Raw genomic sequence first — 230,686 nt, 5'->3', positions numbered from 1 at the left:
ACAAAGACGCACCAAATATTGATCCTGAAACCGCTTTCAATACTGGAAATGCGCAGGGATTGGAAAGTTTAGCTTTACCAACTACCAGAAATTTCAGTCTTAATGTTAATCTTAAATTCTAAAACTCAGCATCATGTTAAAAAAAATAGCATATATAACTCTCTTTGCCTTAACGTTTAGCTCTTGCAGCGATACGTTGGATGATATCAATAAAAATCCAAATGCAACCGAAACACCATTAGCGCCTTACTTGTTAACCGGTACATTAAAACAAGGAGCCGACTTATATTGGGGTTCTACGAATAACTTTGACTCTTCTTTATTATTTGTGCAGCATTGGGCAAAAATCCAATATACAGAGCCAGATAGATATGATGTTTCAAACGCTTCATTCGTTACTTTATGGAACACTGGTTACGCAACCTTAATCACAGATTTGAATACCATCATCAATTTTCCAGATGCGCAGGCGAATTCAAATTATAAAGGAATTGCTTTGACACTTCGTTCATGGACATTTTTATTGTTGACAGATGCTTACGGAAGTATTCCGTACAAAGAAGCTGGTCAAAGTATAACGCCTTCATACAACACTCAAAAAGAAGTGTATACAGGATTACTTGAAGATTTGAAAAACGCTCAGTCTTTATTGGGTGCAGCAAATGGAACAGTAACTGGTGATTTAGTTTATAAAGGAGACATTGCAAAGTGGAAACGTTACGTAAACTCGCTTCGTTTGCGTATAGCTTTAAAAATTGCTGACAGAGAACCTGCTTTGGCTAAACAAGCTGCAATAGATGCGACTAATGATGCAGGAGGAGTTTTGAGCAGCAATAGCGATACGTTTAAATTTACATACATTAGCTCACCGCAGCAAAATCCAGCCTCAGCTTGGTTTGAAACTCGTGATGATTACCGTATTTCTAAAACGATGGTTGACAAACTAAAAGAATTTGCAGATCCTCGTTTGCCAGTTTATGCACAATTGCCATCTGATGCAAGTGTTGGTACCTACGTTGGAGGAGGAAATGGATTATCAAACAGTGATGCTAACAGCCAAGGTTTTGCTAAAACATCAAAACCAGGAACTTATTTCCTTACGTCAACATCGCCTGCTGTAATTTATTCGTATTCTGAGGTATTGTTCAATCTTGCAGAGGCAGCTGCACGTGGTTATATCGCTGGAGATGCAGAACAGCTTTATAAAAATGCTATTACAGCATCATTTAATCAGTTTGGTATTAATGACGCGACAGTTATTGCGAATTATTTGAACCAAGCAAGCGTAAAATACGATGCAACGAATTATGCTAAATCTATTGGAACACAAAAATGGATTGCCTTTTTTGGTCAAGGTTTAGACGCTTTTGCAGAATGGAGAAGATTGGATTATCCTGTATTGACAGCTGGTCCAGCAACGGTTTTGGACGGAAAAATACCTTCGCGTTTTTTCTATCCTGGTACGGAGCAATCATTAAATGGCGTAAGCTATCAGAATGCTTTAACCGATCAAGGAAAAGATTTATTGACAACCAAACTTTGGTTTGATGTGAAATAAATTTAGATTATAATAAAATAAATTTCATCAAAAAAGCCCTGCGTCACAATCGTGATACAGGGCTTTTGATTTATATTAAATCTGTTTTACAATTTTTCATACCAATTTAAAATATAATCGGCAACGCTTTCCCAGCCTGGTTCTCCGCAGATAAAATGGCTTTTGCCGTCGAATATTTTAAGATCGACACGGCCTGCATTTCCGTTATATCTGCTCGCAATTGTTTCTGTTAAACTTGGAGGAAAGATATGATCGTTACTGCCTCCGATAAATAGAATAGGTTCGTGCGGTTTTTTGAAATTGATATTCGAAAACGAATTTAAAACCAGTTCTCGGCTCACTTTATAACTTTCTGGCACTGCAAATTTCTCAAAAGCAATACTTTTTTGTGATTCTGGAATAGTATTAAAAAAAGCATAATCGTACCATTTTCTGCTTCCCATGAAATATTTATTAAAAGAGAAAAAGCCAAAAGCAGGAATTACCGTTTTTAAGGTTTGAAAAGGCGGAAACACATTTTTTGGAGGCGCTCCGTCAATACTTACGCCAGCTGCGGCTTTGCCTAATTCGACTAATTTTAAAGCGGCCATTCCAGCCATGGAATGTCCTATTACCAAAGGTTTTTCTGGCAATGTATCTATTAATCGGCTAATATTATTGACAACATCTATAAAACCTGTTTTGGTAAGGTTAGGATGAACCTTAGCTCTCAATTCGGCAGGATTTCCATCGTGTCCAGGATTGGCCGGCGCATAAACGGTATATCCTTTTTGTTCATAGTGCTGTTTCCATTCTGCCCAAGTTTTGTCGTTAACAAAATTTCCATGAATAAGCACAATTGTTTTGGATTTTGACATGATTCTTTTATTTGATTAATGTTAGAATTTCTTTGAAAACTTCTTGTCTCGAATCTTTAACCAGTTCATAAAGGCACATTTCAACATTCGTTAATGCAGCCCCTTTATGCTGCAATTTCTGCAAAGCGATTAAAATGCTTTCTTCTGCTCGAGAAGAGACACAATCTGCCGCAATTTCGACTTCGAAGTTTTTTGATAATAGTCCCAAAGCAGTTTGATACACGCAGATATGAGCTTCAATACCGCAAATTATCCATTGTTTTCTGCCAGAATTGATAATTGCTTTTTTAAAAACTTCATTATCCAGAGCATTGAAAGAAAATTTTTCAATTGGTTGCTGTTCGTGCAATAGTTTTTCTAATTCGGGAATTGTTGCACCAAGTCCTTTCGGGTTTTGTTCTGCCCAAATTATCGGAATTGAAAGTAGTTGACAGCCTCGAATGAGTTTTTCTAAATTGGACACCAGTTTTTCGCTGTTGTGTACAATCCGCGCCAATTTTCCTTGAACATCAATTACAATCAATCCGGTTTTTTCTTGTACAAGCATAACGATCTATTTAATTTGGAAACTAAATTTACAAATTTTATTTATGTAAAATATTGAATTTTAAAATGTTATGTTTGTTTAGGGTGAATTTTACTTCAGGTATTTTTTAAGTTCCGCCGCAGCCTGAAGAAACAGCGCTTTTGTCTGCGGAATTTCAGCCAACCCATTCAATAATCCAAAATCGTGAATGACGTCATTGTAGCGCACCGTTGTCACGACCACTCCTGCATCACTTAATTTACGACCGTAAGCTTCTCCTTCGTCTCTTAAAATATCATTTTCTGCAACCTGAATTAAAGTTGGAGGTAAACCTTTTAGTTGAGACAAACTTGCCTGCAATGGCGAAGCATAGATTTCTTTTCTTTTAGAAGGATCCACATATTGATCCCACATCCATTTCATTAAAGAATCAGTTAGAAAACGCTGTTTGCCGTATACTTTATACGATTCTGTTTCAAAATTAGCATCGGTTACAGGCCAGAACAGAATTTGCACTTTATACAAAGGCGTTCCTTTTTCTTTCGCCATTAAAGCACTTGCTGTAGCCAGATTTCCTCCAGCGCTGTTGCCGACAATTCCCAATTTGCTTCCGTCGACATTAATTTCATTTCCATGAGCTGCAATCCATTTCGCGGCAGCGTAAACCTCATTTACAGGCTGTGGATATTTATGTTCTGGAGAAAGAGAATAATTGACAAAAACACCAACATAACCCGTAAGCACACTCAAGTCTCTCACCATCCTTTTGTGGGTAGGATAATCTCCCAGAACCCATCCACCACCGTGAATGAACATAAAAACAGGGAGTTTTCCTTTCGCACCAGCGGGACGAACAATATTAAGCTTGATTTTGTAACCGTCTGCGGTGATTTCTTTTTCAGATTCTTCAATTCCAGACAAATCCACTTTAAAGGCATTTTGTGCGCCAACCAAAACATTTCGCGCATCTGCAACCGGAAGCGATTCCAGTGGCGCTCCTCCAGCATTTAAAGGTTTTAAAAAAGCTTTTACAGCTGGCGTAAGATGCGGATCTGTAGCATAATCACCTTGCGCATTTGCGGGCAAACTGCTTAAAATTATATAAGGAAGAAGTATCATTTTTAGGATGATTGATTTTTTCATAATGTTTAAACTTTAGATTTACTTTTATTTTACAGAATAAGGCAATGAAAGATTTCCACTCGCAACTGTATAAACTTTGTATACCCCAAGCATTGGTTTAGAACCTTCGGCATCATGAGAACCGCCAGCGCCCGTGCTGACTTCCATATAACAGCTCACGGCATCAAACTTAAAATCGGTTTTGTTGTTGATTCTAAAATCGGGAACAATCACTTTAATCGAATTTCCTTTTGTCACGATATTAAAACCTGGGCTGTCCATATACATTGCCATTCCTGGATTTGTTGGAGGCAATACTACTTTTGGATCTCCTTTTGTGAATTCTTTTACCGAAAGTCCTCCAGCAACGCGTTTATCTTCTACAAGCAAAACCCAGTGTGCGTGCCATACTAAACCGTCGTTTAGGTAATTTCCGTCCAGGCTTTCATCCCAAAGCGGAGTATCTTCAAAATCTGGATGAGAAGTAAGAGCAAGTGCTACAATTCCTTCCACTTGACCGAAACCAATATCAGAAGATTTTAAAGTAGTTGGGAAAACGTATGCCAAAACTGGAGCGCCATTTAACTGTCCGACTGGTTTAGGCATTGTTTTGCCTGCGGTTCCTTCTACTTTAATGTCCCAAACTGTAAGACCTAAATCTGCCTTATGAGTTATTGTAGCCGATTTTATTTTAAAATCGCTGTTGTTGTAAGAGCTGCATTTATCGCAAGCTTGTGCACTGCTAAAATGTAGCAATAGAATAACTATTAATGCTATTGATTTTTTCATAATAAATTGGTTTTTTATGGGTTAACTTCCCTAAAAAACCAATTTACATGCCATACCAAAAAAGCGCTAAATAATAAGGATTTAGCGCTTTTTGAAGGATTTAAAAGCACTATATTTCGCTAAACCCATTTCGATTAGTGAGATTTCGCTAGCTAATAAAATAAGGACGCGGATGAAACGGATTACTTCGTAAAACGCGGATATGAACGGATTTTTTTATTTACCTATAAGATTAGGTTAGAATAAATTACATAAAAATCCGTGCAAATCCGCTCCCGATAGCTATCGGGATCCTGATAACGAATCCGTCTCATCCGCGTCTAAAAGAAATTAGGGCTTAGTCTCTAAATTCTCTTCTTTTTTCATTAATTGGAAATTCTTTAGAAAACTCAATTTTAAGAATCGTTCCATTATTATTTTCCATAGAAAAAGAAGCTTCCAAATCGTCGCTAAGACCTCTTATAAGACTCAGACCAAACGAATTGATTTTTTTACTGCTGATATTCGCATCAAAACCAACTCCGTTATCTGCAATTGTTAGCAGGTATTTGTCTTCGGTAGTAGGTTCGAGTGTCACGTAAATCATTCCCGTTCTGTTGTCTGGAAAAGCGTATTTTATAGAATTGGTAATAGATTCGTTTAAGATTAATCCCAACGGAACCGCCTGCGCAACATCCAATTCTAGCGGATCAATTTTAAGTTCAAAACGAACGCGCTGTCCAAGCGAGAAAGATTCTCTTAAATATTCGACCAATTCTTTGATGTAATTTTGCATATTGATCGAAGCAATATTTTCTGAATTGTATAATTTCTGATGAATAAGCGACATCGAATGAATACGGTGCTGACTGTTTTTGATAGCTGATAATGCCATATCATTCTCCAAATAAGCCGATTGCGAATTCAGAAGACTGATCACAGTTTGAAGATTGTTTTTGACACGATGGTGAATTTCTTTTAAAAGCCATTCTTTTTCATCAAGCAAATGTCTAAGATTAATATTCTTTTGATTGATTTCTTTTTCTTTCAGTTCTAATTCTGCATTTGTTCTCTGTTTCAGTCGATACCTATTGTACAGTAAAGCAATAGTAAGAACCAACAAAACCAAACTCCAGATCGAAAGCGTATTTAATAATTTAGATTTTTTTAAAGCCGTTTGCTGTAAATCGGTTTCTTTGTCTAATTGTTTGATTTTCTGTTCTTTGTTTTCAGTTTCGTACTGAATTCTAAGTTCTTCAATTTGTTTGTTTTTCGAATAATCTAAAATAGAGTCACTAAACTTTTTGTACAGTTTATGATGCGCCAGCGCCGACTTAAAATCACCATTGAGCGAATCTATTTTATAAAGTGACATTTGCACTGCTTCTGAGTCGTATCTCTTGTTGTATTTTTTAGAAGCGGCGTCAATTTTGTCCAAATACAATTTTGTTTTTTGGAGATTGTTTCGATTGGCATAAAACAAAGCAGCTGACGAATAGGTATTGCAGACGTCTCTAAACGTCAGCGGTGAATCTATACCATCTGCAGCTTCTACAGCTTTTATAAAATGCTTTTCGGCTGTGCCATAGTTTTTTATGCGCCAATAACAATTAGCGTAAGCATAATTCATAAGCATGTCATCAAGTCTATTTGGAGGATCAAATTTGCTTGTTATAGAATTCATGTATTCTATAGCTTCTTTATTTTTTCCTTTCAGAGACAAAGAGGCTGTAGCTGTAATAAAACTTTTGTACCAGCTGCCGCTGTTAAAATTATTTTGCCCGTGTTCAATACTTTTCTGAGACATTTTTATCGCCTCGTCAGTATGTCCCATTTGCAAATAGGCAATTCCTAGACGCATATAAAAGATATCGGCAAAAGTAAAGTCTTTTGTAGCTTCCATGGTTTTGACGCTTTTCATCGCATAATAAAAAGCATCTTTTATATTAAATTGAACGCCTTCGATATATGAAATTGTAGTTTCACTAAATTGCTGCTGTCTGAAACCAATTTTTCGCATCAAAGCAATATTTTGATACAGTATTTTCTTGGCATCGTTTATTTTCCCGTGCCAGAAATAAATCGTACATATTTTTCCTTTGGTTTCAATGAGTTTTTCTTCAAGACCTAAAGTTGTAAATAAGGCTTCGGCTTCTTTTAAGATTTTCTCTTTTTCAGGATCTAAATCGTACTGATACGTTGCCTGGTTAAGTAAAGCATACGCCAAAGCTGCTTTATCATTTTGCTTTCGGCGTTCGTTTACAACCTGCAAAAAGCATTTTTTACTTTCAGGATAATTATTGATTTGGAAATAAAACTTCCCTAAAAGCAGTAAACTCTCGTGCTGCCATTTTTGTATTTTTAACTCATTGCTGACTTTTACCGCATCAGATATATACAGATTGGCATTGGTAATATCTTCTGGTTTTGCATAAGGCTTGAACAAATAATAGATTCCCAATTGTAGAGCGAGCTTTACTTTATCAGCGCCTTTAGATTTTAAATAAAGCTTTTTTGCAGCGTCGATATTTTCTTTTTCGATGAGATCTTTTCCAATTAAATGCGAACCATCATTAAATCCTTCGTCATAAGCTAAAGCAAGAGGAAGTTTATAGGCCTTGCACGTTAATACCACAGCACTATCAGCGTCTATTGCGCCTTGGTTAGAATTATACAGATAAGACGAACTGTTGTGTATTAAAAGACGCTTCTTTTTTAAATCATAATTTGCTGTTGCAGGATGGTTTTGCGCTTCAGAATTAACTGCAATTAAGAGGAGCAGACAAAACGAGTAAAGTAGCTTCATGGTTTAGAGATTAAATTTTAGTAAGTTTTTGATTAACAAATATAAATAGAAACATTTGTGATTATTTGAAAAATAATATGAAAATTAAGGTTAATTGTGATTTTAATTTATCTAAATTTGGAAACCGTTAATTTTAATTATTATAATTAACTATTTTTGTATCAATAAATTAAGTGCAATATAAGACAAATTTACTCACTTATGAAAAAGTCTCCCGATAACGGATATGAAACTGTTTCTTCAGAATTTAGAAAACGGATATTAATTGTAGAAGATCAATTTATTGAAGCTCACGATTTACAGTTAATTCTCGAAAAAGCAAATTATGAAGTTACAGGAATAGCACGGTCGGTGGAGCAGGCTTTGGAACAAATTGAGATTACACGACCAGATTTGGTTTTCTTGGATATTATGCTGAAAGGAAACCGAAATGGTATTGAATTGGCACAAATCCTTAAAGAAAAATATATTGGTTTTATATTTATTTCTGCTAATTCTAGTAAAAGTATATTAGATCAGGCAAAAACTACACAGCCTTACGGTTTTATTGTAAAACCATTTCGAGATCAGGATGTTTTAACAACGCTAGAAATTGCTTTTTATCGCCAGCAGTATAGTTTAGAAAGCCAATTGATACAGCAATTTCAGCTTCAGGCAGCAATTACGGACATTATAAATTCAAATTTAAAGAAAGAAGAAGCTTTATTAGCTTTCGCGAAAGCGGCGCAGACTTTTATTCCTTTTGATTATCTAGAAACAGGTTTTGTGACTACGACACATTATGATAATCTGGGAATTGTCCGCAGAAATTTAGATCAGTATCAGGTTATCAGTTTGCAGAAACTTTCTCAAATAGCGGAAGTGTCTGAAAAAGAAATAAATGAAACCTACAGAAAGTCCAAAATAGATAAAAAGCCTATCATATACAGTGAAGAAGCGTTGATAAACAACTTTCAGGAAGCTCCAATAAAAGCTTTGATTGCGCATAATTTTGGCATAAAATCGTATTTGGTTTTTCCGATTTCTATTGCCACGATCCAGAGCTATCATTTTACTTTTTACAGCCGTAATCTCAATGTTTATTCTCAGGAACATTTACGAATTTTGAGTTCGCTTGAACTTCTTTTCTGCCAGTTTATTGCTAAAATTTATTCGAATGAAGATGTAAATCTGCCTCTTAAAAAAGCAGAAATTAAGAATGCAAAACCAACAAATAGCGAACAAGGTTTTGAAGGAATTATTGGCAACAGTTCGCAGATGAATACGGTTTTTAATTATATCCGAAAAGTTTCTCCTTCCGATACATCTGTTTTGGTTTTAGGCGAAAGCGGTACCGGAAAAGAGAAAATCGCACAAAGTATTCACGCTTTATCGCCAAGAAAAGACAAACCTCTGGTTATTATTAATTGTGGTGCTATTCCAGAAAATCTTGCAGAATCATTGCTTTTTGGTCACGAAAAAGGATCTTTTACAGGCGCCATCGACAGACGCATTGGTAAATTTGAGCTGGCAGACGGAGGAACCATTTTTTTGGACGAAATAGGAGAAATGTCTCTGGAATTGCAGGTAAAACTGCTTCGTGTTCTACAGGAAAGAGAAATTGAACGTGTTGGTGGCACTTCGCCAATGAAAATAGATGTCAGGATTATAGCGGCTACCAATAAAAATCTGGAAGAAGAAGTAGCTGCGGGAAGATTCAGAATGGATTTGTACTATCGACTTCATGTTTTCCCGATTATGGTTCCACCATTAAAAAAGAGAAAAGAAGACATTCCCGATCTGGCGAATCATTTTATAGCGGTTTACAGTGATAAAATGGGTAGAAAAGCGCCAATTCTTTCCGATTTTGCTTTGCAGCAGATTATGAATTACAATTGGCCGGGAAATATCAGAGAACTCGAACATGTCATGCAGCGCGCCATTTTACTGACAGACGGCAATACTATTAAAGAAATTGAACTTTCTATGTCTTCCAAAATGCATCCTGAACAGCCTTCGGAATCATTTTCAATCAAAACAATACTAGAAAACGAACGCGATTATATTTTGTATATCCTTAAAAAATGCAACGGAAAAATTTCTGGAGCAGGAGGCGCCGCTGAAATTTTAGACATTCATCCATCAACTTTAAATTCGAAGATTAAAAAACTCGACATAAAGAAAGGAATTATTTAAATCTCCAGTATACATGCTGTATAAATTAGAACGCGGATTTAACGGATTCGCTATCGCGAAGACGCGGATTGACGCGGATTTTTTTATGATTATTAAATGAATTGCCTCCAGTTTTAACTGGAGGTCAAAAATAAAACAAGTTGTAAGGCTTTAGCCAAACAATAAAGTTAAGCTATAGAAGCAGCTAATTGAAAAATAGGATATAAAATTAAAAATCCGTTTTTTTTCTGCGTCTTCGCGATAGCGAATCCATTTCATCCGCGTCCAATATACGCAACAGGTCAAGAGATTTTTTGAAGCCAATTGGCAATAAACTCAGCCATAGTTTCCCAGTTTTCCTGATTGATGCTCAAATGATTGAAATCGAACTCTTTATAGCACGTAATAGAATGCAGGTTTTTGTATTTTTTGAAATTTAAATAATTCAAAGAAGCTGGAATAAAAGCATCTTCAGAACCCGATACAAACAAAAGCGGATTGTGCTTTTTCTTAAAATCGATTTTGCCATGTTTGGAATAAATATCCCGTAGAATCGATTTAGATTCGGGAATTAATAATGTTTCATAAGTTTCTTTTTGTTCATCAAATGACATTTGATTAGTGAAGTATTGCTGCCATTTTTTAAAAGACATTAAATAAACTTTATTTTTTGAAGTGAAATGTCCTGAAAAAGCCCAAAGAGTTTTATAAAACGAAAAATTATAATGTGTTAGATTGCCAGGCGGCAGAGAATTGATGCAGATTCCGATCGAACCAAGTTGTTTCTGAATAAGTAATTGCGCTAAAAGACCTCCATAAGAATGGCCTATTAAAATGGGTTTTTCGGGAAGTTTATCAATGATTTCGGTATAATAATCCAATAAATCAGATAGACGAATTGAGGCAATTTTTGATTCAGAATGCGCTTGTCTTAAAACAATCGCAGATTCATTTTTGTGTGGCCAAGGAGGCGCTACAGTTTTATATCCATTATCCTCAAAAAAAACAATCCATTCTTTCCAGCAAGCATGGCTGATGAACGCTCCAGTGATAAACATAATCGTTTTTTTATTAGATAAATACATCATATCGAAGCTATTAGGTTGGTTTTTGGAAATCAGTACTATTTCATTTACAAAAAGCAAAAGAGATGCCTTTTTTGTAAAGGATTGATTATAAAAGCATTGTTCTGTAAACCGATTCTAGAATTATTATATATCGTTAAAAACGGGATTTGATTCTTGAAATATCATAATTTTTGAAATAGCAAGAAATGGTAAATGCTTTATTATAAGCTTTCTATGTTTTGGTTTAATCTTTGTCTGTTTGATAAGAAACGAATTGATTTCAATCTTTAACTTATAATTATGGAAAAAATTTATGACGCAGAGACATACTTTGCCGATTTAGGCGATCGCAAAATTGCGTATCGTTCTTATGGTAAAGGAAAAGCAGTAATTTTTGTGAACCGATTTAGAGGAACGCTCGATACTTGGGATCCGCTTTTTATTGCAGAGATGGCAAAAGAGTTCAATGTTATTGTATTTGATTATTCTGGAATTGGCTCTTCTACAGGCAGTCTTGCTCCAGATATTACGATTGTGGCGAAAGATGTAAAAGATCTTGCCGATTTCTTAAAATTAGATTCTGTTATTGTTTTAGGATGGTCGTACGGCGGACTGGTAGCGCAGACGGCTACTTTATTGTATCCAAATCTGGTGACACATGCTGTTTTAGTGGGAACAAATCCGCCAGGGCAAAACGAGATTCCGATTGAGCAAGTATTTTTTGATGCGGCGCTAAAACCATTAAATGATTTTGAAGATGAAATTGTTCTGTTTTTCGAACCAAAATCAGAAGCCAGTAAAGCAGCTGCAAAAGCTTCACACGATAGAATTCATAAGAAAATCGAAGTAGAAAAAATTCCTTCTACGATGGATGTTTTTCAATTGTATTTTGGCGGAGGCGATACTTTTAGAGATGATCCTTTAAATTTTAGAGAACAGCTTAAAAAGACCAAAACGCCTATTTTAATTATTTCTGGAGATCATGATATCAGTTTTGCGGTAGACAATTGGTACCCAATTATCAATCAGATGACAAATGCGCAGATGATTGTGTATTCGGCAACAGGACATGGACCTCAGCATCAATATCCAGAACTTACAGCACAATACATCATTAATTTTGTGAATTACATATAATTACAGTTCAATCAGCAGAACTTATTATATGCTAAAAGGAATAGTGTCAGCAGCTATTCCTTTTTTTTTGAAAATTATCGAAAGATTATTTTGAGCTTGTATTTTATAAAATGATATTTCGCTAAAAAATAGCTTTTAGCGAAATATAACCAAGAAGAATAACCAAATTTAGATTTCGATCGTCGTGTTTATTTTAGGCAGAAACAATTCAATTGAAGCATTTTGAAACGAATCTAAAGCTTTTTGATGATCCATTACGATAAAGCCAAAAGTATCGTAATGAACGCCTAAAACTTTATTTACACCGACCAATTTAGAGGCTTCAATAGCTTCTTCGATTCCCATGGTAAGTCCGTCACCAATAGGAAAAACAGCAAAGTCCAATTTTGTAAATTTGGGAATAAGTTGCATGTCTAACGTCAATGCCGTATCGCCGCTGTAATAGAAATTTCCATCAGCGGTTGACAGTACAAATCCGCAGGCAATACCGCCATAAGAACCATCCATAAAACTGCTCGGATGTTGGGCTACGACACATTTTACGGTTCCGAAATCAAAAGTAAATTTACCGCCTGGATTGATTGGATGCGCATTTTCGATTCCGTTTTTCAATAGCCAATTATAGATTTCAAAATTCCCAAGCACTTTGGCTCCTGTATTTTTCGCAATTCGTTCTACATCCAAAATATGGTCGTAATGTGCATGAGAAATAAAAATATAATCTGCTTTTATAGCATCAACATCAACCTCTTTGGCTAATTCGTTGGGTGTAATAAAAGGGTCAAAAAGAATATGTTTCCCGCCCGCAAAAACAGAAAAACAAGAATGTCCGTAGTACGTAATTTTCATGATAAATAGTTTTAAATCAGTTAATAATTAAAATATTTTTTCCAAGAAATGTGCCATTGAGGAAAAGCAATTTTTTCAAACAATTCGAATTAAAATAAACTCATGCTCTCAGCAATGATAAGGTTCTATAAAGTTAATCTTTTGCTGATTAATTGATTGTGTAACTGTTTCATTTTTAAAAACTTAGTTTCATATTGTAATGTGAAACATCAAATAAATGCACAGACTGATAATTTTCAGAGCAAAGAGGTAATTTTAGTTGAAATAGTAATAATCCTAAAATTACAAATCATGAAAAAAAATGTTCTAGCAGTACTTTTAACAGGCTTGGCAGTATTGACTTTTGTCGATATTGAAGCCCAAACCAAAAAGAAGCCTAATATTATAATGGTAATCTCAGACGATACTGGTTGGGGAGATTTAGGAGTTTATGGAGGAGGAGTTGGCCGTGGTATGCCTACACCAAACCTAGATAAAATGGCAAAAGAAGGAATGCAGTTTTGGTCGTTTTACGGACAGCCTAGCTGTACGCCTGGAAGGGCAGCAATGCTAACGGGTCGTATTCCGAACCGTAGCGGTATGACAACAGTTGCTTTTCAGGGACAAGGAGGCGGTTTGCCAAAAGAAGAATGGACATTGGCTTCGGTGCTTAAAAAAGCCAATTATAAAACGTATTTTTCAGGAAAATGGCATTTAGGAGAAGCCGATTACGCAATGCCAATTAACCATGGTTTTGATAAAATGCAAAACGTAGTGCTTTATCACTTAAATGCTTATACGTATGCTTTTGAGTCTTGGAACCCAGAGATGTCTACACAAATGCTAGATCTTTTCAAAAAAATTACAACAGGTGTGCTTGAAGGTGAAGCAGGCGGAAAAGCGCGTGAAGTATCTAAAGTTACAGAAGAGAATATTGCAGAGCTGGATATGATGATGGTAGAGAACAATTTAAAGCAGCTTGATGAATATGCAAAAAGCAAAGATCCGTTTTTTATGTGCATCAATTTTGCTAAAAATCACCAGCCTAACCTTCCTTCAAAAGAATTTGCAGGCAAGTCTCCAGGAAAAAGCAAATATTCTGATGCTGTAGTAGAAATGGACCATAATGTAGGCCGAATTATGGATAAAATTCGTTCTTTGGGAATTGCCGAAAATACGATAGTTATTTATACAGTAGATAATGGTGCTTGGCAAGACGTACATCCAGATTCTGGATATACACCTTTTAGAGGAAGTAAAGGAACAGATAGAGAAGGAGGTAGCCGTGTGCCAGCTATTGCTTGGTGGCCAGGACAAATTGAAGCGGGAAGCCAAAGCCATGATATTGTGGGCGGACTTGATCTTATGGCGACATTTGCTAGTCTGGCTGGCGTAGAGCTTCCTAAAAAAGACAGAGCAGGTGTAGATATGGTATTTGACAGCTATGATATGTCTAATGTATTGTTTAAAAAAGGAAAACCTTTGCGTGACAGATGGTTTTATTTTACAGAATCTGAATTATCGCCTGGTGCCGTGCGTATCGGAAAATTTAAAGCAGTCTTTAATACCCGTGGAGATAACGGCGCTATTGCAGGAAGTGATATGCCGGGACAACAGTTAGGATGGAGAGGTGATGAAGCTTACATTGCAACGGTTCCAGCAATCTATAATCTTTGGCAGGATCCGCAAGAACGCTATGATTTGTTTATGAATAGCTGGACAGAGAAAACTTGGACTGCGATAATTTTCAATCAGGCTATTGATGATATTATGAAGACTTATGCCCAAACACCACCAAGGCCGCTTCAAAGTGCCACATTTAGTGGAGAAATGACGATAGATCGTTTTAGAACTATGGAACAGGTGAAAAAAATGATGAATGAAAAGAAAACAACTCTCCCTAAGTTGAGTGTAGATTAAATAGTAAAAGACAAAGCCGGACAGTTATTGTTCGGCTTTTTTTCTATATGCAACGATCAAAAATTTTACGCTTTTTTAGTTTCGAATTTTTTAATACTTGTATATACAAATAATATGGTAAAATATAGAATTACTCAACTTTGATGCGTATCTTTGAGAGAATAAAAAAATGAGCCATTTATGAAAAAAATAGGATTTTTATCATTTGGGCATTGGAATAGTAATCCAGCATATCAGACTCGTACAGCGGCAGATACTTTGTTGCAGTCTATTGATTTAGCAGTAGCTGCAGAAGAAATCGGGATCGATGGCGCTTATTTCCGCGTGCATCATTTTGCGCAGCAATTAGCATCACCTTTTCCGCTGCTTTCGGCAATTGGCGCTAAAACGAGCAAAATTGAGATCGGAACAGGCGTGATCGATATGCGGTATGAAAATCCGTTGTACATGGTAGAAGATGCAGGATCTGCCGATTTAATTTCGGGAGGACGACTGCAATTAGGAATAAGCAGAGGATCGCCAGAACAAGTTATTGACGGCTGGAGTTATTTTGGCTACGAACCTGAAAAAGGCGAAACCGATGCTGATATGGGCCGTAAAAAAGCCTTAGAATTTTTGGATAAACTGAGCGGAGAAGGATTTGCAGAACCAAATCCGTATCCGATGTTTCCGAATCCGCCTGGATTGTTGCGTGTTGAACCGCATTCTGAAGGATTAAGAGAACGAATCTGGTGGGGAGCTGCGTCTAATGCAACCGCTATTTGGGCAGCTGAAAACGGAATGTATCTTCAGAGTTCTACGTTAAAATATGACGAAAACGGAAAACCTTTTCACGTTCAGCAAGCCGAGCAGATTAGATTGTATAAAGAAGCTTGGAAAAAAGCAGGACACGATCGTGAAGCAAGAGTTTCGGTAAGCCGTTCGATTTTTGCCATAGTAAACGAACAAGATCGATATTACTTTGGAGGACAAGGAAAAGCTGCTGATAGTTTTGGTTATATCGAACAGGATAAAAGAGCCATTTTCGGTAAAAGCTACGCTGCCGAACCTGACAAACTAATAGCAGAATTGGCTCAAGATGAAGCTATTCAGGAAGCAGATACAGTATTGCTGACTATTCCGAATACTTTGGGTGTCGATTATAATGTACATGTATTGTCTTCTATTTTAGAACATGTTGCTCCTGCGTTGGGTTGGAGATAAGTTTTGATAAAGATTAAGATTTAAACCCGACAGGTTTTCAAAACCTGTCGGGTTTGTTTATGTAAAATTGTTTTGTCTTTGATTTTCAATTTCTATTCGCATCATTCGCCTGTCTAATTCCTTTTGGATCTATTAGATTAAAACGATACACAAAACTCAGACGATATCTTGCCGCATTCGGAATGCTGTTATCTCTAATGACATAATCAGCTCCTGTTGTAATACTTTTGTTCTGACGGAGATTAAAAGCATTCGTAACATCAAAAACAATTGTCGCTCTATCTTTCAGTAAAAGTTTGCTCAATCCGAAATCAATAGATTGTAAAGCATTGTTGGTGGTTTGCGCATTGCGTTTTTCGCCACGGAAATTATATCTTCCCTGAAAACTAAATTTGGACGGAAGTTTGATCTGCGTGCTTAAACGAGCGGTAAAGTTTTCACTGCTGAAATCTAGATTTTCCTGCATATAATTTCCTTTCTGTTTAAAATGAAAATAATTCATTTCGGCATTAATCTGAAGCCATTTTAACGGATTGTACAAGGTAGATAATTCAATTCCGCTTCGTATTTCATAATCGATGTTTATGGGCGTTGTCAAAAAGATATCATCTTGGCGATACGTATAATCCTGAATGTAATTTTTTTCATATTGATAGTAAACAGAAGGATTTAAGGTGAATGTTTTCCAAGTTTTTAGAAACGCCATTTCAAAAGCATCGGTATAAGAAGGATTTAAATCGGGATTTCCAATGTATTGTGCATTCAAATCGGTGACTTCGTTAAAAGGATATAAAGCATACAAAGAAGGACGTCTAATGCGTTTGCTGTAGTTTAATTGTAAAGTCGACTCGTCAAACTTATAACTCAGATTAACAGTAGGAAACAGTTTATTGTATTTTTTTTGATCATTATAAGCGTTTTCTGCATCTTTAATTGAAATATTGGTGAACTCGGTTCTCAAGCCAAGCATATAGCTGAATTTATTGATTTTACTGCTGAATTGTGTATAAGTGCCCGTTATGGTTTCATCATAGTTTAAATCGTTATCAATATTTCGATACACCACCCAATCATTATCCTGCTGTTCTTCTGCTAAGTAGTCACTAGAAACCGTTCGGATTTCCGTTTTTATTCCAAATTCCAAAACAGAAATGCTGTCAATAGGCTGGATAAAGTCGGTTTGAGCTAGAAAATCTCGGCTGTTTCCTATCGAACTGGTTCTAATGCCTGGATAAAGCATTTCATTAGGAAGCAAACGCTTTGTAGAAAGATCCCATTTTTTGTCGCTGTTCCACCAGTCGTATTGCACATCAATGGTCCATTTTTTTGTTTTCTGTTTAAAAGTTCGGGTATAATTAAATTCGAACTGACTGTAATCGCGCTTTTCTTGTGATTTTCCATTTCGTACCAAAAGACTATCTGGCGTTGTACTTTCTATATCGCTATCATAATTGTATCGCAAATCGGTTTTGTCATTGTCGCGAGTTGCATTCTTTAAAAAAGCAGCGGTAATCGTTTGATATTCATTAATAAAATAATCAGCACCCAAATAAAGCAATTTCCCATCATCATGGCGGTCTTCATTTTGCACACGATTCATGTAATTTGGCGCAGTCGTACTATTCGTTACCTGATTGGTAGTGTACAAGCCTTCATAATCCGTTGAGCGAATGCTGAAATTAGAGAAAATATTGATTTTGTTCGATTTATAATTAATGCTTGGATTAAGACGGTTATCCTGTGGAGAACCCGCAACTAATCGTACCTGACCGCTAAAACCGCTTTTTTTGTTCTTTTTCAAGATGATATTAATAATACCCGCAGAACCCGCAGCATCATATCTCGAAGACGGATTGGTAATAACTTCAATTCGATCAATCTGATCGGCTGCAATCTGGTCAAGCGCATTGTTTTGGGTAAGTCCAGACTGTCTTCCGTTTATCAATACCAAAACATTGCTGTTTCCTCTAAGACTTATGGCTCCAGCGGGACTAACTTGCACTGAAGGAACACCATTTAAAACATCATGAGCAGAACCATTTTGCGAAAGCACATCTTTGCCCACTTCAAAAACTTTTTTGTCCAATTTTAAGCTGATATTCGGTTTTTGACCATTTATTTCAACCGCTTTTAATTGCACAGCATCGGTGCTTAAATTAATTGTGCCGAGTTCTATTTTAGGTTTTCCTGATAGGACTAAAGACTGGATATGATTTTGATATCCCGCATAGCTGAAAGAAATGGTTGCAGAATCGGTTAGAATTCCTTCCAAATAAAACAAACCCTGATTATCGGTAACGCCGGCTGTTATGGTTTTAGAAGCGCTGTCTTGTATCGTTACGGTTACATAAGACAATGCTTCTTTTGTGGTACTGTCTTGAACTTTACCAGAAATAGAAATTTGCTGTCCTATTCCGAAAAACGGAATAAGTAAAGCTAAAGTGTTGATTAGTAGTTTTTTCATGCTGATTGATTTTTGATTGATTTTGTTATGCAAGATTAGTCCATAAAACAAAGTACAGCGATCAAAAACATGCAAACGGCTCTGAGAACTTCTCAAATGCATTTCTCCATTCGATATTTATTTTATCTTTATCTCATGTATAAATCTTACTTTTTTATCATTTTATTGCTGCTAATGCTTACTTCTTGTAACCATTACAAAGAGTATATTACAACAGATGTAACTTATACTGTTGATTCCGATCATGAGCAGATTGAATGGGGCAAGCCGTACAGTTCCAGTTTTAAATTCCAAACCAAAATAGAGATACAGAAGCGAAAAAATCCATCTGAAGCTTTGGGACTTCAGGTTAATTCTTTTGGTGCTTTTGATGTGTATTGGGATGGTATTCTAATTGGAAATAATGGTCAAATGGCTAAAGCGGGCCGTGCTGAGGTACCTGGAACAGAAATGACGTACTATCAAATACCAGAAACATTAGCCAATCTAGGAAAACATACGGTTACCTTAGTTGGCACACAAACCGATCTTAGAGAAGCACAACGAGGGAATGATGTAAAACTAAAAAGCTATCTCCAGCTTCATCGTTCGCCACTTATTGTAATATCTTTTATGAATCTTATGGCAGGTGCTTTCCTGATTGCAGCGATATATTATTTCTTTTTATATATCAATAGCAGTAGAAAAGAATTAGCCGTTTTGCTTTTTGGAATTATCTGTCTGCTTTTCTTCTTCTTGTTAATTATCGAATATATAAAGTACTATTTGTATATTCCTTACACTGAATATTATACTCGTTTGAAAATTATCGGCTGGCTGACTTTTGCCATTTCAATGCTCGTGCCGTGGTATTTTATGCTACAGTTTGAGTTTAAAAGAAAGAAACTGGTTTTGGTTCTTCTGTTTATGGCTCTTGTGGCGGTTTATATTGGCTTTTATGGACATTATGATATTTCGGCAGCGTATTTTACCATTACAGCCCGTTTGTTTTCTCTTTTAATTGCTATTGATGCCGTAATTAGAAAAGTAAAAGGTGGACTTATTGTTGCCACAGGTTTATTGGCTGGCGTAGCGGTAAATTATTTTATGTTTTATGATTTCGGATTGTTTATTGCTTTTACCATTTTGGTGCTTTGCATGCTTTATCTGCACACGATACGTACCAAAGCAATGGAGGAAGCACATAATGCATCATTGCTGTTTTCTTCAAGATTGCAGTTAGAACTTGTTAAGAAAAATATTCAGCCGCATTTTCTTCGCAATACGTTAACTTCATTGATCGATTGGATTGAAGAATCACCAAAAGAAGGCGTAGTTTTTATTCGCGCTCTAGCCGAAGAATTTGATATTATGAATGATATTGCTGAAGATACGCTTATCCCAATTCGACAAGAAATTGACTTGTGCCGAAGACATCTGGAAGTAATGTCTTTTCGAAAAGAGATTTGTTATGAATGGCAGGAAGAAGGGATTGAAGAAACTGAAATGATTCCGCCAGCAATTTTTCATACTATTATAGAAAACGGAATAACGCATAGTCTTCCTCCAGAACAAGGCTGTATTGTATTCTGTTTAAAATTCGTTAGAGAAAAACAATTCAAGCAATATACTTTACTGACGTTTGCTCAAAACAGGCAAACCAAAAAGAACAAACGAATCGGAACTGGTTTTAAATATATAGAAGCGAGATTAACAGAAAGCTACGGCACTAATTGGTCTTTCGATTCTCATGCTGTAGAAAAAGGGTGGGAGACTGTTATTAAAATTTTTAATTAAAATGAAGATACTCATAATTGAAGACGAAGCCCGTATTGCCAAGAGAGTAGAGCGAATGACTCGCGATTTCTTTGACAAGGATGTACAAATTGTACTTGCTGATTCGCTAGAAAATGGTCTTTTAGCTATAGAAAAACATTCCATCGATCTGCTGCTTTTGGATTTGAATCTCAACGGAGAAGATGGTTTTGAAATTCTGCAGACTTTTGTGGCAGGTGCGTTTCAGACTATTATCATTTCGGCTTATACCGATAAAGCGATTACCGCCTTCAATTATGGCGTTCTAGATTTTGTGCCAAAACCTTTCGATCAAAATAGATTGGCGCAAGCCTTTACGCGTTATACGGCACAAGGAAAACAATCGGGTGGCGATGTGCGTTTTTTGGCCGTTAGAAAAGCAAAGACATTTAGACTTGTGCCAGTCAATGAAATTCTATATATAAAAGGTGCAGGAATTTATACGGAACTGCATTTAGTTAATAATAAAATAGAACTGCACGATAAATCGCTTGAAGCCTTAGAAAAACTGCTTCCTGAACCATTCGAAAGAATACATAAATCGTATATTCTCTGCTGGGAACAAGCAGACAAAATTGTCGTTGAAGCAGGAGGAAAGTACAGTATGCAACTCAAAAACGGAGCTTTACTGCCTATTGGACGTTCTAAGTATAAAGAAATTAAAAATAAACTGATTTAATACTCGCGAATCAATGCAAATAATGCTGTCCTATAGTATTCAAAACAATATTCATGACTTGTTTAGTAATTAAAAAAATAAGTGCCATACTTATCACTCGAATAATTAAACTAGACTTTTTGAAATTGAAGACAGAAAAATAGTGATAGTAGAAAATAATAAGATATACGAAGGTAAGCACAGTCAAGAAATTGTTTACTACAAGAAGAAAATCTCGGTTATCAGTAAAAATCATAATGACAGGCAAAATAAGGCTGATTGTTAAGATTCCGCATTGCAGGTACAGATTGAGAACTAAATTCTCGGTATAGTTTTGTTTGCTTTTTTTGAAGAGTAAAAAACTGCCAAGAGCGATAATCGGAATATGTAAAAACACAGTAAACTTTGAATAGTCTTTTAATATTTTAAAAAGCCCAGAAAGCTCTGTTTGATCATATATTGATGAGGTATCGATTTTAGTCCATTTTTTTAGAAAATAACCTATGGTCAGTAAAAGAATTATGGTGGCAAAATAATTAAAATGCTTGGTTCTTTTTCCTTGAACATATTCTCTAATGCTGTTTCCAGGTCGAGTAAACAGCTCTTTTATGGTATAGAAAAAACCTTTGTCGAAGTGAAATATTCCGTGAATGAAATCGTGTTGAATAACGTGAGATAAAGAAAATCTATGTGTGGATGCTGATTGGCTGCAATTGCTGCAAAATTTACCTGCGATTTCTTCATTGCAATTTAAACAGTTACTTGTCATTGGTCAGTTTTAATTATTGGTCAATTTTAGGTTAATTCTTCTGTTTTATCCTTTGAATAGTGGCGTTTTGTAAAACAGATTCGCGAATGTACTTAATTTTTTGTATTTATTATTTAATAAATTTCCGCTTAAAGCGAAAAAAATATTGTAATGCGAAAAATGCATTAACTAATAAAAAAATAGCATTTTTAGGCATAAGTTTTTTAGTTAGTTTTATCCTCAGAACAATAAACCATTTCTATTATACTTGCAAATTGTCACAAAATGATAACGACCCAAAATCTTATAATAAAACCGTATAAAGCAGAAGATTCAGAATCCTTTTTTGAAGGTGTAAACCATAACCGTGACTATTTGTATGATTACTTTGCCAACATGATCAAAGTGAATGACAGCTTGGAGTCAACAAAAAAATATCTGGAGCAGAAAGAAATAGAATGGCAGGAAAATAAAAATTATGCCTGCGGTATATTTAAAAAAGAAAGTAATGAACTCGTAGGTCACATTTCTGTGAGAGACATAGACTGGAGAATACCCAAAGGAGAATTGGCTTATTTTATTTTTGAGCAGTACGGCGGTAATAATTATGCTGCCGAAGCTTTAAAGGCTTTTAAAAATTGGTGTTTTACAGAAAAGAAGTTTAATAGGCTTTTTATGAAAATCGCTGCAGATAATACAGCCAGTATTAAAGTTGCCGAGCGCTCTGGATTTATTTATGAAGGACTTTTAAAGAAAGATTACAGAAAAGCGGAAAAAGATTTAACTGATATGAAAATATACGGATACACGGAAGAGCTGGAACTGGTAAGAACGACTTCTCAAAATACAGATTTTTCAGAATTAATTGTACAACTAGATGCAAATTTAGCAAGTCGCAATGGCGAGATGCAGGAGTACTTTAATCAGTTTAATAAGGTCGATGCGATTAAACATGTTGTTATTGCTTACATCAATGGCATTGCAGTTGGCTGTGGAGCCATAAAAGCATTTGACAGCGAATCTGCTGAGGTAAAACGCATGTTTGTTTCTGAAGAATATAGAGGCAGGCGTATAGCTTATAAAATTTTGAACGAACTAGAAAGCTGGGCAAAAGAATTAGGTTATACATCGACGGTTTTAGAAACGAGCAATGTACAAACAGAAGCAGTGGCATTGTATACCAAAACTTATGCAATTATTGAAAATTACGGACAATATGCAGGAATAGAAACGAGTATTTGTTTTAAAAAAGGATTGTAAATACTCATATTAGCTTTTTAAACTAAAACAACTTCGATGCTTTTATTACTAAACATCGAAGTTGCAGGGTTTATTTTTCGGTTCAAATTGGTTTAAAAATTATATTATGCTATAGCGCATCCCAAGAGGCACTTGGGTAGTAGATAGAGCTTGTAACTGGAGCTTTCCAATACTCTTGGCTTCCGCCACGGAAAGTGTGAAGACTCACCGCATTCACATTTCGCTTAGCATCGTTGGTCACCCAGCGAATTTTCTGATTCAATATCTCCGTTCCATTTACATAATATTTCACATATCCGTCGGTATTCGATCCTGTGTTTAATTTCACAGAAATCTGGCAGTTGTAAGTTACACCTTCTTGGATGTAATATTTCTTGCCAAAGTCATTTCCATATTGCCCAGGCTGATCTCTGTAATATACATACGGTTGAAGATAAGCTCCGCTTCCTTTTGCAGAGTTAGATCCATTTGGGCAATACCACATAAATCTGGCGCTTCCTCCATTTCCATCCCATGCTGCATCGCCTCCAGTATTTTGGTCACCAATTAAGATTCCGTATCCGCATTTACCGCCACGGCTCCAGTAGAATCCGTTGTTAAATTTCATTTGAAACCAAACCGTATATACGCCGGTAGACCAAACTCCATAGGATGTGCACAAACCACCAGGACATGATAACGTATTGGTTTGCAGAGTGATCGTTCTTGCTCCAGCCGAACCTTTGGCTGTGGTACTTCCTTCCAATGCAGCATTGGCAGAAATGCTATCTTGGCTAGCAGCTTGCGGTATTTCTTTTTTAGCAGTTTGAGGCACTTCTAAATCTTGTTCCTTTTCGCAGGAATTAAACACTAATGCTATGGTAAATAGCAAACTAGTTAATTTTAAGATTCTTTTCATCTTTTAAATTTTAAGGTTAGTAACAATTAATAGTTAGTAAATAGTAGTAGTAAGTATTTGATACCGAAAGGTGTAAAGTTGATTATTATTAATTTATAAGAGGAGCAATTAAGTACGATTTTACGTATACAATAATCCTGAGAAATAAATAATTTGTACAAAATGACTTGTTTTTAAGCTAATGTTTTCATTTCTAGAAAAGTGGAAGTTTTTTCTCAATTTTAGAAAAGAACCTTTTTAGTGCAAATACCAATGAAATCAGGTATTGTTTTCCGCATTTGACATCAGTAAATTTGTCTCAACCAAAAAGTATCAATAATGAGAAACATTACTATTAAAAGTTCTTTATTAAAGAGATCAGCATTTTTAGAAAGTGCAACATCAAGTTTAGTTAAACAGATTTTCTATATAATCATGCTGCTTCCGTTTGCTGCAGTTAGTCAAAAAGCAATTGAGCCTGGCAGTAAGGATATAAACACTAAATATATCAAAACTGGAAAATCATTATACACCGTTTATTATGTAAAGGATACCAGTTGGGTAAAACAAGGATCATTAACGTATGATATTGCATTAGCCAATAATCAGCTAAGTTTAACCAATCTTTATACTCCAAAAGACAACAGTAGAACTACTTCCCACATTTCTGTGGCAGATGCTCAAACACTGAAAGCGATTAGTTACAACGGTGACCGAAAGGAAACAAAATTAAATCTGGATTTTGTCGGTACGATTACAGGAAATTATTATTCGAAGAAAACCAAAAAGGATAAAAAATTGACATTAAATGTAAAAGAACCTTATTTTGATTTCAACTGGAGCGACCATCTAATCGTAACATTGCCATTAGATGTTGGCTATAAGGGGCGTTTTCCACAATTCTACTATAGCGATGAGTCTAAAGTGTATGTAGAATATTATACGATTAAAGAAGTTAAAAGTTTTGTTTATTACTCTCCGAAAACAGGAAAGCACGATTCTTGGCTCGTAACCGTTTTAGAAGAAGCTTCTGGAGGTATTTATAATTACATCATAGACAAAAAAGACCATCGTCTCTGGCGTCGCGAAATGTCTATGGGCAAAAATATGTGGGAAGTTACAGTTAATGAAGAGTTGGATTATCAGCCTATCAAGAATCAATTTGATAAAGAACTTTCTATTCAGCAAATTTCAAAAGGAAACAGTGTAATTATAGGAACAGCCTACGCGCGAGCAGACTCGGGTAAGCGATTAGGCGGTTTGGTGAATACGGCTAAAAAACAGTATGCGCCAAGAGGAACTGAGATTACGCTTTTTCCAAGTTCTGCTTATTATGAAGAATGGGTAGAAGTCAACAAGAAAATTCGCAAACAGAACAAAATGCCTGAAGTTCCTTTGAATAGTGATTTTGGCTATGGTGTAAAAAAAGCAAAAGTGTATGATGATCAAGGACATTTTGAATTTGCAGATCTGATGCCAGGAACCTATGTTGTGATGGCTAGCTTTGATTTTTCTAATTCTTATAATTATTCTTATGTTAGCGGTTACACCAATTATTATAACTATTACGGATATGCGGGCTCAACGACCAATTATGGTTCGGCAAGGCAATACTATACTGATAAAGCCAGTATTGAGAAACGCGTAACGATTGATAAGGATGGAGAGAAGAAGGAAATCAACTTAAAAGAAATGTAAGATATCAATATCTAAAAGGCTTATTCTTTCCTTTATTGTAATAATCTTGTTTTGCAGATTCCAGTTTCGTATTATTTCTCTAAAAAACGAACAATACTTTCTGGAATCTGTTCAAATTCTTTAATCGTATAAGGTTTGATCAAACAAGCTTTAACACCAAGAAAGTCACACTTTTGCTGGTAAATCGGATTTAGGCCAGTAGAGTAGACAAAACAAGGAATATCTTTAAGACTGTTTATTTCTGAAATCTGCTGAAGGGCTTCAATGCCATTCATGATAGGCATGTTTATATCTGTCAGAATAACATCGGGTATTAAATTGGAAGGATTGTTCAAATAGCTAAGGAGTTCTTCGCCATTTGAAACTAATATGATTTGATTAAATTTAGGATTTCTTTCGAATACATCTAAGATTACCTCTGTATCATCCATGTCGTCTTCTGCAATGATGATGTTGAATTGAGTTTTTTTTGTCATAAAATAGGCGGAAAGTTAAGGTCAAAAGTTGTACCTTGGTTTGGTAGGCTTTCTACGGTTATAGATCCGGAATGGTTTTCCATTATTTTTTTGCAAATGGCAAGTCCAATTCCATTTCCGGAGTATTCATTTTTGGCATGTAGTCGCTGGAAAATGGTAAAGATTTTTGTCAGATGACTTTTTTCCATACCAATTCCGTTATCGCTGATCTTGATTTTTACTGACGGAATACTGTCTGCGGATTCAGCAGCAGCATTATCAGCTTCTATTTTTATTACAGGCGAAAGGTCTTTTCGGCTGTATTTAATGGCGTTTGAGATAAGATTTGAAAACAGCTGTCTGATTTGTCCTTTAGAAGCATATAATTCAGGAAGTTTGCCAATTTCTATCACCGCTTTTTTATCATTTATTAATACCTCATAATCGGCAATGACTTCAGCAATGACTTCGCTAATATCCACTTTTGCAAATTCTTCCTTCATGGTGTGAGAAGAATAACTAACCAGATCATCTACAAGCGAGTTCAATCTGAATGCAGAACTTTTCATTGTTGTAACAGCTTTAGCATCTTTCTCTTCCAGATAATTTCCGTTAATTCGGTCACTGTACATTAAAATTTTTCGCAGCGGTTCTTTAAGATCGTGTGAGATTACATGAATAAATTCTTCCAGATTCTTGTTGATAATATTGAGTTCATGCACTTTATTTTGAAGAATCTTCTGGTGATTGATCAGCGCGTTTTCATGTTTTTTCTTTTCCGTAAGATCAATTACAATGATTCCAATTCCATGAGAAGGCCCTAAATCTGTTAAAATAATCTGCGCTGGAAATGTACCTGATGAAGATTTAAGTAACGTCTCATGCGTATTTACGCCGTAATTTAGTGCATTTAATATTCTTTTAAAATTGTCGGGCTGGTCTAAAAAATCTGAAAAATATTTTCCTGTAATTTTTTCATAAGACGACTCTGCAAGTAAGGCAAAATGCTCATTGCAAAATAATATAAGCCCATCTCGCGCTATACTAACCGCACCTTGGCTGAATTTCTCGATAAGAAGCCTAAAGGTATAATCGGCGGTTTGCAGCGAATAGAGTTCGCTTGCACCATCGTTATTTAAAACCAAAGCATCAATATCTCCATTACGTATAGCACTAATAATGGCATTAGATTCCTGCAGTTCCTCTCGAAGCGCTGCAATCTCTGCAGATAAAGATTCTATATTTCTTTTTTTATCTTCCATTAAGTTAATTAGGGTTTAATATATTTAATACCTTTTCACTATCAGATAAATCCCCGATTATTATTCTTTTTGGAAGCGGTTCGTGTTTAATCAGCGTTGGAATAGCCACGATCTGATGCAGAACTGCCTGTTCTTTTTCGCGATTTATATCTATTATTTCCAGATCGTAATTACCTTTTAAATGTTCGTCACAGATTCTTCGCAAATTCTCTATTGCATGTCCTGAATTAACAGACATACCAGAGACAAAAAGAGTTAATTTATGTCTCGACGTATTTGTATCATCAGGCTCATTTTCCATTTTTAAACTGTTAAAGGTTTAATATTCAGCCCCACAAGAACTCTTTCTTTATTAGAAAGATCTCCAATAATTTTACGTATAGGCTCTGGAAATTTACGGACAAGAGTAGGCACGGCCAATATCTGATCTCCTTCTGCCAACTGTGGATTTTTGAGAAGATCAATGATTTCGATACTGTATTTGCCTGCTAAATGTTCTTCAGCATATTTTTTTATGTTTTCCAATGCCTTGATAGACTTTGGTGTTTGGCCTGCTATATAGAGCAGTAACTGCCATTCTGCAACTTCATTTTCCATTTATTCTTTCTTTTTTGCAGAGATATTTTTATTTAGCTCTTCTGTTGCTTTAAGAATGCTTAATTCTTCTTCTGCTGATTCAAATTCATTTTTAAGAGCTTCTATATTGGCTTCAAGAACTTTGCGTTTGCGCTCAATCTCTCTGTCTTTTCTGCTGATTTCGTTCTGCAGTTTTATATCAGATAAGGTTTGCTTAAACTTATATGACTTTCTCGCTGCGCCGGTAAGTATTCCTTGCGGACCCATTTCTACATCAAGCAATTCGATACCATTATCGGTAATAACAAATTCACGAACTTGGTTGGAATGTCCCATGCCGCGTGCTTTTATAATAAAAATACCCCTGTTGCGTTCTCCAATTCCTTCCATATCGCGCACTGTTATCCACGTATCTACAAGAGAAGAAACCGATTCTTCTGCAAGATCAGGACGCATATTGTCTGTCTGCTTATTTAACGAAGTAAACAGCGCCGTAATATTGTTGACTTTAAGCATATCAATGAGCCTTACTAGCATAGAGCGTACTTCATGATCGCTTCCCACAGAAATTAAATTACTAATGGGGTCAATAACTATTGTAGTAGGTTTGAACTCTTTAATTAATTTTCTGAGTGTCAGCAAATGCAATTCCAGTCCGTTTAGTGAAGGTCTGGAAGAATGTATCTGAAGCGTGCCGTTGTCTATATACTGCTGTAGGTCAACGCCTATAGATTTCATATTTCGAACCAATTGCTGAGGTGATTCTTCAAAAGCAAAATAAATCGTCTTTTCGTTGTTTTTGCACTGTTCTGTAGCAAAATAACAGGCGATAGTTGTTTTTGCTGTTCCCGCAGTTCCTGAGACCAAAATATTGCTGCCGCGATAAAACCCGCCCTGATAAAACATTTCATTAAGACCGGTGAATCCCGTCGAGACAATTTCGGAAGAAACTTCATTGTCTAATTTTAAAGAGGTAATAGGCAGAACAGAAATTCCGTCCTCATCAATTAGAAACGGATACTCGTTGGTGCCGTGCGTTGATCCTCTGTATTTAACGATGCGAAGTCTTCTGGTAGAAATCTGTTCGATAACGCGATGGTCTAAAACAATTACGCAGTCTGAAACGTATTCTTCCAGCCCTTGTCGTGTTAAAGTCGCTTCTCCGCGTTCTCCAGTAATTATAGCCGTAACGCCTTTTTGTTTAAGCCAATGAAACAGCCTTCGCAATTCTGCTCTTAATACAGCCTGATTATCCAGTCCTGAAAATAAAGTTTCGATGGTGTCTAAAACTACACGCGTTGCTTTTATGGAGTCAATGGCATGCCCGAGACGTATAAAAAGTCCGTCAAGATCATATTCTCCCGCTTCTTCGATTTCAGATCTTTCGACTCTTACATGATCTACTACCAGCATTTTATCTGCTTTCAGTTTTTCAAGATCAAATCCGAGAGATTTTACATTTAAAGTAAGGTCATCTGAAGGTTCTTCAAACGACATGAAAACACCAGGTTCGTTATATTCGGTTATTCCTTTTATCAGGAATTGCATAGAAAGGAGTGTTTTTCCGCAGCCTGCGCCGCCGCAAATTAAAGTTGGACGTCCTTTTGGGAATCCGCCATCAGTAATTTCGTCTAAACCGTCCACTCCAGTTGGAGTTTTAGGAAAAATAAAAGTATGTGGTATAGTCTGTTTCTGCACGATATTCAAAATTCTATTCTATCAAATATACATTTTTCCCGTGAGATATCTTATTAATTTTCGTAACATTTAACAGATGTTTATAGCACTTAATTCATTCTTGCTGTTCGATAAATAGTGGAAGATTTTAAAAATTCAGTTCAAGATTTAAAGATCAAAAATGGTTTCAAATTATAATCTGCAACCAAATTTACCATTTAAATAAGGTTAGCATTTTTCTAAAAAACTAATTTTAATAGTATAAAAACGTAAGATTATGAAAAAACTATTTTTTATTATAAGTGCAGCACTTTTAACATTCACAGCTTGTAAAAAAGAAACTTCAAAAGACAGTACAAACACTGCAAATGCTTCAATTTCTACAGATTCGATAACAGCTATTGCAAAGCAGGCGTGGATATATGGTTATCCGATGTTTTATAACTATAAAGCCATATATGCGAATGCAATTGATAAAGAATCAAAAACCTATAGTGGTTTTAATACATTCAAAAGTTCGACAGCGAGTGCCACTCCAAAAGATACTTTGGTTGTTACAATAAATAATGATACTCCGTATTCAATGGCGGCTCTTAATGTTTCAGATGAGCCGTTAGTGCTTCAGATTCCTAAAATTGAAGGAAATCGCTATTTTGTAATGCAGTTCGTTGATCTTTATACTTTCAATTATGAGTATTTGGGCTCGCGTGTATCTGGAAATAATGGCGGGAAATACCTTATTGCCGGACCTGACTGGAAAGGAGAAACACCTGCAGGAATTGATGAAGTACTACGCTCAGAAACAAATTTAATATTTCTGATTGGACGTACAGAACTGGATAGCCCAAGTGATATTCCGAATCTTAAAAAAATTCAGGATCAGTACAAATTAACTTCATTGCATGAGTTTACAAAACAAGCGGCTCCAGCTGTTAAAAAGTATAATATGCCACTTCCAGTTTGGAAAGAATCGGATTATAGTTCTCCTGAATTTATTAATGTATTAAATGCTTTATTGCAGTATACTAAAGAAGATGATAGCGAAAAAGAACTCAGAGCACAGTTTGCTAAAATAGGAATTGTTCCAGGAGTGCCTTTTGACAGTTCAAAATTAGATGCCGAAACGATTAAAGCAATTGAGAAAGGAATTGCAGAAGGCAAACAAGAGCTTGAATCGGTTATAAGTAAAACTACCGATGCAGGAAATTTATTTGGCACAAGAGCTTCTCTTAAAAATAATTATGTAAACCGTGCAGCCGCAGCCGCAATGGGACTTTACGGAAACACTAAAGAAGAGGCGGTATATGTAGGAACTGCGGTAGATAAAGATAAAAATGCACTAAACGGAAACAATAATTATGTGCTTCGATTTTCAAAAAACCAAGTTCCCAAAGCAAAATATTTTTGGAGTATAACACTATACAATCTGCCGAAACGCTTTTTGGTTCCTAACCCGATTAATCGTTATTCGATAGGGCAGAAAACAAAAGGTTTGAAATACGAGCCTAACGGAGATTTAGTTCTTTATTTATACTCGGCATCGCCAGGAAAAGACAAGGAAAGCAATTGGCTTCCGACTCCTAAAAATCAAGATTTTAATTTTGTGATGAGAATTTATGGACCTGAACAAGATGCAATAAATGGCACATGGAAATTGCCTTTGCCAGAGAAAGTGAAATAAGCGTAATCGCTGTAATTAAAAGAAAAAAACTTTGAAATAAATAGTAAAAAATGCTGTCTCTACTTTGAGGCAGCATTTTTTGTCTTTCATTTTCGCTATAAATAGGTAAAATTAATGTTTAATTTTCCTAATTTTTCTCGGCTCAGACTCGTTTGAGGGCGTTTAAAACCTCTTTATTGTTAATTCACGGTTATTAATTGTTAAAATGCGGAAAAAGTTGTGGATTTTTAAACTATTCTAGTTAAATTTGTTGAAGACACTTTATTGATAAGTAAAAAATCTCTCTAATGTGTCAAAGATTTTAATAATATCATAAGCCCCAAGATTATGAAAAAAATTACTTTACTGGTATGCTTGTTGCTTACAGCAGCTGGCGTAAATGCTCAACAAGAAAAAGGAATCATTGGTTATAGCAACTGGCTAGACAACTGGACTGAATTTAAACCTCAAAAGTCCGATTCTAAAGATGCCAATCAAATTTTAGCTGGAAATATTACAGAAAATACAAAACTGCTGAAGAGGAATGTATATATTCTTCAAGGAAATGTTTATGTAACAAATAACGCTGTTCTTACTATTGAACCTGGAACTGTAATCATTGGAGACGCTAGTACAAAAGGTACATTGGTTATCACCAAAGGAGCACAGATCATGGCGCAAGGACAAGAAACAGACCCTATTGTATTTACCTCAAACAGCAGTATGAGAAAAGCAGGGGACTGGGGAGGTCTGGTAATCTTAGGAGATGCACCGATTAATAAATTTGGAAGTGCAGGATCTTACAATATGGATCTTGAGCCTTCTCTAACTGTATACGGAGGAAACAATCAGGCTAGTAGCTCTGGTGTTTTAAAATATGTGCGAATTGAATTTGCTGGTAAAAAAGTAAAAGGCGCAGATACTTTTAATGCGTTAACTATTGCTGGAGTAGGAAACAAAACCGTTATAGAAAATATTATGGTGAGTTATTCAGGAGGTGACTCTTTTGCCTTTTATGGTGGAGATGTAAATGCTTCTCAATTGGTTTCATACAAATCAATTAATGACGATTTTAAATTTACACAAGGTGCTCAGTGCCGTTTATTTAATTCTCTTGCAGTAAGATCTTCTTATTTGTCAAGTAACAAAGACGGTTCTAGATGTTTGGAGGTTAAAGCTTTCGAAAAGAAAAACGAAACAGACTTTACTAAAAAAGCTACTTTTGTTTCTGCTTCAAATATTACGATGCTTAACGACAGCGAAAACATTAAAGCGGATATTCAGTCTGGTTTAGTAAAAGAGGCGGTTTATGTAGCTGAAAATGCTTCTCTTGAATTAAAAAGAAGTGTTGTTTCAGGATTTAACCCTGCGGTTTTATTAGACAGCAAAACTGAAATCAACGGTGACAATTTGAAGAAAATTAAATTTGAAGAAATGTTCTTTAATCAGTGCAGCGGTAACATCTTTAAAGAAGGTATGACTGACAATGCAGATTTAGAGAACTGGTATGGTAACAGTATTTTCTCAAATGTTTATTCACACACAGATAATAAAGAAACATTTGTTGATGCTTACAACCCAAAAAGACCAGATTTCAGATTACAGTTAGGAAAAATTACTGCGTCTAGCGGCAAATAAAAATATAAAAGATACACTCTTTATAAAACCACTCTTGAATTAGAGTGGTTTTTTTATTTTTGAAATAAAATTAATTATATGAATACTATATTTTCTGAAAACAGCCAAATAGGTGTAGTGTCTACTTTTTCAGAACTTGTGCAGACGAGTTTCAAAGGAGAAATGAATGCCCTGTGCTGGTATAGAAATTTGGATGGGGATTTTAATGAAATTGTAGCCAAGTTATCTTTAAAAGAAAATATAACAGAAGTTAGTCCTGAAGATTTAAACAGGCTCCAGCTTTCAGAGAAAGGAAATATAGCAAGAGAAATAATTTTAAAAGATTTGCAATTATTAGCAGATTTTGGCGCTTCTCCTTCTCTTAATTTGCTAAAATGTTACGAGCGCGATGACGAATTTGATTTCATCTCTACTGATGTGTATTCCTTTCATGTCGATCGTTCTCCAATAGCAACCGATACTTTTTTATGCACTTATCACGGAGCTGCAAGTGATATTGTTTCTAACTCGCAGGCAGAACAGAAAATTTTAATTCCAGAAATCCGACAAAAACTAAAAGAACTGCATGATGGACCAGAGGAAGAGTTTGAAGATTTTTTGAAGGAGAATTATTTTGATTTGCATTATCAGCTACATGCGAATGCTGAACAAATTAATTTAGGAAAAATGCATCTATGGCGTCTGGCTGTAGATCATCCGAAACAGCAAGTACAGCCTTGTATTCATAGAGCGCCAATAGAAAATGAAGGCGAATATAGGCTGTTGCTGATTTGTTAGAAATGGAGAGACTGTTTGAGCATTTAAAAATATATAAATTGAAAAATTTCGCAAGCAACCAAAAAAAAGTCCTAATTAAGAATTAGGACTTTCATTTGAATATAGTTAAAAGAAAGCTTACAAAGCACTAATCTTTACAGAACTAGCTTTATCATTAAAATTTCCTAAACAGCTATTGTTTCCAGTTATTACAACAGACTCGCCACCGAAATTATCGTTCTGATACATTGTAATTTTGTAACCATTTTCCAAGCGAACAGAAGATAAATCATCATTTACAATTCCGTACGATTTAAGTTGAGCCAATGTGTAATTGCCAGCAGGCAAAGCAATTGCATAACCAGTGTAATTGCAGTTTTGGTAAACAGTTACGATGCCTCCAGCAGAAGCATTGTATTTATTGTCAACATAAATGCGTGAAAAATTGCCTACAGCATCAAAATAATTATCGGCTAATTTTGCAGGATCTGTAGCAAATTCGCCTCCTTGTACAATTGCATCATTTCCATCATCCCATGCCCATGGAGCATTAGCGCCTCCAGTTTTAAAATCATTTCCTTTAAATCCTCCAGCTGGACTAGAAAACAATTCGGTGTTAAATCTTTGATCCCACAAACCTCCACTTTCAAAAATATCGACAAGTTTATATTCCACATGATTATCATAATTATCGGCAGGTATTTCAGCCACTCCGTTTGCAGAAGGATAGTAGATAATTCCATCTCCATCTATATCATGTTGCGGCCAAGCTTTAAGACTATGTCCTTTAGCATCTTGCGCTGTAACAGGATGTAATTCTCCATTGTAATCTCTCATTTGCAAAGTGCCATCAATGCTTTCTAAACCGCTTACAAACGAACTGCTCGTTGGAACGTACGAAAAGAAATCAGAATGGCTTACAGTAACAGCGCCTTTTAAAGCACCGTACGAAGAACCATCTTTTTCAATAACCATTAAAACACCTTCTAGATCATTTTCATGCTGGTCTAATGAGTATAAAAACGGATTGTCTGTCCAGTCTCTTGGAGAAAAAAAGGCATAAGTAATAAACCAATGCGTTTTTGATTCTACTATCGAATAGTAGCAATGAGCAGCCAAAGAATTAGCGTAAGCAGGAAGATTGTTCCAATTGTTTTCTGCATTCCAATCATTATCATAATTTATGGCAGTAATGTAATCTGATTTTCCACCTTCGGAATAAGTTCCTGTAGCATCTACATCTCTATAATGAATAGGAGCCCATCTTCTTGCCAAATCAGATACTGCAGATGCAACGAATTTTTTTGTGGAGTTTTGCTGCTCTTTTGCCACAACGGCCGTTTCTTGTTCTTCCATTGTCGTATCCTGACAGGAGAAAGTAATTCCAGTTAGCAAAATGATTAAGACGTTGCTTAATACTTTTTTTAGATTCTGTTTTTTCATAATTCTAGTTTTAATTGTTTATAACATATTTAAATTCATTGATTTTGATAAATTATAGAGTGCAATGGTCAACTGAGAAAAAATAATCTCCCTTTAAAAAACTTGTTTCCTGTACATTTTGCCTAGAGATATTCTGACATTATTTTTGAATTATAATTTTTACTAGTAGTAAGTACCAGAAAAGAGAAATCGTACTATCTGTCAGTATTACAATATGGTTAACAAAAAGTTAACAGGATTAGGATTGCTTTTTGTTTGGAAGTAAAAAAGAAAATGATGCATGTCGGAGAATATCTTACCTTGATACGTGCAAATGTTATAAAATAGAGAAGTGGTTTAATATGGGTTAGGTTTTGTTACCCATAAATTAAATTATAGTTAACTGCTTGTTTGTAGTATTTTTTAAAATAATAATTTCTCAAATTTACAGAGAGGCTTATTACAGCCAAAACCAATTAATTTTCTACATAAAAGTATTTTAGTAAACGTGCAAAACTATCTTATACCTTCAGAAATTTCATGGCTTTCTTTCAATAATTGTATTTTAGAAGAAGCCGATGACCAGAATAATTCATTATACGAAAGAATCAAGTTTTTAGCCATTCATTCTTCTAATTTGGACGAATTTTTCAGGGTTAAAATCAGAAAACTGCTGATCAAAAATTCTAAGAAAAATAAAGACTTGCTAGATAAAATTCTAACAGAAGTAAACGCCCAACAAAATAGATTTGGATCCATCTGGAAGAATTCAATATTGCCAGAATTGGCCGCAAATAATATTGTATATTATGAAAATCAAGAACTTTCAGAAGAACATCTTCAAGAGATCGAATATTATTTTAAAAGTATAATCTTATCCTATATTCAGGTGGTTTATATTTCTTTAAACCAGCCTAAAACCTATTTCCTAAATAACCGAAGCTTATATTTTTTGGTTAAACTAAAGGATGCTTCAGGAAATTATAATTATGCTTATTTAAATATTCCTTCGGACAAATTGGATCGATACAAACAATTGCAAAGTCTGGGAAAAACGCATTATATTATTTCAATTGATACTATAATAAAGAATTGTATGTCTCTGATTTTTCCTTCTGGAAAAGTAGTTTCGTGCAATGCGATTAAGCTGAACCGAGATGAAAACTATTTGATAGAAGATGAAAATTCAGGAGATTTAATAGCCAAAATTGAAGCCAAAATCGAAGAACGAAAACGAGGTTCTTCAACAAGATTTCTGTATGATTCCAACATGGATGCGGAAACCATTTCTGTATGTAAAAAAGCTTTTCGACTTAAAAAAGAAGAAATGATAAAAGGCGGAACCCATCATAATATGTATGATTTGTTCAAGTTTCCAAATCCTATTAAACCAAATCTTCAGGAAATAAATTATCCAGGACTCAAACATTTGCCTTTTGAAAGCAAGAAATCAATTTTTGAAGTGATAGACAAGCAAAATCAGTTGCTTCATTTTCCGTATCAATCGTATTATTATGTGCTTCAATTTTTTAATCAAGCAGCCATTAATAAAAACGTTCTAGAGATCAAAATCACATTATATAGAATTTCATCGCAGTCCTTAATTGCAAATGCTTTAATAAGTGCGGCAAAGAATGGCAAAAAAGTAACCGTTTTTGTGGAGGTAAAAGCACGATTTGATGAGTATAATAATTTATTCTGGTCGCGAGAAATGAAAAATGCGGGCATAAAAATTATTCAAAGCATGCCCAATTTAAAGGTTCATGCAAAAGTGGCCATGGTGACAATGAAAGATAAATACGGAAATAAAAAACACTATAATTATCTGTCAACTGGGAACTTTAATGAAAGCACTGCCAATGTTTATTCTGATTTTGGCTTTTTTACCTCAGAAAAAAAATATACAGATGATCTAAAAAAGGTATTTGCGTTTTTAAAAACTAAGAAGAAAACAGGAGAGCCCAAACATATTCTGGCAGCGGGTTTTAATATGAAAGAAAGGTTGCTAGAACTAATAGACACTGAAATAGAAAACAAGAAAAAGGGAAAAGATGCCGCTGTATTTTTAAAAGTAAATGGAGTGGATGAAAAAGACATTATTGATAAACTTATTGAAGCTGGAAAGGCGGGTGTGGAAGTAACATTGATCGTGCGCGGAATTTGCACTCTGTTGCCAGGAATTGAAAATATCTCTGAAAACATAAAAATATACAGAATTGTAGATATGTTTTTGGAACATTGTAGAATTTACAGATTTGCGAATAATGGCAAAGAAAAAATTTATTTGTCATCTGCTGATATGCTAAGCCGAAATCTAAACAGGAGAATTGAAGTGGCTTTTCCATTGTATGACGAAAAACAGATTGAAGAAATTAATGCCATTATTCAACTGCAGCTAGAAGACAATACAAAAAGAAGAACCATAAACAGGGAAGGAAACAATGAATTGGAAGTTTTGGGCACTGTAAAACCAAGGCGTGCACAAACCGAAATTTATAATTGGCTAGCACAAAACAATACGGAATAATAGATAAGCTAACTAAAAAAAATCCAAAGGAGAATCTCAAAAAAGATAAATTAATTTAAAGTAAATTTTAAAGCCAGCCTTCTCTTAGCGCTTTAGAAATAACTTCAGAAGTGTTTTTTGTTTTTGTTTTTCTTAAAATATTTCTTCTGTGTGTGTTGATGGTTTCAACGCTTAAGAATAGTTTTTCTGATAGCGTTTTGCTGTTATGCCCTTCAATCAGATTTTTTAATATTTCCTTTTCTCTTTTGGTTAATATGGGCTTGGTTGGTTTAAAAGCAGATTGCAATTCTACATCAATAAACGATGGTTCTCCGTCTAATCCAATAAAGGAAAGAACAGATTTAGTACTAGTTTTTAAATGGGTAATATCAGTATGAACAGATAAAACTCTTAAAGCGCCTCCTTCTGGAGAAGACTGAATATTATAAACTTGCTGCAAAATGCGTCTATAGCTTCCATCAGTGTGTTTAAGCCTGTAATCGTATCTCATTTTGTATTTTGATGATTTCTCAGGCTGAATTTGAGAAAAGAATTTCATAGCAGTATTCTGCACATTTAAGAAAAAAGAAACATCATCGGGGTGAATATTCACAAAAGAATATTCAGTAGTAAATTCCTCTGGCAAACATCCTAGAACTTTCGTTATATCTTCTTGAACATATTCGATGGTGGAGGTTACCAAATTAAAAATGAGGTAATAATAGTCGGCGATTGAAAAAATATCAACTATTTTTTTAATGTAGTCTATGCTATAATTTGGCTCGGCAGAAACATTAGACCTTGCCACAGTTCCCCATATTCGCTCTAACTCAGGTAATGGATCACGATTCATTGCTGTTTTTTTGATAAAATTAGATAAATAATTTTACTAAATATACTCATTAATGGGTATTTTTTAACAATTGTTTAGTCTTTAAATTTGAAATTTAAGCTAAAATAGTTTGGTGAAATACTGCATACAAGGCATTAATACTATAACTATTACAAAGGCGAACTTATTGTTGAAAAATTTAAATTTATAAATGGTTAAAAAGCAGTGTATTGGCATTATCGGGTTAAATTCAGTTTCCTTGGACTTTGCAGAGAGGCTAGTTTTGTCTGGATTTGAAGTTTTGTTAAGCACAACAGGGTGCCCCATGATTTTTAGAGATTTTTCTAAATTTTTGCATCCTAAAATCAAATCTGTTTCACTTTCTGAGGCCGCTGGCTGCGAAATAATTATTCTTTTTATAAGTAAAGAAAAGATGCTAGAGGTGGCTAGTGAAATTCCTAAAACGAGTGGCAAAATAGTCTTTTACCATAATTATCTTGTCGATAATGGAAATGTAGTTCTTAAAAATAGTTCTAGTAATACATCATCAGAAGTATTGGCTAGTATAGTTCCTAGTGCTACAATCGTTGATATTTTTACTCCCTTTGAAATAAATACATCTAAAAAGGAATCGAAGCGATCTGTTTTTTATGCTACTAATGACATAAAAGTGAGACAGAAGGTAGAACAGCTCTTAATTCAACTAAATTTTAATGCAATTTGGATGAATATGCCAAAATAAGAACGTAAAATAAAATATAACAGATAAAAAAATGTAAAATCCTATTCTTAAGTTTTTGTGATAAAATAGGTATTACGTATATTTGAGCTATGAACAGACAAACGACTTTTTCGGTATGTGGAGAAACAATGCCAGCTCCAATGCATATTTGCGGTTTTTTCGATTCCAAAGAACAGCAGTACGAGGTAATCATTCCTTATATTATGGAAGGATTGGAAGCGAATGAAAAAGTTATTAATATTTTGGAAGGCAGCCGCCATGGTGAACACTGCCGCTGTCTGACTGATAATGGAATTTCTCTAACTGAAAAACTGGTAAGTGGCCAACTAGAAGTGCTTGCTTCAGAAAACACCTATACAAGTGATGGCGTTTTTGCTGCCGAAAAGATGTATAAAATGCTCGAAAGCAATTTATTGTCAGCTTCAAGAGCTGGTTATGAAAGTGTTAGAGCATGTGGAGATATGGTCTGGGCTCTCAAAAACCTGCCAGGAACCGATGAACTATTAGAATACGAGGCTAGCCTAAATCAGCTTACTCCAAAACATTCTTGTTCCTTAATCTGTATGTACGATACCAACAGTTTCAGTCCAGAAATGCTTGAAGATATACTGCGTACTCATCCTTATGTGATTAAGGACGGAAAGATTAGTAAAAATCTGAAATATGAAGAAGCTTTGTAATTGATACTAAGATTTTCGGGTTCTCCATCAAATATTTCAAATTGATTTATATTCAACAAGTTCAGTACTAGAAAAACCAAGTTTGTCCAAAAAAAGGCGTACATTCTTTTTAACCTCGATATTTCCGCCGCTAAATAGTATTCGTGCATTTTTGCTCAATCTGCTTTCTATGGCAACGTTAAAATTAAAAGTAGAAAATAATTTAACGATATGGGCTTGTGGAAATAAACCGCTAATAATTTGAGCCGCCGTCTTTTTTGCCGGTTCTATAGCAGAACTTTCACTGCTGAATAGATAATTATTAGTGTGGAGAATTATTTTATTGTCTATTTTGTTTAGTGGCTGCAATGTTTTTTGAAGGTTTTCCCATGGTAGAGATACGATAAGTATATCAGCATCTGCCGTTTGTTCTATTACTGATAGTTTTACATTACCATTGATGCTATTTATTACTTGTGAAAACAAGGCATGACCTCTCGGATCATTTACTGATACTTCAAATCCTGCCTCAGCTGCCCTTGTACATAGATCAAGAGTTGCGGTACTGATTCCAATAATTCCTACTTTCATATATTGCTATTTTAAGTATATTTTTTTGATATCTAAACAGTCTCAATTCTCCTTAGCCGAATTATGTGAAAGTATCGAAAATATTCAGTAGGACTATAAGTAAAATTACTTGTTTTTGAACTTCTTTCGAAAGTAAAAGATGTTTTTTGAAGTATGTGACTATTCCAGTTGTTCTTTATGAAAAATGTCTTTTTTCAGTTATTATCACATTTCAAGAATCTGTTTTGTCCCATTTCTTAAAATTATTTCTGATGTATAATTTAATCTGGACTAGTTAAATTAATTAAAACTGTGCCAGTATGAAGATCCAGTTGCGATATATTTTTGCCATGCAATAATGCACTAACATAAATAGATAAAGCATGTCAAGATTAGATGAAAACACAGAAGCCGTTAGAACTATTCACGGCGAACAAAAGAACTTTAGTTCAAAAGATTTCCACCAGACTTTTGCAAGACCGCAATACCACAGACCTTCGCATCTTATTCATAAAAATGTAGAAACTGCTGGTGTGCACGACCAATTTTCGACAGAACGCAAACATCCCGTATTTTTTGTAGATCTGCCAAGTAAGAACGTAAGTCTTACAATAGGCGGACTGCTTCCGGATCAAATGACAAACCGACACCGCCATACTTACGAAACCGTGCTTTATGTTATAGAAGGCGAAGGATATACAGAAGTAGAAGACGAGCGCGTAGAATGGAAAGCTGGCGATGCAGTATATATTCCTTCTTGGGCTTGGCACAGACATAAAAATCTGAGCAGTACAGAATCTGCCAAATATATTGCTTGTGAAAATGCACCGCAGCTTCAGAACCTAGGCGTGGCGCTTCGCGAAGAAGAAGGAAGAGACCTTTAATCTATTATTACGGCTTGCAGAAGCCATTTACTTAAATCCATAAAATGAAAGAAGTTCCTTTTAAAGGTGTGATTGCCTATCCGATTACACCATTCGATAGTAATGAGAAAGTTGATATTACACTTTTTAAAAACCTTGTAGAACGTTTAGTTATAAGCGGTTCTCATGGCATAGCACCATTAGGAAGTACAGGCGTCCTTCCTTATTTGAGTGACGAAGAAAAAGAGAATATCACCGAAACTACTATTAAACAAGTTGCTGGCCGTGTGCCGACATTAGTTGGTGTTTCAAATCTTACTACAGAAAAAACAATTTATCATGCGCAATTTGCTGAAAAATCGGGTGCTGATGCTGTTATGATAATACCAATGAGCTACTGGAAACTTACCGATGATGAAATCGTGCAGCATTACGATGCAGTAGCTTCAAAAATTGGTATTCCGATTATGGCTTACAACAATCCAGCGACAGGCGGAGTAGATATGTCTCCTGCACTGCTTAAAAGATTACTGGAAATTCCAAATGTTACCATGATTAAAGAAAGCACTGGAGATGTACAGCGCATGCATTATCTAAGAAGGGAGCTAGGGGAAGAGGTTGCATTTTATAACGGATCAAATCCGCTGGCTTTAGCTGCTTTTACCGCGGGTGCTGCAGGATGGTGCACTGCCGCTCCAAACTTGATTCCCGAATTAAATATTAGTTTGTATAACGCAATTCAAGAAAATGATCTTGAAAATGCGCGTGAGATCTTCTACAAGCAGTTAGACTTGCTAAAATTCATTGTAGCAAAAGGACTTCCTCGGGCTGTTAAAGCAGGGCTGAACATTCTTGGGGAAGACGGAGGACATTTACGAAATCCATTAAAGCCATTGACTGAAACAGAAACAGCCGAGCTAGCCCGAATGCTGCTTACGGGCAAAAATTAATTCTAAATTATAGAATTTAAAATGATCCAGATTAGGATGATTTAACTCCATTCTGGATCAGCTGTCCGTTACGAGTCCTAACTAAATTTGTCCTGACAATAAAGTCAAAAATTAAAAAGAAAAAAAATGAAAAAATCTGTTTTTTACCACGCAGGATGCCCTGTATGTGTAAGCGCTGAGCAAGATATTATTGCTCTTATTGGAGAAGAAAATGTAGAGGTAGTTCATTTCGGAAACGATAAAAGCCGAATTGGAGAAGCTGAAAATGCTGGTGTTCAATCTGTTCCCGCTTTGGTTACGCCAAATGGAAATGTGCTGCATATTAACTTCGGTGCCTCAATGGAAGAAGTTAAAGCTTAATTATATGGCCCTTTAAGGGATGTCAAACTGAGATGGTCTGTAGGTGTTAAATAAATATAACTTGTAGAACCAAAGGCCGTCTGAAAGGAAACAGTAATAGAAATCGAATTAGGAAATAAGAAAGAGCCAAACTTGCAATGTGGTTTGGCTCTTTTTTATATACTATTATTTTCCTCCATTCATTACTTGTAAGGCTGTTTCTGGAGATGAAAGATATAACTTGTAAAAATCTGCCGTGGCTCCCACATGAATTTCATAAGTTTCGCTTTCTAGTGCTTTTTTCAGCTCCAAAGCAACTTCTTGCGGACTAATGCCGTTTTGACCACCTATATCTTTTGAAAATGATGTATTTACTAAAGGAGGCATCAGTTCAAAAACTTTAACTATAGGCTTTTTATCCTGCTTTTCAAGAGAAATGCGCAGCACCTGTGAATAAGAATGCAGAGCTGCTTTGCTGACTGCGTATCCAGGCACAGCAATTCCTGGTGAAAATGCAGCGATAGAAGAAACATTCACAAACGCCGCTTCTTGCTTTTGCTGCAATAACGGAAGAAGTTTCTCGGTCAGTCTAACGATCGAAAGGTAATTCGTCATGATTTCTTCGCTTGCTTTTTCGAAAGCACCAGCATTCTGATCTGTAAGCTGAAAAGAATAAGCAAGACCGGCATTATTGATCACAATATTTAAGCTGGAATGTTTTGCATTAAGTTCTGCAACTAAATTGGTAACATCTGCCGCATTATTAATATCAGCAACGATTGAGGTTACGTTTGGTAGTTCTTCGGCAGCTTTTTGGAGTTTGTCGGCTGTTCTTCCCGTAATTATTACTTTGTTGTCTTTAGAGAATAATCGGGCCATTTCTAGACCGATTCCAGATCCTCCACCTGTTATGAGAATTGTGTTGTTTGATGTTTTCATAATCTAAAAATTTATTATTTCGTATTCTTTTGAATTACAATCTTTATACCTCTATAAAGAAACAATGAAAATCAAGGATTTTTCGGCTTTGGCGTAAGCGACATTTGTTTAATCTCGTAAATCGCTTACATTTTTTGTGATATTTAACGAAAGAGACAATCTGTTCTCAGAGTATTCAACTCAAAATCTAATATTCAAAAATTAATTCTTCTGACACTAAATTTGTTGCTTTTAACTTTAAAATCGTACAAATTCCTCAGATTTCATGTTGCAAGTTATAATATGAAACACAATTACAAGGATTCCACTACTTTAATTTTTTTTAATTGACCTACTTTTAATTAAAAATAAAATCTCCATGAAAAATCTTATTTTAATTACAGCACTTTTTTTATCAATTGTCTCGTGCGATAAAAAAACAGAACAGTCTTCAGATCCCGTGTCTGAGAAAAAAGACGGAAAAACTCAAGACATATTGGCTTTAGCAGCGTCAAAGAATGATCCTGTAGTAGAAATCCCTTCAACTCCACAGGTTCAAGATTTTGGCGACTATTATAGTTCGCAGACTGCTGGAGTTCTCGCTTACCAGTGGGGATACGCATTAGTCCGCATGGAAGAAACCATGAGGGATTACATCAACGTTCCCAATCCAAAACCAGCGACAAGTTACAGAGCGCCTCTAAATCAAATTGGTTGGGCCAGAGAGTTGCCAACAGCAAAAGATGCTGATATGCCGACAGCCAACAATGATACTTTTTATATGAGTGCAGTTCTGAATCTTACAGAACCGTTTATTCTGGAAACTCCAGATACTAATGACCGCTATTATGTGGTCGATGTTTTTGATATGTACCAGAATCTAATCAGCTATATCGGAAGACGAACAACGGGAACCAAAGCAGGAAAATTTGCCATAGTGCCACCGGGTTGGAAAGGAACGCTACCATCAGGCATTAGCAAAGTTATACAAAGTACAACCTCAAAAGTATGGCTTTGGGGCAGAGTGAGAGTGTTTGAAGATGATGATTTAAATAAGCTTCATGCGCTGCAGGATCAGTTTCATTTAAAATCATTGAGCGAGTTTAGCGGTAAAAGTAAAAGCACACCTGCTGCACTGCCTTCAATGCCAAGTTTTGAAAAAAATGATTCTTTGCGATTTTATAAAAAACTGGCTTTTGTCATGACTCAAAACCCGATTTTTGAACAGGATAAAGCATTAGTAGGTCAGTTCGAAAAAATTGGTCTGACACCAGGAAAATTTGACCCCTCAAAATTAAACAAATCACAGCTCAAAGGACTTAATGAAGCGGCTTTAATAGGCCCTATTACAACTATTGCTTCTGTGCAGTCAAGTGCCAAGATACTAAATGGATGGATGTGGGTAACCAAACTGGATGATTTTGGCTATGATTATGCGCTTCGTTCGATGGTTGCAGGTCCATATTTGGGCGGACAGGGAGAAAAAGAAGCCATGTATCCGTTACGATACACTGACAGCGACGGAAATGTGCTTGACGGTAAAAACAGCTATTCTATAAAATTTGAAAAAGATCCTCCTGTAAACGCTTTCTGGTCTCTTACGATGTACGACGCCAATAATAAATTGCTGGTGCAAAACGATTTAAATCGATATAAACTCGGAGGAGATTCAAAAGGATTAAAGAGAAATAATGACGGCTCTTTTGAAATCATTATACAGAATGCGAAGCCAAAAAATACAGATAACTGGCTGCCAGCTCCAAAAGGTGCATTTTATGTAATGTTGAGAATGTATCAGCCAAAAGAAGAAGCGCTGAACGGAACTTATAAACTGCCTCAGCTTACTAAAAAATAGGACTGAACAACAACTAATTCTAAGTTTTTATACATAGAAAGCATAAATACTAAAAAGTAAATTCATTATTTATCTCATTTATAGATAAATCATAATCCTTAAAAATTATGAAAGCAAAACAAATATTCGCAGTTTTGATTGTAAGTTTTCTTAGTTTGCAATGTAAGCAGCAGGAGGAAAAAACTACTGAAAAGGTAACTTCAGAAAAATTTGATCCAGCGATGGAACCTTTGGCTGGACAGCCGTCATTTGACGCGAAACCTTCAACGGAAGATCTTGAATATCAGGTAAAATACCATCGTGCTTTTGAAGCCGTTTTATGGGCGCTTCCTGCGGTAGATATTTATCGTTTTAGAGCAGCGGCAATTGAAGATTTAGGATATAAAGACAATGATATCATAGCATATTCAAAAGTTGCAACGCCAAAATTGGAAGCCATTACAGCAAATAGTTCTACGTCTTATATTACAGCATTCTCAGATCTAAGTAAAGGGCCTACCGTTCTAGAAATTCCATCAGCTGGTGCAGACGGTTCCTTATACGGTCAGATTGTTGACCACTGGCAGATTACAATTGCCGATGTCGGACCATCTGGGCTTGACAAAGGAAAAGCGTCTAAATATTTGTTTACGGCTCCAGATTTTAAAGGAACTGTACCAAAAGGATATATTCATGTAGCTTCGCCAAGTTTTCGTATAGCCTTTGCTTTTAGATCAGTAAGAGCACCTGGAAAATCTGAAAAAGATGCGTATGAATATGCCAAACGCTTAAAAATGTATCGATTAAGCGAAGCGGCAAATCCTCCTGTGCAGAAGTTTATCGATCCCTCAAATCAGCGTTATGCAACATTGCCATTCTTTAACGAAAAATATTTTAATGATGTACAAGCCATTTTTTCTTTGGAGAATGCAAAACCTACTGACAAAGTAATGCTTGGAATGTTAAAATCGTTAGGAATTGAGCACGGAAAAAAAGATTTTAATCCTGATGAAAAAACTAAAAAAGCCATGAATCAAGGCGCTGTTGATGCCTATTATTACTTGCAGCAATTATGGGATAACTATCCAAAATCATGGTTGTACTGGCCAGACAGACATTATGCATCATTAATGCAGGCTGATAAAAATAGGGAGTTTAGTTATGAATACGAAAACACGGTAGATATTGAAGGCAAAGCATTGCAGTATTTTCAGTGCACTTATGTTCCAAAAGTGCTTTCAGATCATCCAGCAACACAATATATTATGTGTATGAATGATTCAAAAGGCAATCTATTAGAAGCAGGAAAAACATACAAAGTAAATGTTCCAGCCAATATGCCCGTAAAACAATTTTGGGCTCTTACGGTTTATGATAAAGCTACGTACAGTTTTATTTATTCGAAAACAAACAGAACAACTTTGTCGACTTATGACCTTCCGAATATGAAAAAGAATTCAGACGGAAGCGTAACTATTTATGTTGGTCCCGAAGCTCCGAAAGGTTTCGAAAACAACTGGATTACGACAAGAGGCAAGCGTCCGATGCCAATGTTTAGATTGTACGGACCGACGGATGAATTTAATAACAAAACATTTAAAATGCCTGATTTTGAAAAAGTTGATTAGTCTGTAAGTTCATCAAGATTTTTCAAAATCATTTTAAATTTGTTTTAGGCAATCAAACGGAATTAAAAACCATCCTGTAAAAGGATGGTTTTATGTGTTTTATAAAAGCTAGTATTGTAACGAGTTAGATTATATGTATCACAAGTATCACGTTTTTCGCCCCGAAGTCAAGCGGGAAGGGCAGTATAAACTTTTTGAGCCTAAAATAATTTAGCTATCTTTGTGAGATCACGCTGCAAATCTGCAGCAATTTGAGCATTTACGCTTCTTTATTTATTTCCTCGCAGTTTTCAGCCCCTTATTTCTGTGTGAAGCTTTATTAATCCTTAAAAGAATAAGATGAAACATACTTTAAGCAAAGGTGTTACTATACCCAGTCTACTATTTATAATCGGAGTCTGTGTTGTTGCGGCCTTATTTCCTTCATTAACCGAAGATCTTCTGGACACCGTTAAAAATTCAATTTTTGTCAATTTAAACTGGGTCTACGTCTGGGTGGTTACACTGGTAGTTATTTTTCTGCTGTGCCTCATGTTCAGCAGATACGGAAATATAAGACTCGGAAGAAACGATAGCAGACCAGAATATTCTTTTTTTTCTTGGGTTTCGATGCTTTTTGCGGCAGGAATGGGAATAGGATTAATGTATTTTAGCGTAGCAGAGCCTATTCAGCATTATTCCAACGAAGTATTTCAGGGAGCAGGGGAGATTAGCAGAGCGAAGAATGCACAGCTTTATACTTTTTTTCACTGGGGAATTCATGCTTGGGCAATTTATGGTATTGTCGGTTTGTCTCTTGCTTATTTTTCATACCGTTACAGACTACCGCTATCGCTTAGAAGCTGTTTGTATCCGCTTTTAAAAGAAAAAATTAACGGGAGATGGGGAAATGTCATCGATGTTTTTGCCCTTTGCAGTACTTTTTTCGGTATTACAACCACGTTAGGATTTGGTGTAGTTCAGATTAATTCGGGACTGAGCCTACTACATATCGTTCCGGGAAACAGTTTTGTTTATCAGATTATTATTGTGGCTGTTTTAGTGTCTATTTCTATTTTTTCTGCGGTAAGCGGTTTAGATAAAGGAGTGCGCATTTTGAGCAATATTAATATTATTGCGGCGTTGGTGCTGCTATTTTTCATTTTGTTTGCTGGACCAACAGTGTTTATCATTGGAAGTTTTACGGAAGGAATAGGAAATTATTTCAGCAATTTTTTTAACCTTACTTTCTCGACACACGTCTACGAGGAGAAAACCCTGCCGTGGTTTTATAACTGGACAATACTTTACTGGGCTTGGTGGATATCATGGTCACCTTATGTAGGACTGTTTATCGCCAAAATTTCCAGAGGCCGCACGATACGTGAATTCATTGCGGCGGTGCTGGTACTGCCAACTGTCTTTAATTTTATTTGGATGTCCGTTTTCGGAAACAGTGCCATTTGGATGGATAAAAACCGTGCAGGAGGAGCATTAAGTGCACTTTCATCAGATCCTGATGTTTTAATGTTCCGATTTTTGGACTATTTTCCATTTTCGGGTTTTGCCAGCGTATTGGTCATTCTTATAATCATCATTTTCTTTGTAACTTCTGCAGATTCGGGCATTTTTGTAATGAACGGAATTGCAACACGAAATGCAAAAGTATCTCCTAAATGGCAGTCAGTTGGGTGGGGAATTTTGCTTGCAGTGCTGGCGCTTATGGTTTTAAATGCAGGAGGGCTTGGCGCTTTACAAAGCATGACATTGATTACAGCACTCCCTTTTTCTATTATAATGCTCTTTTTTATGGTTAGTCTTGTAAAAGCGCTTACCATTGATCTGGAATATTATGAGCGTGAATTTTCGGTTTCGACAGTTCCTTGGTCAGGGGAATTCTGGAAAGACAGACTTAAGGGAATTGTATCTTCTGGCGATAAATCGGCTGCAGAAGACTTTATCAATTCTCATGTGCGAGATGCTTTTGAAGAACTCAAGGAAGAATTCAAAGCTAATAATATTCAAGCAGAACTGCATGTTTCCAGCAATCCAGTAGGTATGGAAATTGAAATTCATTACGATAAAGTAAATAATTTTATCTATGGCGTGAGAGTTCAGTCCAGAGCGGTATCGGATTATGTGGTAACAGAAGAAAATTTTCCTGATTACAAGAGCGCCGACAGTTTCTATCCTGAATCGTATTTTGGCGACGCCAGAGAAGGATATGACGTTCGTCTGTTTACCAAAAACGAGTTGATCAGTGATGTGCTAAAACATTTTGACCGCTTTGTCGAAATCATCTCAGAACACCGCAACGCCATGTTTATCAGCAATAATGCGAATCAGAGAATGCTTTGAGTTCAAACTGCTGTCAGTATATTTTTTCTATTTTTTTGGAATAAATGAAAGAGCAGTTTCAATGTTTTTGATCATTGCAGGTATAATTAGAAAAAGGCTTGAGCTTTTGGTGTTTCAGCTCTGCTATTTTTAACTAATTTTGGACATAGCTTTTAAGACCTTTTGGCAATGACATCACGATTACTATTTCAGCTTTTTCTTTTATTTTCTTTATCTGTTTATTCTCAGTCTTCTACAAAAGAATTAATAGATGAATTAAATACTATTGATAATCATGAAAAGAAGGTCGAATTGTGCCAAAAGATTGGGGTACGACTGCAAAATTCAGATTGGGAACGAGCTGTAAAATACATAGAACAGGCTGAAATTGAAGCAAAAAAAACATCGAATCCAGACGAAACTCTAGCAGCGGTGTACATAACTTCTGGTGAGTTATATGATGCAAAAGATGCTTTGGATATTTCTTTGCAATACTATCTAAAGGCTTATGACATTTATAAAGAAAAAAATAATACAGAAGAAGTAAAAAGGGTCGAGAATAATCTTGCTATTTTATATGCAAAGAGCAACAATCAGGAAAAAGCTTTAAAATATTTTCTGCAAGTCTATAAGTATCAGAAAATAAAAAAAGATCCGACTAAAATGGCAAAGATCTTAAATAATATCGGGACAATTTATCTCGAAAAAAATCTTGATTCTTCTTTGCATTATTATCAAAAAGCATATTCGATAATCAAAGGACTGCGCAATGAAAAGTTGACGGTTTACATTTATACGAATCTGGCAAGGGCTTATTCTTTTAAGAAAGATAATGCAAAAGCAGAACTTTATTTTGAAAAAGCTTTTGCTGCCGCTGATTCTACTTCTGACAACTCATTAAAATCATTTGCACACGAAACCTTTGTTGATTATAATCTGAAGCAGAATAATCTTGACGTGGCAATTACACATGCGAAAGAGGCTTTAGAATTAAATAAAAACAAATCTTTCGGCTTTTCTGGCATGCGATTAAATAAGATGCTTTATGATGCCTATCTGAAGAAACAAGATTACAAAAATGCGGTTTATTATTTTGAACAATACAACAAAATAAGCGACAGCATTAATATCGAACAAAAAGCTGTAAATCTAGAAAGAATCAGGCTGGAGCAGGATTACAAAGTTCGAGGTCAAATACGAACATTAGAAGAAGAAAAAACAAGATTTAAATACTATGTGGTTGGTTTAATATTGGTTGTTGGCATTCTTATTCTAATTATTTTACTGATTCGATATCGAAATAAGAACATTAAAAACCAACTAGAAAAAGAAAAACTAAAAGCTAAACAGCAAGAATTGAAACAAAGTTTAGAAGCCAAAAATATGGTTTTGGTCGGAAAAGCAATGTCAGAAATTCATCGTACCGATAATATCAACGAAATCTTGACCGATCTTAAAATGATTAAACTTAAAACGGTTAATAAAGAATTGCAGCAAGCAATTGATATCGTTTTAAAACGTCTGGAAAAAGATCTTAATACCGATATCTGGAAAGAATTTGAAATCAGTTTTGAACAAGTCCATAAATCTTTCTTTGATAAACTCTCTGTCGATTATCCTTCACTTACTCCAAAAGAGCGACGTCTTTGTGCGCTTCTTTATTTGGATTTAACTACAAAAGAAATTTCTCAAATTACGGGACAATCGTTTAAATCGATAGAAAATGCCCGAACCAGACTTCGAAAAAAATTCGATTTAACCAACGAAAAAGTAAATCTGTCCACTTATCTCAATAGTTTTAAAGGTGATTTAATGTAAAATAATTGTAAAGTTAACTATTTGATAACGTTATGATTATTTTAAAATGAGTGTTTTTTAAGTGCTACATTTTTGGCACTGAGTGTTTTTGCATTAGTCCTTTTTTTCCGAAGCTTATCTCATCGGTCTACTTTTATCAAACTATTGAAATAAATACGTTTGATGAATACAAAGAAAAAAGAAGAACATTCTAAAAGTCTTGATGAGCTTTTAGAAGAAACAAAAACAAAGAAGAGCGCACTCTTAAAAATTCTACAAAAAATAACGAAAGCAAGTTCCAAAAATCAACCGCCGAATTGATTTTTAGGGCTTGCTTTTGTGGTTTTCTGCTAACCATTGTAGCATTTACACTATTAACTAAAGCAGCCTTTAATACTAATTTTAAATTAAAAAAAATGAACCAGATTTACTCTAAAACCAGGTATTTGTTTCTTTTATTAGGTTTCTTAGTCTGTTCCGTCGGAATGGCTCAGTCACCTTTACCAAAAAACAAATCAGCGAATGTGCAGACAGCGGTACAATCGCCTTTTACAGCTCAAAAAAAGGATCAAGTTTCTCAAAAAAACACAGATCAGAATAAGGATCAGGAAGACGCTTCTGCCAATCCTCTTTTGACTCAGAAAAGCGTACAAGGAACTGCTCTTTCTGAGGAAGAAAGCAAAGCAGTTATGAAAAGAGCGCAAACTAGCGAGAAATTTTTCAACAAAAGTCAAAGTGCTTCAACTGCAAAAAATGATCAGAGTGCAGACACTACAAAAGTGAAATCTTTTGCCAAATCTGCTAATTTGACTATTCAAAATATATTTGAAGTTAAAAAAACAGACTTTGAATTGTCAAGTAAAGACAAAATGCAGTTAAAATCGGTTTCGGCTAAGCACGGCAGAAACTTAGCAACTTATCAGCAAGTGCATAATTCTGTTCCCGTAGAAGGAGCGATTTATAAAGTAAGGGATAATAAAACTAAAATTGATGCTTTTGGGTACATCAGTAAAAAACTGCCAGCAAACAGCAGCTATAAAGTAAATGCGTCGGCCGCATTACAAAATGCTTTAAATACGGTAAATGCTAAGGAATATGTTTGGCAGAGCAAAAAATTATCTTCTTTAGTCCATGAAAAAATCAGTAAAAAACCGCAAGGTGAACTGGTATATGTAGGTCCTAATTTTTCTTCTGAATTAACGGAATACCATTTAGCTTGGAAATATGACATTTTTGCTACAAATCCGCAATCAAGCCAGACGATTTATGTAGACGCAAACACAGGAAAAGTTATTTTAAAAATAGACTTAAGCCGTGATGTGCATACGGATAAAGTAAAAACGGCAGGTGTTTCGCCATCTACAGGAAAAGCAAAAGCGAGATATGCCGGAAATGTAACTTTTGGAACCAAGCAATATGCTGATGGTTATAGATTGGAAACAGATCAAGGTAAATTTGCTGTGCCAATTTATACTTTAAATATGAATCATGCCGATTTTCCATCAGATGATGTCCTGACAGAATACATTGATGAGGATAACAACTGGAATGATTTATACAACAAAGATCACGATGAAGCAGCGATCGATATTCATTGGGGATTGCAGAAAACAATTGATTATTACGAAGAAAAATTCAACCGAAATAGTGTTGATGACAAAGGAATGACCATTTTTGGTATTGCGCATTTAGGTACAAATGTAGAAAACGCTTCGTGGACAGGCGGTTGGGCGCAGTTTGGAGATGGAGATAATACTCCATATGTAAGTTTAGGTATTACTGGACATGAGCTAACGCACGCTGTAACGCAGTTTTCGGCAGATTTAATTTATCAAGGTGAATCGGGCGCTATGAACGAGTCTTTTAGTGACATATTTGGTGTTTCTATTGAATTTTATGCCGGAAAAGACAGTAAAAATGATATTTGGCTTTTGGGAGATGAGTTATATTCTCATGGAAGTTTAAGAAGCATGTCTGATCCGAAAGCGCAAAATCAGCCGGATACTTACGGAGGAACAAACTGGGCAAATCCATCAAACACAGCTTATGATAATGGTGGTGTGCACATTAATAGCGGTATTACCAATTACTGGTTTTATCTTTTAGTAGAAGGTGGAGAAGGTGTAAATGACCTTAACAACAGTTATAGCATTAAACCAATCGGTTTGGCCAAAGCAGAAAAAATTGCTTATGTAACGCTTACAGAATACTTGTCGCCATCTTCAAACTTTGAAGACATGCGCAGAGCAAGTTTAATGGCTACAGAAGATTTATATGGTTTAGGTTCTGAAGAATATAAACAAGTAACCAACGCCTGGTATGCTATTGGTGTAGGATCTGCGTATTCAGATCAACAATTTTCACTGGTTAGCGTAGAGCAAGCTTCTTTACCATGCGGGCAATTAAAAGGAGACGAACCTTTTTATGTAACCATAAAAAATACAGGTACTACCGTAATCAAAGCAGATGAAACTTTAAACTTCAAATTGAGGCTTTTGGCTAATGCCCTTGGAAATCTGCGCACTATTTACAGTGATGAAGGAACGGTTCTTTTTGCTAAAGATTTGGCTGTTGGCGCAGAAACAACATTGGCAATTAAAAGCAAGATACCTTATCAAGTTGGAGGCCCTATCAACTATGTTGAGATAAAAATAGATCTTAATTCAGTTACTGATTTTGACAAACAAGATGGCTATTCTTTTGTTTCGCAAATTGTAGTTCCGCTTGCTGAAAAAGATTTTGATCTTAAAGCAACATCTCTAAAAATGCCTGACTATTCAGGAGATATGTTGACAGCAAATCACAAATTAGAAATTACGCTTTTAAATTTAGGCTGTCAGGATATTCCAGCTGGAACGCAGCTAAAAGTGGGATACGCTAACACAAAAGCCGGAAGTACGACAATCTGGAAAGATGTTACTTTACAAACGGTTTTTAAAGGAAAATCAGAAATTACAATTCCTTTTGACGAAACTGTAGATTTGTCTGCTGCAGGTCTTCATACATATGAAGGTTATGTGACATTTAGCCAAGATCCAGTTACAACAAACAATAGTATACTAAATGCCTCTTATAGCGGTATTGTAGCTCAATTTCCATATGCTGAAGGTTTTGAAAGAACACCAGGCGGATGGAACACTAAAGCATTAGGAGGAACACAAAAGTTTATTTTCCAGAATTTTGCAGCTTCGTTCAGAACTACTAAATCACAATATATGTGGGGAATGGTAGATTTTAAAACGAATGAAAAAATGGGGCTTAATTCTGATTTTGTATTAGAATCTCCAATCTTTGATTTTACAAATGTGGTGTCTCCGTACGTGGAGTTCGATTTATACTATCTTTTTCATAAAGGTTACGACGGTTTAACTGTAGAATATTCTGAAGATAAAGGTCAAAACTGGAAAAAAATTGAAAGTGTAAATTACCCAGAAACAATTCATGCCGATGAAACAGAAACCGGAGGTTGGTTTACAGGAGTAAATACGGTTTTGAGAAAAGATCCTTATCAAATTCGTTTAAACGAACTTGCAGGAAAAAAAGTAGCGATTCGTTTCCATGTAAAATCAGACGATTATTATGATGGATTCATTGGCGGATTTGTAGATAATATTTTGGTAAGCAATGCACCTTATGATTTAGAGATTCTTTCGGCAAAATTAGACGCTGGAAAATGTACTATTAATAACAATAATGCTACCGTAAACGCTACGATAACGAATAACTTTGCTACTGAAAATCAGATAGTAAATGTTACAACAAAAATTCTTGATGCGGCAAAGAATGAAGTTTTTTCAAAAACAGAAAAAACAACATTAAACTTTACTAAGTTTAAAGATACTATCAATTACGCTATTCCTAATATTAATTTACAAAATATTGGAGAGCACACTATTTCGGTTTCTGTTTTCCCAGAAGATATGGCTACAGATCTAAAACCAGCCAACAACTCTTATGTTTTTACCTACGATAATTGGAATAATGAAGATCAAAAAGTAACTGTCCTTCCATACAAAATGGATTTTGAAGATGCTACTAAATACAAAGGCTGGAGAACTTCTGAAAACAAAGGATCAGCAGGATGGAAACACGGAACACGCCCAGATTTAGGTTCTCCGGGATGGTTCTTAGAAGAGCATACCAAATTTATGGCAAGTAATGACGATAAATGCAATTGCGATGCTGCAAATGACATGCTTGTTTCTCCCGTATTTGATTTGACTAATTACAAAGAAGCACACTTATCATTTGATGGTTTTGGAGATGGCCAGCATCTTTCAGACGGTTACGTGCAAGTAAGTACTGATGGTGGAGTAACATGGCAGGAAGTATTTCACATGCCTTATTATGGTGCATGGTTTGGATATAATGTTGACTTAAGTGCTTATGCCGGAAAATCGTGTGTAACAGTTGCATTTGTGCAAAAAGACAATGGCTTATTTGCTAATGGTTTTGCTGTTGATAATATCGAAATTACACCAACCAAAGAGTATTTAAAGTTATCGAATCTTGTCGTGGCAGAAAGCGTATATCAAGATGCACCGACTCATGAATTTTTTATCAATGCTAGAAATGACGGTTATAAAGAACTTGATAAAATCACTATTAAATATCAAATCCTTCAAAATGGAAATGCTGTTGGTGAACCAGTTTCATCTGAAAAAATAGCTGCCATCAGAATGGGCGAAACTCTTGCTTATAAAATAGCCGGACTTCCTAAATTAGAAGCGGGCAGTTATGAGATTAAAGTGCAGGCAAGCGCTGACGGGCAAACAAATGCTAACGCAAAAAGTTTGACTGCTGCTTTTGAGGTTATTGCAAAAGCACCAGAATTGAGTAGTGAGAATTTCTCGAATCTAACACAAGGTTCACTATTTGGATCAAAAGGATTTGTATCGAATCAAAGTGACGAAAATTATCCTTGGAGAGCAGTTCCGACGACTGACAATATCAATTTGACTCTTCCGAAGAATGATCGTACTGGAGATACAGGAGGAAAACTATTATACAGTCAGTTAGAAGGCAATTCTTATTATGGCGAATTAATTTCTCCGCTTTATAAAGTAACAGGAAATACTACAATATTAGAGTTCTATTACGCATTGCAGAGTAATGTTAATGATGCTTTATTGGTAGATATTAAAGAAGTTGGCGGTGAGTGGAAAGAAATATGGAGAGCTACCAGTCAAGGCACTTATGTTGATACAGAATGGCAAAAAGCAGCATTAAATATAACCAAATATGCAGGTCAGTCTGTGATGTTCCGTTTCAGACACGCTAAATCGGATGGATATTCTTATTTGGTGTTAGATGATTTAAGCATTAGAACGGAAGCGGTTTTAGATATATCGACTCAAATTTTGTCACCAAAAGATATCTGCGGCAATAGCGAAGTAAAAGTTAAGCTTACCAACGAAGGGCAAACTGCAATTAAAGAAAATTCGATTCAGTTAGATTTAGAATATTACAATACATCAGAAAAAATTTCAGAAGCCATTGCATCGGGAATTCCTGTTGGCGGAAGCATAGAATATACTTTTATCAAACAGCCTAAATTGGATGATTCTGGAGATTCTCATGTGTTTACTGTAAATGCAAAACTTGAAGGAGATTTGATAGCACAAAACAACATCGTTAAAAATTATGTGTATCAAAATGTATCATCAGATTTCAAAATATTTGACAAACCTGAAATTCATGCCTATGCAGGAACTGCAGCATACCTAAATGCTGAAACTAATTTCTTAGACAAAGAATTGGATGTTACTTCATACAAATGGAATACGGGTGAATCTTCTTATGATATTGATGTAAACAAAGCAGGAGATTATACTGTAACAGCAACGCTTAAAAATGGCTGTATTATTACTGAAACCGTAAAAGTTGTGTTTGATACTTTCGAATCTGAATTAGTAAGCGGTGCTGTTTGTGGGCCAGAAGTAGTTTTAAACCCAGGAAATTATAAATCGTATGAATGGTTTGACGGATCGACAGAACCAACTTTCACGACAAAAGAAAGTGGCGATTATTATGTGACGGTTTATAACGAAAATGGATTGGGCAGAATCTTATCTACCACTATTTCGATTCTTGAAAATAATGTAGTTCCTGAAATTAAAGTGCTTAGCGACAAAAAACTAACAGCTTCGGCTGATGCAGTTTCTTACCAATGGTTTTTAAATGGTCAAGCCATTCCAAATGCTACAGAAAAATCAGTTGTTACTATTTGGGAAGGAGAATACAGCTTACAGATTACGAATGCTAATGGCTGTAATAGCATGTCGACCGTATTTGATTCTAAAGGAATGCTTTTAGGAAAAATAACAAATCCTTTTAGAGTATTTCCAAATCCTGCAGTTGACAATGTAAATATCTTTTTAACAGAAAAAGTAGAAGGAGAAGTACAGATTAAAGTTTATGCCATGAATGGAAGCACAGTTTCAGATAAAATCTACGCCGCCATGCCGTCAAGCATAAGTGTAAGCGGATTAACGCCAGGTGTGTATATCTTAGATTGCACTACATCAGGCAAAAAATATTCTGCTAAAATTATTAAAAAGTAAGAGACAGATTAGGTAACTCTCTTTTTTGGGAGTTACCATTCTTAAAACAAAAAGGCTATGAAAAAAACAATGTTAGTTTTATGCGCATTATTCCTAAGCGGGGCAGCTATAGCTCAGGATCAAAAAGTGAAACTAGGAATAAAAGCGGGTTTAAATATGGCAAACCTTAGCGTTGATGAAAGCGAATTAAATTCATCAGACAAAACAGGATTTACCGCAGGTTTAATGGTTGAAATTCCACTTGCAAAGAAATTCTCCGTACAGCCGGAATTATTATACAGCCAGCAGGGATCTAAATTTTCTTATTCTGATGCAGAAGTAAGCAATTCTAATTTTAAAAGTACGATTAAACTAAGCTATTTAAACATTCCTGTAATGTTGAAATATTATGTTACAAAAGGTTTAAGCGTACAGGCGGGACCTCAAATTGGCATTCTTTTAAAATCAAATAATGAATACCAAGATAATTTCTTAGGATACGATAATAAAGAGAGTATGAACCTGAAGGAATACTCAAGCGGAATAGATACTTCGGTTAACTTCGGTTTGGGATACCAATTTAGAGATAAATTTTATGCAGATGCAAGATATAATCTGTCATATTCAAATGTTTTTAAAGAAAGTGATGTTAGTTATTTTATCAATAGCGATATGAAAAATAGAGTTTTTCAAATAACGATAGGTTATTTTTTGAATTGAGTAATTAGTATGATTCTTTCTATTGGTAAAACCACTCTTCGGAGTGGTTTTATTTTTTCTAAAAGTGCAGATTAACGCTGAAACTTCAATTTTTATATTCAATTCTGATAGATCCGACAAAATGATGCTTTGCGAGATTCCTTTTTTAACTTATCTTCGCTGATTATACATTTCCAAATACATTTAAATCCTAAAAATCTAATCTGTGAAAAATAATCATGATGCTGCAGAAGAGAATCAGCTTAAACGCGGACTAACGAACCGTCACATTCAGTTAATTGCCTTAGGCGGATCTATAGGAACAGGCCTTTTCCTCGGCATTGGTCCAGCAGCCGTATTAGCGGGGCCATCTGTTATCTTAGGCTATGCCATTGCCGGAATTATTGCTTTTTTTATTATGAGACAGCTTGGCGAAATGGTGGTTGAAGAACCTGTTTCAGGAAGTTTTAGCTATTTTGCCTATAAGTATTGCGGTTCTTTTGCGGGTTTTGCATCGGGTTGGAATTATTGGATTCTGTATATTTTAGTCAGTATGGCCGAACTTACAGCGATTGGCGTTTATGTCCAGTTTTGGTGGCCTGAAATTCCGCTTTGGGCATCGAGTTTATTTTTCTTTCTGGTTATTAATGCGTTGAATTTTGCGTCGGTAAAGGTGTACGGAGAAACAGAATTTTGGTTTTCCATCATAAAAGTGGTTGCTATTATTGCTATGATTCTTTTTGGAACTTATCTGCTGGTAAGCGGAACAGGAGGGGAGCATGCTTCGATTCATAATTTATATAATGATGGAGGTTTCTTTCCGAAAGGCTTCTTCGAAAAAGCAGCAAATGGAAGCTTCCAAGGTTTATTGTCTGCAATGGCTTTAATTATGTTTTCTTTTGGCGGTTTAGAACTAATCGGAATTACCGCAGCTGAAGCAGAAAATCCAGAAAAAAACATTCCAAAAGCAACCAATCAGGTTATTTATAGAATTCTGATATTTTATGTTGGCGCATTGGTTATCTTATTTGCATTGTCACCTTGGCAACAAATTACGACAGACAGCAGTCCGTTTGTAATGGTTTTTCAAAATTTAAACGGAATGGAATTTGAGCTTTTTGGCAACAAAATATTCTTTACAAGTCTTATCGCCAATGTGTTGAATCTAATTGTACTTACCGCTGCTTTATCTGTATACAATAGTAGTGTTTACAGCAACTCGCGCATGTTATTTGGATTAGCAGATCAGGGAAGTGCGCCTAAGTTTTTAAAGAAACTAAACAAACATTCGGTACCCGTTAATGCTATTTTAATTTCATCTTGTTTTGCCGCGATCTGTATTTTAATTAATAAAATAATGCCAGAAGAAGCTTTTGGTATTTTAATGTCTTTAGTAGTGTCTTGTTTGGTTATTAATTGGGTTATGATTTCGTATACGCATCTGCAATTTAGACGTGCAAAAGACAGAGAAAACACCAAAACGAAGTTTGCTTCTATATTTTATCCCGTAAGCAACTACATCTGTTTCATATTCTTATTGGGTATTTTATGCATCATGTGGATGACGAATATGAAGATATCTGTAGAGTTAATTCCGATTTGGCTTGTGATTCTTTTTGTGTTTTATAAGGTTTTTAAAAATAAAAGATAAGTAGTTTTAACATCCCATTTCGTTAGAAATGGGATTTTTTTTCATCATTCTTTCTTCGAGTTGTGTTACCCTCGCTAGCGCGAGCGTCTCGCTCGTGACACGCAACGTAAATCAACGACAGCACAAGCGTTTTATTTTTTTAATGTAAAGCATTTCCCTCGCTAACGCGAGCGTCCCGCTCGTGAACATAAGCATTGCGTGCACGAGCGGGACGCTCGCGTTAGCGTAATAGATGACAAGCGATACATATCCTCGCTCGTGCACTCAACGTAAATCAACGACAGCACAAACGTTTTATTCTTAATGTAAAGTATTTCTTATATTTACTCAAAAAAATATTAATGAGTAGGAAATATAAGTTTGGAGAAAAAACGGGAGCATACTTTATAAGCTTTGCTACTGTTTATTGGATAGATGTGTTTACTAGAGAAGAATATTTTGGAAATATAATTGAGTCATTAGATTATTGCCGTAATCATAAATCCATGGAAATTTACGGCTATTGTATCATGCCAAGTCATATCCATTTAATTTTTAGAGCAGGAAATGGAGATCCTTCAGGTCTCATACGCGATTTTAAAGGATTTACTTCTCGAAAAATGCTCAAAACAATTGAAGAAAATCCGCAAGAAAGTAGAAAAGAATGGATGCTTTGGATGTTTGAGAGAGCTGGTAAAAGAAACAGTAATGTAAAATTCAGGCAATTTTGGCAGCAGAATAATCAGCCTATCGAAATTTGGTCTTATAAAGTTTTTGAACAGAAATTAAACTACATTCATAATAATCCTTTGGAAACAGGTTTTGTTACTAATCCTATAGATTGGAAATACAGTTCTGCAAGGAATTATGGTGACAATGATCAAACTGTTTTAGAAATTGATATTAATTTATAATCGTTGCGGGCACGAGCGGGACGCTCGCGCTAGCGCGGAGAGATAAATCTTAAATTGAGATAAGAAATGAAAAAGATATATATAATCTTAGCAAGCTTTATTTTTTTATTTTCAGCTCATTATTATTATTGGCAAAATAGATATGTAAAACTTCGGCCAGTTCTTCCAAGGGAGGTCATAAATGGTCCTGTTTTTTTTTCAAATTTATTTCATAATCAATTGTATAGAATTGCAAGTCCTAATGAAGTCTCACAAAATTATTATAAAAATATAAGATATGTTTTAGAGCGATCGGGGCAAGAATATATTATGAAAAATGGGAATATCTACATTAAGTTTAAATACGTAAACGACATGGAAATGATATGGAATTACACAACTAGAGCTACTGATTCTCATTGGTTTAAATTAAAAAGAGAAATGGACAGTGTTAATGGAGATATAGAAGAAAAAGAAGAATTAGATAGAATTATTAAAAGGGTTCTTAAAGTAAATTTTTGATCAGGAAGTTCTTAAAGAAAGCGGTAATTATTATTACAACTTTTTTCAGGACGAGACGGATAGGTCACAAGCGATACGTTAACAAAAACTACGCAAACAACCAAAACCCAAAAGATTAACAAAATTTTCGGATAAGAATAAAAACCATTATACAAAAACAAACGTAAATAAGCTGATTATAAGTTTTATAGAATATAAAAAGAATAAAATGCGTTACAAAAATATCCTTCTTGTAGATGACGACATTGATGATACCGAATTGTTTTTAGAAGCTCTGAATTCTATGCAGACAAATGCTGTATATCGTACCGTATCAAATCCTAAAACCGCTCTTGCGGAATTAAGAAATGCAGAACAGCTTCCTGATCTTATCTTTTTGGATTATAACATGCCTATGATAAACGGACTCGATTTTCTAAAGCAGATGAAATCAGAAAAGAAATTTGAGCAGATAGAAGTAGTTTTAATTTCTACTCCTCCTGAGGAATTCATGTATGCATGGCTTAAAAAAAATGATATCTCTGTTGAATACATTTCGAAACCAGATAATTTTGATGAAATTAAAGAGATGTTCAGTAGATTTGTGAAATAAACAAATTCTACTGAAAATATCAGACATCAAAAATAAAAGTTTGTTTTGTAGCTAACTTTTCGATTTCATATTATTTCATCAGACTTTTACAAAAATTGAGTTTGTTAAGATTTAAAGTGAATCTCATTATTTTACAAACGAATGACTTGATTTATAGAGCCGAAAAAGGATTTTATTTCATTTGTAATTTTCTGTTATTTTAGTACATTTATTCAAATTTTATTTTTGTCAAATAAGTGATGAAACGAATAGAATAGAATGAAACCAGAACTTACAAATCTAAAAAAATTGCGCGACATGCTCGCTTTTATGAACTTACCTGTTTATTCTTATAATGAAACAGATGATTTTGCTATTTTAAAAGTGCATGAAATGGGGTTAGAAATGCCTTATTTAACTCCCACATTTAGGCCTGATTTTTACACCTTAATGATCGTACTCGATGGAGCAGGAACTTTAGTATCGGGCAACGAAGTTTTTGAAGTAGGACCTGGTAATGTTTTCATGAAGCGTCCAGATATTTATTTCTCCAGTGGTTGGACCGAAATGAAGACTGTTTATAATATTAGTTTTAGCAGAGAATTTATAGCAGATATTCTGCCATTCGGAATGGAAGAATTTTTGGAAATGGACAACAGCAATGGCTTAAATTATTTATTTAACCAAGAAGATATTAAACGATTTGAAGACATTTGTCTGGAAATTTATGCAGAAGCAATTTCTATGACTACATTTAAATACGAAATGATATCAAACCTTCTTGTCAATATTCTTTTGCTCATTCAACAACATCAAAATGCTGTTGAATTGGCAATTCAGAACGAAAAGCATGATGTTATATTTACTGCTTTCTGCAGAAATTTGGATCAGAATTTCAACGGACTTATATCTGGTGAAACAGATGTAGTATTGAGGCTTCGGGAACACGCAGAATTATTAAACATTACCGAAAACAATTTGTCTAAAATAATAAGCAAAAGTTCAGGCAAAACCATTAATCAATGGATAAATGCAAAATTGATTGATGAAATAACCTATCTTCTTAAAAATACAGATAAGTCGATGAGCGAAATAGCTCAATTGTACGGTTTTCGTGAACTAAAACAATTCTACAGCTTTTTTAAAAAACATACTAGTAAAACAGCCATTTCAGTAAGAAATGATTTTAATGCATCGCAAAATGAATTGACACATATTTATAAAGGTGATATTGTAAATATTCGTCCGAGTTGGTAAAATAGAATAAAAAGAATTTGGATGATTATTTTAAATCGAAGCGCTGGATAATCTATTACTAAATAATACTGAATGCTCCTTTTTCTTAAATCTTGAGATTTTTTTTTCGATATTCCACAGGAGAAAGCCCTGTGTGCTTCTTAAAAAATATACTAAAATAAGACATGTATGAAAATCCCAGCATATAGGAAATCTCTTTTATTGAAAAACGAGAATCTTCCATTAAAATTTTAGCAGTGCTAAGTGTTTTTTCAGCTATTAATTGTCCGCCTGTTTTTCCTGTTTTTTCTTTTAGAACACTAGAAAGATAATTTTCATGAAGCTGCTGCATTTCTGCGTAGTCTTTTATATAAAGCGTTCTGTTTACCTTGCCTTTTAATAATTGGTCGTAATGATATTCTAAATTTTGTGTAAAATCTTTCAGAATGTCCGGATTACGGTCTGGCGAAGTATGAATTTTATATCCTTCCCAATACTCCTGCTTAATTTTTAATAAGAATCGGGTCAGTAGATTAGCGCATATTTTTTTCTGTAAAGGAGAATCTCTTTCAAGTTCCTGAACAATAAGAAGGAGAATTTTTTTAAGTTCAAGTCTAAATTCTACAGAAGTTTGCAGAGGAACTTGTCTTTCAAATAACAAAAAGGGAAAAGTTTTATAAATCGATATTCCGGCATATTTAGAAATGAATTCCTCGGTAAACAATAAGCCATAAGATTCCTGAACCGAATACCACGTTAATTGCTGTAATTCACCAGGCTTGTTTACAAAAAACATTCCCGGTTTGACTGTAAACTGCTGCTTGTCGACAATAATTTGTCCGTGAGCTTCTATAAGAAATCCTATTGAAAAAAAGGTAGTATAAAATAGAGGAGTGCTCCACGGAAAGGTGTGGTCTCTGTGCAGTAACCGTGAGTTTACAAAAGAAAATTCTTCATCTCCCAAATGGCCATTTGATAACCCGTCATTTCCCATGATTTCTACAGTTTCGTAAAAATCAGTGAATTTTGGTTTTTTGTCTTTTTCCATTTTCTAAATAATTTTAATATTTAATAATTATGTAAAGATTAAAGATTGTGAGGCAGTTTGGTTAGAAAAGGGAAGAATTGTCATGAATTTTTTTAAATAGTTTTTTTAATGATTTATTTGGTCTTAACTATGTTTTGTGATTAGAATTATTTATTAAAAATTCTTTCCTAACAGCACTTGGAGCAATTAAAGTGTGAGACTTAAAATAGCTGTAAAAAGAATTAATATCATTAAAAGCAAATAATCCCGCAATTTCTTTGATCGATTTATCAGAATGTTTGAGAAGATAGTTTATTTCATCAATGAGTTTCTCGTTTATCCAATCATTGATAGTTTTGTTTGTAGAATTGCTTACTACTTTACAAAGATGATTTTCATTCAGATTTAGCAGCTTTGCATGTTCTTTGGTACGCATTATAGAAGCATTTTTCCCTTTTAGGAGACTATTAAAATTTTCTTCAAGGTTCTGACGAAAAGCGGTTACAATCGGGGGATATTTATTGGTTCTGGTTTCTTGTTTTTTTCTTTCCTGTGATTGCAATTGTATTAAAAACAAAAGATTAAGAGTAAGATTAGAAATAAGTTCTTGTTTATAGGATAAAACAGAATTTGAAAGTGCATAGATTTCAAGACATGTTTCCTCAAAATAGAGCATAGTTTCTTTTGTTAGGGGTTCAATATAACCATTACTCTTATCTGATTCTAGTATTGCGTCGATGCCTTCGGGTAAATATTCTAAAACAAAATCTTTGCTAAAACAGATATTGTAAACCTTGGTTATATTGGTCCAGCTGCTGGATAAGAAGGAGTCTGGTTTAGAAATAAATATATGATTAGAGCGAAGTTCAAAAGTTTCATTCCCCACTATGCAAGTTCCAGATCCTCTTACGACAATGGTTAGATTATAAAAATCTGGACGAAAAGTAGGTGATTGGCAAGGAGTATGTATTCCCATTTCATGTAACTTCAAAACAACAAAATCTGTATTGTTGAGATAATTATCCGGCAGCTTCATAAATGCCAGACAATCATTTAGTTTACTTAAAGTGGTTAATTGCGGTATCATTCTAATGTGCTTATATACAATTTTTTAAGCCTAAAATTGCGTTGTTATTTTTTTCAAAGTTGCGTAAAAAAATAAAGATAGGCAGGTATCAATTCGGACTTAAAATTATAAAATTTAAAGATTTTGACCTCGGTGGATACTTTTTTAATAGACATACAAAAGCCCTTGTAGTCTGTTTCTTAAATAAAGCAAAAATCAGGTAATTTCTATTCTGCTATTTTTTTAATCTTTTTAAAGTGAGTCAATTACTTCTAAAGGAGATGATCTTTTCTTTAAAAATTGTAAAAAGAACACAAATCTTGGATTATTATAATTTTTAGTGATTTTTTCACAGTTAGTAAATCTTTCTACAGCTATAATTTTGCTTCAGATAATAAAGGATTGAGTTGCTTCAGTATTTATAAGTCTCAATAATTTATCTATAAAACACTGCTTTCGTCGATATCAAATAACCAACAAATAACTTAGACATGAAAAAATTTCCAATACCACCATTTACACTGGAGACAGCTCTAGAAAAAATACAGTTAGCCGAAGACGCATGGAATAGCAGAGATCCTGAAAGGGTTGCTCAGGCCTATACCATAAACAGCGAATGGAGAAATCGTCATTTATTTATAAACGGCCGCGAAGAAATTATTGATTTTCTGTCTAATAAATGGAAGAGAGAACTGGACTATAAGCTGAAAAAGGAATATTGGGCACATTCTGATAATCGCATTGCTGTGAGGTTTGTGTATGAATATCGAAATGCAGATGGACAATGGTTTAGAGCTTACGGAAATGAAAATTGGGAATTTGATGAAGATGGATTAATGAGAAAAAGATATGCCAGTATTAACGATTTGCCTATAAGTGATAGCGACAGAACGTTAATTTGATTTTTAATAGTAAATAATTAATTAACCCTTATAAATTAAAATTATGAAAACGAGTTACCACACAAGAAAAATCAACGGAGTGGAGATTTTTTACAGAGAAGCAGGAGACAAACAAAAGCCAACATTAGTATTATTGCACGGTTATCCAACCTCATCACACATGTTTCGCAATTTGATTAATGATCTTGCAGATGATTTTCATCTAATTGCTCCTGATTATCCTGGTTATGGAAGAAGTGAGCAGCCGCCATTGGCCGATTTTGACTATACTTTTGAAAATTTCAGCGTTATTGTAAAAACATTGTTAGATGAATTGGAGATCAAAAAATTCAGTCTTTATTTAATGGATTATGGCGCACCAGTTGGTTTTAGAATTGCAAGCAGAAATCCGGACAGCATTGAAACGTTGATTGTACAAAACGGTTGTGCTTATGAGGAAGGCCTTGAAACTTTCTGGGATCCGTTTAGAGCGCTTTGGAAAGACAGAAATGACAAAGAAGCGGCGGCGACACTAAGTACTTTTCATGCTCCAGATGGACTAAAATGGCAATATACACATAACGTTCCAGATGCATCGGTAGTTTCGCCAGACAACTGGGAAATTGATTTAAGACACTTAGAACGTCCAGAAAATGGTGACATTCAATTGGCACTTTTTTATGATTACAGAACCAATGTACCCTTGTATCCGGAATGGCAGGAATATTTTAGAACATGCAATCCTGAAATGCTGATCGTTTACGGAAAAGATGATTATATTTTCCCAGGTGTAGGTGCTGAAGCGTTTAAAAAAGACGTGAAGAATCTTGAATTTCATTTATTCCCAACAGGACATTTTGCACTAGAAAGTTTTGGAAATGAAATTTCTGCTCTTATAAAAGATTTTCTTAAAAGAAAAACAACAAAAAATTAAGCATTTAGAATTTAGAATAAATGACTAATACATCTATCGTGGAGCAAGCAAATACAGTTGTTCATAAAAGCATTAGTATAAACGGAACGGAAATTTTTTACAGAGAAGCAGGAGATAAGGCAAAACCAAATCTATTGCTTCTTCATGGATATCCTTCGTCGTCACATATGTTTCGGAATGTTATTCCGCTTTTGTCTGAACAATTTCATATTCTTGCTCCCGATTTACCAGGCTTTGGATTTAGCGCTGTTCCATCAAAAGACGAATTTGAATATACGTTTGAAAATTTTGCAGTAATCATAGCAGGTTTTCTGGACAAACTAAATATTACCAAATCAAGCTTTTACCTTTTTGATTATTCTGCGCCAATTTTGATGCATTTAATTATGAAAAATAGAGTGGAAGTTGATATGCTTATTTTTCAGAATGGGAACATATACGAAGAAGGCCTTGGAGACGGAATTAAAAATGCTATGATGCTGTTTAAAAATGAGACAGCCGAAAATAAGGCAAAATTGGAAAAACTGGTAGAATCCGAATATATTAAATGGGAATATCTCACAGGCGTAACCAATTTGTCTAAGATCGCTCCCGAATCGTATATGTTGGATCAGTTTTTAATGCAGCGAAATGGTTTAAAAAAGATTCATTTAGCAATTAAAAAAGATTATGGAAATAATCTCGCTTTTTATTCGGCATGGCAGGAAAGAATTAGAAAATCACAATTTCCGACATTAATCGTTTGGGGGGAAAATGATGAAGTGTTTAAAAAGGAAGGAGCATTGGCTATTCATAATGATCTGCCGGATTCGAAGCTGGTTTTTTATCCGACTGGCCACTTTACCTTAGAAGAATTTGGAGTAGAAATTTCTAGGGAAATTATCAGTTATCATAAATCAATAAAACAACACTAAAAATGGAAAATTATCTTCAATATGCGTTGTTATTTTTAGCTGCGATAGCAGGTGGAGCGGTAAATGCTTTTGCCGGAGGAGGCGGATTTATAGTATTTCCAAGTTTGGTTTTAAATGGAATAAGCTCGATAAGAGCTAATGCCATGACTTGTGTATCGATGTGGTTCGGGAATGTGGCGAGTGTTAAGGCATTTAAAAACGATATTCAAATAATGCCAAAAGATCTGAAAATTTTATTGGTAATAAGCGGAATCGGAGGTTTATGCGGCGCATTTGTAATGGTTATGACAGATCCTGAAGTTTTTAAGTCTTTGGTTCCTTATTTTCACCTTGTATCGTGGGGAACATTTGCTTTTAGTAAATCCATATTGAGCTATTTTCAAAAAAGAACTACAGGAAACGGACATTTTGAATATACGCACAAAAAGCTGATACCATTGTTTTTGATTAATTTTTACGGAGGTTATTTTAACGCAGGAATAGGAATTATGATTCTAACACTTTTTACCTTGTATGGGATGAAAGAACTCAATGAAATGAATGGCTTGAAAGTTTTGATGGTTACTGTAAATAACGGAATCGCAGCGCTGTGTTTTATATTTTCGGGCTTAATAGATTGGAAAATAACAGCTATTTTGACCATTGGGGGAATCATTGGAGGCTACTATGGAGCAGTATTTTCAAGACATATGAATCAGGAACTGGTCAGAAAATTAATTATAGTGATCGGAGGATTAATAGCGGTTTACTTTTTTACCATGTAATCTTTCACTTAGATATAAATTAGTAATTTATTAAAATGTAATCATTTGATATAGTGTAGATTACTTAGTTTAAAATTATTATCTTTAAACTCATGTCTTATAAAATAATGATAACCATTAAAATTAGAAAATGAAAAAAATAGGAATTAACGGTTTTGGCCGTATCGGAAGAGCAGCGCTAAAAATTATATTAGAAACTCCTGAACTGGAAGTTGTAGGAATCAATGATCTTATGAGCATTGAGAATGCAGCATATCTTTTAAAATACGATAGTATTTACGGTAGATTTGAAAAAACGGTTACAATTGATGGCGATTCTATCATTGTTGATGGAAAATCAATTCGTTACACTGAGATAAAAGATCCTGCATCATTACCTTGGGCGGCTTTAAAAGCTGAGATTGTAATTGAGAGTACTGGATTTTTTACCAATAAACCAGATGCTGAGAAACACATTTCGGCAGGGGCTAAATTTGTTGTCATATCTGGCCCCACGAAAGATACGCCAACCATTGTACACGGAGTAAATACAGAAGATGGTAAAGTATCTATATTTTCTTGTGCCAGCTGTACAACCAATAATATTGGACCGATAATTGAAATAATAGGCCGAAGAATTGGTATCAAAAAAGCCATTCTGAATACTACACATGCTTATACAGCCTCTCAAACATTAGTTGATGCACCTTCAAAAAGAGAACCTCGTATGGGGCGTGGGGCAGCGATAAATTCGGCACCAGCGGCTACAGGTGCAGCGATTGCCGTAACAAAAGCACTTCCAGAATATGCAGGAAAATTTGATGGTATTGCGGTGAGAGTGCCTGTTCCGATTGGTTCTATATCTGATATTACCTTTGTTACAGAACGTCCAACTTCTGCAGAAGAAATAAATACAATTCTAACTGAGGAAGCAAAAACGGATAGGTATAAAAAAGTGGTTGATGTAAGCAATGAACCTTTAGTTTCTTCAGATTTAATTAAAAGTACATTTGCTGCAACTGTAGATCTCGAAATGACCCGCGTAGTAGATGGCGATCTTGTAAAAGTAATGGCATGGTACGATAACGAATGGGGATTTACCAACCAAATGATCAGACAAATTCAGGAATTGTAAATACTAATAAAATCATCTTACTTTATTTTTAAAAACCTCCAAAATCACAAGTTTTGGAGGTTTTATATTTTATAGTTTTCAATTATGATTTTTGTGTTTTTACCTTATCGGTTAAAATCTGTGTGATTTTTTCGATAGTAAGATTTACGCCCAAAATAATGCCTTTTTCATCCAATAAATAATTGTACGGAATGTTTTCTATTCCCATAGCATTTTCCATCTTTTGATCTTCATCCAATAGATTTGTCCATTCTAACTTATCTTTTGCTATAGCAGAAATCCATTGCTTTTTATTTTTATCTCTAGAGATTCCAATTATTTCAAAATCAGCATTTCCAAACTGTTGTTTTAGACTAATAAGTTCAGGATTTTTTTTCCTGCACGGCGCACACCACGAAGCCCAAAAATCAATGAGTACTATTTTTCCTTTATAGTCTTTCAAATTGATTAAATTTCCGTCTTGGTTCGGCAATTTAAAGTCCAAAAAAGGTTTTCCAACGGCGTAAACATCTAATTTTTCTATTCCCTTTTGATAGAGTTTAAGGTATTGATCGTCTTGTTTCGAAAGATCTAAAATGGAATATAATTTAGTAAGCTGTTGCTTATTCAAGATCGGATTCATGAAAGCAAGTTCAGCTAAAATTGCTCCAGTAAAAGGATGAGAACGATGTTTGGTAAAAAAGACGATTAATTCTGAATACAGTAACGAGTTGAAATCTTTTTTACCTGAATTTGACTTATAAAAATTTAAGTACTGCTTTTGTAATTCTAGAGAATATGATCCTTTAATGGTATCAATATGCATGGTTTGTATAGATTTTCCATCTTTAACTGTTTTGTCTATAGTGACGCTGATATTGATAGTATTATTTTCTAAGTAAAATTGTGGAGCATTGGCAGCAGATGATACATAAATTTTTGCCACCACAGTATCTTTTACTGGGCCTTTAAACTCAAACTGCTTATTGATAATCTTGACGCTGTCTTGTATGTCATTATAATATAAATAAGCAAAATTATCGGTGATATCACCTTTAATATTTCCCTTTACAGTAAACATTTTTAGATTCTGTTTTACGGTATTCTGACTGTAAAATGCATTCGTAAAAATGAAAATCAATACGATACATATTGATTTTTCTAATTTAATTTCAATCATTTAATTTAGCTTATTATCTGTATCTTTTATGAATTTAATTAAACCTTTCATATAAGTTTCCTGATCATCGTACATACTCATATGGCTGCCTTTGTCACAGTACAGATAAGTTCCGTTTTTAACCTCAGTAGAAATCCATTTCATGTGTTCAGGATCCATAGTGTCGTATTTTGCTCCTATTGATAAAGTGGGTACTGTGATTTTTGAAAGCTGATTTTTGATGTCCCATTTTTCCAATTTACCAGAAATTCCGAATTCGCTTGGTCCTTGCATTGTAACATACAGCGATTCATTAATTTTTCCGAAAGAGCGGCTTAGCGGTTCTGGCCATGAATTGATATCCATTCGAATAATATGTTTTGCATAGAAATTCGGAATCAATAGTTCCATATATTTTGGATTCTTAAAATCTTTGTTCTTTTCAATTTCCCTCAATTGAGCCAAAACTTTTGGTTCCATTTGTTTAGCCAATACGTTCTTAGAATAATTGCTATAATCAATGGCGCTCATCATCATATTAGAAATAATTAAACCTTTTAAATGCTGCTGATATTTTAATGCATATTCGGCAGCAAGAATACCGCCCCAGGAATGTCCTAACAAATAAAAATTATCTTTATCAAGATTTAATGCGACACGCACTTGTTCAATTTCATCTACAAAACGGCTTACATCCCAAAGCGCGGGATCGTTTGGATTGTCAGAGTTTCCAGTTCCCAACTGATCGTAGTAAATAAATTCAATTCCCTCTTGAGGAAAAAAACTTTCCACGCATTCAAAATATTCGTGTGTAGCGCCTGGACCACCATTCAGCAATAAAACTTTAATTTTAGGATTGTTACCAACAGTCTTAGTCCAGACCTTAAATTTGCCTTTTTGTGTTGTGATTTCTACGACTTTGACACCGCCTGTTTTTATCCCTTTAGTAGTATCTTTTAAATAAGTATTCTCACTTGAACTTTCTCTTTTCGAATGGTCTTCTTTATTACAGGCATTTAGAAGTAAAGTAGTAAAAAACAGTAAAATAATCCTTTTGTAAATAATCATGAATGTTGTTTTAAATTAGTAATCTATTGTGTGAAATTGTTCATTTTTATTTTTGTGTTGTTTAACACAAAAATGATTTAAAAAAAAGCTTAGCTAATAATGCTAAGCTGCATTTCTATTTGAGCAGAGAGTATTTTTTTATCCGGATACATACGTCTGAGAACATTCAGTCCGCTCCAAAATGTAACAAGATATCGGCCTAAAATTTCAGGATCCGTCTGATTTTTTACTTTTCCTTCCTTTTGCGCTTTGTCAATTGCCCAAATGTAAATTTGTTCCATTTCGCCTAGTATGGTTAAGGCTTCCTCCTGAAATTTAGTGTCTACAAAGGTCATTTCGATAATCGTATTCACAATAAGACAGCCCATCAAATGAGTATGCGGATCAGTTGTTGCAAGCGATCGAAAAAAATCTTTTAAGGCATCGAGAGGCGATTCACTTTGAATAAGTTCTTCTTTAAAATTTCTTAAATCATTTCTTCGAAGTTGGAGCGCTTTAGAAAAAAGTTCTTTTTTGCCGCCTTTAAAAGTATTGTAAAAACTCCCACCGCCAATCTGCATTACTTCAAGCAGATCTTCAAGCGAGGTTGGTGTAAATCCTTTTTCCCAAAATACGGTTTGTGCTTTTCTAAGCAGCTCTTCTTCACTAAATATCGTTGGTCTTCCGCGCATAATTATTTTTGTACTGAATAACACAAAATTAGTATTTTCATTTGAATCCTAAAATTTTATTACTGCTTTTAATATGATTTTATGAAATAGCTGAAATCTTTAATATTTATAATTCTTGATAACTTTTCCATAGAAATTAATGCTGTGTTTAGAATTAGTTTTGTTCTAACGAAAACAAAATCTGATAATTAAGATTTAAAAAGCTTGAGAAATTGAGAATTAAATACATTATAATTTACTCAGGCAATACGATTAAACCAATCCCAATAGTAACTAAAAAACTAAAAAAAATGACAAATTATGATACCCTAACGGAAGCTATAAATACAAAACAAGCAGAAGGATATACTTATGATTTTAATCTTAGTAATTCAACATTAAGCTGTAAAGCATTAAACAAGACATTTGAATCAAGTGAGTTTACTGTGGATGCATTTTATCGCTTTGAAGGCGATTCTAATCCGGATGATTCCTCAATACTTTACGCAATACATACGCAATGTGGCGTAAAAGGATTATTGGTTGACGCTTATGGGGCTTATAGTGATAATTTGAATGCAGCAATGATTCAGAAATTGAAGATGAGATAGTTATTGAAAAATGTAACTATAGGAAATTAAATCAAAAAAGATTAGATATGGAATTTAAAATAAAAAGATTGCGATCAGAACATAAAAAAGAGAAGTATCTTGGAACTGCTGATACTTATCTAAGTAAAGCAACAATAGGATTTCTATCTGATTCTCTTGAAGCGGATAGTGACATTCTTAGAAAAGTTATTGAAAATTATGACTATAACTTACGCATCGTAACAGAGGGGCAATATATTATACTACTAGATCGCAAAATTGAGTCTTCATCAGGTATAGAGAATGATTTTTATTCTGGCGGTACATTTTTAATAGGAGAAACAATTAGCGAAGTGCTTAAAACTAAAAAAATAAAAACTCATGTGAGCCCTTCATTTTTGATTTATAAAACTATAAGGGCGTACGCCATGCCATTTTTAAATTGGAAGCGTTTGATAAATACCCCAAGAATCTTGGATAGAAAATATTTCCTTTCATAGTATGATATGTTTAAATGCAAAAAATATTTTCTGATTATCATGACGGCATTTAGTTCAGTCGTTTATTCACAACAAACAAATGAGTTTAAATTTTTAAGGTATGATGATGTCATTTCGATAGACAGCACCAATCAAAGTTTTTATTATAAAATCAAACAAATTACTTTATCCAAAAAATCTAAAACATTTCTCTTCTTTGGGGCTGAAAACAGAACGCAATACCAATTTTTTGAAAACGAAAATTGGGATGAAAGCTATAAAGATGATAATGGCTTTATATTGAACAGAGCACTTTTTTATGCTAACTTAAAAATAGGAAATTCATTTCGATTGTTTAGTCAATTGCAAAGCAGTTCTGCAATTGGCAGGATAGAACCTAATCCTTTAGAAGAAAACCCTTTAGATCTGCATCAATTGTTTTTCGATTTTAAGGTTAAGAATTTAAATTTTAGGATGGGAAGACAGGAGTTGTATTATGGATCGCAACGATTAATTTCAGTTCGGGAAGGCCCAAACAGCAGACAGGCGTTTGACGCAATTAAAATAATCTATCAAAAAAGAAACCTAGCTGTCGATGCTTTTTATAGTTTTTATGTGAAAAATCGATTTGGAAACTTTAATGACAAAATTGACTCAAACATAAAATTTTGTGGTTTGTATGCCAGTATAAATCAGGTGAAGTATTTAAACAATATAGAAATATACTTTTTAAATATTGAAAAAACGGAGAGTACCTACAATACTTTATCAGGGCAGGAAGACAGAAATACAATTGGATCAAGAATCTGGGGGAAGTATTTCAATTGGAATTATGATATAGAAGCGGCCTATCAGTTTGGGAAATTTGGTACTAAAAACATCAACGCCTGGACATTTTCAATCCATAATTATTTCGCCTATAACATTCATAAAACAAGACAAAAAATAGGTTTAAAAGCAGAATATATTTCTGGAGATAAAAATCAGAATGATAATTCTTTAGAAACGTTTAATCCGCTTTTTCCACGAGGAGCCTATTTTGGGTTAGCGGCTTTAATCGGGCCTTCGAATTTAATCGATGTTCATCCTTTTCTTGAATTTCAGCTGACACAAAAATTAAATTTCAATATCGATTATGATATGTTTTGGAGAGCTTCAATAAATGATGCCATATATCAGACAAATGTTTCCGTATTATTTAGTAGTTCAAATTCAACTTCAAGAAAAATAGGAAACCAATTGGGAGCTTCATTTGATTACAGTTTTAACAAATATCTGAATTTAACTGTAGAAGGAACATGGTTTCAAAGCGGTAGTTTTATTAAAGACGTTAGTAATGGCAAAGACATATTTTTTACAGCTACAACGCTCACTTTGGTTTTATAAACACGAAAAGTACAATATAAAATAAACAATTAATAAACTATAAATTTTTAAAAATGAGAAAATCAATTACAACAGCAGCAGTTATTTTAATGACTGTTCTAGGAACACCAATTCAGGCTAGTACAGCAGGTACAAGTACAATTGTTATAGTGCACGGAGCATGGTCTTCGGCCAAAGATTTTAAAGATGTTGAAACAGCATTGAAAAAAGAAGGTAACGAAGTAATCTCAGTAAATTTGCCAGGTCATGGAGCCGATCAAACACCTGTTTCATCTTTAACTTTACAAGGTTATGTAGACGTAGTAAAAAAAGCAATCGGAACCAGAAAAAATATAACTCTGGTAGGACATAGTTTTGGAGGAATGGTGATTAGCGCCACTGCGGAGCAAATACCAGGACAAATCAAAAAGCTGATTTACCTTTGCGCGTTTCTGCCAGCCAACGGAGAAAGCCTATTTTCAATTTCAGCAGCAGATAAAGAAACTCATATTGGGCAATACATACAGCCAGATGAAAAAGCGGGTGTGGTCGGAATTGCTAAGAATGGTATTTTAGATTTTTTTGCTGCAGATGCGCCTAAGAAAATTGCTGATGGACTGGTTGCTAATTTTAAACCAGAGCCTTTGGGACCTCTTGCAACTCCAGTAACGCTTACGGACGCTAATTTTGGCAAGTTAGATAAGGTCTATATTTTTACCGAATTTGATCACGCAATAGGTTTGACTTTGCAAAAAAGTATGGCCAAGAATGCAAATATCACAAGAACGTATTCTCTGCCAACCAGCCATACGCCGTTCTTTTCCGAGCCAACGGTAGTTGCGTCGATTCTAGGTCAAGAATCAAAGTAACCTTGATAATGCTATAAAAGGATTTTAATATTCTTATCAAAAAATCTGTTAGTTGTAACTAGGGCTAACAGATTTTTTTTTCTACAGTATTTTGAATCTGATACCTTTCGGAAAAGCAATTTGAGACTAAATCTTATTTGTGATAAGCCGATACAAATAAGTTCGACCAATGTAAAAACCATATGACTTTTAAATCTTAGTTTTTTATAATTTATAGTGAATTATTCACAGAAATGAACCTCTTCATTAGCTGTAATTTTGTTTCAACAAGTAAGGAATTCATTTGTGCAGCTTTAATATCCTTCACCAAAAATGGAATTAATTTCTAAAGGTCATTTCTCTAATTAATCAATATAACCAATATTTAAAACAGTCAAAATGAGGAAACATATTTTTTTAATACTAGTCATACTAGTATTTCTTTCTTGTCAAAAGGACAAAAAAGGAAACGACAGTACAACAGCCGATTTAATTGTTACCAATGGTAAGATTGCCATTATGGATAAAAACAACACAATTGCAGAAGCGATAGCCGTAGAAGGTGGTAAAGTTTTAGCTTTTGGAACGACCTCAGATATGCTGAAGCTAAAAGGAGATAAAACAAAAGTTATAGATGCTAATGGAAGAACCATTATTCCGGGACTGAATGATTCCCATTTGCATTTAACCAGAGGCGGACGTTTTTATAATGCTGAATTAAGATGGGATGGAGTGAAGTCTTTGAAAAGAGCGTTGCAAATGTTAAAGGAACAAGCTGCCAGAACTCCAAAAGGGCAGTGGGTGCGTGTAGTTGGTGGCTGGAGTCCTTTTCAATTTGAAGAAAAAAGATTTCCAACAGTTCAGGAAATAAATGATGCAACGGGAGATGTTCCAGCATTTGTATTGTTTTTATACAGCCGTGCGTGGATGAATAAAAGCGGTTTGAAAGTGCTTAAAATTGATGAAAATACAAAACCGCCAGAAGGAAGCTCGTATGAAAAAGGACCAGACGGTAAACTAACTGGAGTATTTCTGGCAGAACCAAATCCGACAATTCTATATGCAGGAATAGGAGCATTGCCTCCCATGACTGAGGAGCAAATGTCAAATTCTACCAAACAGTTTTACAGAGAATTAAACAAATACGGTATCACAAGCGGGATAGATGCTGGAGGTGGCGGACATGTATTTCTGAAGGATTACGGCGCAACTAAATCACTTGCTGACAAGGGAAAAATGCCGTTACGGTTGTCTTATTATTTATTTCCTCAAAATAAAGGAAAAGAGTTTGAAGAATTTCAAAATTGGATTGCAACGAACAAAGTCGGCCATAACGGAGAAATTCATTTGGATCACGGCTATGAATTAGAGGGCGGAGGTGAATTTCTAACTTGGAGCGCAGGCGATTTTGAAAATTTTTTAGCGCCACAGCCAATGTTAGAGGACAGACCATCTTGGAGAAACGATATCAAAAAAGTAATTCGTCTGCATGTTGATAGCGGTTGGCCGTTTAGAATTCATGCGACTTATGGCGAAACGATTGCTAATTTGTTAGATGTTATCGAAGAAGTCAATAAAGAAACAAATGGCAAATTAGCAAAAGAAAGATGGCTGTTTGATCATGCAGAAACCGTTACCGAAGCCCAATTAAAAAGAATTAAAGCCCTTAATGGAGGTGTTGCAATTCAATCCAGAATGGCTTATGCTGGAGAATATTTTGTTGAAAGATATGGCGCTGCTAAAGCGAAATACGCACCGCCTTTAAAATTAATGATTAAAATGGGAATTCCGATAGGCGCAGGAACAGACGGAACAAGAGTTGCTAGTTATAATCCTTGGCCTGCATTATACTGGATGGTTTCTGGTAAAACGGTAGGCGGACTGCAATTGAGTGCTCCTGATAACTTACTTACGAGAGAAGAAGCACTTTCGTTATACACAAATGGAAGTGCTTGGGTATCAAAAGAAGAAACGGTAAAGGGAACTTTAGAAAAAGGAATGTTTGCCGACTTTATACTCTTATCAGATGATTATTTCAGTGTGCAAGAAAATAAAATCAAAGATTTATCGGCAGTATTGACAGTAGTAGGAGGGGATGTGGTTTTTGGCGATAAAGAATATGCAAAGCTAAATCCTGCAATTGAAAAAGCAATTCCAGATTGGTCTCCGGTTAATTTTTATGGAGGTTATCAATTAAAATAATTTCCTGAGAACAATTTATCAAAAACTAAAACCATTAAAATGAAGACAAAAATTAGCATATTGCTCTTGTTGATCATTTGTTTGCCTTACTTCAAATCGTATGCAAATTTTTCAAAAGAGAATACTATAGATTCAAAAACAATTATTTATAAATCTGTTCAATACAAGACAATTCTTGTTGATGGTTTAAGTATATTTTACCGTGAAGCAGGCGAAATAAATAAACCTACAATTATTTTATTTCACGGGTTTCCATCATCATCGCACATGTACCGAAATCTGATCAATGAATTATCCGATAATTATCATGTTATTGCTCCTGATTATCCAGGTTTTGGGCAGAGTAGTGCGCCAACGCCTCAGCAGTATCAATACACTTTTGATAACTTATCTATTACGATGGAGCATTTTATTGATAAATTGAAAATCAAGAAAACCAGTTTTTACATTCAGGATTATGGCGGGCCAGTTGGTATGCGAATAGCTGCTAGAAGACCTGAATTGATTCAGACACTTATAATTCAAAATGCAAATGCTTATGTGGAAGGATTAGGTGATGTTTTAAAACCTTTGATAGCCTACATTGAAAAGCCAAATGCAGAAACTGAAAAAGCAGCACGTTTTTTCCTGACTATTGATGCTACAAAATGGCAGTATCTAACTGGTGCCGAAAATCCCGAAGCAATTGCACCCGACAGTTACAGCTTAGATCAATATTATCTGGACAGATCTGGAAATGATGTTATTCAGCTGGCACTCTTTCGAGATTACGGATCCAACATCGCATTATATGAAAAATGGCATCAGTATTTTGCGAAATGCCAACCGCCGATACTAGTAATTTGGGGTAAAAATGATCAGTTTTTTACCGCTCCGGGAGCAAATGCCTACAAAAAAGACAACCCAAACGCAGAAATTCATTTGGTAAACGGAGGCCATTTTGCATTGGAAGAACACCATTCAGAAATTTCAAAACTGATCATTAATTTTTTAAGTAAAAAAGTCCAATAAATTTTAACCAATAAATCAGAATCATTATGAAAAATTTAATTTTAGTTGCAGTAATTGCATTGTCGTCTCTAAATGCATTTGCACAAAAACCAAGTCCTCAATTGTTAACCCCTAAAAATCATACACTGGTTTTAGTAGATCATGAAGGCCAAATGGCATTTGCGGTGGGTAATATTCCTGTAGATCAATTAAGAACAAATACTGCAATGGTTGCAGGCGCATCAAAGATTTTTAAAGTGCCTACCGTAGTTACAACTGTGGCCGAAGAATCTTTCAGCGGACCTGTTTTTCCTGAAGTTCTAGAGTTTTATCCGAAATCAAGCACGAAGTATTTTGACAGAACGACTATGAATTTCTGGGAAGATGCCAATGCTTACAAAGAAGTAGTTGGTAAAGGAAACAAAACTATCGTTATGGGCGGTTTATGGACTTCGGTTTGTATTGTAGGGCCTGCATTATCAGCCATAAACGACGGATACACAGTTTATGTAATCACAGATGCAAGCGGTGACGTTACAGCTGAAGCGCACAACCAGGCGGTAACTCGCATGGTTCAGGCAGGAGCGAGACCTATTACTTCTATGCAGTATTTATTAGAATTGCAACGTGATTGGGGAAGAGCCGAAACGTATACAGCCGTGACTGACTTAGTTCAGAAATATGGCGGTGCATATGGAATTGGTGTTCAATACAGCCGAGCAATGCTTAAACACTAATATACAGTTGTAATTATTAATTTAATTTATTGGCCTTTTGAATCTGAGTAGTTTTCTCAAGAGAAGGTATTTAGAACAAAGGCCAATAAAATTATAAAATGAAAATCATGATAGATCTATTTTTTTCTCTATTGCGTTCAAATTTAGGAACCCAATTAAACAATGTGGCTTTGCTTGTTTTTAGAATTGCAATTTCTGCGGAGCTTATTTATGCCCATGGTTTAAAGAAAATAGGAATTGGCACCGCAATGGCAGAAGTTGTACCAAATCCTTTAGGCTTTTCTGAGACTTTCAATCAGGCGTTTGCAACCACTGCAAATCTTGTGATGCCTTTATTTATAATCTTAGGTTTAATGACGCGTTTAGCCACCTTACCAATTTTGGCGGTTACACTTACTGGTTACTTTGTATTGCATTTTAATGATCCAATTTTGGTAAAAGATGTTCCGCTGGTTTACAGTCTTTGTTTTTTGCTGATTTGTTTTACTGGTGCGGGTAAATATTCGATGGATCATTATATCAGCCGAAAATTTAATTAGTAATAAATAATCTTGCTATTGACGAATTTATTTTAAATTAGAGTAGAATAATTTTTGAAACGATATAAATTATCAGTTATGAATTACCAAAAACTAGCATTTACCGATGCCATAAAAAAGCTTCAGGAAAAAAGCGGAAGCAGAAATGCTTATGAAAATATGGAAAAAATGTCAAGCGTAGATGGACTGACAGAAAATGAAATTGATTTTATTTCCAATAGAGATAGTTTTTATATGGCCAGTTTTGGAGAAAATGAATATCCGTATATACAGCATCGAGGAGGGCCTGTTGGCTTTATAAAGGTCATTGATGATAAGACAATTGGAATTGTAGATTTTTCAGGAAACAGACAATACATTTCTGTGGGAAATATTTCTAATAATGATAAAGTTGCTTTATTTATGATGTCTTATTCTCAAAAAGCCAGATTGAAACTCTACGCTCGAGCTAAAGTGGTAGATTTGAAAGACAATGAAGAGTTATACAATCAATTGAAACCTTCTGATTATAAATTCAGACCTGAAAGAATGATGCTGTTTGAAATCCAGGCTTACGATTGGAATTGTCCGCAACACATAACGCCACGTTTTACCAGAGAAGAAATCGAAATGGCTTTTCAGCCTCAAAAAGAATATATTGCTAAACTGGAAGAAATAATAAAAGAATTACAACAAAAACTGTCTGAAAAAGAATAGCAAAAACTTAGCTGTTTTGTCTTTCTTAATCCTGCAAACTCTGTTTACGATAATCTAATGGGGTTATTCCGGTATGCTTTTTAAAGAAAATACTAAAATAAGAAGTATAGCTAAATCCTAACATAAAAGCAATTTCCTTCATAGTATATTGAGAATCCTGGATTAATATCTTTGCAGTACCAAGCGTTTTTTCGGCAATGAGCTGACCAGCAGTTTTTCCCGTTTTTTCTTTTAAAATAGTTGACAGATAATTTTCGTGAAGCTGCTGCATCTCGGCATAATCTTTTATATGCAGTACCTGTTTCACTTTTCCCTTTAATAACTGATCATAATGATACTCCAGATTTTGTGCAAAATCGTTCAAAATATCCGGACTTTTAGATTGTACATTATGCACGCTGTAGCCAACCCAGAATTCTTGCTTTATTTTAAGTAAAATTCGGGTAAGCAGGTTTGCACATAATTTCTTTTTAAGCGGCGTATCTTTTTTTAATTCCTGATGAATCAGCAGAATGATCGCTCTAAGTTCCTGCTGAAATTCTGCTGAGGTATGCAATGGCAAATGCCTTTCAAATAACAGGAAAGGAAACATTTTATAAATAGAAATTCCGGCATATTTTAGAATAAAATCTTCAGAAAATAACAAACCATAAGTTTCCGTTACTTCTTCCCATCTTAATTCCTGCAGATCACCAGGTTTGTTCATGAACAACATATTAGGCTTGATTTCTACCGTTACATCCTCGTATCGCATGGAGCCGTAAGAATCAATAACAATTCCGATTGTAAAAAGAGTCGACCGAAACAACGAATAAGTCCACGGAAGCCTTTCTTTTGGATGTAATATTTTTGAAATGATCAATGAAAAATCTTCATCACCAATATGTCCCTCAGAGTAATCAGTCCCCATGACTTTTACATTGTCATAAAGTTCATATACTTCCTTCTTTTTTGCTTTACTCATTTTTTAATACTTAAGAGATTATGAGTTTTGGTGCTGTTTTCTATAAGCCCCTGGGGCAAATTGGGTTTGTGTTTTAAAAAAGCTGTAAAAATAATTAAGATCATTAAAACCAAACAGAAAAGCAATGTCTTTCATCGACTTTTCGGAGTGTTTAAGGAGATATTTAATCTCATCTATAAGCTTTTTATTAATCCATTCATTTACAGTTTTTTTAGTTGAATTACTTATAGTTTTAGATAAATAATTCTCATCTAAATTTAGTAATTGAGCGTGCTCTTTTATGCGCATTACTGAGGTGCAGCAGCCTTCAATTAAGTCATTAAAATTATTTTCTATATTCTGTCGAAAATCAATTACAATTTTATTGTTTTTTTCAGAACTGTTTTTAGTATTTGTTTCAGTCTCTTGCTGCAATTGTACCAAAAACAATAGGTTAAGCGCCATGTTTGCCATGATTTCTTCCTTATAACATAAATCGGAAATGGCTATTTTGTGCATCTCAAGACACGTTTTTTCAAAATATTCCATTGTTTCTTCTGCAAGGCAGCAACAAAAACCATTTTTGGTATTAAACTCTAATATATTGTCAATTCCGCCCGGAAAGTGTTTTAGAATGAAAGATTTTTTGAAGGCTATATTGTACACTTTTTCCATATCAGTCCAATCAATTTTAAAGAAAGAATCTGGACAAGCTACCACTACATGATTAGGATGCAGTTCAAACTTATCATCACCTACCGTAAAACTGCCATTTGCTTTAGTGACAATGGTGAAACTATAATAATCAGACCTAAAAGTAGGGGAGTGAAAGGGAAATGTCAGATTCCATTCGTGCACTTTAACAATTGAAAACTCATCGTTGTCTATATAGTCGTGATAAGAAAGATTTAGAAAGTCAATTTGGTCTTTATAGGTGCTAATTGTGGTTAGTTGCGGTATCATAGTTTATGAATTTTGGTTATGCAAATTTGTTAGCTAATGGATTGAGTGGTTTCAATGACCAAAGGTATATCAAAGTGCATTTCCTATAATCCGTTAATTTTGGCAATAATTTATAAAATTCAAAGATTTGGATCATGCCCTAAACTTTTTCTGTAATTTTTGGGAGTCATTGCAGTCTGTTTTTTAAAGTAACGGTTAAAATAACGACTATTTGTAAATTGAAAAATATATGCGATCTCTGCAATTGGCATAGTTGTTTCGGTTAATAACATTTTGGCCTCACGCAAAAGCCTGCTGTTAATCCATGCGGTTGGCGTTCTGCCTGTTTTAGCTTTTATGATTCGGGAAAAATAATCTTCATTTAAAAATTGCAATTCGGCAAAATCGCTCGCTTTTAGTTGTTTGGGCTTTTCGCCATTTAGTATTTCGTTAAAGTAATTTTCCAGATCTTTATAAAACGTATTCACTACGTTTGAATTGTTATTTTTTTCAATTAAAGGATTTAATTGATTTTGAAAAAGTTCCTTAATCTTAATAAGCAGAAACTCTACCATATTGCCAATTAAGATCATTTTATCCTCTGAATTGCCTTTAATTTCGTGCTTAATCTGATCTGTATTACTTTTTATTATAAGATAATTTTCCAGATCAACTGTAGTGTAAATAAAGGATTCTGAAAGTAAAAATGGAAATTCTTTGTAGATGTCAGAAATGCAGTAATTGGCAAGAAACTTTTCTGTAAAGCAGATAAAGTAAGCTTCTGAAATATGATCGAATTTATAATTGCGATAATGCCCAGGACCCGTTACAAATATACTGGACGATTCCAGTCGTATCTCTTCGTTATTAAAAAGATGCACAGCACTTCCGTCATTAATTATAAATATCGTAAAGAAATTTGCTCTGTACGTATTACTAGCTTTAATTAATTTATTTTTATCCAGATGGTCTATTTCCTGAAGCATAAAATCTTTGCTTATCAGCTCAGAAGTAGGCAGTCCAAACCAATCGCAGATTTCATTCAGTGTTTTAAGCATTGGTATTTTGATCTCCATGTAATTCATTTTAAAAAGAAAAAATAATATCTAAATTGAAAAAATAACAGTCGCCAATTTGATACTATAATTTTCGGTTTTGTTAATAGTCTTAAACTGGAAGATTTGAGACAGATTATTGCTGTTTAGTAGTATTATTTATGATTAAATGGATATAAAATATTCTATTTCAATTTCTTATATACTGCATAATTACTAAAGAATTATTAGTTTAACTAATATTAATTGCGAAACCTTTTTTTAATCTTAGGTTATTATAATCATTTGTAGATTATTCACAGATAATGGGCTTTTTTGTATGTGTTTTTCATCATGTAAAATTAGCTTGAGTGCTGTTGCAAGCTTTTAATCTTACCTAGAAAAGCGAGTTAAAAGTGTTCCGTAAAAATTTGGTAAATCTGCATTTTGTGCATAAAAAAAGAGACAACTATAATTGTCTCTTTTAGTGATTCTTTATAAAGAGTAAGCTTGCAATGTTTTTTTTGCCCATTTTCCCCAATCTTTCAAAGCATCCAAAAGTATTTTGTTTAGTCCTTTATTGTCAGTAGGTTTACCTTTAATGGGTGGTGCTAAATCTTTGTCAGAAACTGGAATTTCGGTAACCTTTGTCGCAAACCATGTCATGTTTTCATGTGGCATGGCCAATCCTAAAATTGTCCCAGGTAATCCTGTAAAAGATTCAGGGCCGCCAGAAAACGGAATTTGAATCGTGTAATAGGCAACAACATAAACAGAATCGAGAACTATAGCATTTGCCCTGCGGCATTCATAACCCGCAATTTCTCTGGTTTCATCGGTAATTTTCCAGTCAATTTTGCGCAAACTGTCTTTAACTAAGTATAAATCGTCATAGACATTTTTTTGTGTAATACTGGTTTTCGTATCCAGATCTGTGGCGATAACATTTTTCAAATTTGCCATTGCATCATCTGCAATCCAACTGTTGTTGCTTGTCGATTCAGTGCTTTCATTCCATTTATACAAACTTTTGTTTTTGGAAAAGCTAAGTGTGCTTTTTACAGTTTTAAATTGTGGATTGTTTTTTTTATAACCTTCGAAAGCTAATTTATAGTAACTGTCCGTTTCTCCTTTTATTTTTTTTGTAATCAAAGCATACATATTCGATTTTTTCTCAAATTCGATTACGCCATTTTCTACAAAGTGGTCATTTTGTGCAAAAGTATTGCAGCTTACCAATACAGTTATTATAATTAAGATGCGATTTAGTATTGTTTTCATGGTTTTAGTTTTGTTTAATTTCTCCTCCGCCCATTTTGCTGAAATCCCAGCTTACAGAGAACATAAAGTATCTTTGAATAGTGGTGTAAGTGCTTTGATTGATATTTCCATTAAATGCAGAACGATTAAATCCTACATTTTGGTTTAAAAGATCTCTTCCCGTTATAGAAACTCTTAAATTATCTGATTTTAAGAATTTTTTGGTGATCGATGCATTCCAAAGAAAACGTTCAAAACTTTCTTGAATCACTTGCGTTTTTCCATTATATTGATAATTGCCATCTGTGCTAATTTCTAGTTTGAAAGGTAATTGTATACTGGCCCAGAAATTCCCATTAAAACCCCAGCCATTACTATCGGTATTTTCGTTGATGCTTGCATCAGCCACGTTGTAAGTAGGTCCGAAACTAGTATTAAAATTATATTTTTTTTCTTTATTCTTTGATAAGTTTAAATTAAGGGAATACGTTGAATTTTTAGTTTGATTCAGTTGCGTATTGATGTAATTATAGTTTACATTTTTGTTAGCGCTGAAACCAATTCCTGCTGTCATGTCTATGGCTTTGATTGTTTGGCCAAAATTACCATTCAGAAAATAACTTGTTGCAGCTTTGTTTTTTAGGTTTACAAATTGAGAAATACTTTGTCCTCTATCATTTGTAACCACATTGCTTATGATTGGATTTAGCGTAATGTTATATGATCCATTAACCGAAAAATATTGATTGCTTAGTACTTTATACGAATAATAATTTCCTCTAAAAGTATTTTTAAAAGAAGGATCCAAATTTGGATTACCCACAATCGTATTTAATGGGTTTTGATTATTTCGTATTGGCTGTATTTGATCTAGTGTCGGCTGCTCCGTGTTTCCGTTATACGACAAACGCAATACTTCTCTTTGTTTAAAATTATATTGATAGCTCATCTGAGGCATGTAGTTGATAAATTTTTGCGTAAAAGAACTATCCGTATAAACATCATATTGTTTAAAGTTTACACCACTAAATTTAGAACCAAAAGAAAAAACAGTTTTATTTTTTTTGTAATTAAAAATCGCTCCAATTTGGTTTATCGTTTGGTCTAATTCATAATTATTACTAAAAATAGAATCCAAAACATTATAGTCGCCATTTGGAGACTGATTAAAAGATTTACGATCCGCTTTTCCGTTGCTAATGTTGAATCCATAATTAAGAATTACAGATAAACTTTTGGATAGTGGCTCGGTATAGATTAAATTTGATTTAAAAGCTGTATTGCTAATATTGTTGACTTTCTTTTGATCGACTACTTTGGTGCTATCTGGACTAATTACGGACGCTGTAAAAAATTCAGCCCTAGAATTTAAATAACCATCACTTTTGCTATCGGTGCTTGATTGGCTTAAATTAAGAGATAATGTTCGACCTTTTTTCTTAAGCCTTTTGGTTAATAAAGTATTTATATTAAATGTTTTATCATCAGCATCGTTTGTAGTTGTCTGTTTCAAGTTATTCAATTTGTTACCTTGTTCGTCAGTACCTTTTCGCATCTCTGCTTCACTTGAATTGCTTTTTTTAAATAACCCATCAACATTTAATTTTAAAGTTAAAGTAGTGTCAATTTTAATTTCATAAGCCAGATCAAGTTTGTTTTTAGTCATGTTTTTCTCAAAACTCTTGTCTGAAGTATTATAAATGCTGCTAGAACTTAAATTTTGTTGGTTAATATCATTTCGATTTCCTGAAAGTTTGATATCGCCAATTTTATAATTTGCATTGATCGATTCTTTATCTTCGTTCCATTTATTGTCAAAATGTATTCCGCCAGTTTGCACTACTGGAATCCCTTCACCATTAAATTGTCCATCCCAACTTTCAAATTCATCATTTCCGCTGTTCGTAAAATAAATACCGCCGTCATCAGTTACCTGATAACTGCTTTGGCCATATTTATCTTTATCTCCCCATCCTAATCCTACTTGTCCTGTGTTGCCTAAAATGCCATAAGCGGCTAGTTTTTTCTTATCCCAAAACTTATTAAACATGGCTTGGCCTTTGTAATAATTATCAGTTCCTCCTCCGAGTTCTACTTTCCCGAAGTGGCCATTTTTTTTGTCTTCTTTAAGTTTAACATTTAGCGTTTTGGTTTTCTGGCCATCATCAATTCCTGTAAAAGCGGCTTGATCACTTTTTTTGTCATACAATTGAACTTTATCAACCATATCTGCACGTAGATTTTTTGTAACCAAAGTGGGATCATCGCCAAAAAATTCTTCGCCATCAACCAAAACTTTGGTTACAGTTTCGCCTTGAGCGGTAATTTTCCCATCCTTATCAATTTGTATTCCTGGAAATTGTTTAATCAGATCTTCCACTTTTGCATTAGGTTCTATTTTAAATGCTTTAGGATCAAATTCTAATGTATCTCCTTTGATTTTCATGGCGGCTCTATTGCCTTTTATAATTACTTCGGTTAGTAATCTTCCCTTATCGGCCAAATTAATTTTACCATAATCTTTGATTAAGTTTGTAGAATCAACAGAAAATTGATCTACAAAATCGGCGTATTTGGGATAAGAAACCAGTAGAATAAATTTACCGGCCTTAATATTATTCAACTCAAAAGAGCCATTTTCTTTAGCTCGTGTAAATTTTACTAAAATAGAATCTTGTGCTCTTAACAAAGAGACTGATGCTTTCGCTAAATTAGACTTGTTTATGGTATCTGTTACATATCCTTTAACTGTACCTGATATTTGTGCTTGTAAATTATTTGATAAAAAAAGAAAGCAACATAATAATAGAATTGTTTGTCTCATTAATTGGTTTGTGGTTTTTTGAAAAAAGGCATAATAGTTCTATTCTATTTTTTGAGAAATAGAATTAAAATGCATTTGTTTTGTGAGTGGTTTTTTTAGTAAGAAGATTGTAGATGCTACAAGAGAAATTGAAATACTACCTTTTTATACAGTTTTGCAGAAGTAGATTGACGTGGTTTTGTGAAATTCATAATTTTTTAATAAGGTTTTGATTGTTGATTTTGTGAGTTTTAACTATTTAAAATGATAATGTTTAATAAAATAGTTAAATATTGACACGTTTCAAATGTATGTAAAAATACTACAATGTAACAAAGGCCTTTGCTTTTTATTAACAATTGCGGTTTGTAGGAATCCCAATTTTATCTTTGGAGAAATGTAAATTAAAAACGAAGTTGTATTCAATTGGGGTTGTAATAAAAAAATGGCGCCAATTGAAGACAATTGGCGCCATTTGGCTTTGTGACCTGTAGTTTACAATTTAAAAATCATTTTATAAATAATAAAGAAATCGGTCTATTTTTGAATTGATTCAGATAAAATAATTCTTTTATCCAGAAGCAGTTTGTATATATTGTGAAGAGTTTAATTTGAAATCGATGATATATAAGATTCTAGTGCAATACCTTTTAATGTAAAGGTGTGAGAATTATGGCTCATTAAAATTGAGCTTCTATAATAGTAGTATCAGATTCAAGATTAATATGCTGAATGTTGTTTGCTGGTTTTTCATCCCAATCGCCCCAATCTCCATTATAGATCTTTAAGCAGATCATTTCATTATTTTCTCCCTGCAGTATACGTGTACTAGAGAGACTGCATTTATTTTTACTAAGAGTTGATTTGGTGGTTTCCATAACTGAGTATTTTAAGAATTAATCAATTTTAGATACGTTAAGTGTATCTGTTTTGTGTAAGAATGCTTCTTTGTGGGTAGCACTTGAATTTTCATCTTCGCAAAGATGTTCACAGCCATAATTTAAAACTGATGTAAGAACTACAATAATGATAAATAGAATCTTAAACTTTTTCATGTAAATTTTTATGATTGATTTGTTTTTACAAAGATAAATTCAAGCTTGCGTATATCTTACAGAATTATATTCTGCATTTTATATAATTCCCACTTATTAAGGTGATTATCGTTGTTTTCTTACTGAATTTAGAAGCTAATTTGTGCTTTAAACGCTTATTAAAACAACCAAACATGGGAATTATGTAACATTGAAATGGTAATTATACAAATCGCCCCTTCAATTCTATTGATCTTTGTAAGATTCTCAAGTGTAATCCCAAAATTGAAATATCATGGATAAAAGAGGGCCAATCATAATTATAGAAGAAAATATAGAAGATCGCCGTTTATTTGCCCAGATTTTTTTGGAATTAACGATAGGTAATAAAATATTATATTTTGATACACTTCAAGAATCATACGAGGAATTACTATCAAATAAAGTAAAACCTTTTCTGATTTTTGCCAATATTCTTCAATTTGAAGAAAAAAACAAGCATAAGAATTTGGAAAATCATACTATGACCAGCCAAAAACTAGATTGTCCTTGTTTGTTTTTTTCAGTTTTGTTTCCAAACTGCTTTATTATAGATACGTATTCTGTTCCTGCAAAGAGTTATTTCATAAGTCCATACAGTGAAGAAAAATTCAAACAAGTATTGTATACTATCATTCAATTTTGGACTGCAAAAAATGACCTATCGAAAGAAGATAAAGAACGAAAAGCAAAATTTAAACTTCTAAAAAACAAACCCATCTAAAAAACTAGATGGGTTTTAGTTTTTATAAATTTCGATTAGGATTTGTACCATCTTCGTCATTTAAATCTCCAAGATCTTCGTTGTCTAAATCTTCATTACTGATGTCTTCATTATCAAATTCATCATCCAGTTCGTCACTTTCTAAATTCTCATCATCAAATTCGTCTGTGTAGCTTTCTTCATTGCCAAGTTTTTCATTGCCAAATTCTTGACTTCCCAATTCGTTTGTGTCCAAATCGTTTCCATAATCAGGTTCTGCATTGTCAGATATCGAGTGATCTGGCGGTGTGTCAATATCTGGATCTTGATAGTTTTCTTTATTTTGAAAATTCTCCTCTCTCAGAGTATAATTTTCTTTTTCTTCTAAACTCATAATACAATTTTTTAAATGTTATTTTTTAGATGACCCTGATTCTTTTTTAGAACCTGAAGCAGCTTTAGAACCGCTTTCTTTTTTATCCATTTTTTTGTCTGATGCTTTAACACTATCAGCACTTTTTTTGTTTGAAGTTGCCATAATATAATTCTTTAAATTTGTTAATAAGCCAAATGTAAAGCGTCTATAAATCATTATTTTACATATAGATTGACTTCAAGTTGTATAATTATCAGTTTCGAGATTTTCATTAAAAAAAACACCTGCAAAAGATCACAGGTGTTTTCAAAGTAAGAAGTAGTAACAGTAAATTCTTATTCAGCAACTGCAGCAAAATTCACTAGATTAAGCGCTACATCATTTAAGATGCAATCTGCTTCTTTCTCTTCTGCAAGTGTCTGGGTCAATAATTTTGCGGCATCATTTTCACCAATTGCTTTTGCAAAAGCAACCAAAGTTCCATAAGAAGCAATTTCATAATGCTCGATTTTTTGTGAAGCTGCTATAATTCCAGCATCTCTAACAGGGCCTGGAGCCGTCTCTTCTAAAATGCTGTCTCCTTCTTTTAGCAGACCAGCCATAGCTTCGCATTTTTTTCCTTCGGCTTTTTCGCCTAATAAATCAAAAACCTGCTCCAATCTTGAAACTTGGTTTTGAGTGATAGCAAGATGTTCTAAAACAGCACCAGCAAGTCCCGCAGCAGATGCATTAGCCGCCATTTTCGGCAAAGCACCTACCAAGGCATTTTCTGCCCAATAAATATCTTTTAAACTGTCAATAAATAAATCTTTCAATTCTGTAGCCGCATCTGTTGCTGGCTCTACAATATTTTTTGCAGCATTATTTTTTATATCTTTTGTTTGGCTCGCTTTTGGCTGAGCCGTATTTTTCTGACCTTGTTTTTCTGAATTTTTCATTTTTATTTTTTTTTGATATTAGATGTATAAGTTTGGTTCGCGTTGCCAAAAACGGTGTTTGCTCATTGCGTTTATAAAATCCTGAGCAAAGGCTTCAGTAGCGATTTCGCTGGTAAGGATTATACCTTCATCTTCATTGGTGATTTTTGAAGCAAATGGTGCTCCGCTGATAATTTCAGAAGCTTCTCCATCGGCACCGATTACTTTGCAGTGTTTGTAAGCGTCATTTAAGTATTCCATCACATCGTCATTTTCTGCTAGTACATTTAGGCCTAAACCATGTGGCACATAAACAGCATCAAATAATACCGATGATGCAGTAAGGAAACTAAACTCTGCAGCAAGCGCCCCATCAGAATCGGTTAAAACAGAACCTAAGTGCGGTGCAATAACACAGCCTTTGGCACCTGCTTTTTTGAGTGCATTTTTGATATTCATAACAGACGCTTCAGAAACGCCGTCAGAAACTAAAATGGCTACTTTTCTAGATTCAATAGTAGGCGAGTTGGTTGGATTATTAACCATGCTTAACGCCTGCGAAGATTCTACTTCAGAAGTATTTGGCTGCGGTTCCTGAGTTCCTGCTTCTTCGGTTTCTGGAGAAACACCTTTGTTAATTGGAGTTTCTAAAATTGGTGGCACAGTAGCGCCAAGTCCAGCAGCTACTTTTTCGGCAAGTTCTGTATCGACTTGAGACAATAGCCCGAGCATTCGTACTCTAATGGCGGTTGTTTCTACTTTTCCAAGTTCAAAACGCAATGCTTTTACAATATGGCTTTTTTCTTCTGGTGTCTGGCTGTTGAAAAACAGTTTTGCCTGTCCGAAATGATCCGTAAAACTTTCGCTTCTTGCTCGTACTTTATGTGCATCTACACGTTCGTTGAAGCTAGCAAAACCGCCTTCTGCAATTTTTGCCTGATATGGACATCCGCCGCCTAGTGAATTGGGGTGATAACTTACACGTCCTTTATTAATTTCCTGACGCATGTGCCCGTCACGCTGATTGTTATGAACTGGCGCAACGCTTCTGTTAATCGGAATTTCATGAAAATTCGGACTTCCTAATCTTGATAATTGAGTATCGGTATACGAAAATAATCGTCCCTGTAAAAGCGGATCATTGGTAAAATCGATTCCTGGTACAACGTGTCCTGGATGGAAAGCGATCTGTTCTGTTTCTGCAAAGAAGTTTTCAGGGTTTTTATTCAAAACCATTCTTCCCACTATAGTCACCGGAACTAATTCTTCGGGAACAATTTTGGTTGGATCCAAAAGATCAAAATTATATTTATGTTCGTCTTCTGTTGGAATAATCTGAACGCCTAATTCCCATTCTGGGAAATTTCCCATTTCAATGGCTTCCCATAAATCTTGTCTGTGAAAATCTGGGTTTTTCCCTGAAATTTTCTGCGCTTCGTCCCAAGCAACGGCATGTGTTCCTAATTTTGGTTTCCAATGGAATTTTACAAAAACCGATTCTTCCTGTGCATTTACCAGTCTAAAAGTATGCACGCCAAAACCTTCCATCATTCTGTAACTTCTTGGTATCGCACGATCAGACATGACCCACATAATCATGTGCATGGATTCTGGCATTAAGGAAATAAAATCCCAAAAAGTGTCGTGTGCCGATGCAGCTTGAGGAATTTCGTTATGAGGTTCTGGTTTTACGGCATGAATTAAATCTGGAAATTTAGCCGCATCTTGAATAAAAAATACCGGAATATTATTGGCTACCAAATCATAAATTCCTTCCTGAGTATAAAACTTTACGGCAAATCCTCGAGCATCTCTAGCAAGATCTGTAGAGCCTCGTGATCCTGCAACGGTAGAAAATCGAGCAAAAACAGGCGTTATTTGTCCTTTTTCCTGTAAAAATCCTGCTTTTGTCAATTCTGGAATCGGATTTGTTACTTCAAAAAATCCATGCGCTCCAGATCCGCGGGCGTGTACAATACGTTCTGGAATTCTTTCGTGATCAAAATGCGTAATTTTTTCTCTTAAAATAAAATCTTCTAATAAAGAAGGTCCGCGGTCTCCAGCTTTAAGCGAATTATTATCATCGTTAATTCGAACACCTTGATCTGTGGTTAAAAATTTGTTTGTTCCATCGGAGGTATTGATGGATAAATCTCGTTGTTTTTCGTCTTGAAAATTTTTCATGTTGTTTCTAGAATTAGTTAAAAACTTTACAATAAAATACAGTCTTATCTTTCAGGTTTGTAGGTAGTTGCAGGCTGTAAATTATCAGGTATTTCAAATTTAAATTTTAAGATTGAGCCGTTTTTATAGAATTTTAAACCATTATTCTACAATTGCCACAAACATTTTAAAACAAAAAAATCTCCATTGCTGGAGATTTCATTTTTATATTTGATAGTGTTACGAAGGCAAATAAATTGTCACTATTGTTCCTTTATTGGGTTCGCTCCAGACTTTTATATATCCTTTATGATTATAGACAATCTTTTGTACCAAAGTTAATCCGAGTCCGCTGCCGTATTGTGCGTCATTACTTTGCAGTTTATAAAACGGATTAAAAATGAGCGCTTCAAAATCTTTATTAAAACCAATGCCATTATCGCTTACAAATAGCTTTACATAATTTACTTCTGGATTAGCTCCAAAATCTACTATCTCTTCTGGAGCCACATTTTCTGCTCCAACTGTAATTTCTGAAACAGCATCTTCTTTTGCATATTTAATAGAATTGATGATTAAATGCGAAAAAAGCTGTTGCATTTGTAAAGGAATAACGTGAAGAGTAGGCAAGGGCTCTAGATTTATTAATGGTTTCTTTTCATTTATGACTGTTTTTAGATCATTAACGGTTTTCTTCAGTACCACATTTAAATCGGTTCTTTTAAAGTCTTTGTCTTTTCTGTTAAAATTTATTTTCGAATATTCGATAACATCTACAATAAGCTGATTCATATTATTGGCCGAGCTTAACAGACGGTTCAAATTGTATTTTCCTGTTTCAGACACTGTTTTTTCGCTGTCTAAAACCTTTTTTCCAAACATATAAATTTTACGGATAGGTTCCAGCAGACTTTCGCTTGCCGCAGAGGTAAAAGACTCTAATTGTTTATTGTACGCTTGCAGTTCAGCGTTTTTTGTTTTTAAAGATTCATTGCTCTGCTCCAATTCGGTAATGTCCTCCAGCGCAATTAAAATCATTCCCGCTGGAGCAGAATTTACAATAGGCGAGGCATTGATTAAAATTGTTTTTTTTCCTATTATATCAAAATCAAACTGCAATTTTAAACTTTTTACAATTTCATTTTGTGTCGTTTTTTTTAATATGGATTCCTTAAAAGCAGGAATATTCCAATGTGACTTTCCGATTTCTAAAATCGAAAAACCTTCTGTATGTTCTTCTGTTGTTTTAAAATACTCGTAGAAAGCGGGATTGGCACTTTTTACGACATAATTTTTATCAATAATAATCAAAGGTTCTCTTATGGTTTTTACAATCGATTCATAAAAATTACGCATAGAAGCCAGTTCTTCTCTATGTTCTTTCAATTCATCATTAATGCAAGACAGTTCTGCATTGTTGGATCGAAGTTCGACAGTCGAATTTTCAAGCTGATAATTGATGATTTGCAATTCTTCTGTACTGCTCAATAATTCTTCATTAGCAGTCTGAAGTTCCTCAAAATAAATCTGCTGTTCTTCAGTTACTTTTTTAAAATCGCCTCTAAGCTGTGTTAATTCTTTTTCAATCTGTTTGGTATAATCTGGATCTACGCCTTGCGTTCGTTCGGTTTTATCTAGATTATTGATTTTTCTGCAGAATATAATCAGCAGCAATTCTGGATGATTAGGAAGATAAATTACCTCAAAAGAGGTCATAAAAGATTGATTTTTTATAGCTGTAAATTCACCAGAAAAATTCTTTTTCTCATTTCGGGCTTTCAAAATATAATTGCGCAGTTCAAATTTAAGTTCGTCACGCACCATGTTTATAATATTAAAACTTGGTTTTCCCGAAGCAGGCTGTAAAAATGGGCTGGTATCACCGTGAAAATAAACAATTTCCAAATCTTCATTAATGACTACTGTCGCAGGAGAAAACTGCTCTAAAAGTATATCTGAAGCGATTTTTTTATAATCTTTTTCATTTGAATCTGTCTGAATAGGCTGTTTAATGCTAATATTCACAGGATATTCTGAATGAAATTTTTCTTTAGGCTGAAGCTGTGGTACTTTCTTGCGGGAGTATATTTTATCAGTTTTGTCAATTGCTGTAAACAAATGCGGAACGTGATGCGCCCATTCAGATTTTCCCAGAAAAAGAATTCCGTTATCTCTAAGTGCATAATGAAACGACGCCAAGACATCATTTTGCAAATCTGCATCAAAGTATATTAATACATTTCTGCAGGAAATAAAGTCAATTTTTGCAAAAGGAGCATCTTTGGTCACATCATGAACGGCAAAAATGCACATATCGCGAATTACTTTATTTACATGAAAACTATTGTCTTTTTTATTAAAATATTTTTCGAGTCTGGCATCGCTTATATTTTTTACGTCCTGTAAACTATAAACTCCTGCACGAGCTTTTGAAATGCATTTTTTAGATAAATCGGAGCCTATAATCTGCACTTTTACAGCCGTTTTGTTTACAGACTCCAAATAATCGTGAATGCAGATCGCAATAGAATAAGCTTCTTCTCCTGTAGAACATCCGGCGCACCAGATACGTATTGTTCCACTCGCGATATTATCTATTAGTGATGGAAATGTATTTTTGCATAAATTGTCAAAAGCTTCCTGATCGCGAAAAAAGTACGTTACAGGAATTAATAAATCATTAAAAAGCAAATCTTGCTCAGCTTCATTATTTTTCAATACATTCAAATACCGCTCTATAGTTTCCTGTTTAGTAGCCACCATTCTTTTGGCAATTCTTCGGCGCAAAGTTGTGTGTTTATAATGCTGAAAATCGGTTCCTGTTTTTTGTAGCAGTATAGAAACAATTTGTTCAAACAACTCCTGTTCGTCTGATATAGCTTCGTTTTCTTCATAAGAGTGCGTAAGAATTTTGCTTTTATGAATGTCTCGTAATTGGCTTGTAACCTCATGAGGAGAAACAAAATGATCGATATAGGCCGTTGTGGTTTCATTTTGCACAAATCCGCCTTTAGAAACAACGGCTACCGTAGTGCCGCCCGCTTCTTTTAGTTTTTTAAGACCTGTAGATCCGTCAAAAGGAGTCCAAGCGAGCATTAAACCTACACTGTATTTCTGATAAGTTTCGCCTATTGCTTCAAAAAAGATATCAAAACAATTGTTGGTTTTGTTGCTTCGGTTGGTATATTTTAATTGTAATGTCCCGTTTTCTACAACTAGGAGATTATTTTCAGGAATAAGATAAATAGTGTTGGGCTGAATATTAATATCATGAATAATTTCAACAACTGGCATTTTTGAATCTGCAGAAAGTATCGCTGCAAGATTTTCTGATTGGGGCGAAGACAAATCTTCAAAAATAATATAAGCCATTCCCGAATCTGATGGGAGATGAGAAAGCACATTTTTTAGTAAGTCTATTTCTTTTGCTGCTGCTCCAACGGCAACAACGGGAAAATTATGTTGAGTAATTTTTTCTGATGTTACTTCATTAGTTTTCATTTGTTTACAAGGTTTATGGCAATCTTATAATTTAAAATGTTGTTTGTTGTAAAAAACAGACTTCTAAAACTTTAAAATTTGCAACAAACAAAAGTTATTGTTTTGAAAATCAAATTATTAATTAAATAATCGAACTATGAAAAATGTAATTGCATGCCTTTGTATGATCCTATTTTTCGGATTTGCATCAGCTCAGGAAACTCCTGCACAGAAAAAACAAAGTACGGATACTACTCACACGAAAAGTAAACATCCTACAAAAACACAAAAAAGCTCCACTACTAAAAAGGGAGATACAATCAACAGACAGCGTACTGATAAAAAAGGAAAAACGGTCAAGTCTGGAAATGTAAACAAGACCCCACAAAGTCAAGATTCTATTAGAACAAGACCGTAATGGATTTTTTCGTCAATAAAGTCTATTTTTATTAAAAAGTAGACTTTATTGATTTTTTTCAATTGCTGTCATAGATACTGTAAATGCACACTCCGGACTTATTTATGAGGTTGATTACAGTACTCTATAATAGATCTTTTTATAAGATTGATTTGATATCTTTTCAAGTAAATATAATCTTACTTTTGGAGAGCTTCTTGTATTTTTATGATAAAGATTTTCATAATTCCCATTTTGCTGTTAGTTTTTTAGTCAATAGTCCTTAGTCCCTAGTCCTTAGTTTAGGCTAACGATATTGCTAAAAAACTAAGGACTGGGAACTAAAGACTAAAGACTAAGGACTAGGGACTCTAAAGCTAGTACTAAGAAGGAAGAAAAATACTTATAGCAGTGCCCACATCTACGGTGCTATCAACTTGAATATAACCATTATGATTGGAAACAATTTTTTTGACCAAAGTAAGTCCTAGACCGCTTCCTGAATATTCATCTTTACTATGGAGCCTGTAGAACGGCTCAAAAATGCGATTTTCAAAATCTTTGCCGATTCCGATACCATTATCGCTGACAGTAATTTTGACGTATTCGATTTCTGGATTTCCTGCTAGTTTTGTTATATCTTCTGACGTTGCTTTTACAGATTCAATCTTAATTTGAGGCGCAACATCTTCTTTAGAGTATTTTATTGAATTTAAAATCAAATTCGTTAGCAATTGCTGTATTTGAAAATTAATGGCGTGTATGCTGTTTTCTTCAATAGCAAGTTCAATTACAGCCTCTTTTTCTTCAATAGAATCTTTGATATCATTGAGCGTTTTTTTGAGAAGAAGCGTAAAATCGGTCTTTTTTGATTTTTTTTCGTTAAAACTTATTCTCGAATAATTGATGAGATCAGTAATCAACTGACTCATATTTTTTACCGAATACATCGCACGCTGCAGATTGTGTTTTCCATTTTCTGATAAACTTTTTTCTTTATCAAAAATCCTCTCGCAAAGCATGTAGATTTTATTCAAAGGTTCCTGCAAATCATGGCTTGCCGCAGAGGTAAAGTTTTCTAACTGCTCGTTGTAAACCTGCAATTCTGTATTTCTATTGTTCAACAATTCATTTGATTCTAGTAAATCTGTAATATCTTCAAATGCCAAAAGAACCATTCCGTCCTGTTTCGTGTTTTGAAGCAAACGGGCATTGACCATTAAGGTTTTCTTATCTGTTTCAAGACAGGAAATCTGTAGTTTATAATCTTCAATCGCCTGTTTTTGAACTGCCATTTGTAAGATTAGATTCTTAAAATCAGGAATATCCCATTGAGAGTTTCCAATTTCAAAAAAAGAGAATCCTTCCGTCTCTTTATCAGTTGTGCCAAAATATTTGTAAAAAGCTGGATTGGCACTTTTTACAGTGTAATCTTTATCAATAATAATTAAAGGCTCTCGAATAGTTTGAACGATAGATTCTGCATAATCGCGCATGGAAAGCAGCTGTTCTTGACGATCCAAAAGTTCATCATTGGTGCACATCAATTCCTGATTATTCGACTGAAGTTCTTCAGTTGAAGTCTGCAGTTCTTCATTAAGCGCCTGTAGTTCTTCCGAGCTGCTTAAAAGCTCTTCATTTGTGGTCTGAAGTTCCTCAAAAGCAATCTGCTGTTCTTCGGTAACCTTTTTGATATCGTCACGCAATTGCGATAACTCCTTTTCGAGTTCAGCAATTCGAAGCTGATCTGCATTTTTTTTGTTCGGTTTCGCATCCAAATCCGTTTCAGGAAGCAGACATTTATGAAACAGAATCATAAGATGATCTTGGTCACTAGAAAGCGTAAGGATCTCAAAAGAAGCCTGATAATTCTGGTCTTTTACCGTAAGGTTTTCGTGGAGTATATTTTCTCTATTTTTTTTAATTTCAGAAATCGCATTGCGAAGTTCAAAAGCAATTCCTTCGCGAGCCATTTTTAAAACATTAAAATTAGGCCTTCCTGGTGCAGGTAATAAAAACGGAGAAGTATCGCCATGAAAATGAACAATTTCTAAATGTTCATTAATAATAACACTAGCCGGTGTATATTTTGAAAATAGAATATCGTCGGCTATTTTTCTAAAATCGATTTCCTCACCGCTTTGAACTGCTGTCTGGCGGCTTATAGAATTATAAATCGGTTTAAACGGCTGCGGAACATAACGGGCAGGAGTAAATTTTTTAGCGTAAATTTTATCCTGTTTGACAATCGTTTCAAACAAATGAGAAGCCGTATTTGCCGATTCTGATTTGCCAAGAAAAAGAAACCCTTTTTCTTTTAAAGAATAATGAAAAGAACCCAACACTTTTTCCTGTAAAAATGAATCGAGATAAATCATCACATTTCGGCAGGAAACCAAATCGATTTTAGCAAAAGGCGGATCTTTTATAAAATTGTGCCTCGCAAAAACACACATATCGCGAATTACTTTATTGATATGATAATGCCCTTCGCGCTTGGTAAAATAATTTTCTAATCGAGTTTCAGAAATATCGCGAACATCTTGCGCAGAATAAACGGCAGATCTCGCCTTGGCAATGGATTTCTCTGATATGTCTGAAGCAAAAATCTGGACTTTTACATCTTTGATGTTATGCTGAGAGAAATATTCACAGATAATTATAGCAAGCGAATAGGCTTCTTCCCCCGTTGAACACGCTGCTGTCCATATACGTAATGTATTATCGGTACAGTTTTCTATTAATTGAGGCAGAATTGTTTTAGAAAGCGAATCGAAAGAATCTTCGTCTCTAAAAAAGTAAGTCACAGGAATTATTAAATCGTTGGCTAACAATTCCTGTTCATTTTTATCATTGCGGAGAATGTCGTAATAATCAGTAATGTTTTCTTTTTTTAAAGCCACCATTCTTCGGTTAATGCGCCTTAAAATAGTTGGTTTTTTATAATGAAGAAAATCATTACCTGTTTTTTGCAAAATAAGATTTAAAATCTGCTTTAGAACCCCATCTTCTTTTTTAGGAATATCCACCTCATCACTATAAAGATAACTTTTACGAATGCTTGTTAAATGAGGTATGATATTTTCTGGAGTGAGAGCAAAGTCGATCGCATCGGCTTCAATAGCATTTTGAACCGTTGTTTTATGCACAGCAGTTTCTGGATTTTGCACTATGGCAGTGCCGCCAAATTCTTTTATTTTCTTTAATCCGTGCGTGCCGTCAAACGATGTTCCCGAAAGCAAAATACCAATTGAAAACTCTTTGTATATTTTGGCTAAAGCTTCAAAGGAAATATCGATAGGCGTCGTAATTTTATCAATACGAGTTATATGCTGCATTTTCAAAATTCCATCTTCCGCAGACAAATAATTATTCTCTGGTACGATAGAAATAGTATTTGGCTGAAAATGGATTCCGCTTATAATTTCTGCAACTGGAATTTTTGCATTTTGACTTACTGCTTCAACTAATTCAGCTGACGGATAGGAGGATAGCTGCGGAATAATGACAAAAGCCATATCCGAATCTTTAGGTATTTGTGCTGTTATATTTTTTAAAACATCTAAATCTCCTGTAGAAACAGCTATAGCCGTTATTATTAAATTTTGAGAAATATCTTCGGTTTGAAATTTATTTTGCAAGATCATACATTAGCATTGAAAAAAGTATGCATTACAAATATAGGGATAAAAAATGCCTCTAAAATTTGTAATTTATATGTTTAAAGATACTATTATTTTTAACTTTTTCATTCAATTCTTGCGATTTCCTTAAAGGCTTTTCATTAGTTTCTGAGCTGATTATATAAGTATCAAGCTTTTATAAGAACAGAATCCATAAACTTTCCTGTAATAATAGTTCCTTCTTCATCTTCCCATTGGGTAATAATATTTTCGATAAGTTCTGGTTCAAAACCAATTACCGTCATTATTGGACCGCCAAACTCCTGTTTGACATTTTGTCCTTTCTTAAATTTTGTTTCCATAATTGATTATACGATTTATAACAAAATTCATAAAATCGGTATTTATAAGTATTATATTTTTTTAGACAGAACTTACAGGATTTAATGGATTAAGGTCTGCGATCAGCGTTTGATTTATGTAATTATTGATTAAAGTATTATAAGTATAACTTTTTAATATATAGTTATTTAGTGATTGTAATTTAAAATATTTATTTATGAAAGCAGCAGTGATACACGGACCAGGCTCGATCAAATATGATACAGTCGACGATCCTATATTAAAAGAAAAAGACGATATAATTTTAAAAGTAACTTCTACGGCCATTTGCGGTTCTGATCTTCATATTTATTCAGGAGGATTTCCGCAACCACGTCCCATGGTTTTAGGCCATGAGTTTATGGGAATCGTAGAAGAAACGGGATCAACAGTTACACACTTAAAACGAGGCGATAGGGTTGTAGTGCCTTTTCCGATTGCCTGCGGAAACTGTTTTTTCTGTGAGCATGATTCTCCAGGAAATTGCGAACACAGTAATCCAGAGCATTATGGGCCGGAAGGTGGCATTGCTACTCAAAAAGGTGGCGCTCTTTTTGGCTACACCGATTTGTACGGCGGTTATGATGGAGGACAAGCGCAATATGTGCGAGTTCCATATGCCAATTATGGGCCGAGAATGGTTCCCGAAGATTTATCAGACGAGCAGGTACTGTTCTTGACCGATATTTTTCCAACAGGTTATACAGGAGTCGATTGGGGAGAGGTAAAAGGCGGAGAAACGGTGGCTATTTTTGGAGCTGGTCCGGTAGGAATTATGGCTGCCAAAAGTGCGTGGCTTCGCGGTGCAGGATTGGTTATTATTGTAGATACACTGCAATACAGATTAGACAAGGCAAAAGCGACTACAGATTCTGTTACTTTACTTTGGGAAGACGGTCCAAAAGAAGTGATTGAACAAATTAGAGCCATGACCAACGGGCGCGGTGCAGATGTTTGTATTGATGCAGTAGGTTTTGAGCCAGACCGAAATTTAGGAGATCGCATTAAAGCTACCATCAATTTTGAAAAAGGGTCGATTAAAGTCCTTGAAGCTTGTATGAGTGCAGTAAGAAGAAATGGAATCGTATCTGTACTAGGAGTATATCCTGTTAATTATGATAATTTTCCGTTAGGGCAATTTTTTGATAAAGGTATTGTTTTGAAAGGAGGTCAGGCTCCAGCGCACAAACATATTGATAAGCTTTTGGAATATGTTGTTCAGGGAAAAGTAAAATTGGACGATATTATTACGCACCGACTTCCGCTATCAGAAATTGCACATGCTTATGACATTTTCAAAAAGAAAGAAGACAACTGCGTAAAAGTAGTTTTAGATCCTTGGAAATAATCATAAAGGCAAAGTTCTGATCATGAAAAAGAACTTTGCCTTTATTTTTCTATCTGCACAATTACCAGTTTATTCTAATCTTAGCTTTTCCCTTAATTTTGTATTCCTGCATTTTAGCATTTTTATTGAGATATAAAAGCTGTACGTCATTCTGAAACACCTGCAGTGTTTTTATATTTTGTTTTAAAATAATTTTTAAACTGCATTGCATTTCTTCATTGCCGTCTATTTTTAGAAAAACAGCATTTTTTCTCTTTGTAAAACTGCTGACCGGATAATCTGTAAAAAGCATCAGATTATCATCAACTTTAAAATATTGTCTCGGCACGACCGCAAAAGCAGCACCAGCGCCATAAACTTCCTGACCAACTTGTCCGCTTTGTTCCCAGCCTACATATAAGTCTTCAAGAGGTGCATATAAATCAGGTTGGATTTCTCCTGTTTTGACCTCTTCTGAAAGCATTTCTTTGGGCAGCATAGAAGGATAATAATACGGAATTCTGTTTACAGCATATTTTACAAATTCAGGAAGCAGAATTCTAAGACCAGGCAGAATATCTACGTCTTTCGCCTGAATGATATATTCTCTTAACGCGGTATAAACTTCCATTTCTTCGTAAGCTGCCGTATATGGCGCATCATTTAAAGGAAAAATAGAAAAGAAATTATTATAGAATTTTCCGAAACCATAATTGCATTCCCAAAGCTGCACATTTTTGAAGAGTCCAGCAAGACACATATAACTCGTTTCGAGGTAAATTCTTTTATTCGTGATTTTATATAGTTCTAATAAAGCATTGGCAGAGAAAGCCGTATTATTAGCCTGATAGAAAATATCAAATCCACACTGGCTAAGCTGTTTCGCTGACTTTTCTGCCTCATTTAAATAGCGTTTTTCTTTTGTCAAATGATAGACTAAAAGCATTAAATGAGCATAAGCGCCCGGAACATCTTTTTCGCCTCCTTTTCCTGGTTGAGTTTCTTCTTTTATAACCTCAAAAGTTTCAACGTTATAAAAAACAGGCCATTGATACTCAAAATGGTGTGCCGCTTTTATAACAAAATCAATAGAATCCAAAACTAGTTTTTCGGCATTTTTATCTCCAGAAATAGCAAGTCTAGCCAGATTAATTAGCGGATGATGCAGATACCAAGAATCCATTGTCGTGTCTTTCTTCTGCTCTTCAGATTGATCTAGTTTGCTATGAAGTGCAGGAAGCCAGCGGGTAATGCTTTTTATTTTTTCATCATAAAAAGTAGAAAGACCACTACGTAAATCTTCAGATAAACGGTAGGTTTCAGACTTCCATTTTTCATATTCTTTAAGCGGTGTTAAAACAGCCAATTGCACCATACTTTCGGCTGGTGTTTCGTAATCGCATAAATAGGCATTGAGATACGGAATACCATTGGTTTGTGTCCAGCAGCCTTTATTGTATTCTAAATGCGATAAGGTTTTCTGCGTAATTTCGAGCCAGTCATGATATTCTGTTTCGGGACGTGGAATGAGTTTGTAAATCTGTGCCAGACTTTCTAAATAATCCATGCACAATTTGGAAGGATCCTCTTTTGTTTCGTCTCCCAGCAAAACATAAGCATCAGAAATAATAAATTTTTTTCCAGCTGGAAGCGGTTCTTCAAGTGCTTGTGGGAGCTGAAATCCTATTTCTGGCCAATCTCCGTTTACCGATTCGCTTACTGTTGTCTTCGTTGCTTCGCAATAGTCTGAAAGTGCGGTAAGGTTTTGAAAGTAAAACAGCGTACACTTTTTCGGTTTGGTAATACTTGCAAACAGCAATCCAGATCTCGTGCCGACTTGTTTAACATGGATTTTTCCAACTGTGGTTTCTATATTTCCATTTTGTGTAAGAAGAAGTATGTCGCGCGGCCAAAACGGAATTGTAAGCGGAAGATGAGCTTCAAACGAAGTTTTATAATGAAACAGATGCGATTCTGATTCTGGAAAATCGAACGTGATTTCATATTTTCCTAATTCTGTCTGAAGCTTAATATTGATTTCTTTTTCTGAATCGGTAATAGAATTAATTTCAAAAAAACTGTTTAAAGCATACGCCATGCGAAAAGCAATTCGTTCTTTTTTTGTTCCCAAAGCAACAACCCAAAAAGAATCTCTGATGCTGTAAAAATCAAAAGTATATCCTGATTTCTGTTTTGTAATCAGCGGTTTACTGTTGTCTATATCAGTTTGCACTGTTGCAGTCCATGGTGAAATTGTGTTCATAGTGTTCAGTGTTCAGATTTTTAGTGTTCAATTTGTAGTGTTGAGTATTCAGAGTTTTAGCGTTCAGTTTTTTGTGGTAATCAATGGTGAGATTATAAGTAATCAAGTTATTTAGAAGATAACTGATCACTAAAAACCTGACCACTGACCAGTAAAAAATTACTCTCCAGTTTCCATATGTGGTGCGTCTACGGGTTTGGATTGTGAAGAGCCAATCTGGCGGAGGTAAATTGATAACATAATGATGGTGAAAACAGAAAGAAATTCGCTTTGCCAATTTTGAAAGGATTCAAACCAAAATCTTGAATTTTCGATGTAAGTAGACACGGTTTCCAATGGTTCTCCTTTTCTTAAAAGCTGTTCGTTTTCGTCTTTAAGGCTTCCATAAAAATGGATAATAAAAGATATGATAAAAAGTGCTAATAAAGCAATAGTAAGAGAGTGTTTGTATATTTTGAGTATAAATCCCCCTTTTTTAACAGGCCACGGAGCATCCTTTTTGGTTGGATCTGGTTCGCGGTCGACTTCTTCTGGTTCATCAATTTTTTTAGATTCGGAGGAACCTTTTTGTTTTAGGAAAATCGTAAAAACAACAAACAAGGCCATTTGTAAAAACTCGCTTTCCCAGTTTTCAAAAGTCGATTGAAAAAAATGTCCAGAGGTAAAATAAGAAGCCAAGGATATTACGGCTGCTCCTTCATCAATAAGTTCTTTATTATGTTCCCGAAAACCTAATAAAATTTGTCCTGCTAAAGACGCGACAAACAAAGTCAAAAAACAAATACCCAGACCATTATTTTTAAAAAATGCCTTCATAGTTTTTATTATTTATATCAAAGTTCAAAAAAAATAGCGTTGTGTTTTTTATAAGATTTTCTTCCGTTTTTATAGGTTTTGCATTGAAGATCAGTTTCATAATTTGGTTAAATAAAAACGCCTCCATAAATGAAGACGTCTTATCTAAAAAAAAAATACAAAAAAATGAGAGTATACATTTTATGCTTGTCCTGTTTCCAGATATACTTTTAAGTTAGAAATATCATCCTTAACCATTTTTTCAAAATAAGGATTTAAAAGTTTGGCAGCACTTTCACCGGCAATTCCCAGCGGAGCGTGATAAGAAATAGTAACATCGATTTCTGTAGCTCTTCCTTTAGATTTAAAAACTACCTTTCCAGCATTTTTAATAGAAGACTCTTCGATAGAATTCCAGCTCAAAAGCTGATTTTTCTCGTCTCTGACAATTTCCGCGTTCCAAGATATTTTTCCAATTCCCGCTGGACCTTTTGCTGTCCACTCTGATATTGTAGAGCTTATTGTACGTACAGAATCTAAGTGATTCATAAACTTTGGCAAGTTTTCCAGATTTCTCCAGAAATTGTAGACCTCACCAACAGGTTTATCAATAACGCTTGTAACTCTAATATTTACGTTTGAAGATTTGTCATTCATCAAATGATCTGCGGCATCATATACAGGACAATATCCTGAGATTCCTCTTAAAAGCATTGCACCTCCGGCACCAGCCTGAGTGATACTTTTATTTTCTTTAGATAAAGCGTTGTAAAGCAGGTAAGCACCGCTTGTTACCATTAAAACCCTTTCTAAAGTTGATACATTGTTTTTCAAAAAAGGCTTTGATGCCTGATTTTGTTTCGTTGATACGGTTGTGTTCATAGCTGTTGATTTAAAATAGTATAATTTGTTAGAATTTAAATATCAATTTTTTGCTGATTTTTAGCTCATTAACAAATTTCCGACAGTCTCATAAGTATTTTTTACAGGATTAACTATTTGATTTACAGATTTTACATGAATGAAAAAAGTTGCATTCTCTGATTTCTGTAAATACTTCAATAAATTATGTAAGGATTCTGTAAATCAGTATTTTATTTTTGAAATATTATAAACCGAAATATTTTAAATTATGAAAAAGCTTTGGAAGACATTAGCAATGCTGCTTATGCTAACAGCAATTGTGTATTCGTGCAAGAAGAATGAAAATAATACTGTAGATCCAAATGGTACAGAAACAGATACTATGAATATGTCTGTAGATACAATTGGTCCAGCTTTAGATTCGTCTGCTACTTTAAATTCAGATGAAAATGGCAAAAACGGAACTACAGGCGCAACAGGTGAGGGATCAACGGGTTCTGGAACAGCAGGATCTACTCAAAAAGGGAACCAGAATATTAAAACTGACTCTATTAAATAATATTCCAAACCAATTAAAAAAACTCTTGACTTTGTGTTGAGAGTTTTTTGCTTTAAAAATGGGCATTTTATAAGGAATAAACACAATCGTAAAATTGTACTTATTTTATGTTTAGTTATTTTGTAATTGTTTGTAATACAAAAGATTATTTGTTTAACTAAAAATACAATTATGAAATTACCCAAAGAAATAATAAACGGCTTTTTGATTTTTGCAGGAATTGCAGTGTTCTTTGTTCTAATGGAACTTTTAAATCTTTCCAATCTATTTTATTTAAGACTTTTAAATGTTCTTTTCATCTTTTATGGTGTTAACAGAACCCTTCAAATGAATCTTGCCGAAGGAAAAAACGAGTTTGTTCCAAACTTTATATCAGCAATGGTAACTTCCTTTACAGCTGTTGTAGTAAGTATTGTAGCGCTAATGATTTACAGTTATGCTAAAGGCGGCGACCAATATGTAAAATCTTTATCTGAAGCTTTCATGTTTGGAGGAGAACCTTCTGTAACTTCTTATTGTCTTTCTTTGTTTTTTGAAGGAACGGCATCCTGCATTATCGTTTCATTTTTATTAATGCTGTATTGGAATAACAAATACGTTGCAGATTAATTATTTGAATCAATTATAAATAAAACCTGAAAAGAAGAGAACTTCCTTTCAGGTTTTATTTTTGGAACTTTAGTACTAAAAATTCAAAAAGAAGAAATGATTTAATAATCGTCATCATCATCTTCGTCTGCTTTTTCTTCATCTAAAGTCCTTCTGTTGGCATCATTGTCAAAATCATCATCCTTTTCATTTTTTAATTCTTCATCAAGATCCTGTGCTATTGGAGCGTTTTTTTGAAAAAAAGGATCTGAAGTGTCATTTGTATTTTCTTCTGAGTGATGATTTACAGTATTGTCGTCACTTTCAAAATGATCTTCTGAATACTTGTGTCTTTGCGAACTATCCTCATGCTGATTGATAGCTGGATCTTTTTTCTCCATAGTTTCAGAATTTATTGAGTCGCTTGCCGAGTGATCTGCGGCGTGATAAGTAAAATCTTCCTGATCGTAGTTATCATAATCTTGTCTTGACATAACTATTTAATTTAGTGGGTTAATAGAATTGATTTACAATATTTTAAAGTTTACTAAGTTTAGAAGGATCTGTTGCTTCTTCTATACTTTTTCCTTCCGTGTTTTTACTGGTATCGTCTTTAGCTGTTTTGTCATCAGCTTCTTCTTCAGGATAATCATTGAGGCGTTCAGCTTCACCAGTACTGCCTCCAGGCTGCATGCTTCCAGAACCGCTATAGGCACTATTTGCATTTTGATTGGTATTTTCGTTACCGTACTTTTCTAATTCATTTTGATTATTTTCCATGACTAATTTTTTTTAGTTGTTTTCTCTTTATGATTTTTCAAAAGCTCGCGGGCTTGTTTAAGTCCCGTTGCAATTGCAATTCCTTCTTCGGCTCCATCCAAAAGCAGCGCATTAGCTATTTCAACCGCTTTTTCTCTAAGCGGTTTCGGCTGGTTTTTGTAAGAGGGCGGATAATCTCCATTGTACCAAGGCATGACTTTATTGTTTTAAGTGATTAAGGATTTCCTTCACCGCCGCTTGAACCGTAGATTTGTCCAGTAGCGTAACTTGCGTCTTCAGCAGCCAGCTGTACATAAATAGAAGCCAGTTCGACAGGCTGTCCAGGTCTGCCCAAAGGTGTCTGCCCTCCAAATTGTTTCAGTTTTTCCATCGTGGCACCGCCACTAACTTGAAGCGGTGTCCATACCGGACCAGGCGCAACTCCATTAACTCTGATTCCTTTTGGAGCCAATTGTTTCGCAAGTGATTTTATATAATTGGTCGTTGCCGCTTTGGTCTGTGCATAATCATATAAATCTTCAGTAGGAGCGTATGCTTGAACCGAACTTGTTCCAATGATTGAAGAACCTGGTTTAAGATGCGGAAGTGCCGCTTTTATAGTCCAAAACGGAGCATAAATATTGGTTTTCATTGTAGCATCAAAATCTTCGGAGGTAATATCCAGAATAGAATCGTGTGTCTGCTGTCTTGCGGCATTGTTTACTAAAATGTCTAAACCTCCAAGTGCTTTTACAGCTTGTTCTACCAATGAAATGCAGAATTTTTCATCTCGCAAATCTCCAGGAATAGCCACCGCTTTTCTTCCTTCGGCTTTAATAAGCTGGATGACTTCTTTAGCATCTTCTTCTTCGGTAGGATAATAATTTATGGCTACATCTGCACCTTCTCTTGAATAAGCAATGGCAGCCGCTCTACCCATACCAGAATCGCCTCCAGTTATAAGTGCTTTACGGCCTTTAAGTCTGCCCGAGCCTTTATAGCTTTTTTCACCATGGTCGGGTTTTGGATCCATTTTGCTAACGAGTCCCGGCCAAGGCTGTTTTTGTTCTTTAAAAGGCGGACGAGGATATTTGGTTTGAGGATCTTCAGGAATTGTTGAAGAATCGTTTTCATCGATTTTAAAATCGGCACCTAAAACAGGGGTAAAGGCAGTGGTGAGACAAATTGCTCCCATGCCTGTTATAGCAGTGCGTCTGGATATTTTCTTTTTGTCACTCATAATTAATTCATTTAAAGGTTTGATTCTTAATGAATTTAAAATTAATGAACTTGAATATCAGTAATTTATATTATTGTTAATGCAGTTTTATATAATATGCCTTATTGGAAGGTGTTTTAAAGATTCTCCATACGATGTTAAGAATTGAAATCTTGCAAACTAATGAATGGAATCATATAACATAAAAATGAAAAACAAGTAATATTTTCATAGTAAGAACTGAACCAAGAAAGAGTTTAAAATTAAACATCGTACGCTTATGAAAATCCATACTATTTTTAAGATACTACAATCGCTTTGTACTTTGGTTTTGTTTTCTGTACTGTTGACAAGTTGTACAACATGGAAAGTGGGTACTTTGGGTCAGAAAAAAATTTCTGCTAAAACTTATGTTATTATTGGCGCTTCAAGCGGAATGGGACGTGGCATAGCAGAACAGCTCGGAAAATACAAAGCCAATGTTGTGCTTGCGGCGAGACGAACAGACCTCTTAGAAGAAGTTGCCGATACCATACGTAAATCTGGCGGTCATGCAGTTGTTGTTACAATGGATATTAGCAAGCTGGAAGATGTGCAAAGAGTAAAAGAAGTAGCCTTAAAAGAGTATTCTACAATTGACGTTTGGATTAATATGGCTGGAATTACCGCAATAGGTCGGTTTTGGGAAGTTCCGATTGAGGATCAAATGCGAGTGATAGATGTTAATTTAAAAGGTTTTTTCTATGCCAGCAGAATAGCGGTTGAGCAGTTTATACAACAAAAAGAAGGTGTGCTCATAAATGTAGCATCAGTTATGGGAGAGATTCCGCTTGCTTATCAGAGTGGTTATTCTGCAACCAAAGCTGGCATAAGAAGTTTAGATCTGGCTCTCTCACAGGAATTGCGACTTAATGGCTACGACAAAATAAAAGTGGTTACAATTGAACCTTGGGCAGTTGATACTCCTATTTGGAAGCACGCTGCCAATTATACAGGCGTAGAACCGAAAATGGCTATGATGGATGAGCCTGAAAAAGTTGTCAATGCTGTTCTAAGAAAATCCCTTAGGCCAAAGAAAATAGTGCCAGTAGGTTGGAAGGCTCAGGTTTCATCATTTAGCGCTAATGTATTTCCTCGTTTCTCGGAACGGCTCGGAGGCAATATGGTTGAGAAATACATGATCGAGACAGGACCTTCAACTCCAAATACAGAAGGTTCTATATATAAGCCAATGCCGGAAGGAAGTGGTATTGACGATGGAGCAGACGAAAGAATGAAAGCATACAAAAAGAGCAAGAAAAAAAATAAAAATTAGTTACAAAAAGCAGATGAATTGCTTTAATCGTCCAGTTCTGCTCTAGAAGCAATAAGACGGAAAAGCGGTTCATATTTTTTTATCTGGATGCCAAGATCTTCGTCAGTATCCGTAGGTCCAATACTGCCTTGCAAACAGTACAATTTCTGTTGATCTAAAAACATGAACTGCAGCATTCTTATTTTCATATTTTCGTTTTGATAATTTATCAATTCCTCAACTTCGATCATCAAACCTGGAATGTCGTCAATAGTTATGTTTTCTGTGCGAATCAATTTAGTTTGCGGTGACAGAAAAGTGGCAACAGATTTTTCATTTAGTTCGATTCCATGTAGTTCTTTGGGCAAATCATATACTACGATAAGCATTTTTTCCATTCCGTTTCCATGACAACTAGTAAACTGCTGAATAGTTTCTGGCATCTCAGCTTCTTGAGCAAGCCAGCTTTTTGGAACAGGAATCTTTATAGAAGTATTCTCTGCTTTTGGATGATTTTCTGAAGAAAAAACGTCAACATGTCCATCGGTAATTTCTTGATGAGGAGCATCGTGATATTTAAACGAAAGAATTCCCTTTGGAAGCAGCGCATGATTGCTGTGATGTGATCTATTTTTTACATTTAAAAGAAAATCGTGCGCATACTGTTCTTTTTCTATAGGATTTGAAAGCTGTTGGTTAAGAAGTGAATCAATACGTATCTGTATCGAATCGATCTGCGAACGGCTGAGTTCTTCTTTAAAAAATTGGTTAAGATTTTTTTCAGTTCGTCCAAAAACATTTTTTAAGTCTTTTTGCGTTTCAGATATTTTGGGTTTAAGATGCGGAAACTCTCGCGCCACTTTCTGAAGCGCAGCATTCTGTCCTCGAATGTAAGCATACGTTTCTATGGCAAATACGACTTTTGCATCGTATTTCTGTGGAAAACATACACACGAAAACAGCAGAATCAGAATATGTAAAATTTTTCGCATCACATTTAGAAAGGTTAGTTCATTTTAAGTTTCAAATCTCTAGATCTGAGAAAGTAATTTCTAATAATTTAAAATGGTCTGAAAGAATGATGCTTTCAGAAGCGCAGAGATTTTAACAATCCGCAATGTTGTATTTCACTACTAGCCCAAAATTTTGGAGCAAGTATGATTAATCATTATTTTATTCTTCTTCTTCCCAATCATTTTCATCATATTCCGCATTAAGATCATCGAGTTCAACATCGTAGTGATTTTCGACTTTAAGCGAATAAGAAGAGCTTTGCGCCAGATAATCTTCATAACTCAGTAGCAGTTCTTCTTCGGAGGTAAAATCACTCGACTGCTCCTGATTCTCTCTATAGAAATTTTCAGATATCATGTTGCATAATTTTTTAGTAAATAATATCGATATGTCTAATTATCTCAATTAGCTTATACTAAAATTACAATCTACGGATTCATGTTTTTTATATGATTTTTTTAAAAAATTGCTGAATTATCATTTATTAAATTCTAATAATATGCAAGAAGAATATATTTGAGTTTCAGAAAATAATGAATTTAAAGATTCGGAAAGTCGTTAAATTTTTTAACGATCAATGCCTTTAATCTTTCTTGATTTTTGTCTCCCCATTGGCCTAAAGCTCCGATAACAGGAATTAAACTCTCGCCAAATTCTGTTAAGGTGTATTCTACTTTTGGAGGCACCACAGGATATATTTTTTTAACCACAAGTTGATGCTCTTCCAGTTCATTAAGCTGAATATTCAAGACTCTGCGCGAAGCATCAGGAATTTTGCGCTGTAACTCGCTTGGTCTTTTATGTCCTTCATTAATAAACCAAAGGAGGCGTATTTTCCATTTGCCGTATAATACTTCACCTATTAGGTCAAGTCCGCAATTTAAGTTGGGCATTGTTTTTCTCTCATACATATTGTAAAAATACTAGTATGTATTGATTTTCACAATAGGGGAGAAATTTATCCCTATGTGAATCGTAATTCCGTACTTGTGAGAAAGTTCCGGAGTTCTGAAATTTGTACAAAAGAAATTAATATGGAACAAAAAATAAGTTATCAGAATGAGTTATCGGGCAAAATTGCTCTGGTAACAGGAGGAACAAAAGGAGCGGGCAGAGCAATAGCCCAACGTTTAAAAGAGGCAGGTGCTGTAGTGATCATCAGTGCAAGAAACCAACCGGAAATACCCGATGCCGCTTTGCATTTTATCTCGGCAGATTTGAGTAAACCCGAAGCTGCAGCTAAAGTTGCTGCCGAAGTAGTGGAGAAATTTGGCAGACTTGATATTCTCGTAAATAACCTTGGAGCATCTGAAACTCCCGGAGGCGGATTTGCTGCATTGACTAATAAAGACTGGGAAGAAACACTTCAGGCAAATTTATTAGCTCCAGTTCGATTGGATCGTGCATTTTTGCCTCAAATGCTTGAGAATAAAAACGGCGTTATTATCCATATCGCATCCATTCAAGGAAAATTGCCTTTATATGATTCTACTCTTCCATATGCCGCCGCAAAAGCAGGGCTGATCAATTACAGTAAAGGTTTATCTAAAGAGGTTTCGTCAAAAGGCGTACGTGTTCTGACGGTTTCTCCAGGATGGATTATGACCGAGGCATCAGTAAGAATGATGGAACGTATTTCTGAAAGTAGTAATGTATCTCTCGAAGAGGCAGAAAAAAGTGTCATGAATGCTTTAGGAGGAATTCCATACGGAAGAGCTGCAAAGCCCGAAGAAGTGGCTGAATTGGTAGGTTTTCTCGTTTCACCAAGAGCAGGCTACCTCACGGGAACAGAATATGTAATAGACGGCGGAACCATCCCGACAATTTAAATTATAAAGCAATACTTATTTATTAATAGTAAAATAGAAAATTATGAACTTACCAGTAGTAGTACAAGACTTAGTAAATGCACAGAATAATTTTAACAGTGCTCATTTTGCTGATTGTTTTTCAGAAAATGCTATAGTATTTGATGAAGGGAAAAATTATACGGGAAAAAAAGCAATACAAAAATGGATCGAAAAATCTTCAAAAGAATACAATGCGGTAATGAATCCTATTAGCTTTGAAGGAGATGCGGAAAAGGGAAGTTTAAAAGCGGAAGTATCTGGAACTTTTCCGGGAAGTCCTTTAGTTTTGACTTATAATTTTAAGTTTGAAGCAGAATATATTCAGTCATTAGATATTAATTAAAATTAGGACGTTATTCTAAGGTATAAAAAAGCTCATTTCTTTTTGAAATGAGCTTTTTTAGTGACGGTTACTGAATAATTTACAAACCATTTAAAGAAATTGGCTTGTCTTCAAGTAAACTTGTAACATAATTATTTTAAGCTTGAGCTTTTTGTACTAATAAACTTTAGTTATCATTTCCTCTATAGGCAAACGAACTTTTTTCGCAGCTGCCATATAGTCTTTCTCCGAATCCCGATATCCTAAAGCGAGGATAACTGTTGAATGCAACCCTTTTTCTTTCAAACCCAAAACCTCATCGATAGTGGCGGCATTAAATCCTTCGATAGGAGTGGCGTCCACTTTCAATTCTGCCGCAGCAATAAGTGCAGTTCCTAGTGCAATATAAGCTTGTTTTGATGCCCAAAGGGATTTTTGTTCTGCGTTTATAGCGCTGAAATACGAATGAAGTCCATTTTTAAATCCTGATAAGGCACCAGAATCAAGGCCTCTTTGTTTTTCTGTCATTGCTATGTAATCGTCAATGTAACTCGAAGCCATGTCAGTAAATGCAGCAAAAACTAACAAATGAGAGCAAGAGCTAATCTGTCCATTAAACGAATTAGCACCTAGTTTTTTTTGGATTTCTGGATTGCTTACAACAAAAACACGGTAAGACTGCAGACCACAAGAAGATGCTGAAAGATTTATGGCTTCCAAGATCTGATCGACCTTTTCTTCAGTTACTTTAATGTTATTGTAAGCTTTTGTGGCATAGCGCCATTTTAAATTTTCTATCAAATTCATTACTATGTCTATCTTAAATTTTGCCAAAGATAAATTATATTGTTTTCTTTTTCGAGTTTTTGGAGTGCTCTAGGAAGACTCAAATCAATCATTTCAGTTCACTACAGAATAATTATCTGTTTTTCTTCCATATTATATTTGTTTAAAGATTAAAAATCTTTATAAATAGGTATAAAAAGAATTATTATCTGATTTTTAGTATAAATAAAAATATTTAATCTTTTATTTTAAAATTTGCAAGGTAAAAAATCTAAATAGTATCACCAGATGAAAACGAACATACCAGAAGATAGAGGAATAAATGAAAAGCAGAATATTGAAAATACCCAGAATAAAATCAAGAATGATTTTGCGTTCACACTAAAGAGCACCTGTTTAGATGAAAACTATCATCCTTCAAGTGAAACGCGTCTGACAACCAATTTTGCAAACTTGGCTAGAGGAGGTAATCGCCAACAAAACTTACGTAATGCATTAAATATGATTAACAATCGATTCAATGCATTGGCTCATCTGGATAATCCAAAAGCTGTTCGTTACCTTGTAGAACTTGAAATCATCACAGTAACGATGAGTATTGATGATAAGAATGGTAGTAACAATCTGCCATTGATTGAAGTTTTAAAAACGAATATTTTTGATCGTAAAACGGGTCAGCGTATTGAAGGTATTGCTGGAAATAATTTTTCTTCCTATGTTCGTGATTATGATTTCAGTATTTTATTGATCGAGCACAACAAAAATAAATCTGATTTTTGCGTTCCTGAAAATTTTGGTGATTTGCACGGAAAACTTTATAAGTGCTTTGTCAGTTCTGCTACTTATAAAGAGCACTTTAAGATGTCACCGATCATTTGTTTAAGTGTATCGAGCAACAAAACTTATACTCGCACTGAGTATCAGCACCCGGTTCTGGGTTTTGAGTATCTGCAGGATCAGTATTCTCTCACTGATGAATATTTCTCTAAAATGGGCTTAAAAGTTCGTTTTTTCATGCCTCCGAATAGTGTGGCACCCATGGCATTTTATCATTCCGGCGATCTGCTTGTTGATTATACTGATCTTGGATTAATCAGCTCAATCAGTACGATGGAAACTTTTCAGAAGATTTATCGTCCTGAAATTTACAATGCAAATTCAGTGGCTGGAAAAATCTATCAACCTAGTCTTAAACACGAAGATTATTCGCTAACTCGCGTGGTTTATGACCGCGAAGAGCGCAGCCGACTGGCTATTGAACAGGGTAAATATGCAGAAGAGCATTTCATTAAGCCTTACAAAAGTCTCCTGGACCAATGGTCTGCTAATTTTACCCTTTAATTGATTACAACGCATTAATATTATACTATTATGAAGAAATTATTATTACCTACCTCTATTGTTGGAAGTTTGCCTAAACCTGCCTGGCTTGCACCACCCGAAAAACTTTGGTCACCATGGAAATTAGAAGGCGATCAGCTGCTTGAAGGCAAACAAGATGCGTTGCGCATTTCTCTGCATGAACAACAATTGGCAGATCTAGATATCATTTGTGACGGCGAGCAGACACGCCAGCATTTTGTAACGACTTTTATCGAGCATTTAAGTGGTGTAGATTTTGAAAATCGTAAAACAGTAAAAATCCGTAACCGTTATGACGCGAGTGTTCCAGTGGTGGTAGGTGAGGTTGCGCGTCAAAAAGCAGTTTTTGTTGAGGATGCTAAATTTTTACGTAAACAGACTAATAAGCCTATAAAATGGGCGTTACCAGGCCCGCTGACAATGGTAGATACCTTGTATGACGACCATTATAAAAGCCGAGAAAAATTGGCTTGGGAATTTGCGAAAGCACTCAATGAAGAAGCAAGAGAACTTCAAGATGCAGGGGTAGATATTATCCAGTTTGATGAACCTGCATTTAATGTGTTTTTTGATGAAGTAAACGATTGGGGAATGGCAGCATTAGAAAGAGCCATTGAAGGCTTACACTGTCAAACTGCTGTTCATATTTGCTATGGTTATGGAATACAGGCAAATACTGACTGGAAAAAGACATTAGGTTCTGAGTGGCGACAGTATGAAGAAATTTTCCCGAAAATTCAAAAATCTAAAATTGATGTGGTGTCTTTAGAATGTCACAATTCCAATGTGCCATTAAATTTAATGGAACTTGTTCGCGGTAAAAAAGTAATGGTCGGTGCTATTGATGTGGCAACAAACACTATTGAAACACCAGAAGAAGTAGCTGATACCTTGCGTAAAGCTCTTGAGTTTGTAGATGCCGAAAATCTTTACCCTTCTACAAACTGCGGTATGGCCCCGCTATCTCGAAACGTAGCTAGAGGCAAGTTAAGTGCTTTAAGCGCAGGAGCAGAAATTATACGCAAAGAACTTGGGATTTAGTCTCAATTTATTAATTAGAAATATAGTTTCCTTGTTTGAAGCTGCTGTCCGTAGAATTTAACAGAGCGACTCTACGGGCAGACTAATGATCTGGAAAATCTACGTTTATCCGCGTAAGGCATTTTTGTAATCTTGACTCTACGGAGAAATAATATTTAAAACACATTGAAGAAATTATTAGAAGTATTAAAAAAAGCAGGTTTCGACGGTTTCCTGTTAATGATAGCCACCATGATTCTGATGGCATATTTTTTACCAAAGCCAGGCATGGTCAAAGAACCTGTTTCGCTGGAGGAGATTGCCAATGCAGGCGTTTCCTTGATTTTCTTGTTTTATGGCATGCGACTGAGTGTTGATAAACTAAAAGCCGGACTTTCAAACTGGAAAATGCACATTGTCGTCCAGTTGACAACCTTTTTATTTTTTCCGCTCATTGTTTTGGCATTTCGCCCCTTGTTTGTCAATAACGGTTTCGAGTTGCTTTGGCTGGGTGTATTTTTTTTGGCAGCTTTACCATCTACAGTATCCTCTTCCGTAGTTATGGTTTCCATTGCCAAAGGAAATATTCCCGCAGCCATTTTCAATGCGAGTATTTCCAGTTTGATCGGAGTAGTGGTTACGCCACTCTGGGTTGGGTTGTTTATAGCTTCTGCAACAGGCGATTTTGATGTCACTCAAATCGGCATAAAGTTAATTCTGCAAGTCTTGTTGCCTGTCATCATCGGCATAAGCCTCAATTCCCGTTTCGGCGCCATTGCCGAAAAATACAAGAAACAGCTTAAATATTTCGATCAGACAGTTATTCTAACAATTATTTACACATCGTTTTGCAAGTCATTTTCCGAACATCTTTTTGAAGGCTTCACCGCCCTGGAACTTGTTGGACTCGCTGCAGGGATGATGGCGTTGTTTTTTACCGTATTCTTTTGTGTCGCACTACTGAGCCGCCTGCTTGGTTTTTCAGATGAAGACCGTATTACCGTCTTATTCTGTGGGTCTAAAAAGTCATTGGTGCACGGCACCGTTATGTCAAAAGTACTTTTTCAGCACAGTACTATCACCGGAATCGTATTGTTGCCGCTCATGCTGTACCATGCTTTGCAATTGATTGCCGCCAGCATCATTGCTCAGGGTATGGCTCGAAGAAAAGAAGAATAGTTTTAAAAGTCAATTTAGTAGATTTATTCTTCGTCATTCTATAAATATTGTCTTTAGGATTTTTATACTATAAAGTAAGTTTTGCAGATTGCTATGTTTTAAATTTGTTAAAAAAAAGATTTTTATATTGTTTTTAATTGTATTTGAAGAATTTTATTCTAATTTAGAAATAAATTAAAACAAAATTCAAAGCAGAATATTTTATGGAACAGATAGACGATATTGATCTTCAGTTATTAAATATACTTCATGATAATTCTAAATACACTGTAAAAGAGCTTGCTAAGATGGTAAATCTTTCGGCATCGCCTGTTTTTGAGCGTATTAAAAGATTAGAAAATAACGGTTATATTAAGAAATATATAGCCCTGCTGGATGCAGAAAAACTAAACAGGGGATTTATCGTTTTCTGCAATATCAAACTTAAACAGCACGATCGTAACATAGGGAATCAGTTTGTTAGCGATATTATGAAAATCGAAGAAGTTGTGGAATGTTATAATATTTCAGGAGATTACGATTTTTTAATGAAGGTTTCTGCCAAAGACATGAAGCATTATCAGGATTTTGTGTTTAATAAATTAGGATCAGTTGAAAGTATAGGGAGTACCCAAAGTACCTTTGTTATGTCAGAGATAAAAAATATGTATGGATAGTTCCAGAATGGCTTATTTATTTAAATTTAACCTTAGCTTTTGTGAAAGAAAATGTATGAAGTCCATTTTGGAATTATTTTATATTTAACGTTGTGAAAAATTCGAACCATGAAATGTTAGGCTGGTAAAGGCTTAAAAAATCAATGCTATTCATTCTAAAGTATGCAGCCGCTCGATCTTTTCAGAATATCCATCACTCCAATATACCCTTACGTCCTGATATTGTCCATTTTTGAGCGATTCAAATCGCACCTGGTAGTCTTTCTTTACTTGATAAAAATCCTGATCAATAGGCACCATAACAGCTGGAACATTATTCTTCTGATTTACATCTCTGAAGAAAAGTTGTCCATCTTTACCAGTAATTTCAAATTCGGCAAACCTGCCTGTAAAGCAGCTTAAATTAGTATCCGTGAGCTTACCCGAAGAAAGCATCGATTTGTTGTAATTGATCATCCATAGAAAAACATCTTTTTCTTTTCCAGTGGTTTTAGCAATTTTATCTGCGAGTATCAAATTGTGAGCGATAATCAGTGCGTTCTCCATTGTCGTAACATCAGGAATTACTCCAGTCCCTTCCCAGTCAGTTCCAGTTTTCACATTTTCTGTTCTCTGGTAAGGTATATACCCTACGAAGCCATTGCCTAAACTAAAGCTGCGGGTAAGATGTGCTGCTCCGCTAGTTTGGGTTCCCACAACTTTGGAACCTCGCTGCTGCTGTAATGCATAAGCAAATCCTTCGCCAGCCGAGTAAGTATTTTTTCCAGTTAGCAGATATATGGGCATATTAAGATGTATACTGTTACGATTAGATTTATATCCCTTAACATAGCTGCTGCTCCATTGATCACTGATCCTATTATAAGATCGGCCAATGTATGTATTGCGTTCAAAAAAATAAGAAAGTATCTCTTCTGAACTTTTTCCGTTGCCGCCGCGATTCGAACGCAGATCAATTATCAGTGCCTCGCAATTAGCAAGATAGCCCATCACAAAACCAAGAGTTTTGCGAAAATCTTTATTGGGAAGTGCAAATCCGTTAAACTCAAGGTAACCGACGTTTCCTGGCAGAATTTCGATCTTCCTGAAGTAAAAGTTCTTGTTCTTTTCACTTTGCACATCAACTGCCAACTGCACGGGCCTGCTATTGTAGCTCAGCACTTCTTTTTCCAGCGCAGGATTGTAAACAATACGAAAATGCTTATCATTAAGCACAGGCTGCAATTCCTTGAAAAGAGTGCTTGCAAGTAAGTTTGGATCAAGTATTTTATCATATAGGCCGCCATCAATGCCGGAATGTAAAAGCACTGATGCATTTGCTGCTTTTTCCGGAAAAACATAATTGGCCATTAGAGAGCTGCTCAGCTCTTGAACAGTCTCACGGACTTGCTCTCTCGAAAGTTGCGGCTGCTGCTGAGCCGCGACCCCCGTATGCATGGTCAGGAACAGGAACATTAAAAAGATTGCTGTATTGCTTTTCATAGTTTGCGGATTTACTTTTTTGCCGTATTTCAAATAAACAATTATGCTTTATTTTTTAAAGAGAAATAGGGTCAGCCCTCGTCTGTAAAGCCAATTTTCGCTTTTGTTGCTGCTAATATTCCGAACAGGAAATCCTTGCTTACGAGCAGCCCAGTTGTGGGGTGGACAGAAGTAATATTTTTAAGGCAGTTCTTGTAGGTTCATTTTGCCGGCCCTAGAGTTTTTCATGCATGCCTTTAGAAGCAACCATTGCTGAATCGCTGTATAGACAACAGCTTTATATACTGTGTTGGGAGTATGGGCTGCAGCTCCTTTATCATACTCAAGGGTATAAAAATAATATTCTCTATCTTCTCCGTAATTTTCTGATACAATGGTAATTAATCTAGTGCGTAATTACAAACTATTACGTTATTTTTTATGATATGCCCGAACCGATTCTTTAAGGCGTAAAATTGAGCAATCAAAAAATATCCGGTTTCTTTATTTTTTAAGACAAACGCAAGATGGGTATGCAGATAGAAACTGAATCAACGAAGTGGTAAACTGCATCTGTTTGGTAAACAATATATTAAGAGCAAAAAAAACGGGACAAAAGATGATACTTATCTTTTGTCCCGAGTAGTGACCTTACTGAACAATTTACAAACCATTTTATGAACGATTTAAAGAAGTTTTGGCTTTTCGCATAATTATGACAAAGAAACTTTCAAATTCTAAATGCTGTTTTATACATTTTAAAACTAAATCAAAGCCATTTGTTTTTCAGCCCAAGCACTCATTTGATTGATGAAAGGAATTAGCTCACTACCCGTTTCAGACAAAGAATATTCAACTCGAGGCGGTACTTCGAGATAAACTTTTCTAAAAATCAATCCGTCAGCTTCTAATTCTTTTAAAGTTTGGGTAAGCATTTTTGGTGTGATTCCTTCAATAGTTTTTTTTAGCTCACCATAGCGCAAGACATGATCTTTTAGTGACCACAAAATTCGGCCTTTATATTTTCCTCCAATTCGCTGAAAAGCGTAATCAACTGGGCAATATGCTTTTAGGTTTATTTTTTTTTGCCATTTTTTTCATTTTTAAAATACTGATTTTCAGCATTAGTATGGTTTTGGTACGTAGAGTACTTTTTTGTACGTACTTGTGGTAAAGATATTATATTGTTTTCTTTGTTTGAGGAATTATTAGGGTTTTTATCAAACGGATTTTGATATTCACTCGTGATAGATTGTTTTTGTTTCATTTTAATCATTTTAAAGAATTAAGAATTATGGCAAACGCTCAAGAATCAAATAATCAAGAAATTACAGTATTAGAACTTCGCAATTATTTATTGAAGCCCAATACAGCAGACAGATTTAAAAAGTACTTCAATGCTTATTTTGTTACTCCAATGTATGATCTTGGTGGCTATACTTTAGGACAATTTAAAATTGATGAATCAAATGATAGATTTGTTTGGTTTAGAGGTTTTAAGAATATGGAAACGAGAATAAAATTCTTAAATGATTTTTATGTTGACAGTAAAACTTGGAAAGACTATGGAAAAGGTGCCAATGACATGATGATCAATTCAGACAACGTTTATTTGCTACGTCCGCTTGCCAAAAGCATTTCTGCCAATTTTCTAAAGGCGAGTCATAAAATTGTTGTGGTGAACTTTTATAGTTGCAACGGTACACTGGATAAAGTAATTGCTCTTTTTAATGCTGAATATTTGCCATTTCTAGAAAGTATAGAGATCAAAAATACAACACTTTGGGTCAGTGAAATGCAAGAAAATGATTTCCCGAAACTTCCAGCTTTTCAGGACAAAAATCTTTTGGTTTCCATTGCATCTTTTGAAAATGAAAAAGAGTATCAATTAAAACAAAAATTGATTAATAAAATGAGCAACCAATTAAGACAATCAATGCAACAATTAATCACAATACAAAATACTTTATTGCTAATTCAATAAAAAACAACCTTTCAAATATTTAATATTCATCCGATAGAATAATATCTAAAAAATACAACTTATGGAAAATACTATTGCAGTTTACGGAGCATACGGACATACAGGAAAGTTTATTGTGGCAGAACTTTACAGGCAAGGTTATAGAAATTTGGTTCTCTCTGGAAGAGATTCGGAAAAATTAACTGCTTTGCTTCCGTTTTTTCCGGATTCAGAAATAAAAGTGGCAGACATCAATGATCCAAAATCATTAGACGAAGCTTTTAAAGATACTAAAATTATTATAAACGCTGCCGGTCCATATTTAGATACTGCGGCACCCATAATTAAATCAGCTTTAAGATTCGGAAGTCATTATATTGATTTATCGGCAGAACAAAAACCAGTGTTGGATGTCATTGATGAATTTTCGGAAGAAGCTAATAATAAAGAAATCTTAATTATTCCGGCAGCAGCCTTTTATGGTGGATTGGCCGATTTATTGGCGACTCAATTAACAAAGGAGTGGGAGCATACAGATGAAATCAACGTGTATATTGGTTTGGATTCCTGGCATCCTACAAAAGGGACAAGATTGACAGGAGATCGAAATCATTACAAAAGGTTAACGTTCAAAGACCATCGTTTAAAGGAACTTGAGCCAACTCCTTCAAAAGAATGGAATTTTAAAGAACCAATAGGAAACAAAGAAGTGGTAAGTCTGCCTCTTTCAGAAATCATTACGATTTCGAGCCATTTAAACGTCAATACGGTTAATACATATTTGAGTCAGAACTCTTTAGACGATCTTAGAAACAACAATACGCCAGAGCCAAAACCGACAGATGAGAAAAATAGATCTTCACAGCAATTCAGTCTTGAAGTCGTTGCGTTAAAAGATAATGAAGAAAGAAGAATTTCTGCTCAAGGCCAAGATATTTATGCTGTGACTGCTCCCTTAGTTGTAGAGGCTGTGAGGAGAATTTTATCTGGAAAGGCAACTTCAAAAGGGGTAAAGACACTGGGAGAAGCGTTTGTAGCAAGCGATTTTTTAAATTCCTTGCAGGAAGATGATATAAAAATTACTTGGTAGAGAAAATTCCATGTAAAAAGGATTGAGAAATCTATATGTTTGTATATAAAAAAAGAGACAACTATTTGCTAGTTGTCTCTTTTAGTGACCTCGACTGGATTCAAACCAGTAACCTTCTGAGCCGTAATCAGATGCGCTATTCAGTTGCGCCACGAGGCCTTTTTGTTATCAATTAGCTATTTTTTTGTAGCTTTGTTGATTGCTTATTGCGGGTGCAAAGATAGACATAAATGTGAGATAAACAAGGAAAAAATAACAGAAAATTAAAAAAAAATGAAGATTGAAAAGTATATACGTGATATTCAGGGATTTCCAAAAGAAGGAATTTTATTTAAAGATATCACGCCCTTACTTGGTGACCCAGAAGCGCGTACCAATTGCCTAAAAATTTTGTTGGATTCTTTAAATGGACAAAAAATTGATAAAGTGGTTGGAGCTGAATCTCGCGGTTTTTTCTTCGGAATGTTACTAGCTCAGGAATTAAATGCTGGATTTGTGCCTGTGAGAAAACCAAAGAAGCTTCCGTTTGATACGGTTTCTGCTTCTTACGAATTGGAATATGGCTCTGATAGTTTAGAAATGCACACAGATGCTATCAAAAAAGGCGATCGCGTGTTAATTCACGATGATGTCTTGGCTACTGGCGGAACAGCAAAAGCAGTTTGCGAATTGGTCGAAAAACTGGGTGGGGAAATTGTACAATGTAATTTCTTAATGGAACTGACTTTTCTTAACGGAAGAGAGAAAATTAAGGAATATCCTGTTTTTGCAGCGTTAACGTACTAGATTAAACAAAAACAATTTTATGCTTAATCGCATAAAGCACAAGTCCGATTCGGGTTTTTATTTCAAGTTTGTCAAAAAGTGATTCTCTATAGCCATCAATGGTTTTGGGGCTTAAGCACATTTCTGATGCAATTTCTTTATAAGTCATTTCGGTGCAGGCATGTTTGATAAAAACAATTTCTTTTTCTTTTAGAGAAATCTTTTTGTTATCGCCGCCAACTTTGTTAATTAGCATTCCAGAAACAAGTTCTGTAAAATAAAAACCCTTTTCGATGACGCATTCGATTGCTTCTTTAAAGATTTCTGGAGAAGTATCTTTCAGCAGATAACCTTTTGCGCCATTTGTGATCATTTTTATGATAATTTCTTCATCGTCGTTTACCGATAAAGCAATTACTTTTAAATCTGGCCGATTGTCTTTAAGCCATTTCATAGTGCTTAATCCGTCGAGTACAGGCATATTTACATCAAGCAGAATAAGATCGATTTCAGCCTCGTTATTTTGTACCAGATAGTCGATGAAGACTTTTCCGTTTTCAAAGCGGTTTATCACTTCATAATCGCCAAAACTTTTAATCAGCAGTTCGAGAGACTGCGAAAAAAGCAAATGATCATCTACAATTATTATTTTTCGTTTAGAGTTAGTTTTCATAGCCTTGGGTTAATGGGTATTTGATGGTTACACTGGTTCCAGAGTTGTCAGAATTTAAGATTAACTGGGCGCCAATAAGCTTAGCTCTTAATTTCATATTATTCAATCCGATTCCTGAATTTGACTTTTTAACGTCATAGCCAATTCCGAAATCTTTTAAGTTTAATATGAAAAAAGAATCGGTAGTTTCAATATGAACATCAAACAAATCGCTTCTAGAATGCTTTAAACTGTTATGGAGCGCTTCTTGAAAAATTCTGTAAATAATAAGTTCGTGTTCTTCATTTATTGCAGGGACAGTTCCAATTTGTTTAAAATTGAATTTAATTTTTTTAAGCTTTTTAATTCTTTCCAAATCCTGCTGAATGGCTTCGATAAAATTATTATGAAGGAGATTGTCTTTGTTTATAATGCGTGAGAGAATGCGCAGTTCGTCTAAAGATTTTGCCAAAACAGCTTTCAAATCTATAAGTTCTTCTACTTGGATGTTTTTATTGCTGATTCCGATATTAAGCTGCATTATAGCAACCGAAATAATCTGTCCGATATTGTCATGCAATTCTTTACTGATTTCAGATAAAGTCTGGTCTTTTATTTCAATTCTTGTTTTAACCAATTCGGACTGGAAATACAAATCAGCTTCCATTTTTTCTACTAAGAATTTATTTTTCTTTTTTAAAAAATAAAAGAAAATAATAAGCAGAATAAGTACTAGGGTAAAGAAAACAATACCTAACGAAATAACTAATAATTGTATCTCTTTTCGCTCCATAAAAATCCGATTATAAAGCAGCTATGTGCCAGTAAATTTAAAATGAACACGACCAAACTAAAAATAGATTCGTCTTGCTTGATTAAAAACCAATTGAGAGCCAGCATAAAAGGTGTAAACGGAACATGAAAAACAAGTATGCCGAGAATATACCAGAAAAAAACCGACTTCTTAAAATTCAGTATTTTTTCGGAATTAAAAATCTCAATCAGATACAGGCAGGATAATATTAGAATTAATAATACACCAATTGCAAAACTATAGGTAAAAGAACGGTTCATGTCTTCTTTGAAATATAAAATATTTAAGAAAAACGACACAATAAACAGTATTAGAAAAAGAACAGCCGAAATTCTATGATCTTTTTTGGTAAGCAGGGCTCTTAGAAGTAAAATATAGGCAGAGAAGCTGGTAAGCATATAAAAATTGTACACGTGAAAGTTGAGCAAACCTGTCCAATAGGTAAAATAATAGCCTACAACTTCAATCGCTACAGAAAACCAGATTAAAAGTACTAAAAATTTGGCTTTATTACCAGGAAGTTTTGGCAGTGCAAACAAACCAATCGTTCCTGACAATAAAGCCATATAGATAATATAAGATCTTAAAAATTCGAACATAATTTTTTTAGTATAATAAGCTTGGCGGTCTTCCGATGTTTCCGTAATTCATTGGTTCAAGGCTTTGTATGTCAACCGAAGCTTCTTGCATCATCGCAAAACCTTGAATTTGGCTGCTGTCTTTTGCTTTTTTACCAGTCGGAACAAGGAATAAAGTGGTCAGTCCGGCTTTTTCTCCGTGTTTTTCATCATCTGGATAAACTCCAAAGTAAAAACGGATTCCGTCTACATTATAACCCTCTTTTGCGCCATTCGTTTTGATGTAATGAATATAATTTTCTAACTCTTCAAGAGAATACCAGATTGCATTGGCATCTTCTTTTTGCTCTCTTTTTGCAGAAAGAGAAGCTCTTTTATTATTGTAATTCACATTTAATTGTCGTGCAAACTCTTTTGTGATTAACTGACTCGGTTTTGCGGGTGGATTTTTCATAGTTATTTCATATTAATTGGTTAAAGTTTTAGTTAACAGCTTTTTGAGTTGTTGAACAAGGCAAAATTATCTGAAACATAAAATTCCGACAAGGGGAAATATACCCTTTTTTGTTTAGGTGAAAATATTTAAAAATTTGGGTTAAAGTGCTGTTACATAATTATTTGTAAAGATAGAATTTTACATCGTCAGTTTTAAGGTAAAAACGGGCAATCAAAAATGTAACCTATTAATAATTAATTAAATTTTTTAAATTATGTCACAACCAACACCTCTAGGTTATCCTCACGCAGGAGCCGGAACAGTAGAAATTCTTTTAGAAAAAGAAGATGGAGCAGATTATGCAGTACTTTTTTCACCAGATCCTAATAATATATTATTAAGAGATGCTGGTTTGCCAATGCAGTTTTATTATTATCCAAAAGCACCACGTCTAGCCAAGCACCCAGATGGAAGATTTAAATTTGCCATGCAGGTTTTCAAATCAGAAGGAGATTCTTCAACCGTAATTGGTGCCGAAGGATTAGAAGAAGAAGCAGGAGCATACACTACTTTAACTAGTACTATTGATCTGCCAGAAGCATTATTGAAAAAAGCGATTGACAAGCTGAAAACAAAATTGCACACCAGTTATAATAATCAGAGACAATCTAAACTTTTTGGACTGTTTTCTTATCTAAAAGGTGTCGATCGCGATTTTAATGAAACCAATGTTAGACCAATTCAGCTAACAGAAAATACGATTACGATGCATGTTGTGGGCGAAAAATCGCCAAATAATCCTTTTGGAGGAGCCAATCCGTGGACATTTAATATTCAGGGAGAAGGCGCTGGAACTACTTTCGGATTAGGAGACAATGCACTTTCTTTGCTTATGGGACGCAACAGTGCTTCATTAGTTAAAAATGCGTTAGAATCTGGCGCTAATAATTTGGTGGTTGAAAACAACATCAAATACAAAGGCTACATGCCAACTACAACCATCAAAACAACGATTGATGTAAAAAAAGTACATACTTATTTTTCAGCTAAAGCCAATGCGAGCTGGTCATTTGTAGATGTAAATTGGGAAAGCGAATACGAGAAAATCCTGACTCAGGGCGGTATCGTAAGCGAAATTATTACTGACAATCAGTTTTCTAACGAAGAAAGAAAAAAAGTAGAAGAAGCGCTTTTTACCAAACAGAGAGATTTTGCTTTTCAAATGGTTCAAAAACAAATTTTTGATGCACCAGAAAAACAATTTACGCCAGCAACAACACCAGAAAAACCGGGAGGATTTTTCAGAATTCTTTTTGGTTGGGGAAGCGTGGGCGTAAGTTTGAAACACGGAAGCCAAACTAGAGAAGTAAAATTCACAGACGAAATCAAATTCTCTGCAATCGAAGTTTTAGATTCAAAAATAAGCGGAAATCTAACGCCGCTGACTTTAAAATCTGGTCCTGAAGCAAAAACGGAATTGAAAAAATATATTACTGAAATCCAGTTGGATGAAGATTTCTCTAAAGTGCAGGTAATTGCTTCTTTAAATGGAGGTTTAATTAAATTGGACAAAGACAGTGATATTGTGAATGATAATCCGGTGAGCCAAGTTTCTATTGAAGTGGGTTATCCAGATTCTAAAGGGAAAATGATCTGGAAAAGCTCAGGCAGAATGATTGCGCCAGAAGGAACTCCGTATGTAAAAAATACGAGTAAATCGGGAAAAGAAATCGATGCTATTTTCCCTGCTACTTGGAACGATAAGTCGAAAGAAAAGAATGCTTTTGTGTTTGATTTCGTGAAAAACAATGGTTCTTCAAAAATTAAAGTAAAACAAGAAGTAATGTATGAAAAAGACAAGAGAGTCAAGCTAAAAGATACTGTAAGAGAGTATGAATTTGAAGGAACTAAGATATTTGTACCGCTTCCAATTCAAAACATGATCAATTATACTTTGTCTACCGAAGAATTGTATGATTGCGATACGCTTGAAGTGACTTTAAAAGCAGATAAAATGTCTTCTAAAAAGTACAAGTTTACAGTAGATAATTTTGAAGATGCCATTCCGTACAGAGCTTGGTATGAAGCAGATTATACGGTTAAACCGACAGAGTACAAAGTAAAATATACTTGCAACGGTAAAATTGGCAAGAAATCGAAAAAAGTTTCTGTTTCAACAGATTACATCAAACTTGATTATCAGGAAGGCGATGTGTTGTTTGAAATTCCAACAGGAACAGCAGCTCAAAATGCCGATATCGAGAAAATCAGAGCTCCATTCATGGAATAATTTTTTTGAGACATTTTGCAAAAGGGACGTAAAGTCCCTTTTGTTTCTTAACTCACCATTCATTAAACCTAAAGATTATGCCAGATTTAAATACATTTAAGCTCGACGGAACCAAGTTGGTTCCCGTAAATAGATTCAATCTCGAGCCTGCCAAACCGAGCACCGTATTTACTGCAAGAGCAGTGGTAAAAGAAACGGAGTTTAAGGTAATCGAACATCCTGTAATTCATTCTATAGAGATTCAGCCCATTTTAATTCTTCCCGTTTTTGAAAATTATTTTCCTCTAATTGAAGGAGATAAAGCGATTACAGAGAACGATTCCTTTAAGGATTATTTTAAGAATGAAATTATTCTGTTTTTTCCTCAAGTAGAAATAGAACCCAATAATGGAGCGCTGTTTTATTATGAAGAGGTGCCTGGGAAATCTGCAAAGGAGGACGGACTTATGGGAAGGGTAACTTTGAAATACAGCATCAAGAACAAACCGTTGCAGGCCAATCAGAAAAATATTGTTCTAAACTTGAGAGAAGCAGTTTTAAACTTAAAAGTAAAAAATGATACTGTCAAAATAAACGGAATTATAAATACCGCCACGCAAGAAATTCAGTTTGATTTGATTGATGAAGCGGTGAAAATTGCCTATTCTAACTTAGTTTCCAAAATAAGCGATTTGATGTGCAATGTTGATTTGTTTTTTGATTTTAAAGGCTATTCTAAAGTAAAGCGAAATTTTTTGTACGCAAGAGATTTGGCGGTTTTAAGAAGTCAGATTGTAACAAAAAAGGACTTAACCACCAAAACCACATTACAGCCAAAAGCAACACTTATAAGCAGTCCTTTAATGGTAAAAACGACAACGGCAGGAACTGTTGCGCCCAAAATAGCTATTTCAGAAATTAGGAGAGACAATAATATACAGGCCGAAGTTCAGGAAGAATATGTAAAAAGTACTTTTTTGCTCAAAATCAATAAAACGGTAAATTATCCTCGTTTGCCTGGCAATGATCCAAAGCTGTATCAAAATGATGATGGCCCATTTGCGAATAATCCTTTCAATTTAAATGAAGATTTTTCGGAGTTTAAACAGATTTTCGTTTCGGGATATAATTTCAGCAAACTGTCGATTTATAAGTCAATGGTTCAGCCCAATACTTTCTTGCTGATTTCAAAAACGTACAGTCTTTCAAAAGATTTAAATACAATGAAACCTTGTGTGACTACTATTTTTCATGCTCATGAAGAAGACACAGGAACATCTGAAGAAATTTCGCAGATTACGTTTGAGTTTGTTATTGGTCCGAATCTTTCCAGTTTTGATCTGGCTAAATTGAAAATTGCGCTTTTGCAAAACAATTTTATAGACGGAGATCCGGCAGATTATTTTGATAAAGTACAATTCTTGTTTCCTAATGATTTGGGCGCCGAGTATGAAGTAAACGGCAATCATTTTCTTCAGCAAGCACAAATTACTACTGATGGCAAACATTTTATATTTAAAATCTCAACCGAAAACCTTTCTGAAGCCAGCATCTTGATTAATGCTCTCAATAATACCATTTCGCAATACGCCAACATCAATTTTAAGTACAAAGAAATAAAAGATACCAGCGTTGTAGAACTAAATCTAGAGCAGACAATTGGAGAAATAGTGGATGCTTTGATAGATAATGCAGGAAAGAAAATTCAAGTTAATAATCAGTCGATTTCAAATTGCAAGCTCAATTCAATTCTACTGCTTTACAATCAGAATGCAACGTATTTGAATAGTGTTTTCTTTAAAAATTATCCGCAGTTAATCAGCAACGATATAAAGTTTTTAGATTTTTCGTCAATCAATCCAACTGCTTTGGGCGAAATTAAAAATGTGTTTTTTGATTTTGAAAACATTGAAAATATTACTTCCGAATTTAGTCAGGTCGTTTCACAATCAACGGCTTATAATCGATACATTCAAGTTCAGGTTAAAAGCCAGGCGGCGGCAACTAGCAGAATCACTTTGGAATTAACTGTTCAGGAAACGGGAAGTAAATTTGCTATCGAACGCTTAAAATCGGAATTTTCGACCCCCATATTGTTCAATTTTATTGTAAAAAATACGGCGAACAATAATACTCTGATTTCATACAAAGTCAATTATTTTGACAAAAATGATAATCTAACAGGTTCCAAAAATGATGTTTTTGATTTCTCTAAAGCATCAATTATCACCATAAATAAAAAATAATGAGAACCATAAAAGCGGGCACAAAATCTCCAGAAGTTTATTATTTAAACGAGCTTTTGTCCAAATTAAATTACGGCGTTGTCGTTTCCGATTATTTTGGAAGTGAAACCGATAAAGCAATCAAAGATTTTCAGCTAAAGAATAATCTTGTGGTTGATGGAGTAGTGGGACTTAAAACGTGGTCGGCACTTTTAGAAAAAAATAAAAACGGATTTTCTACAAACAGCAAATTATTATCCGAGCAGGATTTAATTGATTTTTCGAATCAGTTTAATTTAGAACTCGCGGTTGTGAAAGCAGTAAACGAGGTTGAAAGCAACGGAAAAGGGTTTTTAATTGATGGCCGCCCGAAGATTTTGTTTGAAGGACATATTTTCTGGCGCGAATTGGAGAAAAGAAACATAGATCCGAATGCTTACGCGAATGCAAATACGCAAGATGTTTTGTTCGAAAATTATACTAAAAAACATTACGTTGGCGGAACAGCTGAATATGCGCGTTTAGAGAAAGCACGTAATCTTGGTCAGGACAAAAGAATAGCTGATGCGGCAAATAGTTCTGCTTCTTGGGGACTTTTCCAAATTATGGGCTTTAATGCGATTTCTATCGGTTATAAAAGCATTGACGAATATGTAGAAAAAATGAACCAGAACGAAGGGGAGCATCTGAAAGCTTTCGGAATGTTTCTGGAAAAGAACAATTTGATTGGGCTTCTGAGAAGTAAAAACTGGGCTTCTTTTGCTTTGAAATATAATGGACCAGCGTATAAAACCAATAAATATGATGAGAAGTTGGCGCGTGCTTATGCTAAGTATGCTAGATAGTTTGTTTTTAACCGCGCAAAGGCGCAAGTTTCTTAACCGCAAGGTGCGCTAGGTTTACGCAAAGTCCGCAAAGCCTTTTGTAAAGTAATTTTTAATCGTGCAAAGTCGTAAAGTTTTTTAACCGCAAGGTGCGCTATAAGATTTACGCAAAGTTCGCAAAGCTTTGTGCAAAGTAATTTTTAATCGCGCAAAGTCGCAAAGTCGCTAAGTTTTTTGTGGTTTTATTAAAAAAGAAAAGTTCGCAAAGCTTTGTAGATATAGCTTTGCGAACTTTTGCGTTTATAAACGGCAGCGTAAAAAAAAACTTAGCGTCCTTTGCGGTAAAAAATAAACGCAACGTTTTCAAAACATGAAACAAAAAAATCTATCTCAATGTTGCTCCAAGTTCAGTTTCGAAAGTCTGCTGTAATTTAGACATGATTTTATCGATCTGAGCGTCGGTTAAAGTTTTAGTATTGTCTTGAATAGTAAAACTCAAAGCGTATGATTTTTTGCCTTCTGGCAATTTATTTCCTTGATAAACATCAAAAAGGTTGACGTCTTTTAAAAGTGCTTTCTCTGTTTGTTTTGCCAAGTTGAAAATGCTTTCGTAAGTCGTTTTTTCATCAATTAATAATGCTAAATCTCTACGAACTTCAGGATATTTAGGGATTTCAGTATATTTAATTTTTCCTGTGATGATTTTTAAAACCAGATCCCAGTTAAAATCAGCGTAATAAACGTCTTGTTTGATGCCGAAATGCTTCAAAATAGGTTTTTTAATTACACCCATTTCAACTAGAATATCATTGTTGTACGTAATTGCAGTTCCTTCAGAATAAATATCTGACTGAACTGGGGCATTCGAAATCTTTTCAATTCCTAAACGAGATAAAATCGCTTTTACGTATCCTTTCAACAAGAAGAAATCTGTTGTTTTTTGCGGGTTTGTCCAGCTTTCTTTGTTTCTGTTTCCAGAAATTAAAAGAGAAAGATGTTTGTGCTCTTCGTATCCGTTAAGATATTTATGATAGGTTTTTCCGAATTCAAATAACTTTAAATCCGAATTTCTTCTGTTGATATTGTATGAAACCGCTTCTAAACCAGAAAATAATAAAGACTGGCGAAGTGTTGCTAAATCACTGCTCAAAGGGTTCAGCATCGAAACGTTGTGTTCTTCTTTTAATGAGGTAGATAATTTAGCGTAAGCTGCAGTTGTCAGTGAATTTGCCATCATTTCGTGAAAACCTTGCGAATTCAATTGAGATGCAATTACATTCTGTACTTTGTAATCTTCTGTTCTTGGCGAATTGGCTACTGTAGCATTAAATTTCTTAGAGAAATTGATGTTGTTATAACCATAAACTCTCAGGATTTCTTCGATTACGTCAATTTCACGCTGAACGTCTACACGATAAGCAGGAATAGTTAAACCTAAACCAGAATCAGAAACGCTGTTTACTTTAATGTCTAGTGAAACTAAGATTTTCTTAATCGTGTCTTTCGAAATTTCCTGCCCGATAATTTTAGATACATGGCTGAAATTCAATAAAACAGAAAAATCTTCTACTTTTTTAGGATATACTTCCACAACATCAGAAGTGATTTTTCCGCCTGCAACTTCTTGAATTAAAAGTGCAGCACGTTTTAAAGCGTATTCTGTAATCGTTGGATCAATTCCTCTTTCAAATCTAAAAGAAGCATCTGTACTTAATTGGTGTCTTTTAGCTGTTTTACGAATGCTAACCGGATCAAAATAAGCACTTTCTAAGAAGATAGAAGTAGTTCCATCAGAAACTCCAGATTTTTTTCCTCCAAAAACTCCCGCAATACAAAGCGGACCTTTTTCGTCGCAAATCATTAAATCTTCTTTGCTTAAGGTTCTTTCTACGTCGTCTAGCGTAACAAATTTTGTTCCTTCTTCAACTGTTTTTACAATCACTTTTCCGTTGATTTTCGCAGCATCAAAAGCGTGTAAAGGCTGTCCTAATTCATGTAAAACATAATTAGTAACGTCAACAATATTATTTTTTGGAGTTAATCCAATAGCTTTTAAACGGTCTTGCAGCCAGCTTGGAGATTCGTGAACAGAAATTCCAGAAATAGTCACACCGCAATATCTTGGAGCCAAATGAGTATCTTCAACATTTACGTCAATTTTAAGCGTACGCATGTCAACTCTAAAATTGCTTACAGAAGGCGTAATCAATTCTACGTTTACACCGCGTTGCAACATTCCCGCTCTTAAATCACGAGCTGTTCCAAAATGGCTCATCGCATCGGCACGGTTTGGCGTCAATCCGATTTCGAAAACTTCATCATTTGCAATTTGGAAAACTTCAGATGCAGGAGTTCCAGGAACTAAATCTTCTGCCAGAACCATAATTCCGTCATGGCTTGTTCCTAAACCTAATTCATCTTCAGCACAAATCATTCCGTGACTTTCCTGTCCGCGGATTTTTCCTTTTTTAATGGTAAATTCTGCACCTTCTTTATCGTATAAAACGGTTCCAATTGTAGCAACTGGCACTTTTTGTCCCGCAGCAACGTTTGCAGCACCGCACACAATTTGAACTGGAGCTTCTAAACCGACATCAACTGTAGTAACTTTCAATCTATCAGCATCAGGATGCTTTTCGCAAGTTAGAACGTGTCCAACAACAACTCCTGCTAAACCTCCTTTAATTGATTCGTATTTTTCGACAACTTCTACTTCTAAACCTAAATCTGTTAGTAATTCAGAAGTCTGTTCAGATGTCCAATCTGTTTTAATAAATTGTTTTAACCAGTTGTAAGATATTTTCATTGTAGCTATTTAATTCTTGAATAAGGTTACAAATATAAGGATTGCGCTTTGGAGTAAGAAAAAATTATGTGGTTTTTTCTCGTTGTTTTTTATTGAATAAAAAATGCTATGCTTTAAGCTTTTAATAATTTATAGGCCAAAATTTTAGCGAATGAATTGTGTAAATGGCTAAAAAAACGGATTGTGTAATTTTTGTGCTACAAGATGAATGAAAAGTGCTATTCTGTTTCTTTTTATGAAACTAAATTTGGAGTAAATCAAAAAAAGAATATTATGAGTACCTCAGTAAAAAGACCTGAATTTAAGGCAAAATATGATAATTATATTGGCGGAAAATTTACTCCACCAATTTCAGGAGAATACTTTGACGTGCTTTCTCCAATAGACGGAAAAGTATTTACAAAAGCAGCGCATTCTGGAAAAGCAGATTTAGAATTGGCTGTAGATAAAGCCTATGAAGCGTTTAAGACTTGGGGAAAAACTTCTGCAACCGAAAGAAGTATTTTATTAAATAAGATTGCACAAAGAATTGAAGACAATCTAGAATATATCGCGGCAGTCGAAACGGTAGACAACGGAAAACCAATTCGTGAAACGCTAGCTGCAGATATTCCGCTGGCAATTGACCATTTTAGATATTTTGCAGGTGTAATTCGTGCAGAAGAAAGTTCGATTGCTGAACTGGATTCTCAAACTGTTTCTATCGCTTTAAGCGAACCTCTGGGCGTTGTAGCGCAAATTATTCCGTGGAATTTCCCGATTTTAATGGCAGTCTGGAAAATCGCTCCAGCTCTTGCAGCAGGAAATACAATCGTTTTAAAACCAGCGGAAAGCACGCCAGTTTCTATTATGGTTTTGATGGAAATAATAGGAGATATTCTTCCTCCGGGAGTTTTAAATATTGTAAACGGTTTTGGTGCCGAATTAGGCCGTCCGTTAGTAACCAATAAAAAAGTATCAAAAGCAGCTTTTACCGGTTCTACCACTACAGGACGTTTGGTAATGCAGTATGCGACTGAAAATATTATTCCGGTAACTTTAGAATTAGGAGGTAAATCTCCAAATATTTTCTTCCCTTCTGTAGCAGATCATGATGATGATTTCTTCGATAAAGCGGTAGAAGGCGCGGTTTTATTTGCCTTGAATCAAGGTGAAATCTGTACTTGTCCTTCCAGATTATTAATTCACGAAGATATTTACGACAAGTTTATCAAAAAAGTAATCGAAAGAACAGAAGCTATTGTAGCTGGAAATCCGCTGGATAAATCGACTATGATTGGTGCGCAGACTTCGATTGTTCAGAAAGAAAAAATCATGTCTTACATCAAATTAGGAAAAGAAGAAGGCGCTGAATTATTGACGGGAGGAGATGAAAACAAATTAGGTGGCGAATTAGCTGAAGGTTATTATATCAAACCAACTTTATTTAAAGGCCACAACAAAATGCGCATTTTTCAAGAAGAAATTTTCGGACCTGTTCTGGCGGTTACGACTTTTAAAACTACAGAAGAAGCAATTGAAATTGCCAACGATACCATGTACGGGCTAGGAGCAGGGGTTTGGACAAGAGACGCGCACGAAATTTATCAGGTTCCGAGAGCAATTCAGTCTGGCCGTGTTTGGATTAATCAATATCATTCTTACCCTGCGGGCGCTCCGTTTGGCGGTTACAAACAATCTGGAATTGGCCGCGAAAATCACAAAATGATGTTGAGCCAATACCGCCAAACCAAAAACATGCTGATTTCTTATGACAAAAAGAAATTAGGATTCTTTTAAAGAATATAAACTTGAGAATGGAAAATTCGATAGATTTTCTATTCTCTTAAAACCATAGAATTATGCTTCCAAAAACAATGAAAGCTGCGGTCGTTCGAGAATTCGGATCTCTTTTGAAAATTGAAGAAGTCGAAGTAAAACGTCCAGGCAGAAACGAAATTCTTGTAAAAGTAATTGCAAGCGGAGTGTGTCATACCGATTTACATGCTGTAGAAGGCGATTGGCCGGTTAAACCTAAAATGCCTTTAATTCCGGGACACGAAGCTGTTGGCTACGTTGTCGCAGTTGGGCAGGATGTGAAAAACGTAAAAGAAGGAGATGCTGTCGGCGTGCCTTGGCTTTATAGCGCCTGCGGTGGCTGTGATCATTGCATTACGGGTTGGGAAACTTTATGCGAAAGCCAGCAGAATGGCGGTTACAGCGTAGACGGCGGATTTGCAGAATATGTAATTGCAGATGCCAGATATGTTGGAATCTTGCCTTCTAATGTCAATTTTATTGAAATGGCTCCTATTTTATGCGCTGGAGTTACAGTTTACAAAGGATTGAAAGAAACAGAAGTGAAACCTGGAGAATGGGTCGCAATTTCTGGAATTGGAGGTTTAGGGCATGTGGCTGTGCAATATGCAAAAGCTATGGGTATGAATGTGGCGGCAATTGATATTGGAGATGATAAATTGGATTTGGCAAAAAAATTAGGTGCCGATTTGGTTGTGAATGCAAAGAATCAAAATCCTGGAGAATTCTTAAAGAAAGAAGTCGGTGGAATGCATGGGGCATTGGTTACCGCAGTTTCTCCAATAGCTTTCAAACAAGGGCTTGAAACATTGAGAAGAAAAGGTACAATGGCATTAAACGGACTTCCTCCAGGTAATTTTGATTTGTCTATTTTCGATACCGTTTTAAATAGAATTACCATAAGAGGTTCTATTGTTGGAACCAGAAAAGACATGAAAGAAGCAATCGAATTTGCAGTTGATGGAAAAGTCAAAGCCACAGTAACCACTTCAAAATTGGAAGATGTCAATACTGTTTTCGATAAAATGAAAAAAGGTGAAATAGAAGGAAGGATTGTGCTCGACATAGCACAGTCTTAAATAGTTGGTTATGTTTCGAAGCAGTAAATTCTTAATTGATATTTACTGCTTTTTTTAATTTTAAAAGTTATGATAAAACGAATTGACGCTACAGAAAAAGCAATAGAATTAATTAAAATTCTCAAAGAAAAACACGGTGATCTGATGTTTTATCAAGCAGGCGGATGCTGCGAAGGTACTCAACCGCAATGTTTTGAAAAAGGAGGTTATTACCAACGCACTGGCGACGTTTGCATTGGCATTGTCGAAGACACGGAATTTTGGGTAGACAAAGATTTATTTGAATACTGGAAACACGCCCATTTTACCTTAACCGTAATTGATGCCTTTGGTGTTGGAGGTTTTTCATTAGAAACACCTTTAAAGAAAACATTTCAAATTGAGTACAGAATTTTTACTCCAGAAGAAGAAAAGAATTTAGAACCTGTCACTTTTTTTTAAGGTTCAAAGAGACAGAGTTGCAAAGTTGCAGAGGTTTAAGTTTGATCCCTAAAAAAAACTTTGCCACTTTGTCACTTTGCATCTTTGTCACTAAAAATATCAACATACATAAAGCAACTGATACTGCTTCGGCGTTATCCCTTCATACTTCTTAAACAATCGAATAAAATAATTAGCATCTTCAAAACCGGCTAAATAACAGACTTCGTTAATTTGAAGAGTTGGATTTTTCAAAAGGTTTTTGGCGCATTTTATTTTTTCATTCAAAATATATTCAATCGGACTCATTCCGAGTTCGCGCTTAAAGAAACGGTAGAAAGAAGTAGTGCTCATACAAGCTTTTTCGCTCAACATTTTTAAGCTCATGTTTTCCTTCAAATTCTGTTTGATATATTCTGTAACTTCTTTAATTGGATTATTATCTTCAAGAAATTTTCCTTGATCTAGAGATTTTACGGTTTGTGTCTGAATAATTCTAATCAGCAATTCTTTCAAAGTCAGATCGGCAAAAATATCTTTGGTAATCGAAGTGCTCATACATTCTTTTATGAGTTTATTGATTGTTGCTGCCATTTCGACATTATTGTAAAAGAAATAATTTTGATAGTTCAGCTGCCAGTACATATTAGTTCCTTCTTTCGGATATTGCTCGTTTAAAAAGTTTAAGATTTCAGCAATTTTGTCTTGGTCAATTGCTAACGCCAGACATTGCGTCGGATTATTTTTTGAAGCTTCAGGAAAATCAATTTTCATTTCCACATTCGAAGGCACAATCACCGTTTCGCCAGGAAGATAAACGAATTCTGGATCATCAAAAAGATGCATGATTTTCTTTCCTCTCAGCATGCTGGTCACCACCAGATCATTAAACTTCAATGGAACTTTGTGTGTAGATTCGTAGGTTTCGAACAGATTTAATTCGCAATGATTTAAATTGTAAATGGTTCTGTTTTCTACAAGAGTTTTTAATGATTTTTCTTGCGATAATTGGAGCGGATTGACTAAAAATCGTTGATTATTCATTAAATTTAATTTGTGGTGAAGACTTTAAATTTAATAAAAATAAGTATATAGCCAGTATATTTAACGTTTAATTATATCAGCTCTTCAATATGTTTTTTGATGTTTTCGGATATTTTTTTGGTTGGAAGATCGTTTTCATCATTTCCGAACGGGTCTTCAATTTCTTCGGCAATAAGTTCTAAACTTGCCAAAACATAAAATATAAAAACTACCACAGGCGCAACTAGATAGCCTAGACTTACAGAATACCCAAACGGAAGCGTCATGGTGTAAAAGAAGATGAATTTCTTTATAAAAGCGCTGTAAGAGTAGGGAATAGGAGTGTTCTTAATACGCTCGCATGCTCCGCAAATGTCTGTAAAAGCAACTAATTCGTCATTTAGCGTAATTAGCTGCTCGCCAGATATTTTTTTTGCATCATACAAATCATTGATTTTATGATACATTATTTTTTTTAATTGATTAGGCTTGTGTTTGTGCTGATCGATTTCGAGCTCCACATCTTCAAACAGCATTTTTCCTGTGTCTTCATCTTTCAAATGCTGATGAAGAATTTCTGCATACATCGGAATGTATTTTCTAAAAAACTTTTTGTCGTTTTCGTCTTTTAAAATTGCTGAAAGTTTGATAGCCAGATTACGGCTGTTATTCACCAGTCCGCCCCAAAGTTTACGGCCTTCCCACCATCTGTCATAAGCCGTATTTGTTCTAAAAACCAGCAAAAGCGAAATTACAAATCCAAGCATTCCGTGCATAATTGGAATGTTGTGGATATAATCGTTTTTGGTTACTTTAAAATAATGAAGTTCGAGATAACAGACGGCTGTGGCATATATTCCAATGGCAATCATAATCGTAAACAGTTTTCGAACTGTATCAGATTTATGGAAATGAAAAATAAAAGCAAACCAGTCTTTGGTGTTGTACGAAATCATTTAAGTGGATTTTGAAACAAATTTACTTAAAAATTGATATTTCCAGCTAATTCTTTTAAGGCAATTTCAGATAATTTTGCTTCGTATTGTGCGTTGCTGTAACGTACTTTGGCATTGACATAATTCAGCTGAGCGGTTCTAAAATCAAGCGTTGTAATCGTTCCGATTCTAAATTTATCCAATGTTATGTCTAAATTTTGTTTGGCAATGGCTTCATTATCCTGTTCCAGATCAATTAATTCTAAATTGGTTAAATACGTTTGGAATGCAGTGCTTAGCTGCGTGCTCAAAACTGTATTTTGCTGTTCTATGGCGAGCGTAGAATTTTCAATCTGAAGTTTCGCTACTTTTTCATTACGATGCTGGTTGAAACCGTCAAAAATATTCATAGAAGCATTAAAACCGTAGTTTAAACCTCTAGAAGATGTTTCGCTGGTAAAACCCAAACTCGACTGGCTTTCGTTAAAATTATAACCTGTAGTTAATCGTAGTGTAGGATAGCGGTCCGCTTTTACCTGTTTGAGCTGTAATTCGGCTATGCGTTTGTTAATGATTTGTGCTTCTAAAGCCGGATTTTGTTTTTGCGCCAAATCCATTAAATCGGCTAAAACCAATTTATTGTCTACCACAACTTCATCAGTAACCTTAAAGTCAATTTTAGGATCGCGTGCCAAATGCTGATTCAATAAAATTTTACCATTAGCGTAAGCTTCTTTTTGTCTTAGCAGAGCAACCTGATCGGAGTTTAAATCAACTTGCGCGTTTAAAACCTCTAATTTTGAAGCTTTTCCAATGCTGAAACGGTTTTTAGCCAAAGTCAGTCGCTGATTCGAAATTACAATTGTAGTGTCTAAGGCCGCCAATTGCTGCTGCATCTGCACTAAATCATAGTAAGCCGAATTTACCTGAGCAATTTTAACTAAAATGGTTCTTTTCAATTCTGCGTCGCCCAATTTCTGAAGCTCTTTCAGCTGATCTAGTCTGGCAAACATTTTCATTCCGTCAAAAACGGTCCATCCTAAACTCACACCATAACTTAAACTATTGTTTTTAGCATTGTCCAGCGATGTGCTTGTCCCGTCCTGACGTGTTTGAGACGAATTCATAATGCTATTATTATCGGTAACATTGGCCGTTGCTGTTGGCAGCATTCCAGCGTTTCCAATCGTTACGTTGGTTTCGCTTATTTTGGAATTATTTTTAGCAATTTTAATTTCAAAATTATTCTCCAGCGCTATAGTCATAGCCTGTTCAATAGTAAGAACTTCCTGCGCCTTGGTCTGAACGATGCAAAAGAACAGGATAATTGCTGTACAGTATATTTTTTTGATATTCATATTCTTTTTCTTTAACCAAAAATATATTTATTGGTTTCTATTTAATGCTTTCTCTTTCGTATTCGTCAATATGGTCAAACTCAGGATAGTGTTTTCTGGCTTTCGACCACATTAAATAAATGGCAGGAATTACAAAAAGCGTTAAAGCCAATGAGAAAATAGTTCCGCCCACAATTACAACCCCCATACCAATTCTACTCGTAGACGCAGCTCCAAGCGACATCGCAATTGGAAGCGCTCCTAATGCAATGGCTAAACTCGTCATTAAAATTGGACGTAAACGTGCTTCTGAAGCCTCTAAAATAGCTTCTAGTTTTGGTTTGCCTTGTTCTCGCAACTGATTGGCAAATTCTACAATCAAAATACCATTTTTGGTTACTAGACCAATCAACATTACCGTACCAATCTGGCTGAAAATATTCCAAGTTTGGTTGAATAGCCATAAAGAGAATAAAGCTCCCGCAACCGCCATTGGAACCGTTAAAATGATAATAAACGGATCGATAAAACTTTCAAACTGAGCGGCTAAGATCAAGAAGATAAGCAATAAAGCCAATCCGAAGGCGAAAGAAGTATTCGAGCTACTTTCTACGAAATCTCGAGATTCTCCAGCTAAATCGGTTGTGAAACTTTCGTCCAAAACTTTTGCTTTAATTCTGTCCATTTCCTGAATACCGTCACTAATACTTTTTCCAGGTGCCAGACCAGCCGAAACTGTTGCTGACATATAACGGTTATTATGAAACAATTGCGGTGGGTTACTTTGTTCGTAAACCTTCACAACGTTATCCATCTGAATCAATTCTCCATTTCTGTTTTTCACAAACATCGAAGTCAAATCCAAAGGTTTAGATCTGTCTTTCTGGTCAAATTGTCCAATTACCTGATATTGTTTCCCGTTTCTAATAAAATACCCAAAACGCTGTCCGCTTAAAGAAAGCTGCAAAGTTTGTGCGATATCTATGATTGAAATTCCTAAACTTTCTGCTTTTTCGCGGTCAATTGTAACGTTTATTTCAGGTTTATTAAATTTCAAGTTTACGTCTGTTGTAGAAAACACATCGCTTTTTCCAACTTCATTCATAAACAAAGGAATTTTTTCTCTCAATTTATCAAAATTTGGAGCCTGAATAATGTATTGTATCGGCAAACCACCACGTCTGTTTACGGCAATTGTAGGCTGCTGTATTACAGAGGTTTTAGCATCTGGATATTTTTTCGTCCATTTCGTTAATTTGTCGGCGATATCTTTTTGAGAAGCTTCTCTTTCATCTGGTTCTTTCAAAGAAAGCCTTATAAAACCGGTATTTGTTGCTGAAGCTCCAAAACCTGGTGCCGTAATAACCAAACTCACCTTTTTTTCAGGAATAGAATCATCAACCAATTGTGAAATTTCCTGCATAAAACGGTCTGTATATTCGTATGAAGAACCTTCAGGAGTCGTCATACGCATGGTTACAGAACTTCTGTCGTCATAAGGTGCTGTTTCTTTTGGAAGAATAGTGAAAAACAAATAAATCAATCCAAAACAAGCAATAAGAATAGGGAAGCTGATCCATTTTCTATCCATAAATTTCGAAAGCGCTTCAGCATAACTGCTGTTCATTTTTTCAAAAAACGGTTCTGTTTTAATATAGAATTTAGATTTTTTCTGTTCGCCGCCTTTCATTAAATAAGCGTTCAGCATTGGCGTTAAAGTCAGCGAAACAAATGCCGAAATTAATACCGCAGCGCCAATTACCACTCCAAATTCCCTAAATAATCGTCCAACGAAACCTTCCAAGAAAATAACAGGTAAGAATACCGCCGCCAAGGTTACCGAAATCGAAATTACGGCATAAAAAATTTCATTAGAACCTTTAATCGCGGCCTCAATTGGAGACATTCCTTCTTCCACTTTTTTGAAGATATTTTCCGTTACCACAATTCCGTCATCCACCACAAGTCCCGTTGCCAGTACAATCGCTAATAAAGTCAATACGTTGATAGAGAATCCAAACAACCACATAATGAAAAATGTAGCAATCAACGAAACGGGAATATCAATTAAAGGTCGGAAAGCAATCGCCCAATCTCTAAAGAATAAATAGATAATAATAATTACCAGAATTACCGAAATCCCTAAAGTTTCAGCAACTTCAAGAACCGATTTCTTTACGAAAATCGTATTGTCAAGCGCAATATTTAGTTTAATATCTTTTGGAAGATCCTTTTTTAAGGCTTCGTATTTTTTATAAAATTCAGCTGAAATATCCAGATAATTGGCTCCAGGCATTGGCACAATCGCCAAACCAATCATTGGCAAACCAGACTGGCTCAATTTGGTTTCGATGTTTTCTGGACCTAATTCTGCGCCTCCAACATCGCTTAAACGAACAATTTTATCTCCGTCTGTACGAATGATAATGTTGTTGAATTCTTCTGCTTTAGAAAGATTTCCGATTGTTTTTACGGTAAGTTCGGTGTTGTTTCCAGTCAGTTTTCCCGATGGAAGTTCAACATTCTGAGCGTTTAACGCTGCACGCACATCAGCAACCGTACAGCCGTACGCAGTCAGTTTTACAGGATCGATCCATAAACGCATGGCGTAACGTTTTTGTCCCCAAATCTGCACGCCACTCACGCCCGGAATAGTTTCTAAACGCTGCGAAATAACATTTTCTGCATAATCGCTTAATTCTAAAGAACTTCTAGAATCACTTTGCACCGTCATTGAAATAATCGCATCACTGTCAGCATCTGCTTTTGACACAACTGGCGGAGCATCAATATCTTGCGGTAGATTTCGAATGGCTTGCGAAACTTTGTCACGAACGTCGTTTGCCGCTTCTTCTAAATCTTTGTCCAGATTAAATTCTATGGTAATATTGCTGCTTCCCTGATTACTTGAGGAAGTGATATTTCTAATTCCGTCAATTGCATTTACCGCTTTTTCAAGAGGTTCTGTAATTTGCGATTCAATAATGTCGGCGTTTGCACCCGTATAATTGGTACGGATAGAAACCTGCGCAGGGTCGATAGAAGGGAACTCTCTGACTCCTAAAAAAGTGTAACCAATAAAACCGAATAATATAATTAATAGATTCAGTACTATTGTTAAAACAGGTCTTTTTATACTTGTAGTTGATAAACTCATTTTTGATTTTAGATTTTAGATTTCAGATTTCAGATTTATTGCTAAATCTTGATGTCATCTTTTATCTATATTCAGTCTTACGACTTTTAACTTTAAGACTTTTGGGATTATTTTACTTTAACTTTAATTGGCGCTTCGTCTTTTAATGACATTACACCACTTGTGATTAAAGTATCTCCAGGTTTTAATCCAGCTAAAATTAAAATTGAAGAATCTGTTCTTGTCGTTGCATCAACCATTACTTCTTTTGCCTGGCCTTTATTGGCGATAAACACCTTTTTACCATCTTGAATTGGCACAATTGCCTGAGAAGGAACTACGATTGCATCTTTAATAATATTTAAAGGCAATTTGATGTCTGCGAAAGTTCCAGGGAAAAGTTTTCCGTCGTTATTATCTGCAAGAGCACGAATTTGAAGTGTACGCGTCGCAACGGCAACTTCTGGTTCTATTGCATAAATTTTGGCATTATAAGTTTTGTCTGAACCAGAAACTTTAAAATCGATTACAGATCCAGATCGCACTTCTGCAGCATATTTTTCTGGAATAGAAAAAGTGATCTTTAATTTACTCGTATTAACCAATTTTGCTACTAAAACAGTTGGGGTAATATAGGTTCCTGGAGAGATAGAACGCAAACCGATTTTTCCTGAAAAAGGCGCTCTCACAGAAGTTTTAGAAATTTGGGCTCTTATTAATTGTGTTTGCGCTTGCGCAGAAGCGTGGTCGGCTTTGGCAACGTCTGCTTCTTCTTGGCTAATGGCTTCTTTTTGCAACAATAATTTTGCTCTTCTTTCGTTTTCAGCAGCCAATCCTTCTCTGGTTTGAGCCTGTCTTAATTGTGCTTTTAGTTCAATATCGTTTACTTTAAGAAGCACTTGACCTTTTGTAACATTGCTGCCTTCGCTAAAAAATATTCCTTCAACAATTCCCGAAACCTCACTATGAATTTCTACTTGTTCGTTTGCCTCAATAGATCCTGATAATGCTAAATTATTGTCAAAAGTGGCAGTTTTTATTACGACTCCATTAACAGTTGTTGGAGATTTTTTGTCATTGAACTTTTTAGAATCTTCATTTTTACCTTTATTAGAAATAATTCTGTAGGTAATAAAGCCTCCAATTGTAACAATTAAAAGGGTGTAAATGAGGTGTTTTACTTTCATAAAATTGAGGTGAATGTATATTTTGGGTTTCTGTTTTTAGTAAGCTTACAAATTTAACTTTTTGATGCGAAATCGAAAGGCGTTAGCTTTTATTTAACATTTGTATGTACAAAGGTTTGCATTTAGACTGCAAGCAGGCAAAAAGGTTTAATGAAAGGTTAATTTTTTTTGATTAAAACTGTTAAACTGATCAAAAAGAGTATTGTGTTAGAGTAGACTTTTCCTAGGATTAAAGAAATTTTTTGCAATTTGTCTGATTTTTTTTGCAGTTTATCGATTTTATTTGTAACATTGATATGTTAAACAAAATGGTGGAAATTTTTAGGACTAGTCTTTATTTATAAGGATTTAGTGTTAAAATATGTTAAGAGAAGTTGTTTTTTTTGGTTTTTTACAAAATATTACAGAGAGTTATATTAACAAGTGTTTATTCTTTTTGTTGTTTAAATAATAAAAAAAATGATTTATGAAGAAAAAATTACTTCTCAGTTTATGGTTTACATTTTTACTTGCAGCAATTGGCTATTTATTTTGGCAAAATGAATTTCAATACAGTCTCCCGACTCCAGTGCCAAAGAATTATAAAGCCATTGCAATGGGATCCAAGATCGAACTTGGTCCGTGTTGTGCATTTGACAATAAACCTGTTTTTATTCATTTTTTTAACCCCGAATGTCCCTGTTCGCGGTTCAATGTGCCACATGTAAGCGGTTTAATTAAAAAGTACGGAGATCAGATCAATTTTAAAATTGTTGTGTTAAACAAAGAGAAAAATTTTACGATTGATGAAATACAGCAAAAGTTTGACGCCAAAATCCCTGTTTATTTTGATGAAGCAATGGCTAAAAAATGCGGTGTTTTCTCAACTCCGCAAGCCGTTTTGCTAGATCAGACGCACAATTTATATTACAGAGGCAATTACAATAAAACCAGATATTGTACAGATGCAGAAAGCAATTACGCCCAAATGGCGATTGATTCTCTTCTGAGCAGAAAAAATAATCCGTCTTTTAATGCTTTGGCTCTAAAAGCTTACGGATGCTCTTTACCAAAATGTACCAAATAACTATTTCCAAAAACCTAAATCTAATTGACCTATGAAAACAAAAGCTAGCTTAAACGAACAAGATTATCTGCACAGTTTTATGTCTACTATGACACAAAAATCAGATACGATTATTAATTATGTACTTGCCGTATATTTTCTTCTCGGTATCGGACTTTCTTTTAAATACGATACTTTCGAAATTGGTGTCGGCGTTGGAACGTTGAATCTTTTGCTATATTATTCGGCTAAGTTTTTCATGAAAAACTCCAAATTTTACCAATACGTTTTATCTGTTGTTCTGGCTATTTTTATGGCGCAGTATATTTATCAGATGCATGGTATGTTCGAAATGCACTTTACAGTATTCATCGCCAGTACAATCTTGATTATTTATCAAAACTGGAAACTTCAAATTCCATTGACTTTATTGGTTGTGCTTCACCATGCCGGACTGGCTTATCTGCAAAACTTTATTTACAATGATGCCAACGGACTTCAGGTTTATTTTTCGCAAGTCAATTTTGATCTGGAAACCTTAATTATTCACACTGTTTTGGCTGCTGTTGTATTTTTTATGAATGGCTATTGGGCATATTATTTTAAAGAACACAGTGAAAATCATATTTCAAAAATCTCAGACGAATATGAATTAGAAAATATGAAACTGGCTTCTGCAAAATACAGCTCAATGTCGGCTACAAAAGATTACAACGATTTTATTCATAGAACCACTTTGGACTTAAAACTACCTGTAAATTCAGTTTTAAAACTGATTGATGTTTCGAAAGGGCATACAGACAACGATAAATTGCTGACTTATCTTGAAATGATGAGAGAAAGCGCGAAGAAAATTGATGATTTAGTGAATGATATTCATGTGAAATCGACATCAAATAGAAATTAAAATTCCAAATTTTAAATTCCAAATTGCGATTGAAACCCAAACAAATATCCTCAAATAAAAACCAATATTAATTTTAAAACCCCATTATGTTTAAGTATGATTTGCCAACTGCAGTACCTACGCTGCATAATCTAAAGAAAATTATTGATGACTTTTTAAATGAAAGCATCACATTAAATTCAATTGAAAAAATTGGCGCTCAATCTGAATTTGAAATAGAGTTGAGAGAAATTTTCAAAGGCTATAGAAATAATGCTAATGTTTACGATCTTGATTTTCAATACAAAAAACTAGTTCAGATTATGAACGATATACGTCATCGCAATCTTGCTGTTAACAATCAGATTCCGGAATGGCTGGAAAATGAGTTGGAAACGGTTTTTCGTAAAATCAGAAATATTCTGCTTGTTTTAGAAATCGAGTCAAATTGAAAATAGTTTAAGGATTCATTTTATGTACTTAATTGAATTGTAAATTAATTTAAATGTAAAATTTATGGATACCAGATTACACCGTCCAACACCTTCTGACAGAGAAGTAGACTGGAATAAGAATAAAGTGCTGCTGAGTAAAACCGATAAAAAAGGAACCATATTATATGCCAATGAAGACTTTATAGATGTTTCTGGTTATGATGAATTTGAACTTGTGGGTCAGCCTCACAATATCATTCGCCATCCAGATATGCCAAAGGTTATTTTTAAATTCTTATGGGACAGTATTAAATCTAGCGAAAACATTCATGTTATTATAAAAAACATGGCCAAAACCGGACGCTATTACTGGGTTGTAACCGATTTTAAAATTATCGCAGACGCCGATGGTGAGATTGTGGGTTTCTTTGGCACTAGAAAATCGGTTCCGAATGAGATTATTGTGAAGTTTATCGAGCCTTTGTACAAAAAACTTTTACAGATTGAAGAAACTAGCGGCATGCACGCGTCTGAAGAATATCTGGTAGGTTTTCTAGAAGAAAGAAAGAAAACGTATATGGAATATATCGACCACTTAATCGCAACTGGAAAAGACGATAAAAACAAAGTCAATAAAGGTTTGTTTAGCGGTCTTTTTGAAAAGAAAAACGATCCAAAAAAGAAATAACTAACTAAAATACTTCATTGTGTCTAATAAAAATATTCGCCCCCTTTGAATTTGACCCCCAACAAATCTAAAATCACCAGAATATAATTAGAACGCAATGGAGTTTTTTTTTTTCAAGCTACTAAGCTTCTAAGGTGCTGAGCTTCTAAGTTTCTTAGTATCTTTATAAAACAAAAAAAGCCAAAGATTTAAAAATTAAATCTTTGAGCTTAAAAACCTTAGTAACTTAGCACCTTAGAAGCTTAGAAGCTTAGTAGCTTAGCACCTTAACTAATATAATTCCAAATATTCTTCTTCTTGGTCATTTCGATGAAAATCATTCTTAAAATAGCATTTTCAGGTTTTTGGAGCGCCGAATCTTCTTTTAGGATTTTCATGGCGTAATTTCGAGCCAGAGAAAGGATCTCACGATCTTTTACAATATCAGCGATTTGAAGGTTTAAGACACCACTTTGCTGTGTTCCCATTAAATCGCCAGGACCGCGAAGTTTTAAATCTACTTCGGCAATTTCAAAACCATCGTTGGTTTGCACCATAGTTTCCATTCTGGTTTTGCTGTCAGTACTTAATTTATGTCCCGTCATTAAAATGCAATAACTCTGTTCAGCGCCTCGTCCCACACGTCCGCGCAGCTGGTGCAATTGCGAAAGTCCAAATCTTTCTGCGCTTTCTATAATCATTACACTGGCGTTTGGCACGTTTACACCAACTTCAATTACGGTTGTAGCCACCATAATATTGGTTTTTCCTTCAGAGAAACGCTTCATTTCGGAATCTTTGTCTGCTGGTTTCATTTTTCCGTGAAGGATAGAAATAGAATATTGAGGAAGCGGAAAATCACGCGAAATGCTCTCATAGCCATCCATCAAATCTTTATAATCCATTTTTTCAGATTCCTGAATTAACGGATACACAATATAAATTTGTCTTCCTTTTGCAATTTCGTCACGAAGGAATTTCCAGACTTTCAAACGATTTGAATCATAGCGATGTACGGTCTGAATCGGTTTTCTTCCTGGAGGCAATTCGTCAATAACAGAAATATCCAAATCGCCGTATAAACTCATTGCAAGCGTTCTCGGAATAGGAGTGGCGGTCATAACCAAAACGTGTGGCGGAATATCATTTTTCTTCCACAATTTTGATCGTTGCTCCACACCAAAACGATGCTGTTCATCAATTACAGCCAAACCAAGATTCTGAAACTGTACTTTATCTTCCAGCAAAGCATGCGTTCCAATTAAAATTTTAAGTTCGCCACTTTCTAGTTCTTCATGGATAATTTTCCTTTCAGAAGTTTTAGTTGAACCCGTTAAAATTCGGATATTGATATTTAATGTTTTAGCAAACTCAGACAAACCAAGAAAATGCTGATTGGCTAAAATTTCTGTAGGCGCCATCAGACAAGCTTGAAAACCATTGTCAATCGCCAAAAGCATGCTCATAAAAGCTACAATTGTCTTTCCAGAACCCACATCACCTTGCAGCAAACGATTCATTTGGGCGTTGCTTCCCATATCAGACCTGATTTCTTTAATTACTCTTTTTTGAGCATTAGTTAAATCAAAAGGAAGATGATTTTTATAAAATTCATTAAAAAGTTCGCCTACTTTGTCAAATGGATGCCCTTTTATTTTATGTTTTCGAATTAGATTCTTGGTGATTAATTGCAGCTGAATAAAGAACAATTCTTCAAATTTCAATCTGAATTGCGCTTTCGCTAAAATCTCAGCGCTTTTCGGAAAATGAATATTGAATAATGCCGCGCGTTTCGGAATAAGCTTTAATTCTTCAATTAAAAACGGCGGAAAAGTTTCTGTAAATAGCGCCTGAGTTTCTAGGAAAAGCTGCTCCATCATTTTATTGATGGTACGGTTTGAAATTCCTTTATTAGCCAAAGCTTCTGTCGAAGGATAAACAGGCTGCATAGCCGAACGCAGACTTCTTTCGTGTTCGCTCAATAATTCAATTTCAGGATGCGCCATACTGAATTGGCTTCCGTAAAGAGAACATTTTCCAAAAATTACCAAAGGCTCATTCAGTTTTAAACTTTCACGAATCCATTTGTGGCCTTGAAACCAGTTTAAGTCAATCTGCCCTGTATCATCAACAAAACTTGCCACAAGACGTTTTTTGTTTTTGGCAAATTCAACCGTTTTGATGTTGATTATTTTTCCAATAATTTGAACCTCAGAACCCGTATTCTGCAATTCATTAATCTTGTAATAACGCGTCCTGTCAATATATCGATTCGGAAAAAGATTAACTAAATCCCCATATTTATGAATGCCCAATTCCTTGCGAAGCAGCTGGCCACGGCTCGGACCAACACCTTTTAGGTATTCAATTGGAGTTTCAAGAAGATTATTAGACATTTAATTATTTTAGATTTTAGATTGCTGATTTTAGATTTGGTCCTTCTCCCGAAGCATCCGGACGCTCAGGATGACAATTGGAATTTGGAATTTATTTAATTGGAATTTTATTTTTTTAGAGCCAAGAAAAAAGAATAAATACAAAGTTTAGCTCTATTTTCTTTATTCTATTCTCTTATTTCTTTAGAAAAGCGAAGATAGATTTTAATTGGGAAATTTGAAAATGAATTATAGCTTTCAAGTAACTGAATGTTAACTTATCATTAATTTGAAAATTACGACGCAACCATTTTAAGAAAGTAAAATCTTAATAATAGTTAACCATCAAAAACTATAAAAATGAAAAAAATTGGACTCTTAATTGTAATGCTTTTTTCTTTACTTTCTTGCTCAAACGATGATTCGGGTGATAAGGCAACCGAATCTTACCATGGAAAATGGGTGTTGACGAAAATGGGCAGTGGCAATCCTGCAGCAAATTCGATAGATGTTATGGAATGGGAAGAAAGTTATACTTTCAATTCAAATAATACTTTTTCTAAAACTAGAAAAAGAGACGGCAAAATCACCACTATTGTCGGAACTTATATTGTAACAAAAACAGCAGATCAGACTCAGTTTGAATTAAATTATACAGCTCAAAGCGATATCATTGGTTCTTGCACTTCAAACGTAAAAGAAAATTTACATATCATTAATACTATCGGCAACTTGTATAGTTCTTGGAGCATTTGTGACGGTCCTTTGTTGGTATACGAAAAAAAGAAATAATTTTAATGCTTACTAATTCAATTCTTTTTTTGAAAACTCCGTTTCTGACGGAGTTTTTTTAATTTTTATCGTCAGTAAAATTTTAATAAAAAAGATAATTGTTTAGATTTGTTAAAGCATTTAAATTATAAGCCTCAAATTATGATTAAAGAAGAAAAAGTTCCATTTGAAACAATGGTATTTTCGGGTGTTACATTCAAAGTAATTAACCGTCACGAAGCCCACACTATTATTGGAGATCTGACTGATTTCGGCAATAATAAAATCTACAATGTTTTTGAAGACACTTGGCGTTTTCCTGATTATGAAGAAAATCCAATCTTTCTATTAGCAGAAGACGATGTCGAAATGGATTACTTTGAAATGGATTTCAGCACAGAAGAACATTCTGATGTTTTTATTTTAGGATTTATTTTTAAAGGAAACCTGACAGTTGCAAAATGGATTAGTTCTTACGATACCGATAATTCTCCTGCTTTAATCGTTTTAGGAAAAACAACGACGGTCAACATCAATTTATTTGGAAGCGTTCATTATTTAGGCGGAGGTCTGCAATGCGATACACTAGCTGGAGAATACAATCACGGTGAGCTTTTTGTAAAAGGCGATCTTAAAGCTTGGCTCGTTTATAGCGATGACATGGCGTTTCATTTTGAACGTTTTACGGATGTTCAGGCTATTATTAGTGCGGGAAGACCTGATATTTTAATTTGCAGCAATGTTCAAGATACAGATGGATCTGTGATAACGGTCGAAAATTATCTGCCTTCAACTCATAAATTGTCTGATATTGTAGACGATGCATTTATAGAAATTTCCGCTTATGGCAGTGAAATATTAGGTAATAATTATTTAGATGTTTTTAAAGACGGGCTTTCCATTTTAGATTACGATAAAAAAGAAAAGTATATGTATGCTGATTTTCGTAATCAGTTTATCAATATGATCGAAGTTTTGTCTGAAAATGAGGAACTGAAAGATAACGGAAGTATTGTTAGGCATATTTCAGGTACCACTTATCTTTTCGTTCCTTTTGATTATGAAGGCAAGAAATACAGCCAAATTTCTGAAGAAATTGCCAACGGTTTTGGTATAAGAATGCGTGCTTTATGGTGTCATGATGATCAAGAAATTATGCTTATTTTGGAATATCTTAATGAAGACGGAGATCCGAAATACCAATGGATGAATGACGAAAATGCACAAGGAATTGAGTTTTTCTGTGTAAAACAGGCGGCAATAAAAACGTTTGAAATGCTAACGGCTGAAGTTGTTGAAAATGATGAAGAAGAAACTGAATATGCAGATTACAACAGCAGTTTTTCATTAGAAGAATTTGCCGTTCAATTTGGGGATTACAAACTTCCTCAAGATTTAGTTAAGTTATATGAATTCGAACAAGAGTATGGTGTAGAAAGCTATTCTGAATGCTTCGGACTTACGATAACGGATGATAAAACAGGCATTAAAACATGGTCTGAAGAAGAAGAATTCTACAACAGTTTTATCGAATTTGCAGGCGCAAACGGTTCGGGAAGTTCGTACGCGTATTGGCTTATTGATAAAGATTTAAATAATTGCCCGATTGTTGTTTTTGGTGATGAAGGCGGCGTTCACATTGTGGCAGAAAACACTCAAAAACTGATTCAGCTTTTAACTTTGGATACTGAAATCTCTGTTGACTTTGATAAAGCGTATTTCTATAAAGACGAGGAATATTATGAAGAAAGTGAAAACAAAGATGAATTTCAAGAATGGGTTAAAGAACAATTCAATCTTGATGCAATAGAAGAAAACGAAGAAGCTGACGAAATTGTAGAACAAGCGCAAAGAAAGTACAAACAAAAGTTTAATGATTTCTTAGTGAAGTTTGATATTGAAATTAGCGAAGAAGACGATGATGAATAGTTTTTTTATCTTTGAATTTAAATTAGAAAAAAAATGAAAACACATTTAGCGCTTTTACGAGGAATCAATGTTTCTGGGCACAATATGATGAAAATGGAAGCTTTGAAAGCAATGCTGGAGAGCCTTGGTTTTCAGAATGTTCGCACGTATCTACAATCTGGAAATGTATTTGTAGATAGTGAAGAAGAGGCTTCGAAAGTTGGTTTTATGATCAAACAGGAAATTTTTAAGGTTTTCGGTCATGAAGTTCCCGTTGTCATGATAACCAAAGAAAATTTAGAATCGTGTTTTGCTAATAGTCCGTTTTTAAAAGAAAAAGATATAGATACTAAAAAGCTGTATGTTGCTTTTGTTTCAACGAATTTAAAGAAAGAAAATATAAACGATTTAAAAATCAGTCAGTTTAAGCCAGACGAAGCAAGCATTGATGAAAATAAAATTTTTATTAAATACGCTATCGGCGCTGGAAAAACGCGTTTCGATCAAAAATATATAGAGAAAAAATTAAATGTAACCGCCACAATTCGAAACTGGAATACCGTTACGAACTTGCTTAAAATGTATAACGAATAATGAAAAAATTAATTACAATCTTATTTATTGCTGTTTTTTGCCAATTAGCAACAGCACAGCAAAAAGCTAAATCGAACAGCGAAAATTTCAACACTTTTCTTAAGAAATTTAATGAAGATAAAAACTTTCAATTGAGCCGAGTAAAGTTTCCGTTTAAAATAAAAACAATCGACGATAATTTGGAAGATATTGAGGTGACAATGACGCAGAAGAATTATAGAGTTCTAAAATTGGATGATAAAGGAATGGAGTTTAGACAAAAAATCATCCTAAAACCAAACAAAGCCGTGATTGAACAACGCGGAATTGATACCGGAATTTACGCAGATTATATTTTCGAATTAAAAGATAATAAATGGTTTCTTAAAACTTGGGTTGATCAATCTACTTAATTTAATCACGAAGCCATTTTAGCAAAGCTGTAAAATGAGATTTATTTTCTTTTACAGCTTTTATTTTTTAATTAAATCACAATACCAAAATCCGAAATCAAATGCAGTTTCGTCATTGGTATCGCAGGCTGTGTCTGATGAATCTTGTTTTTCTGGTTTTTCATATTTTCGATAGACAATTTCGCCAATTTCAAAATCAATTGGTTTAGAAAAAATCGGACCGTCAAAAGTAAACGTATGGAATTCGCCGTTCTCACCACAAACATCTACATTTTCAGGCAAATCATTTATAAAATCCTGATCGATAATTCTGCCAACAAAACTTTTTTCTAAATATTTTTCATTGACACAAACGACAATCGTTTTAAATCCCAACGAAATAAATTCATGAATTAAATCTTGAGTCGGAATTTTCCAAATCGGAAAAACACCTGTAAACCCAATTTTAGCCAATTGATTTTCGCGGTACTGGCGTAAATCTTCTAGAAAAATATCTCCGAAAATAGAATGTGTTATGCCGTTTTGTTTGAGCTCCGTCAAAGTCTCAGTCATTACTTTTTCATACACTTCCATTGTAGGCATTTCTGGAACTTCAAGAATTTTTAACGGAATTCCGATGCTTTCGGCTTGTTTCTGCAATAATTCAACACGGATTCCGTGCATCGAAATTCGCTGATATTGTTGGTTTACACTCGTCAGTAAACATTCGATTTGAAATTCAGAATTTTGAAGTGTTTTGTATAAAGCAAGAGCAGAATCTTTTCCGCTGCTCCAGTTAAATAAGGCTTTTTTAGGTTGAGACACGATTTGACGGTTTTATATTGTAAACATACAAATTTCATTCTATTTGTAAAGGAAACCTTTGTAACTTTGGAATCTTACACGCCTAAAATGTCATTATTTAAAGATAAATTTAAAACCAATTCGCATAGATTGCAAAGTTGGGATTATTCTAGTGAAGCGGTCTATTTTATTACGATAGTTACAAAAGACAGAAACTGTATTTTTGGCACTATTGAAGATGAAAAAATGATTTTGAATGAAAATGGAAAGATTGTGGAGATTGAACTTTTAAAATCGATAAATATTCGTAAAAATTGGTTTTTTCATAATTGGGTTATTATGCCAAATCATATCCATTTATTGGTTGAAATTCAAGACAAAGAAAATCAAGATAAAAATATTCACGAAACGTATACTGTAGAGACGCACCGCAGTGCGTCTACGTCCAGCATATCCACAACGGATAATGTTACGGATAATTCTTTGTCGACATACGGGCGTGAGATGCACTGCGGTGCGCCTCTACAAAACCATTCAGATTTAAAATTGTGTACAGATACAAATTCGGATTCCAATATTTTACCCGAAACGTATACTGTAGAGACGCACCGCAGTGCGTCTACGCCCAGCATATCCACAACAGATAATAAATCTGAATCTAATTTTTCTCGTAAATCCAATTCTATTTCATCATTTGTTGCTATTTTTAAATCGATAACAACAAAACAAATTAATGGTTTTGAATCAATTTGGCAGGCCAATTATCACGATCATATTGTTAGAAATTACAAAACGTTTGAAAAGATTTACGATTACATTAAACATAATCCGAGATCTTGGGAAGCCGATTCTTTAAAATAAAATTTTCAATGAAATACATTTTTCTATTCTTCACCAGCATTCTATTTGCACAGCAAACAAAATTTGTTGATTTCAAATCTGTTTCGGGTCAATTAACATTAAATCCGAAAGAAAAAATGATTTCTGGAACCGTAGATTTTCAATTTGAGGTTTTGCAGGATATTGACACTATTTCGCTTGACGCAAAAAATATGGGATTTTCGAATGTAAAAATCGATGAAAAAGAAATCATGTATCTTAATACCAACAAAGAATTGAAATTGATTTTTCCGTTCAAAAAAGGGCTGAATCATTTGACTTTCAGTTACACGGCAAAACCAAAACAGGCATTGTACTTTGTTGAAATGGAAAATGATGAAATGCAGATTTGGACACAAGGGCAGGGAAGATATACCAGCAATTGGTTTCCTAGTTTTGATGATGTAAACGAGAAACTGATTTTTAATCTCGGAATTTCTTATGATGCCACATATCAGGTAGTTGCAAACGGAATTTTAAAAGAAAAAACAACAAACGGAAATCTAAATCACTGGCAATTTCAAATGGAAAAACCTATGAGTTCCTATTTGTTGATGCTGGCTATCGGAAAATTTGATAAAAAAGAATTTAAATCAAAAAGCAAAATTCCTTTAGAATATTATTACGAGCCTAAAGATGCGGATCGTTTTGAGCCAACGTATCGTTATTCGAAACGAATTTTTGATTTCCTTGAAAAAGAAATTGGTGTAAAATATCCTTGGAAAATTAACAGACAGATTCCAGTGAGAGACTTTTTATATGCAGGAATGGAAAATACAACGTCCACACTTTTTGCGACGCGTTATGTAGTAGATTCAATTGGTTTTTGCGACAGAAATTATACTAATGTAGACGCGCACGAATTGGCACATCATTGGTTTGGCGATTTAATTACGGCTGAAAGCAGTACGCATCATTGGCTTCAGGAAGGATTTGCAACTTATTTTGCGCTTCTAGCAGAAAGGGAAATTTATGGAGAAGATTATTTTTATTCTAAACTGTACGATACTGCCCAGCAGATTAAATTTGCTTCTCGTACCGACACCATTCCAGTTTTGAACGCAAAAGCCAGTTCGCTTACTTTTTATGAAAAAGGAGCTTGGGCATTGTTTGTTCTGCATGAATCAATCGGAGATAAAGCCTTTAAAAAAGCAATTAAAAATTATCTCACCAAATATGCTTACCAAACGGTAAACACGCAGAAATTCTTTGACGAGATTAAAAAAGTCTCTGATTTTGATTTGGAAAAATTTCAGAAAACCTGGCTAGAATCAACTGTTTTTGATACGCCGACAGCAAATGCATTATTGAGTAAAAATAAAACGATTCAAAAGCGTTTAGAAATCGATAAACTGAAAAAAACACCTTTGGCTGAAAAAGTTGCTATTTTGAAAAGCACTTTAGAATCAGATATATATCAATCGGTAAAAACAGCTGTTGTCGATCAGTTAGAAAATGAAAAATATGAAGACAAAAAGGCTCTTTTGCTTTTGGCAATGCAAACTAATAATATTGTTGTCCGTCAAAATCTTGCGGGATCCTTAACTAAAATTCCAGAAGATTTTCGAACAAATTACGAAACACTTCTGGATGATAAATCTTATCAGACACAAGAAATAGCGTTGTATTGGTTATGGCGAAATTTTCCAGATCATCGAACAGCATATTTGGATAAATCTAAAAATTGGATTGGTTTCAACGATTACAACCTAAGAACTTTATGGCTATCTCTTGTTCTATCAACCCCAAATTACAGTAGTGATCAAGATACTCTGGTAAACGAATTAATTGCATTTTCGTCCACCAAATATGAAGCGACAACTAGACAAAATGCTTTAGAAAAACTGATTGCTTTTAAAATCATTAACGATCAGGTTTTGAGTAATTTAGTTGGCGCCACTACACACCATATGTGGCAGTTTTCAAAATTTGGTAGAGATACTATTAGAGTTCTGTTAAAAAATCCTGAAATGCGTGCTTCTTTTAATAGAATTTTGCCTAATTTGACACCCGATGAGCAGTTCCAATTGAATCGCTTGTTGAAAGAGTAAATTAGACTTGAGTAGAAGCAAGATTCAAGAAGAAAGATAAGAAATGCTGAGAAATAGATAAAAGAGAATAGAATATAGAATATAGATATTGGAGGCAAGAAACAAGAGTAAAGAAGTCTTTCTTCTTGCTTCTTATCTCTATTCTCTAAAAAAAATAATCCCAAAAACAAAATCTACATTACAATTTATGAGAGCATTGGTTATTTCAGGTGGCGGCAGTAAAGGCGCTTTTGCCGGCGGTGTTGCCCAGTATTTAATAGAAGAAAAAAGACACGAATACGATTTGTTTTTAGGAACTTCGACAGGAAGTTTGCTCATTCCGCATTTAGCTCTCGGCCATATTAAAAAAATACATTCTGTATATACTAATGTAACCATGTCGAGTATTTTTAATATTTGTCCGTTTGTTGTAAAAACTAAGGATGGAGTTGATATTGTGACAATCAATCACTTTAATGTAATACGCCAGTTTTTTAAAGGAAAACGAACTTTTGGAGAAAGCAAAGGCTTGAAAAAATACATTCAGAACAATTTTTCTATTTCTGATTTTAATAAACTCAAAAAGCTCAAAACCGATGTTATCGTTACGGTAACCAATTTTACCAAAAACGAATCAGAATATAAATCGGTAAAAGATTGTACGTATGAAGAGTTTTGCGAATGGTCTTGGATTTCGAGCAACTATGTTCCGTTTATGAGTTTAGTCGAAAAAAACAATTGTGAATATGGTGACGGCGGATTTTCAAGCTTGGTTCCAATTCGCGAGGCCATAAACCGTGGCGCGACCGAAATCGATGTGATTGTGCTAGAAACAGAAGTAAATACGACTAAAACGGTTATCGGTAAAAATCCGTTTTCACTAATGATCGATTTGTTCCGAATTGCTTTGGATCAAGTAGAAAAACACGATATTGCTATAGGAAAACTTATGGCAAATAATAAAAATGTGAAATTAAATTTATATTATACTCCAATAAAATTGACTGATAATGCGTTGATTTTTAATAAAGAGGTAATGAAAGAATGGTGGGAACAAGGTTACGAATATGCTCAGAATAAGTCTGAAACGATGAGCGACAATAAGATATTAATTTAGATTTAAGATTGCAGATTTTAGATTTTAGATTATACTGATGAACGTTGAGAATCTAAAATCTAAAATCAACAATCTAAAATTATTCTAATACCAAAGGTCTGCAACTTCAGATTTAATAAAACTCAAAGCGGCATTACTTGGTGATTGTTTTTCTAATAAATCATTCAAAATAACTTCGCGAAGTTTATCAGCGTTTTCGACTTTTTCGCTCATAGCGGCTTTACGAATCATTTGTATTGTTGCATTTTTTGCAGTTGTAATGATAGTCCAGCATTCTTCAGAAACATAAATTTGCTGTGTTAAGTTGTGTTCAAACTCCTGTTCAATTTGGTCGATCAAGAAATTTTCGTAATCATGTTTTAACGGTGAAATTGGTGCAACTCTAATTAAAAGTTTAGTCAGATTAATACGTTCCAAAAACAAAGTCATGCGTTCGTAGGCTTGTAAACGTATTGGCAGCGACTCTTTATGTGCTTGTTTGTTTAATAAAAAAGCACGTTTTCTGTCATTGTTTTTAATGTGTAATTCAAAGAAACGATACGCTACAACTCCTGTAACTAAGGCTGGTAAAGTATAACTCGCAAGTTCTATTATTTTGTTGAAATCCATTGGAATAATTTTTAAGCAAAAATATACTTTTTGATCAAAAATCAACTTTAAATTTTTGGTAATAAACAAAAAGGAAGACGTACTTTTGCAACTTGTTTTTTACGGAGACCGAAATATCTTTTTAATGGATTCATACATAATACTTTTACTTTGTTTGGCGGCTTTTGCTGCAGGATTTATTGACGCCATTGTTGGTGGAGGTGGATTAATCCAAACTCCGATGGGATTAATTTTATTGCCTAATCTTCCTGTTTCAACTGTAGTTGGAACGTTGAAAATTCCAGCTTTTAGCGGAACTGCTTTTGCAGCTTTTCAGTATTTGAAAAAAGTAGTGATTCAGTGGAAACTCTTAATTATTATGATGTGTCTGGCGGTTCCGTCGGCATTTTTAGGTTCTACAATCTTAACGTTGGTCAGCAATGATTTTATGAAACCGCTTTTGCTGGTGGTTTTATCCTTGTTGTTTATTTATACTTATGCCAAGAAAAATTTCGGACAGCACGTTGCTAAAGATCATTCGGCAACGACACAAATATTTTATGCAGTTGTAATTAGTATAATAATCGGTTTTTACGACGGATTTATCGGGCCAGGAACGGGAAGTTTTTTTGTTGTGGCTTTTATTGCACTTTTAGGGTTTGATTTTCTTCACGCTTCCGCGAATGCCAAAATGGTAAATCTAGCAACCAATTTCGGTTCGATTTGTTTGTTTATGATTAAAGGAAAAATCATTTGGACTATTGCAATTCCGATGGCTATAAGCAACGGACTCGGCGGATGGCTTGGCGCAAAATTGGCTATTAATAAAGGAAACGGATTTATTCGAATTTTCTTTCTGATTGTGGTTGTCGGGACTTTGATTCGATTTGCTTATGATGTGTTTTTTAAATGAAGCTTCTGAGGAGCTAAGATTCTAAGAAGTTTTGAGGGTTTTCTTATTTTTTCTTGTTTTTTTGATTTATATTTGTTGTTTAATGATATAAAAAGTATCAAAAAATGATAGAAATGGTTGAAAGTTACGAGAAATATGTTGATAGCTTGCCTGAGCTAATAAACAAATCCTATTTTAAAGCTGAGTTTTTTATGCAAAAGTTAGGTTTAAAACATGCCACATACTATAGAAAATTAAGATCGAAAACATTTACGCATCAAGAAGTAAAACTAATAACGACTTTGCTGTTTCCAGAAGAAATTTTGATTCAACAGCTTCAAAAAGGTGAAGAAGATATCAAGGCCGGAAGAACTATAGATTTCCAAGATTTCAAAAATGAATTAAGAGCTAAGTATAATTTCTAAATCAACAGGATTTCTTTTGTTATCCCAAAATATAATAATGTATAGTATTTGTTTTTCAATTTTGTAAAATAAATAAACTTGATGTGATATTAAAAACTTACGAAATGCTGTTTTCTTATGTCTAGACCCTATATGATTATTTTGAGATATAATTTCTATAATTGATACGGTCTTTTTTGAAAATTCAGACGCTTTAGATTCAGTATAGTGACTAATGATTTGACTGAAAGTTGTTTTAGCAATTTCTGTTAATTCGATTTTCATATTTGAGAATTAAGTTTCAAATATAAAACAACTTTAATAATATAAGATTTTTCTTTCTTTTTTTATTTCAATTGTTTGTTTTCTAGCCCCGATTGAGGCGGTATCCTCGTAGCGGAGCGGAGAGATATAGCCGAAAGCGGGAAACCATGCTTAGTAAAATGCCTTTTGTTTGGCTTCAAAAAAAACTTAGAGCCTTAGTAGCTTAGCATCTTAGGAGCTTTCTTTTTCCATCTTTAATTGCTATTTTTGCCTAAAAGGAGAAAATTTCATGCAAAAATATATTGACCAGCTCAACGAAGCGCAGAGAGCGCCTGTTTTAAAGAAAGACGGGCCAATGATTATTATCGCTGGTGCAGGTTCTGGAAAAACCAGAGTTTTAACGATTAGAATTGCTTATTTGATGCATCAGGGAATTGATGCTTTTAATATTTTGTCGCTGACGTTTACCAATAAAGCGGCGCGCGAAATGAAACACAGGATTTCGGATATTGTGGGAGCATCTGAAGCTAAAAATCTTTGGATGGGAACTTTTCACTCGATATTTGCCCGTATTCTTCGTGCAGAATCTGATCATTTAGGATATCCTTCCAATTTTACCATTTACGATTCTCAGGATTCGGCTAGATTGATTTCTTCGATTATCAAAGAAATGCAGCTGGATCGAGACATTTATAAACCAAAACAGGTTTTAGGACGTATATCTAGTTATAAGAACAGCTTGATTACGGTTAAAGCGTATTTTAATAATCCTGAATTAGTCGAAGCCGATGCTATGGCGAAACGACCAAGATTAGGGGAGATTTATCAGCAATATGTAGAACGCTGTTTCAAAGCTGGAGCAATGGATTTTGATGATTTGTTGTTGAAAACCAATGAATTGCTAACTCGTTTTCCAGAAGTTTTGGCCAAATATCAAAACCGTTTCCGCTATATTCTGGTTGATGAGTACCAAGATACAAACCACTCTCAATATTTGATTGTTAGGGCTTTGTCTGATAAATTTCAGAATATTTGTGTGGTTGGAGATGATGCGCAGAGTATTTATGCTTTCCGTGGTGCGAACATCAACAATATTTTGAATTTCCAGAAAGATTATGAGGGCGTGGTAATGTTCCGTTTGGAGCAAAATTACCGTTCGACTCGAAATATTGTAGAAGCCGCAAATACGGTGATGGAGCATAACAAAACGAAACTGGATAAAGTAGTTTGGACAGCTAACGATTTTGGACCAAGAATTAAGGTTCATAGAAGTTTGACAGATGCTGAAGAAGGGCGTTTTGTAGCAAGTACTATTTTTGAGCAGAAAATGCAAAATCAGTTGCATAATGGCGCTTTTGCGATTTTATACCGCACCAATGCACAGTCGCGTGCAATGGAGGATGCGTTGAGAAAACGTGATATTCCGTATAGAATTTATGGTGGATTGTCTTTCTATCAGCGTAAGGAGATTAAAGACGTTTTATGCTATTTGCGTTTGGTTCTGAATCCGAAAGATGAAGAGGCTTTGATTCGTGTAATCAATTATCCGGCGCGTGGAATTGGAGATACAACAGTAGAAAAATTAACTATTGCGGCCAATCATTACAAACGTTCGATTTGGGAAGTAATGGTGAATATTGATAAAATCGATTTGAAACTGAATGCGGGAACAAAAAACAAATTAAAGGATTTTGTGACTATGATTCAGAGTTTTCAAGTTATCGATCAGAATCAGGATGCTTTTTATGTTACCGATCACGTTGCCAAGAAAACGGGTTTGGTTCAGGAATTGAAAAAAGATGCTACTCCAGAAGGAATGGCAAAAATTCAGAATATCGAAGAGCTTTTAAACGGTCTTAAAGATTTTGTTGAAGGACAGAGAGAAATTGATGGAGCAAGAGGTGCACTTTCTGAATTCATGGAAGATGTGGCTTTGGCAACAGATTTAGATAAAGATACCAACGATGATGATCGTGTGGCTCTGATGACAATTCACTTAGCAAAAGGATTGGAGTTTCCGCATGTATTTGTGGTGGGAATGGAAGAAGATTTGTTTCCTTCTGCCATGAGTATGAGTACGAGAAGCGAACTAGAAGAGGAACGCCGATTGTTTTACGTAGCCTTAACTCGTGCAGAGCATCAAGCGTATTTGACGTATGCTCAGTCGCGTTACCGCTGGGGGAAATTGACAGACAGCGAACCGTCTCGTTTTATTGAAGAAATTGACGGTCAATTTTTAGAATATTTGACGCCATCAGAAACCAATTATCGTTATAAATCACCAATTGACGGTGATATTTTTGGCGATGTAGATAAATCAAAATTAAGGTTAAATAAACCCGTTGGCGGAACTCCGCCTGCTCATATTACTAGCAACGAGCCGAAACCAGATTTGAATATTCGTAAGCTAAAACCAGTTTCTGGAAATGCACCATCAAATGGAAATTCAAATTTATTTGACAGTAAATTGACGGTAGGAAATATTGTAATGCACGAACGTTTTGGTAAAGGGGAAGTGATTAATCTTGAAGGTGTAGGAGCAGACAGAAAAGCTGAAATTAAATTTGAAGTAGGCGGATTAAAGAAATTGCTGTTACGATTTGCCAAACTTGATGTAGTGGGATAAATGTAAATTTAAGTTCGAAGTATTTCGTAACTTTAATAAGCATGAAATTTAAAACCTTAAACTTAAAACAAAAAACATGGCTGAATTTATAAAAATATACCCAGATAAACCTAGTGAAGCTGCTATTGCAAAAGTGGTAAAAGTGCTTCAGAATGGCGGGTTGGTAATTTATCCGACAGATACTGTTTATGGTTTGGGCTGTGATATTACCAATTCGAGAGCTTTAGAAAAAATTGCTAAAATAAAAGGAGTTAAATTAGAAAAGGCTAACTTTTCATTTATTTGCCATGATTTAAGTAATCTATCAGATTATGTGAGACAGATTAATACTTCTACATTCAAGATCTTGAAAAGAGCTTTACCAGGGCCGTATACCTTTATTTTGCCTGGAAATAATAGTCTTCCAAAAGAGTTTAAAAAGAAAACGACAGTAGGTATTCGTGTTCCTGACAATAATATCATATTAGAAATTGTTCGTCAGTTAGGAAATCCAGTTGTTTCGACTTCTATTCGTGATGAAGATGATGTGATAGAATATACTACAGATCCAGAATTGATTTTTGAGAAATGGCAGAATCTTGTAGATATGGTAATCGATGGAGGCTATGGAGATAATGTGGGATCAACAATTATTGATCTTTCTGAACATGAGCCAGTTATCGTAAGAGAAGGTAAGGGTGATATTGATATTTTGTAAAAAAATACACTAAAAGTATAAAAGTACAGAAATTATGAGTAACTTTATTTTGTTAAAATTTAGTTAGTTACTTAAAAATAATGCTATTCTTGATTTATATTTAATTGGTTATTAAAAACAAAATTAAGGATACATAAAAGCAGGTCGTAAGACCTGCTTTTTCTGTTTTTATAATGATGTACAACTAATTATTTTTGTTGTTTTTTCATTTCTTTTTCAATCATATCATAGAATTGATCGATTTTTGGCATAACTACGATACGAGTTCTTCTATTACGAGCTTTGTCTTCTGCAGTGTCGTTTGGTACCAATGGCACGTAAGAACTTCTACCAGCAGCAATTAATTTTGCTGGGTTAACACCAAGATCGTTTGTTAATACACGAACGATAGAAGTAGAACGCTTAACACTTAAATCCCAGTTGTCTAAGATAATTCCGTTGCTTTTGTATGGTACGTTATCAGTGTGACCTTCAACCATACATTCGAAATCTGGCTTATCGTTTACAACTTTAGCAACTTTTCCTAAAACAGTTTTTGCTTTGTCGCTTACTTCATAGCTACCGCTTTTGAATAATAATTTATCAGCGATAGAGATAAATACAACTCCTTTTTCAACATTGATTTCGATGTCTGGATCGTTGATTCCAACAGCACCTTTTAAGCTTGTCACTAAAGCTAAAGTTACACTGTCTTTTTTAGTAAGCGCATCTTGAAGTCTAGAGATTTTCAAATCTTTTTCTTTTAAACTTTCAAGAGATTTTTCAAGGTTTTCAGCACCTTTAGTAGTTAAGATTGTTAAATCTTTTGAACTATTGATAAGATCTTGATTATGCTGTTTGTAGCTTTCAGCTGTAGCAGCTAATCCAGCTTTTTCTTCTAAGCACGTATTTAATTTTACAGTACATGAGTTTAACAAATCTTGAGTCTCTTTGTTTTTAGCTTCTAACTCAGCATATTTCTTTTTAGAAACACATGATGTTAGGGCCATTAATACTGATAGTGCGATAACTATTTTTCTCATAAATTTAATTTTAATTAGACTTGATTACAAATTTAGTTTTTAATATTTTGAATACTGTTAAAGATTTCTTTAAATAAGGTCAATTTCCTGATATAATAAAGGAAAACGATGCTTTTCACCGTATAGTATTGCTGTATTTGAAAATCTTTACGTTTTTTTAAATATTTTAAAGATAAGCAATAAAAAGAGAAATGTGCCTTCAAAATGGCAAAAGTATGCCCGATTTTACCCTGTGTAAGAAAACGGATACCTGCAATTCCATCTAGAACCATGCGGAAAAAAATCACAAAAAATAATCCTCTTGAAGGCAGATTTTTGACCAGCATTAACAATGAATTTCTAAAATTCAGATACGTTTTTTTAGGATTTCCCTGTTGCAATGTGGCACCGCCAACGTGGTAAACAACAGATTGGTAGTTGTATTTTATAATATGTCCTTCATTTGCAGCGCGCCAGCATAAATCTATTTCTTCCTGATGTGCAAAGAAGCTTTCGTCAAAACCGCCTAGTTCATGATAGATGTTTTTTCTAATGAAAAAACAAGCTCCAGAAGCCCAGAACAATTCAGCATTATCATCGTATTGGCCGTTGTCTTTTTCAATAGTTTCAAATATTCTTCCTCTGCAGAAAGGAAAACCGTATTTGTCAATAAAACCGCCGGCAGCACCTGCATATTCAAAATATTCCTTGTTTTTAAAATCAAGAATTTTAGGCTGAATAATAGCCGTGTGCTTTTCTTTTTCGAAAGTATCAAGGATAGGTTGAAGCCAGTTTTCTGTAACTTTTATATCTGAGTTTACTAATGCATATATTTCTGCATCAATATGTTTCAAAGCATCATTATAGCCTTTTGCGAAGCCGTGATTGCCTGAATTTTTTACAATTTTTATAGTGGGAAAATTTTCTGTGACAAATGCAACAGAATTATCCGTAGAATCATTGTCAGCAACATAAATTGCTGCGCCTTCTGAAAACTGAATAACAGATGGTAAGAACTGCTCTAGCAATTTTACTCCGTTCCAATTTAAAATTACAACTGCTATTTTATCCAAAAGTACTTAATTATTTATTCTTTGTTAATGGTTTTCTTTATAGTCTGGCAGGTTTCTCAAAAACTCATATTTTTCGTTTTCAAAATCCATTTGACAATAAAAATGGTTTAGTCCGTTTGTGACATTCAAAAACCGTGCCTGCATTGTCATATTGTAACGCGCAATTTGATCAAAAGTTGCCTGAGAGATTTTAACTTCTGGCGCTTTGCACTCTACTAATATATGTATAGAACCATTGGAGTTAAATACGACAACATCGTAACGTTTTCTTAATCCGTTGACTGTTAAAACTTTCTCTACATTAATGAGCGATTTGGGGTATTTTTTTTCATGCATCAAATAATGAACAACATGCTGACGAACCCATTCTTCTGGCGTAAGAATTATAAATTTTTTCCTGATTTCATCAAAAATAGACACTTTATTTTCGCTATTTTTGAATCGGAAAGTATAAGAAGGAAAATTTAGCTTTAACATAAAGCAAAAATATAAAATAGTTTCAGGTTTCAAGTTTAAAGTTTCAAGTTATTGGAACTTTAAACTTGAAACTTTAGACTTGAAACAAAATTAAATGGACGAAGTAGTAAAAATTGTTAATGATATTAAAGCCGGAGATATTAAACCGATTTATTTCTTGATGGGTGAAGAACCTTATTATATAGATAAGTTATCGGAATATATTGAAGGTAATGTTTTAGCCGAAGAAGAAAAAGGTTTTAATCAGACAGTTTTATACGGAAGAGATGTTTCTGTAGACGATATTATTTCAACGGCCAAGCGCTATCCGATGATGGCTGAACGTCAAGTTGTTATCGTAAAAGAGGCGCAAGATTTATCAAGAACAATTGATAAAATTGAGTCGTATGTAGATAACCCGATGCAGACCACTGTATTGGTTTTTTGTTATAAATATAAAACGCTCGATAAACGTAAAAAAGTTACTAAACTACTGGCGCAAAAAGGTGTAGTTTATGAAAGTAAAAAATTATACGAAAATCAAGTAGGAGATTGGATTAAACGTGTTCTAGCCGGAAAAAAATATACTATTGATCCAAAAGCTAATGCCATGCTAGTGGAATTTCTAGGAACAGATTTAAGTAAAATCAATAATGAGCTAGAAAAGTTGCAGATTATTCTACCGAAAGGGACCATGATTACCGCTGAACATATTGAAGAAAATATTGGTTTTAGTAAAGATTATAATGTGTTCGAACTTCGAAAAGCAATTGGAGAACGTAATCAGTTGAAAGCATACAAAATAGCAGAGAATTTTGCACACAATCCGAAAGAATACCCTTTGGTTATGACAACAGGTTTGGTATTCGGTTTTTTCGTTCAGCTTCTAAAATACCACGGATTAAAAGATAAAAGTCCTAAAAATGTCGCTTCGGCGCTTGGCGTAAATCCGTATTTCTTAAAAGAATACGATTTAGCCGTAAAAAACTACCCAATGCGAAAAGTGAGTCATATTGTTGGTGCTTTGCGAGATATTGATGTTAAAAGTAAAGGTGTGGGAGCCAATGCTTTATCGCAGGCAGATTTGCTGAAAGAAATGCTGTATAAAATTTTTAATTAAGCCATTAAAATCACGATATTTGCTTTTCTAAAATTTTGCACTAAAAATATTTATACAATTATGGGAATGAATAAAAACACCATTTTAGGATGGGCTACTTTTATAATGGTACTTATGGGATTGTTGCTTATAGGTCTTGGAATCTTTAGATACAGTGATGTTTCGGGCTGGGGATTTGGTGCTGTAGGAGTTGGCTTTTTTGCTAATGCTTGGGTTTTCAATGCTTTGAAAGGAAGAGTTTAAATAAAATTCAAAAAAGAAATAAATAATTATAATAAAAAATAAAAAATGTCAGACGATAAGAAAGTAATTTTCTCAATGCAGAAATTGAGTAAAACCTATCAAGGAGCAGATAAGCCGGTTCTTAAGAACATTTATTTAAGTTTCTTTTATGGTGCTAAGATTGGTATTTTGGGACTTAACGGTTCTGGAAAATCTTCGCTTTTAAAAATTATTGCAGGAGTTGATAAAAACTATCAAGGTGATGTCGTTTTTCAACCTGGTTATACAGTAGGCTATTTAGAGCAAGAACCAATTCTTGATGATTCTAAGACAGTTATAGAAATTGTTCGTGAAGGTGCAGCTGAAACAATGGCTGTTCTTAAAGAATATAACGACATCAATGATTTGTTTGGTCTTGAAGAAAACTATTCTGATCCAGACAAAATGGATAAATTGATGGATCGCCAAGCAGCATTACAAGACAAAATTGATGCGCTTGGAGCTTGGGAAATCGATACCAAACTAGAAATTGCGATGGATGCGTTGCGTACTCCGGAAGGAGATACGCCAATTAAAAACCTTTCTGGTGGAGAGCGCCGTCGTGTGGCTTTATGCCGTTTGTTATTGCAACAGCCAGACGTATTGCTTTTGGATGAGCCTACCAACCACCTTGACGCTGAGTCAGTTCTTTGGTTGGAGCAGCACTTAGCGCAATATTCAGGAACTGTAATTGCAGTAACGCACGACCGTTATTTCCTTGATAACGTTGCTGGATGGATTTTAGAGTTAGATAGAGGAGAAGGTATTCCGTGGAAAGGAAACTATTCTTCTTGGTTAGATCAAAAATCAAATCGTTTAGCTCAAGAAGAAAAAGTAGCTTCTAAACGTAGAAAAACTTTAGAGCGTGAGTTGGATTGGGTACGTCAAGGTGCAAAAGGACGTCAGACAAAACAAAAAGCACGTTTACAGAACTACGACAAATTATTAAATGAAGATCAAAAACAGCTAGACGAAAAACTAGAGATCTATATTCCGAATGGTCCTCGTTTGGGAACAAATGTTATTGAAGCGAAAAATGTTGCCAAAGCTTTTGGCGATAAATTATTATACGATAATTTGAACTTCACTTTACCACAAGCGGGTATTGTTGGAATTATTGGGCCAAACGGTGCTGGTAAATCTACTATTTTCAAAATGATTATGGGAGAAGAAGCTACTGATAGCGGAGAATTTTCTGTTGGAGAAACAGTAAAAATCGCTTACGTAGACCAGTCTCACTCTAATATTGATCCGAATAAATCAATCTGGGAAAACTTTGCAGATGGTCAGGAATTGATTATGATGGGAGGAAAGCAAGTGAACTCAAGAGCTTATTTATCACGTTTCAACTTTGGCGGTGGTGAGCAAAACAAAAAAGTGTCAATGCTATCTGGTGGAGAACGTAACAGACTTCACTTAGCAATGACTTTGAAAGAAGAAGGAAACGTACTTTTGCTGGATGAGCCTACAAATGACCTTGACGTAAACACACTTCGCGCACTAGAAGAAGGTTTGGAAAATTTTGCAGGTTGTGCTGTAATTATTTCTCACGACAGATGGTTCTTAGATAGAATTTGTACACACATTCTAGCTTTTGAAGGAAACTCTGAAGTTTATTTCTTCGAAGGAAGTTTCTCTGATTATGAAGAAAACAAAAAGAAACGTCTTGGTGGTGATTTAACTCCGAAACGTTTGAAATACAGAAAATTGATTAGATAAATTCTTTTCAAATTTCAAATAAAAAATCCCAAATTCCAATTGATGTGAATTTGGGATTTTTTTATTTAGTTTGTCATTTCAATTTCTCTTACAAAACCAAATATTTTTTTAGGAGCTAATCCCGCTATCCGTTACAATCTTTTTTATTTTTAAAGAAAAAATAAAAAAGGATTTTCACTTCTATCGGGGCTAGGAAACTCTTTTCATAAGAACATTTACGTTTAGTTTGTCATCCCGAGGAACGAGGGATCTTCGCAAGAAACTCCGCAATCAAAATCGCCAATCTTTGTAGAGTTTCTTGCGAGGATTTCTCTCTTAGTTCGAAATGACAAAAAAAAGGAAAACGAAGTTGGACTCTGGATTTTTGTTTTTTAAACGTTTTGTTTTTTCGTCTAGTTTGTCATCCCGAGGAACGAGGGATCTCCGTAAGTAACTCCGCAATCAAAATCGTCAATCTTTGTAGAGTTTCGTGCGGAGATCCCTCGTTCCTCGGGATGACAAAAAATGAGGATAAGTCTAAAGAAACTTAGCTTTCAATTCCGGAGTAGGAATCATGCAGCTTTCTTTTTTGCCATACCAATTGTATCTATTTTTTGCAACGTAATCATAAATTCGGTCACTTATAAAAATTGGTACAATTCTAAAAATTGGAGTTAATTTCCAAAGCCCGCCAAAATTTTTCGCGATTTCGATAACAGCAGAAGATTTATAAAAATAAGCTGTTCCGGGATTGTATAAAATAATACTATCCATTTTAGAAAAACTGATTCCCAAATGTTTGCAAATGGAAATTCCTAAATCTGATTGCAATGCGACAAATCTAAAAATATCTTTTTTATCGTGTTTGATGATAAACTGTACAGCAGAACTGCAGAGATTACAAACTCCGTCAAAAAGAATTATTTTTTTATTTTTTGCAGTCATTGCGAGGAACGAAGCAATCTCATGATGTTTATCCATTACAATTTGTTATTATAGAATCATTATGTTTTCTATTTCTTCAAATAGATCTTTCCAGGTTGGATTTAAAGAACGAATTAAATTGTTTTTTGCTTCTCTTGAACCTGCTTTTATTTGTTTTTCTCTTCCAATTGCCTCTTCAATCCACTGAAATTGTTCATAATAAACTAAAATATTGATATTATATCGCGCAGAAAATGATTTTGGATATTTTTTGTTTTTATGTTCTAAAATTCTTTTCGGAAGATTTGATGTTACTCCGACGTAGACAACAGTTTGATACTTATTTGTTATGATGTATACAAATCCTGGTTTCATTTTTCTTCAATTTATTTTGCAATTGTGAGTTTTATCTAACCTTAGTGAGGTTGCTTCGTTCCTCGCAATGACAAAACTAACGAAAATAAAATAATTGTAAGATTTGTATTATTTATAATTTTTTATTATTGATTTTTAATATGTAATAATTTTTACAAATCAAAAACGGCTTTTATAAATCAATTTTAAGCTGATTTTAAAATTTGTCGACCTTCTTTTGTGTTAAAATGAAAATATTTCTTTAAATCGTTTTATTTTAATTTTAGCGATTTTTAACTCAATTTAGAACTGAAAAATTATTTTTTTACAGCTTCAACCAATTCCAATTCGTCTAAACTTACTTTCGAAGTAAAAATACCATAATTAACAGTTGCTTTATTTTTTTCGATAGAATCGATACTTCCAACAGATCTTCCATCAAGCATTCTAACTCGGTCACCAATTTTTAAAATCGGTTTTGGTTTTTCTACTACAGGTTTGAGTTTCTTCTCTTTTTTCTCTTTTCGAATTTCTTCAACTTTTACCTGTACTTCAGCAATAATTTCTTTTTGTTTTTCAACTTTTGCTTTTACTTCTTTCGGAGTCGCTTTTTTGCGTTTCGAATTTTCAATCTCAACAATTTTCAAAAATTCACCAATCAGTTCTTTCTTGTTTTTATTGTTGAAATATTTTTCAGCAATATCATCTATTTTTTGCCCGATGTAAATTATCTTTTGATTACTATCGTATAATTCTTGATAGCTTTCCAATTTCTGCTGAATTTTAGTATTGATGTTTTCCATCTTTTTACTTTCCTCACGCGCTCTGGTTTCTTCCTCTTTTAGATTTAAAGAAGTTTTTTCCAATTTCGATCTCTCTTTTTGAAGCGTAGCAATGGTTTTGTCAAAACGAACTTTTCCAACTTCGATTTTCTTTTTCGCACGATTAATCAATCCAAACGGAATTCCATTTTTCTGTGCTACTTCAAAAGTAAACGAACTTCCCGCCTGACCCAAAGCTAATTTGTACATTGGTTCAAGTGACTTTTCATCGAACATCATATTCGCATTTGTTGCGTATGGCAATTCGTTGGCAAGAATTTTTAAATTAGAATAATGTGTTGTGATAATTCCGAAAGCTTCACGGTGATAAAATTCTTCTAAGAAAATTTCAGCCAAAGCTCCACCCAATTCAGGATCAGAACCTGTACCAAATTCGTCAATTAAGAACATGGTTTTTTTGTTGCATTTCTTTAAGAAATAATTCATGTTTTTTAAACGATAAGAATATGTACTTAAGTGATTTTCAATAGATTGATTGTCTCCAATGTCTGTCAATATTCTGTCAAATAAGAATGTTTCGCTTCTTTCGTGCACTGGAATCAAAATTCCAGATTGCAGCATTAATTGCAATAATCCAACTGTTTTTAAGGAAATGGTTTTTCCTCCAGCATTTGGACCAGAAATGACAATAATTCTGTTTTCTTGTTTTAGTTCGATTGTCTGCGGATGCGTAACTTCTTGTTTTTGCTTGTTGTTCAAATACAAAATCGGATGATACGCTTCTCTAAAAAATAATCTTCTTTCGTCTGTAATTGCAGGTAAAATCCCGTTGATTCGGTTTGCATATTTTGCTTTTCCGGCAACTACGTCAATATCACTTAAAAAGTCTTGATATTCAATTAGTAAAGGAAGATACGGACGAATTACATTCGACAAATTTTTTAAAATTCTAGTAATTTCTTCTTTCTCTTCGTATTCCAGATTGGCTAATTCTCGAGAATATTTCAAAGTAGCTTCAGGCTCGATATAAGCAATGCTTCCAGTTTTAGAACTTCCTAAAATTGAGCCTTTTACCTTACGACGATACATCGCTAAAACGGCTAAAACTCTACGGTTTTGAACAAAACTTTCTTTAATATCGTCCAAATATCCTAAACTATTATATTGAGTCAAAGCCACACCAAAGCTTTGGTTTACTTTCCCGCGAACCAAATTCATATTTTGGCGAATACCAGACAGAGCGGGAGAGGCATTATCTTTAATTTCTCCGTATTTGTCTACAATTGCGTCAATTGCCGTGATAATATCTTTGGTCAATTCAACGCGAGAAGCTCTTGCATTTAAATTTGGATAATAATCATCGAATTTTTTTAAGAAATTCAGCAACACATTTGTTGTTGCAGAAAGATTGGCAATTTTTCTAAAACTTCCTACTTCAAGAAAACTGTCCTCAATAGCAAGAAATTTAATTTCGTGCGAGATTGCGTCAAATCCGTGATTCGGAATTGCGTTATTGTTTTGAAAAGAAGATACATACTCCGATGTCTGCATCAAAGATTGCATTAATTCTTCTTTATCTCTAAATGGTTTTATCTGTAAAGCCTTTTCTTTTCCAATGTCGGTGTTGCAACCATCTGAAATGGTTTCTAGAACAGTTGGAAATTGTAAGTCTTGTAATGTTTTTTCGGTAATACTGATCATTTATTTTCTTTATGAAAGCAAAAGCAAAAGTACGAAAACATTCATCAATTGTGAATTATGAGTTATGAATTATGAGTTTTTTTCTTTGCTGTCGTTTTAATTTTTTACTTTCGATTTTTGATGTTTTTCTTTTTAGGGATATGATTTTAGGTAATTATTTCTGAAATTCGCATAAAAAAAATTATGGACGTAAAAATGCATTCTTCTTGGAAACCTGTTTTGAATGAAGAATTCGAAAAACCATACTTCAACGATTTAATTGAATTTGTAAAATCAGAATACGCGACAAAAATTTGTTACCCAAAAGGGAACCAGATTTTTTCAGCTTTTGACCATTGTCATTTTGACGAAGTAAAAGTAGTTATCATTGGGCAAGATCCGTATCACGGGCCTAATCAGGCCAATGGTTTGTGTTTTTCTGTAAATGACGGAATTCCTTTTCCGCCTTCTTTATACAATATTTTTAGAGAAATCGAAACAGATTTGGGAAAACCGCTTCCTAAAACTGGAAATTTGGAACGTTGGGCAGATCAAGGCGTTTTTCTTTTAAACGCAACTTTAACGGTTAGACAATCTGAAGCTGGAAGCCATCAAGGAAAAGGTTGGGAAAAATTCACTGATGCTGTAATTAAACAAATTTCTGCTGAAAAAGAAAATGTGGTTTTCTTGCTTTGGGGAGGTTTTGCTCAAAAGAAAGCGGCTTTGATTGACGCTTCAAAACATCATATTTTAAAATCTGGACATCCTTCGCCTTTAAGCGCAAATAGAGGTTTTTGGTTTGGAAATAAACATTTTTCTCAAACTAATGATTTTTTGAAATCGAAAGGATTGAAAGAGATAGAATGGTAATTTAAGGTGCAAAGTTTCAGAGTGACAAAGAGGCAAAGGTAAAAAACTTTGTGTCTTTGTGACTTTGCGAGAAATATTCTTTAGTTAAAAAAAATCTTTTGAATCTGCGAGAAACAAAAGATTTTTTTATTTTATTTTTTTACGATTTCTTCTAAAACAGCTTTATTCTCGTAGTTTACTACTTTTAGAATAATTTCTTGATCTTTAACTGTTTTGCCTTCAATGATATAAAGTTTCCCTCCTTTTGTTGGAACATTACTTTGGTCAAAATCAACATCTCCGTAAGTTAAAGTATTTTTGACATCTGCTGTGTCCACCCATTTTTCGTTTAGAGTCTGAATGGCTTTTGGTGAATATTGAAAAGGTTTTGTTCTAAGATTATTTAAAACTCTTGCGTTTGGAAAATAATTGCAACGGGTGTCTTTTCCAATAAAAAATCCTGATACAATAAAACATCCCATTACGAGACCAATCAGATAATATGCAAAACGGTGTACGAACTTCATGAAATAATTTTTTTGCAAAGGTACATTAAAGTTCCCTTAAAATACAAGTAAATTAATATCGTTGTCTGGTAAATCGAACCAGTCGCCAATTGCTTTATTTGTTAGGATTCCGTGATAAAGATAGATTCCGTTTTTAAGGCCTTTATTGCAGCGAATGGCGCTCTCGATACCACCATCTTCGGCTATCTGATGCAGATAAGGTGTCAAGATGTTACTGATTGATAATGAAGCAGTTTTGGAATATCGTGAAGGTATATTAGGTACGCAGTAATGCAGTACATTGTTTTTTATAAAAGTTGGTTTTTCATGAGTAGTGACTTCCGAAGTTTCGAAACAACCACCGGTATCGATGCTGACATCAACAATTACGGCACCTTTTTTCATGTGTTCTACCATTGTTTCATTTACTACAATCGGGCAGCGTTCTTTGCCTCGCATAGCGCCAATAGCCACATCACAACGTCTTAAAGCTTTTAATAAACCTTTTTGCTGTATAGTTGAAGTAAAAATTCTTTGGTTTAAATTGTTTTGAAGACGACGTAGTTTTGTAATCGAATTATCAAAAACTTTTACGTTCGCGCCCAATCCAATAGCGGTTTTGGCAGCAAATTCACCTACAGTTCCAGCTCCTAAAATCACAACTTCAGTAGGAGGAACACCAGTAATATTTCCAAACAAAAGACCTTTTCCGAATTCGTCCGTGATCATTAATTCAGCAGCAATAAGGATTGAAGCAGTTCCTGCAATTTCGCTTAAAGATTTTACAGCGGGATAAGATCCATCTTCATCTTTAATATATTCAAAAGCTAAGGCTGTAATTTTCTTTTTTGCCAATGCTTCGAAGTATTCTTTCTTTTTGGTTTTTAGCTGAATAGCAGAAATAATAACCGTTTCCGGATTAATCATCTCGATTTCTGCCAATGTTGGCGGTTCTACCTTTAATAGAAACGGACAGCCAAAAACTCTTTTAGTATCTTTTGTAATTTCTGCACCGGCATCTGCATATTCTTTATCGGTATAACTCGAACTTTCTCCGGCTCCAGATTCAATCATAACGCGGTGTCCCTCGTACGTTAACGAATTCACAGCATCGGGCGTAAGACAGATACGGCGTTCCTGGTAACTTGTCTCTTTAGGAATTCCTATAAAAAGTTCTCTTTTAAAACGACCAACCTCAAGTTTTTCTTCCTGCGGTATTAATTGTTGTTTTGTAAATGGAGTTAACGTGATTGACATGGATAGTGCAAAAATTAAGGGTACAAATTACGTAAAAAGATTTAAAATTAATGCAAAAATTCTGCTAATACTCTAGGTGGAATGTTAAGAAATGTTTTAACATTCAATAAAGCTTATCTATATCTTTTTTAAGAAGTTCGTCAAAGGATTAAACTAATTTCAATTCTCTTTTTCCGTCTGAAAGCAATTCAATATTAATTGTAGAATGTTCTTCTGGGATTAAGCTTTCAATTTTTTCAGACCATTCGATAAAACACCAATTTCCAGAATACAAATAATCGTCAACACCCATATCTAGCGCTTCAGTTTCTTGTTTAATTCTGTAAAAATCAAAATGATAGACTTTTTTGCCGTTCGGAATCTGATATTCGTTTACTAGAGAAAAAGTTGGACTGCTGGTTGCGTCTGTAATTCCTAAACTCTTGCATAATTGCTTGATTAAAGTCGTTTTTCCAACACCCATTTCTCCATTAAAAAGAATAATTTTCTGAGGGTTTGAAGCTAAAATCTGCTCAGCAGTTTCCTTGATTTGATCTAAAGTAAAAGTGATCGTCATTGTAGTCTTTTTTATTTGCCACGAATTTCACAAATTTTCACGAATTGACTATTATCAATTCAAAAATAATTCGTGCAATTCGTGAAATTAGTGGCTAAACAATTATTTAGGATTAAAAACCAAGAACGGAATAATCATTTCTTCTAATGAAATTCCTCCATGCTGATAGGTGTTTTTGTAATAACTCACATAATGATTATAGTTGTTTACATAAGCCAGAAAGAAATCATTTTTGGCAAAAATAAACGAACTGCTCATGTTTATCGCAGGCAAACCAATTGTTTTAGGTTCTTTTACTACATACACATCTTTTTGTTCGTAAGTTAAACTGCGGCCAGTTTTATAACGCAGATTCAGACTTGTATTTTTATCTCCTACAACTTTCGACGGATTTTTTACATTTATTGTTCCGTGATCTGTTGTTAAAATCAGTTTGAAACCTAAAAGTTGTGCCTGCTGAATAATTTCCAATAGTGGAGAATTTTTAAACCAGCTTAGAGTTAAAGAACGATAGGCTTTATCGTCTGAGGCCAATTCTTTTACCACTTCCATTTCTGTTTTAGCATGCGAAAGCATATCAACAAAGTTGTAAACTACCGTTACTAAGTCATTTCCTTTTAAGGCTTTGAAGTTTTCTGCTAATTTTTTTCCGCCAGAATAATTCGTAATTTTAAAATAATCTTCTTTAATATTTAAACCTAGACGTTTTAATTGAGCCGATAAAAATTCTGCTTCATAAAGGTTTTTTCCTCCGTCTTCAACATCATTTTTCCAATATTCAGGATGCTTTTTTTCCATTTCTAAAGGCATTAAACCAGAAAAAATTGAATTTCTCGCATATTGCGTGGCAGTTGGAAGAATAGAGTAGTACGGAACTTCTTTTTCTAGCTTATAATAGTTTGAAATTACAGTTTCAAAAGACTTCCATTGGTCATAACGCAAGTTGTCAATAACCACAAACAGAATAGGTTTGTCTTTCTTTTTAATTTCAGGAACTACCAATTCTTTAAAAAGAGTATTAGACATAATTGGTTTTTCTGCTTTTGGCTCAAACCAGTCTTCATAGTTTCTTTCGATATATTTTCCGAATTGCGAATTGGCTTCGACTTTCTGAGATTCTAAAATTTCAATCATCGCTGTATCGTTGATGTCTTCTAGTTTTAATTCCCAAAAAAGCAATTTTTTATATAATTCGATCCAGTCTTCATAAGAATTAACCATTGCCAATTCCATCGAAATTTTTCTGAATTCTTTCTGGTAATCCAAAGTGGTTTTCTCGGTAATTAATCTCGAATCGTCTAGATTTTTCTTCAAACTCAAAAGAATCTGATTCGGATTTACTGGTTTGATCAAATAATCAGCGATTTTAGAACCAATGGCTTCTTCCATTATATACTCTTCTTCGCTTTTGGTAATCATAATCATCGGAATAGCAGATTTTTTTTCTTTCATTTCAGAAAGCGTTTCTAATCCGCTCATTCCAGGCATGTTTTCATCTAGAAAAACAATATCAAAATTATCTTCTTCAAACAAAGCAATCGCGTCAAGACCATTATTGCAAGTAGTAACTTCGTAATTCTTTTTTTCTAGAAATAATATGTGTGGCTTTAAAAGATCGATTTCATCGTCGACCCAAAGTATTTTTATCTTATCCATAAATCAATTTAATTTTTACTGCAATTTAAAGTTATAGAACTTAAAAAGTATTAAAAATAGTATAAAATTGCCAAACAAGATGCATGAATTTATTTTGCATTTTAACATTTTTAAATGTATTTTATTGATAATCATGATAATTTCGATTATGATTTTTAAGTAAAAAACACCAGACTCTTTATACTTATTTACTTATATTTGTTGACCAAAAAAATAACCAGACTGTGACTCAGATCAATAAATTAAAAATATTCAACGATCCTATATATGGATTTATAACGATTCCGAACGAGCTGGTTTACGATTTAATTCAGCATCCTTATTTTCAGCGTCTACGCCGTATTTCTCAAATGGGATTATCATATTTGGTGTATCCAGGAGCCAATCATACCCGTTTTCATCACGCTTTAGGATGTATGCATTTGATGAAAAAAGCGATCGATACGCTTCGTTTTAAAGATGTTGTAATTTCTGAAGAGGAAGAAAATGCGCTTTTAATCGCCATTTTACTTCACGATATAGGACATGGCCCATTTTCGCATGCAATGGAAAAAAGTATTGTCGAAGATGTACATCACGAAGCCATTTCACTACTGTTTATGAATCAGTTAAATGATGAGTTTGACGGAAGATTAAGTTTGGCGATTCAGGTTTTTAAAGGAGAATATCATAGAAAATTCATGCTGCAATTAATTTCGAGCCAATTGGATATGGATCGAATGGATTATTTGAAACGTGATAGTTTTTATACGGGAGTTGCTGAAGGAAATGTAAATTCTGAACGTTTGATTCAGATGATGAATGTTGAAAATGATGTTTTGGTAATCGAAGAAAAAGGAATTTATTCTGTAGAGAAATTTCTGCTTTCTAGAAGATTAATGTACTGGCAGGCTTATTTGCATAAAACAAGTTTGGTTGCCGAGTTAATTTTAATGAAAGTCTTAAAAAGAGCCAAAGAACTGGTTTTAAAAGGAGTAGATCTTCCTTGCAGCGAGCCGCTTTCTTATTTTATGCACAATAAAGTAACACTTGAAGATTTTGATGCCGAGAAGTTGGATTTGTTTTCGCAATTAGATGATTTTGATATTATTAGCGCTCTAAAAACTTGGCAGAGACATGATGATTTTGTCTTGAGCACTTTGAGTAAAATGATTATTAATAGAGATTTACTTAAAATTAAAATGAGTGCAGAGAAAGTCTCTATGGAGGAATCTCAGTCTTTAAAAGAGCAGTTTGCCAATAAGCATCATATTTCGCAATTGGATGCAGGATATTTTATTTTTAGAGGAAAAATTAAAAATCAGGCGTATAGTAAAGAAGCAGAACCTATCCGTATTTTGAAAAAAGATAAAACAATTGAGGATGTTGTTGAAGCTTCTGACCAGCTGAATTTGAAATCGTTATCTAAATTGGTAACAAAATATTATATCTGTTTCCCAAAACAACTTATATAAAATTAACATTTAAATCCTATTTTTTATATTTTTGTCGCGATGAAATTTACAGCAGAACAAATAGCAGGAATTTTAGAAGGAGAAGTTGTTGGGAATCCCAATGCAGAAGTTTCTAAGCTTTCTAAAATCGAAGAAGGAGACGAGGGATCGCTTACTTTTTTGGCTAATCCTAAGTATATCAATTATATATATACTACAAAAGCGACAGTAACAATTGTTAATGAAAGCTTTATTCCAGAACAGGAAATTACAACTACACTAATTAAAGTGGAAGATGCTTATGCAGCGTTTTCTAAACTTTTACACTTTTATAATCAAGTCAAATTAAATAAAACGGGCATCGAGCCTCAGTCATTTATGTCTGAAGGAACTAAATATGGCGAAAATCTATATTTGGGAAGTTTTAGTTATGTTGGACAAAATGTAGTTTTAGGTGATAATGTAAAAATTTATCCAAACAGTTTTATTGGCGATAACGTTGTTATTGGCGATAATGTATTCATTTTTGCTGGTGCTAAAATTTATTCAGAAACTGTTATTGGAAACAATTGTACGGTACATTCTGGCGTTATTATCGGCGCTGATGGTTTCGGATTTGCTCCAAACGAAAATGGCGAATACAGTAAAGTGCCGCAAATTGGAAATGTTATTATTGAAGATAACGTAGATATTGGCGCTAATACTACGATAGACAGAGCAACACTTGGTTCTACAGTTATTAGAAAAGGAGTGAAGCTAGACAATCAGATTCAGATTGCGCACAATGTAGAAATTGGAAAAAATACTGTGATAGCTGCTCAAAGTGGTGTTGCGGGTTCTACAAAAATTGGCGAAAACTGTATGATTGGTGGACAAGTAGGTATTGCAGGCCACTTAACAATAGGTAATAATGTTAGGCTTCAAGCGCAGTCGGGTGTAGCCAGAAACATTAAAGACGATGAAGTTTTACAAGGAACTCCGTCTCTTGGATATACCGATTTTAATAAATCGTATGTTCATTTTAAGAATCTGCCTAAAATTGTGGCTGAAGTTGAAGAATTAAAAAAACAAATAATAAACCCAAAAAATGGAAATAATGGTTAAACAGAAGACCATCAAAAATGAAATTTCGCTAACAGGAGTTGGTTTACACACTGGAAAAGAAGTTACAATGACTTTTAAGCCTGCACCCGTTAATAATGGTTTCACTTTTGTAAGAGTAGATTTGCAAGGTCAACCAGTTATTGAAGCTGATGCTAATTATGTTGTTAATACTCAAAGAGGAACAAATCTTGAGAAACTTGGAGTGAAAATTCAAACTCCTGAACACGTTTTGGCAGCAGTTGTTGGATGTGATTTGGATAATGTCATTATTGAATTGAATGCCTCTGAACTTCCAATTATGGATGGTTCGTCAAAATATTTTGTTGAAGCAATTGAGAAAGCGGGAATTGAAGAACAAGACGCAAGCCGCAATGTTTATGTTGTAAAAGAAGTTATCTCTTTTACAGACGAAGCTACAGGAAGCGAAATTCTTGTAATGCCTAGCGACGAATATCAGGTTACAACTATGGTAGATTTTGGTACAAAAGTTTTAGGTACTCAAAATGCCACTCTTAAAAGTCTAGCCGATTTTAAATCTGAAATTGCAAGCTCTAGAACTTTTAGTTTCCTTCACGAATTAGAGTCTTTGTTAGAGCACGGACTTATTAAAGGTGGAGATTTAAACAATGCAATCGTTTATGTAGATAAAGAAATCTCTGAATCTACAATGGAAAATTTAAAGAAAGCTTTTGGTAAAGAAGAGATTTCTGTAAAACCAAACGGCGTTTTAGATAATCTGACATTGCATTATCCAAATGAGGCGGCAAGACATAAACTACTTGACGTAATTGGAGATTTATCTTTAATTGGAGTTCGTATCCAAGGAAAAATTATTGCAAACAAACCAGGTCACTTTGTAAATACTCAGTTTGCAAAGAAATTGGCTAAAATTATCAAAATAGAGCAGAGAAACCATGTGCCAACTTATGACTTAAATCAGGAGCCCCTGATGGATATTCATAAAATTATGGCAATGCTTCCTCATAGACCTCCATTTTTGTTAATTGACAGAATTATCGAAATGTCTGATCGTCACGTCGTAGGTTTGAAAAACGTTACGATGAACGAGAATTTCTTCGTTGGTCACTTTCCAGAAGCTCCAGTTATGCCAGGTGTATTAATTGTTGAAGCAATGGCACAAACAGGTGGAATTTTAGTATTAAGCACAGTTCCAGATCCTGAAAATTATTTGACATATTTCATGAAAATTGATAATGTTAAATTTAAACACAAAGTATTGCCAGGTGATACTTTAATTTTTAAATGTGAGTTAATTTCTCCTATCAGAAGAGGAATTTGTCATATGCAAGCAAACGCTTATGCAAATGGTAAATTGGTAACTGAGGCTGAATTAATGGCACAAATAGCAAGAAAACAATAATAAATTATCAAATTTATTGTTTAGGTTTGTTGCTTCAAATCAGAATATTTTAATTAAAAATATAAAACATACAGATGAATCAACCATTAGCATATGTTCATCCAGGCGCGAAAATCGCTAAAAACGTTGTAATAGAGCCATTTACAACAATTCACAATAATGTTGTTATTGGTGATGGTACTTGGATTGGTTCAAACGTGACCATCATGGAAGGGGCTAGAATTGGAAAAAATTGCAACATTTTTCCAGGAGCTGTAATTTCTGCGGTGCCACAAGATTTAAAATTCGGAGGTGAAGATTCTCTTGCTATTATCGGTGATAATTGTACAATTAGAGAATGTGTAACTATCAATAGAGGAACAATTGCTTCTGGCCAAACTATAATAGGAAACAACTGTTTAGTAATGGCTTATGCTCACATCGCACACGACTGTGAGATCGGAAATAATGCAATTATCGTAAATGGTGTTGCTTTAGCAGGTCACGTAGTAGTTGGAAATCATGCTGTTATTGGTGGTTTAGCTGCTATTCACCAATTTATTCATATTGGAGATCACGCTATGATTTCTGGAGGATCTTTGGTAAGAAAAGATGTTCCTCCATTTACAAAAGCAGCAAAAGAGCCTTTGTCTTATGTTGGAATTAACTCTGTTGGTTTAAGAAGAAGAGGATTTACTACTGAAAAGATTAGAGAAATTCAGGAAATTTATAGAATTTTATACCAAAAGAATTACAATACAACTCAGGCTTTAAGTATTATTGAAGCTGAAATGGAAGCGACTCCTGAAAGAGATGAAATTTTAGATTTCATTAGAAACTCTTCTCGAGGAATCATGAAAGGTTATTCAGGAAATTATTAAATTTAAGAGTTTAGATTTCTGATTTTAGAGTTCTAAACTACAGTTGAAAAAATAAAAAAAATGAAGATTGATTCTAAGTTTTGGATCTAAAATCTACATTCAAAAATCTAAAATAAAAAACAAATGGCGTCTACATCAGATATTAGAAACGGATTGTGTATTAAATTTAATCACGATATCTATAAAATTATTGAATTTCTTCACGTAAAGCCTGGAAAAGGTCCAGCTTTCGTAAGAACAAAACTAAAAAGTTTAACTTCAGGAAAAGTATTAGACAATACTTTTTCAGCTGGTCATAAAATTGATGTTATTCGTGTTGAGACACATACTTTCCAATACTTATATCCAGAAGGTGATGAATTCCACTTTATGAATGCTGAAACGTTTGAACAAATTTCTTTAAACAAAAACATTTTGGATGCTCCAGATTTGTTAAAAGAAGGAACAAATGTGATGGTACAAATTAACACAGAAACAGATTTGCCATTGTCAGTAGATATGCCAACATCTGTAATTCTTGAAGTTACTTATGCAGAGCCAGGAGTAAAAGGAAATACTGCTACAAACGCAACAAAATCTGCTACAGTTGAAACAGGAGCGACAATTAACGTTCCGTTGTTCATTAACGAAGGTGATAAAATTAAAATCGATACAGCTTCAGGTTCTTACATGGAGCGTGTAAAAGAATAGTTATTTTAATTAAGATAATTTGACAATGAGTCAATTAGAAAATTTGTGAGTCGACATAATTTTGTATATTCACATTCTAATTGACTCATTTTCTAATTGAGATAATAGGACAATGAGTCTATTAGATAATTTTTAGATCAACATAACTTTGGATATTAATTTTCTAATTGACTCATTTTCTAATTTACAAGTTTTCTAATTATACTATATGAAATTTCCAAAGAGTCATTCTTTACAAGAAATTGCCAATTTGCTTAATTGCAAATTTATTGGCGACAAAGACTTTCAAGTTTTAGGCATGAACGAGATACACGTTGTAGAGCCTGGAGATATTGTTTTTGTTGACCATCCAAAATATTATGATAAGGCTTTGCAGTCGGCTGCAACTATTGTTTTGATAAACAAAGAAGTAGAATGTCCAGAGGGTAAAGCGCTTTTAATTTCTGATGATCCATTTAGAGATTTTAATATTCTTACCAAGCATTTTAAGCCGTTTCAGTTTGCTAATGTTGCCATTGCTTCTTCTGCACAAATAGGAGAGGGAACAGTTATACAGCCTAATACTTTTGTTGGAAACCATGTGAAAATTGGTAAAAACTGCCTGATACATTCTAATGTTTCTATTTACGACCATACTGTAATTGGCGATAATGTTATTATACATGCTGGAACCATTTTAGGAGCCGATGCTTTTTATTATAAAAAACGTCCTGAAGGTTTCGATCAGTTAATTTCTGGTGGAAGAGTTGTTATTGAAGATAATGTTGGTATCGGTGCTTTGTGTACTATCGATAAAGGCGTTACTGGAGATACCACAATTGGTGCAGGTACTAAACTAGATAATCAAGTGCATGTTGGACATGATACCGTAATTGGCAAAAAATGTCTGATTGCTTCGCAAACTGGTATTGCGGGCTGTGTAATTATTGAGGACGAAGTAACTTTGTGGGGACAAGTAGGAACCACAAGCGGTATTACAATTGGGGCAAAAGCGGTTGTAATGGGGCAGACAGGTGTAACTAAGTCGGTTGAAGGCGGAAAATCCTATTTTGGTACTCCAATTGAAGAGTCAAGAGAAAAATTGAAACAATTAGCCAATATCAAGAAGATTCCTGAAATTTTAAGTAAATTGAAGTAATATGTCTATTAAAGAATTTGTTCAGAAATTTTATAAGTCAGATGCCCTAATTGATAGCGAAATTTTAAAAACATATCTGCATCCTGACGTTACATTGGAGTGGAATAGCAGTAAAGGTTTTATTAAGATGGACTATAATGCTATAATAGAAATGGCTAACGATCTGAGTCGTGCTTATGTACGATCTAAAGTGAGAATAAGCCATATTATTTCTGAAGATGATTTAGTATCAGTGCGTTATTCTCATTTCGTGAAAACAATTGAGAATCCGCGAGAGGAAATGCTTTTGGCGCATTTTGCAACAATCTGGCAGATAAAAGATGATAAACTTTATAAAGGTTATCAAATGAGTCAATTTTCTTAATATTTTTTTGACAATAAAAGAGGCAAAATACATTACAAAACCTTATTTTTGCAACACAAATTTAAAAACTACATAAAATATATATCATGAGTGTTTTAGTTAATAAAGATTCCAAAATAATTGTTCAGGGATTTACAGGGAGCGAAGGAACTTTCCACGCTTCTCAAATGATTGAGTACGGTACTAATGTTGTTGGAGGTGTAACTCCAGGAAAAGGTGGTACTAGCCATTTAGATCGTCCAGTTTTTAATACAGTAAAAGATGCTGTTGATCAAGCTGGTGCTGATACTTCTATCATTTTTGTTCCGCCAGCTTTTGCTGCTGATGCAATTATGGAAGCTGCTGATGCTGGAATTAAAGTAATTATTGCTATTACAGAAGGAATTCCTGTAGCAGATATGATTAAAGCAAATAATTATGTTAAAGAAAGAAATTCAAGATTAATTGGTCCAAACTGTCCAGGTGTAATTACTCCAGGTGAAGCTAAAGTTGGTATTATGCCAGGTTTCGTTTTCAAAAAAGGAACAGTTGGTATCGTTTCTAAATCTGGAACTTTAACTTATGAAGCTGCTGACCAAGTTGTAAAACAAGGTTTAGGAATCACTACAGCTATTGGTATTGGTGGAGATCCAATTATTGGAACTACAACTAAAGAAGCTGTTGAATTATTAATGAACGATCCGGAAACTGAAGCTATCATCATGATTGGTGAAATCGGTGGACAACTTGAAGCTGATGCTGCAAGATGGGTAAAAGCTGATGGTAACCGTAAACCAGTTATTGGTTTTATCGCTGGAGAAACTGCTCCTGCTGGTAGAACAATGGGTCATGCAGGTGCTATTGTTGGTGGTTCTGATGATACTGCTGCTGCTAAAAAACAAATCATGAGAGACAACGGAATTCACGTTGTTGATTCACCAGCTGAAATTGGTAAAAAAGTAAAAGAAGTATTAGGATAATCTCCAAATATTCAAAATAACAAATTCCAGAAAAGTCTCAATATTTTGTTGAGACTTTTTTCCATTTAAAAATACTGAGGTATAAAAACTAAAAACTTAGCTTCTATTACCTCAGTCCCGATAGCTATCGGGATAGAAGCTTAAAAAAGAAATATGTACAAAGAATTAGAAAAATTTAAATCAACAAATAGTTTTACTTTTACTGTAAACGATAGTTTAGAAGAAGCTTGCAACGCTCCAGAAGGAAGCGCAGGAATTTTTGTTGTTTACGCTGTTGAAGGTGATGCAAAAGAACTGATCATGGTTGGTTCTACAGGAACTGTTCAGAATGACGGAACTTTAAAAAGCAAAAATGGTGGACTATACGACAAAATCGTAAACGGACATCAGTTTGCTAAAACAGGAAGAAAATACTCTTGGCCAGCGCAAATGAAATTAGAAAATATTTCTGAGCTTGAAGTAGTTTGGTACGAGACTTTTAATGCAGATGCAAAAGCAATTCCCACTGCTGTTGAAGGACAGGTTTTGCAAAATTTCTTAGATGAAAATGGTAAATTGCCAAGATGGAATGTTGCTTTTTAAGTTGCTTTCAAACTTAAAAATATTTAAAAAGGCCTCGCTAAATTAATTAGTGAGGCCTTTTTTATTTTGCTAGGTTTTTAATTTTTGGTTTTATATTTTTAACGACCAAAAACAAATTTATGATCAAAAATTACCTGCTTTTTTTTATTTTATTTAGTGTGCTTTCTTTAAATGCACAAGTTTTAAATTTTTCAGATTCCAAATTCAAAGAAAAATTATTGCAATCTGATACATTCAATGCGATAGCTAAAGATGAAAATCAGAGGAACATTAAGATAGATTCTAACGACGATGGTGTTATTGAACAGTCGGAAGTCATGAGAGTTTTTTGGCTTAATGTTGAAAATTCAAATATTACTTCCCTAGAAGGAATTAAAAACTTTCAAAATTTGCAAACGATTTCATGTGGAGGTAATCAGATTTCTACTCTTGATGTAAGTGATTTAAAAAATCTTAAGAATTTAAATTGCTATAATAGTCAAGTAACTGCGTTAAATCTTTCTGGCTTAACGAAACTCGAATTTTTAAACTGTAATAAAAATAAGTTAACGGAATTAAATTTTAATGATTTAGAATCTATCGTTGATATTTTTTGTTCAGAGAATGAGCTTTCTTTAATTGATGTAAAGCATTCTGCAAAACTTAGAAATTTATTTTGCAGTAACAATAAAATTGAAACATTAGATTTGAATAATTATTTAAATCTTGCAGGTTTAGAATGTTCAAATAATAAAATTTCTGTATTAGATGTAAGCCGTTTGTCCAATTTGGAAGGCCTATATTGTTCTAATAACTCTATTTCTGCTCTAGAAATAAGTCATTTAACTAAACTGCAAAGATTATACTGTTATTTTAATAATTTGACCTTCCTCGATTTTACTAATTCGCTTTACATCGAAGAAATAGTAGCAAATCAGAATCAATTATCAACGATTAATTTAAAGAATTTAAGCTATTTAAAAAGATTAGAAATTGGAGCAAATAAACTAACTTCTTTAGATTTAACAGGATCAACTAGAATACTTGAAACGTTAACAATTAATAATAATAGTTTTGAGAATTTAATTGTTGATTCATCAAAATTAACTAATCTTTTAACTTTGAATTTTAGTTTTAGCGGTAACGTTAAAATAGATATTTCAGCATTAAAAAAGTTAAAGTATTTATTTTGCAACGGCTTAAATTTAGAAACAATCAATCTAAATGAAATGTCTAATCTTGAAGTTTTAGAATGCGGTGAGAATAAATTAACAAGTTTAGATGTTAGTAATTTGTTTAAATTAAGAACCTTACGATGTCATCAGAATAATCTAACATCGATCAATTTTGGAGAGATAAAAAATTTGCAGGGAATTGATTGTTACAATAATCAATTTGTGTCTGTAGATTTTGGTTCGTTACCAAAATTGATGAATTTAAATTTCAATAATAATCGATTTTTAGAATCAGCTTTTTTGAAAAATGGTAGTATAGAATCTGTATTAAATATTTCAGGGAATCTTAATTTGAAATATATCTGTTGCGATGATAATCAGATTGTTCAAATTCAAAATTTGGTAAGACAAAATAATTATAAAAATTGTAATGTAAATTCATACTGTTCGTTTGTTCCAGGCGGTGAAAGTTTTTTAATTACAGGTAATGCTACAATCGATTTTAATAAAAATGGATGTGATAGTAACGATTTGCCAGCTTCTCAAATTAGATTAAAGATTTCTGACGGAACCAAAGATGGAATTATATTCACTGATGAAAAAGGAAATTATTCAATCTCAGTTAATGCAGGTAGATATACAATTTCACCAATTTTAGAAAATTCAGATTATTTTTCAGTTTATCCAAATAGTATTGATTTTGAATTTACTAGCTTTTCAAATACTTTAATTCAAGATTTTTGTTTTACGCCTAATAATGCTAATAATGATCTGGAAGTTAATATGATTCCAGTTGAAGTTGCAAGACCCGGTTTTGACGCTACTTATAAAATTATTTCAAAAAATAAAGGAAATACGGTTCAGTTTGGTGCTGTTGTACTTAATTTTGACGATTCAATTTTAGATTTTGTTTCTTCGAATTCTGCAATTTCTAGCCAAACTTCTGGTAAATTAGTTTGGGATTTTTCAGATCTAAAACCATTTGAAAGCAGAGAAATTGATTTAGTTTTAAATGTAAATTCTCCAACTGAAACTCCAGCTGTAAACAATGGAGATGTTTTAAAATACAGTTTAGCAGTAAGTTCTTCTGAAACAGATGAAAAACCTTTGGATAATATTTTTGAACTTAATCAAACTGTTGTAGGATCTTATGACCCAAATGATAAAACGTGTTTAGAAGGAAATGTAATTAAGCCAGAACTTATTGGCAAATATGTACATTATTTAATTCGTTTTGAAAATACAGGAACTTATAAAGCTGAAAATGTTGTAATTAAAGATGTAATTGATTTGTCAAAATTTGACATTTCTTCATTGGTTCCTACTAGTGCAAGTCATTCTTATACGACTAAAATTTCTGATAGCAACAAAGTAGAATTTATCTTCGAAAAAATAGATCTTCCTTTTGATGATGCTAATAATGACGGCTACATCGCTTTCAAAATAAAAACATTGCCGACTTTACAGATTGGCGATTCTTTTGCAAATGAAGCAAATATCTATTTTGATTATAACTTTCCAATTTTGACCAATAAAGAAACCTCAACATTTAAGACTTTAGGGACGCAAGATTTTGAGTTTACATCTTATTTTTATGCTTATCCAAATCCGTCTCAAAATTTTTTGAATATAACTTCAAAAGATACAATCGAAATACAATCTATGGCTGTTTATAATCTTTTAGGACAATTAGTTTTGACAATTCCAAATGCTCATAATGTTGCTAAAATTGATATTTCTAGATTTCAATCGGGAAATTACATTCTTCAAGTTAAAACTGACAAAGGAAGTTCTGCAATGAAATTTATTAAGATTTAAGAAAAAATATTTTTAGTCTCTTTATGTAGCCTTATTTCGATAAGGCTTTTTTTGTGCTTAATTTTTTCCATTAAAAATGAAAAAGTCTCTTTAGTTAATTAAAATTTAAATTATAGTAAATTTAAGTTTAATCAAAAAATGAAGGGCAAATACTGATAAATTTAGAAAAAGTTACGATTTTTTGTAATTAATTGGGTTTTGATTATTTGCTTTTCTATATTTATCACACAAAAACAAAAAATAATGTTAAAAATTTGAATCTTTTTGCTTGAGCTAAATTAAATGGAATGTAAAACACTTGTTTATTTTTTGTTAAATTAAGTATTTCCATTCATTCGATTTAATTATAAAAAGATCAAAAAAATGAAATGTGATTTAATTGCTGAAATAATCAAGTTATTTTAAGAAGTCTCTTAAATAATTTGATTCTTACGCCCCCAAAACTTTTTCTATGAGCCAAATTTTAAAAAACAAGGTTTTAGACGATTTCATTTTGTGGAATAATCTGAAGAACGGTGATGAGAAATCATTCTCTCTGCTTTTTGAAAAATACTATAGAGACTTAATCAGTTACGGTAATTCGCTTTGCCCATATGCTGAAAAAGTGCAGGATTGTATTCAAGATGTTTTTGAAGATATCTGGCTTTATCGCGGCTCTCTGCAAGATAATGTTATTGTTAAGGCTTATTTGCTTTCTAGTGTCAGAAAGAGAATTGCGCGTCTGCATGAAAGAGATCACGTGTTTAGAAAAACAACAACTACCGATGCTTTAGAATTTCTTTTTGACTTTTCTATAGAAAATGATTTGGTTGAAGACGAAGTAACGGCAGAACGTGTCTTGCTTTTGAATAAATTACTAAACGATTTGCCAGGCCGTCAGAAAGAAGCTCTGTATTTGCGCTATCACCAAGGATTGAGCGTAGATCAAATAGCAGATTTATTAGACGTAAATTATCAGTCTGCGAGTAATCTTTTGCACCGAGGTCTGCTAAGTCTTCGTAAAGAATGGAAAGGCAGTATTCCGCTTCTAGTCCTTATATCTTCAGGGCTTTTTTAAAAATTTAAGAAAATATCAAAAAAAAATCTTAAATAGGTGAGTATATAATAAAAAAAATGTCCTCTATGTTTTTGTAACCCTAATAGTGTGATGCAAAAACGTAACAATTATACTGAAATAGAAGACTTTTTAGCCGATGAATCTTTTCGATTATGGATTTTATCTAAGATTGATGAACAAGGCTGGGAAGAATGGACTTTGGAAAATCGTCAAAGAGCCAAACTTGTAGAAGATGCAAGGCTTGTGCTGCTGGCGATGCGAGTTCCAGAATCTAATTTATCTTCAAATGAAGTTCATGAAGCCTTACAGGAAACTTGGCGTAGAATTGAACAAAAAGAAGAGCTTTCTCTAAAAGCTTCAAAAATCAAAAAACTAAAATTGCAGAGATACTGGATCAGCGGGGTGGCAGCGGCTATTCTCGTTGGGATTTTCTCTATCTGGTTTTTTAAAAATAACATTATAACAACTGATAATGTTGTTACCTACAACGAACTGGTTCATGATAACGATGAAGGTTTGGTGGAGCAGACCAACAATTCTGAAAAATCGCAGATCATTACTTTATCTGATGGAAGTTCGGTTTTATTACAGCCCAATAGTAAATTAAGTTACCCTAAAATCTTTACCGGAAACGAAAGAAAGGTGTATTTATCCGGCGAAGGTTTCTTTGAAATTAGTAAAAATCCTAAAAAGCCTTTTTTTGTTTACGCTAACGAAATTGTAACTCGAGTTGTTGGTACAAGCTTTAGAATAAAAGCTTATCCAGACCAACAAAACGTTGAAGTTTTAGTTCGCACCGGTAAAGTTAAGGTAAAATCCAATGATTTAGTTCGTACTTCGGAAAACAGAGAGATTGTTTTATTACCGAATCAGGCATTGCGTTTTGCTCGTAAAGAATTAGTGTTTAATAAAATAACCAATATTACTGAAGATCCGATTTTAGTAAATAGTGTTAGAAATATTGAACAGTTAAGCTTTGAATTTACTGATATTCCGGTAGAACAAATTCTTGAAACTATCGAGCAGGCGTATTTAGTAGACATCGATTTTCCGCACGATAAACTGAAAGATTGCCGATTAACCACTTCTTTAAGCGATCAGCCTTTGGCGGAAAAGCTAAAAATAATTTGTAAAAGTATTGGCAACGATACCAATTATGAAATGAATGGAAATCAAATCGTAATTACGACTTCTGGCTGTAACTAGAGTTCGAAATTCGATTAAAATAGAAACCAAAATTAACTAATTAATAAAACTAAAAATAATTTGTAACTGCCTATGTAAAAAATGAATACATAAAAAAAGTGCCGAGAATGCTGTAACATTATCGACACTTAAATCTGAATAAATTACGCTCTGTAAAGCGTACTTTATGATGTTTCTTAAAATACACTCGAATAGTATTAATCAAAACAAACCAAAATTATGAAAAAACCTGTTGTCAAGCAACGATTACTTCACCAAATCATGAAAATAACGCTGTTTCAGTTTGTGTTAGCGCTTGTATTTTCAAGCGTTACTCTCGCAAATAATGTAAATGGGCAGAAAAAATTAGATACTAAAGTAACTATCACAGTTGAAAACCTAACTTTAGACAATGCTTTATCAAAAATTGAAAAGTCTGCTCATGTAAAATTTTCTTATAACTCAAGACTTCCACAACTAGGAGAGAAGGTTAGTATAGAAGCAACCCAAGAAACTCTGTCAAGTATTTTGAGCAGAATATTGGTTCCTTTTAATATTACTTTCTCAGAAGTAAGCAATCAGATTGTGCTGCAAAAAAGTGCTGTTTCTTTTTCTAGTGCTAATAATCATGATTCTTTGTTCGAAATTTTGACTTTCGGCCCAATTATCAAAGGGAAAGTTACAGATCAATCTGGTGCGCCACTTCCTGGTGCAACTGTTATGGCAAAAGGAACGAAAACTGCTGTATTGACAGATTTTGATGGAAACTTTTCTATCGAAATGCCTGCTAGCGTAAACCGTTTGGTTATTTCTTATGTTGGTATGGAAACGAAAGAAATTGGAATTGATAATCCTACGCCAACTGTAGTTTTAACAGAAGCGGGACAAAACCTTAAAGAAGTTGTAGTTACAACGGGTTACGAAAAAACTTCAAAAAGAACATTTACTGGAGCAATCAGTAAAATTTCGGGTGCAGAATTAAAAGTTGATGGTGTTGTAGATGTGAGTAGAATGATTGAAGGAAAAGCGGCGGGAGTTACTGTACAAAACGTTACAGGATCTTTTGGTGCTACTCCAAAAATTACCGTTCGTGGTTCTTCTTCTATCTTTGGAGATACCAAGCCATTATGGGTTATTGATGGTGTTGTTCAAGAAGATATTATCAATGTTACATTTGCAGATTTAGCTTCTGGAAACTCGGCAACATTATTGAGTTCTGCAGTTGCAGGTTTAAATGCAAATGATATTCAAAGCATTGAAATTCTTAAAGATGCATCGGCTACTTCAATCTATGGTTCAAGATCGTTAAATGGAGTTGTAGTTGTTACAACAAAACAAGGACGAAGAGATTCTCCTTTAAAAATAAACTATTCTGTAGAAAATACAGTTAGAACCGTACCAAGTTATACGCAGTTTGATATTTTGAATTCTCAAGAATCTATGAGTGTTTTTCAAGAAATGAGAACTAAAGGTTATTTAGATCAAAGTTCATCATTAACGGCTAGATTTAGTGGTGTATATGGTATTTTGGCAAAACAGATTAATTTGTATGATACTTCTAATGGCCAGTTTGGAATTAGAAATGAACAGCCTTATATCAATCAATTTTTACAGAAATATGAATTGGCTAACACCGATTGGTTTAAAGTTTTATTTCGACCATCAATTACTCAAAACCACTCTTTAAGCTTTTCTGGAGGTGGAAAAAATAATACTTTTTATGCTTCTTTAGGCTATTATACAGATCCAGGATGGACTGTGGCAGATAATGTAAAACAATTATCAGCAAACATTAAAGGTACATTTTACATCAATGATAAATTAAATATTACTTTATCAACTTTAGGGTCGATGCGTGATCAAGATGCTCCTGGTGCTTACGATAGCAAAAATGACCTTGTATTTGGTAAAGTAACCAGAGATTTTGACATCAACCCATTTAATTATGTATTAAGCACAAGCAGAACATTAAGACCTTATGATGATAACGGAAACCTAGAATATTATCAAAATAACTGGGCGCCAATGAATATTCTTAACGAATTGGAAAATAATACTTTAGATATTAAAGTAAATGATATTCGTTTTCAAGCTGATTTAGATTATAAAATCAATAAAAACTTAAGCTACAACCTTACAGCTTCAGCACGTTATGCTAATACTTCAAGAGAGCACAAAATCTACGAAGGTTCAAACGTAGTAGGCGCTTATAACGCGGGAGTGGGTGAAACTTTGAATACTCAAATCCAGAAAGACAATGTGTTTTTATATCAAAATCCAAATGATTTAACAGCGCCTAAAGTTTCTGTATTGCCAAATGGAGGCTTTTTAAGAAAGTTTACTAATGACATGACTTCTTATAATGTGAGAAACAGTATTACCTACAGAAATACATTTAATGAAAAACATGAATTAGAAGGATTCTTCGGTACAGAATTTAGATCTGTAGATAGAAATAATGACAACTTTACTGCTGCAGGTATTCAATTCGAAAAAGGTCTTACTTCTTTTGTTGATCCTAAATTGATTGAAAAATTGGTAAATGAAGGAAACTCTTACTATGAGTTTGGAGCAGAAAGAGAGCGTACTGTTGGTTTCTTTGGAAAAGTCGGATATACTTACGATCGTCGTTATACAGCTTCTATTACTGGCCGTTATGATGGTTCGAACAGACAGGGAGATACTGGTTCTTCTAGATGGTTGCCTACATATACGGTGAGTGGTAAATGGAATGTTAAAGAAGAAAGTTTCATGAAAGATGTTGAGCCTATTAACACATTGGCACTTAGAGCATCTTACGGTTTAACAGCTACTGCTGGACCAGCAACAAACTCATTGGCAATTTTTAAAAGTTTCATCACAGACCGTTTTGCAGTTGGGGATAGAGAGAATGCAATTCGTATAGAAGATTTGCAAAATAAAGATTTGACATGGGAAAAACAGTATGAAACCAATATTGGTGTTGATCTTGGAATGTTTAGAAACAGAGTGCAGTTTACAACAGACATTTACCGTCGTAAAGCATTCGATTTGATCGATTATGTAATTACATCAGGAGTTGGAGGAGAATCTATAAAGCAAGGTAACAATGCAGACATGGAAACTAAAGGTCTTGAAATTGGTTTTACTACTCAAAACATAGTTTCAAAAGATTTTAAATGGTCTACTACAGTTAACTTTTCTGTTTTCGATCAAAAAATCACAAAATTGGCTAACAAACCAGCAGTATTTGATTTGATTGCTACAAACGGAGGAAATACAGTAGGACATCCTAGAAACTCATTGTATTCTTATCAATTTACAGGTTTGAACAATGAAGGACTTCCGACTTTTATTTTACAAGATGGAGCAGAAAACAATATTACAGAGGCAGATTTTCAAGATACAAATGATGTAACCAAGTATTTGAAATATGAGGGATCTGTAGAGCCTAATAAATCTATTGGTTTTGCTAACACATTTACTTATAAAAGCTGGTCATTGTATGTATTCGTTGTAGGATCTGGAGGAAACAAAGTAAGATTAAACCCTGTGTATAGCAACAAATATACAGATCAAACAGTATTTACAAAAGACTTTGCAAACAGATGGATTAGCCCAGGAGACGAAAATTATACCAACGTTCCTGTTATTGCAGATAAATTATTGAATAGAAATTATGGTGCAAGCGATTTACAGATTGCTTATAATACTTATAATTTCTCTGATGCTAGAATTGCAAGCGGTGACTTTGTACGTTTAAAAAACATCTCTTTAAGCTGGGAATTCCCAAGTGATTACAAGAGAAAATTAGGATTATCAACTTTTACGTTGAAAGGTTCGGCGGTTAATCCTTGGCTGATTTATTCAGATAAAAAATTAAACGGACAAGATCCTGAATTCCGTAACACAGGAGGGGTAGCTTTCCCAATTACGGCACAATATACTTTTGCAATTAATATTTCATTCTAATACTAAATTGATTATGAAAAATATAAAAATAGCACTGTCATTATTATTACTGATTACGATTAGCAGTTGTGATGATTTTCTTTCAGAAGTGCCAGACAATAGAACACAGATAGATACTCCAGAAAAAATATCAGAATTATTAGTTACTGCTTATCCGAACAGATCCTATTTTCCGATTGCGGAAGTAATGTCGGATAATGTCTATGATACAGAATCAAAACAATCTGTGAGTATCATTAATGAGGAGAGTTACAACTGGGAAATGCAGAGCCAAATCGGGACGGATAGCGAAAATGCATTCTGGATAGCATCTTATGAATCAATTGCTGCGGCGAATCTGGCTTTAGACGCTATTGAAAAATTAGGCGGTCAAGCTAGTTTGAATCCGCAAAAAGGAGAAGCATTAATAGCAAGAGCTTACAATCATTTTATGCTAGTTTCATTATGGTCAAATCGTTATAATCCAGCAACCGCAGGTACAGATTTGGGAGTTCCATATATCACTAAACCAGAAACGGAACTATTGGTAAAATATAAACGTAACACTGTTAAAGAAGTATTCGACTTTATTGAGCAAGATATTAATGAAGGAATGAAATACATTACAAGTGAATATAAAGAGCCAAAATATCACTTTACAGTTGAAGCTGCTAAAGCATTTGCGTGTCGTTTTTACTTAATTAAAGGGGATTGGGATAAGGTGTTGGAATATTCTGAAGGACTTGGTTCTAAACCGACAAAAATCAGAAATTATACTGCTTTTAATGCTGTAGCTTTTGCTCAAATGCCAATTGAATATTCAAGAGTTGAACAAGAAACAAATTTATTGGTAGCTTATCCAAACTCAATAGCGAACAGATCTGCAGCATACAGGTTTGCGCTTCCTGGAAATAGATCTGATGAAATATTTGGAACGCAAACTAACGTATGGGCAAAACCTCATTTAATTAGACCAAATGGACAATATTTTGGAGGTGTCAATGTATTTGTTCCGAAGCTTTATGAGTATTTTAAATACACCAATTTGACATCTCGTACAGGTGAGCCTTACACTGGTTCTGTATTATTTAGTAATGATGAAATGTATTTAAATCGTATTGAAGCCTTAGTAATGAAAAATAGAATTGCTGAAGTGAATACAGAATTAGGATACTTCTTAGGAACTAGAACTTCAGGATATAGTGCGACAACAGATCTATTGAATGAAGCAATTATTACAGCTAAATTCCCAGTTGTTGAAAACGAGTTCACTCCATTTTATGAATTATCTGATCTTCAAAAATCGTATATCAAAGCAATTGCAGAAGCAAGAAGAAGAGATTTTATCCGTGAAGGTTTGAGATGGTTTGACATTAAACGATTTAATCTTGTAGTTACACATAATACACTTGAATTTGGAAAAGTGGTAAAAAATAATGTTCTAGAAAAAGACGATAAAAGAAGAGCATTACAAATACCGCTTAGAGCTTCAGATAATGGTATTGAAAAAAATCCTAGGTAAATTTTTAATTAGAAAGTATTATGAAGATATTCAAAACATATAAAACAATAGTCCTTGCAGGCGCCTTATTGCTTGCATCTTGTGCACAAGAAGATCAGCCAAAAGAAAGCCAGTTAGATTTTTCTACACCAGAAAAAACAGAATTGGACAATTGGATTGGCACAAATTTCTTAAATCCTTACAATATCAATGTTTATTACGAATGGAACCAGAATTTGGTAGACGAAAATAGATATTTATACCCTCCGAAAGGAGATAAAGTACAGCCAGCAATGGAAGTGGTAAAGAAAATCTGGATTGATAGCTATAGCACTATCGGAGGAGCAGATTTCGTTAAAAAAATTGCTCCAAGAGAATTTGTACTTGTGGGAGGAGTAAACTTAAATACAAACGGTACTGTAACTCTTGGACTTGCAGAAGCTGGTCAAAGAGTATCTCTTTTTCAAGTTGATAATCTTAACAAAAAGAGCAGAGCAAGTGTAACGCAGTTCATTCACACTATTCAGCACGAATATGTACACATTTTAAACCAGACCAAACCTTTTGACGAGCAAGCTTGGGCAAAATTAACGCCATCTGGATATACTACTAGCTGGTATGTAGAAGCAATTTCGACTTCTAGATCGCTTGGTTTTATTACTAGTTATGCGAGATTAAATATATATGAAGATTTCGCAGAAACAGCAGCAACAATCTTAACCAGTTCAAAAGCAGAGTATGATGCAATTTTAGCAAGTGTAACAGATGCTAATGCAAAAGCTAATATTAAAGCAAAAGAAGCTTTGGTAGTTAAATATTATAAAGATTCTTTCAATATAGACTTTTACGCATTAAGAGATGAAGCTCAAAAAAATACAGATGCTGTAATAAACAATTAAGGACAATAAAATTTTATAAAAATTAATATTATGAAAGTAAAATATATATATAAGTGCTTAATGATCGCTTTTGCAGCTTTGCTTTTAGGATCATGTTCAAGCCCTGAAATAGATGCTAAATTTGATCAAAACGCTACTGATCGATTAAGCGGACGTCAAAAAGAATTAAACGATTTGTTGCTTTCGTCTGCAGACGGTTGGAAAGCTGTTTATTATACTGATAGTACACAATTAGGAGGATGGACACATTTATTTAAATTTTTGCCAGGCGGAAAAGTAGACATGGCATCTGACTTTACAGGTAAAGACGGTGAGATCGACACAAAAATATATCAAAGTCAGTACGAAATGCAGGTTGGAAGTGCTCCGAGTTTAGTTTTTACTACTCAGAATAGAATACATCTTTTGTCTGATGCGAGTAATTATCCAACGGCAGGGCTTCTTGCGAAAGGATATTTAGGAGATTTCCAGTTTTACTACTATGGACAAAAGAATGGGGATATTATTTTTAGAACAAATAGAAATAGCCACTTTCTTCGTTTTGTAAAAGCTACGCCAAAAGATTGGGCAGATTTGTCGGGCAATATTCCAATTATCAAAGCTATTACTGGAGACATGAACAGTCCATTATTTAGATTATTAGAAATAAATGATGGCACAACTACTAAAAATTATGATTTTAGTTATAATCCTAGTGCGCGTTTTGGAACGGGTTATTCTTTAGATCCCGCTGTTAATACAAGTTATGATCTTGCCTTCTCATTTAATCCTTTAGGAGCTTATTCAAAACTTCCATTAGAAGTGAAAGGGCAGAAACTTAGTGATTTTGTTTATAATAGTGCTGCAAATACTTTTGTTGCAACAGGAAAAGATGGAGTATCGGCAACAGTTAAATATACAAATGCGCCACCAAGAGTTACAGATGATTATAAACTATTTTTAAGTGGAAAAGGAAATCCTTATAAATACTTTGGTTATTTACCTGCCTTTTTATCTAATGCTCCAACAACAAGCGATTATTTTAAATATTTAGTAGCGAAAGCAAATGCTGCATTACCAGCAAACCAATCAATTGCAAGTATCTATTTATATTTTAATACAGCTGCAAATCAGACTTATATTAGTTATAATTTCAATGGAGGCAAAGCCGCTATTAATCATGTTGTAAAATCATCAGAAGATGCTGTAAATAAAACTATAATCCTCACACATGATTTTTGGGCAGGTGGAATAGCCGCTCCTGCATTTTTAAAAGAAATTGATGATCAGTTTACAAATCCAAAAGGATTATATGTCAACAAAGAAAACTTTAAAATTCAGTACACCAATGTAATTTACACTTTTACAAGTGCTTCTAGTAGTTTTAGAATGACGGCATATATAATCAATTAATGCAATTAATCAGCAACTCAGAAATGAGTTGCTTTTATCCAGCATAATTTCTGAATCAACTTCTAAAGTTATAGGCATTATGATTTAAAAAAAATTAACACCGTCGCTTATTGTAATTTTCTTTTGGATAGTTGGTCTTCTTATTATAAATCAATACTTCCATGGATATTTAAGACATTATCTCTATTTGTCCATCATAATTGCAATAGGATATATAGTAATGGAAAAGATTATAGAAGATAAAGAAGAAGAAAAGGACGAATAAGTGAAAAGGTTATAAATCGTTGTATTGCTCATTTCATCTTGCAACGAAAATCGCATTCAGGTTTTTTTAGTTTTATTTTTTATTTTGGGGGAAACAGCTCATTTTTAATGAGCTGTTTTTTGTTTTTTAAGGGATAGAAAATTCTAAGCCATTTTTTATATTACAAATTTTATTAAACGCTCAAATAATCTATATTTGTAATTCAAAAAATAAAACGAATACCTTAATATGAAATTACTAGAAGGAAAAGTTGCAATTATTACTGGTGCAAGCCGTGGAATTGGAAAAGGAATTGCAGAAGTTTTTGCTAAACATGGAGCAAACGTTGCTTTTACATACAGCTCATCTGCAGCATCTGCAGAAGCTTTAGAAGCAGAATTAAATAGTTTAGGAGTAAAAGCGAAAGGATACCAATCTAACGCAGCAGATTTTAACGAAGCTCAAACTTTTGTTGATGCTGTTTTAGCTGATTTTGGAACAGTTGACATCTTAATCAACAATGCCGGAATTACAAAAGACAATTTGTTAATGCGTATGTCTGAGGCAGATTTTGACCAAGTAATTGATGTAAACTTGAAATCGGTTTTTAATATGACAAAAGCGATTCAGAAAACTTTCTTGAAACAAAGAGCAGGATCAATCATTAACATTAGTTCTGTTGTTGGAGTTTCTGGAAACGCTGGTCAAACCAATTATGCAGCGTCTAAAGCAGGTGCAATCGGATTTACAAAATCTGTAGCTCTTGAGTTAGGTTCTCGTAACATTCGTTGCAACGCAATTGCTCCAGGTTTTATCGAAACTGAAATGACTGCAAAATTAAGCGAAGATGTAGTAAAAGGATGGAGAGAAGGTATTCCGTTGAAACGCGGAGGAAGCCCAGAAGACGTTGCAAATGCTTGTCTTTTCTTAGCTTCAGACATGAGTGCTTACATTACAGGACAAGTTCTTAATGTTTGCGGAGGAATGCTTACTTAATAAGTTAATTGTTTATGGTTTTTTGTTTATTGTTCAGCAACTCAAAACTATAAATTAAAAACAATAAACTAAAATATACATGACTACAAACACGATTCTTTTATTATTGCTTTCTTTAGTAATTGCTGGTGGTTTGTCGTATTTTCAATATTTTTATAAAGCCAAAAGTAAATCCAATGTGATGATACTTTTGGCTTTTTTACGTTTTTTAGCCATTTTCGGACTGCTGGTTTTATTGATCAATCCGATTATTTCTAAAAACTCGCTCGAAATTACCAAAACACCTTTGGCGGTTGTGGTCGATAATTCGAGTTCTATTGTTGCTTTAAAGTCAGATAAAAAAGCGGTTGAATTGTACCAAAAATTGGTTTCAAATCCTGCTTTAAAAGAAAAATTTGATATTCAAACCTATCAATTTGACAATGATTTTAAAACTTCTGATAAATTTGATTTTAAAGGAAATCAGACCAATTTAGATGAAGTTGCTAAAAATCTAAAAAGCATCAATAAAAACCTGATTTTCCCTACGGTTATTATTACCGACGGAAATCAAACTACAGGAAACGACTATGTATATCGTTTTGATCCTGTCAATAAAGTTTATCCTTTGGTTGTGGGAGATACAACCACTTTTTTTGATTTAAAAATCAATCAGTTAAACGTAAATAAATACGCTTTTCATAAAAATAAATTTCCAGTTGAAGTTTTTCTGCAATATGCCGGAGACAAAACTGCAAATGCAGAATTTACCATTTCGCAGGGAAATACCGTTGTAGCAAAAGAAAAACTATCTTTTTCGCCTTCTAAAAAAACAGCTTCATTAAATTTATTGCTGCCAGCAGATAAAGTTGGATTACAGATTTATAAAGCAAGTATTCAGTCTTCTGCAAAAGAAAAAAACAGTTACAATAATATCAAAAACTTTGCAGTAGAAATCATCGATCAGAAGTCGACAATTGCTATTGTTTCGGCAATAAATCATCCAGATATTGCGGCTTTAAAACGTTCGATAGAAGTTAATGCACAACGTAAGGTAATCTTAGTTAAGCCTAATCAAATTAATGACTTACAAGATGTTTCTGTTTTAGTTTTGTATCAGCCAACAACTGCTTTTAAAGCTATTTTTGACAATAATAAATTAAAAGGAACAAACACCTTTATTATAACAGGAAACAACACCGACTTCAATTTTTTAAATCAGCAGCAAAACAATCTGGTTTTCAAAATGAGCAATCAGCGAGAAGATTTTCTTAGCGAATTCCAATCCGCTTTTAATTTGTTTGCAATTGATAATATTGGTTTTGAGAATTTTCCCCCTTTGCAAAATCCGTTTGGGAATATTACTGCAAACGGAAATGTATCTGTTTTACTTTCTTCAAAAATCAGAAACGTTTCTACCAATGCGCCTTTATTGGCTTTCGCCGAAAATCAAGGGAGAAGAACCGCTTTTCTTTTAGGAGAAAACAGCTGGAAATGGCGTTTGCAAAGTCATGTTGACAATCAGTCTTTTGAAAAGTATGATGTTTTTATTGATAAAATTATCCAATACTTAGCATCGTCGGCTTCAAAAAAATCTTTGGTTGTAACTCATGAAAGTTTTTACAATTCTGGAGAAGAGATTATAATCAACGCGCAATATTTCAATAAAAATTACGAGTTTGACGAAAAAGCCAGATTAACAATCAGCGTTGTTAATGTAGCTACGAAACAAACCAAAAATTACGATTTACTAAAAGGGAGCAATTCTTTTTCAGCAAATTTAGAAGGACTTCCAGCTGGAAAATATAACTTTACAGTAAAAGAATTGAATTCAAATACTTCATACGCAAGCCATTTTGAAATTTTAGATTTTGATATCGAAAAACAATTTGTAAATCCAGATGTTGTTAAACTACAGCAATTAGCGCAGCAAACAGGAGGAAAAGCTTTCTTTGAAGATCAAGCCGATCATTTGATCAATAATCTTTTAGAAAACAAAGAATACAAATCAATCGAGAAAAATATCTCAAGCAAAACGCCAATCATAGACTGGGTTTGGTTGTTGATTTTGATTGCTTCTTTATTGACAATTGAATGGTTTGTTAGGAAGTATAATGGGTTGCTTTAATTTAATTTCTAAAATATTATATGACTAATTTAATTAATTCAGAAATTCCATATAAAGAAATATTATTACTAATACTCGGAACAGTAAGTACATTTTTAGTTTGGAAAATACAATATCAGAAAGAAAAAATAAAAACTATTGAAAGTTTAGTTTCTGATAAGAAATATAAATTGTATTCAGAGTTGATTTATATTTTTTTTGATATTACGCAAGGTGAAAAAATTGGTAAAGCAATGAAGCCACAGGAATTATTAAAAAGGTTATTTGATATAAAAAAGGATATGTTTCTTTACGCACCAGATGAAATATTTAAAATGTTTACACGATGGACTTTGCAAATTGATAAAGGAGAATCTATTGATCAATTTAAAACCTATTTTGAGTTGATAAAATTAGTTAGGAAAGACATGGGACATGTAAAAACTCAAATTGAATTAGATGACTTTATGTTGTTTTATATGCAGAGTGAATCTGAATATAAAAAATTTAAAGAAATTCATAATTGGTGATTTTTTTGGTAATATAATATTCTTTTAAATCTATTATAGATGGACTTCAGGCTAAAAGTATTTTACACCGTTGCGCTCCGCCTTAATTTTACTAAAGCGGCAACGGAATTGTATATTACACAGCCAGCAGTTTCTAAACATATTCAAGAATTAGAAGAACAGTATAAAACCAAACTTTTTGAACGAAATGGTTCTAAGATTGCTTTAACTCCGGCAGGAAAAATTCTCTTAAAGTATACTAAAAGTATTTTTGATCTTTATCGAGAAATAGACTTTGAAATGAGTTCCTTTAATAAAGATCGTCAAGGTTTATTGCGTTTGGGAGCAAGTACAACCATTTCACAATATATTATTTCTCCTGTTTTGGCAAGTTTTCATCAAAAACAAAAAGACATAAAAGTCAATTTGCTAAATGGAAATACCGAACAAATCGAAAATGCTTTAATCAATAAAGAAATTGAAATCGGAATTGTAGAAGGACAATCTAAAAATCAATCCATAAAATACATTCCGTTTTTGAAAGACGAATTGGTTTTGGTCTGCAACAGTAAAAATCCGTTAGTAAAACAAAATGAAATTTCAGTAAACGATTTAAGATCAATGAAATTCATTACCCGAGAGCGTGGATCTGGAACACTTGAGGTTATAGAATTTGCATTGAAAAAAGCTGGATTGAAATTTAGCGACCTGCAAATCGAAATGCAATTAGGAAGTACAGAAAGTATAAAATCGTATTTGCTAAATTCTGATTGTTTTGCCTTTATGTCTATTCATGCCGTAAGTAAAGAATTGACAAACAAAGAATTGATTGTTTTGGATGTTGAAGAATTATCTATAGAAAGGTACTTTTATATTATAACTTTACAAGGGAAATCAGATTCATTGTCAGAACTATTTATTCAAAATTTGGCTTCTCATTATAACTTGAAGTTATAGTCAATTGTAATTTACGATTGGCGATTTCGAAATAAACAGCAGAACTTTGCAGGGTAAATATCAATACCTTTATTTTGAAAACAAAAGAACAAACAACAGTACAATTATTCGAAATTAATCACACACTACAGCAAGTGCTTTTTCTGGTTGTTATTTTCTTATGTTTGTTTTCGATAATTTCTCCGCCAATTGCACTTTTGCTGGGCGTTTTAATTGTCAATCTTTTCGGAAATCCATTTTTAGCATTCAATCATAAAGCAATCACTTTCTTATTGCAGTTTTCTGTAGTCGGTTTAGGGTTCGGAATGAATGCGAATAGCGCAGTTTCAGCAGGAAAAGAAGGGTTTGTTTTAACCGTTTTTTCTATCTTTAGCACTTTACTCTTCGGATTTCTTTTAGGAAAATGGCTTAAAACAGAGAAAAAAACGTCTCATTTAATCTCTTGCGGAACAGCAATTTGTGGAGGAAGTGCCATTGCTGCTATTTCTCCTGTAATCAAATCAAATGAAAATCAGACTTCAATCGCTTTAGGAGTAATTTTTATATTGAATTCAATAGCCTTATTTGTTTTTCCGTTTATCGGACATCAATTAGATTTATCTCAAAAAGATTTTGGCTTATGGTGCGCAATCGCCATTCATGACACTAGTTCTGTGGTGGGTGCGGCAAATAAATATGGAGCAGAAGCACTGCAAGTTGCTACAACCGTAAAATTAGCGAGAGCCCTATGGATTATTCCAATTTCAATTTTAACTGCTTTTTTCTTTAAAAGCAAAAATGCTAAAATCAAAATCCCTTATTTTATCGGTTTATTTATTGTTGCAATGTTAGCAAACACATACATTCCGTCAACAGTAATTTTTGCACCGCATATTGTAGGCATTGCAAAAATCGGTTTAACGATAACTTTATTTTTGATTGGTGCGACTTTAAACTTTGCGACTTTAAAAACGGTAGGGATTAAGCCCTTGCTTCAAGGTGTTTTTCTTTGGATTTTTATAGCCGTTTTAGCTTTAATTTCAATACTTTATTTAGCTTAATATTATTTTAAATTGGAAAATTTTACAATTGGTTTGTCAATAATTTTGTAAAATTTTCCTTTGAAAGAGTAGTTTCTCTCGATTACAAAGTTAAACTGCTTTTTTGTCTTTGCCATTTCTGGTTCGACAGGTAGATCAACTTCGAAATCATCTTCCGTGCCTTTTGCCTTTTTGTACGAGCCTTTAGTAACAATTTTAAAATCTCTGAAAAACTTTTTACCATTATCTGTAATAACTGTATAAGTACTAGACCATTCCGAACTAACACTATTGGTAAGGGAATAATTGTCAATTTCCATTAAAGGCTGATATTTTCCATCAAATCCGGCAATTAAATAAAAATAACCATTGTAAGGAGCGCCTGCGCCACCATTGGCATGAACAAGTGATAAAGCATATTGATCTTCTCCAATTTCAACTAATTTAGGAGTCGGGCATCTCGCAAATGCCCCAAAAGCAGCAACTGCAGGTTGAAAAGATCTCATTTCCCAAACATTATTATTTTTTGCGAATTTTGCTACTCCTAATAATCCGCCAGAAAAACGCCCAGTTTGCAGTCCATCTTCATCATGAACGGAATGATTAAAAGCTAAAATTTTAAACTGATTTCCTTTCGAATCAGTATAATCAATATTTGCTAAAAGTCTTGTAGCGACGCCTTCAGTGTAAGGAAACATTTGATCGCCTTCTACGCCATTTACATCAAGGAAAGGCAAAGGCTTGCAAGATTTACATTTCCAGCTAATGAAAGTATTTTTATCAGAAAGATGATATAAATTGCCAGGAAACAGTTTTTGCATTGTTTTTTCGCCGTTTAACGGATCCGAAACTTTAAGAATTCTTTTTTGATTTAATATAGTGTCGCTAACATTTTTTAGCTCTAAATCAGTTTCTTGCGCAAAGCAAAAAGCAGAAATTAATAGAAAAATATTTAAGGTAATCTGGCGCATAGAATTAAAATTTTTAGAGAAACAAACTTACAAAGAAAAATATTGTTAATATGAACTTCTCTCATTTTTAGGCTTATAAATCATAAAAGTTAAAATTGTTGAATCTTAATGATCGTATTTTTTGCGTATTCTTTAATTAAAGCTAAATTTGCTCCCTCTAATAAAAAAACAAATGAAAAAAATCCAAATGAGACCAAAATTAATAGCTTTCGGTGCTTTAATTATTGGCTTTATTACTTTATCATGGGGAAATGTTGGCCATGAGCGTATTAACAAAGCTGCTGTAATGGCTTTACCAAAACAATTACAGATATTTTTCTACAATCACATTGATTTTATTACACAAGAAGCTTCGGTTCCAGATATCCGCAAGTATGCTTTAAATTATAAAGAAGAAGGTCCAAGACATTATTTCGATATGGAAAATTTTGGTCCTGCTGACAGTTATCCAAAAACTTTAGAAGAAGCAAAACAAAAATATGATGCTAATTTTTTAAGTGTTAATGGAATTCTTCCCTGGTACATGGAAGACATGATGGCAAAATTGACTAAAGCTTTCAAAGATAAAAATAAAGCTGAAATCTTATTTCTTGCTGCAGATTTAGGTCATTATGTTGGTGATGCACACATGCCATTGCATACTTCTGCAAATCACGATGGTCAATTGACAGATCAGAAAGGAATTCATTCTCTTTGGGAAAGCAGATTGCCAGAGTTATTTGTTAAAAACTACAAATTAAATGTTCCTGAGGCGCAGTATTATCCAGATGTTCACAAAGCAATTTGGGACTTGATTAACGATACTCACAGTTTAGCACAGCCTTTATTGGATATCGATAAAAAACTAAGAGTTGCAACTCCGCAAGACAAAGTATTTAAAATGGATGCGGAAGGAAATGTATTGAAAACGAAATACAATACAGCTGTTTTCTCTGATGAATACGCTAAAAAACTGCACGAACAATTGAACGGAATGGTAGAAAGCCAAATGAGAAAAGCGATTTCTGCAACGGCTAGTTTTTGGTACACAGCGTGGGTAAATGCAGGAAAACCAGATTTGAGTGATTTAGATGCACCAGCAGTAACTCAAAGAAATTATCAATTTTTACAGGATGATTTAAAAATGTTCCAAAAAGGAGATTTATTTGGAATGAAAAATCAGAATGATTAAATATTTGTTTCAAGTTTCAGGTTTAATGTTACACGTTACTTTGAAACTCATAAAAGCCTCAGATCTTTTAGATTTGAGGCTTTTTTTTATTTCTTATTTTCTCTTTTTGTCAGGCTGAGCGGAGTCGAAGCCCACGTGCCAATTGGAACGCCCTTCGACTCCGCTCAGGGTGACACACTTATTGGTTAATTTTTTAACGCAAAGTACGCTAAGGAATTTTTCAAAGTTTGTGTTTGTCTTTACTTTGAATAAGTTCGCAAAGCTGTGCTGGTTAAACCTGCTGGGTTTAGTGCTTTATAGTTTTTGTCAGGCTGAGCGGAGTCGAAGCCCACGCGCCAATTGGAACGCCCTTCGACTTCGCTCAGGGTGACAAACTATAAAATAAAAGTTCGCAAAGCTTTATCTATAAGCTTCGCGAACTTTTTTATTTATAAAATTTACTCAAAAAAACTTTGCGCTCTCTGCGTAAAACCTCCGCGTTCTCTGCGATAAAAAAAAGATGTTAATGACGAACGTTCGCATATAATTTTTTATTCTTATCAACTAAATTTTTAAACTGGTATTCTTTCTCTTTCAAAACATAAGAAGCGGATTGATAATAAGAAATTGTTTGATCAACTAAACCTTTATTTTCTGCTTTCAGCGGAATTTCATCGTAATGAATTTGAAAATCAGGAGAAATTCCAATTGTATTATTAAGTTTTAATTGAAACTGTTTTATTTGTTGTTTAGGCGAAAGTATCGTCAAAACATTGTCTTTTATTAAACCTAAATCCTGATAAGTCGCTATAAAAGCACGTGGCTGGTAATCTGATTTGAACACATCTTGACCAAAGAATTTGCTTTCGTAATCAAAATTAAGAAGACCGAATAAGGTTGGCATGATGTCAATTTGAGACATAAGTTTTGTGAATTTCTCTGGCTTTATGTTTGGAGTGTAAATCAACGCAGGAATTCTGTACTTGTCTAACGGAAGTTCCGTTTTTCCTGCGCTCGAAGCACAATGATCGGCTACAATTACAAAAACTGTATTTTTAAACCAAGACTGTTTTTCAGCCTGTTTGAAGAATTGCTCCAAAGCGTAATCAGTATATTTTACGCCGCCATCACGAGATTTAATGTTCCCGGGAATATCAATTTTATTGTTCGGATAAGTAAATGGCCTGTGATTGCTAACCGTCATAATATGATTAAAGAAAGGTCTGTTTTCTTTGGCTTCACTGTTCATGACTTTGATCGCTTTATTATACATATCTTCATCACAAACGCCCCATACGTTAGAAAATGTAATTTCATTTTCAGAAAAATTCGATTTGTCAATAATCTGATAACCGTTTCCATAATAAAAATCCTGCATATTGTCAAAAAAAGCATCTCCACCATACATGAATTTTACATTGTATCCCTTTTTAAGAAAAACAGATCCAGTTGAGAATTTATTTTTGTTATCTTCTCTTTTTACAACACTTTCTCCAGCTGTTGGAGGAAGGCATAAAGTTACCGCTTCAAGACCGCGCACCGTTCTGTTTCCAGCGGCATACACATTCGTAAAAAGCAAACTTTTTTGAGCAAGGCTGTCTAAAAATGGCGTAATATTTTGTTTGTTTCCATACATCTTCATGAAATCGGCACTTAAGCTTTCAATGGTAATTAAAACTACATTTTTATGTTGTTCAATAGAATCTTCTTTGATTTCTCTAATGGTGTTTTTTCCAGAAATTAAAGGCAATTCGTGTTTTAAAATAGCAAAAGCTTTTTCATTTGGAATTGTTTTGTAGAATTTAAAATAATCTAATTTGTTGTTCTGAAAAGCCAGATAGAATTTATAGATTCCGTTAGATTGCAGTTCATTAACAAAAATATTTTTAGAATTCTCTGTTTTCGCTAGTCCCGGAATTGTTAATAAAGAAGTGATAGAAAGAACCGCATAAAGAGCTGAAATTTTTAGTTTTTCATTAAAACTGGGAATTTCGTCAATATAATTTCTTGATTTCTTGATAATAAAATAAGTGATTGCTCCAGTAATAAGAAACAAAGCAGAAAATATAGGAATTACAGGATAAGACTGCATAATATTTCCGATAACTTCATTGGTGTAAATGAGATAATTAACAGCAATAAAATTGTATTTTACGCCAAATTCATTCCAAAAGAAAAATTCGCTTATAGCGTTTTGAAGAATCAATAAAACATATAAAAAAATCACAAAGGCAAATAGCCAGAATCTTATTTTGTCTCTATGTTTAGGCAGGAAAAGAAAAAGCGAAAACAAAAGTGTTTTTAGTGAAACAAAAATCAAAACAATTTTGGGTAAAGCACCGCCATATTCATCAAAAATGCTTTTTCCAGATGCTGTATAAATTAAAAGTGCTACAAAACCCACAAGAATAATATATCCATAAGGGGCATTGTATTTTGAATTAGAAATAAAAATTAGATACAGCCACAGAAAGAGAGAAGCCGCAATAAATACAAAAAAGTCAGATAATAGGCCAAATGAAAAGATTTTTAAACTCTCCGTAAAAGTAAATGAACTTTGGGTAATGGGATGAAAAAGCAGTACTATTCTTAATATAAAACTTACTATAAAGTATAATAAAGCAAGATTGTAAAAGGGCGAAAGTTTTTTGTAAAAATGCATCAGTTTTATTTTTTTACAAAATTAATTTCGATTGATTAATGCTAGATTAAGTTCGGCTATTACCTTGCTTAGCGTTAACTTAAAGTTTGCTTAAGATGCTGGTTTTCTTTGTTTATTAGAGTGTTCGATTTATTTCAGAGGACTAAATTATCTATCTTTGAATTGCAAAAATGAAATTCAAATTAATCAGATACAGTAATGCATATTTTAATAGTTGAAGATGAAATAGGAATTGTCCAATTTCTAAAACAAGGCTTACAGGAAGAAGGCTATGAAATTACTACTGCAGGAGATGGCTCTAAAGGTTTTGAGCTGGTTCAGGAGCAAAAATTTGACTTGATTCTTTTAGATTGGATGCTGCCAAAAATTAATGGTCTTGACCTGTGCAAAGCGATCCGTATAAAAGACCAAGTTACGCCAATCATTTTTTTGACTGCAAAAGACACAGTTCAAGAAACTATAGAAGGTTTAAAAGCGGGTGCAAACGATTATATTAAAAAGCCTTTTAGTTTCGAAGAACTAGTTGAGCGAATTAAAGTTCACTTTCGAAATAAAAAAAAGACCGAAACCTTGACCCTCGGAAACATTACGATGGATTTGTCTCGGCATATTGTTTTAAAAGGGGAAGAGGAAATTTCGCTTACCCAGCGAGAATTTGAATTGTTAGCGTATTTGATTGAGCATAAAGGAAAAGTCTGCACTAGAAATCAAATTTTGAGAGATGTTTGGGAAATCAATTTTGAGTATGATACGGGCGTTATTGATGTTTTTATGAATGCCATTAGAAAAAAACTAAACCTTAAAATTGAAGAAGATTATATAAAAACCATCCGAGGCATTGGATACATCGCCAATGATTAGCAAAATGACATCATTATCTTTTAAAAATAGAATTGCATTAAATTATATTGTAGGAACAGGACTTTTGGTTTTAGTGGTCTTTTCTGCTATTTATTTTATTGTAAAACTTACCGTTTATAATCACATTGATGAGAATTTAAATACCGAAATTCAAGATCATTTTAAAGAAATTAAAGAAGAAAATGGCAAAATAATCTTTATGGATGCCGAAGAATGGGAGGAAAGAGAGCACAACTCTGTTGATGTGAATCCTGTTTTTGTCCAATTTTTAGATTTGAATAAAAAAATCATTGAGAAATCGCCTAATTTAAAAAATGAGAAACTGGTTTATCACGAAAATAAAGACCATTTTCAGCTTTTTGATACCAAATTATTAGGCAATAAAATTCGTCAGATTCAAGTCCCACTTCATTTAAAATCAAAGAAAATAGGTTATTTAATCATTGCTATGTCGCTTTCAGATTCGGCGAAAGTTTTAGATAATCTGATGGATACTTTGCTCATTACATTTCCGATCATTCTATTGATTTTGTTTTTCTTAGCGAGATTCTATGCGGGAAGGAGCATAAAACCTATAAACGATATTATAGATACTTCGAAAGCCATTACGAAAGACAATTTAAAATCCAGAATTCCGTTGCCAAAAACGAGAGACGAATTGTTTACACTTTCTAAAACAATTAATAATTTATTGAACCGAATTGAAGATGCCATCGAACGTGAAAAACAGTTTACTTCTGATGCTTCTCATGAATTAAGAACTCCGCTTACTGTAATTAAAGGAACACTTGAAGTACTTATCCGCAAACCTCGTGATAGTAAGGAATACGAAGAAAAAATAAATTATTGTATTAACGAAGTAGACCATTTAAATTCACTTGTAGATCAGCTGCTTTTGATGGCTCGTTTTGAGAATCAAAAACAGAACATTCTTAAAGAAAATGTCTATTTGAATGCGGCAATTTTAGACGTTTTAAAATTGAATGCAGAGAAGATTAAATCAGGAAGAATAAATGTTGTTTTGGATGCCTCAGAAGAATTTTATATTTACTCGGATAATTATTTGACGGTAACAATTCTTCGAAATATTATTTCAAATGCGGTAAAATATTCAAAACCTGATAATAAAGTTAAAATTTCATTATCAAGAGAAAATCATAAAATTCTATGCACTGTTTCAGATCATGGAATCGGAATTGCAAAGAAAGATCTAGAATCTATTTTAAATCCGTTTTTCAGATCAGATTCGCTTAATCATTCCGAAATTAAAGGTACTGGACTTGGATTATTTATTGTGAAAAGAATGACCAATCTGCTTCAGATTAAATTTAAAATTGAAAGCGAAATAGGAAAAGGAACCAAGGTTTTATTGGTTTTTGACGAATATGACAATTCGTTAAAGTAATTCTAAAATCATTAAGTAAAATGCTATCTAAAACGATTTTTAACAATAAACTATCGTTAAGTTAAAATAAAAATTGCTTTTTAATTATTTTATCTAGTATATTTGCAACCGAATCAAAGAAGTAAAAAACAAACCGAATCATGATTTCAATTCAATTACATCATCATCATTTACATTATTGCTCTCAAGCGATGTGTTAATGATATGCGTGTAAATCATCATATTTTAAAACCCGTTTGAGTACATCAAACGGGTTTTTTAATTCAAGCTCTCTTTGTACTCAAACTATTAATCCAACAAACAACTAAAAAAATGAGTACTTTAAAAATTGCAATTCAAAAATCTGGTCGTTTAAACGAAGACAGCATTCAAATCTTAAAAGATTGCGGTATTTCAATCAACAACGGAATCGATCAGTTAAAAGCCGAAGCTTCAAACTTTCCTCTTGAAGTTTTATACCTTAGAAATTCAGATATTCCGCAATATTTAATTGATGGAGTGGTTGACTTAGCAATCGTTGGCGATAATCTTTTGGTAGAAAAAGGAAAAGGCATCGAAGTGGTTCAAAAACTTGGATTTTCAAAATGTAAAGTTTCGGTTGCTGTTCCAAAAACTTTCGAATACAATTCTGTTCAAGATTTAGCTAATCTTCGTATTGCAACTTCTTATCCAAACACCGTTAACGAATATTTTAATCAATTCGGTTTAACCGTAGATATTCACCAAATTTCTGGTTCTGTAGAAATTGCGCCAAATATCGGACTTGCAGATGCAATTGTAGATATTGTTTCAAGCGGGAGCACTTTATTTAAAAACAACTTAAAAGAAGTTGAAGTGATTTTAAAAAGTGAAGCTGTTTTAGCCGTTTCTCCAAAAGTTTCTCCAGAAATCCAAAAACACATTGATACTTTAAAATTCAGAATTCAAGCCGTTTTAAGAGCTAGAAATTCAAAATACATTCTAATGAACGTTCCAAATGACAAAATTGATGCAGTTGGAAAAATTCTTCCGGTTTTGAGAAGTTTGACGGTTTTGCCGTTAGCACAAGAAGGCTGGAGTAGTGTTCACTCTGTTATTGATAAAGATACTTTTTGGGATGTAATCGATCAGTTAAAAGAAGTAGGGGCAGAAGGAATTTTAGTTTGCCCAATTGAGAAAATGGTACTGTAGAAAAAAAGAAATTCCAAATAAAAAGGAAATTCCAAACGCAAAAATTCCAAATTCCAAATAGAAGGAAATTCCAAGTATAAAAATTGCTTCGCCTGTTCGCTATCGCTCGGGTCCAAATTCCAATTTTGGACAACAGCTTTGCGGTCTTAGCGTTTTTATAGACAAAGAGAATAAAAAACCTTGCGCTCTTTGCGGTAAATTTAACGACAAAGTATTGGAATTTGGAGTTTAAAAAATTGGAATTTAATATTAAAAATATTATGAACAAAATAGACAATCCAAAACCAGAAACCTGGTCAGAAATATTAAAAAGACCAACTCAAACCATTGATGATATTGAGGTTACGGTAAAAGAAATTTTTAGAGAAGTTCAGAAAAAAGGAGATGAAGCTGTAGCAAAATACACTTCAATTTTTGACGGAATTTCACTAGATAATTATCAAGTTTCCCCTGAAGAAATTAACGAGGCAATTAGTTTGATTCCGAGCGAATTAAAAGAAGCTATTGAATTAGCAAAAGAAAATATTTATAAATTTCACAATGCTCAAAAAACAGATCGCGTTTCGGTTGAAACAATTGAAGGAGTAAGTTGTTGGCAGGAAAAAAGACCAATCCAGAAAATTGGTTTATACATTCCAGGAGGAACAGCGCCTTTGTTTTCTACTGTTTTGATGTTGGCAGTTCCTGCTGAAATTGCAGGTTGCAAAGAAATTGTATTGTGTTCTCCTCCAGATAAAAAAGGAAAAATCAATCCAGCAATTTTATATGCTGCCAATTTATGCGGTGTAACCAAAATTCTAAAAGTTGGTGGAATTCAAGCTATTGCAGGAATGACTTTCGGGACACAATCAATTCCGAAAGTATATAAAATTTTCGGACCTGGAAATCAGTTCGTAACTGTGGCAAAACAACTGGCGACGCAATTTGGCGTTGCAATCGATATGCCTGCAGGCCCTTCAGAATTATTGATTGTGGCCGACGATACTGCGGTTCCAGCTTTCGTAGCTTCCGATTTATTGTCACAGGCAGAACACGGAACAGACAGTCAGGTGATTTTAGTTTCGACTTCAAAAAAACTGATTGCAGAAGTAGAAAAAGAAGTTCAATCGCAATTGGAAGTGCTTCCAAGAAAGGCAATTGCAGAAAAAGCTATCGAAAATTCGAAACTGATTTATGTTGAAAACGACCAAATCGCCTTAGATTTAATCAATGAATATGGACCAGAACACTTCATAATTTGTTCTGAATATGATGATTTCTATTGCAACGGAATTGTAAATGCGGGTTCTGTTTTTATTGGAAATTATACGCCAGAGAGCGCCGGAGATTATGCTTCGGGAACCAATCATACATTGCCGACAAACGGCTACGCAAAGAATTACAGTGGCGTAAATCTGGATAGTTTTATGAAATCGATGACATTTCAGAAGATTTCAGAAAAAGGAATTCAAAATATAGGAAAAGCTATCGAATTGATGGCAGAAGCTGAAGGCTTACAGGCGCACAAGAACGCAGTGACATTACGTCTGCAGTCCTGCGAGGTTTCCAAAACCTCGTAGGTCTAAATAGATTTGCGATTTAAAAGTTTAATAGTAATACCTACAAGGTTTTGGAAACCTTGCAGGAAAATAAAAAAACAATGAGTACCTTCGATATAAATACAATAACGCGAGAAAACGTAAAAACGTTAAAACCGTATTCGTCTGCAAGAGATGAATTTGAAGATTTTGACACAGCCGAAATGATTTTTTTGGATGCGAATGAGAATCCGTTTCAGAATGGCGTAAATCGTTATCCAGACCCGCAGCAGCTGTCTGTAAAAGCGATTTTGGCTAAAAATAATTTAGTAAAACAGAGTCAGATTTTATTAGGAAATGGAAGTGATGAAGTTTTGGATCTGCTTTTCAGAGCTTTCTGCGAACCGAAAACAGATAACATTATTTCATTGCCACCGACTTACGGAATGTACAGTGTTTTGGCGAATATTAATAATGTAGAAAACAGAGAAGTTTTGCTTTCTACAGATTTTCAGCCACAAGTTGAAAAGATTTTAGAAGCTGTTGATGACAATACAAAAATCATCTTTTTGTGTTCGCCAAACAATCCAACTGGAAATTCTTTTTCAGATGAAAGCGTGGTAAAACTGCTTCAAAACTTCAAAGGTTTAGTGGTAATTGACGAAGCCTATATTGACTTTTCAGACAAAGAAAGCTGGATGACAGAAATTGATGCATATCCAAATCTGATTATTACCCAAACACTTTCTAAAGCGTACGGTTTAGCTGGGATTCGTTTGGGAATTTGTTATGCTTCTGAAGCTGTGATTTCGATTTTAAATAAAATCAAACCACCTTATAACGTAAACGAATTAACGCAGCAAAGAGCAATTGAGCGTTTGAAGGATTCTGAAAAAATAAAACAAGAAATAGCTTCTATTATTGAGCAGAGAGAAGAATTGCTTAAAGTATTACTTGAAGTAAGTTTTGTAGAAAAAGTATATCCAACAGAAGCTAATTTTATTTTAGCAAAAGTGGATGATGCTAACAAAAGATACGATCAGTTAATTGAAAAAGGAATCGTTATTAGAAACAGAACAACACAGCCTTTATGTGAAAATTGTCTTCGTTTCACAATCGGAACGGCAGAAGAAAATGCGGTTGTAATAAGAGAATTGAAATTATTAAGCTAAAAATGTTGGCCACGAATTTCACGAATTACACTAATTTAATTCGTGCTAATTAGTGTAATTCGTGGCAAAATAAAAATCCATTTAATCTGTGAAATCTGTGGCAGAAAAGCACAAAGTTTCGCAAGTAGTTTTACAAATTAAAAATTAGTGCCATTCGTGAAATTCGTGGCAGAAAAAAATATGAAAAAAGTACTTTTTATCGATCGTGATGGAACGATTGTTTTAGAACCTGAAAATTATCAATTAGACAGCTTAGATAAATTAGAATTTTATCCAAAAGCGTTTCAATATTTAGCTAAGATTGCTTCTGAATTAGATTACGAATTAGCAATGGTAACCAATCAAGATGGTTTAGGAACAGATAGTTTTCCTGAAGATACATTCTGGCCAACGCAAAATTTTATTCTTAAAGCTTTTGAAAATGAAGGCGTAAAGTTTGACGAAATCTTCGTTGACCGATCTTTTCCAGAAGAAAATGCGCCAACGCGCAAGCCTAGAACTGGAATGCTGACCAAATATTTGAACAATCCAGAATATGATTTGGCTAATTCTTTTGTTTTAGGAGATCGTTTAACCGATGTGGAATTGGCTAAAAACTTAGGAGCAAAAGCAATTTTCATGAATAACACCGATGGAATTGGAAGCAATGAAATTTCATCTAAACGCGAAGAATTAAACGAAACAATCGTTTTACAATCAATGGATTGGAAGACCATTTATGAGTTTTTAAAACTAGAGGCTCGTTCGGCATCAATCACTCGTAAAACAAATGAGACTGACATTTATATCAATTTAAATCTTGATGGAACTGGAAAAAGTAAAATCGATACGGGAATTGCCTTTTTTGATCACATGTTAGACCAAATCTCGCGTCACGGTCAAATGGACTTAGAAATCACCGTAAAAGGTGATTTAGAGGTTGATGAACACCATACTATCGAAGATACGGCAATTGCTTTGGGTGAAGTTTTCGCGAAAGCGTTAGGAAATAAATTGGGAATCGAGCGTTACGGATTCTGTCTGCCAATGGACGATTGTTTAGCACAAGCTGCAATTGACTTTGGGGGAAGAAATTGGCTGATTTGGGAAACTGAATTTAAACGCGAGATGGTAGGTAAAATGCCGACAGAAATGTTTTATCACTTCTTTAAATCATTCACAGATGGCGCAAAAGCCAACTTAAATATCAAAGCAGAAGGAATCAACGAACATCACAAAATTGAGGCGATTTTTAAAGCTTTCGCGAAAGCGATAAAAGTAGCGGTAAAACGCGATACAGAAAAAATGATTTTGCCTTCAACTAAAGGAATGTTGTAAAAGGTTTAACCGCAAGGCACGCTAAGAATTACGCAAAATTCGCAAGTTTTTTTCTTGCGCTCTTTGCGATAAAACCTTGCGAACTTTGCGGTTAAGTTCGACGCTAAATTAAGTATTAATGATTTTAGGAATAAAGAGAAATCTAAAATCTAAAATCTAAAATCTAAAATCTAAATTAATTTTGAAAATAGTAATTATAAATTACGGAGCAGGAAATATTCAGAGCATTATGTTTTCTATTGAAAGACTGGGTTTTAAAGCTGTTCTGAGTAATAACCCAGAGGAAATAAAATCGGCTGATAAAGTGATTTTTCCTGGAGTTGGCGAAGCGAGTTCGGCAATGAGTAAACTTCGCGAAAGCGGTCTAGACAATTTGATTCCGCAATTGAAACAGCCTGTTTTAGGAATTTGTCTCGGAATGCAGTTAATGTGCAACAAAACCGAAGAAGGAAATACGGAAGGTTTAGGGGTTTTTGATGTTGATGTTTTGAAATTCTCTAACAGCGTAAAAGTGCCACAAATGGGATGGAATCAGATTTACGATTTAAAAACCGATTTGTTTAAAGGCATTTCTGAAAATGAATTTATGTATTTGGTTCATAGTTTTTATGCGCCAAAATGCGATGAAGCAATAGCAACCACCAATTACGACGTAGAATACGCATCGGCTTTGCAGAAAGATAATTTTTACGGAACTCAGTTTCACCCAGAAAAAAGCGGGGATGTTGGGGAGAAAATTCTAAATAATTTTCTTAAAATCCCAAATGTTTAAATTCCAAATTCCAAACTGTATATCAATCAAAATATCAAAAATTTCAATTTTTAGAAAATCTAAAATCTAAAATCAGAAATCTAAAATATCAAAAACATGAGAATAATACCAGCCATAGATATCATTGAAGGAAAATGCGTTCGTTTGTCCAAAGGTGATTATGATACTAAGATAATTTACAATGAAAATCCGCTGGAAGTGGCGAAATCATTTGAAGCACACGGAATAGAATATCTGCATTTAGTAGATCTTGACGGTGCAAAATCGAGCAAAATTGTCAATTACAAGATATTAGAACAAATTGCATCGCAAACGAGCTTAAAAATTGATTTTGGCGGCGGATTAAAGTCTGATGATGATTTGAGAATTGCTTTTGAAAGCGGTGCAAACCAGATTACTGGCGGAAGTATCGCAGTAAAAAACAGAACTATTTTCGAAAAATGGATTTCTGAATACGGAACAGAAAAAATCATTTTGGGCGCAGATGCAAAAGATGAAAAAATTGCAGTTTCAGGCTGGTTAGAAGAATCCAATGAAGATTTGATTCCGTTTATTCAGGATTATCAATCTAAAGGGATTCAGTATGTTATTTGTACCGACATTGCAAAAGACGGAATGCTTCAAGGCCCAAGTTTTGATTTGTATGCGAAGATTTTAGCGGAAGCGAAAGAAGTAAAGTTAATTGCTTCTGGAGGAATTTCAACTTTCGACGAATTGCCAAAATTAGCTGAATTAGGTTGCGAAGGAACCATTATTGGAAAAGCGATTTATGAAGGAAGAATTTCCTTGAAACAACTGGAAAACTTTATAATTAGATAATGTGATAATTAGAAAATTAGATAATTATTTTAGCAAGCGCATAAAATTATCTAATTGACTAATTATCTAATTGACACATTAGAAAAATGTTAGCAAAAAGAATAATACCCTGCTTAGATATTAAAAACGGAAGAACCGTAAAAGGCGTTAATTTCGTAGATTTACGTGACGCTGGAGATCCTGTGGAATTGGCTGAGATTTATTCGGCTGAAGGAGCGGACGAATTGGTTTTTCTGGATATTTCGGCAACTGAAGAAAGACGTAAAACGCTTGTAAATATGGTGCGAAGCGTCGCGGAAAAAATCAATATTCCGTTTACTGTTGGCGGCGGAATTTCATCTGTAGAAGATGTTGATATTCTGCTAAATAACGGCGCAGATAAAGTTTCGATTAATTCATCGGCAGTTAAAAATCCGCAGTTGATTAACGATTTGGCTCAGAAATTTGGAAGTCAATGTGTGGTTGTTGCGATAGACGCCAAACAAATTGACGGACAATGGATTGTGCATTTAGTAGGCGGAAAAGTGCCGACAGAGTTGAACTTATTCGATTGGGCTGTAGAAGTAGCAGAACGTGGCGCGGGAGAAATTTTATTTACGTCAATGGACAATGACGGAACTAAAAATGGTTTTGCAAACGAAGCTTTGGCTAAACTTTCTCAATTAGTAAATATTCCAATTATTGCTTCAGGAGGCGCCGGAAACATTCAGCATTTTGTAGATTCGTTTAAAGAGGGAAAAGCAGATGCTGCGTTGGCTGCGAGTGTTTTTCACTTTAAAGAAATTGAAATCAAAGCTTTGAAACAGGAGCTTAGAAATAATGGGATTGAAGTCAGGCTTTAAAGTTCAGAATAAAGAAAATAGAACATAGAAAATAGATTTTAAGTAATCTTAATTCTAAAAAAAAATAAACAAGAATTCAGCAATCTAAAATCTGAACTCTAAAATCTAAAATAAAAATGAACATCGATATCAAAAGCGCACACGGATTAATTCCGGCGATCATTCAGGATTCAGAAACTAAAAATGTTCTGATGTTGGGTTATATGAATGAAGAATCGCTTCAGAAAACATTAGAAACACAAAAAGTTACCTTCTATAGCCGCTCCAAACAAAGGCTTTGGACAAAAGGCGAGGAGAGTGGCAATTTTCTAAATCTTGTAAGCATAAAAAATGACTGCGACGGAGATACGCTTTTGATTCAGGCAAAACCAGTTGGACCAACATGTCACACAGGTGCAGATACTTGCTGGCAAGAACCAAATGAGGCGAATTACGGTTTTATTTCTCAGTTAGAAAGCACTATCAAAACCAGAAGAGAAAACGCTGATTCTGAGAAAAGTTATGTAGCTTCTTTATTCGAAAAAGGAATTAATAAAATTGCTCAAAAAGTTGGTGAAGAAGCTGTAGAAGTGGTTATCGAAGCAAAAGATGCTAACGATGATTTATTTCTTAGCGAAAGCGCTGATTTATTGTTTCACTACTTGATTTTGCTTCAAGCTAAAGGATATCAGTTAAATGATGTTGTTGAAGTTTTGAAAGGACGTCAGAAGTAAATTTTGTTTCAGATTTATGTGGATTTAACCGCTAAGTTCGCAAGGTATTTGATTTACTAAACCTTCTAAAAACGCAAAGTTCGCAAAGCTTTACATATAAACTTTGCGAACTTTGCGTAATTCTTTGCGCTCTTTGCGGTTAAATTTTCAAGCAACTACTCCACAAACTCAAAAACCGCAAACTCTTTCGGCTGATGAAAGCCAAATTTTGAACTTTTATAAGGCTGTAAAGCAAGATATTCCGTTGTGTTACCGTAATCAATTCTAAAAGTATTTCCTTTCCATTTTGTTCCTGTTTTTGGTTTTGAAAAACCTCCGTTTTCAATTTTTTCAAGACTAGAAAAAGGAATTTTAATTTCTACAGTATAACCCTCTTTATTGATTTTGCTTACAGATTCTAAATCAACAATATCAAAATCCATTGAAGTTTTCCATCCACCACATTCTGCCGAAATGCATTTTAAAAGCAAATCGTAGTGGGTTGAGAATGCATTTACTCCAATTTCAATATAGTTTCGACCGTCTCCATCCGGATCGAGAAATATTTCCACCAAATCATCTGTGTAGAATATTTCCGAATCCTTTTTTTGCGGAGTTCCAATAATCTTAGAATCTGTAGAATTGTAGGCGATATAAAGATTTTCATTATTCCACGAAAGTGAAACAAAAGTCTTTTGAGTAGCATTTTGTCCTGAATTATGAATTACAAACGGCTCCAGAAAAGGCGTTTTCCAGTCGGATAAATCTCCATCAATACTGATTTTTTCTTCGGTTTTATAAATAGGAATTGTCTGTGAATAAGTTTTTACCGAAAACAGAGATAGAAGAAGATATAAAAGCGTGCTAAATTTCATAAAATAGAATAATTAGTCAATTAGATAATTAGCAAATTAGATAATTAGTCAATTACAAAATTAATTATTTAACTAACCGACTAATTATCTAATTCTCTAATTGACTTATTATCTCATTGTCTATATTCAGCTAAAATAAAAAACAATGTTGGATATGAATACAAATTTTGTAACATTGATCAAAAAAGAATACTAATAGTATAACAACATAATTCAAAACTTAATTTATAAATGATGAAAAAATACTTTGGAAGTGCTGTAATGGCTCTTTTTATTAGTTTTTCTGGTATTGCTCAGGGGCTTATGGCAAAGTCTGGAGCGGTTTTTACACATCAGGATTCCTTACGCGGAAGCATTACAAAAGAAAGAGCCTGGTGGGATCTGAAATATTACCATTTGGATATCAAAGTAAATCCAGCCGATCGTGCTATTTCGGGATCAAATACGGTTCGTTATATTGTTTTATCCGAATACAATCGTATGCAGATTGATTTGCAGGAGCCAATGAATATTACGAAAGTTACTCAAAACGGTAAAGAACTAAAATTTGAAAGAGACGGAAATGTTTTCTTTATTACGTTAACTGAAAATCAGAAAGTTGGAGAAACAAAAGAAATCGTGGTTTCGTTTGGCGGTGTTCCAAAAGAAGCAGTTCGTCCGCCTTGGGATGGAGGAATTACTTGGCAGAAAGACAAAAACGGAAAAGATTTTATAGCCTCATCTTGTCAGGGACTTGGAGCTAGCGTTTGGTGGCCTTGTAAAGATCATATGTACGATGAAGTCGAAAATATGCTGATTAGCGTCAATGTTCCAGGACATTTAACTGATGTTTCAAATGGAAGGTTGCAGAGCGTTAAAAAGGAAAAAGACGGAACTAAGACTTTCAATTGGTATGTTGCAAATCCGATCAATAATTATGGGGTAAATATCAATATTGGTGATTATGTAAATTTTTCTGAAAAGTTTAAAGGAGAAAAAGGCGATTTAGACTGTAATTATTATGTTTTAAGAGATAATCTGGCAAAAGCAAAAGAGCAGTTTAAAGACGCTCCAAAAATGCTGAAAGCTTTTGAAAGCTGGTTTGGACCGTATCCGTTTTACGAAGACAGCTATAAATTGGTCGAAGTTCCGTATTTAGGAATGGAACACCAAAGTTCTGTGACTTATGGAAACAATTATCAGAATGGTCATAATGGACATGATATCAGTGGAACAGGTTGGGGAATGAAGTTTGATTATATCATTATTCACGAATCTGGTCACGAATGGTTTGCCAATAATATTACCTACAAAGACATTGCAGATATGTGGATTCATGAAAGTTTCACTACTTATTCTGAAGTTCTTTTTGTTGAATATTACTATGGAAAAGATGCCGCAAATGAGTACGCAAGAGGACTTAGAAAAATGATTGAGAATAAACAGCCAATCATTGGTCATTACGACGTTAACAGAGAAGGTTCTGGCGATATGTACCCGAAAGGAGCCAATATGATTCATACGATTCGTCAGGTTATTAATGATGACGCTAAATGGAAATCGATTCTTAGAGGAATGAATAAAACTTTTTATCATCAAACGGTTACCACAAAACAGATTGAGGATTTTATAAGTAAAGAATCGGGCATTAATTTTAGTCCAGTTTTTGATCAATATTTAAGAACGCCTCAGGTGCCTACTTTAGAGTATTATTTCCAGGATCAAAGATTGGTTTACCATTGGATCAATTGTGTCGAAAATTTTGATCTTCCTGTAAAAGTAACTTTAAATGGTGTTGAAACTTGGCTGAAACCAACTACAGACTGGAAAGCAGAAAATGTAAAAGGAGACAAATCTACTTTGATAGTGGATAAAAACTTTTATGTGACTGAATTCAATATCACAAATTAAGAGCAAATGGACGCGGATAAAGCGGATTCGCTATTGCGAAAACGCTGATTTAAGCGGATTTTTTTATTATTACAAAAAGAAAAATCTGTTTTTTTCCGTGTCTTCGCAATAGCGAATCCGTTTGATCTGCGTCTCATTTTATCAGGAAATCATAAAATTTCAAAAATCTTAATTCGAATGTTTACATTTGTTTCAAATTGATTTCAAAATAATACTATTTTACTAATGAAAAATTACTTCGGAAGCATTTTTACTGCTTTTTTAATTGGTTTTAGTGCCAATGCTCAAGGACTTCTTAACAAGGGAGAAACCGTTTTTACACATCAGGACACTTTACGCGGAAGCATTACAAAAGAAAGAGCTTGGTGGGATTTGAAATATTATCATCTTGATGTAAAGGTTAATCCGAAAGAAAAAGCTATTTCGGGTTCAAATACAGTTCGTTATACTGTTTTAACAGAAAACAACCGTATGCAGATTGATTTGCAAGAACCGATGAATATTACCAAAGTAACGCAGAACGGAAAAGAATTGAAGTTTGAAAGAGACGGAAATGCTTTCTTTATTACTTTGACAGAAAAACAAAAAGTTGGAGACGTTAAAGAAATCAAAGTTTTCTTTAGTGGAAAACCTAAAGAAGCTGTGAGAGCGCCTTGGGACGGAGGATTTTCTTGGAAAAAAGATAAAAACGGAAAAGATTTTATCGCTACATCTTGCCAAGGTTTAGGCGCTAGCGTTTGGTGGCCTTGTAAAGATCACATGTACGATGAAGTAGAAAATATGTTGATCAGCGTAAATGTTCCTGGAGATTTGACAGACGTTTCGAACGGAAGATTGCAAAGCATTAAAAAAGAAAAAGACGGAACTAAAACGTTCAATTGGTATGTTTCAAATCCGATCAATAATTATGGTGTAAATATCAATATTGGAGATTATGTAAATTTCTCTGAAGTATTTAAAGGAGAAAAAGGCGATTTAGACTGTAATTATTATGTTTTGAGAGATAATTTGGCTTTAGCGAAAGAGCAGTTTAAAGACGCTCCAAAAATGCTGAAAGCTTTTGAAAGCTGGTTTGGGCCGTATCCGTTTTACGAAGACAGTTATAAATTGGTAGAAGTTCCGTATTTAGGAATGGAGCACCAAAGTTCTGTAACGTACGGAAACCAATATAAAAATGGTTATTTAGGACGTGATTTAAGCGGTACAGGTTGGGGATTAAAATTTGATTTCATCATTATTCACGAATCTGGACACGAATGGTACGCGAACAATATTACGTACAAAGATATTGCCGACATGTGGGTTCACGAGAGTTTTACCAATTATTCTGAAAGTCTTTTTGTGGAATATTATTACGGAAAAGAAGCTGGTGCAGAGTATGTTATTGGTTGCAGAAAAAACATTAAAAATGATACTCCAATTATCGGACATTATGATGTAAATAATGAAGGGTCTGGAGATATGTATCCGAAAGGAGCGACAATGCTTCACATGATTCGTCAGGTTATTAATGACGATGCCAAATGGAAATCGATTTTAAGAGGAATGAATAAGACTTTTTATCATCAAACCGTTACTGGCAAACAGATTCAGGAATACATCAACGAACAGTCTGGGATTAACTTCAATAGAGTTTATGCACAGTATTTAACGACAACTCAGATTCCGGTTTTTGAATATATGTTTAAAAATGGAACTTTCGGATATCACTGGACTAACTGCGTATCGAAATTTGATATGCCTGTAAGGGTGAAATTAAATGGCGTTGAGACTTGGTTGAAACCAACAACTGAATGGCAGTCAATTAAAACCACAAGCGAAGATAGAAAAGTAGAAGTGGATAAGGATTTTTATGTAACTACTTCAAATATTGTTGAATAAAATTCGATAAATCTCAATTTTTTAAATCCCAAATTCCAAATGTGTTGGAGTTTGGGATTTTTTTCGTTTTGAAACCTGTCAGGTTTATAATTGAAATCCTTTTAATCTTTATAATCTATGGCCTTTTTTTACGCAGAGAACGCTAAGTTTTTTCTAAGTTTTAGTTTTATCATTGCGCTGAGTGAGATCGCAAAGCTGGATTTTTTATACCCGACGGGTTTTAAAAACCTGTCAGGTTTATAATTGAAATCCTTTTAATCTTTATAATCTGTGGCCTTTTTTTACGCAGAGAACGCTAAGTTTTTTCTCAGTTTTAGTTTTGTCATTGCGCTGAGTGAGATCGCAAAGCTGGATTCGTTAAACCTAAAACCAATTTATTTTCAGAATCTTTTAAGTATAGTTTGTCATTTCGACGAAGGAGAAATCTTCGCGAGAAACTCCACAAAGATTGGACTTTCGTTACGGAGCTACTTGCGAAGATTTCTCCTTCGTCGAAATGACAAAAATGGCGTTAAGAAAACATCTTAACGCTATTTTTTTATTGGATTTGTCCCTTCGACTTCTCTCAGGATGCAATTGGAATTTGGGATTTAAAAAATTGGAATTTAAACTATCTATTGTTCAATTTCGCTTTCTCCTTAATAATATCAGCAATTTTTCTGTTTTCGATTTTGCTTTCCAGCCATGAAATAATATCAAGATAAAGGAAAGCTCTTTTCTCGTAAGTATTCTTTTCAAGTTCCACAAAACGAGTGTGCATTTTTTTGAATTCCTTTTTAATGTCAGCAGGGTAGAAGTTATTCAGGTTTCTCAAAAACTTAATGATTTCCTTCTGAACCTCATGTAAGTCATTCATTTTCAATAAAAACTTATAGGTGCTTTTAAGATGATTTTCCAAATAATAATCTTTTCCAAGCTCATAATGTGCAATAAGCGACAATAATCTCGCAAAACACATTAAATCCTCACGCATCGTTAAGTTCTTGTTGTTTATGATTTTATCTAGATAATTAATGCATTCGTTGTATTTTTCGTTTCCAAAATAAATCGAAGCAATTTTATAGAAAAACAACATTTCGTGATGCTCATCAAGATGCTCGCTGTGGAGTTTTAGTTTATCTAAAATTTCCGGAATCAAATATTCGCTTTCAGCAAAAGTTCCTTCTAAAATATGCAGATTTAGCTTATTGTTGTAGACATATAGAAACGACAGCGATGCAATATTATCATTTACAGGAAATTTTGGATCTGCAATAGTTTCTTCCAAACGATTCAGGTATTTCTTGAAATTCGATTTATACTTTAACATATAAAGCGATTCTAAGAAATAGTGATTTCCTTTTAAGAAAAAGACAGGATTCAGATAAATCATGTTTGGATTATCATAAAATAATGTAACCCATTTATAAGCAAATTTATAACTCGCTAAAAAATCTTGTACCAAGAAACTTCTCCAAAGACTGGCGTTATAAAACCAATATTTTTCGCGAAAGCCAAATTTACTTTCGTCCAGTTTTGCAATATGTCTGTTGAAATAATCGTCTATATATTTGTATTCTTCATCGCTTTTAACGTAACCTGTTTTCAGCATGATTCCGTATAGCTGAAGCGAAAGATTGGATAATTTACTCGAAATAGTATTTCTGTAGTTTAATTCTTTTGCCTGAATAACCAATTCGTCGGCTCGACCTTGAATACTTCGCGTAATATATTGCGATTCGATTAGTTTTTCGAATTCTACAATTTCATACGCCATATATTTTTCATCATTTTCAAGTGCCTGCTGTTTGGTTTTGTCTAAGATTTTTAAACTTTGTTTGTATAATCCTTTATTATATAGAATAACAGCAAAATCCATTTGTTCGCGAAGCTGGTAGCGGATATTCTGGCTAGGAATATTTAATCTAATACTTACGAGAATTTGTTTGTATAAGTATGATTTTAAGTTAGATAACTGTACTTTCTGTATGATGCCGCTTTTCAGAATGAGTTTTTCATCGTAAACTTCAGATTTATCTAAAATGTTGAATAACTCGATAAATTTTGTGTTTGAACTCGTTTCTAATCGGCTTGCAAAAATTTTAAACTGCCTTTTTTCTGATTTCGAAAGTGATTTGATTAGAACAAATAAGAAATCTTTTTGATGGTTAGCCATTGTAAAAAATAATAATATAACTTACTGATTGTAAGTTAGTTAATATAGGATAAATCGTTTTATAAACAGTATAATTTCATTAAAATGAATTTCATACTGTATTAGTACAATATATATTTGTTATCAAGATGTGAAATTACATTAAATAAATGAATATGAATAGAGAGAAAGTTCAAATTTTTGACACCACATTGCGAGATGGTGAACAAGTTCCAGGATGTAAGTTAGATACTAAACAAAAATTAGTTATCGCAGAACGACTAGATCAAATGGGAGTTGACATTATCGAAGCAGGCTTTCCTGTGTCAAGTCCAGGCGATTTTTTATCGGTCTCTGAGATTTGCAAAATTGTAGAAAATGCAACCGTCTGCGGATTGACAAGAGCCGTAAAAAATGACATTGACGTTGCTGCTGCAGCACTTAAAAATGCTAAAAAACCTAGAATCCACACTGGAATCGGAACGTCAGAATCTCACATACTCCACAAATTAAATACCACGCCAGAAGACATTATCGCAAGAGCAAAATATGCTGTTGCACACGCAAAATCATATGTAGAAGACGTTGAGTTTTATGCAGAAGATGCTGGTAGAACAGACAATGCTTTCTTAGCAAAAGTTTGCGAAGAAGTTATTAAATCTGGAGCAACGGTATTAAATATTCCAGATACTACAGGATATTGTCTTCCTGAAGAATACGGAGCAAAAATTAAATATTTAAAAGAAAACGTGAAAGGAATCGAAAACGTAACCCTTTCATGTCACTGTCATAATGATTTAGGAATGGCAACTGCAAACTCAATCGCAGGAGCTATAAATGGAGCAAGACAAATAGAATGTACTATTAATGGTATTGGTGAGAGAGCTGGAAATACAGCCCTTGAAGAAGTGGTAATGATTTTCAAACAGCACCCTTACTTAAATTTAGATACAAATATTAATACGAAAGAATTAAACGCAATGAGCCGTTTGGTTTCTGAAAGTATGGGAATGATTGTACAGCCAAACAAAGCAATTGTTGGAGCAAATGCTTTTGCGCACAGTTCAGGAATTCACCAAGATGGTGTAATTAAAAACAGAGCAACTTACGAAATCATGGATCCGCTAGATGTTGGTGTAAATGAATCGTCAATCATATTAACTGCTAGAAGCGGAAGAGCTGCATTAGCTTACCGTGCTAAAAAAGTAGGTTACGAACTTACAAAAGTACAATTGGATATTGTATATGTTGAGTTCTTGAAATTTGCTGATATCAAAAAAGAGGTTGTAGACTCAGATATTCACCAAATTATTGAAGCTTCTAAAATTCAAGGAGATTTAATTAGAAGCTAAGTTAGAAAGATAAAAGAATAAAGAGTAAAGAAAATAGAATAGAATAAAGACCAAAGAGAATAAAGGATTTAAATACATAAAGAACGAGACGTTATGAATTTGAAAATTGCAGTTTTGCCGGGAGATGGAATTGGACCTGAGGTTATTTTACAAGCAAAAAAAGCATTATATGCTATTGCTGAAGTTTACAATCATGAATTTGTTTTTGAAGACGCACTCATGGGAGCTGTTGCGATCGACAAAACGGGAAGCCCTTTGCCGGAGCAGACTTTAAATCTTTGTTTAAACACAGATGCTGTTTTGCTTGGTGCTATTGGAGATCCAAAATATGATAACAATCCAAATGCAAAAGTTCGTCCAGAGCAAGGTTTGTTAAAACTTCGCAAAGAGCTTGGTTTGTTTGCTAATATTCGTCCGATTAAACCTTATAAGGCTTTAATTGAATCTTCTCCATTAAAAAAAGAAATTATTGAAGGAGCAGATTTTACAATTTTCAGAGAATTAACAGGCGGTGCTTATTTCGGAGCTAAAACTTTGAATGAAGAAGGTACACACGCATCAGATTTATGTGAATATACAGAAGAAGAAATTACAAGAATTGCACATTTGGCTTTTAAATCGGCACAAAATCGTCGTAAAAAGCTAACTCTAGTAGACAAAGCAAATGTTTTGGAAACTTCTAGATTGTGGAGAAAAGTAGTTCAGAAAGTGAGCGAAAATTATCCAGATGTA

199 protein-coding genes and 1 tRNA gene (2 of these 200 cut by a window edge) are annotated in these 230,686 nt (G+C 34.2%); 120 read left to right on the top strand and 80 right to left on the bottom strand.

Going from position 1 to position 230,686, the window contains the following annotated elements; genetic code table 11:
- Positions 1 to 122, top strand: the 3' portion of a protein-coding gene (locus tag ACWA1F_RS08335) for a SusC/RagA family TonB-linked outer membrane protein (RefSeq protein WP_456893203.1). It extends 3,055 nt beyond the left edge of the window; the window shows 122 of its 3,177 coding nt (coding positions 3,056-3,177); its start codon lies beyond the left edge, outside the window; it ends in the stop codon at positions 120 to 122.
- Between the two features lie 11 nt (positions 123 to 133).
- Positions 134 to 1,558 (top strand): SusD/RagB family nutrient-binding outer membrane lipoprotein, encoded by a 1,425-nt coding sequence (locus ACWA1F_RS08330; protein ID WP_456893201.1) that lies wholly within the window; start codon positions 134 to 136, stop codon positions 1,556 to 1,558.
- 86 nt (positions 1,559 to 1,644) lie between these two features.
- Here the strand turns inward: ACWA1F_RS08330 and ACWA1F_RS08325 are convergent, their stop codons facing one another.
- The 5 genes from ACWA1F_RS08325 to ACWA1F_RS08305 form a co-directional block, all read right to left on the bottom strand.
- Positions 1,645 to 2,415, bottom strand: a complete 771-nt coding sequence (locus tag ACWA1F_RS08325) for an alpha/beta hydrolase (protein ID WP_456893199.1) — start codon at positions 2,413 to 2,415, stop codon at positions 1,645 to 1,647.
- 7 nt (positions 2,416 to 2,422) lie between these two features.
- Positions 2,423 to 2,962: a hydrolase gene (locus tag ACWA1F_RS08320; RefSeq protein WP_456893197.1), complete on the bottom strand. Its 540-nt coding sequence runs from the start codon at positions 2,960 to 2,962 to the stop codon at positions 2,423 to 2,425.
- Between the two features lie 90 nt (positions 2,963 to 3,052).
- Complete coding sequence (locus ACWA1F_RS08315; RefSeq protein ID WP_456893195.1) at positions 3,053 to 4,084, bottom strand: alpha/beta hydrolase; 1,032 nt, start codon at positions 4,082 to 4,084, stop codon at positions 3,053 to 3,055.
- A gap of 24 nt (positions 4,085 to 4,108) precedes the next feature.
- Positions 4,109 to 4,852, bottom strand: coding sequence for a hypothetical protein (locus tag ACWA1F_RS08310; RefSeq protein WP_456893193.1), 744 nt, complete (start codon positions 4,850 to 4,852; stop codon positions 4,109 to 4,111).
- Between the two features lie 337 nt (positions 4,853 to 5,189).
- Entirely contained in the window at positions 5,190 to 7,637 is a 2,448-nt protein-coding gene (locus ACWA1F_RS08305) for a sensor histidine kinase (RefSeq protein ID WP_456893191.1), read from the bottom strand.
- 201 nt (positions 7,638 to 7,838) lie between these two features.
- Between ACWA1F_RS08305 and ACWA1F_RS08300 the strand changes: the two genes are divergently transcribed.
- On the top strand, positions 7,839 to 9,812 hold the full coding sequence (locus ACWA1F_RS08300) for a sigma 54-interacting transcriptional regulator (protein ID WP_456893189.1): 1,974 nt from the start codon (positions 7,839 to 7,841) through the stop codon (positions 9,810 to 9,812).
- 281 nt (positions 9,813 to 10,093) lie between these two features.
- Here ACWA1F_RS08300 and ACWA1F_RS08295 read toward each other — a convergent pair whose 3' ends face one another.
- On the bottom strand, positions 10,094 to 10,879 hold the full coding sequence (locus ACWA1F_RS08295) for an alpha/beta hydrolase (protein WP_456893187.1): 786 nt from the start codon (positions 10,877 to 10,879) through the stop codon (positions 10,094 to 10,096).
- 279 nt (positions 10,880 to 11,158) lie between these two features.
- Here ACWA1F_RS08295 and ACWA1F_RS08290 point away from each other — a divergent pair, with 279 nt between their 5' ends.
- The gene (locus tag ACWA1F_RS08290) at positions 11,159 to 11,995 is read left to right on the top strand and encodes an alpha/beta fold hydrolase (RefSeq protein ID WP_456893185.1); all 837 of its coding nucleotides are present in this window, start codon (positions 11,159 to 11,161) and stop codon (positions 11,993 to 11,995) included.
- A gap of 168 nt (positions 11,996 to 12,163) precedes the next feature.
- Here ACWA1F_RS08290 and ACWA1F_RS08285 read toward each other — a convergent pair whose 3' ends face one another.
- Complete coding sequence (locus tag ACWA1F_RS08285; protein WP_456893183.1) at positions 12,164 to 12,844, bottom strand: metal-dependent hydrolase; 681 nt, start codon at positions 12,842 to 12,844, stop codon at positions 12,164 to 12,166.
- Positions 12,845 to 13,135: 291 nt separating this feature from the next.
- Here ACWA1F_RS08285 and ACWA1F_RS08280 point away from each other — a divergent pair, with 291 nt between their 5' ends.
- On the top strand, positions 13,136 to 14,743 hold the full coding sequence (locus ACWA1F_RS08280) for an arylsulfatase (protein ID WP_456893181.1): 1,608 nt from the start codon (positions 13,136 to 13,138) through the stop codon (positions 14,741 to 14,743).
- Between the two features lie 180 nt (positions 14,744 to 14,923).
- Complete coding sequence (locus ACWA1F_RS08275) at positions 14,924 to 15,946, top strand: LLM class flavin-dependent oxidoreductase (RefSeq protein WP_456893179.1); 1,023 nt, start codon at positions 14,924 to 14,926, stop codon at positions 15,944 to 15,946.
- A gap of 85 nt (positions 15,947 to 16,031) precedes the next feature.
- Here the strand turns inward: ACWA1F_RS08275 and ACWA1F_RS08270 are convergent, their stop codons facing one another.
- The gene (locus ACWA1F_RS08270; RefSeq protein ID WP_456893177.1) at positions 16,032 to 18,410 is read right to left on the bottom strand and encodes a TonB-dependent receptor; all 2,379 of its coding nucleotides are present in this window, start codon (positions 18,408 to 18,410) and stop codon (positions 16,032 to 16,034) included.
- A 135-nt stretch (positions 18,411 to 18,545) separates the two neighbouring features.
- Here ACWA1F_RS08270 and ACWA1F_RS08265 point away from each other — a divergent pair, with 135 nt between their 5' ends.
- Both ACWA1F_RS08265 and ACWA1F_RS08260 read left to right on the top strand, forming a co-directional pair.
- A complete protein-coding gene (locus tag ACWA1F_RS08265; protein WP_456893175.1) occupies positions 18,546 to 20,186 on the top strand; it encodes a histidine kinase in 1,641 nt (546 codons plus the stop codon).
- A gap of 1 nt (position 20,187) precedes the next feature.
- Complete coding sequence (locus ACWA1F_RS08260; protein WP_456893173.1) at positions 20,188 to 20,883, top strand: LytR/AlgR family response regulator transcription factor; 696 nt, start codon at positions 20,188 to 20,190, stop codon at positions 20,881 to 20,883.
- A 10-nt stretch (positions 20,884 to 20,893) separates the two neighbouring features.
- Here ACWA1F_RS08260 and ACWA1F_RS08255 read toward each other — a convergent pair whose 3' ends face one another.
- Complete coding sequence (locus tag ACWA1F_RS08255) at positions 20,894 to 21,631, bottom strand: DUF3667 domain-containing protein (protein WP_456893171.1); 738 nt, start codon at positions 21,629 to 21,631, stop codon at positions 20,894 to 20,896.
- A gap of 264 nt (positions 21,632 to 21,895) precedes the next feature.
- Between ACWA1F_RS08255 and ACWA1F_RS08250 the strand changes: the two genes are divergently transcribed.
- Entirely contained in the window at positions 21,896 to 22,870 is a 975-nt protein-coding gene (locus ACWA1F_RS08250; protein WP_456893169.1) for a GNAT family N-acetyltransferase, read from the top strand.
- A gap of 109 nt (positions 22,871 to 22,979) precedes the next feature.
- On the opposite strand, the gene ACWA1F_RS08245 is transcribed toward ACWA1F_RS08250, so the two are convergent.
- Positions 22,980 to 23,768 carry a polysaccharide lyase gene (locus tag ACWA1F_RS08245; protein WP_456893167.1) on the bottom strand — a complete coding sequence of 263 codons (789 nt, stop codon included), beginning with the start codon at positions 23,766 to 23,768 and terminating at the stop codon, positions 22,980 to 22,982.
- A 318-nt stretch (positions 23,769 to 24,086) separates the two neighbouring features.
- Here ACWA1F_RS08245 and ACWA1F_RS08240 point away from each other — a divergent pair, with 318 nt between their 5' ends.
- A complete protein-coding gene (locus ACWA1F_RS08240) occupies positions 24,087 to 25,445 on the top strand; it encodes a DUF3108 domain-containing protein (RefSeq protein WP_456893165.1) in 1,359 nt (452 codons plus the stop codon).
- 71 nt (positions 25,446 to 25,516) lie between these two features.
- Here the strand turns inward: ACWA1F_RS08240 and ACWA1F_RS08235 are convergent, their stop codons facing one another.
- Genes ACWA1F_RS08235 through kaiC form a run of 5 tightly spaced genes read right to left on the bottom strand, consistent with a single transcriptional unit; the run spans position 25,517 to position 29,436 of the window.
- On the bottom strand, positions 25,517 to 25,921 hold the full coding sequence (locus ACWA1F_RS08235; RefSeq protein WP_456893163.1) for a response regulator: 405 nt from the start codon (positions 25,919 to 25,921) through the stop codon (positions 25,517 to 25,519).
- Complete coding sequence (locus tag ACWA1F_RS08230) at positions 25,918 to 27,162, bottom strand: sensor histidine kinase (RefSeq protein ID WP_456893161.1); 1,245 nt, start codon at positions 27,160 to 27,162, stop codon at positions 25,918 to 25,920. The genes ACWA1F_RS08235 and ACWA1F_RS08230 overlap by 4 nt, the downstream gene beginning before the upstream one ends.
- Before the next feature lie 4 nt (positions 27,163 to 27,166).
- Entirely contained in the window at positions 27,167 to 27,463 is a 297-nt protein-coding gene (locus ACWA1F_RS08225; protein ID WP_306161004.1) for a circadian clock KaiB family protein, read from the bottom strand.
- A gap of 2 nt (positions 27,464 to 27,465) precedes the next feature.
- Positions 27,466 to 27,759 carry a circadian clock KaiB family protein gene (locus ACWA1F_RS08220; protein WP_306161006.1) on the bottom strand — a complete coding sequence of 98 codons (294 nt, stop codon included), beginning with the start codon at positions 27,757 to 27,759 and terminating at the stop codon, positions 27,466 to 27,468.
- Positions 27,760 to 29,436 (bottom strand): circadian clock protein KaiC, encoded by a 1,677-nt coding sequence (kaiC, locus tag ACWA1F_RS08215; protein ID WP_306161008.1) that lies wholly within the window; start codon positions 29,434 to 29,436, stop codon positions 27,760 to 27,762.
- Between the two features lie 256 nt (positions 29,437 to 29,692).
- Here kaiC and ACWA1F_RS08210 point away from each other — a divergent pair, with 256 nt between their 5' ends.
- From ACWA1F_RS08210 to ACWA1F_RS08200, 3 genes are all read left to right on the top strand, one after another.
- Positions 29,693 to 31,096 carry a DUF1254 domain-containing protein gene (locus tag ACWA1F_RS08210; protein WP_456893158.1) on the top strand — a complete coding sequence of 468 codons (1,404 nt, stop codon included), beginning with the start codon at positions 29,693 to 29,695 and terminating at the stop codon, positions 31,094 to 31,096.
- A 327-nt stretch (positions 31,097 to 31,423) separates the two neighbouring features.
- Positions 31,424 to 32,713: a hypothetical protein gene (locus ACWA1F_RS08205; RefSeq protein WP_306161012.1), complete on the top strand. Its 1,290-nt coding sequence runs from the start codon at positions 31,424 to 31,426 to the stop codon at positions 32,711 to 32,713.
- A 78-nt stretch (positions 32,714 to 32,791) separates the two neighbouring features.
- Entirely contained in the window at positions 32,792 to 33,490 is a 699-nt protein-coding gene (locus ACWA1F_RS08200) for a DUF1826 domain-containing protein (protein ID WP_456893156.1), read from the top strand.
- Between the two features lie 117 nt (positions 33,491 to 33,607).
- On the opposite strand, the gene ACWA1F_RS08195 is transcribed toward ACWA1F_RS08200, so the two are convergent.
- Positions 33,608 to 34,912 (bottom strand): hypothetical protein, encoded by a 1,305-nt coding sequence (locus ACWA1F_RS08195; protein WP_456893154.1) that lies wholly within the window; start codon positions 34,910 to 34,912, stop codon positions 33,608 to 33,610.
- A 487-nt stretch (positions 34,913 to 35,399) separates the two neighbouring features.
- Here ACWA1F_RS08195 and ppk1 point away from each other — a divergent pair, with 487 nt between their 5' ends.
- On the top strand, positions 35,400 to 37,418 hold the full coding sequence (ppk1, locus tag ACWA1F_RS08190) for a polyphosphate kinase 1 (protein ID WP_456893152.1): 2,019 nt from the start codon (positions 35,400 to 35,402) through the stop codon (positions 37,416 to 37,418).
- Between the two features lie 67 nt (positions 37,419 to 37,485).
- Here the strand turns inward: ppk1 and ACWA1F_RS08185 are convergent, their stop codons facing one another.
- Entirely contained in the window at positions 37,486 to 38,250 is a 765-nt protein-coding gene (locus ACWA1F_RS08185) for a LuxR C-terminal-related transcriptional regulator (RefSeq protein WP_456893150.1), read from the bottom strand.
- A 190-nt stretch (positions 38,251 to 38,440) separates the two neighbouring features.
- On the opposite strand from ACWA1F_RS08185, the gene ACWA1F_RS08180 reads away from it, so the two are divergent.
- Both ACWA1F_RS08180 and ACWA1F_RS08175 read left to right on the top strand, forming a co-directional pair.
- Complete coding sequence (locus ACWA1F_RS08180; RefSeq protein ID WP_456893148.1) at positions 38,441 to 38,971, top strand: NAD(P)-binding domain-containing protein; 531 nt, start codon at positions 38,441 to 38,443, stop codon at positions 38,969 to 38,971.
- A gap of 89 nt (positions 38,972 to 39,060) precedes the next feature.
- On the top strand, positions 39,061 to 39,651 hold the full coding sequence (locus ACWA1F_RS08175) for an MEDS domain-containing protein (RefSeq protein WP_456893146.1): 591 nt from the start codon (positions 39,061 to 39,063) through the stop codon (positions 39,649 to 39,651).
- Between the two features lie 36 nt (positions 39,652 to 39,687).
- Here ACWA1F_RS08175 and ACWA1F_RS08170 read toward each other — a convergent pair whose 3' ends face one another.
- Positions 39,688 to 40,221, bottom strand: a complete 534-nt coding sequence (locus ACWA1F_RS08170) for an NAD(P)-binding domain-containing protein (RefSeq protein ID WP_456893144.1) — start codon at positions 40,219 to 40,221, stop codon at positions 39,688 to 39,690.
- A 362-nt stretch (positions 40,222 to 40,583) separates the two neighbouring features.
- Here ACWA1F_RS08170 and ACWA1F_RS08165 point away from each other — a divergent pair, with 362 nt between their 5' ends.
- The 3 genes from ACWA1F_RS08165 to ACWA1F_RS08155 all read left to right on the top strand — a co-directional run bounded on the left by ACWA1F_RS08165 (position 40,584) and on the right by ACWA1F_RS08155 (position 42,373).
- A complete protein-coding gene (locus ACWA1F_RS08165) occupies positions 40,584 to 41,084 on the top strand; it encodes a cupin domain-containing protein (RefSeq protein ID WP_456893142.1) in 501 nt (166 codons plus the stop codon).
- A gap of 44 nt (positions 41,085 to 41,128) precedes the next feature.
- Positions 41,129 to 42,013, top strand: a complete 885-nt coding sequence (locus tag ACWA1F_RS08160; RefSeq protein WP_306155531.1) for a dihydrodipicolinate synthase family protein — start codon at positions 41,129 to 41,131, stop codon at positions 42,011 to 42,013.
- A gap of 126 nt (positions 42,014 to 42,139) precedes the next feature.
- Positions 42,140 to 42,373 (top strand): thioredoxin domain-containing protein, encoded by a 234-nt coding sequence (locus ACWA1F_RS08155; protein WP_456893140.1) that lies wholly within the window; start codon positions 42,140 to 42,142, stop codon positions 42,371 to 42,373.
- Between the two features lie 165 nt (positions 42,374 to 42,538).
- On the opposite strand, the gene ACWA1F_RS08150 is transcribed toward ACWA1F_RS08155, so the two are convergent.
- The gene (locus tag ACWA1F_RS08150; protein WP_456893138.1) at positions 42,539 to 43,291 is read right to left on the bottom strand and encodes an SDR family oxidoreductase; all 753 of its coding nucleotides are present in this window, start codon (positions 43,289 to 43,291) and stop codon (positions 42,539 to 42,541) included.
- 358 nt (positions 43,292 to 43,649) lie between these two features.
- Between ACWA1F_RS08150 and ACWA1F_RS08145 the strand changes: the two genes are divergently transcribed.
- From ACWA1F_RS08145 to ACWA1F_RS08095, 11 genes are all read left to right on the top strand, one after another.
- Positions 43,650 to 45,125, top strand: a complete 1,476-nt coding sequence (locus ACWA1F_RS08145; RefSeq protein WP_456893136.1) for a DUF1254 domain-containing protein — start codon at positions 43,650 to 43,652, stop codon at positions 45,123 to 45,125.
- Positions 45,126 to 45,232: 107 nt separating this feature from the next.
- On the top strand, positions 45,233 to 46,732 hold the full coding sequence (locus ACWA1F_RS08140; RefSeq protein ID WP_456893134.1) for a DUF1254 domain-containing protein: 1,500 nt from the start codon (positions 45,233 to 45,235) through the stop codon (positions 46,730 to 46,732).
- Between the two features lie 339 nt (positions 46,733 to 47,071).
- Positions 47,072 to 49,069 carry a BCCT family transporter gene (locus ACWA1F_RS08135; RefSeq protein ID WP_456893132.1) on the top strand — a complete coding sequence of 666 codons (1,998 nt, stop codon included), beginning with the start codon at positions 47,072 to 47,074 and terminating at the stop codon, positions 49,067 to 49,069.
- Positions 49,070 to 49,237: 168 nt separating this feature from the next.
- Positions 49,238 to 50,866 (top strand): tetratricopeptide repeat protein, encoded by a 1,629-nt coding sequence (locus tag ACWA1F_RS08130; RefSeq protein WP_456893130.1) that lies wholly within the window; start codon positions 49,238 to 49,240, stop codon positions 50,864 to 50,866.
- Between the two features lie 395 nt (positions 50,867 to 51,261).
- Positions 51,262 to 57,408 (top strand): M4 family metallopeptidase, encoded by a 6,147-nt coding sequence (locus ACWA1F_RS08125; protein ID WP_456893128.1) that lies wholly within the window; start codon positions 51,262 to 51,264, stop codon positions 57,406 to 57,408.
- 57 nt (positions 57,409 to 57,465) lie between these two features.
- Entirely contained in the window at positions 57,466 to 58,107 is a 642-nt protein-coding gene (locus ACWA1F_RS08120; RefSeq protein ID WP_456893126.1) for a porin family protein, read from the top strand.
- A gap of 205 nt (positions 58,108 to 58,312) precedes the next feature.
- Entirely contained in the window at positions 58,313 to 59,737 is a 1,425-nt protein-coding gene (locus ACWA1F_RS08115; RefSeq protein ID WP_456893124.1) for an amino acid permease, read from the top strand.
- A gap of 341 nt (positions 59,738 to 60,078) precedes the next feature.
- Positions 60,079 to 60,630 (top strand): REP-associated tyrosine transposase, encoded by a 552-nt coding sequence (locus tag ACWA1F_RS08110; protein WP_456893122.1) that lies wholly within the window; start codon positions 60,079 to 60,081, stop codon positions 60,628 to 60,630.
- A 66-nt stretch (positions 60,631 to 60,696) separates the two neighbouring features.
- On the top strand, positions 60,697 to 61,131 hold the full coding sequence (locus tag ACWA1F_RS08105) for a hypothetical protein (protein WP_456893120.1): 435 nt from the start codon (positions 60,697 to 60,699) through the stop codon (positions 61,129 to 61,131).
- A gap of 208 nt (positions 61,132 to 61,339) precedes the next feature.
- Positions 61,340 to 61,723: a response regulator gene (locus ACWA1F_RS08100; RefSeq protein WP_456893118.1), complete on the top strand. Its 384-nt coding sequence runs from the start codon at positions 61,340 to 61,342 to the stop codon at positions 61,721 to 61,723.
- Positions 61,724 to 61,981: 258 nt separating this feature from the next.
- On the top strand, positions 61,982 to 62,959 hold the full coding sequence (locus tag ACWA1F_RS08095) for an AraC family transcriptional regulator (RefSeq protein WP_456893116.1): 978 nt from the start codon (positions 61,982 to 61,984) through the stop codon (positions 62,957 to 62,959).
- 85 nt (positions 62,960 to 63,044) lie between these two features.
- Here ACWA1F_RS08095 and ACWA1F_RS08090 read toward each other — a convergent pair whose 3' ends face one another.
- Both ACWA1F_RS08090 and ACWA1F_RS08085 read right to left on the bottom strand, forming a co-directional pair.
- Positions 63,045 to 63,986 carry a helix-turn-helix domain-containing protein gene (locus ACWA1F_RS08090; protein ID WP_306155514.1) on the bottom strand — a complete coding sequence of 314 codons (942 nt, stop codon included), beginning with the start codon at positions 63,984 to 63,986 and terminating at the stop codon, positions 63,045 to 63,047.
- A gap of 127 nt (positions 63,987 to 64,113) precedes the next feature.
- Positions 64,114 to 65,052 carry an AraC family transcriptional regulator gene (locus ACWA1F_RS08085; protein ID WP_456893113.1) on the bottom strand — a complete coding sequence of 313 codons (939 nt, stop codon included), beginning with the start codon at positions 65,050 to 65,052 and terminating at the stop codon, positions 64,114 to 64,116.
- Positions 65,053 to 65,522: 470 nt separating this feature from the next.
- Between ACWA1F_RS08085 and ACWA1F_RS08080 the strand changes: the two genes are divergently transcribed.
- The 5 genes from ACWA1F_RS08080 (at position 65,523) to ACWA1F_RS08060 (ending at position 69,638) form a co-directional block, all read left to right on the top strand.
- Complete coding sequence (locus ACWA1F_RS08080) at positions 65,523 to 65,933, top strand: DUF1348 family protein (protein WP_456893111.1); 411 nt, start codon at positions 65,523 to 65,525, stop codon at positions 65,931 to 65,933.
- A 43-nt stretch (positions 65,934 to 65,976) separates the two neighbouring features.
- On the top strand, positions 65,977 to 66,846 hold the full coding sequence (locus ACWA1F_RS08075; RefSeq protein WP_456893109.1) for an alpha/beta fold hydrolase: 870 nt from the start codon (positions 65,977 to 65,979) through the stop codon (positions 66,844 to 66,846).
- A gap of 20 nt (positions 66,847 to 66,866) precedes the next feature.
- Positions 66,867 to 67,760: an alpha/beta fold hydrolase gene (locus ACWA1F_RS08070; protein ID WP_456893108.1), complete on the top strand. Its 894-nt coding sequence runs from the start codon at positions 66,867 to 66,869 to the stop codon at positions 67,758 to 67,760.
- Between the two features lie 2 nt (positions 67,761 to 67,762).
- A complete protein-coding gene (locus ACWA1F_RS08065; protein WP_456893106.1) occupies positions 67,763 to 68,524 on the top strand; it encodes a sulfite exporter TauE/SafE family protein in 762 nt (253 codons plus the stop codon).
- Between the two features lie 130 nt (positions 68,525 to 68,654).
- Positions 68,655 to 69,638 carry a type I glyceraldehyde-3-phosphate dehydrogenase gene (locus tag ACWA1F_RS08060; protein ID WP_456893104.1) on the top strand — a complete coding sequence of 328 codons (984 nt, stop codon included), beginning with the start codon at positions 68,655 to 68,657 and terminating at the stop codon, positions 69,636 to 69,638.
- Between the two features lie 82 nt (positions 69,639 to 69,720).
- On the opposite strand, the gene ACWA1F_RS08055 is transcribed toward ACWA1F_RS08060, so the two are convergent.
- The 3 genes from ACWA1F_RS08055 to ACWA1F_RS08045 all read right to left on the bottom strand — a co-directional run bounded on the left by ACWA1F_RS08055 (position 69,721) and on the right by ACWA1F_RS08045 (position 72,539).
- Positions 69,721 to 70,797 (bottom strand): redoxin domain-containing protein, encoded by a 1,077-nt coding sequence (locus ACWA1F_RS08055; RefSeq protein ID WP_456893102.1) that lies wholly within the window; start codon positions 70,795 to 70,797, stop codon positions 69,721 to 69,723.
- Entirely contained in the window at positions 70,798 to 71,844 is a 1,047-nt protein-coding gene (locus ACWA1F_RS08050) for a proline iminopeptidase-family hydrolase (RefSeq protein ID WP_456893100.1), read from the bottom strand.
- Positions 71,845 to 71,933: 89 nt separating this feature from the next.
- Positions 71,934 to 72,539 (bottom strand): TetR/AcrR family transcriptional regulator, encoded by a 606-nt coding sequence (locus tag ACWA1F_RS08045; RefSeq protein WP_456893098.1) that lies wholly within the window; start codon positions 72,537 to 72,539, stop codon positions 71,934 to 71,936.
- A gap of 266 nt (positions 72,540 to 72,805) precedes the next feature.
- Here ACWA1F_RS08045 and ACWA1F_RS08040 point away from each other — a divergent pair, with 266 nt between their 5' ends.
- The 9 genes from ACWA1F_RS08040 (at position 72,806) to ACWA1F_RS08000 (ending at position 80,940) form a co-directional block, all read left to right on the top strand.
- On the top strand, positions 72,806 to 73,105 hold the full coding sequence (locus ACWA1F_RS08040) for a phosphoribosylpyrophosphate synthetase (protein WP_456893096.1): 300 nt from the start codon (positions 72,806 to 72,808) through the stop codon (positions 73,103 to 73,105).
- A 47-nt stretch (positions 73,106 to 73,152) separates the two neighbouring features.
- Positions 73,153 to 73,584 (top strand): hypothetical protein, encoded by a 432-nt coding sequence (locus ACWA1F_RS08035; protein ID WP_456893094.1) that lies wholly within the window; start codon positions 73,153 to 73,155, stop codon positions 73,582 to 73,584.
- A gap of 39 nt (positions 73,585 to 73,623) precedes the next feature.
- Positions 73,624 to 74,949, top strand: coding sequence for an alginate export family protein (locus ACWA1F_RS08030; RefSeq protein WP_456893092.1), 1,326 nt, complete (start codon positions 73,624 to 73,626; stop codon positions 74,947 to 74,949).
- 53 nt (positions 74,950 to 75,002) lie between these two features.
- The gene (locus ACWA1F_RS08025) at positions 75,003 to 75,797 is read left to right on the top strand and encodes an alpha/beta fold hydrolase (protein WP_456893090.1); all 795 of its coding nucleotides are present in this window, start codon (positions 75,003 to 75,005) and stop codon (positions 75,795 to 75,797) included.
- A 378-nt stretch (positions 75,798 to 76,175) separates the two neighbouring features.
- Complete coding sequence (locus ACWA1F_RS08020; RefSeq protein WP_456893088.1) at positions 76,176 to 77,978, top strand: amidohydrolase; 1,803 nt, start codon at positions 76,176 to 76,178, stop codon at positions 77,976 to 77,978.
- A gap of 39 nt (positions 77,979 to 78,017) precedes the next feature.
- Complete coding sequence (locus ACWA1F_RS08015) at positions 78,018 to 78,989, top strand: alpha/beta fold hydrolase (RefSeq protein WP_456893086.1); 972 nt, start codon at positions 78,018 to 78,020, stop codon at positions 78,987 to 78,989.
- Positions 78,990 to 79,015: 26 nt separating this feature from the next.
- The gene (locus ACWA1F_RS08010; RefSeq protein ID WP_456893084.1) at positions 79,016 to 79,705 is read left to right on the top strand and encodes an isochorismatase family protein; all 690 of its coding nucleotides are present in this window, start codon (positions 79,016 to 79,018) and stop codon (positions 79,703 to 79,705) included.
- Positions 79,706 to 79,812: 107 nt separating this feature from the next.
- A complete protein-coding gene (locus tag ACWA1F_RS08005; protein ID WP_456893082.1) occupies positions 79,813 to 80,244 on the top strand; it encodes a DoxX family protein in 432 nt (143 codons plus the stop codon).
- Positions 80,245 to 80,322: 78 nt separating this feature from the next.
- Positions 80,323 to 80,940, top strand: a complete 618-nt coding sequence (locus ACWA1F_RS08000; RefSeq protein WP_456893080.1) for a pyridoxamine 5'-phosphate oxidase family protein — start codon at positions 80,323 to 80,325, stop codon at positions 80,938 to 80,940.
- Positions 80,941 to 80,965: 25 nt separating this feature from the next.
- Here ACWA1F_RS08000 and ACWA1F_RS07995 read toward each other — a convergent pair whose 3' ends face one another.
- The 6 genes from ACWA1F_RS07995 to ACWA1F_RS07970 all read right to left on the bottom strand — a co-directional run bounded on the left by ACWA1F_RS07995 (position 80,966) and on the right by ACWA1F_RS07970 (position 88,800).
- A complete protein-coding gene (locus ACWA1F_RS07995; protein ID WP_456893078.1) occupies positions 80,966 to 81,904 on the bottom strand; it encodes a helix-turn-helix domain-containing protein in 939 nt (312 codons plus the stop codon).
- A gap of 18 nt (positions 81,905 to 81,922) precedes the next feature.
- The gene (locus ACWA1F_RS07990) at positions 81,923 to 82,846 is read right to left on the bottom strand and encodes a helix-turn-helix domain-containing protein (RefSeq protein WP_456893076.1); all 924 of its coding nucleotides are present in this window, start codon (positions 82,844 to 82,846) and stop codon (positions 81,923 to 81,925) included.
- Positions 82,847 to 82,965: 119 nt separating this feature from the next.
- On the bottom strand, positions 82,966 to 83,901 hold the full coding sequence (locus ACWA1F_RS07985; RefSeq protein ID WP_456893074.1) for an AraC family transcriptional regulator: 936 nt from the start codon (positions 83,899 to 83,901) through the stop codon (positions 82,966 to 82,968).
- 453 nt (positions 83,902 to 84,354) lie between these two features.
- On the bottom strand, positions 84,355 to 85,140 hold the full coding sequence (locus ACWA1F_RS07980; protein WP_456893072.1) for a GLPGLI family protein: 786 nt from the start codon (positions 85,138 to 85,140) through the stop codon (positions 84,355 to 84,357).
- Positions 85,141 to 85,144: 4 nt separating this feature from the next.
- Positions 85,145 to 87,943, bottom strand: coding sequence for an outer membrane beta-barrel family protein (locus ACWA1F_RS07975; RefSeq protein ID WP_456893070.1), 2,799 nt, complete (start codon positions 87,941 to 87,943; stop codon positions 85,145 to 85,147).
- A gap of 659 nt (positions 87,944 to 88,602) precedes the next feature.
- Positions 88,603 to 88,800, bottom strand: a complete 198-nt coding sequence (locus ACWA1F_RS07970; protein WP_456893068.1) for a hypothetical protein — start codon at positions 88,798 to 88,800, stop codon at positions 88,603 to 88,605.
- Between the two features lie 451 nt (positions 88,801 to 89,251).
- On the opposite strand from ACWA1F_RS07970, the gene ACWA1F_RS07965 reads away from it, so the two are divergent.
- On the top strand, positions 89,252 to 89,719 hold the full coding sequence (locus ACWA1F_RS07965) for a hypothetical protein (protein WP_456893066.1): 468 nt from the start codon (positions 89,252 to 89,254) through the stop codon (positions 89,717 to 89,719).
- A gap of 22 nt (positions 89,720 to 89,741) precedes the next feature.
- Here ACWA1F_RS07965 and ACWA1F_RS07960 read toward each other — a convergent pair whose 3' ends face one another.
- The 5 genes from ACWA1F_RS07960 to ACWA1F_RS07940 all read right to left on the bottom strand — a co-directional run bounded on the left by ACWA1F_RS07960 (position 89,742) and on the right by ACWA1F_RS07940 (position 96,655).
- Positions 89,742 to 90,092 (bottom strand): hypothetical protein, encoded by a 351-nt coding sequence (locus ACWA1F_RS07960; RefSeq protein WP_456893064.1) that lies wholly within the window; start codon positions 90,090 to 90,092, stop codon positions 89,742 to 89,744.
- 18 nt (positions 90,093 to 90,110) lie between these two features.
- Positions 90,111 to 90,236, bottom strand: a complete 126-nt coding sequence (locus tag ACWA1F_RS07955; protein ID WP_306155469.1) for a hypothetical protein — start codon at positions 90,234 to 90,236, stop codon at positions 90,111 to 90,113.
- 173 nt (positions 90,237 to 90,409) lie between these two features.
- Positions 90,410 to 91,012, bottom strand: a complete 603-nt coding sequence (locus tag ACWA1F_RS07950; protein ID WP_456893062.1) for a YciE/YciF ferroxidase family protein — start codon at positions 91,010 to 91,012, stop codon at positions 90,410 to 90,412.
- Between the two features lie 18 nt (positions 91,013 to 91,030).
- The gene (locus ACWA1F_RS07945) at positions 91,031 to 93,175 is read right to left on the bottom strand and encodes a catalase (RefSeq protein ID WP_456893060.1); all 2,145 of its coding nucleotides are present in this window, start codon (positions 93,173 to 93,175) and stop codon (positions 91,031 to 91,033) included.
- Between the two features lie 219 nt (positions 93,176 to 93,394).
- On the bottom strand, positions 93,395 to 96,655 hold the full coding sequence (locus tag ACWA1F_RS07940; RefSeq protein ID WP_456893058.1) for a CheR family methyltransferase: 3,261 nt from the start codon (positions 96,653 to 96,655) through the stop codon (positions 93,395 to 93,397).
- Between the two features lie 136 nt (positions 96,656 to 96,791).
- Between ACWA1F_RS07940 and ACWA1F_RS07935 the strand changes: the two genes are divergently transcribed.
- Positions 96,792 to 97,052, top strand: coding sequence for a hypothetical protein (locus ACWA1F_RS07935; protein ID WP_306155460.1), 261 nt, complete (start codon positions 96,792 to 96,794; stop codon positions 97,050 to 97,052).
- A gap of 362 nt (positions 97,053 to 97,414) precedes the next feature.
- Here the strand turns inward: ACWA1F_RS07935 and ACWA1F_RS07930 are convergent, their stop codons facing one another.
- Both ACWA1F_RS07930 and ACWA1F_RS07925 read right to left on the bottom strand, forming a co-directional pair.
- Positions 97,415 to 100,678, bottom strand: coding sequence for a CheR family methyltransferase (locus ACWA1F_RS07930; RefSeq protein WP_456893056.1), 3,264 nt, complete (start codon positions 100,676 to 100,678; stop codon positions 97,415 to 97,417).
- A 164-nt stretch (positions 100,679 to 100,842) separates the two neighbouring features.
- Positions 100,843 to 101,016 (bottom strand): hypothetical protein, encoded by a 174-nt coding sequence (locus tag ACWA1F_RS07925; RefSeq protein WP_456893055.1) that lies wholly within the window; start codon positions 101,014 to 101,016, stop codon positions 100,843 to 100,845.
- Positions 101,017 to 101,213: 197 nt separating this feature from the next.
- On the opposite strand from ACWA1F_RS07925, the gene ACWA1F_RS07920 reads away from it, so the two are divergent.
- A complete protein-coding gene (locus ACWA1F_RS07920) occupies positions 101,214 to 102,383 on the top strand; it encodes a zinc-dependent alcohol dehydrogenase (protein WP_456893053.1) in 1,170 nt (389 codons plus the stop codon).
- 61 nt (positions 102,384 to 102,444) lie between these two features.
- Here the strand turns inward: ACWA1F_RS07920 and ACWA1F_RS07915 are convergent, their stop codons facing one another.
- From ACWA1F_RS07915 to ACWA1F_RS07905, 3 genes are all read right to left on the bottom strand, one after another.
- The gene (locus ACWA1F_RS07915) at positions 102,445 to 104,625 is read right to left on the bottom strand and encodes a hypothetical protein (RefSeq protein WP_456893051.1); all 2,181 of its coding nucleotides are present in this window, start codon (positions 104,623 to 104,625) and stop codon (positions 102,445 to 102,447) included.
- Positions 104,626 to 104,784: 159 nt separating this feature from the next.
- Positions 104,785 to 105,441 (bottom strand): DUF6766 family protein, encoded by a 657-nt coding sequence (locus ACWA1F_RS07910; protein WP_456893049.1) that lies wholly within the window; start codon positions 105,439 to 105,441, stop codon positions 104,785 to 104,787.
- A gap of 180 nt (positions 105,442 to 105,621) precedes the next feature.
- On the bottom strand, positions 105,622 to 106,302 hold the full coding sequence (locus tag ACWA1F_RS07905) for an SRPBCC family protein (RefSeq protein ID WP_456893047.1): 681 nt from the start codon (positions 106,300 to 106,302) through the stop codon (positions 105,622 to 105,624).
- Between the two features lie 250 nt (positions 106,303 to 106,552).
- On the opposite strand from ACWA1F_RS07905, the gene ACWA1F_RS07900 reads away from it, so the two are divergent.
- Both ACWA1F_RS07900 and ACWA1F_RS07895 read left to right on the top strand, forming a co-directional pair.
- The gene (locus ACWA1F_RS07900) at positions 106,553 to 106,843 is read left to right on the top strand and encodes a hypothetical protein (protein ID WP_456893045.1); all 291 of its coding nucleotides are present in this window, start codon (positions 106,553 to 106,555) and stop codon (positions 106,841 to 106,843) included.
- 171 nt (positions 106,844 to 107,014) lie between these two features.
- Entirely contained in the window at positions 107,015 to 107,452 is a 438-nt protein-coding gene (locus tag ACWA1F_RS07895; protein ID WP_306155442.1) for a hypothetical protein, read from the top strand.
- A 101-nt stretch (positions 107,453 to 107,553) separates the two neighbouring features.
- Here ACWA1F_RS07895 and ACWA1F_RS07890 read toward each other — a convergent pair whose 3' ends face one another.
- From ACWA1F_RS07890 to ACWA1F_RS07875, 4 genes are read right to left on the bottom strand one after another with little or no spacing between them, the layout of a single operon-like run.
- Positions 107,554 to 107,925: a hypothetical protein gene (locus ACWA1F_RS07890; RefSeq protein ID WP_456893043.1), complete on the bottom strand. Its 372-nt coding sequence runs from the start codon at positions 107,923 to 107,925 to the stop codon at positions 107,554 to 107,556.
- Positions 107,926 to 107,968: 43 nt separating this feature from the next.
- Positions 107,969 to 108,211 (bottom strand): hypothetical protein, encoded by a 243-nt coding sequence (locus tag ACWA1F_RS07885; protein ID WP_456893041.1) that lies wholly within the window; start codon positions 108,209 to 108,211, stop codon positions 107,969 to 107,971.
- A gap of 2 nt (positions 108,212 to 108,213) precedes the next feature.
- Positions 108,214 to 108,405: a DUF2188 domain-containing protein gene (locus tag ACWA1F_RS07880; protein WP_456893039.1), complete on the bottom strand. Its 192-nt coding sequence runs from the start codon at positions 108,403 to 108,405 to the stop codon at positions 108,214 to 108,216.
- A gap of 20 nt (positions 108,406 to 108,425) precedes the next feature.
- The gene (locus ACWA1F_RS07875; RefSeq protein ID WP_456893037.1) at positions 108,426 to 109,430 is read right to left on the bottom strand and encodes an SDR family oxidoreductase; all 1,005 of its coding nucleotides are present in this window, start codon (positions 109,428 to 109,430) and stop codon (positions 108,426 to 108,428) included.
- A gap of 259 nt (positions 109,431 to 109,689) precedes the next feature.
- On the opposite strand from ACWA1F_RS07875, the gene ACWA1F_RS07870 reads away from it, so the two are divergent.
- Positions 109,690 to 110,724, top strand: coding sequence for an SDR family NAD(P)-dependent oxidoreductase (locus ACWA1F_RS07870; protein WP_456893035.1), 1,035 nt, complete (start codon positions 109,690 to 109,692; stop codon positions 110,722 to 110,724).
- A gap of 23 nt (positions 110,725 to 110,747) precedes the next feature.
- On the opposite strand, the gene ACWA1F_RS07865 is transcribed toward ACWA1F_RS07870, so the two are convergent.
- From ACWA1F_RS07865 to ACWA1F_RS07855, 3 genes are all read right to left on the bottom strand, one after another.
- The gene (locus tag ACWA1F_RS07865; RefSeq protein ID WP_456893033.1) at positions 110,748 to 111,695 is read right to left on the bottom strand and encodes a hypothetical protein; all 948 of its coding nucleotides are present in this window, start codon (positions 111,693 to 111,695) and stop codon (positions 110,748 to 110,750) included.
- 181 nt (positions 111,696 to 111,876) lie between these two features.
- Entirely contained in the window at positions 111,877 to 112,074 is a 198-nt protein-coding gene (locus tag ACWA1F_RS07860) for a hypothetical protein (protein WP_456893031.1), read from the bottom strand.
- 182 nt (positions 112,075 to 112,256) lie between these two features.
- A complete protein-coding gene (locus tag ACWA1F_RS07855; RefSeq protein WP_306155426.1) occupies positions 112,257 to 112,610 on the bottom strand; it encodes a winged helix-turn-helix transcriptional regulator in 354 nt (117 codons plus the stop codon).
- Positions 112,611 to 112,751: 141 nt separating this feature from the next.
- On the opposite strand from ACWA1F_RS07855, the gene ACWA1F_RS07850 reads away from it, so the two are divergent.
- Positions 112,752 to 113,546 (top strand): SDR family oxidoreductase, encoded by a 795-nt coding sequence (locus tag ACWA1F_RS07850; RefSeq protein WP_306155425.1) that lies wholly within the window; start codon positions 112,752 to 112,754, stop codon positions 113,544 to 113,546.
- A 43-nt stretch (positions 113,547 to 113,589) separates the two neighbouring features.
- A complete protein-coding gene (locus ACWA1F_RS07845; RefSeq protein WP_306155424.1) occupies positions 113,590 to 113,910 on the top strand; it encodes a nuclear transport factor 2-like protein in 321 nt (106 codons plus the stop codon).
- Positions 113,911 to 114,066: 156 nt separating this feature from the next.
- Here the strand turns inward: ACWA1F_RS07845 and ACWA1F_RS07840 are convergent, their stop codons facing one another.
- Entirely contained in the window at positions 114,067 to 114,696 is a 630-nt protein-coding gene (locus tag ACWA1F_RS07840) for a nitroreductase family protein (RefSeq protein WP_456893028.1), read from the bottom strand.
- A gap of 267 nt (positions 114,697 to 114,963) precedes the next feature.
- On the opposite strand from ACWA1F_RS07840, the gene ACWA1F_RS07835 reads away from it, so the two are divergent.
- The 4 genes from ACWA1F_RS07835 to ACWA1F_RS07820 all read left to right on the top strand — a co-directional run bounded on the left by ACWA1F_RS07835 (position 114,964) and on the right by ACWA1F_RS07820 (position 118,892).
- The gene (locus ACWA1F_RS07835) at positions 114,964 to 116,016 is read left to right on the top strand and encodes a DUF1852 domain-containing protein (RefSeq protein ID WP_456893026.1); all 1,053 of its coding nucleotides are present in this window, start codon (positions 114,964 to 114,966) and stop codon (positions 116,014 to 116,016) included.
- A gap of 30 nt (positions 116,017 to 116,046) precedes the next feature.
- Complete coding sequence (locus ACWA1F_RS07830) at positions 116,047 to 117,078, top strand: methionine synthase (RefSeq protein ID WP_456893024.1); 1,032 nt, start codon at positions 116,047 to 116,049, stop codon at positions 117,076 to 117,078.
- A gap of 165 nt (positions 117,079 to 117,243) precedes the next feature.
- A complete protein-coding gene (locus ACWA1F_RS07825; RefSeq protein WP_456893022.1) occupies positions 117,244 to 118,236 on the top strand; it encodes a bile acid:sodium symporter family protein in 993 nt (330 codons plus the stop codon).
- A 203-nt stretch (positions 118,237 to 118,439) separates the two neighbouring features.
- Complete coding sequence (locus tag ACWA1F_RS07820; RefSeq protein ID WP_047775354.1) at positions 118,440 to 118,892, top strand: Lrp/AsnC family transcriptional regulator; 453 nt, start codon at positions 118,440 to 118,442, stop codon at positions 118,890 to 118,892.
- Between the two features lie 150 nt (positions 118,893 to 119,042).
- Here the strand turns inward: ACWA1F_RS07820 and ACWA1F_RS07815 are convergent, their stop codons facing one another.
- The 3 genes from ACWA1F_RS07815 to ACWA1F_RS07805 all read right to left on the bottom strand — a co-directional run bounded on the left by ACWA1F_RS07815 (position 119,043) and on the right by ACWA1F_RS07805 (position 121,620).
- Entirely contained in the window at positions 119,043 to 120,374 is a 1,332-nt protein-coding gene (locus tag ACWA1F_RS07815; protein WP_456893020.1) for a S41 family peptidase, read from the bottom strand.
- A 743-nt stretch (positions 120,375 to 121,117) separates the two neighbouring features.
- Positions 121,118 to 121,432, bottom strand: coding sequence for a winged helix-turn-helix transcriptional regulator (locus ACWA1F_RS07810; RefSeq protein ID WP_456893396.1), 315 nt, complete (start codon positions 121,430 to 121,432; stop codon positions 121,118 to 121,120).
- On the bottom strand, positions 121,429 to 121,620 hold the full coding sequence (locus ACWA1F_RS07805; protein WP_456893018.1) for a hypothetical protein: 192 nt from the start codon (positions 121,618 to 121,620) through the stop codon (positions 121,429 to 121,431). The genes ACWA1F_RS07810 and ACWA1F_RS07805 overlap by 4 nt, the downstream gene beginning before the upstream one ends.
- A 27-nt stretch (positions 121,621 to 121,647) precedes the next feature.
- Here ACWA1F_RS07805 and ACWA1F_RS07800 point away from each other — a divergent pair, with 27 nt between their 5' ends.
- Both ACWA1F_RS07800 and ACWA1F_RS07795 read left to right on the top strand, forming a co-directional pair.
- Complete coding sequence (locus ACWA1F_RS07800; RefSeq protein WP_456893016.1) at positions 121,648 to 122,337, top strand: hypothetical protein; 690 nt, start codon at positions 121,648 to 121,650, stop codon at positions 122,335 to 122,337.
- Between the two features lie 61 nt (positions 122,338 to 122,398).
- Positions 122,399 to 123,406, top strand: coding sequence for a saccharopine dehydrogenase NADP-binding domain-containing protein (locus ACWA1F_RS07795; RefSeq protein WP_456893014.1), 1,008 nt, complete (start codon positions 122,399 to 122,401; stop codon positions 123,404 to 123,406).
- Between the two features lie 85 nt (positions 123,407 to 123,491).
- Here ACWA1F_RS07795 and ACWA1F_RS07790 read toward each other — a convergent pair.
- Positions 123,492 to 123,565 (bottom strand) — tRNA-Arg (locus tag ACWA1F_RS07790).
- A 114-nt stretch (positions 123,566 to 123,679) separates the two neighbouring features.
- Here ACWA1F_RS07790 and ACWA1F_RS07785 point away from each other — a divergent pair.
- Positions 123,680 to 124,192 carry an adenine phosphoribosyltransferase gene (locus ACWA1F_RS07785; protein WP_456893012.1) on the top strand — a complete coding sequence of 171 codons (513 nt, stop codon included), beginning with the start codon at positions 123,680 to 123,682 and terminating at the stop codon, positions 124,190 to 124,192.
- Between the two features lies 1 nt (position 124,193).
- On the opposite strand, the gene ACWA1F_RS07780 is transcribed toward ACWA1F_RS07785, so the two are convergent.
- From ACWA1F_RS07780 to ACWA1F_RS07765, 4 genes are read right to left on the bottom strand one after another with little or no spacing between them, the layout of a single operon-like run.
- A complete protein-coding gene (locus tag ACWA1F_RS07780) occupies positions 124,194 to 124,844 on the bottom strand; it encodes a response regulator (protein WP_456893010.1) in 651 nt (216 codons plus the stop codon).
- Positions 124,834 to 125,616, bottom strand: coding sequence for a sensor histidine kinase (locus tag ACWA1F_RS07775; RefSeq protein WP_456893008.1), 783 nt, complete (start codon positions 125,614 to 125,616; stop codon positions 124,834 to 124,836). Before ACWA1F_RS07775 ends, ACWA1F_RS07780 begins: the two co-directional genes overlap by 11 nt.
- Positions 125,589 to 126,236 (bottom strand): hypothetical protein, encoded by a 648-nt coding sequence (locus ACWA1F_RS07770; protein WP_456893006.1) that lies wholly within the window; start codon positions 126,234 to 126,236, stop codon positions 125,589 to 125,591. Before ACWA1F_RS07770 ends, ACWA1F_RS07775 begins: the two co-directional genes overlap by 28 nt.
- Before the next feature lie 7 nt (positions 126,237 to 126,243).
- Entirely contained in the window at positions 126,244 to 126,669 is a 426-nt protein-coding gene (locus ACWA1F_RS07765; RefSeq protein ID WP_306155296.1) for a hypothetical protein, read from the bottom strand.
- A 256-nt stretch (positions 126,670 to 126,925) separates the two neighbouring features.
- Between ACWA1F_RS07765 and ACWA1F_RS07760 the strand changes: the two genes are divergently transcribed.
- The 3 genes from ACWA1F_RS07760 to ACWA1F_RS07750 all read left to right on the top strand — a co-directional run bounded on the left by ACWA1F_RS07760 (position 126,926) and on the right by ACWA1F_RS07750 (position 131,990).
- A complete protein-coding gene (locus ACWA1F_RS07760; RefSeq protein WP_456893004.1) occupies positions 126,926 to 128,941 on the top strand; it encodes a hypothetical protein in 2,016 nt (671 codons plus the stop codon).
- Positions 128,942 to 129,018: 77 nt separating this feature from the next.
- A complete protein-coding gene (locus ACWA1F_RS07755; RefSeq protein WP_456893002.1) occupies positions 129,019 to 131,166 on the top strand; it encodes a hypothetical protein in 2,148 nt (715 codons plus the stop codon).
- Positions 131,166 to 131,990 carry an N-acetylmuramidase domain-containing protein gene (locus ACWA1F_RS07750; RefSeq protein ID WP_456893000.1) on the top strand — a complete coding sequence of 275 codons (825 nt, stop codon included), beginning with the start codon at positions 131,166 to 131,168 and terminating at the stop codon, positions 131,988 to 131,990. The genes ACWA1F_RS07755 and ACWA1F_RS07750 overlap by 1 nt, the downstream gene beginning before the upstream one ends.
- Positions 131,991 to 132,354: 364 nt before the next feature.
- Here the strand turns inward: ACWA1F_RS07750 and pheT are convergent, their stop codons facing one another.
- Entirely contained in the window at positions 132,355 to 134,775 is a 2,421-nt protein-coding gene (pheT, locus tag ACWA1F_RS07745; RefSeq protein ID WP_306155290.1) for a phenylalanine--tRNA ligase subunit beta, read from the bottom strand.
- A gap of 273 nt (positions 134,776 to 135,048) precedes the next feature.
- Here pheT and ACWA1F_RS07740 point away from each other — a divergent pair, with 273 nt between their 5' ends.
- The 3 genes from ACWA1F_RS07740 (at position 135,049) to ACWA1F_RS07730 (ending at position 138,092) form a co-directional block, all read left to right on the top strand.
- Positions 135,049 to 136,554 carry an aldehyde dehydrogenase family protein gene (locus ACWA1F_RS07740; protein ID WP_456892998.1) on the top strand — a complete coding sequence of 502 codons (1,506 nt, stop codon included), beginning with the start codon at positions 135,049 to 135,051 and terminating at the stop codon, positions 136,552 to 136,554.
- Positions 136,555 to 136,616: 62 nt separating this feature from the next.
- A complete protein-coding gene (gene adhP, locus ACWA1F_RS07735; protein ID WP_456892996.1) occupies positions 136,617 to 137,651 on the top strand; it encodes an alcohol dehydrogenase AdhP in 1,035 nt (344 codons plus the stop codon).
- Between the two features lie 69 nt (positions 137,652 to 137,720).
- Positions 137,721 to 138,092 carry a DUF779 domain-containing protein gene (locus tag ACWA1F_RS07730; protein WP_456892994.1) on the top strand — a complete coding sequence of 124 codons (372 nt, stop codon included), beginning with the start codon at positions 137,721 to 137,723 and terminating at the stop codon, positions 138,090 to 138,092.
- A gap of 99 nt (positions 138,093 to 138,191) precedes the next feature.
- Here the strand turns inward: ACWA1F_RS07730 and ACWA1F_RS07725 are convergent, their stop codons facing one another.
- The 5 genes from ACWA1F_RS07725 to ACWA1F_RS07705 all read right to left on the bottom strand — a co-directional run bounded on the left by ACWA1F_RS07725 (position 138,192) and on the right by ACWA1F_RS07705 (position 145,689).
- Positions 138,192 to 139,115: an AraC family transcriptional regulator gene (locus ACWA1F_RS07725; protein ID WP_306155285.1), complete on the bottom strand. Its 924-nt coding sequence runs from the start codon at positions 139,113 to 139,115 to the stop codon at positions 138,192 to 138,194.
- Between the two features lie 71 nt (positions 139,116 to 139,186).
- The gene (locus ACWA1F_RS07720; protein WP_306155281.1) at positions 139,187 to 140,050 is read right to left on the bottom strand and encodes a bestrophin family protein; all 864 of its coding nucleotides are present in this window, start codon (positions 140,048 to 140,050) and stop codon (positions 139,187 to 139,189) included.
- Positions 140,051 to 140,076: 26 nt separating this feature from the next.
- The gene (locus ACWA1F_RS07715) at positions 140,077 to 141,387 is read right to left on the bottom strand and encodes a TolC family protein (protein WP_456892991.1); all 1,311 of its coding nucleotides are present in this window, start codon (positions 141,385 to 141,387) and stop codon (positions 140,077 to 140,079) included.
- Positions 141,388 to 141,424: 37 nt separating this feature from the next.
- Positions 141,425 to 144,523, bottom strand: coding sequence for an efflux RND transporter permease subunit (locus ACWA1F_RS07710; protein WP_306155278.1), 3,099 nt, complete (start codon positions 144,521 to 144,523; stop codon positions 141,425 to 141,427).
- Between the two features lie 107 nt (positions 144,524 to 144,630).
- Positions 144,631 to 145,689 carry an efflux RND transporter periplasmic adaptor subunit gene (locus tag ACWA1F_RS07705; protein ID WP_306155276.1) on the bottom strand — a complete coding sequence of 353 codons (1,059 nt, stop codon included), beginning with the start codon at positions 145,687 to 145,689 and terminating at the stop codon, positions 144,631 to 144,633.
- 466 nt (positions 145,690 to 146,155) lie between these two features.
- Between ACWA1F_RS07705 and ACWA1F_RS07700 the strand changes: the two genes are divergently transcribed.
- From ACWA1F_RS07700 to ACWA1F_RS07685, 4 genes are all read left to right on the top strand, one after another.
- Positions 146,156 to 146,755 (top strand): TlpA family protein disulfide reductase, encoded by a 600-nt coding sequence (locus tag ACWA1F_RS07700; RefSeq protein ID WP_306155274.1) that lies wholly within the window; start codon positions 146,156 to 146,158, stop codon positions 146,753 to 146,755.
- 31 nt (positions 146,756 to 146,786) lie between these two features.
- Entirely contained in the window at positions 146,787 to 147,641 is an 855-nt protein-coding gene (locus ACWA1F_RS07695; RefSeq protein ID WP_306155272.1) for a hypothetical protein, read from the top strand.
- An 86-nt stretch (positions 147,642 to 147,727) separates the two neighbouring features.
- On the top strand, positions 147,728 to 148,072 hold the full coding sequence (locus tag ACWA1F_RS07690) for a hypothetical protein (RefSeq protein WP_456892988.1): 345 nt from the start codon (positions 147,728 to 147,730) through the stop codon (positions 148,070 to 148,072).
- A 64-nt stretch (positions 148,073 to 148,136) separates the two neighbouring features.
- Complete coding sequence (locus tag ACWA1F_RS07685; RefSeq protein WP_306155269.1) at positions 148,137 to 148,742, top strand: PAS domain-containing protein; 606 nt, start codon at positions 148,137 to 148,139, stop codon at positions 148,740 to 148,742.
- Between the two features lie 266 nt (positions 148,743 to 149,008).
- On the opposite strand, the gene recG is transcribed toward ACWA1F_RS07685, so the two are convergent.
- Positions 149,009 to 151,117, bottom strand: a complete 2,109-nt coding sequence (recG, locus tag ACWA1F_RS07680) for an ATP-dependent DNA helicase RecG (RefSeq protein ID WP_456892986.1) — start codon at positions 151,115 to 151,117, stop codon at positions 149,009 to 149,011.
- Positions 151,118 to 151,456: 339 nt separating this feature from the next.
- Here recG and ACWA1F_RS07675 point away from each other — a divergent pair, with 339 nt between their 5' ends.
- The 4 genes from ACWA1F_RS07675 to ACWA1F_RS07660 all read left to right on the top strand — a co-directional run bounded on the left by ACWA1F_RS07675 (position 151,457) and on the right by ACWA1F_RS07660 (position 154,761).
- The gene (locus tag ACWA1F_RS07675; protein WP_456892984.1) at positions 151,457 to 151,888 is read left to right on the top strand and encodes a hypothetical protein; all 432 of its coding nucleotides are present in this window, start codon (positions 151,457 to 151,459) and stop codon (positions 151,886 to 151,888) included.
- Positions 151,889 to 152,029: 141 nt separating this feature from the next.
- A complete protein-coding gene (locus ACWA1F_RS07670) occupies positions 152,030 to 153,796 on the top strand; it encodes a hypothetical protein (RefSeq protein ID WP_456892982.1) in 1,767 nt (588 codons plus the stop codon).
- Between the two features lie 33 nt (positions 153,797 to 153,829).
- Positions 153,830 to 154,369 carry a DUF1697 domain-containing protein gene (locus ACWA1F_RS07665; protein WP_456892980.1) on the top strand — a complete coding sequence of 180 codons (540 nt, stop codon included), beginning with the start codon at positions 153,830 to 153,832 and terminating at the stop codon, positions 154,367 to 154,369.
- Entirely contained in the window at positions 154,369 to 154,761 is a 393-nt protein-coding gene (locus ACWA1F_RS07660; RefSeq protein WP_456892978.1) for a DUF4348 domain-containing protein, read from the top strand. Before ACWA1F_RS07665 ends, ACWA1F_RS07660 begins: the two co-directional genes overlap by 1 nt.
- A 60-nt stretch (positions 154,762 to 154,821) precedes the next feature.
- Here the strand turns inward: ACWA1F_RS07660 and ACWA1F_RS07655 are convergent, their stop codons facing one another.
- The gene (locus tag ACWA1F_RS07655) at positions 154,822 to 155,565 is read right to left on the bottom strand and encodes a Dph6-related ATP pyrophosphatase (RefSeq protein ID WP_456892976.1); all 744 of its coding nucleotides are present in this window, start codon (positions 155,563 to 155,565) and stop codon (positions 154,822 to 154,824) included.
- Positions 155,566 to 155,652: 87 nt separating this feature from the next.
- Between ACWA1F_RS07655 and ACWA1F_RS07650 the strand changes: the two genes are divergently transcribed.
- The 3 genes from ACWA1F_RS07650 to ACWA1F_RS07640 all read left to right on the top strand — a co-directional run bounded on the left by ACWA1F_RS07650 (position 155,653) and on the right by ACWA1F_RS07640 (position 159,570).
- Positions 155,653 to 156,405 carry a transposase gene (locus tag ACWA1F_RS07650; RefSeq protein ID WP_456892974.1) on the top strand — a complete coding sequence of 251 codons (753 nt, stop codon included), beginning with the start codon at positions 155,653 to 155,655 and terminating at the stop codon, positions 156,403 to 156,405.
- A gap of 8 nt (positions 156,406 to 156,413) precedes the next feature.
- Positions 156,414 to 158,474, top strand: coding sequence for a M1 family metallopeptidase (locus tag ACWA1F_RS07645; protein WP_456892972.1), 2,061 nt, complete (start codon positions 156,414 to 156,416; stop codon positions 158,472 to 158,474).
- A 187-nt stretch (positions 158,475 to 158,661) separates the two neighbouring features.
- Positions 158,662 to 159,570, top strand: a complete 909-nt coding sequence (locus ACWA1F_RS07640; protein ID WP_306155259.1) for a patatin-like phospholipase family protein — start codon at positions 158,662 to 158,664, stop codon at positions 159,568 to 159,570.
- Positions 159,571 to 159,654: 84 nt separating this feature from the next.
- Here ACWA1F_RS07640 and ACWA1F_RS07635 read toward each other — a convergent pair whose 3' ends face one another.
- Positions 159,655 to 160,179 (bottom strand): DUF7935 family protein, encoded by a 525-nt coding sequence (locus tag ACWA1F_RS07635; RefSeq protein WP_456892970.1) that lies wholly within the window; start codon positions 160,177 to 160,179, stop codon positions 159,655 to 159,657.
- 124 nt (positions 160,180 to 160,303) lie between these two features.
- Here ACWA1F_RS07635 and ACWA1F_RS07630 point away from each other — a divergent pair, with 124 nt between their 5' ends.
- On the top strand, positions 160,304 to 161,071 hold the full coding sequence (locus ACWA1F_RS07630; RefSeq protein ID WP_306155257.1) for a sulfite exporter TauE/SafE family protein: 768 nt from the start codon (positions 160,304 to 160,306) through the stop codon (positions 161,069 to 161,071).
- Positions 161,072 to 161,175: 104 nt separating this feature from the next.
- Positions 161,176 to 161,475 (top strand): hypothetical protein, encoded by a 300-nt coding sequence (locus ACWA1F_RS07625; protein WP_456892968.1) that lies wholly within the window; start codon positions 161,176 to 161,178, stop codon positions 161,473 to 161,475.
- Here the strand turns inward: ACWA1F_RS07625 and ACWA1F_RS07620 are convergent.
- Complete coding sequence (locus tag ACWA1F_RS07620) at positions 161,452 to 161,739, bottom strand: hypothetical protein (protein WP_456892966.1); 288 nt, start codon at positions 161,737 to 161,739, stop codon at positions 161,452 to 161,454. The genes ACWA1F_RS07625 and ACWA1F_RS07620 overlap by 24 nt on opposite strands.
- Positions 161,740 to 162,007: 268 nt before the next feature.
- Here ACWA1F_RS07620 and ACWA1F_RS07615 point away from each other — a divergent pair, with 268 nt between their 5' ends.
- Together ACWA1F_RS07615 and ACWA1F_RS07610 are read left to right on the top strand one after the other, a co-directional pair.
- Positions 162,008 to 164,344, top strand: a complete 2,337-nt coding sequence (locus tag ACWA1F_RS07615) for an ATP-dependent helicase (RefSeq protein WP_456892964.1) — start codon at positions 162,008 to 162,010, stop codon at positions 164,342 to 164,344.
- A 76-nt stretch (positions 164,345 to 164,420) separates the two neighbouring features.
- Entirely contained in the window at positions 164,421 to 165,041 is a 621-nt protein-coding gene (locus ACWA1F_RS07610; protein WP_306155255.1) for an L-threonylcarbamoyladenylate synthase, read from the top strand.
- 188 nt (positions 165,042 to 165,229) lie between these two features.
- Here the strand turns inward: ACWA1F_RS07610 and ACWA1F_RS07605 are convergent, their stop codons facing one another.
- From ACWA1F_RS07605 to ACWA1F_RS07595, 3 genes are read right to left on the bottom strand one after another with little or no spacing between them, the layout of a single operon-like run.
- Positions 165,230 to 166,063 (bottom strand): OmpA/MotB family protein, encoded by an 834-nt coding sequence (locus ACWA1F_RS07605; RefSeq protein ID WP_306155254.1) that lies wholly within the window; start codon positions 166,061 to 166,063, stop codon positions 165,230 to 165,232.
- A gap of 32 nt (positions 166,064 to 166,095) precedes the next feature.
- Positions 166,096 to 167,115: a glycosyltransferase gene (locus ACWA1F_RS07600; protein ID WP_456892961.1), complete on the bottom strand. Its 1,020-nt coding sequence runs from the start codon at positions 167,113 to 167,115 to the stop codon at positions 166,096 to 166,098.
- A 24-nt stretch (positions 167,116 to 167,139) separates the two neighbouring features.
- Entirely contained in the window at positions 167,140 to 167,592 is a 453-nt protein-coding gene (locus ACWA1F_RS07595) for a type I restriction enzyme HsdR N-terminal domain-containing protein (protein WP_456892959.1), read from the bottom strand.
- A gap of 94 nt (positions 167,593 to 167,686) precedes the next feature.
- On the opposite strand from ACWA1F_RS07595, the gene holA reads away from it, so the two are divergent.
- The 3 genes from holA to ettA are packed head-to-tail and all read left to right on the top strand — an operon-like array spanning position 167,687 to position 170,671.
- Positions 167,687 to 168,691, top strand: a complete 1,005-nt coding sequence (gene holA, locus ACWA1F_RS07590) for a DNA polymerase III subunit delta (protein ID WP_456892957.1) — start codon at positions 167,687 to 167,689, stop codon at positions 168,689 to 168,691.
- A 60-nt stretch (positions 168,692 to 168,751) separates the two neighbouring features.
- Positions 168,752 to 168,934, top strand: coding sequence for a CAL67264 family membrane protein (locus tag ACWA1F_RS07585; RefSeq protein ID WP_125720634.1), 183 nt, complete (start codon positions 168,752 to 168,754; stop codon positions 168,932 to 168,934).
- Positions 168,935 to 168,979: 45 nt separating this feature from the next.
- Entirely contained in the window at positions 168,980 to 170,671 is a 1,692-nt protein-coding gene (gene ettA, locus ACWA1F_RS07580; RefSeq protein ID WP_306155250.1) for an energy-dependent translational throttle protein EttA, read from the top strand.
- A gap of 516 nt (positions 170,672 to 171,187) precedes the next feature.
- Here ettA and ACWA1F_RS07575 read toward each other — a convergent pair.
- The 3 genes from ACWA1F_RS07575 to ACWA1F_RS07565 form a co-directional block, all read right to left on the bottom strand.
- Positions 171,188 to 171,631, bottom strand: a complete 444-nt coding sequence (locus ACWA1F_RS07575; RefSeq protein WP_456892954.1) for a thiol-disulfide oxidoreductase DCC family protein — start codon at positions 171,629 to 171,631, stop codon at positions 171,188 to 171,190.
- A gap of 12 nt (positions 171,632 to 171,643) precedes the next feature.
- A complete protein-coding gene (locus ACWA1F_RS07570; protein WP_456892952.1) occupies positions 171,644 to 171,949 on the bottom strand; it encodes a GIY-YIG nuclease family protein in 306 nt (101 codons plus the stop codon).
- 296 nt (positions 171,950 to 172,245) lie between these two features.
- Positions 172,246 to 174,411: an endonuclease MutS2 gene (locus ACWA1F_RS07565; protein WP_456892950.1), complete on the bottom strand. Its 2,166-nt coding sequence runs from the start codon at positions 174,409 to 174,411 to the stop codon at positions 172,246 to 172,248.
- A 183-nt stretch (positions 174,412 to 174,594) separates the two neighbouring features.
- Here ACWA1F_RS07565 and ACWA1F_RS07560 point away from each other — a divergent pair, with 183 nt between their 5' ends.
- Positions 174,595 to 175,260, top strand: a complete 666-nt coding sequence (locus ACWA1F_RS07560; RefSeq protein WP_456892948.1) for a uracil-DNA glycosylase — start codon at positions 174,595 to 174,597, stop codon at positions 175,258 to 175,260.
- Between the two features lie 131 nt (positions 175,261 to 175,391).
- On the opposite strand, the gene ACWA1F_RS07555 is transcribed toward ACWA1F_RS07560, so the two are convergent.
- The 4 genes from ACWA1F_RS07555 to porX all read right to left on the bottom strand — a co-directional run bounded on the left by ACWA1F_RS07555 (position 175,392) and on the right by porX (position 179,214).
- Positions 175,392 to 175,766: a DUF4258 domain-containing protein gene (locus tag ACWA1F_RS07555; protein WP_456892946.1), complete on the bottom strand. Its 375-nt coding sequence runs from the start codon at positions 175,764 to 175,766 to the stop codon at positions 175,392 to 175,394.
- Positions 175,767 to 175,802: 36 nt separating this feature from the next.
- Positions 175,803 to 177,002: an alanine dehydrogenase gene (locus ACWA1F_RS07550; RefSeq protein ID WP_306155242.1), complete on the bottom strand. Its 1,200-nt coding sequence runs from the start codon at positions 177,000 to 177,002 to the stop codon at positions 175,803 to 175,805.
- A gap of 148 nt (positions 177,003 to 177,150) precedes the next feature.
- Positions 177,151 to 177,558 (bottom strand): tRNA (adenosine(37)-N6)-threonylcarbamoyltransferase complex ATPase subunit type 1 TsaE, encoded by a 408-nt coding sequence (gene tsaE / locus ACWA1F_RS07545; protein ID WP_456892944.1) that lies wholly within the window; start codon positions 177,556 to 177,558, stop codon positions 177,151 to 177,153.
- 102 nt (positions 177,559 to 177,660) lie between these two features.
- The gene (gene porX, locus ACWA1F_RS07540) at positions 177,661 to 179,214 is read right to left on the bottom strand and encodes a T9SS response regulator signal transducer PorX (RefSeq protein ID WP_306155236.1); all 1,554 of its coding nucleotides are present in this window, start codon (positions 179,212 to 179,214) and stop codon (positions 177,661 to 177,663) included.
- Positions 179,215 to 179,438: 224 nt separating this feature from the next.
- Between porX and ACWA1F_RS07535 the strand changes: the two genes are divergently transcribed.
- The 21 genes from ACWA1F_RS07535 (at position 179,439) to ACWA1F_RS07435 (ending at position 206,493) form a co-directional block, all read left to right on the top strand.
- A complete protein-coding gene (locus ACWA1F_RS07535) occupies positions 179,439 to 180,668 on the top strand; it encodes an HD domain-containing protein (RefSeq protein ID WP_306155234.1) in 1,230 nt (409 codons plus the stop codon).
- Positions 180,669 to 180,707: 39 nt separating this feature from the next.
- A complete protein-coding gene (gene lpxD / locus ACWA1F_RS07530; protein ID WP_306155232.1) occupies positions 180,708 to 181,751 on the top strand; it encodes a UDP-3-O-(3-hydroxymyristoyl)glucosamine N-acyltransferase in 1,044 nt (347 codons plus the stop codon).
- Positions 181,744 to 183,132: a bifunctional UDP-3-O-[3-hydroxymyristoyl] N-acetylglucosamine deacetylase/3-hydroxyacyl-ACP dehydratase gene (locus tag ACWA1F_RS07525; protein ID WP_306155230.1), complete on the top strand. Its 1,389-nt coding sequence runs from the start codon at positions 181,744 to 181,746 to the stop codon at positions 183,130 to 183,132. Before lpxD ends, ACWA1F_RS07525 begins: the two co-directional genes overlap by 8 nt.
- A gap of 74 nt (positions 183,133 to 183,206) precedes the next feature.
- Complete coding sequence (gene lpxA, locus ACWA1F_RS07520) at positions 183,207 to 183,992, top strand: acyl-ACP--UDP-N-acetylglucosamine O-acyltransferase (RefSeq protein ID WP_306155228.1); 786 nt, start codon at positions 183,207 to 183,209, stop codon at positions 183,990 to 183,992.
- A gap of 123 nt (positions 183,993 to 184,115) precedes the next feature.
- Positions 184,116 to 184,682 carry an elongation factor P gene (gene efp / locus ACWA1F_RS07515; RefSeq protein ID WP_306155226.1) on the top strand — a complete coding sequence of 189 codons (567 nt, stop codon included), beginning with the start codon at positions 184,116 to 184,118 and terminating at the stop codon, positions 184,680 to 184,682.
- 208 nt (positions 184,683 to 184,890) lie between these two features.
- On the top strand, positions 184,891 to 185,820 hold the full coding sequence (locus ACWA1F_RS07510; RefSeq protein WP_456892940.1) for a UDP-3-O-(3-hydroxymyristoyl)glucosamine N-acyltransferase: 930 nt from the start codon (positions 184,891 to 184,893) through the stop codon (positions 185,818 to 185,820).
- Position 185,821: 1 nt separating this feature from the next.
- A complete protein-coding gene (locus ACWA1F_RS07505; protein WP_306155222.1) occupies positions 185,822 to 186,184 on the top strand; it encodes a nuclear transport factor 2 family protein in 363 nt (120 codons plus the stop codon).
- 86 nt (positions 186,185 to 186,270) lie between these two features.
- Positions 186,271 to 187,143, top strand: coding sequence for a succinate--CoA ligase subunit alpha (sucD, locus tag ACWA1F_RS07500; RefSeq protein ID WP_057118027.1), 873 nt, complete (start codon positions 186,271 to 186,273; stop codon positions 187,141 to 187,143).
- Positions 187,144 to 187,296: 153 nt separating this feature from the next.
- A complete protein-coding gene (locus ACWA1F_RS07495) occupies positions 187,297 to 187,725 on the top strand; it encodes a hypothetical protein (RefSeq protein ID WP_456892937.1) in 429 nt (142 codons plus the stop codon).
- 119 nt (positions 187,726 to 187,844) lie between these two features.
- The gene (locus tag ACWA1F_RS07490; RefSeq protein ID WP_456892935.1) at positions 187,845 to 190,697 is read left to right on the top strand and encodes a DUF7619 domain-containing protein; all 2,853 of its coding nucleotides are present in this window, start codon (positions 187,845 to 187,847) and stop codon (positions 190,695 to 190,697) included.
- A 451-nt stretch (positions 190,698 to 191,148) separates the two neighbouring features.
- Positions 191,149 to 191,754 (top strand): RNA polymerase sigma factor, encoded by a 606-nt coding sequence (locus ACWA1F_RS07485; RefSeq protein ID WP_456892933.1) that lies wholly within the window; start codon positions 191,149 to 191,151, stop codon positions 191,752 to 191,754.
- Between the two features lie 90 nt (positions 191,755 to 191,844).
- On the top strand, positions 191,845 to 192,960 hold the full coding sequence (locus ACWA1F_RS07480) for a FecR family protein (protein ID WP_456892931.1): 1,116 nt from the start codon (positions 191,845 to 191,847) through the stop codon (positions 192,958 to 192,960).
- Between the two features lie 219 nt (positions 192,961 to 193,179).
- Positions 193,180 to 196,890, top strand: coding sequence for a SusC/RagA family TonB-linked outer membrane protein (locus tag ACWA1F_RS07475; protein ID WP_456892929.1), 3,711 nt, complete (start codon positions 193,180 to 193,182; stop codon positions 196,888 to 196,890).
- A 13-nt stretch (positions 196,891 to 196,903) separates the two neighbouring features.
- On the top strand, positions 196,904 to 198,391 hold the full coding sequence (locus ACWA1F_RS07470) for a RagB/SusD family nutrient uptake outer membrane protein (RefSeq protein WP_456892927.1): 1,488 nt from the start codon (positions 196,904 to 196,906) through the stop codon (positions 198,389 to 198,391).
- Positions 198,392 to 198,411: 20 nt separating this feature from the next.
- Entirely contained in the window at positions 198,412 to 199,269 is an 858-nt protein-coding gene (locus ACWA1F_RS07465; RefSeq protein ID WP_456892925.1) for a zinc-binding metallopeptidase, read from the top strand.
- Between the two features lie 30 nt (positions 199,270 to 199,299).
- The gene (locus tag ACWA1F_RS07460) at positions 199,300 to 200,661 is read left to right on the top strand and encodes a DUF4302 domain-containing protein (RefSeq protein WP_456892923.1); all 1,362 of its coding nucleotides are present in this window, start codon (positions 199,300 to 199,302) and stop codon (positions 200,659 to 200,661) included.
- A gap of 493 nt (positions 200,662 to 201,154) precedes the next feature.
- Positions 201,155 to 201,901, top strand: coding sequence for a 3-oxoacyl-[acyl-carrier-protein] reductase (gene fabG / locus ACWA1F_RS07455; protein ID WP_456892921.1), 747 nt, complete (start codon positions 201,155 to 201,157; stop codon positions 201,899 to 201,901).
- Positions 201,902 to 201,980: 79 nt separating this feature from the next.
- Positions 201,981 to 204,008 (top strand): hypothetical protein, encoded by a 2,028-nt coding sequence (locus tag ACWA1F_RS07450; protein WP_456892919.1) that lies wholly within the window; start codon positions 201,981 to 201,983, stop codon positions 204,006 to 204,008.
- Positions 204,009 to 204,028: 20 nt separating this feature from the next.
- Positions 204,029 to 204,517: a hypothetical protein gene (locus ACWA1F_RS07445; protein WP_456892917.1), complete on the top strand. Its 489-nt coding sequence runs from the start codon at positions 204,029 to 204,031 to the stop codon at positions 204,515 to 204,517.
- A 39-nt stretch (positions 204,518 to 204,556) separates the two neighbouring features.
- Positions 204,557 to 205,453, top strand: a complete 897-nt coding sequence (locus ACWA1F_RS07440; RefSeq protein WP_456892915.1) for a LysR family transcriptional regulator — start codon at positions 204,557 to 204,559, stop codon at positions 205,451 to 205,453.
- Positions 205,454 to 205,527: 74 nt separating this feature from the next.
- Entirely contained in the window at positions 205,528 to 206,493 is a 966-nt protein-coding gene (locus ACWA1F_RS07435) for a YeiH family protein (protein WP_456892913.1), read from the top strand.
- 2 nt (positions 206,494 to 206,495) lie between these two features.
- On the opposite strand, the gene ACWA1F_RS07430 is transcribed toward ACWA1F_RS07435, so the two are convergent.
- Positions 206,496 to 207,443, bottom strand: coding sequence for a hypothetical protein (locus tag ACWA1F_RS07430; RefSeq protein ID WP_456892911.1), 948 nt, complete (start codon positions 207,441 to 207,443; stop codon positions 206,496 to 206,498).
- A 172-nt stretch (positions 207,444 to 207,615) separates the two neighbouring features.
- On the opposite strand from ACWA1F_RS07430, the gene ACWA1F_RS07425 reads away from it, so the two are divergent.
- The gene (locus ACWA1F_RS07425; RefSeq protein ID WP_306155193.1) at positions 207,616 to 208,614 is read left to right on the top strand and encodes a zinc dependent phospholipase C family protein; all 999 of its coding nucleotides are present in this window, start codon (positions 207,616 to 207,618) and stop codon (positions 208,612 to 208,614) included.
- A 502-nt stretch (positions 208,615 to 209,116) separates the two neighbouring features.
- Here ACWA1F_RS07425 and ACWA1F_RS07420 read toward each other — a convergent pair.
- Positions 209,117 to 211,255 (bottom strand): LTA synthase family protein, encoded by a 2,139-nt coding sequence (locus tag ACWA1F_RS07420; protein ID WP_456892909.1) that lies wholly within the window; start codon positions 211,253 to 211,255, stop codon positions 209,117 to 209,119.
- A 198-nt stretch (positions 211,256 to 211,453) separates the two neighbouring features.
- Here ACWA1F_RS07420 and ACWA1F_RS07415 point away from each other — a divergent pair, with 198 nt between their 5' ends.
- From ACWA1F_RS07415 to hisIE, 10 genes are all read left to right on the top strand, one after another.
- Positions 211,454 to 212,116 (top strand): response regulator transcription factor, encoded by a 663-nt coding sequence (locus ACWA1F_RS07415; RefSeq protein ID WP_306155191.1) that lies wholly within the window; start codon positions 211,454 to 211,456, stop codon positions 212,114 to 212,116.
- 4 nt (positions 212,117 to 212,120) lie between these two features.
- Positions 212,121 to 213,521 carry a sensor histidine kinase gene (locus ACWA1F_RS07410; RefSeq protein ID WP_456892907.1) on the top strand — a complete coding sequence of 467 codons (1,401 nt, stop codon included), beginning with the start codon at positions 212,121 to 212,123 and terminating at the stop codon, positions 213,519 to 213,521.
- Between the two features lie 312 nt (positions 213,522 to 213,833).
- Complete coding sequence (hisG, locus tag ACWA1F_RS07405; RefSeq protein WP_306155188.1) at positions 213,834 to 214,691, top strand: ATP phosphoribosyltransferase; 858 nt, start codon at positions 213,834 to 213,836, stop codon at positions 214,689 to 214,691.
- Between the two features lie 260 nt (positions 214,692 to 214,951).
- The gene (gene hisD, locus ACWA1F_RS07400) at positions 214,952 to 216,250 is read left to right on the top strand and encodes a histidinol dehydrogenase (protein WP_456892905.1); all 1,299 of its coding nucleotides are present in this window, start codon (positions 214,952 to 214,954) and stop codon (positions 216,248 to 216,250) included.
- Positions 216,251 to 216,330: 80 nt separating this feature from the next.
- On the top strand, positions 216,331 to 217,380 hold the full coding sequence (gene hisC, locus ACWA1F_RS07395) for a histidinol-phosphate transaminase (RefSeq protein ID WP_456892903.1): 1,050 nt from the start codon (positions 216,331 to 216,333) through the stop codon (positions 217,378 to 217,380).
- Positions 217,381 to 217,560: 180 nt separating this feature from the next.
- Positions 217,561 to 218,697, top strand: coding sequence for a bifunctional histidinol-phosphatase/imidazoleglycerol-phosphate dehydratase HisB (gene hisB, locus ACWA1F_RS07390; RefSeq protein ID WP_456892901.1), 1,137 nt, complete (start codon positions 217,561 to 217,563; stop codon positions 218,695 to 218,697).
- 181 nt (positions 218,698 to 218,878) lie between these two features.
- The gene (gene hisH, locus ACWA1F_RS07385; protein ID WP_456892899.1) at positions 218,879 to 219,469 is read left to right on the top strand and encodes an imidazole glycerol phosphate synthase subunit HisH; all 591 of its coding nucleotides are present in this window, start codon (positions 218,879 to 218,881) and stop codon (positions 219,467 to 219,469) included.
- Positions 219,470 to 219,565: 96 nt separating this feature from the next.
- Positions 219,566 to 220,288 carry a 1-(5-phosphoribosyl)-5-[(5-phosphoribosylamino)methylideneamino]imidazole-4-carboxamide isomerase gene (hisA, locus tag ACWA1F_RS07380; protein WP_456892897.1) on the top strand — a complete coding sequence of 241 codons (723 nt, stop codon included), beginning with the start codon at positions 219,566 to 219,568 and terminating at the stop codon, positions 220,286 to 220,288.
- Positions 220,289 to 220,374: 86 nt separating this feature from the next.
- Positions 220,375 to 221,130, top strand: coding sequence for an imidazole glycerol phosphate synthase subunit HisF (gene hisF / locus ACWA1F_RS07375; protein ID WP_456892895.1), 756 nt, complete (start codon positions 220,375 to 220,377; stop codon positions 221,128 to 221,130).
- Positions 221,131 to 221,240: 110 nt separating this feature from the next.
- Positions 221,241 to 221,843: a bifunctional phosphoribosyl-AMP cyclohydrolase/phosphoribosyl-ATP diphosphatase HisIE gene (hisIE, locus tag ACWA1F_RS07370; RefSeq protein ID WP_456893394.1), complete on the top strand. Its 603-nt coding sequence runs from the start codon at positions 221,241 to 221,243 to the stop codon at positions 221,841 to 221,843.
- A 155-nt stretch (positions 221,844 to 221,998) separates the two neighbouring features.
- On the opposite strand, the gene ACWA1F_RS07365 is transcribed toward hisIE, so the two are convergent.
- Positions 221,999 to 222,697 carry a carbohydrate-binding family 9-like protein gene (locus tag ACWA1F_RS07365; protein ID WP_456892894.1) on the bottom strand — a complete coding sequence of 233 codons (699 nt, stop codon included), beginning with the start codon at positions 222,695 to 222,697 and terminating at the stop codon, positions 221,999 to 222,001.
- Positions 222,698 to 222,931: 234 nt separating this feature from the next.
- Between ACWA1F_RS07365 and ACWA1F_RS07360 the strand changes: the two genes are divergently transcribed.
- Together ACWA1F_RS07360 and ACWA1F_RS07355 are read left to right on the top strand one after the other, a co-directional pair.
- Positions 222,932 to 224,587, top strand: coding sequence for a M1 family metallopeptidase (locus ACWA1F_RS07360; RefSeq protein ID WP_456893392.1), 1,656 nt, complete (start codon positions 222,932 to 222,934; stop codon positions 224,585 to 224,587).
- Positions 224,588 to 224,812: 225 nt separating this feature from the next.
- Positions 224,813 to 226,468, top strand: coding sequence for a M1 family metallopeptidase (locus tag ACWA1F_RS07355; protein WP_456892893.1), 1,656 nt, complete (start codon positions 224,813 to 224,815; stop codon positions 226,466 to 226,468).
- A gap of 610 nt (positions 226,469 to 227,078) precedes the next feature.
- On the opposite strand, the gene ACWA1F_RS07350 is transcribed toward ACWA1F_RS07355, so the two are convergent.
- Positions 227,079 to 228,623, bottom strand: a complete 1,545-nt coding sequence (locus tag ACWA1F_RS07350; protein WP_456892891.1) for a hypothetical protein — start codon at positions 228,621 to 228,623, stop codon at positions 227,079 to 227,081.
- A 155-nt stretch (positions 228,624 to 228,778) separates the two neighbouring features.
- On the opposite strand from ACWA1F_RS07350, the gene ACWA1F_RS07345 reads away from it, so the two are divergent.
- Positions 228,779 to 229,954 (top strand): 2-isopropylmalate synthase, encoded by a 1,176-nt coding sequence (locus tag ACWA1F_RS07345; RefSeq protein ID WP_306155165.1) that lies wholly within the window; start codon positions 228,779 to 228,781, stop codon positions 229,952 to 229,954.
- A gap of 93 nt (positions 229,955 to 230,047) precedes the next feature.
- Positions 230,048 to 230,686, top strand: partial view of a 3-isopropylmalate dehydrogenase gene (leuB, locus tag ACWA1F_RS07340; RefSeq protein WP_456892889.1) — the 5' portion only. Its footprint extends 480 nt past the window's final position; the window shows 639 of its 1,119 coding nt (coding positions 1-639); the start codon lies at positions 230,048 to 230,050; the stop codon falls past the right edge of the window.

The sequence above is a fragment of the Flavobacterium erigeronis genome, assembly GCF_054075165.1.
The sequence above is the reverse complement of the archived record's forward strand: the minus strand, read 5'-3'. Positions and strand labels throughout refer to the sequence as shown.

What these genes read in the sequence shown, in the direction of transcription:
- ACWA1F_RS07985 (WP_456893074.1), bottom strand. Translation starts at nt 83,901, where the DNA reads ATGGAGATCAAAATACCAATGCTTAAAACACTGAATGAAATCTGCGAT.
- ACWA1F_RS08035 (WP_456893094.1), top strand. Translation starts at nt 73,153, where the DNA reads ATGGAATTTAAAATAAAAAGATTGCGATCAGAACATAAAAAAGAGAAG.
- ACWA1F_RS07820 (WP_047775354.1), top strand. Translation starts at nt 118,440, where the DNA reads ATGGAACAGATAGACGATATTGATCTTCAGTTATTAAATATACTTCAT.
- ACWA1F_RS07495 (WP_456892937.1), top strand. Translation starts at nt 187,297, where the DNA reads ATGTACAAAGAATTAGAAAAATTTAAATCAACAAATAGTTTTACTTTT.
- ACWA1F_RS08245 (WP_456893167.1), bottom strand. Translation starts at nt 23,768, where the DNA reads ATGAAAAGAATCTTAAAATTAACTAGTTTGCTATTTACCATAGCATTA.
- ACWA1F_RS08110 (WP_456893122.1), top strand. Translation starts at nt 60,079, where the DNA reads ATGAGTAGGAAATATAAGTTTGGAGAAAAAACGGGAGCATACTTTATA.
- ACWA1F_RS08095 (WP_456893116.1), top strand. Translation starts at nt 61,982, where the DNA reads ATGAAACCAGAACTTACAAATCTAAAAAAATTGCGCGACATGCTCGCT.
- ACWA1F_RS07830 (WP_456893024.1), top strand. Translation starts at nt 116,047, where the DNA reads ATGAAGAAATTATTATTACCTACCTCTATTGTTGGAAGTTTGCCTAAA.
- ACWA1F_RS07345 (WP_306155165.1), top strand. Translation starts at nt 228,779, where the DNA reads ATGAATAGAGAGAAAGTTCAAATTTTTGACACCACATTGCGAGATGGT.
- hisG (WP_306155188.1), top strand. Translation starts at nt 213,834, where the DNA reads ATGAGTACTTTAAAAATTGCAATTCAAAAATCTGGTCGTTTAAACGAA.
- ACWA1F_RS07840 (WP_456893028.1), bottom strand. Translation starts at nt 114,696, where the DNA reads ATGAATTTGATAGAAAATTTAAAATGGCGCTATGCCACAAAAGCTTAC.
- ACWA1F_RS08220 (WP_306161006.1), bottom strand. Translation starts at nt 27,759, where the DNA reads ATGGAAAATGAAGTTGCAGAATGGCAGTTACTGCTCTATATAGCAGGC.
- ACWA1F_RS07485 (WP_456892933.1), top strand. Translation starts at nt 191,149, where the DNA reads ATGAGCCAAATTTTAAAAAACAAGGTTTTAGACGATTTCATTTTGTGG.
- ACWA1F_RS08300 (WP_456893189.1), top strand. Translation starts at nt 7,839, where the DNA reads ATGAAAAAGTCTCCCGATAACGGATATGAAACTGTTTCTTCAGAATTT.
- adhP (WP_456892996.1), top strand. Translation starts at nt 136,617, where the DNA reads ATGCTTCCAAAAACAATGAAAGCTGCGGTCGTTCGAGAATTCGGATCT.
- ACWA1F_RS08290 (WP_456893185.1), top strand. Translation starts at nt 11,159, where the DNA reads ATGGAAAAAATTTATGACGCAGAGACATACTTTGCCGATTTAGGCGAT.
- ACWA1F_RS07550 (WP_306155242.1), bottom strand. Translation starts at nt 177,002, where the DNA reads ATGTCAATCACGTTAACTCCATTTACAAAACAACAATTAATACCGCAG.
- ACWA1F_RS08030 (WP_456893092.1), top strand. Translation starts at nt 73,624, where the DNA reads ATGACGGCATTTAGTTCAGTCGTTTATTCACAACAAACAAATGAGTTT.
- ACWA1F_RS08135 (WP_456893132.1), top strand. Translation starts at nt 47,072, where the DNA reads ATGAAACATACTTTAAGCAAAGGTGTTACTATACCCAGTCTACTATTT.
- fabG (WP_456892921.1), top strand. Translation starts at nt 201,155, where the DNA reads ATGAAATTACTAGAAGGAAAAGTTGCAATTATTACTGGTGCAAGCCGT.
- ACWA1F_RS07855 (WP_306155426.1), bottom strand. Translation starts at nt 112,610, where the DNA reads ATGCCCAACTTAAATTGCGGACTTGACCTAATAGGTGAAGTATTATAC.
- ACWA1F_RS07575 (WP_456892954.1), bottom strand. Translation starts at nt 171,631, where the DNA reads ATGGATAAACATCATGAGATTGCTTCGTTCCTCGCAATGACTGCAAAA.
- ACWA1F_RS07775 (WP_456893008.1), bottom strand. Translation starts at nt 125,616, where the DNA reads ATGGAGCGAAAAGAGATACAATTATTAGTTATTTCGTTAGGTATTGTT.
- ACWA1F_RS07920 (WP_456893053.1), top strand. Translation starts at nt 101,214, where the DNA reads ATGAAAGCAGCAGTGATACACGGACCAGGCTCGATCAAATATGATACA.
- ACWA1F_RS08060 (WP_456893104.1), top strand. Translation starts at nt 68,655, where the DNA reads ATGAAAAAAATAGGAATTAACGGTTTTGGCCGTATCGGAAGAGCAGCG.
- ACWA1F_RS07625 (WP_456892968.1), top strand. Translation starts at nt 161,176, where the DNA reads ATGATAGAAATGGTTGAAAGTTACGAGAAATATGTTGATAGCTTGCCT.
- ACWA1F_RS08105 (WP_456893120.1), top strand. Translation starts at nt 60,697, where the DNA reads ATGAAAAAGATATATATAATCTTAGCAAGCTTTATTTTTTTATTTTCA.
- ACWA1F_RS08285 (WP_456893183.1), bottom strand. Translation starts at nt 12,844, where the DNA reads ATGAAAATTACGTACTACGGACATTCTTGTTTTTCTGTTTTTGCGGGC.
- hisA (WP_456892897.1), top strand. Translation starts at nt 219,566, where the DNA reads ATGAGAATAATACCAGCCATAGATATCATTGAAGGAAAATGCGTTCGT.
- ACWA1F_RS07690 (WP_456892988.1), top strand. Translation starts at nt 147,728, where the DNA reads ATGTTTAAGTATGATTTGCCAACTGCAGTACCTACGCTGCATAATCTA.
- ACWA1F_RS07760 (WP_456893004.1), top strand. Translation starts at nt 126,926, where the DNA reads ATGTCACAACCAACACCTCTAGGTTATCCTCACGCAGGAGCCGGAACA.
- ACWA1F_RS07955 (WP_306155469.1), bottom strand. Translation starts at nt 90,236, where the DNA reads ATGGCAACTTCAAACAAAAAAAGTGCTGATAGTGTTAAAGCATCAGAC.
- ACWA1F_RS07725 (WP_306155285.1), bottom strand. Translation starts at nt 139,115, where the DNA reads ATGAATAATCAACGATTTTTAGTCAATCCGCTCCAATTATCGCAAGAA.
- ACWA1F_RS08305 (WP_456893191.1), bottom strand. Translation starts at nt 7,637, where the DNA reads ATGAAGCTACTTTACTCGTTTTGTCTGCTCCTCTTAATTGCAGTTAAT.
- ACWA1F_RS07895 (WP_306155442.1), top strand. Translation starts at nt 107,015, where the DNA reads ATGAAATTACCCAAAGAAATAATAAACGGCTTTTTGATTTTTGCAGGA.
- ACWA1F_RS08125 (WP_456893128.1), top strand. Translation starts at nt 51,262, where the DNA reads ATGAACCAGATTTACTCTAAAACCAGGTATTTGTTTCTTTTATTAGGT.
- ACWA1F_RS07870 (WP_456893035.1), top strand. Translation starts at nt 109,690, where the DNA reads ATGAAAATCCATACTATTTTTAAGATACTACAATCGCTTTGTACTTTG.
- ACWA1F_RS07440 (WP_456892915.1), top strand. Translation starts at nt 204,557, where the DNA reads ATGGACTTCAGGCTAAAAGTATTTTACACCGTTGCGCTCCGCCTTAAT.
- ACWA1F_RS08330 (WP_456893201.1), top strand. Translation starts at nt 134, where the DNA reads ATGTTAAAAAAAATAGCATATATAACTCTCTTTGCCTTAACGTTTAGC.
- ACWA1F_RS08020 (WP_456893088.1), top strand. Translation starts at nt 76,176, where the DNA reads ATGAGGAAACATATTTTTTTAATACTAGTCATACTAGTATTTCTTTCT.
- ACWA1F_RS07480 (WP_456892931.1), top strand. Translation starts at nt 191,845, where the DNA reads ATGCAAAAACGTAACAATTATACTGAAATAGAAGACTTTTTAGCCGAT.
- ACWA1F_RS08080 (WP_456893111.1), top strand. Translation starts at nt 65,523, where the DNA reads ATGAAAAAATTTCCAATACCACCATTTACACTGGAGACAGCTCTAGAA.
- ACWA1F_RS07880 (WP_456893039.1), bottom strand. Translation starts at nt 108,405, where the DNA reads ATGCCTTGGTACAATGGAGATTATCCGCCCTCTTACAAAAACCAGCCG.
- ACWA1F_RS08320 (WP_456893197.1), bottom strand. Translation starts at nt 2,962, where the DNA reads ATGCTTGTACAAGAAAAAACCGGATTGATTGTAATTGATGTTCAAGGA.
- ACWA1F_RS08050 (WP_456893100.1), bottom strand. Translation starts at nt 71,844, where the DNA reads ATGATTATTTACAAAAGGATTATTTTACTGTTTTTTACTACTTTACTT.
- ACWA1F_RS07730 (WP_456892994.1), top strand. Translation starts at nt 137,721, where the DNA reads ATGATAAAACGAATTGACGCTACAGAAAAAGCAATAGAATTAATTAAA.
- ACWA1F_RS07430 (WP_456892911.1), bottom strand. Translation starts at nt 207,443, where the DNA reads ATGCGCCAGATTACCTTAAATATTTTTCTATTAATTTCTGCTTTTTGC.
- ACWA1F_RS08315 (WP_456893195.1), bottom strand. Translation starts at nt 4,084, where the DNA reads ATGAAAAAATCAATCATCCTAAAAATGATACTTCTTCCTTATATAATT.
- ACWA1F_RS07465 (WP_456892925.1), top strand. Translation starts at nt 198,412, where the DNA reads ATGAAGATATTCAAAACATATAAAACAATAGTCCTTGCAGGCGCCTTA.
- holA (WP_456892957.1), top strand. Translation starts at nt 167,687, where the DNA reads ATGGACGAAGTAGTAAAAATTGTTAATGATATTAAAGCCGGAGATATT.
- ACWA1F_RS08260 (WP_456893173.1), top strand. Translation starts at nt 20,188, where the DNA reads ATGAAGATACTCATAATTGAAGACGAAGCCCGTATTGCCAAGAGAGTA.
- ACWA1F_RS07785 (WP_456893012.1), top strand. Translation starts at nt 123,680, where the DNA reads ATGAAGATTGAAAAGTATATACGTGATATTCAGGGATTTCCAAAAGAA.
- ACWA1F_RS07410 (WP_456892907.1), top strand. Translation starts at nt 212,121, where the DNA reads ATGACATCATTATCTTTTAAAAATAGAATTGCATTAAATTATATTGTA.
- ACWA1F_RS07510 (WP_456892940.1), top strand. Translation starts at nt 184,891, where the DNA reads ATGAAATTTCCAAAGAGTCATTCTTTACAAGAAATTGCCAATTTGCTT.
- ACWA1F_RS07355 (WP_456892893.1), top strand. Translation starts at nt 224,813, where the DNA reads ATGAAAAATTACTTCGGAAGCATTTTTACTGCTTTTTTAATTGGTTTT.
- ACWA1F_RS08275 (WP_456893179.1), top strand. Translation starts at nt 14,924, where the DNA reads ATGAAAAAAATAGGATTTTTATCATTTGGGCATTGGAATAGTAATCCA.
- ACWA1F_RS07850 (WP_306155425.1), top strand. Translation starts at nt 112,752, where the DNA reads ATGGAACAAAAAATAAGTTATCAGAATGAGTTATCGGGCAAAATTGCT.
- ACWA1F_RS07990 (WP_456893076.1), bottom strand. Translation starts at nt 82,846, where the DNA reads ATGATACCGCAACTAACCACAATTAGCACCTATAAAGACCAAATTGAC.
- ACWA1F_RS07460 (WP_456892923.1), top strand. Translation starts at nt 199,300, where the DNA reads ATGAAAGTAAAATATATATATAAGTGCTTAATGATCGCTTTTGCAGCT.
- ACWA1F_RS07700 (WP_306155274.1), top strand. Translation starts at nt 146,156, where the DNA reads ATGAAGAAAAAATTACTTCTCAGTTTATGGTTTACATTTTTACTTGCA.
- ACWA1F_RS07490 (WP_456892935.1), top strand. Translation starts at nt 187,845, where the DNA reads ATGATCAAAAATTACCTGCTTTTTTTTATTTTATTTAGTGTGCTTTCT.
- ACWA1F_RS07605 (WP_306155254.1), bottom strand. Translation starts at nt 166,063, where the DNA reads ATGAGAAAAATAGTTATCGCACTATCAGTATTAATGGCCCTAACATCA.
- ACWA1F_RS07425 (WP_306155193.1), top strand. Translation starts at nt 207,616, where the DNA reads ATGAAAAAAATCCAAATGAGACCAAAATTAATAGCTTTCGGTGCTTTA.
- ACWA1F_RS07715 (WP_456892991.1), bottom strand. Translation starts at nt 141,387, where the DNA reads ATGAATATCAAAAAAATATACTGTACAGCAATTATCCTGTTCTTTTGC.
- hisF (WP_456892895.1), top strand. Translation starts at nt 220,375, where the DNA reads ATGTTAGCAAAAAGAATAATACCCTGCTTAGATATTAAAAACGGAAGA.
- ACWA1F_RS08075 (WP_456893109.1), top strand. Translation starts at nt 65,977, where the DNA reads ATGAAAACGAGTTACCACACAAGAAAAATCAACGGAGTGGAGATTTTT.
- ACWA1F_RS07630 (WP_306155257.1), top strand. Translation starts at nt 160,304, where the DNA reads ATGGATTCATACATAATACTTTTACTTTGTTTGGCGGCTTTTGCTGCA.
- ACWA1F_RS07685 (WP_306155269.1), top strand. Translation starts at nt 148,137, where the DNA reads ATGGATACCAGATTACACCGTCCAACACCTTCTGACAGAGAAGTAGAC.
- ACWA1F_RS07835 (WP_456893026.1), top strand. Translation starts at nt 114,964, where the DNA reads ATGAAAACGAACATACCAGAAGATAGAGGAATAAATGAAAAGCAGAAT.
- tsaE (WP_456892944.1), bottom strand. Translation starts at nt 177,558, where the DNA reads ATGACGATCACTTTTACTTTAGATCAAATCAAGGAAACTGCTGAGCAG.
- ACWA1F_RS07885 (WP_456893041.1), bottom strand. Translation starts at nt 108,211, where the DNA reads ATGGAAAATAATCAAAATGAATTAGAAAAGTACGGTAACGAAAATACC.
- ACWA1F_RS08055 (WP_456893102.1), bottom strand. Translation starts at nt 70,797, where the DNA reads ATGATTGAAATTAAATTAGAAAAATCAATATGTATCGTATTGATTTTC.
- ACWA1F_RS07755 (WP_456893002.1), top strand. Translation starts at nt 129,019, where the DNA reads ATGCCAGATTTAAATACATTTAAGCTCGACGGAACCAAGTTGGTTCCC.
- ACWA1F_RS08325 (WP_456893199.1), bottom strand. Translation starts at nt 2,415, where the DNA reads ATGTCAAAATCCAAAACAATTGTGCTTATTCATGGAAATTTTGTTAAC.
- hisC (WP_456892903.1), top strand. Translation starts at nt 216,331, where the DNA reads ATGAGTACCTTCGATATAAATACAATAACGCGAGAAAACGTAAAAACG.
- ACWA1F_RS08090 (WP_306155514.1), bottom strand. Translation starts at nt 63,986, where the DNA reads ATGGAAAAAGACAAAAAACCAAAATTCACTGATTTTTACGAAACTGTA.
- ACWA1F_RS07950 (WP_456893062.1), bottom strand. Translation starts at nt 91,012, where the DNA reads ATGAAAAATTCAGAAAAACAAGGTCAGAAAAATACGGCTCAGCCAAAA.
- ACWA1F_RS08205 (WP_306161012.1), top strand. Translation starts at nt 31,424, where the DNA reads ATGAAAAAAATTACTTTACTGGTATGCTTGTTGCTTACAGCAGCTGGC.
- ACWA1F_RS07900 (WP_456893045.1), top strand. Translation starts at nt 106,553, where the DNA reads ATGAAAAAGCTTTGGAAGACATTAGCAATGCTGCTTATGCTAACAGCA.
- ACWA1F_RS08100 (WP_456893118.1), top strand. Translation starts at nt 61,340, where the DNA reads ATGCGTTACAAAAATATCCTTCTTGTAGATGACGACATTGATGATACC.
- ACWA1F_RS07910 (WP_456893049.1), bottom strand. Translation starts at nt 105,441, where the DNA reads ATGAAGGCATTTTTTAAAAATAATGGTCTGGGTATTTGTTTTTTGACT.
- ACWA1F_RS08200 (WP_456893156.1), top strand. Translation starts at nt 32,792, where the DNA reads ATGAATACTATATTTTCTGAAAACAGCCAAATAGGTGTAGTGTCTACT.
- ACWA1F_RS07450 (WP_456892919.1), top strand. Translation starts at nt 201,981, where the DNA reads ATGACTACAAACACGATTCTTTTATTATTGCTTTCTTTAGTAATTGCT.
- ACWA1F_RS07705 (WP_306155276.1), bottom strand. Translation starts at nt 145,689, where the DNA reads ATGAAAGTAAAACACCTCATTTACACCCTTTTAATTGTTACAATTGGA.
- ACWA1F_RS07420 (WP_456892909.1), bottom strand. Translation starts at nt 211,255, where the DNA reads ATGCATTTTTACAAAAAACTTTCGCCCTTTTACAATCTTGCTTTATTA.
- ACWA1F_RS07915 (WP_456893051.1), bottom strand. Translation starts at nt 104,625, where the DNA reads ATGAACACAATTTCACCATGGACTGCAACAGTGCAAACTGATATAGAC.
- ACWA1F_RS08255 (WP_456893171.1), bottom strand. Translation starts at nt 21,631, where the DNA reads ATGACAAGTAACTGTTTAAATTGCAATGAAGAAATCGCAGGTAAATTT.
- ACWA1F_RS07975 (WP_456893070.1), bottom strand. Translation starts at nt 87,943, where the DNA reads ATGAGACAAACAATTCTATTATTATGTTGCTTTCTTTTTTTATCAAAT.
- ACWA1F_RS07620 (WP_456892966.1), bottom strand. Translation starts at nt 161,739, where the DNA reads ATGAAAATCGAATTAACAGAAATTGCTAAAACAACTTTCAGTCAAATC.
- ACWA1F_RS08145 (WP_456893136.1), top strand. Translation starts at nt 43,650, where the DNA reads ATGAAAAATCTTATTTTAATTACAGCACTTTTTTTATCAATTGTCTCG.
- ACWA1F_RS08025 (WP_456893090.1), top strand. Translation starts at nt 75,003, where the DNA reads ATGAGAAAATCAATTACAACAGCAGCAGTTATTTTAATGACTGTTCTA.
- ACWA1F_RS07445 (WP_456892917.1), top strand. Translation starts at nt 204,029, where the DNA reads ATGACTAATTTAATTAATTCAGAAATTCCATATAAAGAAATATTATTA.
- ACWA1F_RS08230 (WP_456893161.1), bottom strand. Translation starts at nt 27,162, where the DNA reads ATGGAAGATAAAAAAAGAAATATAGAATCTTTATCTGCAGAGATTGCA.
- ACWA1F_RS08295 (WP_456893187.1), bottom strand. Translation starts at nt 10,879, where the DNA reads ATGATGTATTTATCTAATAAAAAAACGATTATGTTTATCACTGGAGCG.
- ACWA1F_RS07960 (WP_456893064.1), bottom strand. Translation starts at nt 90,092, where the DNA reads ATGAGTTTAGAAGAAAAAGAAAATTATACTCTGAGAGAGGAGAATTTT.
- ACWA1F_RS07970 (WP_456893068.1), bottom strand. Translation starts at nt 88,800, where the DNA reads ATGGAAACCACCAAATCAACTCTTAGTAAAAATAAATGCAGTCTCTCT.
- ACWA1F_RS07780 (WP_456893010.1), bottom strand. Translation starts at nt 124,844, where the DNA reads ATGAAAACTAACTCTAAACGAAAAATAATAATTGTAGATGATCATTTG.
- ACWA1F_RS08040 (WP_456893096.1), top strand. Translation starts at nt 72,806, where the DNA reads ATGACAAATTATGATACCCTAACGGAAGCTATAAATACAAAACAAGCA.
- pheT (WP_306155290.1), bottom strand. Translation starts at nt 134,775, where the DNA reads ATGAAAATATCTTACAACTGGTTAAAACAATTTATTAAAACAGATTGG.
- ACWA1F_RS08005 (WP_456893082.1), top strand. Translation starts at nt 79,813, where the DNA reads ATGATAGATCTATTTTTTTCTCTATTGCGTTCAAATTTAGGAACCCAA.
- hisD (WP_456892905.1), top strand. Translation starts at nt 214,952, where the DNA reads ATGAACAAAATAGACAATCCAAAACCAGAAACCTGGTCAGAAATATTA.
- ACWA1F_RS07740 (WP_456892998.1), top strand. Translation starts at nt 135,049, where the DNA reads ATGAGTACCTCAGTAAAAAGACCTGAATTTAAGGCAAAATATGATAAT.
- ACWA1F_RS07595 (WP_456892959.1), bottom strand. Translation starts at nt 167,592, where the DNA reads ATGTTAAAGCTAAATTTTCCTTCTTATACTTTCCGATTCAAAAATAGC.
- ACWA1F_RS07845 (WP_306155424.1), top strand. Translation starts at nt 113,590, where the DNA reads ATGAACTTACCAGTAGTAGTACAAGACTTAGTAAATGCACAGAATAAT.
- ACWA1F_RS07750 (WP_456893000.1), top strand. Translation starts at nt 131,166, where the DNA reads ATGAGAACCATAAAAGCGGGCACAAAATCTCCAGAAGTTTATTATTTA.
- ACWA1F_RS07770 (WP_456893006.1), bottom strand. Translation starts at nt 126,236, where the DNA reads ATGTTCGAATTTTTAAGATCTTATATTATCTATATGGCTTTATTGTCA.
- ACWA1F_RS07660 (WP_456892978.1), top strand. Translation starts at nt 154,369, where the DNA reads ATGAAAAAATTAATTACAATCTTATTTATTGCTGTTTTTTGCCAATTA.
- ACWA1F_RS07710 (WP_306155278.1), bottom strand. Translation starts at nt 144,523, where the DNA reads ATGAGTTTATCAACTACAAGTATAAAAAGACCTGTTTTAACAATAGTA.
- ACWA1F_RS07995 (WP_456893078.1), bottom strand. Translation starts at nt 81,904, where the DNA reads ATGAGTAAAGCAAAAAAGAAGGAAGTATATGAACTTTATGACAATGTA.
- ACWA1F_RS07645 (WP_456892972.1), top strand. Translation starts at nt 156,414, where the DNA reads ATGAAATACATTTTTCTATTCTTCACCAGCATTCTATTTGCACAGCAA.
- lpxD (WP_306155232.1), top strand. Translation starts at nt 180,708, where the DNA reads ATGAAATTTACAGCAGAACAAATAGCAGGAATTTTAGAAGGAGAAGTT.
- sucD (WP_057118027.1), top strand. Translation starts at nt 186,271, where the DNA reads ATGAGTGTTTTAGTTAATAAAGATTCCAAAATAATTGTTCAGGGATTT.
- ACWA1F_RS07505 (WP_306155222.1), top strand. Translation starts at nt 185,822, where the DNA reads ATGTCTATTAAAGAATTTGTTCAGAAATTTTATAAGTCAGATGCCCTA.
- ACWA1F_RS07865 (WP_456893033.1), bottom strand. Translation starts at nt 111,695, where the DNA reads ATGCGAAAAATTTTACATATTCTGATTCTGCTGTTTTCGTGTGTATGT.
- ACWA1F_RS08185 (WP_456893150.1), bottom strand. Translation starts at nt 38,250, where the DNA reads ATGAATCGTGATCCATTACCTGAGTTAGAGCGAATATGGGGAACTGTG.
- ACWA1F_RS08070 (WP_456893108.1), top strand. Translation starts at nt 66,867, where the DNA reads ATGACTAATACATCTATCGTGGAGCAAGCAAATACAGTTGTTCATAAA.
- ACWA1F_RS08195 (WP_456893154.1), bottom strand. Translation starts at nt 34,912, where the DNA reads ATGAAAAAACAGAATCTAAAAAAAGTATTAAGCAACGTCTTAATCATT.
- ACWA1F_RS07555 (WP_456892946.1), bottom strand. Translation starts at nt 175,766, where the DNA reads ATGAAGTTCGTACACCGTTTTGCATATTATCTGATTGGTCTCGTAATG.
- ACWA1F_RS07670 (WP_456892982.1), top strand. Translation starts at nt 152,030, where the DNA reads ATGATTAAAGAAGAAAAAGTTCCATTTGAAACAATGGTATTTTCGGGT.
- ACWA1F_RS08165 (WP_456893142.1), top strand. Translation starts at nt 40,584, where the DNA reads ATGTCAAGATTAGATGAAAACACAGAAGCCGTTAGAACTATTCACGGC.
- ACWA1F_RS08270 (WP_456893177.1), bottom strand. Translation starts at nt 18,410, where the DNA reads ATGAAAAAACTACTAATCAACACTTTAGCTTTACTTATTCCGTTTTTC.
- ACWA1F_RS07935 (WP_306155460.1), top strand. Translation starts at nt 96,792, where the DNA reads ATGAAAAATGTAATTGCATGCCTTTGTATGATCCTATTTTTCGGATTT.
- ACWA1F_RS07795 (WP_456893014.1), top strand. Translation starts at nt 122,399, where the DNA reads ATGGAAAATACTATTGCAGTTTACGGAGCATACGGACATACAGGAAAG.
- recG (WP_456892986.1), bottom strand. Translation starts at nt 151,117, where the DNA reads ATGTCTAATAATCTTCTTGAAACTCCAATTGAATACCTAAAAGGTGTT.
- ACWA1F_RS07365 (WP_456892894.1), bottom strand. Translation starts at nt 222,697, where the DNA reads ATGAAATTTAGCACGCTTTTATATCTTCTTCTATCTCTGTTTTCGGTA.
- ACWA1F_RS08150 (WP_456893138.1), bottom strand. Translation starts at nt 43,291, where the DNA reads ATGAAAACATCAAACAACACAATTCTCATAACAGGTGGAGGATCTGGA.
- ACWA1F_RS07610 (WP_306155255.1), top strand. Translation starts at nt 164,421, where the DNA reads ATGGCTGAATTTATAAAAATATACCCAGATAAACCTAGTGAAGCTGCT.
- ACWA1F_RS08015 (WP_456893086.1), top strand. Translation starts at nt 78,018, where the DNA reads ATGAAGACAAAAATTAGCATATTGCTCTTGTTGATCATTTGTTTGCCT.
- ACWA1F_RS07875 (WP_456893037.1), bottom strand. Translation starts at nt 109,430, where the DNA reads ATGAGTGACAAAAAGAAAATATCCAGACGCACTGCTATAACAGGCATG.
- ACWA1F_RS07635 (WP_456892970.1), bottom strand. Translation starts at nt 160,179, where the DNA reads ATGGATTTCAACAAAATAATAGAACTTGCGAGTTATACTTTACCAGCC.
- porX (WP_306155236.1), bottom strand. Translation starts at nt 179,214, where the DNA reads ATGGATAAGATAAAAATACTTTGGGTCGACGATGAAATCGATCTTTTA.
- ACWA1F_RS08130 (WP_456893130.1), top strand. Translation starts at nt 49,238, where the DNA reads ATGACATCACGATTACTATTTCAGCTTTTTCTTTTATTTTCTTTATCT.
- ACWA1F_RS07585 (WP_125720634.1), top strand. Translation starts at nt 168,752, where the DNA reads ATGGGAATGAATAAAAACACCATTTTAGGATGGGCTACTTTTATAATG.
- ACWA1F_RS08250 (WP_456893169.1), top strand. Translation starts at nt 21,896, where the DNA reads ATGATAACGACCCAAAATCTTATAATAAAACCGTATAAAGCAGAAGAT.
- ACWA1F_RS07570 (WP_456892952.1), bottom strand. Translation starts at nt 171,949, where the DNA reads ATGAAACCAGGATTTGTATACATCATAACAAATAAGTATCAAACTGTT.
- ACWA1F_RS08310 (WP_456893193.1), bottom strand. Translation starts at nt 4,852, where the DNA reads ATGAAAAAATCAATAGCATTAATAGTTATTCTATTGCTACATTTTAGC.
- ACWA1F_RS08120 (WP_456893126.1), top strand. Translation starts at nt 57,466, where the DNA reads ATGAAAAAAACAATGTTAGTTTTATGCGCATTATTCCTAAGCGGGGCA.
- ACWA1F_RS07675 (WP_456892984.1), top strand. Translation starts at nt 151,457, where the DNA reads ATGAAAAAAATTGGACTCTTAATTGTAATGCTTTTTTCTTTACTTTCT.
- ACWA1F_RS08240 (WP_456893165.1), top strand. Translation starts at nt 24,087, where the DNA reads ATGAGAAACATTACTATTAAAAGTTCTTTATTAAAGAGATCAGCATTT.
- ACWA1F_RS08065 (WP_456893106.1), top strand. Translation starts at nt 67,763, where the DNA reads ATGGAAAATTATCTTCAATATGCGTTGTTATTTTTAGCTGCGATAGCA.
- ACWA1F_RS08235 (WP_456893163.1), bottom strand. Translation starts at nt 25,921, where the DNA reads ATGACAAAAAAAACTCAATTCAACATCATCATTGCAGAAGACGACATG.
- ACWA1F_RS07930 (WP_456893056.1), bottom strand. Translation starts at nt 100,678, where the DNA reads ATGATCTTGCAAAATAAATTTCAAACCGAAGATATTTCTCAAAATTTA.
- ACWA1F_RS08155 (WP_456893140.1), top strand. Translation starts at nt 42,140, where the DNA reads ATGAAAAAATCTGTTTTTTACCACGCAGGATGCCCTGTATGTGTAAGC.
- ACWA1F_RS07720 (WP_306155281.1), bottom strand. Translation starts at nt 140,050, where the DNA reads ATGATTTCGTACAACACCAAAGACTGGTTTGCTTTTATTTTTCATTTC.
- efp (WP_306155226.1), top strand. Translation starts at nt 184,116, where the DNA reads ATGGCGTCTACATCAGATATTAGAAACGGATTGTGTATTAAATTTAAT.
- ACWA1F_RS07615 (WP_456892964.1), top strand. Translation starts at nt 162,008, where the DNA reads ATGCAAAAATATATTGACCAGCTCAACGAAGCGCAGAGAGCGCCTGTT.
- ACWA1F_RS07965 (WP_456893066.1), top strand. Translation starts at nt 89,252, where the DNA reads ATGGATAAAAGAGGGCCAATCATAATTATAGAAGAAAATATAGAAGAT.
- ACWA1F_RS07665 (WP_456892980.1), top strand. Translation starts at nt 153,830, where the DNA reads ATGAAAACACATTTAGCGCTTTTACGAGGAATCAATGTTTCTGGGCAC.
- ACWA1F_RS07890 (WP_456893043.1), bottom strand. Translation starts at nt 107,925, where the DNA reads ATGTCAAGACAAGATTATGATAACTACGATCAGGAAGATTTTACTTAT.
- ACWA1F_RS07560 (WP_456892948.1), top strand. Translation starts at nt 174,595, where the DNA reads ATGGACGTAAAAATGCATTCTTCTTGGAAACCTGTTTTGAATGAAGAA.
- ACWA1F_RS07815 (WP_456893020.1), bottom strand. Translation starts at nt 120,374, where the DNA reads ATGAAAAGCAATACAGCAATCTTTTTAATGTTCCTGTTCCTGACCATG.
- ACWA1F_RS07860 (WP_456893031.1), bottom strand. Translation starts at nt 112,074, where the DNA reads ATGATATCTGAAAATTTCTATAGAGAGAATCAGGAGCAGTCGAGTGAT.
- ACWA1F_RS08280 (WP_456893181.1), top strand. Translation starts at nt 13,136, where the DNA reads ATGAAAAAAAATGTTCTAGCAGTACTTTTAACAGGCTTGGCAGTATTG.
- ACWA1F_RS07800 (WP_456893016.1), top strand. Translation starts at nt 121,648, where the DNA reads ATGGCAAACGCTCAAGAATCAAATAATCAAGAAATTACAGTATTAGAA.
- ACWA1F_RS08210 (WP_456893158.1), top strand. Translation starts at nt 29,693, where the DNA reads ATGAAAAAACTATTTTTTATTATAAGTGCAGCACTTTTAACATTCACA.
- ACWA1F_RS08225 (WP_306161004.1), bottom strand. Translation starts at nt 27,463, where the DNA reads ATGGAAAATGAGCCTGATGATACAAATACGTCGAGACATAAATTAACT.
- ACWA1F_RS08265 (WP_456893175.1), top strand. Translation starts at nt 18,546, where the DNA reads ATGTATAAATCTTACTTTTTTATCATTTTATTGCTGCTAATGCTTACT.
- ACWA1F_RS08140 (WP_456893134.1), top strand. Translation starts at nt 45,233, where the DNA reads ATGAAAGCAAAACAAATATTCGCAGTTTTGATTGTAAGTTTTCTTAGT.
- ACWA1F_RS08085 (WP_456893113.1), bottom strand. Translation starts at nt 65,052, where the DNA reads ATGATACCGCAATTAACCACTTTAAGTAAACTAAATGATTGTCTGGCA.
- ACWA1F_RS07470 (WP_456892927.1), top strand. Translation starts at nt 196,904, where the DNA reads ATGAAAAATATAAAAATAGCACTGTCATTATTATTACTGATTACGATT.
- hisB (WP_456892901.1), top strand. Translation starts at nt 217,561, where the DNA reads ATGAAAAAAGTACTTTTTATCGATCGTGATGGAACGATTGTTTTAGAA.
- ACWA1F_RS07525 (WP_306155230.1), top strand. Translation starts at nt 181,744, where the DNA reads ATGGTTAAACAGAAGACCATCAAAAATGAAATTTCGCTAACAGGAGTT.
- ACWA1F_RS08170 (WP_456893144.1), bottom strand. Translation starts at nt 40,221, where the DNA reads ATGAAAGTAGGAATTATTGGAATCAGTACCGCAACTCTTGATCTATGT.
- ACWA1F_RS07945 (WP_456893060.1), bottom strand. Translation starts at nt 93,175, where the DNA reads ATGAAAAATTTTCAAGACGAAAAACAACGAGATTTATCCATCAATACC.
- ACWA1F_RS08180 (WP_456893148.1), top strand. Translation starts at nt 38,441, where the DNA reads ATGGTTAAAAAGCAGTGTATTGGCATTATCGGGTTAAATTCAGTTTCC.
- ACWA1F_RS07925 (WP_456893055.1), bottom strand. Translation starts at nt 101,016, where the DNA reads ATGGAAACAAAATTTAAGAAAGGACAAAATGTCAAACAGGAGTTTGGC.
- ACWA1F_RS07350 (WP_456892891.1), bottom strand. Translation starts at nt 228,623, where the DNA reads ATGGCTAACCATCAAAAAGATTTCTTATTTGTTCTAATCAAATCACTT.
- ACWA1F_RS07695 (WP_306155272.1), top strand. Translation starts at nt 146,787, where the DNA reads ATGAAAACAAAAGCTAGCTTAAACGAACAAGATTATCTGCACAGTTTT.
- ACWA1F_RS07640 (WP_306155259.1), top strand. Translation starts at nt 158,662, where the DNA reads ATGAGAGCATTGGTTATTTCAGGTGGCGGCAGTAAAGGCGCTTTTGCC.
- ACWA1F_RS08000 (WP_456893080.1), top strand. Translation starts at nt 80,323, where the DNA reads ATGAATTACCAAAAACTAGCATTTACCGATGCCATAAAAAAGCTTCAG.
- ettA (WP_306155250.1), top strand. Translation starts at nt 168,980, where the DNA reads ATGTCAGACGATAAGAAAGTAATTTTCTCAATGCAGAAATTGAGTAAA.
- ACWA1F_RS07980 (WP_456893072.1), bottom strand. Translation starts at nt 85,140, where the DNA reads ATGAAAACAATACTAAATCGCATCTTAATTATAATAACTGTATTGGTA.
- ACWA1F_RS07765 (WP_306155296.1), bottom strand. Translation starts at nt 126,669, where the DNA reads ATGAAAAATCCACCCGCAAAACCGAGTCAGTTAATCACAAAAGAGTTT.
- ACWA1F_RS07360 (WP_456893392.1), top strand. Translation starts at nt 222,932, where the DNA reads ATGAAAAAATACTTTGGAAGTGCTGTAATGGCTCTTTTTATTAGTTTT.
- ACWA1F_RS07650 (WP_456892974.1), top strand. Translation starts at nt 155,653, where the DNA reads ATGTCATTATTTAAAGATAAATTTAAAACCAATTCGCATAGATTGCAA.
- ACWA1F_RS07565 (WP_456892950.1), bottom strand. Translation starts at nt 174,411, where the DNA reads ATGATCAGTATTACCGAAAAAACATTACAAGACTTACAATTTCCAACT.
- ACWA1F_RS07940 (WP_456893058.1), bottom strand. Translation starts at nt 96,655, where the DNA reads ATGAAAACTAATGAAGTAACATCAGAAAAAATTACTCAACATAATTTT.
- ACWA1F_RS07415 (WP_306155191.1), top strand. Translation starts at nt 211,454, where the DNA reads ATGCATATTTTAATAGTTGAAGATGAAATAGGAATTGTCCAATTTCTA.
- ACWA1F_RS07805 (WP_456893018.1), bottom strand. Translation starts at nt 121,620, where the DNA reads ATGAAACAAAAACAATCTATCACGAGTGAATATCAAAATCCGTTTGAT.
- lpxA (WP_306155228.1), top strand. Translation starts at nt 183,207, where the DNA reads ATGAATCAACCATTAGCATATGTTCATCCAGGCGCGAAAATCGCTAAA.
- ACWA1F_RS08175 (WP_456893146.1), top strand. Translation starts at nt 39,061, where the DNA reads ATGAACAGACAAACGACTTTTTCGGTATGTGGAGAAACAATGCCAGCT.
- ACWA1F_RS08010 (WP_456893084.1), top strand. Translation starts at nt 79,016, where the DNA reads ATGAAAAATTTAATTTTAGTTGCAGTAATTGCATTGTCGTCTCTAAAT.
- ACWA1F_RS07475 (WP_456892929.1), top strand. Translation starts at nt 193,180, where the DNA reads ATGAAAAAACCTGTTGTCAAGCAACGATTACTTCACCAAATCATGAAA.
- ACWA1F_RS08160 (WP_306155531.1), top strand. Translation starts at nt 41,129, where the DNA reads ATGAAAGAAGTTCCTTTTAAAGGTGTGATTGCCTATCCGATTACACCA.
- ACWA1F_RS07905 (WP_456893047.1), bottom strand. Translation starts at nt 106,302, where the DNA reads ATGAACACAACCGTATCAACGAAACAAAATCAGGCATCAAAGCCTTTT.